The organism is Flagellimonas sp. ABD4_174 (assembly GCF_056160185.1).
In genome coordinates this window covers 2,879,568-3,110,253 of the sequence record NZ_JBSWWP010000001.1, presented here as the reverse complement: position 1 = coordinate 3,110,253, position 230,686 = coordinate 2,879,568, and the positions used below count along the sequence as shown (strand labels likewise).

Annotated in this window: 218 protein-coding genes, 1 tRNA gene and 2 riboswitches (2 of these 221 only partly in view); of the genes, 123 read left to right on the top strand and 96 right to left on the bottom strand. The window is 41.4% G+C overall.

Annotation, left to right across the window (positions count from 1 at the left end; all coding sequences use genetic code 11):
- Together ACXAFK_RS13925 and ACXAFK_RS13920 are read left to right on the top strand one after the other, a co-directional pair.
- Positions 1-996, top strand: the 3' portion of a protein-coding gene (locus ACXAFK_RS13925) for a GH3 auxin-responsive promoter family protein (protein ID WP_474958130.1). Its footprint begins 519 nt before the window's first position; 996 of the gene's 1,515 nt are visible here — the last part of the coding sequence; the start codon falls outside the window, past its left edge; the stop codon is at positions 994-996.
- Between the two features lie 172 nt (positions 997-1,168).
- Positions 1,169-1,708 (top strand): hypothetical protein, encoded by a 540-nt coding sequence (locus ACXAFK_RS13920; protein WP_224835400.1) that lies wholly within the window; start codon positions 1,169-1,171, stop codon positions 1,706-1,708.
- On the opposite strand, the gene clpX is transcribed toward ACXAFK_RS13920, so the two are convergent.
- The 7 genes from clpX to ACXAFK_RS13885 all read right to left on the bottom strand — a co-directional run bounded on the left by clpX (position 1,705) and on the right by ACXAFK_RS13885 (position 8,758).
- Positions 1,705-2,940, bottom strand: a complete 1,236-nt coding sequence (gene clpX, locus ACXAFK_RS13915) for an ATP-dependent Clp protease ATP-binding subunit ClpX (protein ID WP_252079028.1) — start codon at positions 2,938-2,940, stop codon at positions 1,705-1,707. The genes ACXAFK_RS13920 and clpX overlap by 4 nt on opposite strands.
- An 86-nt stretch (positions 2,941-3,026) precedes the next feature.
- The gene (gene clpP / locus ACXAFK_RS13910) at positions 3,027-3,704 is read right to left on the bottom strand and encodes an ATP-dependent Clp endopeptidase proteolytic subunit ClpP (RefSeq protein ID WP_224835398.1); all 678 of its coding nucleotides are present in this window, start codon (positions 3,702-3,704) and stop codon (positions 3,027-3,029) included.
- Between the two features lie 90 nt (positions 3,705-3,794).
- Complete coding sequence (gene tig / locus ACXAFK_RS13905) at positions 3,795-5,117, bottom strand: trigger factor (protein ID WP_338193299.1); 1,323 nt, start codon at positions 5,115-5,117, stop codon at positions 3,795-3,797.
- 99 nt (positions 5,118-5,216) lie between these two features.
- Complete coding sequence (locus tag ACXAFK_RS13900) at positions 5,217-5,561, bottom strand: phage holin family protein (protein WP_293296576.1); 345 nt, start codon at positions 5,559-5,561, stop codon at positions 5,217-5,219.
- A 73-nt stretch (positions 5,562-5,634) separates the two neighbouring features.
- Entirely contained in the window at positions 5,635-7,134 is a 1,500-nt protein-coding gene (locus ACXAFK_RS13895) for a G-D-S-L family lipolytic protein (RefSeq protein ID WP_474958129.1), read from the bottom strand.
- 137 nt (positions 7,135-7,271) lie between these two features.
- On the bottom strand, positions 7,272-8,042 hold the full coding sequence (locus ACXAFK_RS13890) for an alpha/beta fold hydrolase (RefSeq protein WP_474958128.1): 771 nt from the start codon (positions 8,040-8,042) through the stop codon (positions 7,272-7,274).
- Positions 8,042-8,758 (bottom strand): pyridoxine 5'-phosphate synthase, encoded by a 717-nt coding sequence (locus ACXAFK_RS13885; protein WP_252079032.1) that lies wholly within the window; start codon positions 8,756-8,758, stop codon positions 8,042-8,044. Before ACXAFK_RS13885 ends, ACXAFK_RS13890 begins: the two co-directional genes overlap by 1 nt.
- 86 nt (positions 8,759-8,844) lie before the next feature.
- Here ACXAFK_RS13885 and ACXAFK_RS13880 point away from each other — a divergent pair, with 86 nt between their 5' ends.
- From ACXAFK_RS13880 to murI, 8 genes are all read left to right on the top strand, one after another.
- Complete coding sequence (locus tag ACXAFK_RS13880; protein ID WP_474958127.1) at positions 8,845-9,501, top strand: CBS domain-containing protein; 657 nt, start codon at positions 8,845-8,847, stop codon at positions 9,499-9,501.
- Position 9,502: 1 nt separating this feature from the next.
- Positions 9,503-10,384 (top strand): NAD kinase, encoded by an 882-nt coding sequence (locus ACXAFK_RS13875; RefSeq protein ID WP_293296570.1) that lies wholly within the window; start codon positions 9,503-9,505, stop codon positions 10,382-10,384.
- A gap of 112 nt (positions 10,385-10,496) precedes the next feature.
- Positions 10,497-11,180 (top strand): type IX secretion system protein PorG, encoded by a 684-nt coding sequence (porG, locus tag ACXAFK_RS13870; protein WP_224835390.1) that lies wholly within the window; start codon positions 10,497-10,499, stop codon positions 11,178-11,180.
- A 1-nt stretch (position 11,181) separates the two neighbouring features.
- The gene (locus ACXAFK_RS13865; RefSeq protein ID WP_224835389.1) at positions 11,182-11,922 is read left to right on the top strand and encodes an isoprenyl transferase; all 741 of its coding nucleotides are present in this window, start codon (positions 11,182-11,184) and stop codon (positions 11,920-11,922) included.
- Positions 11,894-14,557, top strand: a complete 2,664-nt coding sequence (locus ACXAFK_RS13860) for a BamA/OMP85 family outer membrane protein (protein ID WP_474958126.1) — start codon at positions 11,894-11,896, stop codon at positions 14,555-14,557. The genes ACXAFK_RS13865 and ACXAFK_RS13860 overlap by 29 nt, the downstream gene beginning before the upstream one ends.
- Before the next feature lie 98 nt (positions 14,558-14,655).
- A complete protein-coding gene (locus tag ACXAFK_RS13855) occupies positions 14,656-15,477 on the top strand; it encodes an OmpH/Skp family outer membrane protein (protein WP_474958125.1) in 822 nt (273 codons plus the stop codon).
- A gap of 50 nt (positions 15,478-15,527) precedes the next feature.
- The gene (locus ACXAFK_RS13850) at positions 15,528-16,037 is read left to right on the top strand and encodes an OmpH/Skp family outer membrane protein (protein ID WP_224835386.1); all 510 of its coding nucleotides are present in this window, start codon (positions 15,528-15,530) and stop codon (positions 16,035-16,037) included.
- Between the two features lie 84 nt (positions 16,038-16,121).
- A complete protein-coding gene (gene murI / locus ACXAFK_RS13845; protein ID WP_474958124.1) occupies positions 16,122-16,901 on the top strand; it encodes a glutamate racemase in 780 nt (259 codons plus the stop codon).
- Positions 16,902-16,904: 3 nt separating this feature from the next.
- On the opposite strand, the gene ACXAFK_RS13840 is transcribed toward murI, so the two are convergent.
- Positions 16,905-17,396 (bottom strand): dihydrofolate reductase, encoded by a 492-nt coding sequence (locus tag ACXAFK_RS13840; RefSeq protein WP_474958123.1) that lies wholly within the window; start codon positions 17,394-17,396, stop codon positions 16,905-16,907.
- A complete protein-coding gene (locus ACXAFK_RS13835; RefSeq protein ID WP_224835383.1) occupies positions 17,393-17,785 on the bottom strand; it encodes a 2TM domain-containing protein in 393 nt (130 codons plus the stop codon). Before ACXAFK_RS13835 ends, ACXAFK_RS13840 begins: the two co-directional genes overlap by 4 nt.
- 54 nt (positions 17,786-17,839) lie before the next feature.
- Here ACXAFK_RS13835 and ACXAFK_RS13830 point away from each other — a divergent pair, with 54 nt between their 5' ends.
- Together ACXAFK_RS13830 and ACXAFK_RS13825 are read left to right on the top strand one after the other, a co-directional pair.
- Positions 17,840-18,925 carry an aminotransferase class V-fold PLP-dependent enzyme gene (locus ACXAFK_RS13830; protein WP_474958122.1) on the top strand — a complete coding sequence of 362 codons (1,086 nt, stop codon included), beginning with the start codon at positions 17,840-17,842 and terminating at the stop codon, positions 18,923-18,925.
- A gap of 149 nt (positions 18,926-19,074) precedes the next feature.
- Positions 19,075-19,371: an isoamylase early set domain-containing protein gene (locus tag ACXAFK_RS13825; RefSeq protein WP_224835381.1), complete on the top strand. Its 297-nt coding sequence runs from the start codon at positions 19,075-19,077 to the stop codon at positions 19,369-19,371.
- Positions 19,372-19,526: 155 nt separating this feature from the next.
- Here ACXAFK_RS13825 and ACXAFK_RS13820 read toward each other — a convergent pair whose 3' ends face one another.
- The 8 genes from ACXAFK_RS13820 to ACXAFK_RS13785 form a co-directional block, all read right to left on the bottom strand.
- The gene (locus ACXAFK_RS13820) at positions 19,527-19,949 is read right to left on the bottom strand and encodes a Dabb family protein (protein WP_474958121.1); all 423 of its coding nucleotides are present in this window, start codon (positions 19,947-19,949) and stop codon (positions 19,527-19,529) included.
- A 265-nt stretch (positions 19,950-20,214) separates the two neighbouring features.
- Complete coding sequence (locus tag ACXAFK_RS13815) at positions 20,215-20,850, bottom strand: CatA-like O-acetyltransferase (protein WP_474958120.1); 636 nt, start codon at positions 20,848-20,850, stop codon at positions 20,215-20,217.
- Between the two features lie 11 nt (positions 20,851-20,861).
- Positions 20,862-21,686, bottom strand: coding sequence for a thymidylate synthase (locus ACXAFK_RS13810; protein ID WP_474958119.1), 825 nt, complete (start codon positions 21,684-21,686; stop codon positions 20,862-20,864).
- Positions 21,687-21,887: 201 nt separating this feature from the next.
- Positions 21,888-22,247 carry a four helix bundle protein gene (locus tag ACXAFK_RS13805; RefSeq protein WP_474958118.1) on the bottom strand — a complete coding sequence of 120 codons (360 nt, stop codon included), beginning with the start codon at positions 22,245-22,247 and terminating at the stop codon, positions 21,888-21,890.
- 124 nt (positions 22,248-22,371) lie between these two features.
- Positions 22,372-23,832, bottom strand: coding sequence for a NupC/NupG family nucleoside CNT transporter (locus ACXAFK_RS13800; protein WP_474958117.1), 1,461 nt, complete (start codon positions 23,830-23,832; stop codon positions 22,372-22,374).
- Positions 23,833-23,839: 7 nt separating this feature from the next.
- Positions 23,840-24,469: a bifunctional nuclease family protein gene (locus ACXAFK_RS13795; RefSeq protein ID WP_224835376.1), complete on the bottom strand. Its 630-nt coding sequence runs from the start codon at positions 24,467-24,469 to the stop codon at positions 23,840-23,842.
- Between the two features lie 89 nt (positions 24,470-24,558).
- Positions 24,559-25,527, bottom strand: a complete 969-nt coding sequence (locus tag ACXAFK_RS13790; RefSeq protein WP_474958116.1) for an electron transfer flavoprotein subunit alpha/FixB family protein — start codon at positions 25,525-25,527, stop codon at positions 24,559-24,561.
- 13 nt (positions 25,528-25,540) lie between these two features.
- Positions 25,541-26,287 (bottom strand): electron transfer flavoprotein subunit beta/FixA family protein, encoded by a 747-nt coding sequence (locus ACXAFK_RS13785; RefSeq protein WP_293296548.1) that lies wholly within the window; start codon positions 26,285-26,287, stop codon positions 25,541-25,543.
- 167 nt (positions 26,288-26,454) lie between these two features.
- On the opposite strand from ACXAFK_RS13785, the gene ACXAFK_RS13780 reads away from it, so the two are divergent.
- The 4 genes from ACXAFK_RS13780 to ACXAFK_RS13765 all read left to right on the top strand — a co-directional run bounded on the left by ACXAFK_RS13780 (position 26,455) and on the right by ACXAFK_RS13765 (position 33,211).
- A complete protein-coding gene (locus tag ACXAFK_RS13780; protein ID WP_224835373.1) occupies positions 26,455-27,435 on the top strand; it encodes a pyruvate dehydrogenase complex E1 component subunit beta in 981 nt (326 codons plus the stop codon).
- Between the two features lie 157 nt (positions 27,436-27,592).
- A complete protein-coding gene (locus ACXAFK_RS13775; protein WP_474958115.1) occupies positions 27,593-30,088 on the top strand; it encodes a DUF5686 family protein in 2,496 nt (831 codons plus the stop codon).
- Between the two features lie 76 nt (positions 30,089-30,164).
- On the top strand, positions 30,165-30,692 hold the full coding sequence (locus tag ACXAFK_RS13770) for an inorganic diphosphatase (RefSeq protein WP_224835371.1): 528 nt from the start codon (positions 30,165-30,167) through the stop codon (positions 30,690-30,692).
- 116 nt (positions 30,693-30,808) lie between these two features.
- Positions 30,809-33,211: a sodium-translocating pyrophosphatase gene (locus ACXAFK_RS13765; protein WP_293296544.1), complete on the top strand. Its 2,403-nt coding sequence runs from the start codon at positions 30,809-30,811 to the stop codon at positions 33,209-33,211.
- Positions 33,212-33,393: 182 nt separating this feature from the next.
- Here ACXAFK_RS13765 and ACXAFK_RS13760 read toward each other — a convergent pair whose 3' ends face one another.
- Positions 33,394-34,113, bottom strand: a complete 720-nt coding sequence (locus ACXAFK_RS13760) for an energy transducer TonB (protein ID WP_474958114.1) — start codon at positions 34,111-34,113, stop codon at positions 33,394-33,396.
- A 232-nt stretch (positions 34,114-34,345) separates the two neighbouring features.
- Positions 34,346-34,963, bottom strand: a complete 618-nt coding sequence (locus ACXAFK_RS13755) for a deoxynucleoside kinase (RefSeq protein ID WP_224835368.1) — start codon at positions 34,961-34,963, stop codon at positions 34,346-34,348.
- Positions 34,964-35,152: 189 nt separating this feature from the next.
- Here ACXAFK_RS13755 and ACXAFK_RS13750 point away from each other — a divergent pair, with 189 nt between their 5' ends.
- From ACXAFK_RS13750 to ACXAFK_RS13645, 22 genes are all read left to right on the top strand, one after another.
- Complete coding sequence (locus ACXAFK_RS13750; protein WP_474958113.1) at positions 35,153-36,055, top strand: GLPGLI family protein; 903 nt, start codon at positions 35,153-35,155, stop codon at positions 36,053-36,055.
- Positions 36,056-36,071: 16 nt separating this feature from the next.
- Positions 36,072-38,750, top strand: a complete 2,679-nt coding sequence (locus ACXAFK_RS13745) for a carboxypeptidase-like regulatory domain-containing protein (protein WP_474958112.1) — start codon at positions 36,072-36,074, stop codon at positions 38,748-38,750.
- A 211-nt stretch (positions 38,751-38,961) separates the two neighbouring features.
- Positions 38,962-40,215 carry a methionine adenosyltransferase gene (gene metK / locus ACXAFK_RS13740; RefSeq protein WP_252079047.1) on the top strand — a complete coding sequence of 418 codons (1,254 nt, stop codon included), beginning with the start codon at positions 38,962-38,964 and terminating at the stop codon, positions 40,213-40,215.
- A gap of 216 nt (positions 40,216-40,431) precedes the next feature.
- Positions 40,432-42,366, top strand: a complete 1,935-nt coding sequence (locus tag ACXAFK_RS13735) for a CocE/NonD family hydrolase (RefSeq protein WP_474958111.1) — start codon at positions 40,432-40,434, stop codon at positions 42,364-42,366.
- A gap of 113 nt (positions 42,367-42,479) precedes the next feature.
- Positions 42,480-42,587: riboswitch (SAM riboswitch) on the top strand.
- Between the two features lie 114 nt (positions 42,588-42,701).
- Positions 42,702-43,979, top strand: coding sequence for an O-acetylhomoserine aminocarboxypropyltransferase/cysteine synthase family protein (locus ACXAFK_RS13730; RefSeq protein ID WP_474958110.1), 1,278 nt, complete (start codon positions 42,702-42,704; stop codon positions 43,977-43,979).
- Between the two features lie 24 nt (positions 43,980-44,003).
- Complete coding sequence (gene thrA / locus ACXAFK_RS13725) at positions 44,004-47,384, top strand: bifunctional aspartate kinase/homoserine dehydrogenase I (protein WP_474958109.1); 3,381 nt, start codon at positions 44,004-44,006, stop codon at positions 47,382-47,384.
- A 74-nt stretch (positions 47,385-47,458) separates the two neighbouring features.
- Positions 47,459-47,773: a GIY-YIG nuclease family protein gene (locus ACXAFK_RS13720; RefSeq protein ID WP_224835361.1), complete on the top strand. Its 315-nt coding sequence runs from the start codon at positions 47,459-47,461 to the stop codon at positions 47,771-47,773.
- 131 nt (positions 47,774-47,904) lie between these two features.
- The gene (locus tag ACXAFK_RS13715) at positions 47,905-49,065 is read left to right on the top strand and encodes a trans-sulfuration enzyme family protein (protein ID WP_474958108.1); all 1,161 of its coding nucleotides are present in this window, start codon (positions 47,905-47,907) and stop codon (positions 49,063-49,065) included.
- A gap of 59 nt (positions 49,066-49,124) precedes the next feature.
- On the top strand, positions 49,125-49,532 hold the full coding sequence (locus tag ACXAFK_RS13710) for an RrF2 family transcriptional regulator (RefSeq protein WP_474958107.1): 408 nt from the start codon (positions 49,125-49,127) through the stop codon (positions 49,530-49,532).
- A 407-nt stretch (positions 49,533-49,939) separates the two neighbouring features.
- The gene (locus tag ACXAFK_RS13705; RefSeq protein WP_293296525.1) at positions 49,940-50,563 is read left to right on the top strand and encodes a phosphoadenosine phosphosulfate reductase domain-containing protein; all 624 of its coding nucleotides are present in this window, start codon (positions 49,940-49,942) and stop codon (positions 50,561-50,563) included.
- 65 nt (positions 50,564-50,628) lie between these two features.
- Positions 50,629-52,719, top strand: coding sequence for a HEPN domain-containing protein (locus tag ACXAFK_RS13700; RefSeq protein ID WP_474958106.1), 2,091 nt, complete (start codon positions 50,629-50,631; stop codon positions 52,717-52,719).
- A complete protein-coding gene (gene cobA, locus ACXAFK_RS13695) occupies positions 52,712-53,488 on the top strand; it encodes a uroporphyrinogen-III C-methyltransferase (RefSeq protein ID WP_338193344.1) in 777 nt (258 codons plus the stop codon). Before ACXAFK_RS13700 ends, cobA begins: the two co-directional genes overlap by 8 nt.
- A gap of 71 nt (positions 53,489-53,559) precedes the next feature.
- A complete protein-coding gene (locus tag ACXAFK_RS13690; RefSeq protein WP_474958172.1) occupies positions 53,560-54,621 on the top strand; it encodes an NAD(P)/FAD-dependent oxidoreductase in 1,062 nt (353 codons plus the stop codon).
- Positions 54,622-54,721: 100 nt separating this feature from the next.
- On the top strand, positions 54,722-55,630 hold the full coding sequence (locus tag ACXAFK_RS13685) for a helix-turn-helix domain-containing protein (protein ID WP_474958105.1): 909 nt from the start codon (positions 54,722-54,724) through the stop codon (positions 55,628-55,630).
- An 82-nt stretch (positions 55,631-55,712) separates the two neighbouring features.
- Positions 55,713-56,474, top strand: a complete 762-nt coding sequence (locus tag ACXAFK_RS13680) for an SDR family NAD(P)-dependent oxidoreductase (RefSeq protein ID WP_474958104.1) — start codon at positions 55,713-55,715, stop codon at positions 56,472-56,474.
- Positions 56,475-56,620: 146 nt separating this feature from the next.
- A riboswitch (SAM riboswitch) is annotated at positions 56,621-56,728 on the top strand.
- 102 nt (positions 56,729-56,830) lie between these two features.
- Positions 56,831-57,838: a homocysteine S-methyltransferase family protein gene (locus tag ACXAFK_RS13675; protein ID WP_474958103.1), complete on the top strand. Its 1,008-nt coding sequence runs from the start codon at positions 56,831-56,833 to the stop codon at positions 57,836-57,838.
- Between the two features lie 19 nt (positions 57,839-57,857).
- The gene (metH, locus tag ACXAFK_RS13670) at positions 57,858-60,554 is read left to right on the top strand and encodes a methionine synthase (RefSeq protein ID WP_474958102.1); all 2,697 of its coding nucleotides are present in this window, start codon (positions 57,858-57,860) and stop codon (positions 60,552-60,554) included.
- Positions 60,555-60,567: 13 nt separating this feature from the next.
- Positions 60,568-60,921, top strand: a complete 354-nt coding sequence (locus ACXAFK_RS13665; RefSeq protein ID WP_224835348.1) for a four helix bundle protein — start codon at positions 60,568-60,570, stop codon at positions 60,919-60,921.
- Positions 60,922-61,004: 83 nt separating this feature from the next.
- The gene (metF, locus tag ACXAFK_RS13660) at positions 61,005-61,958 is read left to right on the top strand and encodes a methylenetetrahydrofolate reductase [NAD(P)H] (protein WP_293296507.1); all 954 of its coding nucleotides are present in this window, start codon (positions 61,005-61,007) and stop codon (positions 61,956-61,958) included.
- 20 nt (positions 61,959-61,978) lie between these two features.
- On the top strand, positions 61,979-63,079 hold the full coding sequence (locus tag ACXAFK_RS13655) for an acyloxyacyl hydrolase (RefSeq protein WP_474958101.1): 1,101 nt from the start codon (positions 61,979-61,981) through the stop codon (positions 63,077-63,079).
- 158 nt (positions 63,080-63,237) lie between these two features.
- Positions 63,238-63,897 (top strand): head GIN domain-containing protein, encoded by a 660-nt coding sequence (locus ACXAFK_RS13650; protein ID WP_474958100.1) that lies wholly within the window; start codon positions 63,238-63,240, stop codon positions 63,895-63,897.
- 61 nt (positions 63,898-63,958) lie between these two features.
- Positions 63,959-65,041 (top strand): serine hydrolase domain-containing protein, encoded by a 1,083-nt coding sequence (locus ACXAFK_RS13645; protein WP_474958099.1) that lies wholly within the window; start codon positions 63,959-63,961, stop codon positions 65,039-65,041.
- On the opposite strand, the gene ACXAFK_RS13640 is transcribed toward ACXAFK_RS13645, so the two are convergent.
- On the bottom strand, positions 65,038-66,489 hold the full coding sequence (locus tag ACXAFK_RS13640) for a pyridoxal phosphate-dependent decarboxylase family protein (RefSeq protein WP_293296502.1): 1,452 nt from the start codon (positions 66,487-66,489) through the stop codon (positions 65,038-65,040). The two genes, ACXAFK_RS13645 and ACXAFK_RS13640, sit on opposite strands and share 4 nt — an antisense overlap.
- Before the next feature lie 96 nt (positions 66,490-66,585).
- The gene (gldA, locus tag ACXAFK_RS13635; RefSeq protein WP_474958098.1) at positions 66,586-67,479 is read right to left on the bottom strand and encodes a gliding motility-associated ABC transporter ATP-binding subunit GldA; all 894 of its coding nucleotides are present in this window, start codon (positions 67,477-67,479) and stop codon (positions 66,586-66,588) included.
- Between the two features lie 379 nt (positions 67,480-67,858).
- Here gldA and ACXAFK_RS13630 point away from each other — a divergent pair, with 379 nt between their 5' ends.
- The 5 genes from ACXAFK_RS13630 to ACXAFK_RS13610 all read left to right on the top strand — a co-directional run bounded on the left by ACXAFK_RS13630 (position 67,859) and on the right by ACXAFK_RS13610 (position 72,595).
- Positions 67,859-68,689, top strand: coding sequence for a prephenate dehydratase (locus ACXAFK_RS13630; RefSeq protein WP_293296499.1), 831 nt, complete (start codon positions 67,859-67,861; stop codon positions 68,687-68,689).
- Positions 68,686-69,828, top strand: a complete 1,143-nt coding sequence (locus ACXAFK_RS13625) for a pyridoxal phosphate-dependent aminotransferase (protein WP_224835341.1) — start codon at positions 68,686-68,688, stop codon at positions 69,826-69,828. The genes ACXAFK_RS13630 and ACXAFK_RS13625 overlap by 4 nt, the downstream gene beginning before the upstream one ends.
- Positions 69,829-69,831: 3 nt before the next feature.
- On the top strand, positions 69,832-70,692 hold the full coding sequence (locus ACXAFK_RS13620; protein ID WP_474958097.1) for a prephenate dehydrogenase: 861 nt from the start codon (positions 69,832-69,834) through the stop codon (positions 70,690-70,692).
- Between the two features lie 8 nt (positions 70,693-70,700).
- Positions 70,701-71,783 (top strand): bifunctional 3-deoxy-7-phosphoheptulonate synthase/chorismate mutase type II, encoded by a 1,083-nt coding sequence (locus ACXAFK_RS13615; protein ID WP_224835339.1) that lies wholly within the window; start codon positions 70,701-70,703, stop codon positions 71,781-71,783.
- Positions 71,784-71,920: 137 nt separating this feature from the next.
- Entirely contained in the window at positions 71,921-72,595 is a 675-nt protein-coding gene (locus ACXAFK_RS13610) for a head GIN domain-containing protein (protein WP_474958096.1), read from the top strand.
- 129 nt (positions 72,596-72,724) lie between these two features.
- Here ACXAFK_RS13610 and ACXAFK_RS13605 read toward each other — a convergent pair whose 3' ends face one another.
- Positions 72,725-73,165 (bottom strand): hypothetical protein, encoded by a 441-nt coding sequence (locus ACXAFK_RS13605; RefSeq protein WP_224837525.1) that lies wholly within the window; start codon positions 73,163-73,165, stop codon positions 72,725-72,727.
- A gap of 93 nt (positions 73,166-73,258) precedes the next feature.
- Here ACXAFK_RS13605 and rsgA point away from each other — a divergent pair, with 93 nt between their 5' ends.
- The 14 genes from rsgA (at position 73,259) to ACXAFK_RS13535 (ending at position 90,397) form a co-directional block, all read left to right on the top strand.
- A complete protein-coding gene (gene rsgA / locus ACXAFK_RS13600; protein ID WP_474958095.1) occupies positions 73,259-74,197 on the top strand; it encodes a ribosome small subunit-dependent GTPase A in 939 nt (312 codons plus the stop codon).
- Entirely contained in the window at positions 74,198-74,650 is a 453-nt protein-coding gene (gene dtd / locus ACXAFK_RS13595; RefSeq protein WP_224837527.1) for a D-aminoacyl-tRNA deacylase, read from the top strand.
- Positions 74,651-74,821: 171 nt separating this feature from the next.
- Positions 74,822-76,636 (top strand): DUF3857 domain-containing protein, encoded by a 1,815-nt coding sequence (locus tag ACXAFK_RS13590; RefSeq protein WP_474958094.1) that lies wholly within the window; start codon positions 74,822-74,824, stop codon positions 76,634-76,636.
- The gene (locus ACXAFK_RS13585; RefSeq protein WP_474958093.1) at positions 76,633-78,642 is read left to right on the top strand and encodes a transglutaminase family protein; all 2,010 of its coding nucleotides are present in this window, start codon (positions 76,633-76,635) and stop codon (positions 78,640-78,642) included. The genes ACXAFK_RS13590 and ACXAFK_RS13585 overlap by 4 nt, the downstream gene beginning before the upstream one ends.
- Before the next feature lie 164 nt (positions 78,643-78,806).
- Positions 78,807-80,816: a transglutaminase-like domain-containing protein gene (locus ACXAFK_RS13580; protein WP_474958092.1), complete on the top strand. Its 2,010-nt coding sequence runs from the start codon at positions 78,807-78,809 to the stop codon at positions 80,814-80,816.
- An 8-nt stretch (positions 80,817-80,824) separates the two neighbouring features.
- Positions 80,825-82,786, top strand: coding sequence for a DUF3857 domain-containing protein (locus ACXAFK_RS13575; RefSeq protein WP_474958091.1), 1,962 nt, complete (start codon positions 80,825-80,827; stop codon positions 82,784-82,786).
- Between the two features lie 43 nt (positions 82,787-82,829).
- Positions 82,830-83,156: a nucleotide pyrophosphohydrolase gene (locus ACXAFK_RS13570; RefSeq protein ID WP_474958090.1), complete on the top strand. Its 327-nt coding sequence runs from the start codon at positions 82,830-82,832 to the stop codon at positions 83,154-83,156.
- 69 nt (positions 83,157-83,225) lie between these two features.
- Positions 83,226-84,455, top strand: a complete 1,230-nt coding sequence (locus ACXAFK_RS13565) for a 3-phosphoshikimate 1-carboxyvinyltransferase (RefSeq protein WP_474958089.1) — start codon at positions 83,226-83,228, stop codon at positions 84,453-84,455.
- Between the two features lie 87 nt (positions 84,456-84,542).
- Complete coding sequence (queA, locus tag ACXAFK_RS13560; RefSeq protein WP_224837529.1) at positions 84,543-85,592, top strand: tRNA preQ1(34) S-adenosylmethionine ribosyltransferase-isomerase QueA; 1,050 nt, start codon at positions 84,543-84,545, stop codon at positions 85,590-85,592.
- A gap of 75 nt (positions 85,593-85,667) precedes the next feature.
- Positions 85,668-86,708, top strand: a complete 1,041-nt coding sequence (gene rlmN, locus ACXAFK_RS13555) for a dual-specificity RNA methyltransferase RlmN (protein ID WP_224837530.1) — start codon at positions 85,668-85,670, stop codon at positions 86,706-86,708.
- Positions 86,709-86,850: 142 nt separating this feature from the next.
- A complete protein-coding gene (locus ACXAFK_RS13550) occupies positions 86,851-87,825 on the top strand; it encodes a polyprenyl synthetase family protein (protein ID WP_224837531.1) in 975 nt (324 codons plus the stop codon).
- A gap of 112 nt (positions 87,826-87,937) precedes the next feature.
- Positions 87,938-88,516 (top strand): RNA polymerase sigma factor, encoded by a 579-nt coding sequence (locus ACXAFK_RS13545; protein ID WP_224837532.1) that lies wholly within the window; start codon positions 87,938-87,940, stop codon positions 88,514-88,516.
- Positions 88,517-88,521: 5 nt separating this feature from the next.
- Positions 88,522-89,238, top strand: a complete 717-nt coding sequence (locus tag ACXAFK_RS13540) for a hypothetical protein (protein ID WP_474958088.1) — start codon at positions 88,522-88,524, stop codon at positions 89,236-89,238.
- A gap of 88 nt (positions 89,239-89,326) precedes the next feature.
- Positions 89,327-90,397 carry a coiled-coil domain-containing protein gene (locus ACXAFK_RS13535; RefSeq protein ID WP_474958087.1) on the top strand — a complete coding sequence of 357 codons (1,071 nt, stop codon included), beginning with the start codon at positions 89,327-89,329 and terminating at the stop codon, positions 90,395-90,397.
- Positions 90,398-90,441: 44 nt separating this feature from the next.
- On the opposite strand, the gene ACXAFK_RS13530 is transcribed toward ACXAFK_RS13535, so the two are convergent.
- Positions 90,442-90,684, bottom strand: coding sequence for a zinc-ribbon domain-containing protein (locus ACXAFK_RS13530; protein ID WP_224837535.1), 243 nt, complete (start codon positions 90,682-90,684; stop codon positions 90,442-90,444).
- Between the two features lie 107 nt (positions 90,685-90,791).
- Here ACXAFK_RS13530 and ACXAFK_RS13525 point away from each other — a divergent pair, with 107 nt between their 5' ends.
- Positions 90,792-91,421, top strand: coding sequence for a 2OG-Fe(II) oxygenase (locus ACXAFK_RS13525; protein WP_293296474.1), 630 nt, complete (start codon positions 90,792-90,794; stop codon positions 91,419-91,421).
- On the opposite strand, the gene ACXAFK_RS13520 is transcribed toward ACXAFK_RS13525, so the two are convergent.
- From ACXAFK_RS13520 to ACXAFK_RS13510, 3 genes are all read right to left on the bottom strand, one after another.
- Positions 91,422-91,730, bottom strand: coding sequence for a phosphoribosylpyrophosphate synthetase (locus ACXAFK_RS13520; RefSeq protein ID WP_252080387.1), 309 nt, complete (start codon positions 91,728-91,730; stop codon positions 91,422-91,424). It abuts the gene before it with no gap.
- 8 nt (positions 91,731-91,738) lie between these two features.
- Entirely contained in the window at positions 91,739-92,269 is a 531-nt protein-coding gene (locus ACXAFK_RS13515; RefSeq protein ID WP_474958086.1) for a flavodoxin domain-containing protein, read from the bottom strand.
- A gap of 88 nt (positions 92,270-92,357) precedes the next feature.
- Entirely contained in the window at positions 92,358-94,181 is a 1,824-nt protein-coding gene (locus ACXAFK_RS13510) for a Xaa-Pro dipeptidyl-peptidase (protein WP_474958085.1), read from the bottom strand.
- A gap of 158 nt (positions 94,182-94,339) precedes the next feature.
- On the opposite strand from ACXAFK_RS13510, the gene dnaG reads away from it, so the two are divergent.
- Positions 94,340-96,313, top strand: coding sequence for a DNA primase (dnaG, locus tag ACXAFK_RS13505; protein WP_474958084.1), 1,974 nt, complete (start codon positions 94,340-94,342; stop codon positions 96,311-96,313).
- 68 nt (positions 96,314-96,381) lie between these two features.
- Here the strand turns inward: dnaG and ACXAFK_RS13500 are convergent, their stop codons facing one another.
- Complete coding sequence (locus ACXAFK_RS13500) at positions 96,382-97,011, bottom strand: response regulator (protein WP_224837541.1); 630 nt, start codon at positions 97,009-97,011, stop codon at positions 96,382-96,384.
- Positions 97,012-97,170: 159 nt separating this feature from the next.
- A complete protein-coding gene (gene nadE, locus ACXAFK_RS13495) occupies positions 97,171-97,959 on the bottom strand; it encodes an NAD(+) synthase (RefSeq protein WP_474958083.1) in 789 nt (262 codons plus the stop codon).
- A 66-nt stretch (positions 97,960-98,025) separates the two neighbouring features.
- Here nadE and gldB point away from each other — a divergent pair, with 66 nt between their 5' ends.
- Entirely contained in the window at positions 98,026-99,015 is a 990-nt protein-coding gene (gene gldB / locus ACXAFK_RS13490; protein ID WP_474958082.1) for a gliding motility lipoprotein GldB, read from the top strand.
- The gene (gene gldC, locus ACXAFK_RS13485) at positions 99,016-99,357 is read left to right on the top strand and encodes a gliding motility protein GldC (protein ID WP_224837544.1); all 342 of its coding nucleotides are present in this window, start codon (positions 99,016-99,018) and stop codon (positions 99,355-99,357) included.
- Here gldC and ACXAFK_RS13480 read toward each other — a convergent pair.
- From ACXAFK_RS13480 to ACXAFK_RS13470, 3 genes are all read right to left on the bottom strand, one after another.
- Entirely contained in the window at positions 99,354-99,851 is a 498-nt protein-coding gene (locus ACXAFK_RS13480; protein ID WP_474958081.1) for a hypothetical protein, read from the bottom strand. The two genes, gldC and ACXAFK_RS13480, sit on opposite strands and share 4 nt — an antisense overlap.
- A gap of 187 nt (positions 99,852-100,038) precedes the next feature.
- A complete protein-coding gene (gene yihA, locus ACXAFK_RS13475) occupies positions 100,039-100,653 on the bottom strand; it encodes a ribosome biogenesis GTP-binding protein YihA/YsxC (RefSeq protein WP_224837546.1) in 615 nt (204 codons plus the stop codon).
- Between the two features lie 2 nt (positions 100,654-100,655).
- Positions 100,656-101,420, bottom strand: a complete 765-nt coding sequence (locus ACXAFK_RS13470; protein ID WP_224837547.1) for an alpha/beta fold hydrolase — start codon at positions 101,418-101,420, stop codon at positions 100,656-100,658.
- Positions 101,421-101,686: 266 nt separating this feature from the next.
- Between ACXAFK_RS13470 and ACXAFK_RS13465 the strand changes: the two genes are divergently transcribed.
- The 15 genes from ACXAFK_RS13465 to ACXAFK_RS13395 all read left to right on the top strand — a co-directional run bounded on the left by ACXAFK_RS13465 (position 101,687) and on the right by ACXAFK_RS13395 (position 117,758).
- Entirely contained in the window at positions 101,687-102,142 is a 456-nt protein-coding gene (locus ACXAFK_RS13465; protein WP_224837548.1) for a division/cell wall cluster transcriptional repressor MraZ, read from the top strand.
- A complete protein-coding gene (gene rsmH / locus ACXAFK_RS13460; RefSeq protein WP_474958171.1) occupies positions 102,135-103,037 on the top strand; it encodes a 16S rRNA (cytosine(1402)-N(4))-methyltransferase RsmH in 903 nt (300 codons plus the stop codon). The genes ACXAFK_RS13465 and rsmH overlap by 8 nt, the downstream gene beginning before the upstream one ends.
- 40 nt (positions 103,038-103,077) lie before the next feature.
- Entirely contained in the window at positions 103,078-103,395 is a 318-nt protein-coding gene (locus ACXAFK_RS13455; protein WP_224837550.1) for an FtsL-like putative cell division protein, read from the top strand.
- Positions 103,395-105,404 carry a penicillin-binding protein gene (locus tag ACXAFK_RS13450; RefSeq protein WP_474958080.1) on the top strand — a complete coding sequence of 670 codons (2,010 nt, stop codon included), beginning with the start codon at positions 103,395-103,397 and terminating at the stop codon, positions 105,402-105,404. The genes ACXAFK_RS13455 and ACXAFK_RS13450 overlap by 1 nt, the downstream gene beginning before the upstream one ends.
- Positions 105,401-106,864, top strand: coding sequence for a UDP-N-acetylmuramoyl-L-alanyl-D-glutamate--2,6-diaminopimelate ligase (locus ACXAFK_RS13445; protein ID WP_474958079.1), 1,464 nt, complete (start codon positions 105,401-105,403; stop codon positions 106,862-106,864). The genes ACXAFK_RS13450 and ACXAFK_RS13445 overlap by 4 nt, the downstream gene beginning before the upstream one ends.
- Before the next feature lie 8 nt (positions 106,865-106,872).
- The gene (mraY, locus tag ACXAFK_RS13440; protein ID WP_474958078.1) at positions 106,873-108,093 is read left to right on the top strand and encodes a phospho-N-acetylmuramoyl-pentapeptide-transferase; all 1,221 of its coding nucleotides are present in this window, start codon (positions 106,873-106,875) and stop codon (positions 108,091-108,093) included.
- The gene (murD, locus tag ACXAFK_RS13435; RefSeq protein WP_474958077.1) at positions 108,093-109,427 is read left to right on the top strand and encodes a UDP-N-acetylmuramoyl-L-alanine--D-glutamate ligase; all 1,335 of its coding nucleotides are present in this window, start codon (positions 108,093-108,095) and stop codon (positions 109,425-109,427) included. Before mraY ends, murD begins: the two co-directional genes overlap by 1 nt.
- A gap of 3 nt (positions 109,428-109,430) precedes the next feature.
- A complete protein-coding gene (locus tag ACXAFK_RS13430; protein WP_293296445.1) occupies positions 109,431-110,636 on the top strand; it encodes an FtsW/RodA/SpoVE family cell cycle protein in 1,206 nt (401 codons plus the stop codon).
- Entirely contained in the window at positions 110,623-111,711 is a 1,089-nt protein-coding gene (gene murG, locus ACXAFK_RS13425) for an undecaprenyldiphospho-muramoylpentapeptide beta-N-acetylglucosaminyltransferase (RefSeq protein ID WP_224837556.1), read from the top strand. Before ACXAFK_RS13430 ends, murG begins: the two co-directional genes overlap by 14 nt.
- Positions 111,708-113,057: a UDP-N-acetylmuramate--L-alanine ligase gene (gene murC / locus ACXAFK_RS13420; protein ID WP_474958076.1), complete on the top strand. Its 1,350-nt coding sequence runs from the start codon at positions 111,708-111,710 to the stop codon at positions 113,055-113,057. Before murG ends, murC begins: the two co-directional genes overlap by 4 nt.
- Entirely contained in the window at positions 113,047-113,766 is a 720-nt protein-coding gene (locus ACXAFK_RS13415; protein ID WP_293296441.1) for a cell division protein FtsQ/DivIB, read from the top strand. Before murC ends, ACXAFK_RS13415 begins: the two co-directional genes overlap by 11 nt.
- A gap of 3 nt (positions 113,767-113,769) precedes the next feature.
- Positions 113,770-115,104, top strand: coding sequence for a cell division protein FtsA (ftsA, locus tag ACXAFK_RS13410; protein ID WP_474958075.1), 1,335 nt, complete (start codon positions 113,770-113,772; stop codon positions 115,102-115,104).
- 27 nt (positions 115,105-115,131) lie between these two features.
- Complete coding sequence (gene ftsZ / locus ACXAFK_RS13405; RefSeq protein ID WP_474958074.1) at positions 115,132-117,123, top strand: cell division protein FtsZ; 1,992 nt, start codon at positions 115,132-115,134, stop codon at positions 117,121-117,123.
- A gap of 99 nt (positions 117,124-117,222) precedes the next feature.
- Entirely contained in the window at positions 117,223-117,678 is a 456-nt protein-coding gene (locus ACXAFK_RS13400; protein WP_474958073.1) for a GatB/YqeY domain-containing protein, read from the top strand.
- Between the two features lie 6 nt (positions 117,679-117,684).
- Positions 117,685-117,758 (top strand) — tRNA-Arg (locus ACXAFK_RS13395).
- A 116-nt stretch (positions 117,759-117,874) separates the two neighbouring features.
- On the opposite strand, the gene ACXAFK_RS13390 is transcribed toward ACXAFK_RS13395, so the two are convergent.
- Positions 117,875-118,462 (bottom strand): hypothetical protein, encoded by a 588-nt coding sequence (locus ACXAFK_RS13390; RefSeq protein ID WP_474958072.1) that lies wholly within the window; start codon positions 118,460-118,462, stop codon positions 117,875-117,877.
- A 597-nt stretch (positions 118,463-119,059) separates the two neighbouring features.
- On the opposite strand from ACXAFK_RS13390, the gene ACXAFK_RS13385 reads away from it, so the two are divergent.
- The 4 genes from ACXAFK_RS13385 (at position 119,060) to ACXAFK_RS13370 (ending at position 121,853) form a co-directional block, all read left to right on the top strand.
- Positions 119,060-119,503 carry a YHS domain-containing (seleno)protein gene (locus ACXAFK_RS13385; RefSeq protein WP_474958071.1) on the top strand — a complete coding sequence of 148 codons (444 nt, stop codon included), beginning with the start codon at positions 119,060-119,062 and terminating at the stop codon, positions 119,501-119,503.
- A 107-nt stretch (positions 119,504-119,610) separates the two neighbouring features.
- A complete protein-coding gene (locus tag ACXAFK_RS13380) occupies positions 119,611-120,096 on the top strand; it encodes a DinB family protein (protein WP_474958070.1) in 486 nt (161 codons plus the stop codon).
- The gene (locus tag ACXAFK_RS13375; protein WP_474958069.1) at positions 120,084-120,803 is read left to right on the top strand and encodes an NRDE family protein; all 720 of its coding nucleotides are present in this window, start codon (positions 120,084-120,086) and stop codon (positions 120,801-120,803) included. The genes ACXAFK_RS13380 and ACXAFK_RS13375 overlap by 13 nt, the downstream gene beginning before the upstream one ends.
- Positions 120,804-120,809: 6 nt before the next feature.
- Positions 120,810-121,853, top strand: coding sequence for a D-alanine--D-alanine ligase (locus tag ACXAFK_RS13370; RefSeq protein WP_474958068.1), 1,044 nt, complete (start codon positions 120,810-120,812; stop codon positions 121,851-121,853).
- 6 nt (positions 121,854-121,859) lie between these two features.
- Here ACXAFK_RS13370 and ACXAFK_RS13365 read toward each other — a convergent pair whose 3' ends face one another.
- From ACXAFK_RS13365 to rpsO, 7 genes are all read right to left on the bottom strand, one after another.
- Positions 121,860-122,333, bottom strand: a complete 474-nt coding sequence (locus ACXAFK_RS13365) for a glutathione peroxidase (protein WP_474958067.1) — start codon at positions 122,331-122,333, stop codon at positions 121,860-121,862.
- A 2-nt stretch (positions 122,334-122,335) separates the two neighbouring features.
- Positions 122,336-122,755: a DoxX family protein gene (locus ACXAFK_RS13360; RefSeq protein WP_338196302.1), complete on the bottom strand. Its 420-nt coding sequence runs from the start codon at positions 122,753-122,755 to the stop codon at positions 122,336-122,338.
- A gap of 92 nt (positions 122,756-122,847) precedes the next feature.
- Positions 122,848-123,828, bottom strand: a complete 981-nt coding sequence (locus ACXAFK_RS13355) for a YpdA family putative bacillithiol disulfide reductase (RefSeq protein WP_474958066.1) — start codon at positions 123,826-123,828, stop codon at positions 122,848-122,850.
- Entirely contained in the window at positions 123,828-124,487 is a 660-nt protein-coding gene (gene rpe / locus ACXAFK_RS13350) for a ribulose-phosphate 3-epimerase (protein WP_474958065.1), read from the bottom strand. The genes ACXAFK_RS13355 and rpe overlap by 1 nt, the downstream gene beginning before the upstream one ends.
- Before the next feature lie 188 nt (positions 124,488-124,675).
- Positions 124,676-125,539, bottom strand: coding sequence for a sigma-70 family RNA polymerase sigma factor (locus ACXAFK_RS13345; RefSeq protein ID WP_100817395.1), 864 nt, complete (start codon positions 125,537-125,539; stop codon positions 124,676-124,678).
- A 237-nt stretch (positions 125,540-125,776) separates the two neighbouring features.
- Positions 125,777-128,008: a polyribonucleotide nucleotidyltransferase gene (locus ACXAFK_RS13340; RefSeq protein ID WP_474958064.1), complete on the bottom strand. Its 2,232-nt coding sequence runs from the start codon at positions 128,006-128,008 to the stop codon at positions 125,777-125,779.
- A gap of 220 nt (positions 128,009-128,228) precedes the next feature.
- Positions 128,229-128,498, bottom strand: a complete 270-nt coding sequence (gene rpsO, locus ACXAFK_RS13335; protein WP_224837571.1) for a 30S ribosomal protein S15 — start codon at positions 128,496-128,498, stop codon at positions 128,229-128,231.
- 152 nt (positions 128,499-128,650) lie between these two features.
- Here rpsO and ACXAFK_RS13330 point away from each other — a divergent pair, with 152 nt between their 5' ends.
- A complete protein-coding gene (locus tag ACXAFK_RS13330) occupies positions 128,651-129,526 on the top strand; it encodes a hypothetical protein (protein WP_474958063.1) in 876 nt (291 codons plus the stop codon).
- Positions 129,527-129,573: 47 nt separating this feature from the next.
- Here the strand turns inward: ACXAFK_RS13330 and accD are convergent, their stop codons facing one another.
- From accD to tamL, 3 genes are read right to left on the bottom strand one after another with little or no spacing between them, the layout of a single operon-like run.
- Positions 129,574-130,434, bottom strand: coding sequence for an acetyl-CoA carboxylase, carboxyltransferase subunit beta (gene accD, locus ACXAFK_RS13325; RefSeq protein ID WP_224837573.1), 861 nt, complete (start codon positions 130,432-130,434; stop codon positions 129,574-129,576).
- A 27-nt stretch (positions 130,435-130,461) separates the two neighbouring features.
- A complete protein-coding gene (gene fbaA, locus ACXAFK_RS13320) occupies positions 130,462-131,529 on the bottom strand; it encodes a class II fructose-bisphosphate aldolase (protein WP_293296417.1) in 1,068 nt (355 codons plus the stop codon).
- Between the two features lie 52 nt (positions 131,530-131,581).
- Complete coding sequence (gene tamL, locus ACXAFK_RS13315; protein WP_474958062.1) at positions 131,582-134,167, bottom strand: translocation and assembly module lipoprotein TamL; 2,586 nt, start codon at positions 134,165-134,167, stop codon at positions 131,582-131,584.
- Between the two features lie 24 nt (positions 134,168-134,191).
- Between tamL and ACXAFK_RS13310 the strand changes: the two genes are divergently transcribed.
- On the top strand, positions 134,192-134,911 hold the full coding sequence (locus ACXAFK_RS13310; protein ID WP_474958061.1) for a TrmH family RNA methyltransferase: 720 nt from the start codon (positions 134,192-134,194) through the stop codon (positions 134,909-134,911).
- 5 nt (positions 134,912-134,916) lie between these two features.
- Here the strand turns inward: ACXAFK_RS13310 and porT are convergent, their stop codons facing one another.
- Both porT and ubiE read right to left on the bottom strand, forming a co-directional pair.
- Positions 134,917-135,615, bottom strand: coding sequence for a type IX secretion/gliding motility protein PorT/SprT (gene porT / locus ACXAFK_RS13305; RefSeq protein WP_224837576.1), 699 nt, complete (start codon positions 135,613-135,615; stop codon positions 134,917-134,919).
- A 4-nt stretch (positions 135,616-135,619) separates the two neighbouring features.
- Positions 135,620-136,348: a bifunctional demethylmenaquinone methyltransferase/2-methoxy-6-polyprenyl-1,4-benzoquinol methylase UbiE gene (gene ubiE / locus ACXAFK_RS13300; protein WP_474958060.1), complete on the bottom strand. Its 729-nt coding sequence runs from the start codon at positions 136,346-136,348 to the stop codon at positions 135,620-135,622.
- Positions 136,349-136,542: 194 nt separating this feature from the next.
- Between ubiE and trkA the strand changes: the two genes are divergently transcribed.
- Together trkA and ACXAFK_RS13290 are read left to right on the top strand one after the other, a co-directional pair.
- Positions 136,543-137,892 carry a Trk system potassium transporter TrkA gene (gene trkA, locus ACXAFK_RS13295; protein ID WP_293296413.1) on the top strand — a complete coding sequence of 450 codons (1,350 nt, stop codon included), beginning with the start codon at positions 136,543-136,545 and terminating at the stop codon, positions 137,890-137,892.
- Positions 137,892-139,382 carry a TrkH family potassium uptake protein gene (locus tag ACXAFK_RS13290; RefSeq protein ID WP_293296411.1) on the top strand — a complete coding sequence of 497 codons (1,491 nt, stop codon included), beginning with the start codon at positions 137,892-137,894 and terminating at the stop codon, positions 139,380-139,382. Before trkA ends, ACXAFK_RS13290 begins: the two co-directional genes overlap by 1 nt.
- 90 nt (positions 139,383-139,472) lie before the next feature.
- On the opposite strand, the gene ACXAFK_RS13285 is transcribed toward ACXAFK_RS13290, so the two are convergent.
- Entirely contained in the window at positions 139,473-140,657 is a 1,185-nt protein-coding gene (locus ACXAFK_RS13285) for a pyridoxal phosphate-dependent aminotransferase (protein WP_474958059.1), read from the bottom strand.
- Positions 140,658-140,670: 13 nt separating this feature from the next.
- Positions 140,671-141,774 carry a fatty acid desaturase family protein gene (locus ACXAFK_RS13280; RefSeq protein WP_224837581.1) on the bottom strand — a complete coding sequence of 368 codons (1,104 nt, stop codon included), beginning with the start codon at positions 141,772-141,774 and terminating at the stop codon, positions 140,671-140,673.
- Positions 141,775-141,888: 114 nt separating this feature from the next.
- Between ACXAFK_RS13280 and rsmG the strand changes: the two genes are divergently transcribed.
- Positions 141,889-142,524, top strand: coding sequence for a 16S rRNA (guanine(527)-N(7))-methyltransferase RsmG (rsmG, locus tag ACXAFK_RS13275; protein ID WP_252080344.1), 636 nt, complete (start codon positions 141,889-141,891; stop codon positions 142,522-142,524).
- A gap of 1 nt (position 142,525) precedes the next feature.
- On the opposite strand, the gene ACXAFK_RS13270 is transcribed toward rsmG, so the two are convergent.
- From ACXAFK_RS13270 to ACXAFK_RS13250, 5 genes are all read right to left on the bottom strand, one after another.
- Positions 142,526-142,648, bottom strand: a complete 123-nt coding sequence (locus ACXAFK_RS13270; protein ID WP_262902867.1) for a hypothetical protein — start codon at positions 142,646-142,648, stop codon at positions 142,526-142,528.
- A gap of 297 nt (positions 142,649-142,945) precedes the next feature.
- Positions 142,946-144,574, bottom strand: coding sequence for an L-glutamate gamma-semialdehyde dehydrogenase (gene pruA / locus ACXAFK_RS13265; RefSeq protein ID WP_474958058.1), 1,629 nt, complete (start codon positions 144,572-144,574; stop codon positions 142,946-142,948).
- Positions 144,575-144,644: 70 nt separating this feature from the next.
- Complete coding sequence (gene apaG, locus ACXAFK_RS13260; RefSeq protein WP_252080342.1) at positions 144,645-145,031, bottom strand: Co2+/Mg2+ efflux protein ApaG; 387 nt, start codon at positions 145,029-145,031, stop codon at positions 144,645-144,647.
- Position 145,032: 1 nt separating this feature from the next.
- Positions 145,033-146,286, bottom strand: coding sequence for a DUF3667 domain-containing protein (locus tag ACXAFK_RS13255; RefSeq protein ID WP_474958057.1), 1,254 nt, complete (start codon positions 146,284-146,286; stop codon positions 145,033-145,035).
- A 29-nt stretch (positions 146,287-146,315) separates the two neighbouring features.
- The gene (locus ACXAFK_RS13250) at positions 146,316-147,560 is read right to left on the bottom strand and encodes a type IX secretion system plug protein (RefSeq protein WP_474958056.1); all 1,245 of its coding nucleotides are present in this window, start codon (positions 147,558-147,560) and stop codon (positions 146,316-146,318) included.
- A gap of 151 nt (positions 147,561-147,711) precedes the next feature.
- On the opposite strand from ACXAFK_RS13250, the gene ACXAFK_RS13245 reads away from it, so the two are divergent.
- From ACXAFK_RS13245 to ACXAFK_RS13210, 8 genes are all read left to right on the top strand, one after another.
- Positions 147,712-149,064, top strand: coding sequence for a Na(+)-translocating NADH-quinone reductase subunit A (locus ACXAFK_RS13245; RefSeq protein ID WP_293296396.1), 1,353 nt, complete (start codon positions 147,712-147,714; stop codon positions 149,062-149,064).
- Position 149,065: 1 nt separating this feature from the next.
- The gene (locus tag ACXAFK_RS13240; protein ID WP_293296394.1) at positions 149,066-150,316 is read left to right on the top strand and encodes an NADH:ubiquinone reductase (Na(+)-transporting) subunit B; all 1,251 of its coding nucleotides are present in this window, start codon (positions 149,066-149,068) and stop codon (positions 150,314-150,316) included.
- A 5-nt stretch (positions 150,317-150,321) separates the two neighbouring features.
- Positions 150,322-151,071 carry a Na(+)-translocating NADH-quinone reductase subunit C gene (locus tag ACXAFK_RS13235; protein ID WP_375334517.1) on the top strand — a complete coding sequence of 250 codons (750 nt, stop codon included), beginning with the start codon at positions 150,322-150,324 and terminating at the stop codon, positions 151,069-151,071.
- A gap of 1 nt (position 151,072) precedes the next feature.
- The gene (locus ACXAFK_RS13230) at positions 151,073-151,720 is read left to right on the top strand and encodes an NADH:ubiquinone reductase (Na(+)-transporting) subunit D (RefSeq protein WP_224837593.1); all 648 of its coding nucleotides are present in this window, start codon (positions 151,073-151,075) and stop codon (positions 151,718-151,720) included.
- Between the two features lie 11 nt (positions 151,721-151,731).
- Positions 151,732-152,475: an NADH:ubiquinone reductase (Na(+)-transporting) subunit E gene (gene nqrE, locus ACXAFK_RS13225; RefSeq protein WP_224837594.1), complete on the top strand. Its 744-nt coding sequence runs from the start codon at positions 151,732-151,734 to the stop codon at positions 152,473-152,475.
- Positions 152,476-152,477: 2 nt separating this feature from the next.
- Entirely contained in the window at positions 152,478-153,788 is a 1,311-nt protein-coding gene (gene nqrF, locus ACXAFK_RS13220; protein ID WP_293296391.1) for an NADH:ubiquinone reductase (Na(+)-transporting) subunit F, read from the top strand.
- An 84-nt stretch (positions 153,789-153,872) separates the two neighbouring features.
- On the top strand, positions 153,873-154,232 hold the full coding sequence (locus tag ACXAFK_RS13215; RefSeq protein WP_474958055.1) for a Na(+)-translocating NADH-quinone reductase subunit F: 360 nt from the start codon (positions 153,873-153,875) through the stop codon (positions 154,230-154,232).
- A gap of 1 nt (position 154,233) precedes the next feature.
- Positions 154,234-155,238 (top strand): FAD:protein FMN transferase, encoded by a 1,005-nt coding sequence (locus ACXAFK_RS13210; protein ID WP_474958054.1) that lies wholly within the window; start codon positions 154,234-154,236, stop codon positions 155,236-155,238.
- Here ACXAFK_RS13210 and ACXAFK_RS13205 read toward each other — a convergent pair whose 3' ends face one another.
- From ACXAFK_RS13205 to gpmI, 3 genes are all read right to left on the bottom strand, one after another.
- Positions 155,239-156,003 carry a class I SAM-dependent methyltransferase gene (locus ACXAFK_RS13205; RefSeq protein ID WP_293296386.1) on the bottom strand — a complete coding sequence of 255 codons (765 nt, stop codon included), beginning with the start codon at positions 156,001-156,003 and terminating at the stop codon, positions 155,239-155,241. It lies immediately after the preceding gene.
- 180 nt (positions 156,004-156,183) lie between these two features.
- On the bottom strand, positions 156,184-157,002 hold the full coding sequence (gene map, locus ACXAFK_RS13200; protein ID WP_474958053.1) for a type I methionyl aminopeptidase: 819 nt from the start codon (positions 157,000-157,002) through the stop codon (positions 156,184-156,186).
- A gap of 44 nt (positions 157,003-157,046) precedes the next feature.
- Positions 157,047-158,564, bottom strand: coding sequence for a 2,3-bisphosphoglycerate-independent phosphoglycerate mutase (gpmI, locus tag ACXAFK_RS13195; RefSeq protein ID WP_474958052.1), 1,518 nt, complete (start codon positions 158,562-158,564; stop codon positions 157,047-157,049).
- Positions 158,565-158,772: 208 nt separating this feature from the next.
- Between gpmI and ACXAFK_RS13190 the strand changes: the two genes are divergently transcribed.
- Positions 158,773-159,168, top strand: coding sequence for an ankyrin repeat domain-containing protein (locus tag ACXAFK_RS13190; protein ID WP_224837601.1), 396 nt, complete (start codon positions 158,773-158,775; stop codon positions 159,166-159,168).
- Positions 159,169-159,270: 102 nt separating this feature from the next.
- Here the strand turns inward: ACXAFK_RS13190 and ACXAFK_RS13185 are convergent, their stop codons facing one another.
- The 5 genes from ACXAFK_RS13185 to ACXAFK_RS13165 form a co-directional block, all read right to left on the bottom strand.
- On the bottom strand, positions 159,271-159,438 hold the full coding sequence (locus ACXAFK_RS13185) for a DUF6747 family protein (protein WP_224837602.1): 168 nt from the start codon (positions 159,436-159,438) through the stop codon (positions 159,271-159,273).
- Between the two features lie 116 nt (positions 159,439-159,554).
- Positions 159,555-160,319, bottom strand: coding sequence for a M48 family metalloprotease (locus tag ACXAFK_RS13180; protein WP_252080331.1), 765 nt, complete (start codon positions 160,317-160,319; stop codon positions 159,555-159,557).
- A 39-nt stretch (positions 160,320-160,358) separates the two neighbouring features.
- Positions 160,359-161,093, bottom strand: coding sequence for a M15 family metallopeptidase (locus ACXAFK_RS13175; protein ID WP_474958051.1), 735 nt, complete (start codon positions 161,091-161,093; stop codon positions 160,359-160,361).
- Positions 161,094-161,170: 77 nt separating this feature from the next.
- Positions 161,171-162,331: a gliding motility-associated C-terminal domain-containing protein gene (locus tag ACXAFK_RS13170; RefSeq protein WP_474958050.1), complete on the bottom strand. Its 1,161-nt coding sequence runs from the start codon at positions 162,329-162,331 to the stop codon at positions 161,171-161,173.
- Positions 162,331-164,598: a beta strand repeat-containing protein gene (locus ACXAFK_RS13165; RefSeq protein WP_474958049.1), complete on the bottom strand. Its 2,268-nt coding sequence runs from the start codon at positions 164,596-164,598 to the stop codon at positions 162,331-162,333. The genes ACXAFK_RS13170 and ACXAFK_RS13165 overlap by 1 nt, the downstream gene beginning before the upstream one ends.
- A 211-nt stretch (positions 164,599-164,809) precedes the next feature.
- Between ACXAFK_RS13165 and ACXAFK_RS13160 the strand changes: the two genes are divergently transcribed.
- From ACXAFK_RS13160 to ACXAFK_RS13135, 6 genes are all read left to right on the top strand, one after another.
- Positions 164,810-165,550, top strand: coding sequence for a carboxypeptidase-like regulatory domain-containing protein (locus tag ACXAFK_RS13160; protein ID WP_338196246.1), 741 nt, complete (start codon positions 164,810-164,812; stop codon positions 165,548-165,550).
- Positions 165,547-166,359, top strand: a complete 813-nt coding sequence (locus tag ACXAFK_RS13155) for a peptidase associated/transthyretin-like domain-containing protein (protein ID WP_474958048.1) — start codon at positions 165,547-165,549, stop codon at positions 166,357-166,359. Before ACXAFK_RS13160 ends, ACXAFK_RS13155 begins: the two co-directional genes overlap by 4 nt.
- A gap of 131 nt (positions 166,360-166,490) precedes the next feature.
- Positions 166,491-167,009 (top strand): DUF6702 family protein, encoded by a 519-nt coding sequence (locus ACXAFK_RS13150; RefSeq protein WP_474958047.1) that lies wholly within the window; start codon positions 166,491-166,493, stop codon positions 167,007-167,009.
- A 61-nt stretch (positions 167,010-167,070) separates the two neighbouring features.
- The gene (locus ACXAFK_RS13145) at positions 167,071-169,389 is read left to right on the top strand and encodes a M1 family metallopeptidase (protein WP_474958046.1); all 2,319 of its coding nucleotides are present in this window, start codon (positions 167,071-167,073) and stop codon (positions 169,387-169,389) included.
- An 80-nt stretch (positions 169,390-169,469) separates the two neighbouring features.
- On the top strand, positions 169,470-169,742 hold the full coding sequence (locus tag ACXAFK_RS13140) for a Sec-independent protein translocase subunit TatA/TatB (protein WP_224837610.1): 273 nt from the start codon (positions 169,470-169,472) through the stop codon (positions 169,740-169,742).
- A 5-nt stretch (positions 169,743-169,747) separates the two neighbouring features.
- Positions 169,748-170,320, top strand: a complete 573-nt coding sequence (locus ACXAFK_RS13135) for a phosphatase PAP2 family protein (RefSeq protein WP_474958045.1) — start codon at positions 169,748-169,750, stop codon at positions 170,318-170,320.
- On the opposite strand, the gene ACXAFK_RS13130 is transcribed toward ACXAFK_RS13135, so the two are convergent.
- Positions 170,286-170,927 (bottom strand): O-methyltransferase, encoded by a 642-nt coding sequence (locus tag ACXAFK_RS13130; protein ID WP_224837612.1) that lies wholly within the window; start codon positions 170,925-170,927, stop codon positions 170,286-170,288. The genes ACXAFK_RS13135 and ACXAFK_RS13130 overlap by 35 nt on opposite strands.
- A gap of 65 nt (positions 170,928-170,992) precedes the next feature.
- Here ACXAFK_RS13130 and ACXAFK_RS13125 point away from each other — a divergent pair, with 65 nt between their 5' ends.
- The 3 genes from ACXAFK_RS13125 to ACXAFK_RS13115 are packed head-to-tail and all read left to right on the top strand — an operon-like array spanning position 170,993 to position 173,969.
- Positions 170,993-171,457, top strand: a complete 465-nt coding sequence (locus ACXAFK_RS13125) for an N-acetyltransferase family protein (RefSeq protein WP_474958044.1) — start codon at positions 170,993-170,995, stop codon at positions 171,455-171,457.
- A 57-nt stretch (positions 171,458-171,514) separates the two neighbouring features.
- Entirely contained in the window at positions 171,515-172,783 is a 1,269-nt protein-coding gene (gene kynU / locus ACXAFK_RS13120) for a kynureninase (protein WP_474958043.1), read from the top strand.
- Positions 172,784-172,817: 34 nt separating this feature from the next.
- Complete coding sequence (locus ACXAFK_RS13115) at positions 172,818-173,969, top strand: MFS transporter (protein WP_474958042.1); 1,152 nt, start codon at positions 172,818-172,820, stop codon at positions 173,967-173,969.
- Positions 173,970-174,005: 36 nt separating this feature from the next.
- On the opposite strand, the gene ACXAFK_RS13110 is transcribed toward ACXAFK_RS13115, so the two are convergent.
- The 3 genes from ACXAFK_RS13110 to ACXAFK_RS13100 all read right to left on the bottom strand — a co-directional run bounded on the left by ACXAFK_RS13110 (position 174,006) and on the right by ACXAFK_RS13100 (position 177,238).
- The gene (locus ACXAFK_RS13110; RefSeq protein ID WP_252080319.1) at positions 174,006-174,422 is read right to left on the bottom strand and encodes a response regulator; all 417 of its coding nucleotides are present in this window, start codon (positions 174,420-174,422) and stop codon (positions 174,006-174,008) included.
- A gap of 2 nt (positions 174,423-174,424) precedes the next feature.
- Positions 174,425-176,236, bottom strand: coding sequence for a sensor histidine kinase (locus ACXAFK_RS13105; protein WP_474958041.1), 1,812 nt, complete (start codon positions 176,234-176,236; stop codon positions 174,425-174,427).
- Positions 176,237-176,548: 312 nt separating this feature from the next.
- Positions 176,549-177,238: a hypothetical protein gene (locus tag ACXAFK_RS13100; protein ID WP_474958040.1), complete on the bottom strand. Its 690-nt coding sequence runs from the start codon at positions 177,236-177,238 to the stop codon at positions 176,549-176,551.
- Between the two features lie 139 nt (positions 177,239-177,377).
- Between ACXAFK_RS13100 and ACXAFK_RS13095 the strand changes: the two genes are divergently transcribed.
- The 4 genes from ACXAFK_RS13095 (at position 177,378) to ACXAFK_RS13080 (ending at position 179,624) form a co-directional block, all read left to right on the top strand.
- Positions 177,378-177,950 carry an RNA polymerase sigma factor gene (locus ACXAFK_RS13095; RefSeq protein WP_474958039.1) on the top strand — a complete coding sequence of 191 codons (573 nt, stop codon included), beginning with the start codon at positions 177,378-177,380 and terminating at the stop codon, positions 177,948-177,950.
- Positions 177,951-178,142: a hypothetical protein gene (locus ACXAFK_RS13090; protein ID WP_293296352.1), complete on the top strand. Its 192-nt coding sequence runs from the start codon at positions 177,951-177,953 to the stop codon at positions 178,140-178,142.
- A 28-nt stretch (positions 178,143-178,170) separates the two neighbouring features.
- Positions 178,171-178,998 (top strand): mechanosensitive ion channel family protein, encoded by an 828-nt coding sequence (locus ACXAFK_RS13085; protein ID WP_293296350.1) that lies wholly within the window; start codon positions 178,171-178,173, stop codon positions 178,996-178,998.
- 77 nt (positions 178,999-179,075) lie between these two features.
- Positions 179,076-179,624, top strand: coding sequence for a ClpP family protease (locus ACXAFK_RS13080; RefSeq protein WP_224837622.1), 549 nt, complete (start codon positions 179,076-179,078; stop codon positions 179,622-179,624).
- 134 nt (positions 179,625-179,758) lie between these two features.
- On the opposite strand, the gene ACXAFK_RS13075 is transcribed toward ACXAFK_RS13080, so the two are convergent.
- Genes ACXAFK_RS13075 through ACXAFK_RS13065 form a run of 3 tightly spaced genes read right to left on the bottom strand, consistent with a single transcriptional unit; the run spans position 179,759 to position 182,732 of the window.
- Positions 179,759-181,291, bottom strand: a complete 1,533-nt coding sequence (locus ACXAFK_RS13075) for a cryptochrome/photolyase family protein (RefSeq protein WP_474958038.1) — start codon at positions 181,289-181,291, stop codon at positions 179,759-179,761.
- A 3-nt stretch (positions 181,292-181,294) separates the two neighbouring features.
- A complete protein-coding gene (locus tag ACXAFK_RS13070; RefSeq protein ID WP_474958037.1) occupies positions 181,295-182,593 on the bottom strand; it encodes a DASH family cryptochrome in 1,299 nt (432 codons plus the stop codon).
- On the bottom strand, positions 182,583-182,732 hold the full coding sequence (locus tag ACXAFK_RS13065; protein ID WP_474958036.1) for a DUF2256 domain-containing protein: 150 nt from the start codon (positions 182,730-182,732) through the stop codon (positions 182,583-182,585). The genes ACXAFK_RS13070 and ACXAFK_RS13065 overlap by 11 nt, the downstream gene beginning before the upstream one ends.
- A 141-nt stretch (positions 182,733-182,873) precedes the next feature.
- Here ACXAFK_RS13065 and ACXAFK_RS13060 point away from each other — a divergent pair, with 141 nt between their 5' ends.
- A complete protein-coding gene (locus tag ACXAFK_RS13060) occupies positions 182,874-184,214 on the top strand; it encodes an FAD-dependent oxidoreductase (protein WP_474958170.1) in 1,341 nt (446 codons plus the stop codon).
- Positions 184,215-184,452: 238 nt separating this feature from the next.
- On the opposite strand, the gene ACXAFK_RS13055 is transcribed toward ACXAFK_RS13060, so the two are convergent.
- Positions 184,453-185,232, bottom strand: a complete 780-nt coding sequence (locus tag ACXAFK_RS13055) for a zinc ribbon domain-containing protein (RefSeq protein ID WP_224837627.1) — start codon at positions 185,230-185,232, stop codon at positions 184,453-184,455.
- 5 nt (positions 185,233-185,237) lie between these two features.
- Complete coding sequence (locus ACXAFK_RS13050) at positions 185,238-186,332, bottom strand: Nif3-like dinuclear metal center hexameric protein (RefSeq protein ID WP_474958035.1); 1,095 nt, start codon at positions 186,330-186,332, stop codon at positions 185,238-185,240.
- 48 nt (positions 186,333-186,380) lie between these two features.
- Here ACXAFK_RS13050 and lpxK point away from each other — a divergent pair, with 48 nt between their 5' ends.
- On the top strand, positions 186,381-187,379 hold the full coding sequence (gene lpxK, locus ACXAFK_RS13045) for a tetraacyldisaccharide 4'-kinase (RefSeq protein WP_474958034.1): 999 nt from the start codon (positions 186,381-186,383) through the stop codon (positions 187,377-187,379).
- On the opposite strand, the gene ACXAFK_RS13040 is transcribed toward lpxK, so the two are convergent.
- From ACXAFK_RS13040 to ACXAFK_RS13000, 9 genes are all read right to left on the bottom strand, one after another.
- Positions 187,376-189,601, bottom strand: coding sequence for a tetratricopeptide repeat-containing hybrid sensor histidine kinase/response regulator (locus ACXAFK_RS13040; RefSeq protein WP_224837630.1), 2,226 nt, complete (start codon positions 189,599-189,601; stop codon positions 187,376-187,378). The genes lpxK and ACXAFK_RS13040 overlap by 4 nt on opposite strands.
- The gene (gene gap, locus ACXAFK_RS13035) at positions 189,598-190,608 is read right to left on the bottom strand and encodes a type I glyceraldehyde-3-phosphate dehydrogenase (RefSeq protein WP_474958033.1); all 1,011 of its coding nucleotides are present in this window, start codon (positions 190,606-190,608) and stop codon (positions 189,598-189,600) included. Before gap ends, ACXAFK_RS13040 begins: the two co-directional genes overlap by 4 nt.
- Positions 190,609-190,626: 18 nt before the next feature.
- The gene (gene lipA / locus ACXAFK_RS13030) at positions 190,627-191,502 is read right to left on the bottom strand and encodes a lipoyl synthase (protein WP_293296334.1); all 876 of its coding nucleotides are present in this window, start codon (positions 191,500-191,502) and stop codon (positions 190,627-190,629) included.
- Between the two features lie 62 nt (positions 191,503-191,564).
- Positions 191,565-192,125 carry an RNA polymerase sigma factor gene (locus ACXAFK_RS13025; protein ID WP_224837633.1) on the bottom strand — a complete coding sequence of 187 codons (561 nt, stop codon included), beginning with the start codon at positions 192,123-192,125 and terminating at the stop codon, positions 191,565-191,567.
- A 34-nt stretch (positions 192,126-192,159) separates the two neighbouring features.
- Positions 192,160-192,369, bottom strand: coding sequence for a membrane or secreted protein (locus ACXAFK_RS13020; protein ID WP_224837634.1), 210 nt, complete (start codon positions 192,367-192,369; stop codon positions 192,160-192,162).
- 72 nt (positions 192,370-192,441) lie between these two features.
- The gene (locus ACXAFK_RS13015; RefSeq protein WP_474958032.1) at positions 192,442-193,200 is read right to left on the bottom strand and encodes an anti-sigma factor domain-containing protein; all 759 of its coding nucleotides are present in this window, start codon (positions 193,198-193,200) and stop codon (positions 192,442-192,444) included.
- Entirely contained in the window at positions 193,197-193,763 is a 567-nt protein-coding gene (locus tag ACXAFK_RS13010) for an RNA polymerase sigma factor (RefSeq protein ID WP_224837636.1), read from the bottom strand. The genes ACXAFK_RS13015 and ACXAFK_RS13010 overlap by 4 nt, the downstream gene beginning before the upstream one ends.
- A gap of 199 nt (positions 193,764-193,962) precedes the next feature.
- A complete protein-coding gene (gene murB / locus ACXAFK_RS13005; protein ID WP_474958031.1) occupies positions 193,963-194,979 on the bottom strand; it encodes a UDP-N-acetylmuramate dehydrogenase in 1,017 nt (338 codons plus the stop codon).
- Complete coding sequence (locus ACXAFK_RS13000; RefSeq protein WP_474958030.1) at positions 194,979-196,169, bottom strand: pyridoxal phosphate-dependent aminotransferase; 1,191 nt, start codon at positions 196,167-196,169, stop codon at positions 194,979-194,981. The genes murB and ACXAFK_RS13000 overlap by 1 nt, the downstream gene beginning before the upstream one ends.
- Positions 196,170-196,370: 201 nt before the next feature.
- On the opposite strand from ACXAFK_RS13000, the gene ACXAFK_RS12995 reads away from it, so the two are divergent.
- Complete coding sequence (locus ACXAFK_RS12995) at positions 196,371-197,660, top strand: aspartyl protease family protein (protein ID WP_474958029.1); 1,290 nt, start codon at positions 196,371-196,373, stop codon at positions 197,658-197,660.
- Positions 197,661-197,717: 57 nt separating this feature from the next.
- Here ACXAFK_RS12995 and ACXAFK_RS12990 read toward each other — a convergent pair whose 3' ends face one another.
- Positions 197,718-198,104: a DUF1573 domain-containing protein gene (locus tag ACXAFK_RS12990; RefSeq protein ID WP_293296327.1), complete on the bottom strand. Its 387-nt coding sequence runs from the start codon at positions 198,102-198,104 to the stop codon at positions 197,718-197,720.
- 198 nt (positions 198,105-198,302) lie between these two features.
- Here ACXAFK_RS12990 and ACXAFK_RS12985 point away from each other — a divergent pair, with 198 nt between their 5' ends.
- The 5 genes from ACXAFK_RS12985 (at position 198,303) to ACXAFK_RS12965 (ending at position 205,641) form a co-directional block, all read left to right on the top strand.
- Positions 198,303-200,927: a valine--tRNA ligase gene (locus ACXAFK_RS12985; RefSeq protein WP_474958028.1), complete on the top strand. Its 2,625-nt coding sequence runs from the start codon at positions 198,303-198,305 to the stop codon at positions 200,925-200,927.
- A 98-nt stretch (positions 200,928-201,025) separates the two neighbouring features.
- A complete protein-coding gene (locus ACXAFK_RS12980) occupies positions 201,026-202,414 on the top strand; it encodes a Gfo/Idh/MocA family protein (RefSeq protein ID WP_474958027.1) in 1,389 nt (462 codons plus the stop codon).
- A gap of 11 nt (positions 202,415-202,425) precedes the next feature.
- Positions 202,426-203,484, top strand: coding sequence for a GHMP family kinase ATP-binding protein (locus tag ACXAFK_RS12975; protein WP_474958026.1), 1,059 nt, complete (start codon positions 202,426-202,428; stop codon positions 203,482-203,484).
- A gap of 5 nt (positions 203,485-203,489) precedes the next feature.
- Positions 203,490-204,320 carry a sugar phosphate nucleotidyltransferase gene (locus ACXAFK_RS12970; protein WP_474958025.1) on the top strand — a complete coding sequence of 277 codons (831 nt, stop codon included), beginning with the start codon at positions 203,490-203,492 and terminating at the stop codon, positions 204,318-204,320.
- A 52-nt stretch (positions 204,321-204,372) separates the two neighbouring features.
- Positions 204,373-205,641 carry a sterol desaturase family protein gene (locus tag ACXAFK_RS12965; protein ID WP_474958024.1) on the top strand — a complete coding sequence of 423 codons (1,269 nt, stop codon included), beginning with the start codon at positions 204,373-204,375 and terminating at the stop codon, positions 205,639-205,641.
- On the opposite strand, the gene ACXAFK_RS12960 is transcribed toward ACXAFK_RS12965, so the two are convergent.
- The 6 genes from ACXAFK_RS12960 to rsfS all read right to left on the bottom strand — a co-directional run bounded on the left by ACXAFK_RS12960 (position 205,638) and on the right by rsfS (position 210,368).
- Positions 205,638-205,901 (bottom strand): acyl-CoA-binding protein, encoded by a 264-nt coding sequence (locus ACXAFK_RS12960; protein ID WP_224837646.1) that lies wholly within the window; start codon positions 205,899-205,901, stop codon positions 205,638-205,640. The genes ACXAFK_RS12965 and ACXAFK_RS12960 overlap by 4 nt on opposite strands.
- Entirely contained in the window at positions 205,894-206,559 is a 666-nt protein-coding gene (locus ACXAFK_RS12955) for a phosphatidylserine decarboxylase family protein (RefSeq protein WP_474958023.1), read from the bottom strand. The genes ACXAFK_RS12960 and ACXAFK_RS12955 overlap by 8 nt, the downstream gene beginning before the upstream one ends.
- Entirely contained in the window at positions 206,549-207,352 is an 804-nt protein-coding gene (locus ACXAFK_RS12950) for a phosphatidate cytidylyltransferase (RefSeq protein WP_474958022.1), read from the bottom strand. The genes ACXAFK_RS12955 and ACXAFK_RS12950 overlap by 11 nt, the downstream gene beginning before the upstream one ends.
- 4 nt (positions 207,353-207,356) lie before the next feature.
- Entirely contained in the window at positions 207,357-207,965 is a 609-nt protein-coding gene (locus tag ACXAFK_RS12945; protein WP_252080297.1) for an LUD domain-containing protein, read from the bottom strand.
- Positions 207,966-208,033: 68 nt separating this feature from the next.
- Complete coding sequence (gene ftsH, locus ACXAFK_RS12940; RefSeq protein ID WP_224837650.1) at positions 208,034-209,983, bottom strand: ATP-dependent zinc metalloprotease FtsH; 1,950 nt, start codon at positions 209,981-209,983, stop codon at positions 208,034-208,036.
- A 7-nt stretch (positions 209,984-209,990) separates the two neighbouring features.
- Entirely contained in the window at positions 209,991-210,368 is a 378-nt protein-coding gene (gene rsfS / locus ACXAFK_RS12935; protein WP_224837651.1) for a ribosome silencing factor, read from the bottom strand.
- A gap of 82 nt (positions 210,369-210,450) precedes the next feature.
- On the opposite strand from rsfS, the gene ACXAFK_RS12930 reads away from it, so the two are divergent.
- Positions 210,451-211,194: a biotin--[acetyl-CoA-carboxylase] ligase gene (locus ACXAFK_RS12930; protein ID WP_474958021.1), complete on the top strand. Its 744-nt coding sequence runs from the start codon at positions 210,451-210,453 to the stop codon at positions 211,192-211,194.
- Here the strand turns inward: ACXAFK_RS12930 and ACXAFK_RS12925 are convergent.
- Together ACXAFK_RS12925 and pyrE are read right to left on the bottom strand one after the other, a co-directional pair.
- Entirely contained in the window at positions 211,188-211,586 is a 399-nt protein-coding gene (locus tag ACXAFK_RS12925) for an SRPBCC family protein (protein ID WP_224837653.1), read from the bottom strand. The genes ACXAFK_RS12930 and ACXAFK_RS12925 overlap by 7 nt on opposite strands.
- A gap of 9 nt (positions 211,587-211,595) precedes the next feature.
- A complete protein-coding gene (gene pyrE, locus ACXAFK_RS12920; RefSeq protein ID WP_224837654.1) occupies positions 211,596-212,234 on the bottom strand; it encodes an orotate phosphoribosyltransferase in 639 nt (212 codons plus the stop codon).
- Positions 212,235-212,241: 7 nt separating this feature from the next.
- Between pyrE and ACXAFK_RS12915 the strand changes: the two genes are divergently transcribed.
- Positions 212,242-212,841, top strand: coding sequence for an NUDIX hydrolase (locus tag ACXAFK_RS12915; RefSeq protein ID WP_224837655.1), 600 nt, complete (start codon positions 212,242-212,244; stop codon positions 212,839-212,841).
- On the opposite strand, the gene ACXAFK_RS12910 is transcribed toward ACXAFK_RS12915, so the two are convergent.
- The 5 genes from ACXAFK_RS12910 to ACXAFK_RS12890 all read right to left on the bottom strand — a co-directional run bounded on the left by ACXAFK_RS12910 (position 212,834) and on the right by ACXAFK_RS12890 (position 218,557).
- Positions 212,834-214,606 (bottom strand): M14 family metallopeptidase, encoded by a 1,773-nt coding sequence (locus ACXAFK_RS12910; RefSeq protein ID WP_474958020.1) that lies wholly within the window; start codon positions 214,604-214,606, stop codon positions 212,834-212,836. The genes ACXAFK_RS12915 and ACXAFK_RS12910 overlap by 8 nt on opposite strands.
- A 66-nt stretch (positions 214,607-214,672) precedes the next feature.
- Positions 214,673-215,086: a response regulator transcription factor gene (locus ACXAFK_RS12905; RefSeq protein WP_474958019.1), complete on the bottom strand. Its 414-nt coding sequence runs from the start codon at positions 215,084-215,086 to the stop codon at positions 214,673-214,675.
- Positions 215,073-216,899, bottom strand: a complete 1,827-nt coding sequence (locus ACXAFK_RS12900; RefSeq protein WP_474958018.1) for a PAS domain-containing protein — start codon at positions 216,897-216,899, stop codon at positions 215,073-215,075. The genes ACXAFK_RS12905 and ACXAFK_RS12900 overlap by 14 nt, the downstream gene beginning before the upstream one ends.
- A 192-nt stretch (positions 216,900-217,091) precedes the next feature.
- Positions 217,092-217,550 (bottom strand): pantetheine-phosphate adenylyltransferase, encoded by a 459-nt coding sequence (gene coaD / locus ACXAFK_RS12895; RefSeq protein ID WP_474958017.1) that lies wholly within the window; start codon positions 217,548-217,550, stop codon positions 217,092-217,094.
- A 32-nt stretch (positions 217,551-217,582) separates the two neighbouring features.
- The gene (locus ACXAFK_RS12890; protein ID WP_474958016.1) at positions 217,583-218,557 is read right to left on the bottom strand and encodes a D-alanine--D-alanine ligase; all 975 of its coding nucleotides are present in this window, start codon (positions 218,555-218,557) and stop codon (positions 217,583-217,585) included.
- Positions 218,558-218,636: 79 nt separating this feature from the next.
- On the opposite strand from ACXAFK_RS12890, the gene ACXAFK_RS12885 reads away from it, so the two are divergent.
- The 6 genes from ACXAFK_RS12885 (at position 218,637) to ACXAFK_RS12860 (ending at position 226,350) form a co-directional block, all read left to right on the top strand.
- A complete protein-coding gene (locus ACXAFK_RS12885) occupies positions 218,637-219,224 on the top strand; it encodes a PASTA domain-containing protein (protein ID WP_224837661.1) in 588 nt (195 codons plus the stop codon).
- 2 nt (positions 219,225-219,226) lie between these two features.
- On the top strand, positions 219,227-220,258 hold the full coding sequence (locus tag ACXAFK_RS12880) for an RluA family pseudouridine synthase (protein WP_474958015.1): 1,032 nt from the start codon (positions 219,227-219,229) through the stop codon (positions 220,256-220,258).
- A gap of 88 nt (positions 220,259-220,346) precedes the next feature.
- Positions 220,347-221,108: a peroxide stress protein YaaA gene (yaaA, locus tag ACXAFK_RS12875; RefSeq protein WP_474958014.1), complete on the top strand. Its 762-nt coding sequence runs from the start codon at positions 220,347-220,349 to the stop codon at positions 221,106-221,108.
- A 168-nt stretch (positions 221,109-221,276) separates the two neighbouring features.
- Positions 221,277-223,823 carry a phosphoenolpyruvate carboxylase gene (locus ACXAFK_RS12870; RefSeq protein WP_224837664.1) on the top strand — a complete coding sequence of 849 codons (2,547 nt, stop codon included), beginning with the start codon at positions 221,277-221,279 and terminating at the stop codon, positions 223,821-223,823.
- Between the two features lie 157 nt (positions 223,824-223,980).
- Positions 223,981-225,642, top strand: a complete 1,662-nt coding sequence (locus ACXAFK_RS12865; RefSeq protein ID WP_474958013.1) for a RagB/SusD family nutrient uptake outer membrane protein — start codon at positions 223,981-223,983, stop codon at positions 225,640-225,642.
- Positions 225,643-225,651: 9 nt separating this feature from the next.
- Positions 225,652-226,350: a uracil-DNA glycosylase family protein gene (locus ACXAFK_RS12860; RefSeq protein ID WP_474958012.1), complete on the top strand. Its 699-nt coding sequence runs from the start codon at positions 225,652-225,654 to the stop codon at positions 226,348-226,350.
- On the opposite strand, the gene ACXAFK_RS12855 is transcribed toward ACXAFK_RS12860, so the two are convergent.
- The 5 genes in view from ACXAFK_RS12855 to trpC are tightly spaced (at most 59 nt apart) and all read right to left on the bottom strand, a layout consistent with a single transcriptional unit that may run on beyond the window.
- Positions 226,347-227,843, bottom strand: coding sequence for a M20/M25/M40 family metallo-hydrolase (locus ACXAFK_RS12855; protein WP_474958011.1), 1,497 nt, complete (start codon positions 227,841-227,843; stop codon positions 226,347-226,349). The genes ACXAFK_RS12860 and ACXAFK_RS12855 overlap by 4 nt on opposite strands.
- A 32-nt stretch (positions 227,844-227,875) precedes the next feature.
- Positions 227,876-228,637: a tryptophan synthase subunit alpha gene (gene trpA, locus ACXAFK_RS12850; protein ID WP_474958010.1), complete on the bottom strand. Its 762-nt coding sequence runs from the start codon at positions 228,635-228,637 to the stop codon at positions 227,876-227,878.
- A 59-nt stretch (positions 228,638-228,696) separates the two neighbouring features.
- A complete protein-coding gene (gene trpB, locus ACXAFK_RS12845; RefSeq protein WP_369884084.1) occupies positions 228,697-229,881 on the bottom strand; it encodes a tryptophan synthase subunit beta in 1,185 nt (394 codons plus the stop codon).
- A gap of 11 nt (positions 229,882-229,892) precedes the next feature.
- Complete coding sequence (locus ACXAFK_RS12840; protein ID WP_474958009.1) at positions 229,893-230,543, bottom strand: phosphoribosylanthranilate isomerase; 651 nt, start codon at positions 230,541-230,543, stop codon at positions 229,893-229,895.
- On the bottom strand, positions 230,540-230,686 hold the 3' portion of the coding sequence (gene trpC, locus ACXAFK_RS12835; protein WP_474958008.1) for an indole-3-glycerol phosphate synthase TrpC. The gene runs 639 nt beyond the window's last position; 147 of the gene's 786 nt are visible here — the last part of the coding sequence; its start codon lies off the right edge, out of view; its stop codon occupies positions 230,540-230,542. Before trpC ends, ACXAFK_RS12840 begins: the two co-directional genes overlap by 4 nt.

The following is a 230,686-nucleotide window of genomic DNA, read 5'->3' as shown; positions in this document are numbered from 1 at the left end:
GATAATATGCCTCTTTGGGCAGAATATAGCAGTACGCCCAGTAACAAAGTCTCCCTAATGACCGAATGGGAATCCAAGCTGGAGGCCATTATCGAAGAAAGTATTAGGGAAAATGTGACCAGTTTGGCAGGCGTACCCTCTTGGATGTTGGTATTGCTCAACCAAGTTTTGGAAAAAACGGGAAAGAACCACTTGTTCGAACTTTGGGAGAATTTAGAGGTGTACTTTCATGGAGGTGTGAGTTTTACCCCATATAAGAATCAATATAAAAAATTGTTGCCCCGCAAAAAGTTCAACTACTATGAAACTTATAATGCATCGGAAGGCTTTTTTGGGATTCAAGATCAAAACAGTTCCGACGAATTGCTGTTGATGTTGGACTATGGAATATTTTATGAATTTATTCCTATGCACGCTTATGGAGAAGGGGATAAGGCCATTCCGCTTTGGGAAGTGGAAACCGGAGTGAACTATGCTATGGTCATCACCACCAATGCCGGCCTATGGCGATATAAAATTGGGGATACGGTGAGGTTTACGAGCAAAAATCCCTATCGGATAAAGATTACTGGGAGAACTAAACACCATATTAATGTGTTTGGTGAAGAATTGATCATTGAAAATGCCGAGGAAGCCTTAAAGCAAGTCTGTTTAAAAACCGAGGCTGAAATTATGGATTATACCGCAGCTCCCATTTTTATGGCAGGAAAGGAAAAAGGGGCGCACGAATGGATGATCGAGTTTAGAAAACCACCGAAAGATGTCGGCTATTTCACTGAAATGTTGGACAATGCATTAAAATCACTCAACTCTGACTACGAGGCCAAAAGGTACAACAACATAACCTTGAACATGCCAAAGGTGCATTTGGCCAAAGAGAATTTGTTTCATCAATGGCTGAAATCCAAGAATAAATTGGGTGGTCAACATAAAATTCCAAGATTGTCAAATGATCGCGATTGCCTCGAGGAACTTCTTCAAATGAACAAGGGGTAAGCCAGATTTACGGTATCATCAGGAACCAGTACAGAAGTAACGAAAACGTTTTCGTAAAATAATCCCTTTCGTCGTAAAAACTTTTCTCTTGAACAAATAAAAGTGGATTTGGGCCGTTTATTAAAGAACTTTCCCCTATCAATACTTTAAAAACACTAAACCATTAAAAGTCATGTCGGAAAAGCTTGTTGTTATCTCGGATAAATGGGGAGCCAAAAAAGGTCTTTGGATCGCCTCTTACTTTGGCTACTTGCAGCAGTATTATGATATTGAATTTCACGATTGCCAGCAATTGGGAAATGTGGAGGTTTCCATCTATTCGGAGGAGAATATAGATAAGGCCTTTAAAGAAGAAGGTCTGGAGAGAGCGGTAGCCAACTTATTGAGAAAAGAATCGGAGAAGGCCCATTATTTAGCCTTCGGCACTGGTGCCGCCGTTGTTTACAAAGCTGCTCTACAAGGTTTGCCCACCAAGACGATAACCGCTATTTCGGCCACTGGAATAGAGGGGGAAAACCAAATAGCTCCACCCGGTGTGCAACTGATCTACGGGGAATGTGATCAATTAAAACCAGGAATGAAATGGGCCAAAAGTGTTGGGGCCAATCTAAAGATTGTGCCAAATTTTGGGCACACCCTTTACTCGGATGAAAAGATTATCTCTGATGTAAGTTTGTTGTTATTGGAAAATATTACAAAAAAAGCGGTCTAGGAGACCGCTTTTAGTTTTTTAACTGTTTCGTAGGACAGTTTTTTCTCTGCATATCCTTTCGTAACCTTGAATTCTGTTTCATCGCTGCTTGGTAGGGTAAACATGGCGTCTGTAAAAATGGCTTCGCACAAAGAGCGCAATCCACGTGCACCAAGTTTATATTCCACAGCTTTTTCTACAATGTAATCCAATGCCTGATCGGTAATGGAGAATTTAATATCGTCCATGGCGAACAGTTTTTCGTACTGTTTTATGATGGCATTTTTAGGCTCCGTTAAAATGGCGCGCAAGGTTTTTGCATCCAAAGGATTCATGTGTGTCAGTACAGGAAGTCTTCCTATAATCTCTGGAATAAGTCCGAATTCCTTTAAATCTTTTGGTATAATATATTGCAGTATGTTTTCTTGATCCAGATTTTCTTCGGCCTTGGAAGCACTGTACCCAACTGCCTGCATGTTCAATCGTTTGGTGATGATACGTTCGATACCATCAAAAGCACCACCGGCAACAAATAGGATATTCTCGGTATTTACCTCGATAAATTTTTGGTCCGGATGTTTGCGTCCACCTTTGGGCGGCACGTTGACCGTTGTGCCTTCCAATAGTTTTAGGAGCCCCTGTTGTACTCCTTCGCCCGATACATCTCGGGTAATCGATGGATTATCGCTTTTACGGGCAATTTTGTCTATTTCGTCAATAAACACAATACCGCGCTCTGCTTTTTCCAAGTTATAATCGGCAGCCTGCAGCAAACGGGTCAAAATGCTTTCAACGTCCTCTCCTACATAACCGGCTTCCGTTAAAACTGTAGCATCTACAATGGCAAGGGGTACGTTGAGCATTTTGGCAATGGTCTTGGCGATAAGGGTCTTGCCCGTACCTGTTTGCCCTACCATTATAATGTTGCTCTTTTGGATTTCGATATCCTCGTCCTTGCCTTTGGGCTGCAATAATCTTTTATAGTGGTTGTAGACGGCTACGGACATAACCTTTTTGGTGCGTTCCTGTCCGATTACAAAAGTGTCCAAGAAATCGTGGATCTCCATTGGTTTTTTTAATACCAACTCGGATGATAGATCTTGATTTTTAGTTTGTTTGGACTCTTCGGCCACAATACTGTGGGCTTGTTCTATACATCTATCGCAAATATGCGCATCCAGACCGGCGATCAACAAATTGGTTTCCGGTTTTTTTCTTCCACAAAAAGAACATTCCAAATTTTCCTTTGCCATAAAATTTTATTCTTCAACCATCAATAACGCAAAAATAATGGATTTGTTCTGTGTTAACTGGTTGTTTTGTAATCTATTGAGAAGTTTTACTTTTCCCTTACTAATATTTCGTCGATCATTCCGTACGCTTTGGCTTCTGGGGCCTTCATCCAGAAATCACGATCACTGTCTTCATAAACTTTGTCGAAACTCTGACCTGAGTGCTTGGAAATGATTTCATATAACTCGTCCTTGATCTTTAAGACTTCTTGGGCTGCAATTTCAATATCGCTTGCTTGTCCTTGTGCTCCGGACAGTGGCTGATGGATCATTACCCTTGAGTGGGGCAATCCGCTCCGCTTGCCCTCTTGTCCGGCACATAGCAAAACGGCTGCCATAGATGCGGCGATACCCGTGCAAATGGTAGCAACATCGGGTTTAATAAACTGCATGGTGTCGTAAATGCCTAGACCGGCATATACGCTTCCTCCCGGAGAGTTGATATAGATTTGGATGTCCTTGGAAGCATCTGCACTTTCCAAGAACAGTAGTTGTGCTTGTATAATATTGGCCACCTGATCATTGATCCCGGTTCCCATAAAAATAATCCTATCCATCATCAATCTGGAGAAAACGTCCATGGCAACCGCGTTCAATTGCCTTTCTTCAATAATGTTCGGGGTCATGTTCATGGGATACATTGTACTCATGATCTGGTCATAGTACATGCTGTTTATACCATGGTGCTTGGTAGCGTAGTTTTTGAATTCTTTTCCGTAATCCATAGGATATGACTCGATTTATCTTAAAAAAAAGGTGCCGAAAAATTGGCTTTTCGGCACCGTAAAGATACTTAATTTTCTTTTAGTGGAATCTTAGCTGTACGCTTCCTTGATGAAATCTTCATAGGACACCTCCTTGATCTTAAGGTTGGCTTTTTCCTTATAAAGGTCCAAAAGTTTTTGGCTCATCAATTGTTCGGACAATCTTTTTACTTCCTCCTGGTTGCTCATTACCCTTGCGGCAACACTTTCCAGTTCTTCTTCTTTTGGGTCCATATGGCCATATTGAGCCATTTGTGACTTAATGAAGCCTTTGGCGAACTCCTTAAGTTCATCGAACTGAACCTGAAGATCGTTCTCTTGAATGATTTTCCCTTCGATCAATTGGTAACGAAGTCCTTTTTCTGATTTTTCGAACTCTTCTTTGGCTTCATCCTCGGTCAAGGGGTTTTCTCCACTGATCTGAATCCACTTTTTAAGGAACTCGGACGGAAGCTCGAATTTGGTTTCGTCAATTAATTTTTCGGTGATATCGTTCAAGAGCTTCTGATCGGCTTGTTGTTCAAACTGCTTTTCAGAGTCTTCTTTGATCTTGTCCTTCAGTTCTTTTTCGGAACTTACTTTTCCTTCGCCAAACAATTTGTCGAAAAGTTCTTGGTCCAGGGCAGCTGGTTCTCTTTCGTTGATCTCTTCTATTGTGAAGGTAACATCGATCTTAAGGCCATCGGCTTTGTCTGCGGAAATTCCCAACGCACTGGACAATAAATAGTCTTCTTTAAAAAGACCTTTGCTTGCTAGGGTCACAGTGTCGCCCACTTTTTTACCTACCAGGGCATCAATGGCTTTTTTGCCTTTGATCTTGTCCATTTCGATAGTGGTCTTGTTCTCTATTTCCTCTTCTTGATTGGTGAACGTACCGGTAATTTCGTCCTTTTTGCCAACTTCGGACTTGGAGATCAGTTTTCCGTATTGCTTTTGGATACGTTCTACTTGTTCCTCGACCATTTTTTTATCGGCAACAATTTTATATTGGGTCACTGCTTTTTTTGTCTTCAAGTTTACGTCGAAGCTCGGTGCCAATCCCAGTTCAAATTCAAAATCGAGATTGTCTTTGTCCCAATCAAAATCGTCCTGTTGTTTTGGAAGCGGATTTCCAAGAACATCCAACTTTTCTTCGGTAAGATATTTGTTCAGATTGTCTTGGAGCAGTTTGTTCACTTCGTCCACCAAAACAGCTTTGCCGTACTGCTTTTTGATAAGCCCCATAGGAACTTGACCTTTTCTAAAACCAGGAATGTTTGCCTGTTTTCTGTAATCCTTAAGGATTTTCTCTACTTTGTCTTGATAGTCTTCTTTGCTTATGGCAACCTTTACTACTGCATTAAGATCGTCAATCTGCTCTTTGGTTATATTCATTTCCTACCTAATTTGCTTTCTAAAAATGGGATGCAAAAGTAAGTCTTTTTTGAATTGTCGGCAAGTTTTTAAACCGTTGGTTTTCAAACAAAATGAATTCTATTGATCTTCTTTTAAAATGGAGTGTAAAATGGCCTGTAAAATTGCTAGCAACAAACTGAAGATTACCGCCCACCAAAAGCCACTTACATAAAATCCATCGATGAGTTTTGCGGCCAATAGAATAATTATGGCATTGATGACCAATAGAAAAAGCCCTAGAGTAAGAATGGTAATGGGCAAGGTGAAAATTACCAATATGGGTTTTACCAAGAAGTTGAGGATGCTCAGTACAACAGCCACCAGAATGGCGGTCATCATGGAGTCGACCCCGACCCCGGGGAGTACATAGCTCAGAATTACTACGGCTATTGCATTTAAAAGAAGTCTCAGTATAAGTTTCATAGTATTTAGTTTTGTCAGTAATAAAAAAAGGCACCGAAATTCGGTGCCCTTAAGATAAGAAAATAATGTTTGTTTAGTCAATATATAACCCGGTGTAATCCAATGGGTTTACGTTGGGTAAATTTGATCCGTATTTTGAATTTATTGCCGCTATAAAAGCGTTGGCAACAATGGCGTAGCCTCTTGGCGACGGGTGAACCCCATCTAAAGAGAATCCTCCGCCTGTGGCGAAAGTTGCGTCAACATTGCTACCATCTGCTTGCTGAAAACCATTGGTGTTCAGTTCGTTCAGCAAGGCGTTGGCATCTACAAAAGCTAGGTCGTAGGCTGTGGCCAAACCTGAAATGGTCTGGTTGTATGCTGTTAATGCGGTTTCCACGGTGGCCTGTTCTTCTGGAGTCAAAACCCATTCGTCTCCAAGGGGAACGGCAACTCCATTAATGGATGTTGGGTTGTTCGGGTCGGCAAGAGTGCCGATGAATGTTCTGGAGGTAAGCACCATTAAATCGTCTTCGGTGGCTTGCCTCATATTGATCAAAGCTGGGTTGTAGCCTGTTAAATCGGTCAAATCTTCATCGATAATTACAACAGCGTTACCTTCACCTGCCGAGAAAGATATGGTTCGCTTTGCCAGTTCGTCCTCTGTGATTATACCCAATCCTTGTAATTGTGCAAGTCCTGCATTATAGGCTCCGTAGCCTTCGGCGCTGTTCAAAAAAGCAGCAGTCGAAGCATCCAAAGGCACTGGATTGTGCGGCACGGTGGTAAAATAAGGAATATCTGTAACGTTGGGTAGGTTGGCAATAACGCCACCTGCACCGTTGGCTGTCATGGTTTGAATAATACCATCCAAGGTGGCTGCGAAAACGTTGGGGTCGGTGATGTCGCTTCTGGAATAGGTACTAGGGTCCAAGTTGCCTGTTTGGTCAACTCCTGTTCCACCGCCCGTTGCGTAAATTAAAATATCGTTCGCTCCGGCCCATAAGGTGAAAAATGTAGCGCCTTGTGCTGCTGCATCACCTAATACGGTGGCGGTATCGGACGATGAAAATCGTGCGAAGTAAGGATTGGCTGTGCCCATGGCAACCCCTGCGACGCTTCCGTAACCCGGTGCCAATAATTCGTAGCTCTTTGCGCCAGGAACTCCCATATTATTGAAAGGTCCTGATAGTTTTTGTGAAATTTCGGTGGAACCAATCCCTTCTTTTTCAACTGGACTTGGGCTTTCCCCTAAAAAAGACAATATCAGTCGATTTCCAGAAATTTCGTTTCCGCCCAGTGTCATGCCGCCTAAATTATCGGCCATAAACGGTATCTCAAAACTTCCGCCTCCTGCAAGGGCGAAATTAGTGGCGAGCATATTGGGGAAAGATGCTGTTTGTCCATCAATAAATAGGGCATTGTCGGAGAAACCGGCAGTTAAAGAGTTTCCTATGGCAACATAATTGGAGAAATCTGCTGTTCCTGAAGTATATTCTACTGGAGTCGGGTCTGGTGTGTCGATCGGGGTGTCATCTTCACATGCAATCAAGAATAAGCCTAAGAATGGGAGTAAGGCATACAACTTTTTCATATCAAAAAATCTGTTTCAGTTAGTTTATGTTAATTGTTATGGTAACAACCAGAACTAACCAAATCTATATCAAATTTGTCATACAGACAATAAATTGAGCAAAAAAATTATGCATGCATAATAAATATAGGTCAATTTTATGAATTTAAAAACGTATCGCTTTTTTCGAAAAACTGTTTGGGGTTTTCTGCATGGAGCCAGTGTCCAGCTTTATCTATAGTTTCGATTTTGGCCATGGGGAAGTGCCTTTTAATCTCGTCGTAGTCGTTAGGTTGGATGTATTCTGAGCGGTCGCCTCTTAAAAATAACGTTGGGCCATTATAAATTGCGGAAGGAAATATATTTTCCCCAATTTCTTCCATGCGGTTTTTGAGCACATCAAAGTTAAAACGGAACCCTAGCCTTTCTTTTTCCACCCAATAGAGGTTTTTGAGCAGAAACTGTCTAATTCCCCTATCTTTTATGTGTTTGGCCAGTTCGTCATCGGCTTCGCGTCGATCTGAAATGGTGTTGAAGTCCAAATGTGAAAGCCCGTTAAAAATAAAGTCGTGATGCGGGGGGTAGTATTTTGGGGCAATGTCGGCCACTATTAATTTGGTCACTTTTTTGGGGTGGGATGTTGCCATTTGCATGGCTGTTTTGCCGCCCATGGAGTGTCCCATAACCAAGGCCGATTCCACATTGTGGTGCTCCATGTATGTAATCACATCATTGCTCAATACATCATAATTGAACTCTTCGGAGTGGAAACTTTTGCCGTGGTTCCGTTGATCTATCAAATGTACTTCGAATCCATTTTCGGCATATTTGGAGCCCAGGGTTTTCCAGTTGTCGGACATTCCCAGAAATCCATGAAGAATAACAAGTGGCTGGCCTTTGCCCAATATTTTTGAATGTAATATTTGCATTATTTCAATCTATCTAAATACATGTTCACAACATTTTCGAGGCCTAAATAAATGGACTCACATATTAATGCGTGACCGATGGATACCTCTAAAAGGTTAGGAATATGTTCCTTAAAAAACTTGATGTTGTCCAAGCTAAGGTCGTGACCTGCATTTAGGCCAAGGCCAACTTCCTGTGCCATTTTGGCCGCTGCAACAAATGGAGCAATGCTACCTTTCTTGTTGCCTTTGGCAAAAGTTTCGGCAAAGCTTTCCGTATAGAGTTCAATGCGGTCGGTGCCGGTTTCTGCCGCTGCTTTTACCATTTCTACGTCGGGATCCACAAAAATAGAAGTGCGGATACCACTTTCTTTAAAGGTTTTGATTACATCCACTAAAAAATCTTTGTGTTTTATAGTATCCCAACCGGCATTGGAGGTTATGGCATCCTCAGCATCGGGCACCAAGGTGACCTGCGTGGGTTTTGTTTCAAGTACCAAATCAATGAATTTTGGAATGGGGTTGCCCTCAATGTTGTATTCCGTGGAGACCACTTTTTTTAGGTCCCTGGCATCTTGGTAACGGATGTGGCGTTCGTCCGGACGCGGATGTATGGTGATGCCCTGTGCGCCAAAAGATTCGATATCCTTGGTGGAAGTTATCAAGTTGGGTACGTTGCCGCCTCTCGAATTTCTTAAAGTTGCCAGTTTATTTATGTTGACACTTAACTTTGTCATGGAGTTCATTTTTAGAATGTCAAAAATAAGAATTCGGCATGCCTTTTGCCATTTTAAATTAGTATTTTGCACTTAATAGTAGAGATATGCAGATTCAAGATAAAATAATCAATACGGTTCCTGTTTTCAATGTGTCGGAAACTTTAAAAGATGTTATTGCGTTTTTTGAAGAAACCACATTTTCCCATGTTGGAATTACCGAGAACGGAACGTATTTGGGGCTACTGTCAGAAAACGATCTGCCCTGTTTTGAAGCGGAACGGAAAATAGAGGATTTTAGGTTTGAAATGGAGGATTTCTTTGTGACAAAGGAAACTGCTTGGCTGGATGTTTTGGAAATGTTCTCCCGTAACGAGGCCAATGTGCTGCCTGTATTGGACGCAGACCGTTTGATTATCGGGTATTACGACCTGGAGGATATAGTGGATGTATTTATCGATACGCCTTTTTTTAAGGAGCCTGGAGCTATATTGGTGGTTTCCATCGGGATAAAAGATTATTCTTTTAGTGAGATAGCCCAAATCGTAGAAGGCAATAATGCCCGTTTGTTGGGAGCCTTTATTACCGATTCGCACAATGATATTGTGGAAATAACCCTTAAGGTAGGTACGCAAAGCCTAAACGAGGTCGCCCAGACCTTTAGGCGGTACAACTATACTATTGTGTTCGGAAACAGCGATGATCAGTTCTTGGAAGATTTGAAGCAGCGTTCCGACTATCTGGAAAAATATCTTAACGTTTAGTATGAAGGTAGCCATATACGGTCAATCTTTTCAAAAGGAAGATCAACTTTGTGTAGAGGAGCTAATGGACGAGTTGAAAAAACTGAATGCTTCCATATATGTAGAGGAATCTTTTTATGCGCTTGTAGCAACGATCACCAAGGAACAAATAAAAGGTACGTTTACCCAATCCAAAGGATTAGATCCATCTTTTGATATGTTCGTGAGTTTTGGTGGTGATGGAACAATGTTGCGGGCCGTTACCTATATTAAGGACTATGGGATTCCTATTGTAGGTGTAAATACCGGGAGACTGGGATTTTTGTCCACGTTTAAAAAAGAAAATGTCCGAAAACTTGTAACCGAGTTTCAAGCGGGGCATTTTACTATAGAGGAGCGTTCTTTGGTGGAACTGGAACTCGATTCGGAGCTGGACGAATTCAACGGACTCAATTTTGCCTTGAACGAGATTACGGTGAGCAGAAAAGATACCACTTCTATGATCACTGTGGAAACATGGTTGGACGATGAATATTTGACCTCGTATTGGTCCGATGGCCTGATTGTTTCCACACCAACAGGATCAACAGGTTACTCTTTGAGTTGTGGCGGACCGGTAATGGTGCCCTCTGCAAAATCGTTGGTGCTAACACCGATTGCGCCGCACAACCTCAATGCGAGGCCATTGGTAATTTCGGACAATACACAAATCAGGTTAAAAGTTTCCGGTAGGGAGCACACGCACTTGGTATCGTTGGATTCGCGAATTGCAGATATTCCGAACGGAAAGGAAATTCGAATCAAAAAAGCGGATTTTACCATTAAAATGATCGAGTACAAATCGGAGAGTTTCCTAAAAACTTTGAGGAATAAATTACTTTGGGGGGAAGATAAACGCAATTGATACGGATAAAAACAATAAATAGAACGAAAAACTGTTTAACAAGGGAGAACAATTTTAAACGTACAACTATAGACCTTCCTTTACTCTTAATACTTGAAACTTTTTGGATCGTATGCGAATAGTTTTGGCAGTTTTTCTGTGCTGTGTGATCAAAGTGAGCGCGCAAACCTACGAGATAGGGGTGTTTGCCGGCGGGGCCAATATGATAGGGGATGTGGGAAGGACCAATTATATCTTACCATCGGGACCTGCATTTGGCGGAATATTTAAATGGAACAAGGGCAAGCGCTATGCATGGCGTGGCAGTATACTTTATGGTAGTGTTACGGCTGATGACACTAAATCCAGTATGGAATCCAGACAACAAAGAGGGTATAAAGTGGATAATTCCATTTTGGAGTTCTCTGCCGGACTGGAAATAAACTTTGTGGAATACAACCTGCACAAGCTCGGACCGGCCTTTACACCATACCTTTACACAGGTTTTACTTACTTCAGATACGATTTTAATTATATTGATGCCCTTCAAATGCAGGATATTAACCAAAAAGACGGTAGTTTTGCAATTCCAATGACGGTTGGGGCCAAGTATCGTTTAAATCAGTTTTTGATTCTTGGAGCCGAAATCGGGGCCAGATACACCTTTACGGATAATTTGGACGCAAGTAACCCGGAGGGCTCCAATTTTGAACAGTTCCGTTTTGGGAATATATTGAGCGATGACTGGTACGTTTTTACAGGTATAACCTTAACGTATACCTTTGGGCGTAAACCTTGCCAGGATTGTTTTCAATAAAATGTACACATTAGAAGAAGTAGACAAAGATAAACTGCCGCAACATGTTGCCATTATAATGGATGGTAACGGCAGATGGGCAAAACAACGGGGAAAGCTCCGTATGTTCGGGCACGAGAATGGTGTTGACGCTGTAAACCAAGCCGTTGAGAATTGTGCCAAACTCAAGATACCTTACCTTACCCTATATGCTTTTTCCACCGAAAATTGGAACCGCCCTAAAACAGAGGTCGATACCTTAATGCGACTTTTGGTCAATGCCCTTAAAAAAGAACTAAAGACCTTGACCAAGCACAATATAAGGTTAAAGGCCATAGGTAAGATCGACACACTGCCCAAAAAAGTCTATAAAGAACTTACGGAGGTAATGTCCAAAACTGAAAACAATACGGGGATGACCCTTACGTTGGCATTGAGCTATGGCTCTAGGGAAGAGATAAAAACAGCTGTGCAAGAAATAGCGGTCAAAGTTAAAAATAACATAATTTCCCCCGAAAATATTGATGAAACAGTTATAAATACACATCTTTACACGCACTTTTTGCCTGATGTAGACCTACTTATACGCACAAGCGGCGAATGTAGGATAAGTAATTTTTTACTTTGGCAAATAGCATACGCCGAATTATATTTTATTGATGTATTTTGGCCCGACTTTAGAGAAAGTCATTTGGTAGAGGCCATAATAAGTTATCAAAATAGAGAACGACGATTTGGAAAAACGAGCGAACAACTTAACTAAGGGTATCACAAACGCTATACTTTCTACCCTTTTTATCCCCTTATTACTACTATCCACCCAGGCATTTGCCCAAGAAACCACTTTCGAGGAAGGCAAGCAATATATTTTGGGCGGACTATCTGTAACTGGATTGCAGAGTTACAACGAGCAAACCGTTAAAAGTTACACAGGGTTACGGGTAGGTCAACCCATCAAAGTTCCTGGTGACGAAATCAGTGCAGTGATCAAAAAGTTGTGGAACTTGGATTTGTTCAGCAATGTGGAAATGTTCTACACCAAAGTAGAGGACGACAAAATATTTCTGGAACTCAATATTATGGAGCGTCCAACATTGAACAATGTCACCGTATATGGTGTCAAAAAAAGGAAGGTGGACGATATCATTGACGACACCGACCTTAAAAAAGGTAAAAAAATTACCGAGAGCTTGATCGCAAACACAAAGAACTACCTTCAGAACAAGTACAAAAAACAAGGTTTCCTCAATGCAAAGGTAAGTATTGCCACCGCTACGGATACTACCGGGGCCAATACGCAGAACATGGTCATCAATGTAAACAAAGGCGATAAGGTTAAAATTCGCAAGATCACTTTCGATGGCAATGAGAAACTTTCCAACAAGCGACTCAAAAAATCTTTAAAAAACACTAAAAAGAAAAAGTTTTACCGTTTCTGGAAAAAGTCCAAATATATCGAAGCCGACTTTGAAGAAGACCTGTCCAATTTGGTCGACACCTATGCGGAAAGAGGGTATAGGGATGCCAGGGTGCTGTCCGACAGCTTTGTAAAGGTCGACGAAAAGAATATAGACCTTGTGATTTCTGTCGAAGAAGGGGACAAGTATTATTTTGGGGATATCAACTTTGTGGGCAACACAGTTTATACCGATAGAATGCTGACCCAATATTTAGGTATCAAAAAAGGTGATACATACAATGGGGTTCTGTTAAAGGAACGTATCGCAGACGATACAAAGCCAGATGCAGAGGACTTGACCAATCTGTACCAGAACAACGGTTACCTGTTTTCGAGTATTAACCCTGTTGAAGTTTCTGCAGTAAACGATACCATCGATTTTGAGATTCGAATAATAGAAGGAAAGGAAACATTTTTGGACCACGTTACGGTTTCTGGAAACGACAAGACCAATGACCACGTTATTTTTAGGGAAATCCGAACCAGGCCTGGTCAAAAATACAGCAAGGCCAATATTGTTAGAACCATTCGCGAATTGGGCCAACTCGGATTTTTCGATGCAGAGCAGATCGTGCCGGACATTATCAATCCCAACCCTAACGAAGGAACTGTGGATGTAAACTATAGCTTGGTAGAATCCGGATCCAGCCAAATTGAACTCCAAGGTGGTTTTGGGGGTGGAGGTTTTATAGGAACCCTTGGGCTTTCCTTCAGTAATTTTTCCTTAAAGAATATTTTTAACAAAGAGGCCTATCAGCCAGTTCCCATGGGAGATGGTCAAACATTTGCTCTGCGTTTACAGGCGAGTAGAACTTTCCGTGTATATAGTTTAAACTTCTCGGAGCCATGGTTGGGGGGCAAAAAACCGGTCCGATTTAATTTATCGCTATCCAGGACCCAACAATTTGCGACCGGGTTCGATCAAAATGGAAGATTGGATGTGGATAAATCCCGTGGATTTGCCATTACAGGGGTATCTGCTGGTTTGGCAAAAAGAGTGCAATGGCCAGATGACTTTTTTACTATTTCACATTCCTTGAGTTATCAGTTGTACGACTTTAACGATTATAATAGTGGACTGTTCAATTTTGGTAATGGTAACTCCAATTCGCTGAGTTATACCTTTGGTATTTCAAGAAGTTCCCAGGGGCCAAGTAGAATTTTCCCGATGACAGGTTCAAACTTCGAACTAACGGCCAAGTTTACTCCGCCATACTCTTTGTTCAGTAATAAGGACTACGGTCAATTAAAAAATGATATCGACAATACCCTTGAGCGGTTGGATGAATTACAAAATTCCACAGATGCGGAAGAAATATTGGAGCGTGAGCAATTGGCAGAGGATTTGGAACGATTTGAAGAAGAGCGCTTTAAATTGTTGGAGTATTACAAAATCAAGTTCAAAGGCGATTGGTACACCACCCTTGTAGATAAATTGGTGCTGCGCACAAACGCCGAGTTTGGCTTTTTGGGAGCATACAACCACGATATAGGAGATGTGCCGTTCGAGCGTTTCTATGTCGGTGGGGACGGACTAGGGAACTTTACTTTGGACGGTAGGGATGTAGTTCAATTGCGAGGGTATGAAAACCAGTCGCTTACACCATATATTCCAAATGCCATAACCGGAAATCTTGAGCAGGACGGGGGTACCATTTATAATAAATTCTCCCTGGAGATGAGATATCCGCTAACTTTAAAGCCTTCTGCATCCATTTATGCACTATCATTTTTAGAAGCTGGTAACGCTTTCAACAATTTTAATGACTATAATCCGTTTGAGTTAAAAAGATCTGCCGGAGTGGGGCTACGTATTTTTATGCCGGCATTCGGTCTCTTGGGAATAGATTTTGGTTACGGTTTCGATAGCGATGCTCGTCCAGGATCTGTAGGGCCAAGTGGCTGGCAAACGCACTTCATCATCGGGCAGCAGTTTTAATCAGTGGAAAATTGTGTGTTACTAATTTGTAAATAACTCATATTTAATTAATTAGTAATTTTGGCACGATATTTTCTATGTAAAATGCGGAATCAAAGATGAATATCAAAGTTCTTTTATCACTAGTTGTTTTAATGTCCTCCTTGTATGGATTTTCCCAAAGGGGTGTTCGCATTGGGTATGTGGATATGGAGTATATCCTAGAAAATGTGGAAGAGTATAGGGACGCAACACAACAATTAAATGCCAAAGCTCAAAAGTGGAAGCAAGAAATTGAACTGAAGCAAAGTGTTGTCGACCAAATGAAGAAAGATCTGATGGCGGAAAAAGTGCTTCTTACCGATGAATTGGTCCTTGAGCGTGAAGAAGAAATCCAAATTTTGGAAAAAGAAATGTTGGATTACCAACAAGACCGATTTGGGCCACAAGGAGATTTGGTGTTGCAAAAACAATTGCTGATCCAACCTATACAAGACCAAGTTTTTAATGAAGTACAAAAAATAGGTGCTAATAAAAGATACGATTTTATTTTTGATAAATCAGCAGATGTTGTAATGTTGTATTCCGAAAAACGGCACGATATCAGTGATTTGGTTTTAAGGGAAATAGGGCGCACAAGAAAAATAAGCGCTTCCAATAAAAAACAACAAGAACAAAGCCGTTTGGAGCAGTTCAAGGAAGAAGAGGACAAGATCAGCGATGCCCTAAAAGAAAGACAGGAAAATGCTGCGCAAGCTTTGGAAGAAAAAGAAAAGGCAGCGGAAGAACGAAGAGAGGAAAAGCTAAAGGAACGCGAAGAGCGCAAAAAGGCATACGAAGAACGAAGAAAAAAATTATTGGAAGAGCGCGAGGCCAAACGCAAAGCTAAATTGGAAGAGCGAAAAAAAGCGCAAGAACAACAAAAGGATTCAATAGGATAGTTTTATATTGAAACACTAAATTTTAAGTCAAAATAGTAACGTAGAGAATCATGAAAAATGTAAAAAGAATCGCTGTGGCCCTAGTATTGTTTGTTGCGGCTACGGGTTTTGTAAACGCACAGAGCAAAGTTGCACATATCAATGTTCAGCAACTATTGTCTGACATGCCAGAGATGAAAGCTGCACAAGCTGAGTTGAAGAAATTACAGGAAACCTATAGAGCGGATATCCAAAGCTCAATGACCGAGCTTCAAAACAAGTATACCCAGTACCAAAACGAAGCAACGTCCAAAACAAGAGAAGAAAACGAGCAAAGAGCAGTAGAGCTTCAAGGTTTTGAAAAAAATATCCAGGAAGCGGAACAAGCAGCTATGCAAGAAATGCAAAAAAAGCAACAAGAGTTGTTCTCACCAATCTCCGAAAAGGCAAAAGCAGCTATCGAAAAAGTGGCAGCAGCACAAGGTTACGACTATGTAATCGATGCAAGCCCAGGATTGAGCCTTATCGTGGCCAAAGGAAAAGACCTGTTGCCAGAAGTTAAGAAAGAACTTGGTTTCTAAACCATATCTAAGATTACGTAAAAAAACCGCTTTTATAAAAGCGGTTTTTTTATGCCATAAAATTTTTAGATACTATTTTTAATCATGCCAAAACCAATAGGAATATTCGATTCGGGAGTAGGGGGCACCTCCATTTGGAAGGAAGTTGCAAAAATGTTGCCGCACGAGCATACCATCTATCTGGCCGACAGCGCCAATGCCCCGTATGGAGAAAAGTCAAAAGAAGAGATTTTACGGCTCAGTATTAAAAATACCGAATATTTGGTCCAGCGTGGTTGTAAAATCATCATAGTAGCCTGTAATACTGCTACAACGAACGCAATTGATCATCTACGTTCCCATTACTCAGTACCTTTTATAGGCATAGAACCGGCAATCAAACCTGCGGCACTACAGACGAAAACAAAAAAAGTGGGTGTATTGGCCACTAAAGGAACGCTCTCCAGTAGCTTGTTCCACAATACTTCCAAACTTTTCGCCGAGGGCATAACCGTTTTCGAGCAAGAGGGAAAAGGATTGGTAGAGCTAATAGAGGCCGGTAAAATTGATACAGAAGAGATGAGGAACCTCTTGTCAATGCTTCTTGAACCTATGCTAGAGGAGAATATGGATTGTTTGGTGCTAGGGTGTACACACTATCCTTATCTTGTTCCTGTTTTAAAGGAAATATTGCCAAACAATGTAAATATCATAGATTCAGGCGAAGCCGTGGCTCGTCAAACCAAAACAATCTTGGAGCAGAAAAACTTGCAGACCAAGGTAAATGGTAATCCTGAACATATTTTTTATACCAATGGCGATGTAACGGTTTTAAAAGAGCTAATAGATAGCCCCAACGCTAAAGTCTCCTATCTTGATTTTTAATCCCTATTTTCTACGGTAGGTCAAATAAGTGAAATCATATTTGTGCCTGTCGTCCTTTGGGTGGTATTCTTCCTTTACGAGCTCCCATTGGTCCTCATTTATTTCAGGAAAAAAAGCATCCGCTTCAAACTTGCCGTGCACCCGTGTCAATTCAATATCCGTGGCAATGGTCATGCACTGCTTGTAAATTTTTCCACCACCAATTATAAAAGCGGTCTCGTTATCCTCTACTAAATCGATCGCATCGCTAATGGAATGTACCACGGTACATGGGAATTTTGGCACGTAGTCCTCGTCCCGGGTAATGGCAATGTGCGTTCGGTTGGGCAAAGGCTTGGGGAAGCTCTCCAAGGTTTTTCGCCCCATAATGATCTTGTGTCCGGAAGTCAAGGCTTTAAATCGCTTAAAATCATCGGGCAAATGCCAAACTAGATCTTTGTCCTTGCCCAAAGCATTGTTTTCTGCGGCCGCAGCAATGATGATCAATTTTTTCACTGATCTTTTTTTTTATTGATTTTGGAAAGGGGAAAATCGGTTTCTATTTCCTTTTGAAGTTCGCTTATTCGTTTTTTCTGAAGCTCCACCAGCCGTTCACGTTGGGATCGCTCCCAATCCTGCCCCATAAATTTATGTGTTACAAACACCTTAAAAGTGTGCATGGCGACCAAAAAGGTCCATATACAAATCAGCCAAATGGACCAATCGTAGGCAACACCATATTTTAAAACTTTGTTGGCAATGATCAAGAAAATACTGCCGATCAGAAATATGACCACATGGGAGTACAACCTCTTCTTCTGTTTTATACGTTTTTGGGCATTTTCCAGAAGTTGGTGCTGTTCCAAATCTATTTCAGGCTTTTTCTTTTTACCAAATGACAACATGGAATGGCTATCTTTATGGACAAAGATAATTGAATTGTTTCCAAAAATCCCGACATGCAAAAGCTAAGAAAAAAATTTCCAGTACTCAACCAGTGCATATATGCAAATACCGCAGCGACCGGTTTATTGAATGAGGATTTAATGGAGTGGCGACAAGGGCACGACCTTGATTACTTGATCGGGGGCAGTGAGATGAAAATGAACGGGTTTCTGCATATGCCGGAAATAAAGAGAACTGTGGGCAAATTTTTTAGTTGCCGGCCAGAAAACGTGGCCTTGGTACCCAATTTTAGTTTAGGGATCAATCTTTTGTTGGAAGGGCTTCCCAAGAACAAAAACATATTGCTTGTTAACAATGATTACCCTAGTCTTAATTGGCCTTTCGAGACACGAAATTTTAAGAGAACGTATGTGGATGCCGATGAAAATTTGGAAGAAAATATCCGTGGGCAGCTTAGAAAAGGGGGATTTGATGTATTGGCATTGAGTTTGGTGCAATGGCTCAATGGACTCCAAATAAATATGGAATTTTTAAAAGACCTAAAAAAAGAGTTCCCCGACCTTGTTATTATTGCAGATGGTACGCAGTACTGTGGAACACAATCCTTCGATTTTGAAGCTTCGGGTATCGATATTTTGGGGGCAAGCGCTTACAAATGGCTTTTGGCCGGGTATGGCAATGGCTTCTTTTTGGTCAAGGATGCGGTAAAAGATCATTTCGAACTAAACGGTATCGGAAACGGGTCGGTGGATAACGATGCATCCAAACGAAATAATATCGGGTTTTGTAAGCATTTGGAACCGGGTCATCTGGATTCCCTCAACTTTGGAAGCTTGGAATTTGCGATCAAGTTTCTGGATGAAATAGGTCTGGACAATATTCAATCTCAGGTAAAAAAGTTGTCCCACCGGGCCCTTACAGTTTTTAACGAATTGAATTTGTTGGAAGATAAGATTGTAAATCGGGAGCAACACAGTGCCATTTTCAATATTAGGGGTGGAGACGAACTTTTCAATATGCTTACCAAGGAAAATATTGTGGCATCGCCCAGGGGAGGTGGTATTCGACTGAGCTTCCATTTTTACAATACCGTGGAAGAGGTGGATAAGATTGCCGCACTATTAAAACAATGGACGTAAAAATGTTTAATGATAAAAATCTACAGACATATTTATCAAAAGTAATCCTATTGTTAGGTAGATTTTATCAATTTGATAAATCGGTTCTAACTTATTGTAAATAAGCAGTTTTATGTATTGTTTTGTGCTTTAAATTAAACAACATTACCATGGCAATTAAAAAACAATACCTTAAGAGCAAGCCAGTTTGCAAAGTTACTTTTACAGTTCCTGCGGACGAGGCAAAAACAGTTGCTGTAGTTGGGGACTTTAACAAATGGAACCCTAAAAAAAGTACTTTAAAAAAATTGAAGAACGGCACTTTTAAAGGAACGTTCGATCTACCTGTCGAAAACAGCTACGAGTTTAGATATTTAATAGACGGAAATTACACCAACGATGCCGAAGCTGATCGTTTTCAATGGAACGATTATGCAGGTGCCGAGAATGCGGTATTGGAGATTTAATCAAAAAACTGTTTGCCATCAGTAGTGTTGAAATTACTGATGGCGATTTTCTAAATTGCTACCTATCTTTTCCATAAACCTGCAATAAGGCTCCGTAAACTTTTGGTATAATTTGATGGGGTGCGGAAACGGGTTCAGCCGAACGAGCCCAAAAATTACTTGGCCCAATAGTCCACTACCAAAACATCTGCAATATGCGGGCCGGCAATGTCTCCAAACGCCACGTGGTCGGGGTGGGTAAGGTAAGTGTCACGATCGTCTTCGTTGTCAAATGTCAGTAAAAAACAGTGGGTTAGGTCTTTGTTCAAGCTCTCCGGGCTGTTGTTCATTCCCCATTCATAACCTTTTATTACATCTATTTTGGATGGCAGGGCATTAAAGGCCTCCTCCACTAGGTTGATGTCCTCTGCGCTCGAAGACTCCTTAAATTTGAACAAAACTACATGGCGTAACTTAGGAGCTTCGGTCTCGGTATTTTCTTCCACGGTCTTGTTCTGCATTTCCGTTTCTTCCTTTCTAGGTTCTTCACCGCAGCTGGCAAATAGCAGTGCGGTAAAAAGAGTGATGATGGGTTTCATGAAATATCGTTTTTTTGATGAATTGACTCAAATGTACGATTTTACAAAGATTAATATTGTTTCTGCTTCCACTACATTTTTTTGTCATCCCTAAACTCGATACATGTACTCATGAGTTCAATTGCCCATTTTGATGGGAGTGGGGCAGGTTAGCAAAAACCTGGATGGATTTAAGTCTTGGGAATACTTTGTGGATTAACCGAACCATATTTTGGCATTGGCCATTGTGTTGTGATACAGAAATATTTGGAAAAACAGATCTTGATTACTCGTTCAAAAGCTCTTGGAATTTTTCTAGGAATTGGCCAATATGGTAGCCGTCCACCAAAGCATGGTGCACATGAATGGAAACAGGCATAGTTTTAACGTCATTTACCTCTGTTACCTTTCCAAATGATATTTTGGGGCAACTATCCGGGTGGGAATAACTCCGAGCGTGGGATAGGCTGGTAAAATCTACCCATGGAATAGCTGAAAAGTGGATAACGTTCTCATGTAGGGCGGGTATTAGAGTGGTGGAATTCTTTACTTTTTCTATTACCGCCAAAGCCTCTTTTTGGAACATATGTTCATCTTCAAAATACTCCATATAGGAGAATCCAAAAGTGCCATTGGGGCGGTTAATGGTGGGGGAGGCAAATATCTTTTCGTACAAATAGACATTATGGTCTATGATCCTGTACCGCAAGTTTTCTATCTGGTTTGCTGCTTTTAGCGCACGATACAGATAGTAAAGAAAAAAAGAGGAATTTTTTGATTTGGCAGTTTTGTACGCATGGGTGCAATCTACTTTGGCCGTTATACCGTAAAAGGGCTCCTCAAATTTTGAAAAAAACCGAAAATGTTCCCTTCTGTCCCAATTTTCAATATCAACCTGTATTTTGTCCTCATTTTGCCGCATTGCAACCTATTTTATACCGCGACCACTCCCTTAATATGTGGGTGTGGATCGTAATTGGATAACTCAAAATCCTCGAAACTAAAAGAGAAAATATCTTTTACTTCAGGGTTTAGCTTCATGGTCGGCAAGGGGCGTGGATCTCGTGTCAATTGCAATTCCACTTGCTCCAAGTGGTTGTTATAAATATGGGCATCGCCAAAAGTGTGGATAAATTCACCCGGTTGGTAGCCACAAACTTGTGCCATCATTAAAGTGAAAAGGGCATAGGAAGCGATATTGAACGGTACTCCCAAAAATATATCCGCGCTTCTTTGGTACAATTGGCAAGATAGTTTGCCATCTGCCACATAAAATTGGAAGAAGGCATGGCAGGGTGGAAGAGCTGCCTTTCCGTTGGCTACATTTTCCGAAAAAGAGACCGATGTGTCTGGTAAAACGCTGGGATTCCATGCGGAAACCAACATTCTACGGCTGTTGGGGTTATTTTTTAAGGATTCCACTACTTCTTTGATCTGATCGATTTCCTCGTTGTTCCAATTGCGCCATTGGTGTCCATAAACAGGGCCCAGATCTCCATTTTCGTCAGCCCACTCGTTCCATATACGCACACCGTTGTCTTGCAGATATTGGATATTGGTGTCGCCGTTTAAAAACCACAGTAATTCGTGGATTATGGATTTTAAGTGTAACTTTTTGGTCGTTACCATAGGGAATCCTTCAGCGAGGTCAAATCGCATTTGATATCCAAAAACGCTCAAGGTACCTGTTCCTGTCCGGTCGCCTTTTTGGTTTCCGTTTTCCAATACATGTTTAAGAAGGTCGTGGTATTGTTTCATGCTGTTGTTTCGTTAACAAATATCGCTTCGAGCAGGGGGAATGAGGGTAAATCCAAAACATTTCGACTACGCTCGATACGACAAAAAATCAGTCTATCGAAATTAATTCAATAAGTGTGTTTTGGGAACTAAAATTAGCAAGACTTATGAAAACTTTATTAACTATAAGGGGTGTAAGATAAAGGATGTTTGGTTGAAGGGTTAATGGTTTGCCCGGTTGTATTTTATCAAGGATGCAATTCCCTGTTGTAGTTTTTGAATGTTTTTAATGATGAGCTTTACTGAATTTGAAGAAATAAAATTTAAATCTTCGCATAGAATAATATGTGATTCCAGTTCGTATACAGAGCCTAAACTGAATTGTAGAAAGCGAACAAAATCTTTCTGTGAATATTTTGCACATCCTTCAGCGATATTGGCGGGTATGGAAATAGCACTTCTTTGAATTTGGGGAATAAGGCCAAATTTTTCCGAATCTGGTAAAAGTTTTGTTAGTGTGTAAGTGTCTTTTACCAAGACTCGTCCATCTTTCCAAACGTTCAACTCTCGAAAATTTCTCATAACAATGTATATTTATAAACTTTGAGATTGAATTCTATATTATATTCTTCAGACTGCTAAAAAAACCTTTCACCCTTTACCCAAAACCTTTTACTTTTTTACCATTAGCCTTTCACCTGCCTGACTATCCTAAAATCATCCCAGCAATGGTGGCAGATAACAAGGAAGCTAGTGAACCTCCCAGAACAGCCTTCATGCCAAATGAGGAGAGTACCTTGCGTTGGCCCGGTGCCAAAGACCCGATACCTCCAATTTGAATACCGATGGAGGCAAAATTGGCGAAACCACAGAGCATGTAGGTAGCCATGATCACCGATTTATTATAGGTAAAATGAACCCCGCTGGCTACATTTTTAAGGTCTGCCAATTGAATATAGCCGACAAACTCGCTTGCGGCCAATTTTATCCCTAGCAATTGTCCCATGAGCATTATGTCCTCATTGGCGACACCAATTAACCACATGAGCGGGGCAAAAATGGTTCCGAGGATAGCTTCGAGGGAGAAATTTTCGTAGGGAGAGTTCGTAGATATCCAATGGTTCAGGGTGGTCAAGTCACCGATCCATCCCAAAATACCATTGATCATGGCAATAAAGGCAACAAAAACCAATAACATGGCACCAACGTTCAAGGCCAATTTTAATCCTTCTGTGGTTCCGTTGGCAATGGCATCCAAAAAATTGGCCCCTATTTTTTTTGCCGATACCTTAACATCGGTGTTGACTTCCTCTGTTTGTGGGTACAATATTTTTGAAATAACAATTGCTCCCGGGGCGGCCATTACCGATGCCGCCAATAGGTGTTTTGCAAAAACCAAACGGAGTTCGGGATCATCGCCTCCCAAAAAGCCGATGTATGCTGCCAATACAGCACCAGCTACCGTCGCCATACCACCGATCATAACCAACAGGATTTCGGACTTGTTCATTTTTTCCAAATAGGCCTTGATCAACAAAGGAGCTTCTGTTTGGCCCAAAAAAATGTTGCCGGCCACAGAAAGGCTCTCCGCTCCTGAGATGCCAAGAGATTTGGAAAGCAACCATGCCATCCACTTAACAACAACCTGGATAACCCCTAAATAGTATAGCACCGAGGTGAGTGCCGAAAAGAAAATAATGGTCGGCAATACTTGGAATGCAAAGATGTACCCGAAAGTATCCATATCCACAACAAGACCTTCAAATAAAAATTGGCTACCTGCCCTTGTAAAATCTAAAATGCTCACAAAAACACCGCCCACTTTTTCAAAAATATATTGTACAAATGGTACTTTAAGCACACCGATGGCGATCAGTACTTGTAGTGAAAGTCCAATGCCCACGGTTTTCCAATTGATAGCTTTTCTGTTCGAACTGAACAAAAAAGATATTAAGATCAGTACTGCCATGCCCAAGGCTCCACGCAGTAGGGTGGAAATTGAAAAACCCTGATTAGGGATTATATCAGAAGCTTGTTCTTGAGCGATATTTTCCGTAATGGTTGATCCAATCGCAATATTTAGTGAATCTGCGGGGATGGAACTTTGGCCGAAAGCGACCGAACAAACGAGTAAAAGTATGAGTAAACTTTGGGTCCTTTTCGCCATGTAAGTTTTATTTGCGCTTGGAAATTTCATCCCTTAATTTGGCCGCTTTCTCGTAGTCTTCACTGGCCACTGCTTTTTCCAATTCTTGATGAAGTTCCTGGAGGGACATCTCCCGGTATCCGTGGGTGTCGGAGCCCGATTCTATTTCGACAGCTTCACCTTCTTGGAGTATTTCATCTACCATAATACTGTCATTCTCATCTTCGTCCTTTTCCTTGGATGAAAATTTTAGGAAAATGCCTGCCTTGTCCAATATGGTTTTGTAGGTAAATATCGGAGCATTGAACCTAAGTGCCAATGCAATGGCATCACTGGTTCGAGCATCTATAATTTCCTCTTCTTCATCCCTTTCGCAAATTAGGCTGGAATAAAAAACACCATCTACCAATTTATGTATGATCACTTGTTTTACCACGATCTTAAATCTGTCGGCAAAATTCTTGAACAGATCGTGTGTCAAGGGGCGCGGCGGTTTTATTTCTTTTTCCAATGCAATGGCAATGGACTGCGCTTCAAAAGCACCTATAACGATGGGAAGTTTTCTGTCTCCATCCTCTTCATTCAAAATAAGGGCGTATGCGCCATTTTGTGTTTGGCTATAGGAAATCCCCTTTATTTTTAATCGTACTAAACTCATATATCTCCTCCTAAAGCAAAAGGGCCGTTCAAATAAGTGGCAATGCCAGTTATCTGAACAGCCCCTTGCAATGGGCAAATTAACAAAATTTAAGCGTTTTGGGCTTTAAATTCTTTTAATTTTTCTATCAGCTGGGGCACTACCTCGAAGGCATCGCCCACGACTCCGTAATCCGCAGCCTTAAAGAATGGTGCTTCAGGGTCGTTATTGATTACCACTTTTACTTTGGAAGCGTTGATTCCTGCCAAATGTTGTATGGCCCCGGAAATACCGATCGCGATGTAGAGATTGCTTGCAACTGGCTTTCCTGTTTGGCCTACGTGCTCGCTGTGCGGGCGCCATCCCATATCCGAAACCGGCTTGGAGCATGCTGTTGCCGCGCCCAAAACATCCGCTAGTTCTTCTACCATGCCCCAGTTTTCTGGTCCTTTTAGGCCACGTCCACCGGAAACTACGATATCGGCATCGGCAATTGTTGCTTTGCCGACCACTCTGTCCACTTCCACAGATTTTACTTTAAAGCTCCCATCTCCCAAATTGGCGGAGAATTCTTCCACCGAGGCCGGAACGTTGTTTTCCACAATTCCGAAGGCATTGCTGGATACGCCAATAATCTTGGTTTCTGCCGAAATCTCGGTCATGGCAAATCCTTTATTACTGAATGCCGTTCGTTTTACTACAAAAGGTGATGTGCTCTCGGGAGCGGCTACGACATTGGGAACGTACCCTGCACTAAGTTTAGCGGTAAGGATCGGTGCTAAAAATTTAGTATCTGCACTGGAGCTCAATATAATTACCTTGGCATCTTCTGCTTTGGCCGCTTGTGCCAAAACTTCTGCGTAGGCCTTGGCATTAAATGTGGACAGGCTTTCATCGGAAATTTTTAAAACTTTGGAAACTCCATAATTGCCCAAAGATGCATCTTCTTCGGCATTAAAGGATACAGCAGTAACTGTTGTGCCTAGATCTTGGGCCACTTTATGTGCGTAAGAGGCCACTTCAAAGGCATTTTTTTTGAATTTTCCCTTTAGGGATTCTGTATATACTAGTACTGACATAATTTTTTCTTGTTTAGATAACTTTTGCTTCGTTGTGCAGTAGCTCGACCAATTCGCCGATATTTTCGGCATCTACCAATTTTACAGGTCCCTTGGCTGCTGGTTTTTCAAACTTTTGATCTTGTGTGTGCTGTGCGGCATCAATAGGTTCTACTACGTTCAAAGTTTTTTTACGGGCCATCATAATACCTCTCATATTGGGAATGCGAAGGTCACTTTCCTCTACCAAACCTTTTTGTCCTGCGATGACCAACGGAAGACTGGTGCTTATTTTTTCTTTACCACCATCGATTTCGCGAACTGCTGTGGCATTGTTTCCGTCAATTTCTAGGCCTATACACGTGTTAACGAAGTTCATGTCCAATAGTGTGGCGAGGATACCAGGTACCATACCACCGTTGTAGTCGATAGATTCTCTACCGGCAATAACAAGGTCGTACGAACCATTTTTAACCACTTCGGCCAACTGTTGGGCCACAAAAAAGCCGTCTGTTGGTTCTGCATTTATTCTAATGGCCTCATCGGCGCCAATGGCCAAGGCCTTACGAATGGTAGGCTCGGTTTGGGCTCCGCCTACATTCACCACATGTACGGTGGCACCTTGTTTTTCCTTGAACCACATGGCTCGGGTCAATCCAAACTCATCATTGGGATTAATAACAAATTGAACCCCGTTTGTGTCAAACTTGGTATCGCCTTCCGTAAAATTGATTTTGGAAGTGGTATCCGGCACGTTGCTTATGCAAACTAAAATCTTCATATGTACTTTAGGTTTATGTGTTCAAATATAATTATAAAATCGGAAATTTATTATGCATGCATAATAAATTTTGTTCTTTTTTTGGATTTTGGTCAAGCAAATTTCGGGTAGTTTTTCCTATTTTTGCTTGCGTTTTTAAGCAGACTATAAATATTTAGTACGATTTAATGAAAACATTACAGTTTAGGGAGGCAGTAGCCGAGGCTATGTCCGAAGAAATGCGAAGAGATGATACCATTTACCTAATGGGCGAGGAGGTAGCCGAATATAATGGGGCTTACAAGGCTTCCAAGGGCATGTTGGACGAGTTTGGGCCGGAGCGTGTAATCGATACACCGATTTCCGAGTTGGGATTTGCCGGTATCGGCGTGGGTTCCGCTATGAACGGAAACAGACCTATCATTGAATTTATGACGTTCAATTTCTCATTGGTGGGAATTGATCAAATTATAAACAACGCTGCCAAGATTCGTCAGATGTCAGGTGGTCAGTTTAATTGTCCTATCGTATTTAGAGGGCCTACAGCCTCTGCAGGACAGTTGGCCGCGACACACTCCCAGGCTTTCGAAAGCTGGTACGCCAACACTCCTGGGCTAAAAGTTGTTGTTCCTTCGAATCCGGCGGATGCCAAGGGACTGTTGAAATCTGCCATTCGAGATGACGATCCTGTGATTTTTATGGAATCGGAACAAATGTATGGGGATAAAGGCGAAGTCCCAGAAGGTGAGTATACCATTCCTTTGGGGGTTGCCGACATTAAAAGAGAAGGTACCGATGTAACCATTGTTTCCTTTGGAAAAATTATAAAAGAAGCCTACAAAGCCGCCGATGAATTGGAAAAAGAAGGTATTTCTTGTGAGATAATCGATTTGAGAACCGTGCGTCCCATGGACCACGAGACCATCTTGACCTCTGTTAAGAAAACCAATAGAATGGTAATTTTGGAAGAGGCATGGCCATTCGGGAACGTAGCAACCGAGATTATCTATCACGTTCAGGACAAGGCATTCGATTATTTGGATGCCCCGATCGTAAAATTGAACACAGCTGACACCCCTGCGCCATACTCACCAGTGCTTTTGGCAGAATGGTTGCCAAATCACGAAGATGTGATAAAGGCTGTTAAGAAAGTGTTATACAAGCTTTAGAGTTAAAATTGTAAAGTATATTAGCCCCGTCAACATTGTTGATGGGGTTATTTTTTAGGGAACATTTTTTGATTAGAAATTACTTTAAACCAAATTTGACCTTATTAATTATGGGAATCGCTCGTAATTGGTTTCCATATGGCCCTTATATCTACCTATGAAAAGATACTTTTCCTATTTTTTACTTCTTTTTTGTTTTGGTGCATCCGCACAGTCCAAAATTGAAGGTGTGGTAACCGATGAAGAAGGGATGCCCATTGCCTTTGCAAACATAATTTTTGTGGATTCATCAGAAGGAACCATTACTAACGATAATGGTCGTTTTTATTTGGAATCCGATGAAACGCACGAGGCTATAAAAGTATCGTTTATCGGTTACGAGACCGTTGAGATTCCCTTGGGGCAAAAGGTGAGTTATGGTATGGAAATCGTTTTAATGGAATCGGCGGAGCAACTTCAGGAAGTGGTTATCTATACAGGGAAGCAATCCAAAAAAAATAATCCTGCCATCGATATTTTGCGAAAAATTTGGTCCAAAAAGCGCGAAAATGGCGTCCGTAAATTTGAACAATATCAATACGATAAATACGAAAAAATCGAGTTTGATCTTAATACCATCGATAGTGCTTTGATCAAAAGCAAACTTTTTAAAGGATTGGAATTTATGTTCGAGGATTTGGATACTTCTCGAATTACGGGCAAAACCTATTTGCCCATGTTCCTGAACGAAAGTTTTTCCAAGGTTTATGGCGATAATACGATGGAAAGGGAAAAGGAAGATGTACTTGGAAACAAAAATTCAGGATTTAGTGGGAACCAGGCTATTACAGCATTTGTGGAAGATCTTTATTCCGACTACGACATCTACGATAATTACCTTAAATTTTTCGATAAAAGCTTTACAAGTCCTTTATCCAAAACTGGGATAGATGTGTATAATTACGTGCTTTCGGACAGTACCTATATCGACAACAAATGGTGCTACAACATAATTTATTATCCAAGAAGAAAGAACGAGCTTACATTTAAAGGGGACTTTTGGGTAAACGACACCACCTTCGCCATAAAAAAGATTAATATGCAGGTCACCAAGAGTGCCAATATTAATTGGGTGAAGGAAATTTATATAGAGCAGGAGTTCGATGTGGTCAATGATTCTGTCTTTTTGTTGAAGCGTGACTATATGCTAAGTGATTTTAGTTTCTCCAAAAAAGAGGAATCCAGAGGTGTGTACGGAAAGCGTACCACCGTTTTTGATAATTACACGTTTAATAATCCTAGACCTGAGGAATTTTACAAAGCAGTTGCCGACCCTTACGATCCAAGGGTTTTCTCTCAGGACAGTATCTTTTGGAAAAACGCCCGTTTGGAAAGTTTGAACGAGGATGAATCGGGCATTTTTAAGTTGCTGGATACTTTAAAGACCGTTCCAAAGTTCCGTACCTATTACGACATTGTAAGTATTTTAGGTTCTGGATATGTCGAAATAGATAAGTGGAACCTCGACATCGGAGATATATATTCCACATTTGGTTATAACGATGCGGAAGGAATCCGTTTGCGCGCAGGAGCCAGGACATATTTTGGTCAGAACGATCTATGGCGATTGGAGGGCTATATGGCCTATGGTTTTAATGATAAAAAGGTAAAACATGGATTCTCGGGTAAATTTTTGCTCGATCGTAAAAATAGATTGATCATATCGGGAGGAAATCGACGCGATATAGAACAACTGGGATTGAGCCTTACCAGTACCAACGATGTGATGGGAAGGAGCATTGCATCTTCTTCTTTGGTGACTGTTGGCTCCAACGATCGTTTGACCAATATTAACCTTTCAACGCTGAACGTGGAAATGGAACCGGTCAAAAATTTTAGGATAAATGTGGGAGGGTCGTTCCGTACCTTAAGCTCCGCATTGCCCGATGCCTTTAGTTTGGACTACGTGGATGCAGGTTCCCCTTCAGGTATTGCGTCGGAAATAAAACAGTTCGATCTAAACACCACACTGATCTATACTCCGGGCAAGCGCACCATTGGTTACGGCGTTGAACGCTCCAATATTAATGATGACTACAGCACATTTATATTGCAGTACACCAAAGGTGTGGATGGCTTTTTGGAAAGTGATTTTGATTATGAGAAAATTCAATTCTCCTATAGACAACCATGGCAATTGGGAGGATTTGGTAGGTTGACGAGTAGTGTGGAACTTGGAAAAACATTTGGAACGGTGCCATTAGGTTTGCTGAGTGTGGTTCCGGGCAACCAAACATTGTTTTCTTTATACAATGTTTTTCCCAATCTGGATTTTTATGAGTTTGTTACGGATACCTATGCCACCGTACATTTGGAACATAATTTTAATGGTCGGATTTTTTCGCGGATTCCGTTGTTGCGAAAACTGAATCTAAGGGAAATTATTGGTGTTCGAGGAGCGTGGGGTCAGTTGTCCGAAGAAAATATAGCTCTGAGCGCCCCTACAAATATTCCGCTTATGGCCCCCGAAGATCAAATCTATTGGGAATACTCACTCGGTGTGGGCAACATTTTCAAAATATTGCGGATCGACTTTAATTTTCGTGGAAACTATCTCGAAAATCCAGATGCCAGGGCGTTTGGGATAACAGGAACCTTCGGATTTAATTTTTAATTAATACGAAACCGCCAATTTATGCCCACTATTCCAGTTATACTGGTTATTTTTGCACAATAAATTTATTGCTGACATGTCTAAAAAACCACGTATTACCTTTGATGTACTGGTAGAAATTCCCAAAGGTAGCAGAAACAAGTACGAATACGACTTTACCTTGAACAAGATTCGGTTTGACCGAACCTTATTTTCTTCGATGATGTATCCCGGTGATTACGGATTTATTCCCGAAACCTTGGCCCTGGATGGAGACCCTTTGGATGTATTGGTACTTTGTACCGAACCCACCTACCCCATGGTAGTGGTAGAAGTTAAGCCGGTAGGTGTGTTCCACATGACCGATGAAAAAGGTCCCGATGAAAAAATAATATGTGTTCCAGTATCCGACCCTATTTGGAGCAAAAGAGATGATATCAGTGAATTAAACCCTCACAGATTAAAAGAAATCGAGCACTTTTTCCAGGTATATAAAGATTTGGAAGAGAAAAAAGTAGATACCGGGGGTTGGGGAGATGTCAACGAAGCGGTCAAAATCTATCATGAGTGCGTGCAGCGCTATGAAGAAAGTGATCATAAAAAGAGACGGGCCTATACTATATAGAATATATAACAAAAACTTTTAAAAAATGCGCTTTTAATAATTAAAGGCGCATTTTTTTTATTACTTCGTATTTCATTACATTAGCTTCCATTAAAAATCACTAAATAACTCAATCTATGGATTTAATCGTGAAATTTTTGCCCGTATTCGGTATTCTGGGCCTTTTGTACGTCTTTATTAAAAACGTATGGATCTCCAAACAAGAGGTGGGGGATGCCAAAATGGCAAGAATAGCCAAAAATATTGCCGATGGAGCAATGTCCTTCTTAAAAGCGGAATATAAAATATTGAGCATCTTCGTTATTGCAGTAGCTGTTTTGCTGTTCTTTAAAGGAAGTAATGAGACAGGCTCAAATGGAATGGTCGCAGTATCCTTTATAGTAGGGGCCATTTGTTCCGCCCTTGCTGGTTTTATCGGTATGAAGGTGGCTACAAAGGCAAATGTTAGAACTACCAATGCGGCAAGAACCTCGTTGGGCAAGGCCCTGGAAGTGGCATTTGCAGGAGGGGCCGTAATGGGGTTGGGTGTTGTAGGCCTCGGTGTTCTCGGTTTAAGTGGATTATTTATGATATACAGCGGTCAAGGCTGGGAAATAGGAGAAGTGCTCAATGTACTTTCCGGTTTCTCCTTGGGAGCATCTTCCATTGCACTTTTTGCCCGTGTTGGTGGAGGTATTTACACAAAAGCTGCCGACGTAGGAGCTGATTTGGTAGGTAAAGTAGAAGCGGGTATTCCCGAGGACCACCCATTGAACCCTGCCACCATTGCAGATAATGTAGGTGATAATGTAGGCGATGTTGCCGGTATGGGAGCCGATTTGTTTGAATCTTATGTGGGTTCCATAATAGGTACAATGGTATTAGGTGCGGTTTTTGCCGGTATCCCTGAGTTTCAAAATGCTTTTGATGGACTTGGAGCAGTGTATTTACCATTGGCTTTAGCAGCCGTGGGTATTATTATGTCTATAATCGGAACCTTTTTTGTAAGGGTCAAAGATGGTGGAAACCCACAAACAGCATTAAACGTTGGCGAGTTTGGTTCAGCAGGTTTGATGCTGATAGCGTCCTATTTCATTATTAATGCCATGCTGCCGGAATCTTGGGTAGAAGGAGGAAAAGAATACTCGGCCATGGGTGTTTTCTGGGCCACAATTGCTGGACTTGTAGCGGGATTGTTGGTTGGAAAAGTAACCGAATATTACACAGGAACGGGCACAAAGCCTGTAAACTCTATCGTGCGTCAGTCCGATACAGGTTCGGCCACAAATATTATAGCTGGGCTTGGAGTGGGAATGATGTCCACCGCAATACCGATTATCTTAATCGCGGCAGCTATTTTGGTTTCCCATTATTTTGCAGGACTGTACGGAATTGCCATTGCAGCGGTCGGTATGTTGGCCAATACGGGTATTCAACTAGCTGTAGATGCTTATGGACCAATCTCCGATAATGCCGGGGGTATTGCGGAAATGGCAGAACTGCCGAGCGAGGTGCGAGAAAGAACAGATAAATTGGATGCTGTTGGGAACACTACGGCTGCCATTGGTAAAGGTTTTGCCATTGCCTCTGCGGCTTTGACCGCCTTGGCACTTTTTGCCGCCTTTATGAAAACTGCGGGAGTAGAATCAATAGACGTTTCTCAACCCGATATTATGGCAGGTTTGTTGATCGGAGGCATGCTTCCGTTTGTATTCTCCGCACTCTCCATGAATGCCGTAGGTAGAGCGGCAATGTCCATGATAGAAGAAGTGCGCCGACAGTTTAAGGATATTCCGGAATTGAAAGCAGCATTGGAGATTATGCGCAAGCACGATGCGGATTTATCAAAAGCAAGCAAGGAAGATATGGAAATTTTTGAAGCAGCGGACGGGAAAGCCGAATATGAAAAATGTGTGGCCATATCCACACAAGCTTCCATTAAAGAAATGGTGTTCCCAGGATTGTTGGCGATAGCCGTACCCGTTGCCATCGGATTTATTGGTGGCGCGGAAATGTTGGGAGGTTTATTGGCCGGTGTAACCACGGCCGGTGTACTTATGGCAATTTTCCAATCCAATGCCGGAGGTGCATGGGACAACGCCAAGAAGACCATCGAGAGCGAAGGTCGTAAAGGTAGTGATGCCCATAAGGCAGCGGTGGTCGGAGATACGGTAGGGGACCCGTTCAAGGATACCTCTGGACCGTCATTGAACATTTTGTTAAAGTTAATGTCGGTAGTGGCATTGGTAATTGCGCCAAGTCTGGTAAGTCTTGCCCCTGCAGATGAGGTGAGTATGTTGAAAGAAGATGGCACAACAATTACCATTACCGAAGAGGGAATGAAAGAAACCAAAGAGGTGGAAAAACAAATTCGTATAGAGGTGAGCAACACAGAAGACGGTACTTTTAAGGCCGTTGTCACCTCCACATCTTCTGTAAATGGAGAAGAATCTGTAGAAACCAAAGAATTTATGGCAGAGACCAAAGAAGAATTGGAAAAAAAGATACAAGCCTATAAGAGTGCCGAGGCAAAGGATTAGCTCTTGCTTTAAGTAAAGCTGAAAAACCACGCCCCATGGCGTGGTTTTTTATTTTTTATGGGATAAGGAAATCTCGATCAGTTTTTTCAGTATTCATTTTAAAAATGATACTTCTAACCATTTGTCATTTTAGAACCGTTGATCGGGCGCCTTGGAGATCTCATGGATATAAATAAATGTTTCTATTTGTTCAACTTAAAGGTAATCGGAATGGAATAAGGAACTTTTACCGGTGTCCCTCTTTGTTTTCCAGGTGTCAAGGCGGGTAATTTAGAAATAATTCTGGCAGCCTCTTTCTCCAAACTTTCATGTGGCCCCCTGAGCCTAATGTCTCCTATGCTTCCATCCTTTTGAACGGTGAATACAACGCTAACCCGACCTTCGAGACCTAATTCTTGTGCAATTTCAGGGTACCGGAAGTTTTTTCGGATATGCTTTAACATCTGTTCTTGAAAGCATAGCCTTTTTTCCGCTTCATCCTTTTCGTTTTCACAACCGGGGAAAATCGGGGCATTCTCAATAAGGATAAAAGGAATTTCGTCCGGGATGTCGTCTTCGGCAACTTCAATGCTTTCAACTTCTGCTATTTTGGTATCTTGGTCTATATCGTTCGATTCTATAAAGGTTTCCTCTACCTTATCATCATCCTCGGCAACCACAATTTTTGGAGGAGTCTGTATTTTTGGTTGAGGTGGGTCCGGTAGTTTTATTTTAAGGATGGTCGCATCCTCGTCCAGACTTTCCTGAACTGTGAGTTGACCAATTTCCCAAGCATTGTTTTTGTGGTACGTTTTCCATTCCAAGGCCAAATAGGTCATAAAGAGTATCAAGGTCATTCCTACAAAAAAGTAGAGCATGCTGTTTCGCTTTACCTCCATTTGAGGGTTCTTTTTCGGTTCCATAATTTTCAAGTTTTAAACCTTTTAAAAAGGTGTAGTTAATAGCTATGGGACAATCCCGAGCTTAAACTACTTTAAACTTGGGTCGATATAAACCAACAATGAGCAAGAAGGGCATTTGGTTGAGGGAAATGACCTTATAAGGTGAGAATAAATTAATTGAATATGTGGCATGGGGGAAACTTAGCTAAATGCTAGGTCGTTAAGAATCCCCAAAAACCAAATAAAATGAATGCTACTCGAACAACCCGTGGATTTCGCCATCTATACGATTGATAACTTCGCCCAAGTCTTCGGGATTGTCCACAAAATCCAAATGGTCCACATCAAAAATGAGCAATTTGCCCTTTTTGTAAGTGTTCACCCAGGCCTCATAGCGCTCATTCAATCGACTTAGGTAATCAATCGAAATTGAGTTTTCGTAATCGCGCCCACGTTTATGGATTTGGTTCACCAAATTGGGGATGGAGCTTCGCAAATAGATCATAAGGTCCGGTGGCTGTACCAATGTTTCCATGAGTTCGAATAAACCTTTATAGTTTTCAAAATCACGATTGGTCATAAGGCCCATGGCGTGCAAGTTAGGGGCAAAAATATGGGCATCTTCATAAATGGTCCTATCCTGTATTACATTTTTGCCGCTCTCCCTAATTTTAAGGATTTGGCGATATCGACTGTTAAGGAAATATATCTGCAAATTAAAGCTCCAACGCTCCATCTGATTGTAAAAATCATCGAGGTAGGGATTGTCCACCACATCTTCAAAATGAGCTTCCCATTTATAATGTTTGGATAAAAGATTGGTCAGGGTGGTTTTCCCTGCGCCTATATTCCCAGCTACAGCAATATGCATATGTCAGTGTTTATTGATGATGTACTTTGTGCCACTTGGAGCGCAATATACAAAGTTAATAGGCGTCTTTGAAAATTTTTGGATGTACGCACTTTTTCTTAAATAAATACTAAACTATGGTTTTTGGTTAGCGATGGTTAAACCTTTCTTCGAAATTGGAGTCAAATTCACAATTTTGAACCTAATCGCATGAAAAAATCGTTGTTATTTTCTTTTATTCTGACCCTGGCCATATATCATGGACATTCCCAGAATTTTATCGGCACAGCAATTTATCAAAGTAAAACCTCCATTCAAGGTGATTTTGGTCCACCGGATATGCCAGAGGCCCGTAAGCAAGAAATTTTGGAACGGATGAAGAAAGCCATGGAGAAATCTTACGAGTTGACTTTTGATCGTTCTACCTCCATTTATATAGAAGAAGAAAAACTGGAAACCCCATCCGTTGATCAAGGTAGAGGTGGCCCGCGATTTGGTATGTTCTCGACGACCGGCGGCACATACTATAAGAATATTCAAGGGCAGGTCTATACTAACTCGGTAGAGACATTTGGTAAAAAGTTTTTGATAAAGGACAGTTTGCCTCAACTAAATTGGCAGCTCACTTCGGAAACCAAAAAAATAGGCAATTATACATGTTACAAAGCCACAGCGGTAAAAACGATAGATACAACATCCATGGAAAATCTTAGGAACATGATGCGGCCGCCACGAAGGGATAATGGGGATAAAGCAGGAGAACAAGAGCAAAAGGATTCGGTTCAAGGGAATTCATTGTTGGCCCGTATTGAATCTCCCAAGGAACAAATTATTACCGCATGGTTTACACCGGATATACCCGTGGGCCAAGGCCCAGGCCCCTACTGGGGGCTACCGGGATTGATCTTGGAGGTGAATGATGGACGTACGGCCATACTGTGTTCCAAGATAGTGCTCAGCCCCGACAAGGAAATTGAAATAGTCCAACCTAAAAGGGGCAAAGAGGTGACCCAGGCCGAATACAACAAAATTTTGGTAGAGAAGATGAAGGAAATGTCGGAGAGGTTTCGGAATAACGGACGAAGGGGCGGAGGTCCCGGAGGCAGACCATAATTTTATTGGATAGTCGATGAATAAAATTTTTAAGGCTCTTGTGTTACTTTTTGTAACATCTGCCATGGCGCAAAAGGTAACGGTAACGGGAATCGTGTCAGATTCTCTTAAAAATCCTTTGGATGTTGCAAATGTAGTTGCGGTAAATCAAGAAAACCAGGCATTGGATGCTTTTGGCATAACCAATGATAAAGGGGAGTACAAACTAAACCTAAAAACAAATGCCAGCTATATTTTAAAAGTAAGCTACCTTGGTTTTAAACCTGCCGAAATTCCATTGCAAACAAAGGAATCGGATATGGTCTTGGATGTGGTGTTGTACGAACAGGCGGAAAGTTTGGATGAGGTGGAGGTTGTTTATGAGATCCCTATCTCCATCCAGGGCGATACCATTGTCTATAATACGGATTCCTTTGTATCCGGAACGGAACGAAAACTGGCCGATGTACTGGAAAAGTTACCTGGGATAGAGGTCAGTGACGAGGGAGAGATACAGGTAGAGGGCAAAACCGTGACCAAAGTTATGGTCGAAGGCGAAGAATTTTTCGATGGAGACTCTAAATTGGCATCGAAGAATATTCCTGCCAATGCACTCAGCAAAATTGAAGTGTTGCGCAATTATTCAGAAGTTTCCCAACTAGGTGGAGTTACCAATAATCAAGATAACGTTGCACTTAATATAAAATTAAAGGAAGGCAAAAAGAAATTTTGGTTTGGTGAAGTTACGGGAGGTTTTGGCTTGGACGAAAGATATATTGCCCATCCAAAGCTATTTTATTATTCACCGGACTTTAGTGTCAATATCCTTACCGACCTTAATAATATTGGCGAAGTGGCCTTCTCTTCTCGCGATTATTGGAATTTTACGGGAGGGTTTCGCAGTGCCACCCGAGGAACCGTAGGTACATCATTTAGTACAAGTTCCAGTAGCCAAGGAATCAGTACGGCCCAGAACAATAGGGCAAAATCGTTAGAAACCAAGTTCGGAGCTATAAATTTTAGCTATAAACCATCCGAATCATGGAGGTTGAGCGGTTATGGAATATATTCCTACAACAACACCCTGATGCAGACCACCGCGACCAATACGTACATCTCCAGTGGCGAAACGGAGCTTACGGATACCAATACCGATCAAGCATCAAAATTGGGACTCCTGCAATTTAAATCGTCTTACAGTCCGAACGAAAGGCTGCAATGGGACTACCAGATCCAAACAAGGTTATCGGAAGAGGAACAATACACCAATACCTTGTCCGTTTCCGATGTAACGGACGAAATTGGGCAGAACAATGCACAAAAACCGACCACGGTTACACAGAATACCAATCTATATTACACCTTAAACCCAGAACATATATTCGCTTTTGAAGGGCAATATGAGTATTCCGATGAAGACCCGTTTTATAACGCTATACGATCAGAACAGCCTTTTGGAGGATTGATTCCCTTGGATTCCGATCAATCCAATTATAACATTAACCAAAAACAGTATACCCAAACCAATAGGTTGGATGCAAAACTCGATTATTTTTGGGTAACAGGAGCAAAGAGCAACATCAATTTAACCTTGGGGACCACACAATCCAGTCAGAGGTTCAACTCTTCTATTTTTCAGGTGTTGGATGAAGGCAGTGAGATTACTTTTAATGATGATGAACTCAATAACAATGTGCAATTCAACTTTTCCGATATGTATCTAGGGTTTCATTATAAATGGATCATGGGCAAGTTTACGTTCAATCCAGGTTTCCATGTACACAACTATGTGGCGGCCAATACCCAGTTGGGTTCAAAAGTGAAGAACGAACTTACCAATATAGTGCCCGACCTGTTCATTAATTTTCAGATTAAACAATCCGAGAGCATTAGGTTCAACTACAATATTACCCGGAATTTTACGGATATCAACAATTTGGCCGCTGGCTACATATTTAATAATTACAACTCGGTGTATCAAGGTAACCGTGATCTGGAAAGTGCGCTGTACCATAATCTATCGCTCAATTTTTTCAGTTTTAGTATGTTCAACCTTCAAAATATATTTGCCAGGTTCAACTATAGTAAGCGTATCGATGCCTTTAAGGTCAATACAAGTATCGAGGGGATCAATCAGGTGCGTACCACCATCAATTCCAATTTAGACGATGAAACCTTCAGTGGTTCAGGAAGTTTTCAGAGGACATTTGGCCGAATTAAGGTAAAGACCAACGCTTCCCTTTCACTTTCAAATACATTCAATATAGTGAATAATGCCCCTCAAAATTCAAAATCCCTAACTCAGAGCTATTCAGCCTCTGTTGGTAGCAGCTTTACCAATGCACCCAATTTAGAGCTTGGTATCGGATATACCATAAACGATTACGATAACGGAAATACGAGTACTACCTATTATACCAACAGACCGTTTGTTAAGTTCGATGCGACCTTCTTAAAGAACTTTCTCTTTTTGGTGGATTACGACCATTACATATATACGGACAAAGAAGGTACCATAGACAATAGATATGGCTTTCTCGATGCAAGTCTATCCTATCAAAAATCCGATAGTAAATGGGAATATAGTATTGAGGCCACCAATCTTACCAACAATGCTTCTTTGGACCAAAACTCCTATGATGACCTGTATTTTAGAACATCAAACTATATGGTCCAGCCACGTTATGTTGTTCTAAAGGTGAAGTATGAATTATGATTTGTTTTTGTGTTCAAAATTTTGATGGTTTTGGGTTTCACCGTACTTTTGCCCTTCAAAACGAGGAAAGATTTGACTGATTGCAACCTCTTGTCCCAAACTATCAGGGATGAAAAATGCTAAAGCAGTTTACTGGACGTGTGTTCAGTGGTCTCTACCGAGAAAAAACTCCTTTGGTTATTCAATTGAATCTTTCCGTTAAAGGAAAACAATGTCATATTTATTTACGTCCGAATCGGTAAGCGAAGGACACCCGGATAAGATAGCCGATCAAATAAGTGATGCCCTATTGGATAATTTTCTTGCCTTTGATCCCGAGAGCAAAGTGGCTTGCGAAACTATGGTCACTACAGGTCAAGTGGTTTTGGCCGGCGAGGTAAAAAGCCATACTTATGTGGATCTGCAAAGTATAGCCAGGGAGGTTATCAATAACATTGGTTATACGAAAGGCGAGTACAAGTTCAGTGGGGATTCCTGTGGGGTAATCTCATTGATCCACGAACAATCCCAAGATATAAACCAAGGAGTGGACCGGGGTACTAAAGAAGAACAAGGCGCCGGTGATCAAGGAATGATGTTTGGGTACGCCACGACCGAGACCGACAATTATATGCCATTGGCTTTGGATATATCCCATAAGATTTTGGAAGTGTTGGCCGATTTAAGAAGGGAGGGAACACAGATCTCTTACCTAAGGCCCGATGCCAAGGCCCAGGTGACCATTGAATATTCTGATGATAATGTGCCCCAGCGTATAGATACTATTGTGGTTTCCACCCAACATGATGAGTTTGACACGGACGAAGCCATGTTGGCCAAAATCAAAGAAGATGTAATCAAAATATTGATTCCCGCAGTTAAAAAACTGTTGCCGGAAAACATACAAAAACTTTTTACGGACAGTATCAAATACCATATAAATCCGACCGGAAAATTCGTGATCGGTGGTCCTCACGGGGATGCAGGGCTAACTGGAAGGAAAATTATTGTGGATACTTATGGCGGAAAAGGTGCCCACGGAGGAGGTGCCTTTAGTGGAAAAGACCCTAGCAAGGTGGATCGCAGTGCAGCCTATGCTGCACGGCACATGGCGAAAAACCTTGTTGCCGCTGGGGTGGCGAACGAAATTTTGGTACAAGTAAGTTATGCCATAGGAGTAGTGGAACCAACGTCTATTTTTGTGGAAACCTACGGAACATCGAACGTTGCTTTAAATGATGGTGAGATTGCCCAAAAAGCATCCCAACTTTTCGATATGCGCCCCTTTGCCATAGAAGAACGTCTAAAACTCCGTAATCCAATTTATTTGGAAACAGCGGCCTACGGTCACATGGGTAAAGAGCCCACGACCATGACCAAGGTTTTTGAGTCTCCATATAATGGAAGAATAGAAAAAGAGGTAGAACTCTTTACTTGGGAAAAATTGGATATGGTGGACAAGGTGAAAAAAACCTTTGGTTTATAAGCCAAACCACTGTATAAAATTAAGGACGGAGACTATCCAAGAAGTATTTAAACGCGTCATTCTGAATTCATTTCAGAATCTCACTATAATCCTAAATGAATTGTAGTGAGAACCTGAATCAAGTTCAGGTTGACGATAATCTACTTCTTAGATAGTCTTTTTTATTGGCATACTCTTGCGAACTTTAGTAGATTTAGCATATCAAAATTAGAATGTATGAGAAGTTCGTTTAGAATTGTGTTCCTAAGTGTTTTTGTCCTATTGTCTGCTGTTGGTTGCAAAAAAACCACTAAAACGGAGGTCAAGACAGTAGATACCTACGTCGCCGATAACTACACCAAAAAAGAGGTAGATATAGAAATGCGGGATGGGGTAAAACTGCATACTACCATATATGCTCCCAAGGATACCTCCAAGGAGTACCCGATTATTATGCAACGGACTCCTTACAGCTCAAGACCTTATGGAGAAGGTAATTTTAAGACCAAAATCGGTCCTAACGAACATTTAATGCGTGAAGGAAACATCATTGTTTATCAAGATGTGCGCGGAAGATGGCTCAGTGAAGGCCATTACGAAAATATGAGGGCCTACATTCCCAACAAAACATCCAACGATCAAGTGGACGAAAGTTCCGACACCTACGATACCATTGAGTGGTTGGTTAACAATGTGGAAAATAACAATGGCAACGTGGGAATTTGGGGTATATCTTATCCTGGGTATTATGCTACATATGCAACTGTGGATGCCCATCCAGCCCTAAAAGCAGCTTCTCCACAAGCCTGTATCGGGGATTTCTTTTTCGATGATTTCCACCACAACGGAGCGTATTTGTTGAGCTATTTTAGGGCGACCTCTTTGTTTGGAACGCCAAGGCCCAATGGTGACGCACCAATCGACACAGCTTGGTACACACTTCCCAAATTGCCGACAGAAGACCAGTACCAATTCTTTTTGGATGCAGGGCCACTTAAAAACTTGGATTACTTTTTTGAATACGAGACTGCAGATACCCCGACCATGCGTCCCGAAGGTGTTACCGATGATTTCTTTTGGAACGAGTTAAAGGAACACCCCAATTATGATGAAATGTGGCAGAGCAAAGGGCTCATCCAACATTTGAAAAATGTTAAGAGCAGTGTGGCCACGATGATCGTTGGTGGTTGGTTTGATGCGGAAGACCTCTACGGACCATTGGAAACGTATAAGAACATAGAAAAATACAATACGGACAATTACAATACTATGGTGTTCGGACCATGGGACCACGGTGCTTGGGCAAGAACAAAAGAGCGGAATACCGTGGGCAATTACTACTTTGGTGATTCCATATCCTTGTTCTTCCAAAAAAACATCGAAACAAAATTCTTTAATCATTTTCTAAAAGGTGAAGGAGATAAAAATTCTGGTCTGCCAGAAGCTTATGTGTTCGATACCGGAAGAAAAGAATGGAAAACGTACGATACTTGGCCACCACAAAATGTGGAAAAACAGACCATGTACCTATCCGAAGACCAAGAGCTTACATCCGAAGCTAAAAATGTAACCGGCATAGACTTCGTGAGCAATGTAAAGAAACCCGTGCCTTATTCCGAGGACGTAAAAACAGTGTTCACACCAAGAAAATACATGACCGATGACCAACGTTTTGCTGCCCGTCGTTCCGATGTTCTGGTGTTCGAGACCGAAGTGATGGAAGAAGACCTTACCTTGGCCGGGGATATTTTGGCAAAATTAAAGGTGGCCACCACCGGTACAGCAGCAGATTGGATCGTAAAGGTTATCGATGTACACCCAGCGGATACCGAGACAAATGAAGAAATGCAAGACCATCTTAAAATGAGCAATTACCATTTAATGGTAAGGAGCGAGGTGCTTCGTGGTCGATTTAGAAATAGCTTTTCAGACCCTGAACCATTTACCCCAAATCAAAAAACAGATGTGGATATCAAGCTTCAAGATGTGTTCCACACGATTAAAAAAGGGCACAAATTGCAAATTCAGGTACAGAGCACGTGGTTCCCGCTTATCGATTTGAACCCGCAGACCTATGTGGACAATATTTTTAAGGCAGACGAATCCGATTTTAAAACGCAGACCCATACTGTATTTACCGACTCCAATATTGAGTTTACGGTATTGAAGTAAAATGACTTGGAGCTTCGGACAACAAATGTGAAGGATTAATTTTTTCCAAAAGATTAGGAAAATCAAATTTTCCATGAGTATATTTGTCGTTCGAAGTTCAAACAAGTATTGATTAGTTATCAAGAAAGGTGGAGGGAATAGACCCTTTGAAGCCTTAGCAACCCTTGACCCCCAGTGTCGAGAAGGTGCTACATTCTATCCCGATTGGGTATAGATAACGACAATCGACCATTTTCGATTTCATTTTCTTATAACTTTTTGATTTTCTTACGCCCAAGGGCTAAGCGTTTGACTTTTTAATTTTTCGTTTAAAAAATTTAAAAAAAACAAAAGTCATGAGCGATCAAAAATTTGCAACAAACGTATTACACGCAGGTCACGATACCACACAGACCGCAGGAACAAGGGCAGTGCCTATTTATCAGTCAACATCCTATGTCTTTAACGACACGGACCATGCCGCGAATCTATTTTCATTGTCAGAATTGGGTTTTATTTATACAAGACTGAATAATCCAACCAACCAGGTACTGCAAGATAGATTGGCCGCTGCAGAGGGAGGGGTAGGTGCCGTTGTATTTGCATCTGGTACTGCTGCAATTTCTACAGGACTGTTGACCCTGCTAAAAGCGGGCGACCATATTGTGGCATCCAGCAGTTTGTACGGGGGCACCTATAATTTATTGAATGTTACCCTGCCAAGATTGGGTATCACTACCACTTTTGTAGATGCTTCGGACCCTTCAAATTTTGCGGATGCGGTTCAAGAGAATACACGGGCAATCTTTGTGGAATCTTTGGGCAATCCTAAAATGGATGTGTTGGATTTAAAAGGAATTTCTAAGGAGGCCAAAGCGGCAGGAGTACCATTTATTGTGGATAACACGGTAGCTACGCCCGGACTTTTAAATCCTATTGAGCACGGCGCCAATTTGGTGATACATTCCTTGACCAAATATATTGGAGGCCAGGGAACATCGCTTGGAGGAGCTATAATTGATGCCGGCACTTTTGATTGGAGCAATGGTAAATTTCCGGAATTTACAGAGCCATCTGCAGGGTATCACGGCTTGGTGTATCACGAAACTTTGGGCGCGGCGGCTTTCACTTTTAAGTTAATTTTAGAAGGGTTACGAGATTTTGGTGGAGCTTTGAGCCCTTTCAATGCTTTTCAAATTTTACAAGGATTGGAAACTTTGCCGGTTCGTATTAAGCAACACAGTGCAAATGCACTGGAGTTGGCGGAGTGGCTACAAAGCAGGGAAGAAGTAGCATGGGTAAACTATCCAGGACTTAAGGGAAACAAGTATTACGATTTGGCACAGGAATATTTGCCAAAAGGACAAAGCGGAATTGTAACATTTGGAGTACAAGGAGGGTTCGAAGCGGCAAAAAAACTAACCGATGCGACCAAAGTATTCTCCTTGCTTGCTAATATTGGTGATACAAAGTCGCTTATAATTCACCCGGCAAGTACAACGCACCAACAATTGGATGAGGAGCAACAGGCAAGCGCGGGCGTTACTCAAGATTTGATCAGGCTTTCTGTAGGTCTGGAAGACATTGAAGATTTAAAAAACGATTTGGAAGCTGGTTTTGCAGCTATTGGTTAAACATTTTGAAATTGGTAAGCACGCATGTTGCATAAAATAGAGATAAAGGAATACACGACCTTATCCGGTCATACACAAGAAATTGAACTGTCGTATCAGTTGTTCGGAAAGCCATTGCATTCGGCACCGATCATTCTTGTGAACCATGCCTTGACAGGTAATTCGAACGTTGCCGGAGAAGATGGCTGGTGGTCCGATTTGATCGGGGATGGAAAATGTATCGATACAAAAAAGTACACCATTCTGTCATTTAACATACCGGGAAATGGTTTTGATGGTTTTATTATTGAAAACTATAAGGACTTTGTTGCCGGGGATATTGCTAGAATATTTTTATGGGGACTTCGGGCCTTGGAAATCGAAAAATTGTTTGCCATAATCGGAGGCTCGTTGGGAGGAGGAATTGCATGGGAAATGACTGCTATTGACCCAAAGATAACCGAGCATTTGATCCCTGTGGCCTCCGATTGGAAATCCACGGATTGGTTGATTGCCAATTGTCAGATTCAGGAGCAATTTTTGGTCAACTCCAAACAACCGGTGCACGATGCACGTATGCATGCGATGTTGTGCTACCGTACCCCGGAATCATTTAAAGAAAGGTTTAAAAGAAGTACCAACGAAGAGCTTCAAATATTTAATGTAGAATCTTGGTTGATGCATCACGGCAAAAAGTTACAAGAGCGTTTTCAACTTTCTGCCTATAAATTAATGAACCAATTGCTCAAATCCATCGATATAACCAGAGATGGAGAGGAAGCATTTAACGCCTTGCAGGAAAGCGATACCAAGATTCATATAATCGGGGTAAACTCCGATTTGTTCTTTACTGCCGAAGAAAATAAGGAAACATTTAAGCGATTGGCACAGGCCAATACCAATGTTACTTATGGCGAAGTACAATCCGTACATGGGCACGATGCCTTTTTGATGGAGTTTGAACAATTGGAGAAATTGTTGTCCACCGTATTTCAGAAGAGTACAGAACGCATCAAAATTTTAAAATTTGGTGGAAAATCTTTGGCAAACGGCGAAGGAATTGAACGTGTTTTGAATATTATCGGTAAAAGATATGATGAGCAAGAACATTTTGCAGTAGTAGTTTCTGCGCGCGGTAAGGCAACGGACCAATTGGAGAACCTATTGGAAAAAGCGGTCAATGGGGAAGACTTCCAAAAAGATTTGAAGAAGTTTGCCGAATACCAAAAAAATAATTTTGATGGTGTGGACATAACCGAAGAACTGTCCGCAATCGAAAAAATATTGAGCGGGGTGTCATTAACAGGTGATTACAGTCTAAAAACCAAGGATGAAATACTGTCCTTCGGTGAATTGATATCTGGAAAATATGTTACTGCTGCCTTGCAGGCAAACGGGGTAAAGGCTACATTGCTCGACTCCAGACAACTCATAAAAACCGACGATAGTTTTAGCAATGCCGAGGTAGATGAAGGGCTGTCCAAAGAAAATGTGCTACGATACTTCCATGAGCTGGATTCGGGCACCGTACCCGTGGTAACCGGGTTTATAGCTTCCAATAAGAATGGTGCAACCACTACTTTGGGAAGAAATGGAACAAATTATTCCGCAGCTCTGTTGGCCAATTTTTTGGATGCAAGCGAGTTGATCAATTATACCCATGTTGATGGTATTTTTACCGCCAATCCCGATTTGGTGAAAGATGCCAGATTGATCGATATGATTTCTTACAGTGAGGCCAATGAACTCGCCAATTTTGGTGCCACCATTTTGCATGCAAAGACGATTATCCCCTTGATCGAAAAAAACATCCCATTACGTATCTGCAATACTTTCAATGATGATAACGAGGGCACCTTGATCGGTCCAAAAACTGGTCGTGGTGGCATAAAGTCCCTTTCCGTGTTGGATAATATGGCCCTTATCAATCTTGAGGGTAGGGGGTTGCTCGGAAAAGTTGGTGTGGATATGCGTATTTTCAGGGCCCTTGGCCAAAACGATATCTCCGTTGGAATTGTTTCCCAAGGATCATCGGAAAGAGGTATTGGTTTGGTAGTGGATGTCTCCAAGGCGGATAAGGCAAAAAAAGTACTCGATCAGGAATTTGAGACGGACTATTCATCGCAGGATATCAATAAAATATCCGTGGTGAAGGATGTTTCCGTTATTTCTATTGTGGGTATGGACTTGAGCAGTTTTCATAAACCCTTCAATGCCTTGGTCAAAAACCAAATCACACCCTTACTCTTCAACAACACGGTGACAGGAAAAAATGTGAGCATGGTAATGAAGAAAACCGATCTGCACAAAGCCATAAACGTGATCCATGGGCAAATTTTCGGTATTGCGAAGAAAATCAATTTGGCCTTGTTCGGTCATGGCAATGTGGGGGGGACATTGATCCATCAGATTCTGGATTCAAAAAACACGATCGAGGACAGAAAAAGTATCGACTTAAAAATATTTGCAGTGTCCAATTCAACAAAAGTACTATTGGATGCTTCGGGTATTGGTGCCGATTGGAAAGAGCGTTTGGAAACAGAGGGACAGCCTTATTCTGCTGAAGATATAATCACTTTTGCCAAAAAACATCATTTAGAGAATTTGATTGCAGTGGATAATACCGCAAGCAAAACATTTGTGGAAAAATATGAAACCTTGATCGAGCATGGTTTTGATCTGGTGTCATCCAACAAGATTGCAAATACCTTGAGCTTTGATCAATATAAATCCATACGAAAGTGTTTAGATCAAAATCAAAAACAATACCTGTACGAAACCAATGTGGGTGCAGGGCTTCCACTTATCGATACAATTAAACTACTGCATCTTTCCGGTGAGAATATTACTCGGATTAAGGGGGTGTTTTCAGGGTCGTTGAGTTATATTTTTAATACTTTTTCCGAGAAAGATGTCACTTTTTCCGAAATTGTAAAGGAAGCTATGGAAAATGGGTTTACAGAACCTGATCCTAGGGAAGACCTGTCCGGGAACGATGTAGGAAGAAAACTTTTGATTTTGGCCAGAGAGTTGGACCTTCAGAACGAGTTCGCGGATATTGAAGTGCAAAATTTAATTCCAGAAGAGCTTGAAGTCTTGGATTTTAAGAATTTTATGGAACAAATTGAAAAGATGGACACTGTTTTTGAAAAGATAAAGAAGGACCAGAAACAAGGCCATGTATTGCGATATGTTGGGGATTTGCATGGAGATTTACAACAGGACAAAGGAGTCCTGGATGTAAAACTCGTCTCTGTGCCCAAAGAGAGTGCATTGGGCCAGGTAAAGGGCTCCGATTCGATCATTGAAATTTATACGGAGTCTTACGGAGAGCACCCACTTGTGATTCAAGGTGCGGGAGCAGGAGCTGCTGTTACGGCAAGAGGTGTATTTGGCGATATTTTAAGAATAGCGGAAAAGATATAACTTCGAATACGCTCAACTACTGTACTTTAAAATCTCTGTTGGCTGAGCGTAGTCGAAGTCACAATAGTTTGCTCGTGAAAGGTTACGTATATATATTACAATGTTCGGATGGTAGCTATTACACCGGAAGCACTGTTGATTTGGACAAGCGTTTGCGAGAGCATCAAGATGGAAAAGGAGCCAATCACACCAAGAAAAGATTGCCTGTTAAATTATTGTATGCTGAAGAGTATTTGAGTATTGCAATGGCTTTTGAACGTGAGAAGCAAATTCAAGGGTGGTCACGACCAAAGAAAGAAGCTCTTATCAATGGCGAGTTTGAGGTTTTGCCTTATTTATCTGAATGTAAAAACGAAACGAACTTTAAATATTATAAAGAAGAAAAATGAAGTAGCTTCGACTCCGCTCAGCTACCCAAGTTAGAATGTTTTTGGTGACTGAGCGTAGTCGAAGTCACATTTGATTGTCATGGAAGGGTTTGAACAAAGTAGTCGAAGCCACAAAATAAAAAGGGATAAAGATGAAAAAATTCGAGACACAAGCAATACGAACGCAAATAGAGCGTAGTCAAAATTTGGAGCATTCCAGTCCCATTTATATGACCTCCAGCTTTGTTTTTGAAGATGCAGAGGATATGCGGGCCTCTTTTGCCGAAGAAAAGGAACGGAATATTTACTCCAGATATTCCAATCCCAATTCATCGGAATTGATTGAAAAAGTTTGCCAAATGGAGGGGGCGGAAAGCGGCTTCGCCTATGCTTCGGGTATGTCGGCCGTTTTTTCCACCTTGGCAGCCTTGTTAAATGCCGGTGATCATATTATATCTTCCAAGAGTATTTTTGGATCTACGCATAGTTTGTTTACCCAATTTTTCCCAAAATGGAATATCGAAACCAGTTATTTTGATGCCAACGATGTATCTCAAATCGAAGGGTTGATCAAACCTAATACAAAAATCCTATATGCGGAAACCCCGACCAATCCTGGGGTGGATGTTTTAGATCTGGCCGTTTTGGGAAAGATCGCCAAAGCACGTGGACTTATATTTATTGTGGACAATTGTTTTGCGACCCCATATTTACAGCAACCCATAAAGTTCGGGGCCGACTTGGTCATCCACTCCGGGACCAAGTTAATGGACGGGCAGGGCAGGGTACTGGCCGGAATCACCGTTGGCAATGGTGATTTAATGGACAAAGTATATCGGTTTTCAAGGATCACAGGGCCTGCATTGTCTCCCTTTAATGCTTGGGTATTGTCGCGAAGTTTGGAAACCTTGGCTGTTCGGGTTGATCGACATTGTGAAAATGCTCTGAAATTGGCCACCTATCTCGAAGGTCATAAAAAAATTGAATGGGTCAAATACCCTTTTTTAAAATCACACCCAAATCACGAAATTGCCAAAAAACAGATGAAAGCAGGCGGATGTGTTGTTGCTTTCGGGGTCAAGGGCGGTCTGGAAGCAGGCAGGGAATTCTTTAATGGAATTCGATTGTTGTCCCTTTCGGCCAACTTGGGCGATTCGCGAAGTATAGTAACCCACCCTGCTTCAACAACACACAGCAAGCTTACCACCGAAGAACGCAATGCCGTTGGTATATCGGATGGCATGGTGCGGGTATCCGTAGGCCTTGAACATATTGATGATATTATTTCGGATATTGAACAGGCCTTGGGGTAAGGTTTTTTTGATAGTATTCTTCTAGGGAACGGATTGTTTAATTTCGTTATATTCGTACGATGCTCTCCAAGAAGACAAAATACGGACTAAAGGCACTCACCTATCTTGCAAAGGTAGATGATAGACAGCCGGTACAGATTGCTGAAATTGCCAAGCATGAAAATATTTCCCAAAAATTTCTGGAAAGTATTTTGTTGACCCTTCGAAGGAACGGATTTTTAGGTTCCAAAAAAGGAAAGGGAGGAGGGTACTACCTTATTAAAGAACCCAAGGATATTCCAATGACCACTGTAATGAGGGTGCTGGAAGGTCCTATAGCCATGGTTCCATGCGTTAGCCTCAATTTCTACGAAAAATGTGACGACTGTCCTAATGAAGACGAATGTTCCGTGCACAAGTTAATGCTTCAGGTAAGGGATAGTGCTTTGGACGTTTACCGAAACAACACCTTGGCAGATTTGTTATAGCTAACTTTTAATTCAACAAGAATATAAGATGTTGAATGCATTATTAGAACTTTTTGGCGCATTTATCCGTTATTTTTTATTCAATTTTTTTAGTCTACTGAATGGAAAGGAAAAAAGAAATTTTGATTCCTTTTTAAAGGTAAAATCTTCGGATACTTCTGGCAACGTCAGTACTGATCATTGGAATGGCATTATTGGTCTTATCTCCTTTGTTTTAATGCTTTTTCTTCTCTATTTAATTATTGGACAGTCCATTTTTTATTGAGAATATGGTAAAAATAATTTCAATATTTAATTAATCTACTAAAACTATAGGGTAAATAAATAATTATGAAGGTTTTTACATGCTGTTCTAAAAATTAATTTTACGTTTGTATAACCTATTAAAACGATAGACATTATATATTATGGCTCTTGATATAGATTTGGAATATTACAACAAACAATTTAGAGGAATACCGCCTGAGGAAATCATTAGTTGGGCTTTACAGTTGTCGGAAAGAAGAATAGTTACCACCAGCTTTGGTAAATACTCAGCGGTGCTTTTGAATACATTTAGTATGGAAGATCCCAATATCGATGTGGTTTGGTGTGATACGGGATACAATTTACCGGAAACCTATGAACATGCTTCGTATTTGACCAAGTTGCTCAATCTCAACCTAAGCACCTATGTGCCGCGAGAAACAAAGGCATTCACCGAACATAGGCTCGGTTTTCCTTCGGTGGACCAGCCAGAACATGCCGAATTTTCCGAGATTGTCAAACTTGAGCCTTTCCGAAGGGCTTTGGCAGATTTTAAACCGGACATCTGGTTTTCCAATATAAGAATACGCCAGACAGAACTTAGAAGTTCTAAGGATATATTAAGTTACAGCAAAGATGGTATCCTTAAAATAAGTCCGTTTTATTATTGGACGGATGACGAGTTGGATGGCTACTTAGAGCAGCATAACTTACCAAAAAACAGCACCTATTTTGATCCGGTAAAAGCATTGGAAAGTAGGGAGTGTGGTATTCATTTGCAATAAACAAATGAATATCAAATAAGAATACTTATCAATATAATCTATAAAAAAGATAGGTTAAATAGGAAATGCAAAGCTTTAGAACAGAAATAGAAAACCCGGTAGTGGAAAAGGACATCATTGATCTGGAAAAAAAAATCAACCAGTTCAATGGAGGCAATATTGACGAGGAAAAATTTCGGAGCCTTCGGTTGGCTCGAGGCATATATGGGCAGCGCCAGCCTGGGGTACAAATGATTCGGATTAAGTTGCCTTATGGAAAGGTGACCTCAAATCAGTTGCTTCGGATTGCAGATGTTTCCGATGAGTACTCTAGAGGACGATTGCATATCACTACTCGTCAAGATATCCAGATTCATTATGTGGACTTGGAACGCACTCCAGAGCTTTGGGCGCAACTGGAGAAGGATGAAGTAACCATTCGGGAAGCTTGTGGAAATACCGTTCGCAACGTAACCGCTAGTGAAACTGCAGGAATCGATGTAGATGAACCTTTTGATGTTTCTCCCTATGCCCAAGCAGTATTCGAATATTTCTTAAGAAATCCTATTGGGCAGGAAATGGGAAGAAAATTCAAAGTTTCTTTCTCTGCCAGTGATGCCGACACCGGACTTTCCTATATGCACGACCTTGGTTTTATCGCCAAAGAAAAAGATGGTGAAAGAGGGTTCAAAGTAATGTTGGCAGGCGGATTGGGTTCTCAACCACGCCATGCCGATGAACTCTACAGCTTTTTGCCTACGGATAAAATTATTCCGTTGATGGAAGGTGTAATCCGTGTGTTCGATAGATACGGAGAGCGAAAAAGTAGAGCAAAAGCCCGGATGAAATTTTTGCTGAAGGATATCGGTCTGGATGGTTTTAAACAATTGCTGGAAGAAGAACAAACCGCAGTTCCACACCAAACCTATGCCATCAACTTTGAGGATTATCCAAAAGTAAAAATTACTGAAGTTGATACTCCAGAAGTTATAATTGAAAACCAAAATGCGTTTGAAGAGTGGAAATCAACCAACTTGGTGCCTCAAAAACAAGAAGGTTATGTGGCTATCGGGATTAAAGTGCTATTGGGAGATTTCTATACGGACAAGGCGCGTAAACTGGCCAGATTGGTGCAGAATTATGCAGCAGGGGAGATTCGTTTGTCCCTAAGACAAAACATATTGGTTCCATATGTAAAAGAGGAATTGGTGCCATTCTTTTACCAAGAATTGAATAAACTCGGCTTTGCCGAAGCTGGCTATAACAAAGCACTGGATATCACGGCATGTCCGGGAACCGATACCTGTAATTTGGGTATTGCCAGCAGTACAGGAATTGCCGATGAGTTGGAAAGAGTAATCAAAGCTGAATATCCTCAATACATCAAAAATCCAGATGTGGTTATCAAGATCAGTGGATGTATGAACGCTTGTGGTCAGCATAACATGGCACATATTGGGTTCCAAGGAATGTCCGTTAGAACCAAGGATAAATTGGTAGCACCCGCACTTCAAGTTTTATTGGGCGGAGGAAATTATGGTGATGGAAAAGCAAGATTTGCCGACAAAGTCGCTAAGATTCCAAGTAAAAGAGGGCCGCAGGCTTTGCGTCTTATTTTGGATGACTTCGAAGCCAACGGAAATGGAACTTCTTTTACCGATTATTATGAAGATAAAGGACAACATTATTTCTATGATTTCCTTAAACCGTTGACGGATGTGGATAATTTGACCCAAGATGATTTTATCGATTGGGGCAACGAGGAAAAATATAAAAAGGAGATTGGAATCGGGGAATGTGCGGGAGTCATTGTTGACCTTGTGGCCACATTGTTCTTTGAAAGCCAAGAGAAGATTGAAAATGCCGAAGAGGCCATCAAAGAAAGAAAATGGGCGGCAAGTATTTATTATTCCTACCAATCCATTGTGAATTCTGCGAAGGCATTGTTGACGGCCGAAAAAGTAAAGACCAATACCCATGCGAGCATCATCAAGGATTTTGATAGGCTGTATGTGGAAACAGGAAAAATAGCCTTTGAGGGAGGTTTTGATAAAGTGGCCCTTCAATTGAACAAGAACGAACCATCCGAAGCATTTGCAAAAAGCTATCTGGAAGATGCCAAAACAGTGCTGCAACGTTTGGAAACGTTCAGAAAATTGGAATTGGAACATGCGTAAAGGAAAGTTGACCGTAGTTGGCGCAGGCCCGGGAGATGTGGAGTTGATTACCCTAAAAGGCATCAAGGCTTTACAAAGTGCAGACGTTGTGTTGTATGATGCATTGGTGTCGACGGAGTTATTGGAGTATACCGATCAGGCCGAGCAAATATTTGTGGGAAAGCGCAAAGGATGTTATGCTTATCAACAAGAGCAAATCAATGATTTGATCGTGCAACGAGCAAGCCTAGGGCTGCATGTAGTGCGGTTAAAAGGAGGGGACCCATTTGTTTTTGGCCGTGGGGCAGAAGAAATGGAACATGCCGCTCAGTATGGAATCGAGGTTGCAGTTGTGCCGGGAATATCATCTTCGGTATCCGTACCGGCATCACAACATATTCCTGTGACCAAGAGAGGCGCCGCCGAAAGCTTTTGGGTGATTACGGGAACAACCAAGGAGCACAAATTATCAAACGATGTGGCTTTGGCCGCAAAATCCAACGCCACGGTCATCATACTTATGGGGATGTCCAAACTGGGGGAGATTATGGAACTCTTCAAAAAAGAAGGAAAAGAAAATACACCAGTGGCCATTATCCAAAATGGCACAACAAATCACGAAAGGGTTGGAATAGCAACTGTTGCCTCTATTGAGAACAAGGCAAGGGGGCAGCAGTTATCCAATCCAGCGATCATTGTTATCGGAGAAGTGGTGAATCACCGTCAAAAAATATTGGATATTCAAGAAGAGTATCAAATTAAGGGAGAAAAATTGCTAGAGAAAAATTAAATCAAATGTCAGCACTTTATGACCCAGAGCGGAGTCGAAGGGGCTTTAAGGACGAATTAAAAAGTAGTAGTATGATCAAAACAGATATCATTATAATCGGGGCGGGACCAACGGGTTTGTTCACTGTTTTTGAAGCAGGATTGTTAAAGCTAAAATGTCATTTAATTGATGCATTGGCACAACCGGGAGGCCAATGTTCCGAGATCTATCCTAAAAAACCGATTTACGATATTCCAGCCTATCCAGAAATTTTGGCGGGTACCTTGGTGGATAATCTTATGGAGCAAATAAAGCCGTTCGAGCCTGGTTTTACGTTGGGTGAGCGAGCTGAAACTTTGGAGAAGCAAGAGGATGGTTCTTTTATCGTAACTACAAGCAAAGGTACCCAACACCACGCTCCAGTGGTGGTGATTGCAGGAGGGCTAGGTTCTTTTGAACCGAGAAAACCTTTGATTGCCAATATCGGATTGTTCGAAAGTAAGGGTGTGGAGTACATGATTAAGGACCCAGAGCAATTCCGTGATAAAAAAGTAGTGATTTCTGGTGGTGGTGATTCAGCTTTGGACTGGGCCATATTTTTGGCCGATGTAGCCTCCGAGGTATCTTTGGTACACCGGAGAAACGAATTCCGTGGGGCTCTGGATTCGGTGGAAAAAGCGCGGGAGTTGGCCAAATTGGGCAAGATTCGACTATATACCGAAGCTGAGGTAAAAGAAATTCATGGGAAGGACGAATTGCATGCCGTCGTAATAAAATATAATGATCAAGCAAAGGAAGATGCTTACGTAGAAACCGATTATTTTATCCCGCTTTTTGGATTGTCGCCAAAACTGGGGCCTATCGGTAACTGGGGATTGGAAATCGAAAAGAATGCCATCAAAGTAAACAATGCAAAAGATTACCAGACCAATATTCCCGGCGTATTTGCCATTGGCGATGTAAATACCTATCCTGGGAAACTTAAATTGATTTTGTCGGGCTTCCACGAAGCTGCCGTGATGTGCCAATTTGCCTATCAAATCATTAATCCAGATAAGCGATTTGTAATGAAGTATACCACGGTGGGTGGTGTTCAAGGATTTGATGGTACCAAAAAAGAAGCCAAAAAAGAAGTGGTACAGAGTATCAACTAGATAATTTAGTTTTTAGAAGCAGGGGCACCCTTTCAGAAGCAATTTTGGAGGGTGTTTTTGTTTTTAGGTTATATTTGAATTTTACAAAAAAAAGGCCGAAATGTTCACGCTTGAGGACTTTTATGGAAAACTCCAATTGCCCATTCCCGAGGGTATCGGCAAGGATATTGGACATTTTAATGTGTTCAATATTACCGAGTACCGCACAAAGTTGAACAAGGGGGAAATGCGATATGATCGCCGTTCTTATTTTAAAATAAGCTTGATCAGTGGTAAGAACACGGCGGAATATGCCGATAAGGTGATTCAAATAAATGATAAGGCGCTGTTGTTCGCATCGCCCAAAATCCCATATCACTATCTGCCAAAGGAAGGGGAACAGGCGGGGTATTTTTGTGTCTTCACCGAAAATTTTTTATCTAAAGATAAGATTGGGGTTATTTTAGAAAAGTTCCCGTTATTTCAACCGGGAAGTTATCCTATCCTAACAATTTCCAATCAAGAATACGCCGACTTGGAACTGCTTTTTCAAAAAATGGATAGCGAATTGTCTTCCGATTATCCCTTTAAATTCGATTTGATTCGTGCCTATATTATTGAATTGCTGCACATAGGGCAAAAACTCCAACCAAAACTCCCAACAGAAAACAGTCATAATGCCTCTACCCGCATTACGGATATGTTTGTTGAATTGCTCGAGCGACAGTTTCCTATAAATTCGAGGGTTCAACGATTGATGCTCAAAACGGCCAACGATTATGCCGCACAATTGGCCGTGCACGCCAATCATTTAAACAAGGTTTTAAAGGAGACCACAGGCCTCACCACTACCACTATTATTCATTCCAGAATTTTTGAGGAAGCCAAGATCTTGCTCAATAACACCGATTGGACCATTTCTGAAATCGCATTTAGTCTTGGGTTTGAAGAAGTAGCACATTTTTCCAATTTTTTTAAAAAACACGCACAACTTTCCCCTTTAAAATTTAGGTCGGCCATTAAAGTTTGATTTTTACAAATAACAGTTTGATACTCGCAAGCAAACTTCGGCTGTTGGGGTTACTTTTGTTCATAATCAAAAATCAAGTAAAATGAACAAAGCAAAAATAGCATTGGTAACAGGAGGAAGCCGCGGACTTGGCGAGGATATGGCCATCAAATTGTCCAAAAAAGGATTCCATGTTCTGTTGACATACCATAGCAATAAAAAAGAAGCTGATAAAACGGTAAACCAAATTGAAAAAAATGGTCAAAAAGCATATGCACTCCAGCTGGATGTGGCGGACAATCAAAGTTTTGATGCCTTTGTAGGTGAAGCAAAAAAAGTGTTGAACAGCTATTTTAAAGCATCAACGATTAATTTTTTAATAAATAATGCAGGAATAGGAATCAATACTCCTATACTCGAGACTACCGAAGATCAGTTCGATGTTTTGGTGAATGTCCACTTTAAAGGAGTCTTTTTTCTAACCCAAAAATTGTTGCCCATACTATCAGATGGAGGTGCTATTGTGAACATTTCGAGTGGATTGACCCGTTTTTCATTTCCCGGATTTTCGGTGTACGGTTCCTTGAAAGCAGCAGTTGAGACCTTGACAAGATACCAGGCGAAAGAATTGGCAGGCCGAAGAATAAGGGCAAATGTGGTAGCACCTGGGGCCATTGAGACCGATTTTGGTGGTGGATCCAATAAAAATGATGAAGGAAAAAGAACGGCCATAACCAATATTACGGCATTGGGTCGAGTAGGAGTCCCGGACGATGTTGGAGGCGTGGTTGCATTTTTATGCACCGAAGAAGCCAAATGGATCAATGGGCAGCGTATCGAAGTATCCGGGGGAATGCTGCTGTAAATTAACATTACAGCATTAAAACAGGGAACGGGTTGTTCGATCAACCCGTTTTTTTAATGGTATGTTTTCTAAATATTCAGGGGCTTTTTTTGCTTTTCAATGAGGAGAGCCGTTTCTTTGTAGTTCAGTTCATTTATAAATTGAAAGTGTTATCAAGAAAGGTGGAGGGATTGGACCCTGTGAAGCCTTAGCAACCCTCGACCTCGAGAAGGTGCTACATTCTACCCTCATCTTGAAAAAAATCAAGATATTTTAGGAAATCTAAACGGTAAGGGGAAGGATAACGGACAAATACAACATCGGTTCCACACACTTCTCTTGATCTCACTATATCCTTTTTAAAAGGAAATTGTATTATGGAAAAAATTAAAGATATATTGAAGAAACGGATTTTAGTGTTGGATGGAGCCATGGGTACCATGCTACAACGCTATAAATTCAAGGAGGAGGATTTTAGGGGCGAACGTTTCAAAGATTGGCCAAGTGACCTACAAGGCAACAATGATCTACTATCTCTAACCCAACCTGAAGCGGTAAAAGAAGTACATCGCAGCTTTTTACAAGCTGGCGCTGATATTTTGGAAACCAATACTTTCTCGGGAACAACCATAGCCATGGCAGATTATGGTATGGAAGAATTGGTATACGAACTCAATTATGAATCGGCCAAGCTTGCAAAGGAAGTGGCCGATGAATTCACTGATAAAAACCCAAACAAACCAAGGTTTGTTGCGGGAAGTATTGGCCCGACCAATAAGACAGCCAGTATGTCGCCCGATGTAAACGACCCAGGATTTCGTGCCATATCCTTTGATGAACTTCGAATTGCATACAAACAACAAGTTGAGGCGCTGCTCGATGGCGGTGTGGATATTTTACTGGTGGAAACCATTTTTGATACACTGAATGCCAAGGCAGCTCTTTTTGCCATTGAGGAAGTAAAAGATGAGCGGAATATAGAAGTTCCCGTGATGGTCAGCGGTACCATTACCGATGCTTCGGGCAGAACATTGTCCGGTCAGACTGCAGAGGCATTTTTGATTTCCATTTCACATATCCCGATTTTATCCGTAGGATTCAATTGTGCCTTGGGAGCCAAACAATTGGTGCCCCACTTGGAAGTGGTTTCCGCCAAATCAGAATTTGCAGTATCTGCCCATCCCAATGCAGGATTGCCGAATGCTTTTGGCGAATACGATGAAACGCCAGAACAAATGGCCGCACAAATCAAGGAATATGTAGAAAAAGGATTGGTAAACATTGTTGGTGGATGTTGTGGTACCACTCCCGAACATATCAAGGCCATTGCCGCTGTAGTAAAGGATTATGAGCCAAGGTCGCTATCGTTATCCGTAATTTGTTAATGTTGTTGGAAATATAGCGATGGAAATAAACGAACAACGAACAACGAAAAACGAACAACGCTTTTTACGCCTGAGTGGCCTTGAACCATTGGTGGTAACCCCCGACAGTAATTTTATCAATGTGGGGGAGCGTACCAATGTGGCAGGTTCCAAGCGTTTTTTACGGTTGATAAAGGAAGAAAAGTACGACGAAGCCTTAGATGTTGCGCGTGATCAAGTGGAAGGTGGTGCCCAGATTATAGACATTAACATGGATGATGGTCTGATCGATGGAAAGGAAGCCATGGTCAGATTCCTGAATTTGATAGTTTCCGAACCGGATATTGCCCGCGTTCCCATTATGATCGATAGTTCCAAATGGGAAATCATCGAAGCGGGTCTGCAAGTGGTACAAGGAAAATGTGTAGTAAACTCCATTAGTCTAAAAGAAGGAGAAGAAGAATTTATCCGCCACGCCAAGTTGATAAAACGTTATGGAGCAGCTGTAATCGTGATGGCTTTTGACGAAGTTGGACAGGCAGATAATTTTGAACGACGAATTGAAATAGCCAAACGATCCTATGATGTGTTGGTCAACAAGGTCAATTTCCCACCGGAAGACATCATTTTCGATTTGAACATCTTTCCAGTAGCTACGGGAATGGAAGAGCATAGGAAAAATGCCGTAGACTTTATTGAGGCCACTCGTTGGGTTAGGGAAAACTTGCCCTATTGCAGTGTTAGTGGAGGGGTGAGCAATGTATCGTTTTCTTTTCGAGGTAACAACCCTGTTCGCGAGGCGATTAATTCTGCCTTTTTGTTCCATGCCATAAAAGCCGGAATGAACATGGGAATCGTAAACCCGACCATGTTGGAGGTTTACGATGATATTCCCAAAGATCTTTTGGAATATGTGGAGGATGTGCTTTTGGATAGGCGTGATGATGCTACCGAAAGACTCTTGGAGTTTGCCGAAACCGTTGTAGGTAAAGCCAAAGAGAGTAAGGTGGATCTGTCTTGGCGGGAGGAACCGCTGCAAGATAGGATTACCCGTGCCTTGGTCAAGGGAATAGATCAATATATAGTTGAAGATGTAGAAGAAGCTCGTCAGCAAGCAACCAAACCTTTGGAAGTCATCGAGGGCAACTTGATGACAGGTATGAATGTGGTTGGTGATTTGTTCGGTAGCGGAAAAATGTTCTTGCCCCAAGTGGTAAAGTCTGCTAGGGTAATGAAAAAGGCTGTGGCCTATCTAACCCCTTACATTGAAGCTTCAAAAGATAAAGATGCCAAAGCAGCAGGTAAAATTTTGATGGCTACGGTTAAAGGCGATGTGCACGATATTGGAAAGAATATTGTGAGTGTAGTGCTGGCCTGTAATAATTACGAGATTGTAGATATGGGGGTGATGGTACCTCCAGAAAAAATCATCAATAAGGCCAAGGAAGAGCAAGTGGATATTATTGGGTTGAGTGGCTTGATCACCCCATCTTTGGACGAAATGGTGTTCTTGGCCAAGGAAATGGAACGCCAAAACTTTGAAGTGCCCCTTTTGATTGGTGGCGCAACAACCAGTAAAGCTCACACGGCTGTAAAAATCGACCCGCAATACAGTCATTCTGTGGTGCATGTGAACGATGCTTCCAGAGCCGTAACCGTGGTGGGTGATTTGCTTCAGGAGGAGACTTCGGTGAAGTATAAAAAATCCATCAAACTGGATTACGAGAGTTTTCGCGATAAGTTTTTGAATCGTTCCAAACACAAGGAATATTTGACGTTGGAAGATGCTCGAAAAAATAAATTGCAAATCGAATGGAATCCATCAGATATTAAAAAACCGAACCAATTGGGTGTTCAAGTGTTGGAAGATTTCGATTTGACTAAATTGGAGGAATTCATCGATTGGTCTCCATTCTTCCGAAGTTGGGATCTCCATGGAAAATATCCTGATATTTTGAACGATGAGGTGGTAGGGGAACAGGCCAAGGAGCTTTTTAAGGATGCCAAAGAACTTTTAAAACAAGTTTTGGACGAGAAACTGTTGAAAGGCAAAGCTATCTTTGGGTTATTTCCAGCCAATCAAATTGATGAAGATGATATTGAAGTAGACAAGGATGGTGAAATCTTTATCTTCAGAACGCTACGTCAACAATTAAAAAAGCGGGAAGGGGTTCCCAATATCGCGTTGGCAGATTTTATTGCTCCAAAAGATTCGGGAATTCAGGATTATATAGGTTGTTTTTGTGTGAGCACAGGATTTGGAACCCAAGAATTGGCTACTGAGTTTGAAAAGAATCACGATGATTACAATTCCATTATGATCAAAGCGCTGGCAGATAGGTTGGCTGAAGCTTTTGCTGAATATTTGCACAAGGAGGTACGAACCAAACATTGGGGCTATGCCGTGGATGAGAATCTGGATAACGACGCTCTGATTAAAGAAAAATACCGAGGTATTCGACCTGCACCGGGCTATCCAGCCTGTCCCGACCATTTGGAAAAACTGACAATTTGGGATATGATGAAGGTGGAAAAGAAAATAGGCGTGAAATTGACCGATAGTTTGGCCATGTGGCCGGCTGCTAGTGTAAGTGGCTACTATTTTGGACATCCCGAAGCCAAATATTTTGGATTGGGAAAAATTAAACAAGATCAGGTTCAGGATTTTGCTGAACGAAAAAATATAAAACTGGAAGAGGCCCAAAAGTGGCTGGCACCTAATATTGTTGATAGTTAACAGTTTTTGGTTAATGGAATATATCGAATTGGATGTTTGGAAAGAATCGCGTGAATTGGTTAAGTTGGTTTATGACTTGACCAAAGTATTTCCAAAGGAAGAAATATATGGCCTGACCAATCAAATAAGAAGATGTAGTTGTTCGATACCTTCAAATATTGCAGAAGGATGTGGTAGAAAAACTCCAAATGATACCATTCGATTTTTACATATTGCAAGAGGTTCATTATATGAGTTGGAGACACAATTGTTTTTGTCATTTGATCAAGAATATTTAAGTCAAAAGGAATTGGATTTAATTTTGAGTCAAATAGTACTTTGCAAAAAGTTGTTAAATGGTTTTATAAATTATTATGGATCTCTCTAATTTTTACCATCAACCATCAACCATCAACCATCAACCATCAACCATCAACCATCAACTAATAACGATTAACGGATAACCGTAAAATGAAAATTACCGACCACATAAATAAAGCAAACGGAGAAACACTTTTCAGTTTTGAAATCGTTCCACCCGTAAAAGGGAAGAGTATTCAAGAACTCTATAAAAATATTGACCCTTTAATGGAGTTCAAGCCACCCTTTATAGATGTGACCACCTCTAGAGAAGAGTATGTGTACAAAGAGAAAAATGGCTTGCTGGACAAAAAGTTGACACGAACGCGTCCCGGTACCTTAGGTATATGTGCTTCATTAAAACATAAATACGATGTGGATACGGTCCCACATGTGCTGTGTGGTGGGTTTACCAAGGAGGAAACCGAATATTTGTTGGTGGACTGTCAATATTTAGAGATAGAAAACGTGATGGCGCTTCGTGGTGATGCCCGTAAAGAGGAAAAATATTTTATGCCTACCAAGGGCGGGCACCAATATGCTTCCGAATTGGTAAAACAGATTTATGATGTGAACCAAGGAAACTATTTGCACGATTCCATTGAATCCAATGATTGTGGAGACTTCTGCATAGGTGTGGCAGGTTACCCCGAAAAGCATATGGAGGCACCCTCTTTGCAATCCGATTTAAAACGTTTGAAGGAAAAAGTGGATTTGGGAGCGGATTATGTGGTGACCCAGATGTTTTTTGACAATCAAAAATTCTTTGCCTTTGTTAAGGCTGCCCGCGAAATGGGTATAGAAGTGCCGATTATTCCCGGAATCAAACCCATAGCGGTTAAAAGGCATTTACAATTGTTGCCCCAAGTTTTTAGAGTGGACATACCACAAGATCTTATAGATGCCGTAGAGGCCTGTAAAACCAACCAAGAAGTACGACAAGTTGGTGTGGAGTGGGCCATTCAGCAATCAAAAGAATTAAAGGAGTCCGGAGTCCCCGTGTTACACTACTATTCCATGGGAAAATCAGATAATATAAAGGCAATTGCCAAGGAACTTTTTTAATTTTCCTACTTTAGCTATCCATGAGGTACCTACTTGGCCTAATTTTATTGTTGACTTCATTTTTAGGGATTTCCCAATCGGATGAAGACCCAAAAAAATTCGTGTTGGATGCGAATCAGTTTTACGGCTCCATATTGCTCCATAACCCGGATATTTCGCACTTGATTACCAATCATCCGGCAGGTGTAATTCTTGGAATAAGTAGAAAAACCTACGGACAAAAAGAATGGGAAGCGGATTTTGGTTATCCAGATACAGGCTACACCTTTGTCTATCAAAATACCAACAACCCAACCCTTGGTGATCATTTTGGACTTTACGGTCATTACAATTTTTACTTTCTGAAAAGAAATGTTCAATTGAGAGTTGCTCAGGGATTGGCTTACAATACCAACCCGTACGATAAAGATGAAAATTTCAGGAACAATGCCTACGGAAGCCATATTTTGAGCAGTACCTTGTTGATGCTCAACTATCATAAAGAAAACCTCTTCGCCGGTTTGGGAGTGAATGCTGGGTTGTCTTTTATCCATTATTCCAATGCCAATTTTAAGGCGCCCAATACTTCTACAAATACCTTTGCCTTTAATATTGGCTTGACGTATAATTTAGATCATGAAACTACTTATAAGTATCTAAAACCAGAATCAACTGGGGAAATATCGGAGCCTGTTCGATATAACTTAGTGTTTCGGGCTGGAGCTAATGAAAGTGACGTAATCAACATGGGAAGGTATGGTTTTGCTACCATTTCTGCCTATGCCGATAAACGTTTGGGAAAACGAAGCGCTATACAACTGGGAACCGATGTTTTCTTTTCCAATTTTTTAAAGGAGTTGATTCGTTATCAATCCATATCGTTCCCAGAATTGGATGTTGACCCTGATGCCGATTATAAGCGGGTAGGGGTATTTATAGGTCATGAACTTTTTGTGAATAAGATGAGTGTTGTTGCCCAATTGGGATATTACGTATACTACCCGTTCGATTTTGAGGGGAAAATCTACAATAGAATTGGTATGAAACGCTATTTTGGGGAGAAGATTTTTGGAGCGGTTACCCTAAAATCGCATGGGGCAAAAGCGGAAGCCGTAGAATTTGGAATAGGAATTAGACTATAGTATTGAGATTAGAGATGTTAGAATTTAGAAGATGTGAAAGAATAATTAATGTCACCTCGAGAGCAATCGAGAGGCGTTTTTATTTGGTATTTTTTCTAATTCTGATTTCTTGCAATGGCGAAAATGTTCCCGATTGTTTTCAAAATGCTGGTGACCTGGTGCGTGAACAGATCGATCTTCCCGAATTTGCCAAGATCACTGTTTTTGAAAACCTTAATGTGGTGCTAAAACAAGGCAATGAACAATCGGTGGAAATAGAAACTGGGGAATATTTGCGAAATGAAGTTACTGCCATTGTGGAAGAGGACCGTTTAGTTCTTAGAAATGAAAATAGCTGTAACTATGTCCGCGATTATGGTTTGACAACCGTGTACATTACTTCTCCGAATTTGACCGAAATAAGGAGTAGCACAGGGCTGTTGATTTCGAGTGATGGGGTTTTGGAATATCCTAGTATAAGTTTAATTGCCGAAAGTTTTAATAACCCGGAAACCGAGACTACAGATGGTTCTTTTGATATGGAATTAAAGTCATCTACGGTTAGAATTACAGTAAACGGCATTGCTTATTTTAAGCTTCGTGGCGAAACTGAAAACTTTAATGTAAATATCGCAGCAGGGGATTCAAGGATAGAGGCCCAACTACTGGTGTCCGAAAATGTTAACTTAAACCATAGGGGTTCCAACGATGTTTTTGTGAATCCGCAGCAAAGTATAAGCGGAGTAATTAGTGGAACAGGGGATGTAATCAGTGTGAACACTCCGCCTGAGGTTGACGTAGAGGAAATCTTCAATGGTAGATTGATTTTCCAAGATTAAGAATCAATAATCTCCATTAACTTTAATATTTCTGGTTAATTTCGGGACTCAAACCGAATTCTTGGGGAATCTGTTCGCACATATTAAAAGTTATTTCTCACCATTTCCAAAGGTTAAATCTTTAGATGGGTTGCAAGGACTGGAAAAGGTCGATGCGCTTTTTCATAATCTGGTCGCAGAGAAAAAAGTTCCGGGATTGGCCGTGACTTTTTTGGATAAAGGTGAAACTGTGCTTCAAAAAGGGTATGGATTTTCTAATCTTGACAAGAAAATCTTTGTCGACCCAAAGCAAACAGTTTTTCGTATTGCAAGTATTTCCAAATGCATTACGGGTTTGGCCTTAGGAAAAATGGTAGAAGATAGGATAATCAATTTGGATGAATCCATTTATACCTACGTGCCATATTACCCCAAAAAACGTTTTGGTTTTACACTAAGGCAATTGGCTTCGCACACCGCCGGAATACGCGGTTATCGCGGTAAAGAATATGCATTAAACCAAGATTTTTCCATTAAAGACGGGATCAACATGTTCAAAAACGATCCGTTGGTGTTTAAACCTGGAACTGGCTATTTATATAATAGTTTTGATTTTGTTCTTCTCTCCCTTGCCATGCAAGAGGCAAGTGGAGTCCCGTTTGAAAGATATGTTGAGGATCATATTTTGAAGCCTTTGGGATTGCATGGCACATTTTCCCCGAATTATGGTGCCGGCTTTAAAAAAATGGAAAACCATGCGCATTTCTATACAAAACGATCTATGTGTTTTAAACAATCTGTTGAGGTAAACAATCAATATAAATTGGCAGGAGGTGGATATTTGTCGACCTCTAAAGATGTGGCACGATTAGGTAGAGCCATTTTAAAACGCGAATTACTGAGTGATGCAACGTACGACCAATTGTTGACTTCAGAATTGATCAATGGCAAACCTACTTACTACGGTCTGGGATTTCAGGTAAGTCAAGATGCAAAGGATAGGTCTTTTGTGGGACATATAGGCAGTAGTGTTGGAGCTTATACCAACCTTTTCATCTATCCAGAGCAGGAAAAAGTAATCTCCATCCTCATCAATTGTACAGACCCAAAGGTGCAGCCTGTATTGGATGAGGCAATTGATTGTTTTTTAAAAGATAACGTTTAGATTTTGCTTTCCAGTTCCTCTTCAATTTCCAAGGCGTATTTTTTACAAAGATCAAAAGTTTCCGTTACATCTTCCATAGAAGTTCTTGGGTTGATCAAGCACATACGGAGCACAATTTGACCGTTTAAAATAGTGGTGACCAAAAGCGCCTTTCTAGATCCAACCACTTTTTCGGAAATGTATTGGTTGATTTTGTCCAATTCTTTCTCCGAATATTTTTTATTGATGGGGTTGTACCTAAAATTGATGACCGCTAAGGTTGCCGGGAAAACCACTTCCCAACTTTTGCTGCCCCTGAGCATGGTCTCCACTTCTTCTGCCAAATCAATATTATAGGAAATAGCATCCCGGAACTCTTTTAAACCAAAGGTTTTTAACGACATGTAGAACTTTAGGGCACGGAACCTTCGGGTCAGTTGAATACCATGGTCATAAAAATTGATTTCGGAGGTATTCCCCTCGATATCCCTTAAATATTCTGGTTTTTCCGTAAAGGTGTTGCTTAGGTTTTTGTGGTTTCGTACCAAAAGACATCCCATTTCATAAGGTTGAAAAAACCATTTGTGGGGGTCCACGGTCAAAGAATCCGCTTTTTCAATGCCTTTCATGGCCAATTTACCTTTTTTGGATAGAATAGCAGCTCCTCCATAGGCCCCATCAATGTGGTACCAAATGTTTTCTTTTTTGCAGATTTTGCCCAGCTCTACCAAAGGATCTACCGTACCTGTGTTTGTAGTTCCTGCAGTTGCTATTAAACAAAATGGATGCAATCCCTCCAATCTATCCTTTGCAATACAATTTTTGAGTTTGTTTACCGAGAATTTTAGTTCACTATCTGTAGGGATAATTCGGATCTGTTCCTTTTTAAAACCTAATACCCGAATGGCCTTAATGTTGGAAGAATGGGCCTGATCCGATAGATAGATAACAGCCTTTGAAAAATCATCGCCACATTTAATGCGACGGGCAGTAACCACCGCAGTCAAGTTGGCCATAGAGCCACCACTGGTAAAAATACCGCCCCCTTTTTTCTTGGGGAAACCAAAAATCTTCAACAACCATTGAATGGTAACTATTTCCAATTCCGCAGCAGCTGGGCTAGCGGCCCACCCGCCAGAAAAAATATTATAGCCCGTTGCTAGGGCATCTGCCATTACACTAATATAGTTACTTGGTCCTGGAACAAAAGAAAAGGATTTGGGGTGCGCCATATTCGCACTATTGGTCATAACCTTTTCCAGAACAAAGTCCAACACTTGGGTCGGTTCCGAACCTTGTTCGGGAGCTTCCTCCAAAAACAAAGAATCCATTTCTTTCCTTGAACCAAGTGCGACCGGTAGCTTCTGGTGTTGTGTGGAATGATGTTCAACAATGGCGTCAACAATTTGATAGCCATAGCTTTTCATCTCTTCTTTGGATAGTTCCAATTTGGCAGTATTCTTTTTCATTGGGCTCTATTTCTTCTGAACTGCAAAAGTACCATATTTGGAACGGTTTTCAGCTTCCTTTCAGAAGAGAGTCAACACGAATCAGGGCAAAAGGAATTAAGAGGTAAGTTCTGTAAAGAGACTTTCCAAGTTTTTGTTTTTTCTGCTAAGTTGTAACGTTTTTAGTGAATTGTCGTGTGCAAAATCGAAAACAGCGGGCCGCATATCCTTAGATGTTGTAAAAGTGATTTCGTAGACAAAGCCACCGGTGTTTTTTATGTTGGACACGTTGGGCATTTGTTGTAACAACTGCTCTTCTACCCGGTAGTCAAATTCAACTTCGATAATTTGCTCCTCGGCTTCGCGAAGTTCCTCCAATTTTTTATCGGCCACCAATTCTCCTTTGTTGATGATGATCACACGATCACATACGGCTTCCACTTCTTTCATAATATGTGTGGAAAGTAAAATGGTCTTTTCTTTACTGATTTCACGTATCAATTTTCGGATTTCGATCAATTGATTTGGATCAAGGCCGGTCGTGGGTTCATCTAGTATCAAAACTTCTGGGTCGTGCAACAAGGCGGCTGCAAGTCCTACACGTTGACGGTATCCTTTGGATAACTGTCCAATTTTTTTGTGGGCCTCGGGGGTCAAACCCGTTTGCTCGATTACCTTGTTTATTTTGGACCTGTCCACTTTGTACACATCGGCATTGAACGATAAATATTCTCTTACGTACATCTCCAGATATAAGGGATTGTGTTCTGGTAGGTAGCCTATACTTTTTTGAACTTTTTTTTCTGCGGCGAGTACATCAAAACCGTTTACCGATGCTTCTCCATTGTCCGCTTTGTAATATGTAGTCAAGATCCTCATCATGGTGGACTTGCCGGCACCATTTGGGCCTAAAAACCCAACAACTTCACCCTTGTTGATGGTGAACGAAACATTGTTCAATGCTTTTTGGGTTCCAAAGGTTTTGGTGATGTTCTTAACGGTAATGGACATTTGTACTAGTTTAATTGCTTTCAAAAATACACTTTTATAGGTTTTGTTCACTACAAGTAAGGGCAAGGATAATTGGCCTGTTACGATCCTTTAAAAAACTATCAAAATGTGAATTTGAAAAAAAAATCGATTTTCTGTAAGATAATGTTCAGTGAAAATCAACTTTTTAAAAAATATCAAAAAAAATATGGGATTGGAGTAGTGTTTAGGATTGAATACCTAAATTAGCCGACAATTAACAAAGAGATGACAAACACGTATTTCTGGAACCGTTTTTATTTTTACTTCTTTTTTCAAAGAGGAACGGGACTATTGTAGATACGTTTAAAGTATAACTAATTTATAAAGTCCCGATAGCATCGGGGCTTTTTTTTTTGCCATGGGTTTAAAAATAGCCATACAGGGAATAAAGGGGTCCAACCACCATCAAGTAGCCAAAGATTTTTTTGGAAGTAATATTGAGTTATTGGAATGCAATTCCTTTGATGCCGTAGTGGATAGTTTATTGTTGGGCATTGCGGACAAAGGTATTATGGCGATAGAAAATTCTATTGCAGGATCTATAATCCCCAACTATAATCTGGTGTACCACAATAACATCCATATTATTGGAGAGCATTACCTTAACATTCATCATAACCTAATGGTTTTAAAAGGAAAAACATTTGATGATATCCGCGAGGTGCATTCGCATCCAATGGCATTATTGCAGTGCAAAGAGTTTTTTAAGGCCCATCCGCAGATAAAACTTGTTGAAAGTGTGGATACTGCGGAAACCGCAAAAAGAATAAAAGAAGGTAAGTTGGCTAATATAGCTGCAATTGCTCCCAAAATGGCGGCAGAATTGTACGGATTGGATATTATTGCTGATAACATCCAAACTATTGTAAATAACTCAACACGTTTTATAATCCTTAAAAAGCAGAACAAGGTGTTGCCAGAGGAAGAAATAAACAAGGCTTCTTTAAGATTCATTACCGATCATAAACGGGGGAGTTTGGCCACTGTTTTGAACGTGATGAGCGATTGTAACATGAACCTTACCAAAATTCAATCCTTGCCGGTAATAAAGACCCCTTGGAAGTATGCCTTCTTTGTTGATGTCACTTTTGAGAATTATGAACAATTTTCCAAAACTAAATCTTTGCTGGAGATTATGGCAGAGGATTTTCGGGTTTTGGGCGAATACAAAAATGCATTGATCCTATGATAACTGCAGATAGGTTAAATAGCGTAAAGGAATACTATTTCTCTACAAAATTAAGAGAAGTCCGTGGGCTAATCGCACAAGGAAGACCCATTATAAATATGGGGATCGGCAGCCCCGATTTGGCACCCTCGCCACAAGTGTTGGAAACACTAAGGGATTCCATAATAGAAGCAGGGGCACACCAGTACCAGAGCTATCAGGGACTGCCAAAACTAAGGGAAGCGATTGCAGACTTCTACCATCAAAAATTCGATGTAAACGTAGATCCGAACACGGATATTTTACCATTGATGGGTTCCAAGGAAGGCATTATGCACATTAGCATGGCTTTTTTAAACAATGGCGACGAGGCTTTGATCCCCAATCCGGGATACCCGACATATGCCGCTGTGACCAGTTTAGTGGGCGCTGTTCCTATACAGTACAATTTATCCGAAAAAAACGGTTGGTTTCCGGATTTGGACGAGCTAGCTACAAAAGACCTGTCCAAGGTAAAGTTAATGTGGGTAAGCTATCCTCATATGCCAACAGGTGCAACGGCCACCGTAGAACAGCTTAAAATGTTAGTGGATTTTGCGAAAAAGAACCAAATTCTATTGGTGAACGATAACCCGTACAGTTTTGTGCTTTCCAGTAACCCGACCAGTATTTTGTCCATTGATGGGGCAAAAGAATGCACTTTGGAACTGAACAGTCTCAGCAAGACCTTTAATATGGCAGGATGGCGAGTGGGCATGGTATTGGGGAATGCGGAGCACATAAATGCAGTGCTAAAGGTAAAGAGCAATATGGATTCCGGGATGTTCTATGGCATTCAAAAAGGAGCCATCGCAGCCTTGCAAAGCGGGCCGGAGTGGTTCGAGGCTTTGGACACAGTCTATACCAAAAGGCGGGAGCTTATGTTTAGATTGGTGGACAAATTAGGATGCTCCTACGACGAGAACGCGGTCGGTATGTTTGTGTGGAGCAAGCTTCCAGCTGGGTCACCCCCATCAGAACAATTTATAGATGAAATATTGTACAGCAGAGATATTTTTATAGCCCCGGGAACCATTTTTGGAAGTAATGGCGAGGGCTATATTCGTTTTTCACTTTGTGTAAAAGAAGAAAAGATCAAAGAAGCGATCCAAAGATTTTAGATTATGAAAATAGTCATTATAGGTGTTGGTTTAATAGGGGGGTCCTTTGCGAAGGATGTAAAAAGGCTGCACCCGGAAGCCGAAATAATCGGAGTGGATAAAAGCGAGTCCCATTTAGATGAGGCCCTGCAACTGCGTATTATCGACAAAAAAGGAGGGTACACGGACCTACAGACCGCCGATATGGTATTCGTGGGCATTCCTGTCGATGTTTTAATGGCCGAGCTTCCAAAAATTTTGGATGCCTCGGGAGAAGAAACCGTGGTAATGGACGCAGGTTCCACCAAACAATCGATTTGCGAACAGGTTGCCGATCACCCCAAAAGAAGAAATTTTATGGCCTGTCACCCCATTGCGGGAACGGAGTTCTCCGGTCCGACTGCTGCATTCGAAGGTCTGTATACCGGCAAAACAATGATCATATGTGAAGTAGAAAAAACAGCGTTTAAACTTCAGGAAAGGGCTTTGGCCATTTTTCAGGAAATAGGCATGCGCATTCGGTACATGAATCCCAGAGCGCACGACAAACATATCGCCTATGTATCCCATTTATCACACATTAGTTCTTTTATGTTAGGGAAAACGGTTATCGATAAAGAAAGGAACGAACGCGATATTTTTGACATGGCAGGCAGTGGTTTTGAAAGCACGGTCCGATTGGCAAAAAGTTCCCCGGATATGTGGACGCCTATTTTTGAACAGAACAAAGATAATGTGGTCGAAACCCTTGAAGAGTATATTCAAAACCTGATCACCTTTAAGCAATTGATATTGGACAACGATTTTAAGAAGGTCCACCAAGAAATGAGTAATACCAATAAAATAAAACAAATACTAAAAGGAATACCACTTACAAAAAAATAGAACGTATTATGGAAAACAAAAAGGAAATGAGAAAATGGTTGGATGATATGAATTTAGGTCATCCATTGGTAGTTGCAGGTCCCTGCAGTGCCGAAACCGAAGAACAGGTGCTAAAAATTGCCCATGATCTAAAAGATACCGATGTGAGCTATTACCGTGCCGGAATCTGGAAACCACGAACTCGTCCTGGTAATTTTGAAGGAGTAGGGGCCATAGGACTAAAATGGTTGCAAAAGGTAAAAGAAGAGACCGGACTTAAAACCGCCACCGAAGTTGCCAACAGAGCACATGTTGATCTAGCCTTGGAGCACGATATCGATATGTTGTGGATAGGGGCACGTTCTACCGTAAGTCCGTTTATTGTCCAAGAGATTGCAGATGCGCTCGAAGGTACCGATAAAGTTGTGTTGGTAAAAAACCCAGTAAATCCAGATCTTTCACTTTGGTTAGGTGCCGTGGAGCGTTTATATTCTGCCAACATTAAAAAATTAGGTGTGATCCATAGAGGTTTTTCCACTTACGAAAAAACCAAATACCGTAACATACCGGAGTGGCAGTTGGCCATTGAACTACAAACAAGGTTCCCGGATTTACCCATCGTAAACGACCCAAGCCACATTACAGGAAAAAGGGATATGGTTTTTGATGTGTCGCAGACTGCATTGGATTTGAATTTTGATGGGTTGATGATAGAAACACATTATGACCCGGACAACGCATGGAGTGATGCCGCACAACAGGTAACCCCAAAAACCTTGGTCCAGATCATGAAGGATCTGCGAATTAGAAAAGAAACCGATGAAGAAGCAGAGTACATGAGCAATTTGACCAACCTAAGAGCGCAGATAGATGTCCTGGACAATCAGTTGATCGATCTTTTGGGCAAAAGGATGAAAGTGTCGGACGGAATCGGTGAGCTCAAAAAGCAGAAGAACGTTGCCGTACTCCAAAGCAATCGTTGGAACGCTATCCTGGGCAATATGATCTTGGAGGGCGAACAAAGGGGATTGAGCGAGGAATTCGTATTAAGAATGTTCAAGGCAATCCACCAAGAATCCATTAACCACCAAGAAAAAATAATCAAGTCATAAGCTGATTTTTTAACAGTCAGATTCATTTAAGAACTATTTACGGCCATAATATCCAGTGCCGTAAATAGTTTTTTTTTTGTTTCAAACTGTAACAAACCTCCTAAGTGATCATCTTTCCAAAGTAAAAACACTCTATCATGAAAAAAATATACACATTAGGATTTTTATTGCTTCCATTGATCATGTTATCGCAAAGAATTATAGACACGGAGGTTGGGGAATTCAACAAAATCAAAGTTTTTGATTTGATCGAGGTCAATTTGATCCAATCCGACGAGAACAAAATTATGATCAAAGGCTGGAACGTGGACGATATTAAATGGACCAACAAAAATGGGGTTCTTAAACTGCGTATGCAATTGGATAAAAAATTCCAGGGAGAAGATACCATGATCGAAGTCTACTACACCAACTTGGATGTTATAGATGGGAACGAGGGTGCCAGAATTACCTGTAACGAGTTGGTGAACAAAAGTAAAATAGAGCTAAGGGCCCAGGAAGGCGCCATGATCCATATTGGGATGGATGTAGATTATGCAGAGATCCGAGCGGTGACAGGCGGTATTATTAAAGCCTCTGGACTTGCCAAAAACCAAACCGTTGTGCTCAATACCGGAGGTATTTTTGAAGGTAGGGAACTGCGCACCGCAACAACGGATGTAAAAATTTCAGCTGGTGGCGAAGCCGATGTTTTTGCTTCGGAATTGGTGGAAATCAATGTAAAGGCCGGAGGAGATGTCTACGTGCATGGAAATCCGACAACGGTGAATAAGAGAACATTTGTAGGGGGCAGGGTCTACATTAAAGATTAATGAAACTTGTTGGCTTAACTAAAAGAGGCTGTTTAAAAAGTCGAACTTTGTCAACCTGAAACAAGTTCAGACTGATGTATTTCACTACTTTTTAAACAGCCTCTTTTAGTTTTATATCGATCGGAAAGGTTATTTTTTAAAGATATATCGGGTAATAAAAATACCTTGTCCATCACCTTTTCCTCCTTCACTTTCAACACCGCTAACAACAAAGGCCAATTCCCATCCGTTGGCGATCATATCGTTGATCATGGAAGTGATCATAGCGTCGTTGGCCGCAATATTCTGAAAACGGATACCGCCAACATTGTAAAAGTTCAACAATTTGGTCTCTTCGAAATTTTTAACACGGATTTCGTTTCTTTTGGACTTGTTTCTCGTGTTATCGTCCTCTGTTTGTACACTGGTAAATTCTTTATAATCCTTGTCCTCCAGAGCGTTGATTATTCTTGATCTACCAAGCCCGTTGGGCACTATGGATTCAACGCTGGTAATTACTTTGTACTGTTGTGCGTTTACACTAAATGCAGTGGTCAAAGCGATTACTGCGGCAAATAAGATTTTTTTCATGTTTAAATTTTGATGATTAATATGTTATAAATAAAGATATACGACGAAACGAAAGGAATATTGTTTCTTTGTATTTAAAAAAACTAACAAATTTTGAACGGAACAGTTTATAAATCGACCGGAAGTTGGTACACCGTAAAGTCCAATGAAGGCAACTTTTACGAATGCCGTATAAAGGGCAAGTTCCGTACACAAGGGATTAAGAGCACTAATCCAGTTGCCGTTGGCGACCATGTCAGTTTTGAACTGGAAACTATTGGTGACGAGACGATCGGTATAATTTCCAAAATTGGCGATCGTAAAAACTACATAGTCCGCAAGTCCGTTAAGCTTTCCAAACAAACACATATTATTGCATCCAATTTGGACCAGGTATTCCTATTGGTCACTTTGAACAACCCTCCCACCTTTACCAGTTTTATAGATCGATTTTTGGTGACTGCAGAAGCTTATGAAATTCCGGTAGTGCTACTTTTTAATAAAATGGATGTTTACCAAGAAGAAGAAAGGTTTGAGGTGGATTATTTAATGGATCTATATACGAAAATTGGGTATAAGTGTATTAAAATTGAAGCAAAACAAGGTAAGAACGTTGATTTGGTAAAAGAAATAATGAGAGGGAAAACCAGTATGTTCGCCGGTCATTCCGGGGTAGGAAAGTCTACATTGGTAAATGCCTTGGAACCTGGAATGCAACTAAAAACTGCCGAAATTTCTGAGCAGCACATGCAAGGCCAACATACTACCACTTTTGCCGAAATGTACGACCTGTCTTTCGATGCACGGATAATCGACACCCCCGGGATTAAAGGTTTTGGTATCGTGGATATGAACAAGCACGAGATCGGAGACTATTTTCCCGAGTTTTTTGCGTTAAAATCGGAGTGTAAATTTAATAACTGTTTACATTTGGACGAACCCAAATGTGCCGTAAAAAAAGCTCTGGAGAACAATGAAATTGCAGCAAGTCGCTATCGGAGCTACGTGCAAATGCTCACTGGGGAAGAAGATAACCCATACAGGGAAAGATAAATGAGAACAGTACTGCAGAGAGTATCAAAGGCAAGTGTTGCCGTCGATGGCAAAATGATATCATCCATCGGAAACGGGCTTTTGATCTTACTGGGCATCGAGGATGCCGATACAAAAGAAGATATAGACTGGTTGACCAATAAAGTTTTAAACCTTCGCATTTTTAACGACGAGAACGGGGTGATGAACCGCTCCGTATTGGATACTGATGGCGATATTATAGTAGTTAGTCAGTTTACATTGCATGCGTCTACCAAAAAAGGAAATCGACCATCGTATATAAAAGCCGCAAAACCCGATGTTGCCATTCCTGTGTACGAGAGTTTTGTTCAGGTATTGGAGCAAAAATTCGGAAAGAAGGTTGGAACCGGAATTTTTGGCGCCGATATGAAAGTGGAGTTGCTCAATGATGGTCCGGTTACCATTATTGTGGACACAAAAAATAGAGAATAATTTTTTTATGTTGAAAAAAATCTCTTTTTTGTAAGAAATTATTCACCACCATCTTTAAACAAACCAACCTCTCCTAACCAACCAATGCACTTTTACTTATTTATCCTATTTGCCTTATTCTTTGATAGTTCATATTCACAGGATTATCGAGTAAGTTCGATTTCCAAAACAATGCAACAAAACGCAGATGCCGTAGTTCGTTTGGATAAAATGGATGTGATTGTTGAGGCAAAGGACCGAATGATCGTGAACCAGAAGAGAGTGGTTACTGTACTTAACAAAGAAGGCAATAAACATGTTAACGCCTATGCCTTTTACGAAAAAAAGGATAAGGTATCACATTTAGAAGCAGTAATTTATAATGCACAAGGCGAAGAGGTAAAGAAAATAAAGAAAAGAGATTTTTTAGATCAAAGTGCAATTGGGGGCGGCACATTGTATGCCGATTCGCGTGTGTTGGTTTTGCAATATACGCCAACCCAATATCCTTATACAGTGGAGTTCTCCAAAGAATATTCTACCCCAAATACTGCCTTTGTACCAAAATGGCCCTTTTTGGAAGATTACCGGTTGAGTACAGAAAGCAGTCAGTTTTCTTTTCGTGTTGAATGTGGTATACCTTTTAGGACCAAAGAAGACAATTTAGACGAATATCAAATCAAAAAATCGAAGACAACGAACGGTGTTGTGTATATAGCCAATAATTTGAATGCTATGGTGGAAGAGCCTCTTTCGCCTAGCTTTCAGGATTTTGCCCCACATGTTAAGATAGCACTGAACGAGTTTCATTTAGAGGGGGTCGATGGAAGGGGAGCTACTTGGCAAGAACTGGGAAAATGGATGTCAGATGAGCTTTTAGTAGGAAAAGACGATTTGGATGAAGGTACTGTACAATATGTGCAAAACTTGGTAAGAGGGGTCAACGATCCTTTGGAAAAAATAAAAATAGTTTATCACTATGTACAAGAAAATACAAGGTACATAAGTGTGCAGCTGGGGATTGGAGGATGGATGCCTATAAATGCATCCACAGTGAATCGAGTAAAATATGGAGATTGCAAAGGACTTGTCAATTATACCATGGCCTTGCTGAGGGCAGCTGGAGTGGAATCTTATTATACAGTGGTACATGCCGGTAATAAGATTAGGGATATGGATAGAGATTTTCCATCCATGCAGGGCAATCACGTTATATTGAATGTACCGTTGGAAAATAATGAAGTATGGTTGGAATGCACAAGTCAGATTGCACCCGTTAACCATTTGGGCACTTTTACGGATAATAGGAATGTATTAAAAATTAAACCCGAAGGAGGCGAATTGGTCCGTACCCATGTAAACCCAGATGAGGATAATTATCAACTTACCAAAGCCTATTTTGAGATTGCCGACGAAACAAACATAATAGGAAAGGTAAAGATTGTTTCAAGAGGTACACAATACGATCAAAAGTATTGGATAACCAAAAACACCAGGTCGAAAGAAGAAGAATTTTATAAAACGTACTGGAACTACGTGCAAAATTTAAATTTGGGCACCGTTACCTATGGTAACGATATTGATAATATCGAATTTTCAGAAGATATTGAATTCTCAGCCAATAATTACTTGTCTTCAGCAGGGGATAAATTATTGTTGATTCCCAATGTTTCCAACAGAAATTTAAATGTACCGGTCAGGGTTCGAAATAGAAAAAGAGCATTGGTCGTAAAAAGAGGGTTTTTGGATGAGGATGAGTTTACTATCCGTTTGCCCAAGGGGTATATGCTGGAAACTGGCATTCTGCCTATAAAGGTAGAATCAAAGTACGGGTCGTACTCAGTTTTTATAGAAACGCTCGAACCAGGGACCATACGTTACAAAAGGCGACTTTTGGTGAAGTCCGGTAAATACCCGAAAGAAGAATATAGTCAGTACCGCGATTTTAGGAAAAAAGTCGCGAGATATGACAATATGAAAGTTGTTTTAATCAAAAAAGAGTTATGAGGATAACACTATTGCTCTCATTATTGTTGGTACACTTATCAGTAAGCGCTAAAGATGTAAAATTTGGAAAAGTATCCAAAGAGGATGTGTCGGCTACCCGACATATCGATTACCCGGAGGCAAATGCGGCAATTCTGCACAAAAGCGAATGGATATGGTACGATTATCAATATGACATCGGATGGACAGTTACCAGAGAAGTTCATTTTCGAATAAAAATTTACAAAAAGGATGGTTTTGATTGGGCTACTTTACAAATACCCCTTTACGCTGGAAGAGGAGGTGAAGAGACCATTTCGGGCATCAAAGGGTTTACTTTTAATATTGAAGGCGGGAAACTCGTTAGTAAAAAGCTCAAGAACGATGGGGTCTTTGAAGAAAAAGTCAATAAATACAGAAACAAAACTTCCATTACCATGCCAGAGGTAAAGGAAGGAAGTGTTTTGGATATTGAATATAAAATAAAGTCGCCGATGTTCTGGAATATAGATGAATTCAAATTTCAGTATGATATTCCTTTGGACCATGCAGAAGTTCGTTTGGATGTACCGGAATATTTTATTTTCAAAAAACACAGCAAAGGTTTTCAGACCATTCAATTTGCCGAATCCAAAAAGAATAGATCCATGAACATTGCATACCGAAGTTCCGATAATATGGGTTTGGTGGGCAGGTCGACCCACAATAATGGCACTTTGAGCTTTATGGAGAACATTTATACAATGGAGGTGTCGAATATACCGGCCATGTTGGAAGAAAAGTATACCAATAACATCGATAACTATAAGACTTCTGTAAAGTTCGAATTGGCATCTACCCATTTCCCCAATCAACCTTATGAAAATTATAGCTTAACATGGGAGGGGGTGGCCAAATCCATTTATTCTTATGACGATTTTGGGGTAGAGTTGAACAAGAAGGGATATTTTAAAGAAGATTTAGATCCATTGCTCAATGGCCTATCCTCCAATATCGAAAAGGCGATGACCATTTTTCAGTTTGTAAAAACAAAAATGAACTGGGATAATTACTACGGAGTAACTTGTAGTGATCAGGGTATTCGCAAAGCCTACAAAGAAGGGAAGGGTAACGTTGCCGAGATAAATCTTATGTTAACGGCAATGTTCAGATACGCAGGATTGGATGCCCATCCCGTGTTGGTGAGTACAAGATCGCATGGAATACCGCTCTTCCCGACCAGTGATGGATTCAATTACGTAATTACCGGTCTTCAACTAGAAAATGGTTTAGTCCTTTTTGATGCTACAGAAAAGAATACTGTACCCAACATACTGCCCATGAGGGCCTTGAATTGGTTTGGTAGGCTTATCCGAGAAGATGGAAGTTCAAAACAAGTGGATTTAATGCCCAAAACAAAATCCGTGGATGCCATAATGATGAGTGTTGTGCTTAATGATGATGGCTCCATTGAAGGAGAATACCAGGAACAATATTCTGCAAACAGTGCATTGTTGTTCAGGAACAATTTCGTTGCTGGCACGGAAGAAAAATATTTGGATGATTTGGAAAAAAAATATGGAGATATCGAAATCTCGAATTTTAATTTGCAAAACCAAGGTAACCTCTCCAAGCCCGTAGTACAAGCGTTCAATTTTGTTAAAGAAGATGCTTTCGATGAAATTTCCGGGAAACTGTACATATCACCTTTATTTTACCTAACAACTACGGTCAATCCTTTTAAAACCGAAAAAAGAGAGTTTCCCGTAGACTTTGGTTACCCATGGAAAGATCAATATATGATCAATATTGCGATTCCGGATGGATATGCTGTAGAATCGGTTCCAGAGTCCATTGCAGTTGGCTTACCAGATAATTTAGGTCGGTTCAAATACTTTGTGTCTGCGGCGAATAACAAAATCAATGTAAGGGTGGATATTGAGCTCAATACTTCGCTGATCTCTTCCAATTATTATGCTCAGTTAAAGGAGTTTTATAATCAGATAATTAAGAAAGAATTGGAAAAGGTGGTTCTTGTAAAAACATAAGATAATGGTATGTAAAAAGTATACTGTATAATCCTAAGCAAATTTTTGGGAGATCTTGGTGAATACTTGGACCCATGTACCGGAGAACAGATTGTTTTTGGACAACAAAGTGCAGAGGCAAGAGTAAATAATGGTAGGGCATTAAAAAAAAGTTGCATCGAACAATGAAATTTAAAATTTATATTCTGTTTTTACTATCTCTACAAGTGGTAACCGCCAAAGAGATAACATTTGGTAAAGTATCCAAGGAGGAAGTGTTGGCCACTCAGCATAAACGCTATCCAGATGCTAATGCCGCTATACTGTATAAAAGTGAGTTGGTACACTTTGATTTTCATGCTGAAACCGGTTGGCAGCTTATAACAGAAGTTCAATATAGGATTAAGATTTATAGGAAAGCAGGGTTGAGTTGGGCTACCCTGCACAAGTCTTTTTTAACAAATAGCGAGCATAGACAGGATATCTATCAGATCAAAGGATTCACGTTTAATATCGTGGACGGTAATGTGGTTAGGACCAAATTGGAAAATAAGGGTGTTTTCATCGAAAGAGTGAATGATGATCAAAGTAAGTTGGCCATTTCAATGCCCAATGTAAAAGAAGGCAGTGTTGTAGACGTCGCATTTAAAATAAAATCACACGCATATTGGAATATCGATGAGTTTTGGTTGCAATTTGATATTCCAGTGGATTTTGCATTGGTACAATTAAAAATCCCAGAGTACTTCGTTTATAAACAATACAATAGAGGTTTTTATCCAGTTGAAATGGAACAATCACAGCGGAATAAGTCGCTAGAGGTAGTTCAACAGGCGGATTACAGTTTCAAAACCCCGACGAATGTTGCTTTGGGAAAGGAAACCATAAATTATATCGAGAACATTTTTACGTTCACATTATCAAATCTTCCCGGATTGGTCGCGGAGTCAGAGGTAGTTAACATAAATGATTATAGAGCAGCCATTAAGTTTGAATTGGGGTCCACTAGGTTTCCAAATGAAACATATAAAAACTATAGTTTAACCTGGGGAGATGTTGCTAAAACCATTTATGATAACGATAGATTTGGTAAGGAATTAAATCGTCACGACTATTTTAAAGGAGATTTAAAAAAACTACTCCGAGATGCATCCTCGGAAATGGAAAGGGCCATGGTTATATATGACTTTGTAAAGTCACAAATGAATTGGAACTACGGGTTTGGTATATTGTGCAACAGTAAGGGGATTGCAGAAGCGTACAACGAAAAGAAAGGAAATGTCGCCGATATAAACCTTATGCTTACCTCGATGTTCAGGTATGCAGGTCTCAAAGCAGACCCTGTTTTGATTAGTTCCAAAACAAACGGAATCCCTTTTTTTCCTACGGTTGGCACTTTTAATTATGTGGTTGTAGGGCTTCAAATGGGGGCGGATTTAATGTTGTTCGATGCAACAGAGAAATATGGCTATCCAGATTTCATTCCATTGCGCGCAGTAAATTGGGTCGGAAGACTTATTCGTGAGGACGGTACAACTGCTCAAATAGATTTAAAACCAAAGTTTAGGTCCCTCAATGCTGAATTAATTACCGTATCCTTTAATAAGGATGGCTCAATCACGGGCAAATACCGGTATCATAGCACGGGATACTTCGCCTTCTATTTAAGAAAGGGTAATAGTGGGAACCCAAGCGACTCCTATCGGGTCAATATGGAAAAAAAATTCTCTGATATGGAAATCACAAACTTTCAGGTCTTAAACCACAACAACCCATCCCAACCATTGGAGCAAACCTATGGGTATACCAAAAAATCTGCATTTGAAACAATTGGCCGCAAGATTGTTTTTACTCCATTTTTCAATTCAGGGTTAAATTATAATCCATATAAGGCAGAGGAAAGAAATTTGCCCATAGAGAAAGTTTTTACGCAATCCTTTAAAAAAATGGCAACCATAAAAGTACCCGATGGCTATGCGGTTGAATCGTTTCCGGAGCCTGTATCCATAGTATTGCCCAAAAATATGGGAAGCTATAAATATGAGGTCTGGATAGAGGAGGATATAATAAAAATCAATTCCGAAATTAATTGGAATACAACGGTCATACCTCCAGAATTCTATTCGGACGTAAAAGGCTTTTATGATCAAATAGGTAAATGGAATTCCGGTAAATTAATTTTCACTAAACAATAAACTTATATATGAGAAAAATAATTTTGATTCTCTTAATGTTGAGCTGTTTGCCGGTTATTGGTCAAGGTCAGGAATTTGGGGAGCTTTCAGGTTTTGAGTCTAATTTCAGAACCTATTATAAAGATAGCACCGCACATGCCGTATACCTCTACGAAAAAGGTAGGAACTATTTTCAGGTAAGAAGAAACTATGTTTGGTTGATAACGGAATACCATGCAAAAATAAAGATATTGGACGAAGAAGGGTTTTCGGAGGCCGACATATCCATACCTTATTATCATTCAGAGAAAAAGACCGAAACAGTAAGTAAGGTCAAGGCCATAAACCATGTTAAGGGTACAAAACATAACGTTATGCCCAGTACTATTTTTGATGTTCAAGTGAGTGAACATTGGTCAGAGAAACGATTTACATTTTCCAATGTCCAAGAAGGATCGGTACTCGAATACTCTTACGAACTGGAATCCCCATTTTTATACAACATGAAAGGTTGGGAATTCCAGGGGCATATTCCCAAAATATATTCCGAGTACAATGCGAAAATACCGGGCAACTATAAATATAACAGGTCGCTATTGGGTAAATTGGAGCTAGATGTTAACGACGCTACTATTCAGTCAAATTGTTTTAGTGTTCCCGGAATGTCGGTACAGGCCGATTGTGAAGTGTTAAAATATGTAATGAAGGATGTGCCTGCATTCAAGGAAGATGAAGAATACATGTTGGCTCCGTCAAATTACAGATCTAGATTGGAATTTGAGCTTGCAGAATATGAAAGTTTCCAAGGTAGGGTAGAAAGGTTTACCAAATCATGGAAAGATGTAGATCGAGAGTTTAGAACAGACCGCGACATCGGAGGGCAGCTCCGCAAAAAAAATTATTTTGAAAGAAATCTACCTTTGGAGATAATTACGGGAAAAGAAAGTGATTTAACAAGAGCGATAAAATTGTACAGATTTGTAAAAGCCCACTATAACTGGAACGGAAAATTTGGCATTTTTAGGAATAACAATGTAAAAAAGGCATTCGAAGAAGGTGTAGGAAACGTGGCTGAAATAAACATTACCTTGATCAATTTACTGAACGCATCGGGGATAGATACAGATCTTGCTCTCATATCGACCAGAATGCATGGGTTGCCCAAAAAATCACATCCAGTCATGTCTGATTTTAATTATGTAGTTGCCAAAACTGAAATTGATGGAGAAACATACTTGCTGGATGCTACAGAAAAGGAAATGCCATTTGGAATGCTGCCTTATCGTTGTCTAAACTACTATGGCCGAGTTATGGATTTAGATGGTGATAGTTACTGGATGGATATTGAACCAGAAAAATTGAACGGTAGAACGGTTAGGGTAAATCTCGAATTGGATCTGATGAATAGCTCAGTGAAAGGTAAGTTCGATGAGATCTCTAAAGGATATGATGCCTACTTGAAACGCAAAAAGATTGCGGAATTATCGCAAGAAGATTATCTGGCAGCAATTGAAAACGAGTACATAGACGGATTTTTTATTAATCAATATAAAGTTGATGAAGAACAATCGGATGAGAAGAATTGGGTGGAACATTTTACTTTTCAATTGGAGGATTTGGAATTTTCCAAAACAATATATTTCAACCCATTTATAATTCGTTTTTTTAAAGACAATCCTTTTAGAGCGGAAACCCGAAGCTATCCGGTAGATTTCGGTTATCAAAGAAAATTCAATTATATGGCCAATATCGAGGTTCCGGTTGGGTATACAATTAAAGAGTTGCCCAAACCGGTAAACTTGGCCTTGCCAGATGGTAGTGGTGTCCTGCAATATAATACTACCGAGTTGAACGGAAAGATCATGGTGGTATTTTCTTTGCAATTGAGATCTACACAATATTCCAATGTGGGCTACGACTATTTAAAAAAACTTTTTAGTAGTGCAGTGGCTAACCAAAATCAAAGTTATATAGTTTTAGAAAAGGTATAAACAGTAGTGATTACCTTTGCTTTTAAACTTAAAATTTTTGAAGGTGAACATAGAAAACGCACAAAAGGCCGTTGATGAGTGGATTAACAATCACGGGGTCCGTTACTTTAACGAACTGACCAACATGGCCCAGCTTACCGAAGAGGTTGGCGAAGTGGCCCGTATTATTGCCAGAAGATATGGTGAACAGAGCGAAAAAGAATCCGATAAAGCAAAAGATCTGGGCGAAGAACTTGCCGATGTTGTTTTTGTGGTACTCTGCTTGGCCAACCAAACCGGAATCGATTTACAAGAGGCATTCGATAAAAAATTGGATTTAAAGACCAAACGGGATCACGACCGTCATCAAAATAACAAAAAGCTTAAATAAAGTTCCGGTTATAAAGGGACTTTAGGGCTGTTTTTTCTAGTTTTGACAATTCATACAAACCCTAACGAATTGAAACTCCAACTTTCTTCTCCCAACAATACAAAAATTGAAAAAGACATAGCAATCACTGGTTCTAAGAGTGAAACAAACCGTTCGTTATTGTTGCAGGCGCTTTTTCCGAATATTAAAATAGCCAATCTTTCCAACTCGGACGATGGGGAAGTTATGCAAAAGGGTTTGGCCAAGTCCAATGGAGTGGTGGATATTCACCATGCAGGTACCGCTATGCGTTTTTTAACCGCCTATTTTGCATCGCAACAAGGCAAACAAGTGGTGCTCACGGGTTCGCATCGAATGCAAGAACGACCTATAAAAGTGTTGGTGGAAGCATTGCAAGCACTTGGGGCGGATATTCAATACGAAAAGGAAACGGGTTATCCCCCGCTGAAGATTTCTGGTAAAAAGCTCGAAAAAAACCGTGTATCCCTGCCTGCAAATATTAGCAGCCAATATATTTCCGCATTACTTTTAATTGCACCTAGCTTGGAGAAGGGTTTGGAATTGGAACTGATCGGCAAGATTACATCTGTTCCTTATATAAAAATGACATTGGCCCTGTTGGAACAGATAGGCGTCCAAACTTCCTTTGTGGGGAACACCATAAAAGTCGCCCCAAAAACAGCGGTGGCGGATACTACTTTGGTGGTAGAATCCGATTGGAGTTCGGCCAGCTATTTTTACAGTATTGTGGCCATGTGCGATGTAGGTTCGGCAATAACACTATCGTCGTACAAACAAAACTCTTTACAGGGTGATAGCGTTTTGGTAAAAATCTATAAGGATTTTGGTGTGGAGACCATATTTAAGGACAATACCATTGTACTCAAGAAAACATCAAAAGATATTGCCGACCATTTAACCTACGATCTTTCCAACGCCCCGGATATTGCTCAGACGATTGCCGTTAGCTGTTTGGGATTGGGTATTGGTTGTCATTTAACGGGATTACATACCTTGCCTATTAAGGAAACCGACCGGTTGGCTGCTCTGCAAAAAGAGTTAGGGAAGTTTGGTGCCAAGGTGGATATCGATTCCGAAAGCCTGACCTTACAAGCACAAAATCAGCTTGCAGAAGGAGTTTGTGTGGATACCTACAACGATCATCGAATGGCGATGGCCTTTGGCCCACTAGCACTGAAAGCCGACTTTGTGGTCAACGATGCCGAAGTGGTTTCCAAATCCTATCCCGATTTTTGGAACGATCTAAGAACCCTTGGGTTCGCTGTACAAGAATTGTAAATCACATTTAATCATCAAATTACTTGACATCCCCTATCACGAGGTTGTATATTTGCACTTCTTAAAAAAAATCGAAAAAAAGTCCACATGAAATTATCGAACTTCAATTTTGAATTGCCAAAAGAATTGTTGGCAGAATATCCCGCGGAACATCGTGACGAATCCAAACTAATGGTAGTTCATAGGGATACAGGAAAAATTGAGCATAAAATGTTCAAAGACATCGTAGATTATTTTGATGAAGACGATGTAATGGTCTTGAACAATACCAAGGTGTTTCCTGCGAGACTTTTTGGAAACAAGGAAAAAACCGGTGCTAGGATAGAAGTGTTCTTGCTTAGGGAACTTAACCAAGAGCAACGACTTTGGGATGTTTTGGTAGATCCGGCAAGAAAGATTAGGATCGGTAACAAGCTTTATTTTGGCGATGATGAAAGTTTGGTGGCAGAAGTGATCGATAATACAACATCGAGAGGAAGAACATTGCGTTTTCTTTACGATGGTTCTTATACCGATTTTAGAAGAAAGCTTAGGGAACTTGGAGAAACTCCGTTGCCCAAATACATTAAAAGAGAGGTTACACCAGAAGACGAGGAACGTTACCAGACCATTTACGCCAAGCACGAGGGAGCTGTAGCAGCACCGACCGCAGGGCTTCACTTTTCCAAACACTTATTAAAGCGTTTGGAGATCAAAGGCATTCAGTTTGCAGAGGTCACTTTGCACGTAGGACTGGGAACATTTAACCCAGTAGAGGTAGAAGACTTGTCCAAACACAAAATGGACAGCGAAGAATTGGTGATCGATGAAAAAGCAACAGAAGTAGTAAATAACGCAAAAGCCAACAAGCGAAGAGTATGTGCCGTAGGTACAACCGTTATGCGCGGCTTGGAAAGTGCTGTTTCTTCAGAGCATACATTGAATACGTTTGAAGGATGGACCAATAAGTTCATATTTCCTCCGTACGATTTTAGCATAGCCAATTGTATGATCACCAATTTCCACTTGCCAAAATCCACTTTAATGATGATGGTTTCCGCATTTGCCGGTCATGATCTTATCAAGAAAGCGTACAAGCAGGCAATTTTGGAAGGATATCGTTTCTACTCCTATGGAGATGCCATGTTGATTCTATAAAAACGGAAAATCATAGAAGAAAAATCCCGTTGACCTTAAAGTGAACGGGATTTTTTTCTTCCTTATCTTTAGATAGTGGAAAACAAAAAGAAGGATATACGCGCATTGACCAAAGAGCAGCTCCGAAACTTTTTTGTGGAGCAGGGAGACAAGGCATTTCGTGGAAACCAAGTGTACGAATGGTTGTGGCAAAAGTCGGCCCACGATTTTGATGCCATGACCAATATTTCCAAGGAAACCCGACAAATGCTGGAAGATAACTTTGTTATCAATCATATTCGGGTAGATCAAATGCAGCGAAGTTCCGACGGAACCATTAAAAATGCCGTTCGTTTGCATGATGGCTTAATAGTGGAATCCGTTTTGATTCCCACGGAAACCCGGACCACAGCCTGTGTGTCCAGTCAGGTTGGATGTAGTTTGGATTGTAAATTCTGTGCAACGGCCCGTCTAAAACGAATGAGGAATTTAAATCCGGATGAGATATATGATCAGGTTGTGGCCATAGACAACGAGAGCAGATTGTATTTTGATCGTCCGTTGAGCAATATAGTTTTTATGGGTATGGGAGAGCCGTTGATGAACTATAACAATGTGCTCAAGGCCATAGAAAAAATTACTTCCCCGGAAGGATTGGGCATGTCCCCCAAACGTATTGTGGTCTCTACCTCCGGAGTGCCTAAGATGATCAGGAAAATGGCCGACGAAGAAGTCAAATTTGGTCTGGCAGTTTCATTGCACTCCGCTATCGACGAGGTCCGAACTTCCATTATGCCCTTTAATGCCACATTTCCACTTAAAGAACTCAGGGAGGCGTTGGAGTATTGGTACAGCAAGACCAAGAATAGAATTACCTACGAATATGTGGTCTGGAAAGGAATCAACGATACCCAGAAGGCAGCAGATGCACTGGTCAAGTTTTGCAAGTTTGCACCATCCAAGGTCAACATAATCGAGTACAACCCCATTGATGATGGTGACTTTCAACAAGCACCCAATAGTGCCATTGATATGTACAAGAATACCTTGGAGCAAAACGGCATTACGGTTACCATACGTAGGTCGCGAGGCAAGGATATCGATGCCGCTTGCGGGCAATTGGCCAACAAAAGCTAGAATTATTTTTGATTGGCCATCCACATTGGTAGGTAAAACAACGATACTTTTAGAACTCTTTCTTAAAACTTCGATTTAGTTCTAACAACTCTCGCATTTTCCCTACTTTTAGGGTTTTAAAACCAAACACCACACCGCTACGTTGAAAATCGTTTCGCAGATACGGGAACCCATAGAAAATGAGATGCAGCTTTTTGAGGAAAAGTTCCTCAAATCCATGTCTTCCAAGGTTGCATTGTTTAATAGGATTACCTATTATATTGTTAACCGCAAGGGCAAACAAATGCGCCCAATGTTCGTGTTCCTTACCGCCAAATTATTGAACGGGGAAGTCAACGAACGCACATACACAGGAGCTTCCATAATTGAGTTGATACATACTGCAAGCCTGGTCCACGACGATGTGGTGGACGACAGTAACAAACGACGGGGCTTTTTTTCCATCAATGCCCTGTGGAAAAACAAGATTGCCGTTCTGGTCGGGGATTTTCTTTTCTCTAAGGGTTTGTTGGTATCTCTGGAAAACAAGGATTACGATTTACTACACATTATTTCCAATGCCGTTCGCGATATGAGCGAAGGGGAACTGCTCCAGATAGAAAAAGCGAGACTTTTGGATATTACCGAAGAGGTTTACTACGATATTATCCGCCAAAAAACAGCCACTCTTATTGCCGCTTGTTGCAGTATGGGGGCATGTTCGGTGAGACCGGATTCGGATGAGGTGGAAGCCTTCCGGAAGTTTGGGGAGCTTTGTGGAATGGCCTTCCAAATTAAGGACGACCTTTTTGACTACGGTGCCGAGAAAATTGGAAAGCCTACTGGTATCGATATAAAGGAACAAAAAATGACATTGCCATTGATCTATGCATTGAACCATAGTGATAAGGAAAGTAAAAAATGGTTGATCAATTCCATCAAAAAACATAACAAGAACAAAAAACGTGTAAAAGAGGTTATAGAGTACGTTAAGGAAAAAGGCGGCCTCGAATATGCAGTTACCAAAATGTTGGAGTTTAAGGATGAAGCGTTGGCCATTTTGGACAATTACCCCGATTCCGAATACAAAAGTGCCCTCACCCTAATGGTAAATTACGTGGTAGACCGTAAAAAATAGGTATTTATAAGGTTGGTTATCAATTAAATGTCGAAAATTTTTATTTTTCGGGCAACCATTTACGTTTATATCCCGTCTATTTAAATAGAAGCACTTTTGTAAACCATTTTTTTTGAAAATCATCTCGCTACATAACAACGAAAAGCAACTGATTAAAAAATCGATCAAGGGAGATCAGCAGGCTCAAAAATTGTTGTACGAGAAGTTCTCGCCCAAAATGCTCGGGGTATGCAGACAATATATCAAGGACCTTCATTTTGCGGAAGATGTTATGGTAAATGGTTTTGTCAAGATGTTCAACCATCTCGGCTCTTACCAATATAAAGGTAGTTTTGAAGGCTGGGTCAGGAGCATTATGGTAAGGGAAAGTATTTCCTTTCTACGTAAAAAACAGTTTGTTGTTTACGATGATGATGCGGTCGAAGTGAGGGAAGAGGTGTTAGGACCCATATCCGATGGACTGTTGGATATGGAGTATGTGCAACACTTGATAGATGGTCTTCCAGAAGGATACAAAGCCGTTTTCCTGCTGTATGCCATTGAAGGATACGGACATAAGGAAATAGCGGAGATGTTGGCAATTAGCGAAGGAACTTCAAAATCGCAACTTTTCAAGGCCAGAAAAATGCTTCAAGAAAATTTAAGTCTAAAAGGAATGTCGCCCAATTCAAAAACGGCGAACAAAAAATAAGGGATATGGCTAAACTTGAAAAACATATCAAACAAAAGCTCGAGGAGCGAACCATTGTCCCATCGGATGGGGCTTGGAACAAGATTGCATCGCAATTGGAACAACCCGTGCCAAAGAAAAGGAATACATGGTTTATGTACGCGGTGGCCGCCAGTGTTGTAGGGGTCGTTTTGGTGTCTGCGTTCTTTTTTACCAAGGACAATGGCCCAACAGAGCAAATGAAAATGGTAGGAAACGAAATCAAAAATGAGAAGGTCATTGAGGCGGAAGAAATAAAGGCAAAAGAAAATAACAAAATAGACGTTGCGGAGACTAAGTCGGAAGTAACTAAAATGCAAAAACTGGTAGAAACACCATTGCCCAATGTAAATCCAAATACTGCAATCGCCACAAAGGACAATAGACAACCTTTAAAGGACGACATGATCCTAAACCCAGATAAGTTGATCGCACAAAAAGTGGAAGAAGTAGTGGCACAAGTAGAGCTAATGGAAAGTGTTAGGCAAGATGTTTCCGATGCCGAAGTCGATTCCTTGCTGCGTGCCGCACAGCGACAGATTTTAACCGACAAACTATTTTCAGAGAGCGGGACTGTGGATGCCATGTCCTTGTTGGCCGAAGTGGAGGATGAGTTGGACGAATCTTTCCGTGACCAGATCTTTGATGCCCTAAAATCCGGTTACCTAAAATTGCGTACTGCCGTGGCGGACCGAAACCAATAAAGTTATTCATCAATCAAAATAAACCTTTCAATACTTCCTGTCCTTAACAATGGACAGGAGGGAAGGAGGGTTGCAAATCAAAACAATCATGAAAACAATTACATTTTATTCAGCAATCTTGCTCCTGTTCCTAGTTTCTCAATCTCTTTTTGCACAAGAAGATTATCAAAAGAAAATCGAAACGCTCAAGCTGGAAAAACAACGCATAATCGATCAGGAAAAAGAAGCCCTAAAGATTGAGGTACGGGACATAAACCAACGATTGGAAGATGGTGATATTACCGAAAATGAAGCCAAAATACTTAAGGAGGAAGTGGCAAAGCAAAGAGCTCTGAACATTGAGAACCGGGTCGCGATTATAGAGAATAAGATCGCTTTGCTGGAGCGCAACAAAGGAGATGTACTTACCTTGTCCGAATCCGATATCATTTATGGTGATAGAATGCGCATTGGATTGCTCATTGATGGAAAACCGGCGGTAACTTTTAATTCCCGACAAAGACAAAGAGACTTAAAATACGATAGGCGAACCTACTCGGATTTTGTTATGGCCATCGGTTTTAACAATGCTTTGATAGAGGGGCAATCCCTGTCCGATTCTCCTTATAAAATTGGTGGAAGCCGTTTTTTTGAGATGGGCTGGCAATGGCGGACACGTGTGTTCCGGAATACCAACTGGCTACGTGTTAACTACGGTTTTTCGTTTCAGTTCAATGGTTTAAAGCCGGACGACAATCAGGTTTTTGTGCAAGACGGAGATCAGACCGTATTGCAAGAGTTCGAGTATGATCTGGATAAATCCAAGTTAAGAATGGACAACCTTGTTTTTCCTGTTCATTTTGAGGTGGGCCCCTCTCGATTGCATAAAAAAGAACGTACCATACGATATTCCATTCGCGATCAATTTAGAGTGGGATTCGGTGGCTATGGTGGATTTAATCTGGGAACACGCCAAAAATTAAAATACAATAGGGACGGGGAAAACGTAAAGGATAAACTAAAAAGAGACTACAACACAAGCGACCTTATTTATGGTGTGAGCGGATATTTGGGCGTAGACGGTGTACTGCTTTATATAAAATACGACCTAAATCCCATTTTTAAGGATGCAGAAATAAAACAGAACAATATCTCACTGGGCCTTCGGTTCGATATCTAATCGTTTTGGTTTTACACAACGGTCGGGTTTCCCCGGCCGTTTTTTTATAAGGACAACGCTTGTTCCATCTCTGGGGTAAACTCCTCCTTGTAATATACTTTTTTACAGTGCGAACACTCTGCGAACCTAATTGTATTAAGGGTAAAAAGTGGAATCCAGAACAAATGGGCATAGTTCGGTTGGGCAACAGCGGTCAATGTCCCGGTTTGATGGCAATAGGGACACGTAACATTTCTAAGGACTTTAGTTGCTTTTTTACCAGTTCTAGTACCAAAAAAAAGGATCATTAATTTCTAATGTTACAGTTGTTCAAAGGTAGAGTTTTCCTATTTGAATAAAGAAAAATCATTTTCGTTTTTAAATATGAATTACCTTCGCCCACATTTTTAAAGCATTGAGCACTTACCACAGTTTGGATGATTGGTTGTCCTGGATGGACAACATCTCCAGTAAGGATTATGTGATAATCGATAATTTTTTTCGGGAGGAACTCTATTCCGGGATAAAATCTTTTTTTCTGGGAAAGCTCCCCAATTTTAAGGAAGCTGGAATAGGTGCCCATTCCGATTTTCAGGTAGATACCAAGGTACGAGGTGACTTTACCTACTGGCTGGATAGAAAACGTGATGTCCAATTGCAGAACTATTGGGATGTCCTGGATGAAACCATTTTAATATTTAACCGCTATTGCTACCTGAGTTTATCAGGGTACGAGTTTCATTTGGCACATTACCCATCGGGAGGGCATTACGATAAGCATTTAGATCAGTTCGAAAACCGGAACAACCGCATGATCTCTATGATTGTTTATTTAAATGATGATTGGAAAGATGGTGATGGCGGTGAATTGGAAATTTTTGAAAAGAACGGTACTAGTTTTCTGGTACAGCCAATTGGCGCACGTTGCGTAATGTTTAAAAGCGCTGTGGTGCCCCACGCTGTGTTAAAAGCCCACAAAAGTAGGTTCAGTTTAACGGGTTGGCTATTGTACCAACCTTCTTCAGTGGGAACATTGTTCGTTTGATCAGTTCTTCACACATGGAATCTGCTGAATGAGTTCCTCGTTTTGCGCTGTAGAAGCACCGTAGGACATAACCATGGTGCCTTTGGTGCCATCGTTGGCCTCAATCGTAAAAACTACGGATTCATCGCTAGGATTCGTCATACCTTCAAATCGGTAAGAATCAATGATCTTTAGCTCGTTGGGCTGATATTCTTTTTTGGAATATAATGCTTTAATGCACGATTCATCTGCTTCAAAATCCTCTTTGAAACCTTCCTCCGTTAATGTGTTCACGGCTTGTGAAAGGGTGTCGAAACTGTGTTTGTTCATTTGGGTTGTTATTTTAAACGGTTTATAAAATTCAATGTCATTTCTTTTACCTGGTTCCAATCAGTGTACTCATGATCTTTTGTGGTGTCCACGGAGCCGCCCTCTTTTTTTGCAATGGAGCGCATGATCAATTTTTTAAAATAATTGTACTGGGTATATCTCAACGCTCCTGCAATATGCCATATGGTTTTTGTGTTCCAGTGGGTCTCATCCAAGAAATCATGCGCCACCTTTGCAACTTCTTCATGCTCCTCTTTAATGTTGGAGGCGATGGCCATCGAAACGGAGAAAAACACTGAAGGTTTTTTGTTCAAGATGTCAATATGTTGTTCCACATAATTTTTGATGAGCGTATTATAATTATTGATATGGATGGAACTTCCGATCAATACCACATCAAAACTATCGGGAGATGGAGGCTCTTCCACTGCATTGGCAATGGTTACCTGCATACCGTTCTCCTGAAGGACCTCCTCCATAAAACGGGCTATTTTCCGAGTTTGGCCTTCTACAGTGCCATAGATAATTAAAACTTTCATGTAAAATAAGGTGCTGGTTAAACAACCTTAAATACAAAGAATAATTTCAATATTTCCAATGATCTTAGTCAGTTTACCCTATCGACGATCATAGATTTCCACCTACTACCGGAAGCGTTAGCTCTGTGCCGTCCAGATCTATGGTCAATTTGGTTCCGGGCTCCGGCCATAGGGTGAACTCCTTGTCACTTGAGAAAATCATCAGGCCGATCTGTCGTCCTTTTGGAATTATTTGGTCGTCCGGCATCAAATCAAATTCCACTTCATAAAATTTGTTGGGGACCAAAGGTTCACTTTTCGTCAACGAGCTATGGTTTTGTGGGTCTGCCCATCCTCTTGTAATTATATTGTCCGTTATTTTGGTGTTCAAAGCATCGGTCCAAGGTAGAGCAACCAACCAAACGGATAAATTGGCAGCAGGCTTACTGCTGGCCATTTTAATCTTGACTTTGGGGACACCGGAAATATGGGTGTCCTCTGATAAAGGTGGGGTAATATAGATCAACCGGTGTTCTGTGGTCTCAGCTTTGGCCAAACTGGAACCTGAAAAAGAATAATTGTCCACCAAGGTTTCCGTTCCTTGTTTTTTGGGTTTGGTGGTGGTCAATTTACCTTTTGCCGGAGCTCCTGCTGTCAAATAAAATTTGATGTTTTCGGCCTTGGGATTGGGATAGTCCTCATAAGGTGTAGGGTTATCTTTTTTATCGTTTTCTCGAACGATCCATGCTTTAGGATCGTTTTCCACCCCATTTTCCACCCCATAAAGATATCTAGTAAACCAGCGGTTCATCATGGAGATAGGTGGTGGTCCACCGTGTCCGTTCTGATGATAATAAATTTGGACGGGAAGTCCCATTTCTTTGGCTTTTTTGTAAATGCGATAACTGTGTTCGGGCATTACGTTCCAATCGTTGAAACCGTGGGACATTAGTAGGGCTGCTTTCATGGAACCCATTTGGTTTAAATAATCCCTTCCTGCCCAAAAATCGTTGTAATCTCCGGTAATTCGGTCAAATCCATTCTTCATTTCGGTATCCCGAACCACTCTGTTGTTCCGCTCCCTTTTTGATTCGTCACCGCTATGTATAAAATCATAAAGGACATCAATATCTTCACCCAAATACCCTCCCGGCGATCGGACCAGGCCATTGGATCGGTAATAATGGTAGTACGAAGTGTTGGGCGCTATGGGAATTATGGCTTCCAACCCATCAACCCCCGTTGTCGCAGCAGCTAGAGGAATGGTTCCGTTGTACGAGGTGCCCGTCATACCTACTTTTCCAGTGGACCAATAGGCTTTAACCTCTTGGTTGCCCTCGCGCTCGGTATAGCCTTTGGCCTTGCCGCACAACCATTCGATAACCGCTTTTGGAGCCAAGGATTCGTTTTGGCCACCAACGGTTGGTGCACCATCGGAAAGACCTGTTCCTGGAGAGGATGAGTGTACCACGATGAAACCTCTGGGTACCCATGTTTGGATTTGTGAGTTGGAGATGATTGGACGTTCGCCCAAACGTGTAACATTGGGATGTTTTCTTGGTTTACCAGGTTTGCCCAGCTCGTGTTTTACGTCCCAAAAAATACCTTTGTCCAGTCCTGCTGTTCCAGCGTAATACGGGCTCGATTCGTAGATTACGGGCAGTTGTAGACCTTCTGTCTCGGTCTGTTCGGGCCGTGTAACACCCACATGCATGCGGTCTAATTTACCATCTCCGTCCGAATCAAAGTTGGTTTCGACCCAAAGATCATGACGGATCCATTTACTAGGGTCCGAAAAAGCTTGGACTACCTGTGCTTCACCATTTTCGATGATAGGTCTGGCTTTTTCTTCCATTTGTCCTGTTGCAAATTGGATGGAGAGAAATAGCAAGGCGGTGAGTATCCAAAAGTTTTGTGTTTTGTTCAGCATCATAATCCTCTATAATTTTATTTCCGTACTATCGTGTACCGATAATATCAGTATTGTAAGAATTTGCTTCTAATATACTAAATCTTACATAGGCAGTCGAATTTCGAAATATGGAAAATATTGTTTTTATTACCTTTAACAGCTATTTTTAAGAGAATACCTTGATTTCAAAAACTACTATAGACCAAGTATATGAAACCGCCCGATTGGAGGAGGTAATCGGTGATTTTGTGCAATTGAAAAAATCCGGTTCCAATTTTAAGGGATTGAGCCCTTTTACGGATGAACGCACTCCAAGTTTTATGGTTTCCCCGGTTAAGCAGATATGGAAGGATTTTAGTAGTGGAAAAGGGGGGAATGTGGTGGCCTTTTTAATGGAGCATGAGCATTTTACCTACCCCGAAGCCATAAAATATTTGGCAAAAAAGTACAATATTGAAGTAGAGGAAACTGAACAGACCGATGAGCAGAAAGAGCAGGCCAATGAACGCGAGAGTATGTACTTGGTCTCCGAGTATGCCCAGAAGTATTTTACAAGGACCCTATGGGATTCCGAGCCTGGAAAGGCGATTGGCCTAACCTATTTCAAAGAACGGGGGTTTACCGATGATATTATTAAAAAGTTTGGTCTTGGTTATAGTTTGGACGAATGGGAGGCTTTTACCAGAACAGCATTGGGGAAGGGGTACAAGTTGGAATTTCTGGAGAAGACAGGCCTTACCATTGTAAAGGAACAGGCTGGAGGCGAGAATAAAACATTCGATAGGTTCAAGGGCAGGGTAATGTTTCCTATCCATTCTATGAGTGGTCGGGTTTTGGGCTTTGGTGGGAGGATACTTTCCAACGATAAAAAAGCCGCCAAATACCTGAATTCCCCTGAAAGCGAAATCTACCACAAGAGCAAGGTGCTTTATGGGATTTATTATGCCAAACAGGCCATTGCAAAAGAGGACAACTGTTTTTTGGTGGAAGGGTACACGGATGTCATCCAGATGTATCAAAGTGGTGTGGAGAATGTAGTCTCCTCTAGTGGAACTGCGCTTACTCCCGAGCAGATTCGTCTTATAAACCGGTTGACCAAGAATATCACTGTACTGTTTGACGGTGATGCCGCGGGTCTACGTGCATCGCTGCGTGGAATCGACCTGATTCTGGAACAGGGAATGAACGTGAAAATCTGTACGTTTCCGGAAGGCGAAGATCCCGATAGCTTTGCCAAGAACAATACTTACGAGGATTTAGTACAATACTTGAGTGAGAATGCCAAGGATTTTATACAGTTCAAAACTTCATTGCTCGCAGAAGAAGCCGCAAGCGACCCTATAAAACGTGCAGATACGGTTAGGGATATTGTTAATAGTATTAGTAAAATCCCGGACCGAATTCGGCAAGAAATTTATGTGCAAGAATGCGCAAAAATTATGCAGGTTTCGGAAGATGTGCTTTATAATACTTTGGCCCAGATCGATAAAAAACTGCAAACCGATACAGCCAAAAAAGTAAAGCAGGAACAAAAGGCCTTTGAAGTTGTGAAGACTGATCGGGTGGTGGAAAAGGTGGATGTGCAGTACGAACTGGAGCGAAAAATAATTGAAGTACTGCTGTTATATGGAAATCAAAAACAAGAATTTGAGGATTTAGTACTCAAGGAGAACGAAGAAGGTGAACTGGTGCTCGAACCTGAGGTCATACAGGCGAAAGTATATGAAAAAGTATTTTTAGATCTTCAGGATGATGAAATTGAGCTTTCCAACGAACAGTTCAAGACCATTTATTATAAATTGATTGAAAAATTGAACGAGGATACCGACTTTTCGATAAGTACATTTTTGTCCGAACTAGATCAAGAAACAGTATCGCAAGTGTCTTCCATTTTAATGGAAGAAGAGCAATATGTACTTCACGACTGGGAGCGAAGGGATATTTATCCGAAAGGGAAAAATATTGGGGTGGCCCAGTTGGTTGGAGAAACTATTTTGACCTTACGTTGTAATTTGATCAAAAATCGAATACAAAAGCTACAGGAAAAGACCCAGGACCAGCAAGGGGACAATACCGAGGTTTTGGAAGAAATAGTAAACTATCTCCAACTAAATAAGTTGTTGAACGCTAAGTTGAACCGAGTTCTTTCGTAAAATATTAAATCCCTTCCAATACAAGATTGAAAGGGATTTACCACAATAGTTGGTTTGGTTGGGTATTCCTAATATAATTCCAGTGCCTTTGCCTGTTGCAGTAAGTCCACCAAATTGTCCACATTCAGTTTTTTCATCAGCCTTGCCTTGTAGGTGCTTACTGTTTTTTCGTTTAGATTGAGGCCTTCGGCCACTTCCTTGTTTCTTTTTCCGCTGGCCAGTAGTTTTAGAACTTCTACTTCTCTGGACGATAGTTTTCTGAAGAACCTACGCGGTTTTTGGGTACTTTCGTCAAAAGCAAGACGTTGTGCCAGTTCATTTGTGATGAACATGTTCCCCTCGCTCACTTTTTTTACTGCAGATACAATGTAATCCAAGTCGGCAGTTTTGGAAAGGTAACCAAAAGCACCTGCCCTGATCGTGCTCAGAGCGTAAACATCTTCGGATTGCCCGCTGTACATCAAAGTTTTAATGTCCGGGAACTCCATTTTCATTTTTCTAAGGGTAGCAATTCCATTGATTTCGGGAATGTCCATTTCCAAAATCACTACATCGGGGGTTAAGTTTTTCAATGTATTAAAAAGCTCCTCGGTAGTTGAAACATCAGCAATAATCTCAATGTCTGTGCTGGATTCAAGTACCTTTTTGATACCAAGCCTTACAACAGGATGGTTATCAGCTATCAATACTTTTATCATTTTGTTAGGTTTAATTTAATGAATGGTTAGTGGCTAAATACCTACAATAACTAGCAGGCAAGATAACAATTAATTCATGTAAAACTGTAATTTTTTTCTTAAAACCATAGAAAAACTATGGTTTTTTTCGTCTTAAACTGGGGTTTTTGGGTTAAAGTGTTATTTTAAGTCAGTTGGAATATCGCAGATGGGAATGGGAATCATCTTGTGTTTGTTGGCGGTATTGAATTTTTTATAGATTAGAAAAACTTCTTTTTTCCTGCCAGAAAAATCATCGGCTTTTTTTCCTTTATCATCCATTTCCATGGCCCATTCCAGTTCGGGGTAAGATGCTCCGATCTGATCCTCATCTGTTCTGCTGTCGCCCCAGAGCCCGTCAGTTGGCGCTGCTTCCATAATATCTTGGTTTACCCCAAGAATCCTTCCTATTTCATAAACCTCTGTTTTTAAAAGATCGGCAATTGGGCTTAGGTCCACACCTCCATCACCATATTTTGTGTAAAACCCTATACCAAAGTCTTCGACCTTGTTTCCGGTACCAGCAACCAGATAGCCCTCAAGAGCTGCAAAATAGTAAAGGGAGGTCATCCGCAGGCGTGCGCGCGTGTTGGCTAGCGACATAAATCGCTCTTCTTCGTTTTCCACTTTTGGAAAGGAATCCACGAGGCTATCGAACACGGGGGTAAGGTCGACCGCTTGACGGGAAACATTGGAAAAATTTTCCATCAGCCAATCTATATGCCTGTCTGCACGGGTCACTTGGTTTTTGCCTTGGTGAATGGGCATTTCCAAACACAAAAGGTCGAGACCTGTTTTTGCGCAAAGGGTCGAAGTTACAGCGGAGTCTATTCCTCCGGAAACACCGATTACAAAACCTTTGCATTTTGCATTTAAAGCATACTCTTTTAGCCACTTGACTATATGGTCGATTACCTTTTCTGTTTGCATGTTCTACTATTTAGATTCAATAAATTACCTTTGTGCCCTGTAAATTTAAACCCTGTGCCCTTAAAAATGAAGTGCTTGTTGAAATACTTTGGAAATACCTTTTATAAAAGCTTTTCTGTATTTGTGGTTTTTCTGTTTGCAGCATGTGCCGAAACGGATAAAACCGAAGAGGAAATCGAGAAAATTACGATAGATTTAAAGGTTTCCAGGTTTGACCAAGAATTTGCAAGGGCGTCCGAGACCGATATCCCTAAATTAAAAACAAAGTATCCATATTTGTTCCCCGAACAATTTACGGACAGTGTTTGGGTAGCCAAACTAACGGATACCCTTCAGGTGGAATTATCGAACGAAGTTGAAAAGGCATTTCCCGATTTCGATAAGGAATCGGAAGAACTTGAATCCCTTTTTAAACATATAAAATATTATTTTCCGGGAATTCGAGTGCCCCACGTGGTAACCTTAACTTCGGATGTGAGATATGAAAATAGGATCATCTTAACAGATTCCCTGTTGTTGATAGGACTGGACAATTATCTCGGGGCGGACCATCATTTTTATGAAGGGATACAGCGGTATATTGCATCAAATCTGGATAAAAAGTATTTAGTGTCGGATGTATCCAGCGCATTTTCCAAAAAAGTACTTACGTATCCACGTAACAGAACATTACTTTCCCGAATGGTATACTACGGTAAAGAACTATACTTAAAGGATAAACTGATCCCGTTTGCAACTGACGCCCAAAAGATTGGATATTCCGATGAGGAAATGGAGTGGGCCGGCGCAAACGAAGAGCAAATGTGGAAATATTTTGTTGAGCGAGAATTATTGTACAGTACAGATACAGGTCTGGATAGAAAGTTTTTAGATCCCGCTCCATTTTCCAAATTTGGATTGGAACTGGACAATGAGTCGCCACCAAGATTGGGGCGATATATGGGCTGGCAGATCGTTAGGGCATATATGGAAAAAACCGGTGAAGGTCTAAAACAGTTATTGGATACGCCGGCAGATGAAATTTTAAAACAATCAAATTACAAACCAAAAAGATAAATGGCAGTAAAACATACTTCGGAGATTACATTGAAGGTTGGGCTGGACGAGAACAGAGTGCCCGAGGAGTTAAAATGGTCGGCACAAGATGGTGGAATTAACGAGGAAGAGGCCAAAGCCATGTTATTGTCCGTTTGGGACAGTAAAAATCAAGAATCCCTAAAAATCGACCTGTGGACCAAGGATATGCCCGTAGATGAGATGAAGGTATTTTTTCATCAAACTTTGGAAACAATGGCCGATACTTTTTATAAGGCTACCCAAGATGAAAAAATGACGGCCACCATGAAGGATTTCTGCGACTATTTTGCGGAAAAATTGGAATTGAAAAAGGACCGTTAGTCCAAGGGAGCGTTTACACGGTCAAATTTTGCTTTGTCCTCGCCGGTTAGGGAAAGTGAATTTTCAATTTTTTGCTTGGAAGGATGGAGCAATGCTAGGTAAAAAACCACCAGGGCCCCAATGATCAAATAGATCAGGTTTTGTGTGTGGATAAAGACTACAATTCCGAGGATAGCAGCCCCTTCCAATAAGGCATATTTTATGATCGAGGCGGTTTGGAACCTTGCCAGCTTGGTGCGTAGATCTATGCTGTCCGGTAAATTGCGTGTCATTTTCTTGAAAACCAAGTCGCCAAAAAAGATACTGCCAATAGCGCCCAAGGGTACTAGCGCCAAAAAAAAGTCATCTGTACTGGAAATATCGAATATCGCATTCTCAGTGTTAAAGTAAAAAAGTGTTCCTATAACAATGGGCGTTGCTGAAATGCCCATGTGCAATAATGACATTATCTTAATAAATCCTGCTGGGGAGAATCGTGTATCGTTGGATAGCATTTTTGTGGTTTAGGTGGTCTAAAGTACGGAATTGTGTGTTTGCTTTGCTAACTATTTTTATTAATCCAGTGCTTTGTAAAACATATTTGCACTGAGATATATCAAGATAGAGACGTTCAGATTAACAAGTTGTGTATTGGGGATATAGAATAGGTGTTGTGTAATGGCCGAGTTGGTGCAGAAGAAGTCAGCTCTTGTTTTGAAAAAAATCTTGATTGATCCCGTCAATAAAATTCAAAAGCTCTTCTCGTCCCATTCGGTTGGAGGATGAAGTGGTAAAATGTGGGGGTGCTTCTTCCCATACGCCATCCAATAACTTTTGAAGATAGGCTGCGGTCTGTTTTTTTATTGCATTGGGCTTAAGTTTGTCCGCTTTGGTAAAAATTATGGCGAATGGAATCTGATTAATGCCGAGCCACTCCATAAACTCCAAATCCACCGGTTGTGGATCATGGCGAACATCTACTAAAACAAAGGCACAAACCAACTGCTTTCTTTTTTGAAAATACTCGGTAATGTATTTCTGAAAGGTTTTTTTGTCTTTTTTCGAGACTCTTGCATATCCATAACCCGGCAAATCTACAAGAAACCAATTGTTGTTGATCTTAAAATGATTGATGAGTTGGGTTTTTCCAGGCCTTCCGGATGTTTTTGCCAAAGCCTTCCGCTCTACCAACATATTGATCAGCGATGATTTGCCAACATTGGACCGTCCTATGAACGCATATTCTGGTATGGGTTCATTGGGGCATTTGGCAACATTGGAGTTGCTCATTACAAATTCTGCCGATGTAATTTTCATGTTTAGAAGTTACGCTTTTTGAGCCAAGCCTCAAGAATACGGTTAAACTCATTGGGGTGCTCCATCATGGGGGCATGGCCACACTTTTCTATCCAATATAGGTCCGAGTCTGGCAACAATTCGTGGAACTCTGTGGCTACGTTGGGAGGAGTTACGGTATCGTTTTCTCCCCAAATAATACAGGTTGGGGTGTTCATGTGCGGTAAATCTTTCGACATATTGTGTCGAATGGCACTTTTGGCAATGGCCAATGTTTTTACCAGTTTCATTCTATCGTTTACCGTGGCAAAAACCTCGTCCACGATTTCTTTGGTGGCTACTTTTGGGTCATAGAAAACATCTTCTGCCTTCTTTTTTATGAATTCGTAGTCGCCACGCTTTGGGTATCCGTCCCCCATGGCACTTTCGTAAAGTCCCGAACTACCTGTAATTACAAGTGCCTTTACCATTTCGGGGTACATTTTGGTGTGTAGGAGTCCAATATGTCCGCCCAAGGAATTCCCAAGTAATATTACATCCTTTAAGCCTTTGTGTTCAATAAAGCCTTCTAAAAAGGTAGCAAAGTTCTTTACCGTAGTCTTTAATAGGGGCATATCGTAAATGGGCAGTTCCGGGATAAGGACCTTGTATCCCATGGAGGGGAAATATTCGGAAACCCCTTGGAAATTGCTCAGGCCTCCCATTAAACCATGTAATATAATCATAGGAGTACCTTCTCCTTTTTCTATATACCGGTATTTGCCATCATCGATTAAATGCTCCTCCATCAATAGTTAGTTGGTAGTAAGAGCGGCAAATATAGGAATTTCATATCACAAAGATTTTAGGATTTTGTCATATCTAAAATAACTTTTCTTAATCCAGTGGTTCTTCTTCTAAAAAGAGGACCATGTTGCTCTTCTGATTTTTTCTCCTAGTTTTGCTGCTTTTTTCTTAAAAGTGGAGAATTTATTAACAAAAGTGGTGTTAAGTGGAGAAATGTGGAAATAAAATCTATATATTTGAGTTGTATTAACTAACCAATTGATTTCTAGTGACCCATATCATAGGACAACATGATTGCAAAGCAGACTCCAAGGGAAGGGTTTTATTGCCCATTTCTTTGAAGAATCAGCTTTTGCCTGTTCTAAAAGATGGGTTTGTGATAAAAAGATCGGTTTTTCAGCAATGTCTGGAATTGTATCCCAAAGCGGAGTTTGATGTTTTGATGCAAAAAGTGATGAAGAAAAGCAAGATCAATCGCAAATACGATGCGTTTGTCCGAAATTTTGTTGCCGGAATGAAAGAGGTGAGCATAGATGGTGATTCGGGAAGGCTGCAAATCCCAAAAAATTTGGTGGAGTTTGCTGCAATCGAAAAAGAAGTGGTTCTAAATGCGGTTTTTGATAAAATCGAGATCTGGAACAAGGATATGTACGAAAAAGTCTTGGCAGAAGGGGAGAAGGATTATGCCGATCTGGCCGAGGAGATTTTTGATGATGATGAGTAGTGCATATCACAATCCGGTTTTGTTAAAGGAATCGGTGGACGGATTGAATATTAAAGAAGATGGAGTGTATGTGGATGTTACCTTCGGGGGCGGCGGACACTCCAAAGAAATTTTGAAAAGATTGGGGGAAAGTGGAAAGTTGTTCGCTTTTGATCAAGATGAAGATGCGCTCCAAAATGCGCTGGAAGATGGTAGGTTCCAGTTGATCAATCAAAACTTTCGCTATCTCAAACAATTTTTAAAGTTCTATGGCATTCGGAAAGTTGATGGAATCTTGGCGGATTTTGGGGTTTCCTCCCATCAGTTCGATGAGGCCGAACGTGGTTTTTCCATTCGGTTCAACGCAGATTTGGATATGCGAATGGACAAGAGCAACCAATTATCGGCCTATCAGGTGGTCAATGCCTATTCCCAAGAAGATTTAGCATCGGTTCTTTTTCAGTATGGTGAATTGCGAAATGCAAATGCCATGGCCAAAACTATTGTTGCGGCCCGGTCGGAAGAGCCTATCAAAACAACGGATGACCTTAAAAGGGTGCTCAAACGATTTTTGCCCAAGATGAAAGAGAACAAGATTTTGGCACAGATCTATCAAGCTATCAGGATAGAGGTGAACCAAGAAATTGAGGTGCTCAAGGAATTTTTGGAGCAAGTTCCCGAAGTGCTTGTCCAGGGTGGTCGGTTGAGCTTGATCAGTTATCACTCTTTGGAAGACCGGTTGGCGAAGCGCTTTATCCGGGCAGGCAAATTCGATGGAGAGCCGGAGAAGGATTTTTACGGGAACATCAATGTCCCGTTAAAAAAAGTAGGGGGATTGATAACGCCATCAGCAGAAGAAGTAAAGGTCAATAATAGGGCAAGAAGTGCAAAACTCCGCATTGCGGAACGCATATAGTAGATTCCCGCGAAGATGGGAATAACAAAACGAACACAAAATGAGAAAAGGATTGCTGGACATATTAAAAGGAAAATTTTTGGTGAGCGGAGATGCTCCCAAGAATTGGATGTTCCTGTTGTTTGCCTCGTTTTTGGCAGCAATGATGATTTCCAGTAGTCATAATGCCGATAAAAAAGTATTGGAGATCGCTCAATTGAACGAGGAGGTCCGTAAACTTAAAAGTGAGTTTTTTGAAGCTCGTTCCAGTGTGCAACAGTTAAAATTGGAATCAACGTTGCGCGAGGTTGTAGCGGAAAAAGGTTTGGTGCCTTCTAAAAATCCACCAAAAAAAATTAAAGTTAAATCATCGGAATAGTGGCCATCACCGAAAAAAATATAATGAACAGATTGTACCTCGTAGCAACGGGGCTTGTTGTTTTGGCCATAGCAGTGGTGGTGAAATTGGTGGATATCCAAATGGTGCAGGGCGAAAAATACAAGGAATTGGCGCTCAGCAAAACCGAGAAGATGTTCACTATTGAACCAAATCGGGGCAATCTTTATTCAGAAGATGGTAGTCTGTTGGCGGCATCGGTTCCAAAATATGAAATCAGGTTCGATGCCAAGACCGTATCACAAGAAAATTTTGAGAACCACGTAGGTGCCTTGTCCGATTCTTTGGGCAAATTGTTTGATCGTCCATCTTCGTATTACAGACAATTGTTCCGTAAGGCCAGGGCCAATGGCAATAGGTATAAACTGGTAGCTCGTAATGTGGGTTATTTGGATTATGTTAGGATCAAACAATTCCCGCTCTTTAACCTGGGGCCCTATAAAGGAGGTTTTGTGGAAACGCATCGTGTTGTGCGCGAATATCCTTTGGGTAAAATGGCCGCCCGTAGCATTGGTTACGAACGTGTTGACGAAAACGGTTACTATACCCGCGTAGGCCTCGATGGGGCATTTGGCGAAACCTATTTAAGAGGTAAAGAAGGCAAGCGCTTAAAACAGAAAATAGCCAAAGGGCAGTGGAAACCCGTTGGTTTGGATAATATTGTGGAGCCACAAGATGGATTGGATGTGGTGTCCACAATCGATGTCAATATTCAAGATATAGCGCATCACGAACTATTAAAGCAACTGGAAAAATACAAGGCCGATCATGGCTGCGTAGTGGTGATGGAGACCCAAACAGGGGAAATCAAGGCTATTTCCAACTTGGGTAGAACTTCTGAAGGAAAATATTACGAGAAATTGAATTATGCCGTTGGCGAGTCACATGAACCAGGCTCTACATTCAAATTGATGTCCCTTGTCGCTGCTATGGAAGATAAGGTGGTGGATACCAGTTCTGTCATCGATACGGAAAAAGGAAGGTATCGAATTTATGATGGTGTGGTGAAAGATTCCAGATGGGGCGGGTATGGAAAAATTACCGTATCCAGAGCATTCGCCGTATCCTCCAACACGGCATTCGCAAAAATCATTAATGAAAATTATAAAGAAGAGCCCGAAAAGTTTGTAAACCGCCTAATGAACATGGGGCTTCACAAAAAGTTGGATCTGCCCATTATAGGGGAGGGCGACCCGGTTATCCGTTATCCCGGTGACAAAGGATGGTCGGGGATATCTTTGGGATGGATGTCCCATGGTTACGAAGTATCGTTGACACCCATTCAAACATTGGCTTTTTACAATGCCATTGCCAATGATGGAGAATATGTGAAACCTCGTTTGATCCAAGAAGTAAGGGACGGCAACAAAGTGGTTAAGCGTTTTGATAAACAAGTGCTCAACTCCTCCATCTGTTCCAAAGAAACCGTGAAAAAAGCGCAACAATTATTAAAGGATGTGGTGGAGAAAGATTACGGGACAGGCCATAAATTATACTCCAAGAATTTTTCCATGGCCGGTAAAACAGGTACCACGCAGAAAAATTACGTAGCTAAAAACCCGGACAAGTTGGCTTATATCTCATCGTTTGCGGGTTATTTTCCGGCAGACAACCCCAAATATTCCTGCATTGTCGTGATTCACGAACCAGATAAGGAAGAAGGGTATTATGGAGCCGATGTATCCGGTCCGGTATTTAAGTCCATGGCCCAGAAGATCCATGCTATTTCACCCATGGTAGACGAAGTGGACGGTGGGAGTTTTAAAGATTCCGATTTGGACAAGGACTACCAACAATATTTTGCACAAGTACAAAAAAAACACAGCACCTTGCCCAATGTAAGGGGTATGAGTGGAATGGATGCCGTTTCCCTTTTGGAGAACCTTGGTATTCAGGTTGAGGTGCATGGAAATGGAAAGGTGAAGAAACAATCTGTTGATCAAGGCACCCGTCTTGATCAAGTAAAGAAAATAATATTGGAGCTTTCATGAAGTTATTGAAGGACATATTATATGGGGTAAGTCTTTCCGCAGTGAGCGGGGATACCAGTGTCATGGTGAACCAAATCCACTTTGATTCCAGAAAAGTGGAAATGGACGATGTGTTCGTGGCCATTCGAGGTACGGTGACAGATGGGCATGAATACATCCAAAAGGCTATAGATTTAGGTGCTAGGGCCATTGTCTGTGAAGAACTGCCGGAACTTGTTGTGAACGGTGTCACTTATCTTCAGGTGAACGATTGCAATAGTGCATTGGCGGTAATAGCATCCAATTTTTACGAAAACCCCTCCAAAAACCTAAAACTTATTGGGGTAACCGGCACCAACGGAAAAACAACGGTAACGACCCTGCTGTACAATCTGTTTAAAAAAGCAGGATTCAAGGTCGGGCTTATTTCCACGATTAAAGTGCTGGTGGATGATATCGAGCATAAGGCTACGCATACCACTCCCGATGTAATAACGATCAACGATTATTTGTCCAAAATGAACGATGTTGGTGTGGAGTATTGTTTTATGGAGGTGAGTTCTCACGGTATTCATCAAAAAAGGGCAGAGGGACTTTATTTTGAAGGTGCCATCTTTACCAACCTTTCCCATGATCATCTGGATTACCATAAAACATTTGCCGAATATCGGGATACCAAGAAAAAATTGTTCGATGGGTTGCCAAAAACGGCCTTCGCGCTGGTAAATATCGACGATAAAAACGGGCCTGTTATGTTGCAGAACACCAAGGCAAAAAAATACACCTACGCATTAAAATCCTTCGCCGATTACAGGGCACAAATTTTGGAGAAACAGTTCAATGGTCAATTGTTGAAAGTTGATGAGAACGAACTATGGTCCAAACTTATTGGAGATTTTAACGCATACAATCTGTTGGCCATCTATGCCACCGCGGATATACTAGGTCTAGAAAAAATGGAGACCCTTAGGTTGATGAGCGAGCTGGAAAATGTGGATGGAAGGTTTCAATATTATATATCAAAAGAGCGAATAACGGCAATAGTTGATTATGCCCATACGCCGGATGCACTCAAAAATGTGTTGGTTACTATCAACGCCTTGAGGACTGGAAATGAAAACGTCATCACCGTAGTGGGGTGTGGTGGTGACCGTGATAAGTCAAAGCGTCCGGTTATGGGTCATATCGCTTCAGAAATGAGCGATCAAGCCATATTTACCTCCGATAATCCACGAACGGAATCCCCTAAAACCATTATAGAAGAAATGGAAACGGGTGTGGAACCTCAAAATACCAGAAAGGTGTTGTCCATTGAAAACAGGAGGCAGGCCATAAATACAGCTTGTAAATTGGCAATGGCCAACGATATAATCCTTGTGGCCGGAAAAGGCCACGAGACCTATCAGGAAACCAATGGTGTCCGGGTAGATTTTGATGATTTTAAAGAAGTGAAAGAAGCTCTTAAGAGCCTAAAAAAATAATGTAGTCCATGTTATACTACTTGTTCGAATTTTTAGAGAAACAATACCAACTGCCGGGAGCAGGACTTTTTCAGTTCCTCACCTTTAGGGCTGCGATGTCCGTATTGTTATCGCTATTGATCGCCATGGTCTACGGAAAGCGGATCATCCTTTTGCTTCAAAAAAAACAGATAGGGGAAAGCATTCGGGATTTGGGTCTGGAAGGACAAAAACAGAAAGCTGGAACACCCACAATGGGAGGGTTGATCATTATTATGTCCACCTTGTTGCCGGTAATTCTTTTTGCCGATATCAAGAATATTTATGTGATTCTACTGATTGTGACCACCATATGGATGGGGATAATCGGTTTTATAGATGACTATATAAAAACCTTTAAAAAGGACAAACAGGGATTAAAGGGGCGCTTTAAAGTAATGGGGCAAGTTGTTTTAGGGTTGATTGTTGGCTTGACACTGTATTTCCATCCCGAGGTTACCATTAAGGAGAAAGATACCACAACCATAACCGAGAATTTTCGGGTAGAAAGTGTTTTTGGTGAAGAGACCAAGTCTGTACGGACCAATGTGCCCTTTTTTAAGAACAACGAGTTGGATTACGCAGACTTTATTTCTTGGATGGGAGAGGGGGCGGAAGATTATGCCTGGCTCATATTTATCCCGGTAGTGATCTTGATCGTAACAGCCGTGTCCAACGGGGCCAATCTAACCGATGGGATTGATGGTCTGGCCGCTGGTTCGTCCGCTATTATTGTGTTGACCCTGGGAATTTTTGCTTGGGTATCGGGGAACATTGAATTTTCCGATTATCTAGACATCTTTTACTTGCCCAGAGTGGGGGAATTGGTAGTTTTTATCGCGGCTTTTGTTGGCGCCTTGGTAGGTTTTCTATGGTACAATGCTTATCCGGCCCAGGTTTTTATGGGGGATACAGGGAGTTTAACCATAGGAGGAGTCATTGCAGTAATCGCCATTATAGTAAGAAAGGAATTATTGATACCGATTTTGTGCGGAATCTTCTTCGCGGAATCACTGTCGGTAATGTTACAGGTTGGGTACTTTAAGCATACCAAGAAAAAGTATGGCGAAGGTAGGCGAATATTCTTAATGGCGCCATTGCACCATCATTATCAGAAAAAATCCTACCACGAGAGTAAAATAGTGACCCGTTTTTGGATTGTTGGGATTTTGTTGGCCATAATTACCATAGTTACGCTAAAAATCAGATAATGGGTCGTTTGGTGATACTCGGTGGAGGAGAAAGTGGCGTAGGTACGGCCATATTGGGAAAAAAAGAAGGATTTGAGGTCTTTGTATCCGACAAAGGCGAAATAAAGGATAAGTACAAAAAAGTTCTTGAACATTTTGAGATTGAATGGGAATCGGGAAAGCATACCGAATCCAAAATATTGAATGCCGATGTAGTGATGAAAAGCCCGGGGATACCGGACAAGGTGCCGTTGGTTACAACATTGCTGGAAAAAAGGATTCCTGTGATTTCGGAAATAGAATTTGCATCAAAATACACCAAGGCAAGTTTGATCGGCATCACAGGTAGTAACGGTAAAACCACCACCACGATGTTAACCTATCATTTATTGAAAAATGAAGGTTTGCATGTAGGTATGGCTGGAAATATTGGAGATAGTTATGCTAAAATGGTGTCCGAAGAGGACTATGATCATTATGTATTGGAGATAAGCAGCTTCCAGTTGGATGGTATTGTGGATTTTAAGCCCCATATAGCCATGATCACCAATATAACACCCGATCATTTGGATCGATATGAGTATAAATTCGAAAACTATATCGCTTCCAAGTTCAGAATAGCCATGAATCAAGATGAAAATGATTACCTGATCTACGATGCCGATGATGAAGTAATCCTTGATTGGTTAAAAAAACACCCAGTTAGATCCAAATTGTTGCCCTTTTCTGTAAAAAGAAAACTGGACGAGGGAGCTTGGTTAGAAAACAAAAAGATAAAAATGAAATTAGAACATAAAACCTTGGAGATGAACGAAGATATTTTGGCCTTGGAAGGTCAGCACAACGTAAAAAATACCATGGCGGCCAGTATGGCGGCTATGTTGGTAAAAGTTAGAAAAGAAACTATTCGCCAAAGTATCCAGTCGTTTCAGGGAGTGCCCCACAGATTGGAGAAGGTGCTTAAGATAAACCATGTGGAATACATTAACGATTCCAAAGCGACCAATGTAAATGCTACATTTTACGCTTTGGACGGTATAAAACGACCTATTGTTTGGATTGCAGGCGGTGTGGACAAAGGCAATGACTATTCCGAGCTTATGCCATTGGTGAGGGAAAAAGTAAAGGCCGTTGTTTGTTTGGGAGTGGACAACTCCAAGTTAAAAGATGCTTTTGGGAATGTAATCGATTTGGTGGTCGAGACCTTTTCCATGGAAGAAGCCGTAAAAGTGGCCTATAAGATTGCAGAACGTGGAGATGCCGTTTTGTTGTCCCCAGCTTGCGCAAGTTTTGACCTGTTTTCCAATTATGAGGATAGGGGAGATCAATTTAAAAACGCAGTAAAAAAGTTGTAAAAAGTGTTGAGAGTATTCAAAAATCTGAAAGGTGATAAAGCCATTTGGGGTGTTGTGGCCCTATTGGCGCTTTTCTCATTTTTGCCAGTGTACAGCGCCAGTACCAATTTGGTTTATGTTAATGGAGACGGAACAACCTTGGGTCACCTGGTAAAGCATGCTGTATTACTGTTTTTGGGTTTTGGGATAATTTATGCCGTACACAGAATTCCTACCCATTACTTTAAAGGGCTGTCCATAATAGCTATGCCTATTGTTATTCTGCTTCTGATCTATACTTTGACCGTGGAAACCCGCATAGGTGGGGTAACGGCCAATCGTTGGATAAAAATTCCGTTGGTAGGTGTTAATTTCCAAACATCCACCTTAGCGGCAGTAGTCTTAATGATTTGGATTGCCAGATACCTGACCAAGATCAAAGACGTAAAGATAACTTTTAAGGAAAGTATTCTGCCACTCTGGTTACCGGTAGCTTTGGTAGTGCTATTGATTTTGCCAGAAAATTTCTCAACCGCAGCCATTATAAGTTTTATGGCTCTGGTTCTGTGCTTTTTGGGCGGATATCCCCTAAAGTATTTGTTTGCCATGGTAGCCACAGGGATTGTATTTGCAGGAATGTTCCTGTTCGTACTGTTCAAGGCGCCCGAAGTATTGCCGCAACGTGCCGGAACCTGGAAATCGAGGATAGAGACCTTTATCCATCCGGAACAAGCGGACAAGGACGATCTGCACCAGTTGACATTGGCTCAGATTGCCGTGGCGGAAGGGGGCATTGTAGGAAAGGGAGCGGGCAAGAGTGTGATGAAAAACTTATTGTCGCAGAGTACTTCCGATTTCATTTTTGCCATTATTATCGAAGAATATGGTTTGCTCGGCGGCGGAGCGTTGCTGTTTTTTTATCTACTGCTGCTTTTTCGTATTCTGGTAGTCGCACATTCGTCCAAAACAGTTTTTTCGAAATTACTGGTGATTGGGGTGGGTCTGCCTATTGTGTTCCAGGCATTCATCAATATGGCGGTGGTGGTCCAGTTGTTCCCTGTTACCGGTCAGCCGTTACCGTTGATCAGTATGGGAGGAACATCTATTTGGATGACTTGTATGGCGATAGGAATAGTTTTGAGCGCAAGCAATAAAAAGGAAAATTTGGAGGAGCAATCCCAAGGCATAGAAGATACAAACCCTTTAGAAGTATTAAGTGGGCAATTATAGATTTATACTATCTGGAGGAGGAACAGGGGGACATATATATCCCGCAGTGGCCATTGCCAACGAGCTAAAGAGGAGGTACCCGGATGCCAAGTTTTTGTTCGTGGGGGCAAAGGATAAAATGGAAATGGAAAAAGTGCCACAGGCCGGATATGAAATAAAAGGATTGTGGATTAGTGGAATACAACGGAAACTGACATTTAAAAATCTCATGTTTCCATTTAAACTGATGAGTAGTTTGTTAGGAGCGCGCAAAATAATAAAAGAGTTCAAGCCTCATGTTGCTATAGGAACAGGTGGGTTTGCTAGCGGCCCTTTGTTGCGAATGGCCGAAAGTTCTGGCGTTCCATGTGTGTTGCAGGAACAGAATTCTTTTGCAGGTATCACTAACAAACTATTGGCGGGCAAAGCGGAGAAAATTTGTGTAGCCTATGATGGGATGGAACGTTTTTTTCCGAAAGAGAAAATAGTGAAGACCGGAAACCCCATCAGAACAGATTTGATAGAACTGAAGGAAAATAAACAAGAAGCAGCTAATTTTTTTGGATTAGATGACAATAGAAAAACTGTTCTGGTTTTGGGTGGTAGCCTAGGGGCAAGAAGAATTAACCAGTTGATCGAAAAAGAGTTGGGATTTTTTCAAAAAAACCAGTTACAGGTACTTTGGCAATGTGGAAAACTGTATTTCGATGATTACAAAAAACATAACTCCGAAGCCGTCAAAGTATCGGCTTTTGTCAACCGGATGGATTTAGCCTATTCAATAGCCGATGTAATTATATCTAGGGCAGGAGCTAGCTCTGTGTCAGAGCTTTGTCTGGTAGGTAAACCGGTGATATTTATACCGTCTCCAAATGTGGCAGAGGACCATCAGACCCAGAATGCCAAAGCACTGGTCGCAAAGGAAGCTGCCATTTTGATCAAGGAAAATCAGTTGGATGCTGTATTTGAAGACAAGTTTTCCGAATTGCTGAAGTCCGAAAGCATACAAGAACGGTTGGGGACAAACATTAAAAAAATGGCAATGCCAAAGGCTACGGAACATATTGTGGACGAAATTGAAAAGTTGTTGAAGTGAATTTGAAGGATATACATAGCGTTTATTTTATCGGTATCGGTGGAATCGGAATGTCCGCTCTTGCCCGTTATTTCAATTTTATAGGGAAAGAAGTGGCCGGCTATGATAAAACCCCAACCCCAATAACTGAAGGTTTGGAATCCTTAGGTATCTCGGTTCATTTTGAGGACAATGTGGATTTGATTGCGGATACGTTCAAGCACCCACAAACTTTGGTGGTGTATACTCCCGCAGTTCCAACTTCACATTCTGAATATCAGTTTTATAAAAACAACGGCTTTGATATAAAAAAACGTTCTGAAGTGCTTGGGATTATAACCAAGGACTCATTCTGTTTAGCAGTGGCCGGGACACATGGTAAAACAACCACGACTTGTATTTTGGCGCATTTGCTCAAGGAGTGTAACTTGCCGATGACTGCATTTTTAGGGGGGATTTCGGAAGACTTCAATAGCAATTTTGTGCTGGATGGCACTGAATACTCTGTTGTTGAAGCCGATGAGTTTGATCGTTCATTTTTACGTTTGACACCGACGGTCGCATGCATCACATCTATGGATGCTGACCATTTGGATATTTATGGTAGCAAAGAGGAGTTGGAACGATCGTTTCATGAGTTCATTGGAAAAATCAAACCAGAAGGAAAGTTATTTGTGAGAAAGGGGTTGCCTTTGGTGGGAACCACTTTTGGGATAGAAGATGGAGCCGATTATTGCATTAAAAATATCGAAATTGAACAAGGAGCCTACATATTTGACATTGTGACGCCCTCGGAAGTAATCAAGAGAGTAACGTTCAACAAGCCGGGAAGACATAATCTGCTCAATGGATTGGCCGCTTTTGCAATGGCGGAACAAACCGGTTGCTCCTCGCATGCCCTTGCAAAGGCTTTAGGAACATTTAAAGGGGTTCAGCGTAGATTCTCGTATCAGATAAATACCAAGGATTTTGTTTTTATAGATGATTATGCACATCACCCGACCGAAATCAATGCAGTGCATCAAGCCGTCCGAGAAATGCATGCAGGAGAACAGGTCACTGTAATTTTCCAACCGCATTTATTTTCAAGAACACAGGATTTTGCCGATGATTTCGCAGATAGTCTTTCAGATTTTGACCATGTCATTTTACTGGACATCTATCCGGCCAGGGAAGAACCCATTGAGGGAGTAACATCGGAATGGCTGTTGGAAAAAATAAAGAACCCCAATAAAAAGCTGATTTCCAAATCGGAATTGGTAGGGGAGGCAAGTAACTGCAAATCAGGAGTACTCGTAACTCTTGGAGCAGGGGATATTGGACTTGAGGTTCCAAAAATTAAAAAAGCATTGGGCTATGCGCATTAATTGGGATTACATAAAACTTACATTTTTGTCCGTGGCCGTAGTTGCACTCTATGGCTTTGCCGGACACAGAAATCAACAGAAAAAAGTCGAAAATGTGACCGTGAAATTTGTTGGTGAAAGCAATTTGTATTTAACTGAGGATGCGGTTAATAAATTGTTAATACAAAATTACGGACCACTAAAAAATACGCCCAAAGAACAGTTAGTTTTGAATACCATAGAGGAGATTCTTTTATCCAACGATATGGTCAAAAATGCCCAGGTGTATCTTACTGTAAATGGGGAGCTTGTATCCAAGATTGTTCAGCGTAAGCCAATTGGTAGAATAGAGGGTGTCTCCAAGTTTTATTTGGATGATCAGGGCAAACGCATGCCGCTGTCAAAGTATCATTCGGCCAGGGTACCAATAATTACAGGAAAAATTACAGGAAAAACCCTCGAGGATGCCTACGTGATATTGGATTATATCAATCAAGATGATTTTCTGAGAAAGAACGTCATCGGGATACATATTGAGGAAGAAGGAAATTATCAGCTCAGATTTCGCATGGAAAATTTTGTTGTGAATTTGGGAGGAGTGGACAATTTGAACAAGAAGTTCAAAAATTTTATGGCCTTTTATGCAAAGGCGGCCAAGGACAATTCCTTGGAGGATTATGCAACAGTTAGTTTGGAATTCAACAATCAAGTGGTTTGCACCAAAATTTAAATTATGGAACAGGGTAATTATTCAGTTGGGTTGGATATTGGAACTACCAAGATCGTAGCGATCATTGGTAGGGAAAATGAGTATGGAAAGATTGAAATATTGGGTATAGGGCGCTCCAAAAGTTTGGGCGTTCACCGCGGTGTGGTCAATAATATAACACAGACCATATCGTCTATTCAGCAAGCTGTTGAACAAGCGGAGCTCAATTCCGGTTTAAAGATCGGTTCCGTTGTGGTTGGTATTGCAGGTCAACATATCCGGAGTTTGCACCACAGCGATTATATCACAAGACCAAATTCTGAAGAAGTTATAGATCACGTGGATTTGGATAAACTGTGCAACCAAGTGTATAAGTTGGTCATGCTGCCGGGCGAGGAAATCATTCACGTGTTGCCACAAGAATATAAAGTGGATGGCCAATCCGAAATCAAAGAGCCTGTGGGAATGTACGGTGGGCGCTTGGAAGCTAATTTTCATGTAGTGGTGGGTCAAGTATCATCCATTAAAAACATTGGGCGGTGCATTAAAAGTGCAGGTTTGGACCTAGGTAACATCACTTTGGAGCCTTTGGCATCTGCAGATGCCGTTCTTAGTCAAGAAGAAAAAGAAGCCGGTGTTGCTTTGATCGACATAGGAGGCGGAACAACCGACCTTGCCATTTTTAAGGATGGCATTATCCGTCATACCTCTGTTATCCCATTTGGGGGGAACGTAATTACGGATGACATTAAAGAAGGTTGCTCGATTATCGAAAAGCAGGCCGAACTATTGAAGATAAAATTCGGTTCCGCATGGCCTGGCGAGAACAAGGATAACGAAATAGTTTCCATTCCAGGGTTAAGAGGTCGGGAACCCAAGGAAATTACTTTAAAGAATCTTTCCAAGATTATTCATGCCCGCGTGGTGGAAATCGTGGAACAGGTGTATGTGGAGATCAAAAACTATGGCCACGAAGAACAAAAGAAAAAATTGATAGCAGGTATTGTTTTGACCGGTGGAGGCAGCCAATTAAAGCACCTTAAGCAATTGGTCGAATACATTACCGGAATGGATACCAGAATAGGATACCCCAATGAGCACCTTGCAGGGGACTCGGACGAAGAAGTAGCCAGTCCATTGTATGCCACGGCGGTAGGATTACTGATGAATTCTTTGGAAGCAAAAAAGAAGAATCAGGAGGTGCACCAAGAGGAAGTACACCAAGAAGAAATTTTGGTAGGCCAAGAAAACGAATTGGGAGCACAGGCGAACAAAGCTACGGTGACCCAAACGGAGAGAAAATCCATTTTTGACAAATGGTCTGAAAAGTTGAAGGACTTTTTGGATAATGCAGAATAATAACCCCAGTAGAGAAACACGACTGTCATGAGTAAGAACACTGAGTTTGACAACATCGCTTTTGATTTGCCCAAGAACAAAAGCAACGTAATTAAAGTTATTGGCGTGGGCGGTGGCGGAAGCAATGCCATCAACCACATGTTCCAGGCCGGAATCAACGGTGTGGACTTCGTAATCTGTAACACCGATGCACAAGCATTGCAAAACAGTTCCGTACCCAACAAAATCCAGTTAGGGGTATCCCTTACGGAAGGGCTGGGAGCTGGTGCCAATCCAGAAATAGGCGAGCAAGCCGCATTGGAAAGTATGGAGGACCTTAAGGCCATGTTGGACAATAACACAAAAATGGCCTTTATCACAGCAGGAATGGGTGGAGGTACAGGTACCGGAGCTGCTCCTGTTATTGCCAAGTTGGCCAAAGAAATGGATGTTCTTACGGTAGGTATAGTTACCATGCCGTTCCAGTTCGAAGGGGCCATGCGTAATAAGCAAGCGCAAATGGGGATAGAGAAATTGCGCGCAAATGTAGATTCTTTAATAGTCATCAATAACAATAAGCTAAGAGAAGTATACGGAAATCTTGGGTTTAAGGCCGGTTTCTCTAAAGCAGACGAAGTTTTGGCCACGGCAGCAAGGGGTATCGCAGAGGTAATTACGCACCACTATACACAAAACATCGACCTTAGGGATGCCAAGACCGTACTTTCCAACAGTGGTACGGCGATAATGGGGTCGGCTGCAGCCTCTGGTTCTGCAAGGGCTACCGAAGCCATTATGAAAGCTTTGGATTCGCCATTGCTGAACGATAACAAAATCAATGGTGCAAAAAATGTACTGCTGTTAATAGTTTCCGGCACGCAGGAAATTACAATAGACGAAATCGGGGAAATCAATGACCACATCCAGATTGAAGCCGGACATGGAGCCAACATAATTATGGGGGTAGGAGAAGATGAGAACTTGGGAGAAGCAATTGCTGTTACCGTGATCGCTACAGGCTTTAATGTAGATCAACAAGATAATATTGTTAACACCGAGTCCAAAAAAGTATTCTATACCTTGGAGGATGAGCAAACCGCAGAACAGGATTTAACTCCCGAATCCACTTCGGTGCACGAAGTGAATGTGGAGAATACGGTAACTCCAGAACCAACTCCCGAACCAGGGCCAAAAGTGGTGAAGCATACATTGGAAATGGAAGAGGAGCCCAAAATAGTCCCTCAAAAAATACAATTAAGAGATCCGGACTTGATACCGACCACTAGCTATATCAGAAACTTTAATGTTTTTTACGAAGAAGTGGTCGCAGAGAATGTGGAGGACGACTTTGTAATTATCGAGGCCAAAAATGTAATCAACAATATAAACGTTGTTGATGCGGAAGAGGTGTCCACAAAAAGCAATGAAGACCAATTTACCTTGAGTTTTGATATGCCATTGAACAATGAGGTAGAAGAAGAAGAAAAAGAGCATACCATAACGTTTAACCTAGATGATGATGGCTTAGGTGATGTGGAAGTAAACGATTACGTAGAAGTTAAGCCCGTTTTGGAATACAAGAAAGAAGGGGAGACACGTTACGACTTGCAAGAGTATATGGAGTTGGAGGAAAAACTGACCGGAGCCAAGTCAAAAGCAGAGACCCACGAACCAAAAATGGTCGAAAACGAAATTGTATTCGAGAAAAAGACCGTTAGGGTAGAAGAAAAAGATCAAGGAGCCGGTAAAAACGAGGAAACTACAGCCAATTTAGATCCGATGAACAGTTCCATCAGCGATATCCTAAAAGATAGGGCAGATGAGCGTAGGCGAAAGTTGAAAAACTTTAATTACAAGTTTCAAAACAATAGGAATAGCATAGACGATATTGAAAAGGAGCCCGCTTATAAGCGCCAGGGTGTCGATTTGAACGATGTTCCCAGAGAACAGAAAGTATCAAGGACTACCTTGGGGGAAGATAGCAACGATGATCTACAGTTGCGTTCCAATAATTCTTTTTTGCACGATAATGTTGATTAGTAGTGTTTAAATTAACTTCCATTTTTGTGGAAGGCATAAACCCGAAAGTAGACGTACTTTCGGGTTTATTTTTTATCTTCGCGATCTAAATCGGAATAGATGGGTTTGCAAGAAAAGGTAATGACAGAAATGAAAGCCGCAATGAAGGCCAAGGACACCGTTGCCCTAGAATCTTTGCGTGCTGTTAAATCGGCAATCTTGTTGGCCAAGACCGATAAAGGTGCGGGAGCAGAGTTATCGGAAGAGGACGAAATCAAATTGGTTCAAAAGTTGGTTAAGCAACGTAAGGATAGTGCGGCCATTTACAAGGAACAGGGCCGCGATGATTTAGCAGAGCCCGAATTGGCGCAAGTGGCCGTAATTGAAAAGTTTTTGCCCGAGCAGCTTACAGAAGAAGAAATTGAAAAAGTAGTGGTGCAAACCATCGATGCCGTTGGAGCTTCCGGTATGCAAGATATGGGAAAAGTAATGGGAATTGTTTCCAAAGAATTGGCCGGACAGGCGGATGGCAAAACTATATCATCGATTGTAAAAACAAAATTGAGTTCACTATAATAAACTGGCCCAGTAGTTCAACTGGATAGAATATCAGATTTCGGCTCTGAGGGTTGGGGGTTCGAATCCTCCCTGGGTCACAAAGACAGTAGAAAGCAAAAAGTCTGGAAATACATCCAGACTTTTTTTGTGCTATATTCAATGTCTTTCAACCAACTGCATAAAATCAACGAATTGGTTTTTGGGTATCAGACCATTAATCCAAGCCAAAAAGGGTTTTAGCATCCTCAAAGGTTGGTGGTATGTTTGAGGCCAATCCAGTTTGGTCGGCCACATTCGCAGGCACCAAGACATAGCGAATTGTAAAGGCTGGGTTATTCAAGATTTCTAAATAAAGACCACTAGTATCGGGGTCAGTCAATAATACGAGAATACCATTAAATCCTTCAGAGACATTTAGAACTCCATATTCAAACTTCGCATTGTATAATTCAAAAGGTAGCAAATAGGTTGTGGTATATTCATCATTTATTATTTTTAAATACACGAGTACTACACCTCCACTGGCAGTAAACTCTTCTATATCTAGTTCTGGAACTTCAATTTGCATTGAGCTTATAGCGGGCTCTGATTCGGTCCAGTTGATGTTAAACCAATCAGAGGCAATTACATTGGCATTGCCATCTTCACCTGCGGGTCCTTGGGGACCTTGTTCACCGTTTATGCCGTCCATCCCATCAAGGCCATCTTCCCCATCTTTACCAGAGCAAGATGTTAGGGTAATACTTAGGCCTATGAATAGATAAAAGGCCATTTTCCATAAATTTAAACGTGTTGTTTTCATAATTAAATGTTTCAAGATTAATAAAGGATTTTACTTCGGAAGGATCAAACGAAATTGTTGGGAAGGAATATTAAATCTTTTGACAAAGGTCTTTTGATTGCCAATTTCAGCTATCGCAACATTCATTATTGCTTCCAAGTATGGGTATGTTTATAGTTAATAATAGGTCAAAATTAAGATGGGATACATGTATGATTTTGGTTCAATTGACAAATGCCCCTTTTGAATTGACGAATAATACAGTTGGAAAAGCCTGAACATAATTTTGAAGTAAAATACCTACAACAATTATTTGGTTGTGCTTTGATTTCTTGTTTCCTGAATCTTAAAAATTACTATTACTGGATGGCTCTTTTTGTCAATTAGTCCAATTACTATGAAAACACTGATTTTTGACTTTAAGCAGCATAACCAGCTTTTAAACCATGACCTGCCTGAATTCATTTCTTCGAAACCAGATGCATAATAGTTTGTCAATAATCGGTTTAGGGTTTCATTCTAACTAATCCTGGTGTTTTAAAAAAAAATGAAAGGAACACCTTTATTTTTAGACAAAATCTTCAATACCAACAAGCAACCATAAAAATTCCAGAATTTATGAAGTATCGAATAATGGTTTTTCTGTTTTTAACAGGTGTTTTAGTTCAAGGGCAATCCATAGATTATAATACCAAAAAAGGGTATGCAGCTCATGGATATGATGTGGTCGCCTATTTTGATGGTATCGCGACCATGGGCAAAGACCAATTTACCGCCATGTTTGATGGAGTAAATTATAAGTTTGTGAGCAAGGCAAATCTGGAAAAGTTTGTTGTACAACCCAATAGTTATGTACCACAGTATGGGGGTTATTGTGCCTATGCTGTCGCAGTAAATTCAAAAAAGGTTAATGTAGATCCCGAAACTTTTGAGATAAGAGGTGGAAAACTTTATCTATTCTACAACAAAGGAAAGAACAATACCCTCCAATTTTGGTTGAACCAATCACCGAATTCCCTTATATCGAAAGCGGATATAAACTGGGAGAATATCAAGAATTGAATATCTTTAAGGGCATGAGATTTCTGAGAGTGGACAACCTTTTGTATCCTATCGCTGGATGAGTTGCTTTGTTCGCATATAAATACGTAAATAATTAAACAATAACTATGTTCAAATCAACCTTGGATACATTGGAACAGTTTAAACAGGTTCTTTTGGAACTGCCTAAAGATTGTTACTCCCAATCATGTAATATATTGTCCAATGCCAGTATAGGTCAGCATACAAGACATGTGATCGAGCTTTACCTTTGTTTGATCAAGGGGTATGATCAAGCAGATGTGTCCTACGATAGAAGAAAAAGAGACCGTAAAATTGAAAAAGACCTATCGTTTGCCATTGAGAAATTGGCTTTTATACAAATGCATTTAAAAAAGCCCAACAAGGCCATTCAGATCAGTTATGAACTTAATGGTGAAATACTTACATTGGATACCAATTACCACCGGGAAGTTATGTACAACTTGGAACACACCATTCATCATCATGCGTTGATCAAAATTGGGATATGTCATTTTTCGGACCAGAAAGTGCCCGAAACTTTTGGAGTTGCTCCTTCCACCTTACAATTTAGAAAAGAATGTGCACAGTAAGTTTTATATCGTCCGGTGGACAACGTTTTATTACATCGAACAGGGACGAGCATATTGATCGTCCTATGGCATTGCGGCCACAAGAAGAAACCATAGGTTCGGTGAAGGTACTTTTTCCAAAAGATCCCAAGGCGGGGGGTACCTGGTTCGCCATAAATGAAAACGGTTCGGTAGCTGTGCTGCTGAACGGTGGTTTTGTGGGTCACCCGCCCAATGGAAAATATGAAAGGAGCAGGGGACTGGTGCTTTTGGATATTGTTGTTTCTGACAATCCCTTAGCTTTGTTGCAAGAAATTGACCTATTGAGAATAGAACCCTTTACATTGGTGTTGTACACAGCCGAATTGCTGGAGTTTCGCTGGGACGGCCATCAAAAATACTTTAGGCCGTTGAACAAGGATAAAAATTACATATGGTCATCATCAACACTTTACCAAGATAAGGTGATCGAACACAGGCAAACGTTGTTTAAAAAGTTTGTGAAAGGCAACTCCTTCATAACTTCTCAAGATGTGGTCGATTTTCACTCGAACAATCATGACGATTTTGAGAACGGATTTATAATCAATAGGGCATCGGGCTTAAAAACCTTTAGTGTAACACAGGCCATATTGAACAAAGAGAGCGATGTTGTAATGCGTCATTTCGACCTGCTCAACAAAGTTGATTATGAAGTGCCCTTTTCCACCGGTCAGCTGATCAATTAAAACTATATGGGTCCATTAAAGCTCGCTTGGCATAAAATCACACATTGGGAATATTGGCCTTTCTGGTTGATTTATTATCCGATGTTTCCAGTTTGGCTTTATTATTCGATAAGAGCACGTTCTTTGTTCTTTTTTAATGCCGCCAATCCAGGCATGAAGAATGGGGGAATGGCCATGATATCCAAAATGGATATTTACAATATGATTCCTGCCCAATACATACCAAGAACAATATTTGTAAAAAAGGACGAGACGGCCGACCAGGCATTGGAACGGGTTTTAAATTCCGGGATCGCATTTCCCTTTATAGTCAAGCCCGATATTGGAATGAAGGCGTTTGGCGTGGAAAAAATCCATAATAAGGATGAATTTCAAAAATATGTAAAATGGAGTCCCTCCCATTTTTTGGTTCAGGAATTTGTTCCGTTCCAGAAGGAAGTTGGTGTTTTTTATGTTCGAAAACCGGGAGAGGCCAAAGGCAAGATTACTGGGGTCGTGTCCAAAGAATTTTTGTCGGTTACGGGTGATGGTAAAAGTACCTTATTGCAGTTGATCAAGAGTAATCCGAGGAGTCATTTTCAATTAAAGGTGCTAAAACAAAAGTTTGGTGATCAGTTAAACAATGTCCTCCCCTTGGGAAAAGAATTTGTTCTGGTGCCCTATGGTAGTCACACCCGAGGAGCCAAATTTGTGGACATCTGTCATTTGATCAATGCGGATTTGAACAATACCATAAATGAGGTATGCACACAAATGAGCGGCTTTTATTATGGTCGACTGGATGTTCTTTGCAATACCTTTGAGGAATTTTGTATAGGAGAAAAATTTAGTATTATCGAAATAAATGGGGCAGGCGGGGAGGCGACCCATATTTACGACCCCAAACATTCGCTGTTCTGGGCTTGGCGCGAAGTGGCTCGCCATTGGAACCAATTATGCGAAATAAGCATACTAAATTATAAGCAAGGTCATTCATATCTGAGCTTCAGGGATGGCAGAACCATGCTCAAAGAGTCCGGAGCTCTTCAATCTCGGTTAAAAGTAGTTTAGCAGGGGTTATAAAATGCCACTGATAAAACTTTCCATGGCCTTTGGTTTTGATATGGGCGCGAATCGTTTTATAGGTTTTCCGTTTTTGTCTATTACAAACTTGGTAAAGTTCCATTTGATCTTACCTCCCAACAATCCTCTTAATTCTGATTTTAAATATTTAAAGATCGGGTGTGTGTCGTTACCGTTCACATCGATTTTGGCAAACATTGGAAAACTGACCCCGTAGTTTATTTGGCAAAACTCCTTGATGTCATTGGCGTCTCCCGGTTCTTGGTTTCCAAACTGATTGCATGGAAACCCCAAAACCACCAATCCTTGGTCCTTATATTTTGTATAGAGGTCTTCCAGGCCCTCGTATTGCGGAGTCAATCCACATTTACTTGCAGTATTCACCACAATAATGGTTTTGCCTTTATAGTTTTTCATGGATTCTGTAGTACCGTCCAATCGTTCTGCTTCAAAATTGTAAAACTCCATGGTTATTTGTTTTTGTCTTTAAGGTGTTCAAATGCTCTCGTGGACCAAAGGGCCCATAGAATTAAAACGGGCTGAAAAAACAACCGAACAAATCTCTTGAGATCGGTGTCCAGTCCAAATGCGTCAATGGCATTCGTGTATTGAGAAATGTTTCCTGGAAAAATCAAAACATAGAAAATGGCAAGCGCAATGCCCACTTTTGCTTTGTATTTGGTCAATAAAACCATGGATAACCCCAATAAAATTTCTATCACACCAGAAGCTACCACTATAAAATCCATAAAAGCTTCGCTTGTGGGCAACCATCGGGGCACTTGGGCCTGAAACTCTTCCCTTTGAAAAGTGAGGTGTGCTATTCCGGCCATCATCATTAAAAGGCCAAGGATGACCCTAAATACATTTTGCATCGTACTTAAATTCATTTAAAAACTTTTTATGGGTTGGTTTAAAGATACTTATGTTAGGGTGAAAGCACTTTTGCAAAAGCTTTAAATGTTGACGCAAATCAACTTCTTTATGGTGTTGTGGACTTTAATTTTTGTCCAATACTTTTCATGATAATGGGCGCATGGATCCTAGAGTTTTCTATAAACCATTTATGGGTTTCCATTCCTCCGCAGATCACACCCGCTAAAAAAAGACCTTCAACATTGGTTTCCATCGTTTCAGGATCGTAGGTCGGCAATCGTTTGGGGTCACTGGAGAGTGTAATGCCAAGTTTCTCCAAAAAGGCGAAGTTGGGCATGTATCCGGTTAACGCGAGAACAAAATCATTTTCCAAAGTTAAATCGCCTTCTGGGGTATTTAGTACAATTTCCGTTGGTTTTATCTCTTTGACCGTGGAGTTGTAATATGCTTTTATGCTGCCTTCTTCGATTCGGTTGATAATATCCGGACGTACCCAATATTTAACTCTTGAACCTACTTCTGGGCCACGGATAATCAAGGATACATCGGCGCCTTTTCGCCAACATTCCAATGCGGCATCTATTGCGGAGTTACTTGCGCCTACCACCGCCAGTTTTTGACTGGCATAATAATGGGGGTCGTTGTAATAATGTGAGACTTTGGATAAATCTTCTCCAGGAACATTCATTTTGTTGGGTAAGTCGTAAAATCCGGTCGCTACGACCACATTTTTTGCCCGATAGTCATTTTTGTCGGTTTTCACCACAAAAAAATCACCTTGCTTTATGGTATCCGTTACTTTTTCAAATAGATGGATGTCGAGTTGGTTGGAGGTCACAATTCTTCGATAGTACTCCAATGCTTCGTTGCGTTTGGGTTTGGCCTCTTTGCTGATAAAGGGAATGTCGTCTATTTCCAATTTTTCCGAAGAAGAAAAAAACTGCATGTTCACCGGATAATTGAAAAGTGAGTTTACAATAGTCCCTTTTTCTATTATGATATAGGATAAACCCTGTTTTTTGGCCTCGAGGCCGCATGCAATTCCAATAGGGCCACCTCCGATGATGATGACATCAAATTCCTGCATTACGCTGTTTCTGCTTTTAGTTTTTTAATGGTTTCGGTAGGGTTATCGCTTTTAAATACAAAACTTCCGGCAACCAACACATCGGCACCGGCATCTACCAGTTTTTTGACATTGTTGGCATTGACACCGCCGTCGATTTCAATTAAAGTGGCGGCATTTTTCTTAAGGATCAATTCCTTTAGGTCCGCTACTTTCTGATAGGTGTTTTCTATAAAGGATTGGCCTCCAAAACCGGGATTGACACTCATTACAATGACCAAATCAATATCCTGAATGGTATCTTCCAATAATTTTACGGAAGTATGTGGGTTAATCGCCACACCGGCTTTCATACCTTCCGCTTTTATGGCTTGCAGTGTTCTGTGCAGATGGGGACAGGCCTCGTAGTGGACGGATAAATTATGAACCCCAAGATCCGCAAAAGTCTTGATATATCTGTCTGGATCTACAATCATTAAATGTGTGTCCAACGGCTTTTTTGCATATTTGGCAATGGCTTGTACCACTGGCATACCAAAGGAGATGTTGGGCACAAAAACACCGTCCATAACGTCCAAATGGAACCAGTCGGCTTCGCTTTGGTTGACCATTTCGATTTCTTGCTGAAGATTGGCAAAGTCGGATGCTAATAACGAGGGGGCGATCATTGATTTGTTCATGTTACAAAGTTAGCCAATTACGGCCATCCATAAACGAAAAAAACTCCGGTAATCAGCCGGAGTTTATTCATCAATCAAAAAACGAACAGTCATGATAAACTGTTATATCTTACTAAAATACAACTTTCCTGCCAAAAATCAAATTTAAGGATAGTTTAACTGTACTTTAGTTGGTGATTTTGGGTGTTTTACCCCAAATATGTCTTTAAAATCTTACTTCTTGACGTGTGCTTCAACCTTCTAATCGCCTTTTCTTTAATTTGACGAACTCGCTCACGGGTCAAATCAAAAGTTTCTCCGATTTCTTCCAACGTCATGGAATGTTGGCCGGCCAATCCAAAGTAAAGTCTTATTACATCAGCTTCTCGAGGAGTAAGGGTTTCCAGGGCACGTTCAATTTCGGTACGTAACGAATCGTGCAAAAGTTCCTTATCAGGGTTTGGAGATTCGCCACTACGCAACACATCGTAAAGGTTGGAATCCTCGCCGTCGATCAAAGGCGCATCCATTGATACGTGACGGCCTGAGTTCTTTAAGGATTGTTTCACATCTTCCACGGTCATGTCCAATTCTTTGGCAATTTCCTCAGCAGATGGTGGGCGCTCGTGCGCTTGCTCCAAGAAAGCAAAAGTTTTATTTATCTTATTGATGGAGCCGATCTTGTTCAATGGCAAACGAACAATACGTGATTGTTCAGCCAAAGCTTGTAAAATGGATTGGCGGATCCACCAAACAGCGTATGAAATAAATTTAAATCCACGGGTTTCATCAAAACGTTGCGCTGCTTTGATAAGTCCCAAATTGCCTTCATTGATCAAATCGGGCAGTGTTAACCCTTGGTTTTGGTATTGCTTTGCAACCGATACCACGAACCTTAGGTTGGCTTTAGTTAATTTTTCCAAGGCTACCTGGTCGCCAGCTTTAATGCGTTGTGCCAACTCTACTTCTTCATCGGCGGTAATCAAATCAACCTTACCGATTTCTTGTAGATACTTGTCCAACGATGCGGTTTCCCTATTGGTAACCTGTTTTGTAATCTTTAACTGTCTCATCTAAAATTTCCCTTCATATTAAGTTTGTGAGCCGGAGCTCATTAGGTTATACGTTCAAAAAGTAAAAAAGTTACATTTTGGCAGCACTTTTTTAAAAAAACCTCATTTTTACGTATTGGGACCGCAAGTTTTCCACTGCGCTCGAAGGGACATTGTTGGACGCTGACAATTCCTCAAAAAACAAAACCCCAAGGCGAGTGCCTTAGGGTTGGTTTATCGGATAAAGAAAGGATTTACCTAATCTCTTCTTGGCTTTCTATCTCTGTTGCCGCCTCTACGATCACCGCCTCTACGATCACCACCCTTGCGGTCGCCGTCGGTTCTTGGTGGACGCTCTTTGTAACCTTCCGGTTTTGGCAACAAGGCCTTTCTTGATACTTTTTCCTTCTTGGTCCTTGGATCTAGACCGAAGTATTTTACATCAAAAACATCGCCCATGTTCACTACATCGGATACGTTTTCAGTGCGTTCCCATGCCAATTCGGATACGTGAAGCAGTACTTCGTTGCCCGGTGCTTCTGTATATTCCACCACTGCTCCGAAGTCAAGCATTTTTATCACTTTAACCTCATAAACACTTCCTACTTCAGGTTTGAACATCAAGGCATCGATTTTTGCCAATACGGCATCGATACCATTTTGATCGGTTCCCAAGATTTCCACAATACCTTCTTCGGTATCGGGGTCTTCGTTGATAACAATTGTAGTGTTGGTTGTTTTCTGAAGCTCTTGGATAACTTCTCCACCTTTGCCGATCAATGCTCCAATATATTCTCCAGGAATAATTCTGGTAACAATTTTTGGAGCGTAGGATTTAACTTCGGGTCTTGGCTCGGCAATTGTTTCGGTTAGTTTGCCCAAGATATGCATTCTTCCGTCTTTGGCCTGCATCAAAGCTTTTACCAAGATTTCGTAAGAAAGTCCTTTTACTTTAATATCCATTTGGCAAGCAGTGATACCATCCGCAGTACCTGTAACTTTAAAGTCCATGTCTCCCAAGTGGTCTTCATCGCCCAAGATATCGGATAGTACGGCATATTTACCGGTTTCTGTATCGGTGATCAATCCCATGGCGATACCGGAAACAGGTTTTTTCAACTGAACACCGGCGTCCATCAACGCCATGGTACCCGAACATACGGTTGCCATTGAGGATGAACCATTGGATTCCAATACTTCGGAAACAACACGAACGGTATATGGGCAGTCCTCTGGAATCATTCCTTTAAGTGCACGTTGTGCCAAGTTACCGTGTCCGACCTCTCTACGGGAAGTACCACGGATTGGTCGTGCTTCGCCAGTTGAGAAAGGAGGGAAGTTGTAGTGCAAATAGAATGTTTCTTCACCTTCGTAAGATGGCATATCTATTTGGTTCGCCTCTCTGGATGTGCCTAAGGTAACCGTTGCCAATGCCTGTGTTTCTCCTCGTGTAAAGATGGCTGAACCATGTACGGATGGCAGATAGTCTGTTTCGCACCAGATCGGTCTAACATCTGTTGTTTTACGTCCGTCCAATCGAAGACCTTCGTTCAAAGTAAGGTTTCTAACGGCTTCTTTTTCGGTTTTATGGTAGTATTTGGAAACCAAGTCGCCAATTTCTTCCAACTCTTCTTCGGAGAAAGATGCTTTTATTTCTTCTTTAATGGCGGCAAAGGCTTCACCACGCTCATGCTTGGAAGAACCTGCTTTGGCCACTTCATACACCTTATCGTAGGCCATGTCGTGGATTTTCTTCTGAAGCACTTCGTCCTCGGCTTCTGGCTCGTACTCGCGAACTTCTTTTTTGCCGAAAGCTTCGGCCAATTTTTCCTGAGCTGCACATTGTACTTTAATGGCTTCGTGTGCAAATTTGATGGCCTCTACCATTTCCTCTTCGGAAATCTCGTCCATTTCACCTTCTACCATCATAACAGAATCTGCAGAAGCACCGATCATCATATCAATGTCGGATTCTTTCAATTGCTCCCTTGTTGGGTTGATGATGAACTCACCGTTTACCCTACCTACTCGAACCTCCGAAATAGCACATTCGAATGGGAAATCCGAAAGTTGAATGGCGGCTGATGCTGCCAAACCGGCCATTGCATCGGGCATAACGTCTTCGTCGTGAGACATCAATTGGATCATTACCTGTGTTTCGGAATGGTAGTCTTTTGGGAACAATGGTCTCAATACCCTGTCCACCAAGCGCATCGTCAATACCTCTCCGTCACTTGGTCTTGCTTCTCTTTTAAAGAAACCGCCAGGGTAGCGCCCTGCGGCAGCAAATTTTTCGCGGTAATCCACGGTTAGGGGCAAAAAGTCGACATCTGCGGCTTTATAGTTGGAAACAACTGTACACAATAGCATACATTTGCCGGATTGTACAACTACAGAACCGTGGGCCTGTTTTGCCAATTTTCCGGTTTCGATAGAAATCTCTCTACCGTCACCAAGGTCTATGACCTCTTTGAATGTTTTTGGAATCATAAAATTAATCTTACCCGAATAACTATTTCCGGGTCGTTAAACATTTGGTCTACCGCCTTCCGGGCGGTCGGGTTGTGTTGTTGTTGTGTGTGCCTTTGGCACTTGACCAATGAAAAACTATTTGTAGCTTTTTGTGTTTGCCCGATTTCCCGGGACTTTTTGGTTGTTGAAAATCGATTCAACAAAAACAAAGGGGAAGCCAATGCCTCCCCTTGTATTTTTATTTTCTAATACCTAGTTCCTTGATCAAGGTACGGTATTTTGCAATATCTTTTTTCTTTAGGTAATCCAAAAGACTACGTCTTTTACCTACCAATGCCACCAACGAACGTTCGGTGTTGAAATCCTTATGGTTCCTTTTAAGGTGACCTGTCAAATGGTTGATTCGGTGCGTGAACAATGCAATTTGTCCTTCCGTTGAACCTGTGTTGCTCTCTGAGCCGCCGTATTTTTTAAAAATCTCGGCTTTAACTTCTTTCGTTAAATACATTCCAATATTATTTAAATGATTTTTATGTATTGATTGACCTTCAATCAGCGTGCAAAGATAGGCTCTTTTTTTTAATCTACGAATTTTAACATAAAATTAAACCTTTTGCTGTCATTCAAGTCAAAGAGGCAAACCTATTAAATTCAAGTATTATGAGAAAGGAACTAAAAATGAAGTTTAAAGGAATTGCCCCCATCCTTCTGGGAAGTTTAATGTTGACCTATGTTTCGTGCAGTACAGAATCCTCGGTTGAAGAAGATCTAACCAGTACGGAAGTAATTTCCTCGACAGAGCTAAATTACAGTGATGAAACTGAAATGGTTTCAGAGGAACTTATGGCCATTGCCGAAGATGTCTATACTGCAGATGAAATCGGAAGTAGGTCAAAAATGGATTATGCTTCTGGTTATATGCCAGATTGTGTTGTAGTATCCGTAATTCTAACGCAGAATACAAAAGAAGTCGTCCTGGATTTTGGCGAAGGTTGCGAACTATCTACTGGAAATACTGTTAGTGGAACGGTTAATTTAAGTTACTCTTTGGACTTGGAGGCCGCGTCCAATACCATTGAGATGACTTTGGACGGTTTCACTTTCAATGAAGTGGCAATCGATGGAGAGGCGCAAATTCTTAGGGTAAGAAGTAATGAAAATGGAAATCCACAAGGCACCTCGAACGGATCTTTTGAAGCAACTTGGCCTAGCGGGGAAACAGCTTCGTTTACCGGGACCAGAACTCGGGAGTGGATAGAGGGGTATGGCTCCGGTTTTTGGGGTGACAATGTTTTTTTGATTACTGGAAAGCGAACTTATATCGGTAGAGCAGGAAACGAGTTTGTGAAGGAAGTTACCACGCCATTGAGAAGAGAGTTATCGTGTCGATTTATTGTGAGCGGAGTATTGGAAATATCCCGACTTGGCAATTCGGTAAGTTTGGATTTTGGGGATGGCAGTTGTGATGCCAAGGGAACTCTAACATATTCTGATGGTGCGGAAGAGGAAGTGGTCTTGCGCCGATTTAGAAATTGATGGAGTGATATATTATAAAGAAAAAGCCCCGATAATCGGGGCTTTTTTTAATTTCTTATGGGTTGATTGGTGATCAAATCAATGTATAAGTTGATTTTTTTCTTTAAATCCCTTCGATGGGTAATGAAATCCAAGAAACCATGTTCTTTCAGGAATTCGGAGGTTTGGAACCCTTCGGGAAGGTCTTTCCCCGTAGTATCCTTCACCACTCGAGGTCCTGCAAACCCGATCAGTGCTCCTGGCTCTGCAATATTTATATCGCCCAACATGGCATAGGAAGCTGTTGTACCACCCGTTGTAGGGTCTGTACATAACGATATGTATGGTATTTTAGCTTCGGCCAATTGGGCCAATTTTGCCGATGTCTTTGCTAACTGCATCAAGGATAGGGCTGCTTCCATCATACGTGCCCCTCCAGATTTGGAAATCATCACAAATGGGATTTTTTTCCTTTTGGCGACATCGATGGCACGCGATATTTTTTCACCAACAACACTGCCCATGGAGCCTCCAATAAAACTAAAATCCATACAGGCCACAACGATGTCCTTTCCTTGCGATTTTCCAACCGCAGTTCTAACGGCATCTTTTAAGCCTGTTTTGCTTTGGGCTGCTTTAAGCCTGTCGGAGTATTTTTTGGTATCCACAAACTTTAAGGGGTCTTTGGAGGTCATTTTTGTGTCGAGCTCACTGAACTTGTTGTCATCAAAAAGTATTTCAAAATACTCCTTGCTACCTATCCTCACGTGATAGTCATCTTCCGGACTTACGTAAAAGTTTTTGGCAAGATCTTCTGCTTCTACGATCTTTCCGGTAGGGGATTTGTACCAAAGCCCTTTGGGAGTGTCTTTTTTCTCCTCGGTGGCTGTTTGTATTCCTTTTTCCTTTCTTTTAAACCAAGACGACATGGAATCAATATTTAGTTAAACTAAGGTTTATAAGGTGTTTATGTTGTTTAGGTCTTCGAAGGCCTTTTTTAAGCGTTCGCTAAAGGTTTTTTCTCCTTCTCTGAGCCAAACTCGAGGGTCGTAGTACTTTTTGTTGGGTTGGTCGTCACCGTCTGGATTTCCGATCTGGGCCTGAAGGTATGCCGATTTACCTTGGATGTAATCCCTAACGCCTTCCAAGAAAGCATATTGTAAATCGGTGTCGATGTTCATTTTAATAACACCGTAACCAATAGCTTCCCTGATTTCTTCAACTGTTGAACCGGAACCTCCGTGGAATACAAAATCGATATGGTTGTGCTCTACGCCATATTTTTCTGTGATGAATTCTTGGGAGTTCTTAAGGATTTTAGGTGTCAATTTTACGTTTCCGGGCTTGTATACACCGTGTACGTTCCCAAAAGCAGCTGCAATGGTAAATCTTGGGCTTACTTTGGAAAGTTCTTCATAGGCATAGGCTACTTCCTCTGGCTGTGTGTACAATTTAGAGTCGTCCACATCGGTATTGTCAACACCATCTTCTTCACCCCCGGTAATGCCCAATTCTATCTCCAAGGTCATGTCCATTTTGCTCATTCGCTCCAAATATCCTTTACAGATTTCGATGTTTTCCTCGATGGGTTCTTCGGAAAGGTCGATCATGTGCGAACTGAACAAAGATTTTCCTGTTTCTTTATAATGTGCTTCGCTGGCATCCAAAAGGCCATCTATCCAAGGCAACAATTTTTTGGCACAGTGGTCTGTATGCAGAATCACGGTTGCACCGTAGGCCTCTGCCAATTGATGAACGTGTTTTGCTCCGGCCACTGCTCCAAGAATGGCTGCTTTTTGACCTTCGTTGGAAAGTCCTTTGCCTGCGTTGAACTGGGCGCCTCCGTTTGAGAATTGAATGATTACGGGTGAGTTCAACGCTGCTGCAGTTTCCATTACGGCATTGATGCTATCCGATCCGATTACATTGACCGCTGGTAGGGCATATCCATTTTCTTTGGCGTGATCGAATATTGCTTGAACTTCGTCACCGGTAGCAACACCGGGCTTAATATTGTGGGACATATTATTAGTGGTTTCGAGTTAAATAGGAAACAAAAGTAATAAATTATTTGCTCTAGAAAGGATAATTGATTCCGATGTTGAAGACGGCTCTTTTAAAGTTATAACCATCGAACCAGCGATCGGATCCAACTTTGGCGGGATTGTAGGTCTTAAAACCTACATCCAGCCTAAATACGAAGTAGGTGAAATCGTAACGAAGCCCGAGACCAGTTCCCAGGGCCAAGTCGCCCAATGATGAAAAACCATTGAATGTGGCATCGGGGTTGGTTTCGTTATCGAAAACATTCCATATGTTCCCTGCATCTGCAAAAAGAGCGCCTTTTACATCGCCGGCGATCGGGAATCTATATTCCAGGTTAAATGCCAGCTTGAGATTGGCCTCGTTGAAGTCGTTGATATTGTCGGTTTTTCCCGGGCCCAGTTCGTAAGCGTTCCAAGCCCTATTGTCGTTGGAACCTCCTGCAAAATAACTGCGAACAAAGGGCACGTTGTCCGAATTGCCGTAGGGAATGGCCAGTCCTGTAAAACTTCTGAACGCGATTACCTGGGATTCTCCAATTTTCCAGTGTCGTATATAATCGAACTCGGTTTTGGCATATTGTGAAAAGGGTACCCCGAAAACTAGGTTCTGGCCCTCTTCGTTTTTATTAAAAGGGATTACGTTGGTGAGCATGGACAGCATACCACCGGCACTCTCCAATTTGATTCGGTATTGATAAAAGTCAAGGTCGTTTATTCCGGATTTACTGTTTTTGGTATGTGTAAAATTGGAAGCAAAAATGAGGTTGTTCTCTGTTAATCTCCTTCTTCTTTCCTCTATACTGTTTACGGTTTGAAAATCATCTTCGGTTACGGTAAGTGTCCCATTCAATACATCTTGGGCAAAATTATTGGCACCCGTGGGGATATCAAGTCGTGGTTCATCTCCTTCATTTTCCACCGCACTAAAATATTCGGCATATTGGGGGTCGTCCTGAAAATCATCCGCAATATCGTCCAAATTGGAAAAAGTGTTTTGGTACACATTATAGAAGTTGTCTGTGTTTACGTTGCGTACAAATTCGACATTCAGCAGTTCGATGTTGTTTTTAAGGCGATCGGACGGGGACCAATTATAGGATAAAATGGAATTTAGGGATTGTTTGTCCAGGCCAATGTTCCGCTGGAAGTTGGTACCTACCGATAAACGACTTTGCGGCAGCATATAATAGGGTATGATTTTTTCGGTGTTCAACGGGAACCAAATACGGGGAAATGTTATGTTGATGTCCCCGCCAAGTTCAGATGTAAAGGTTTCGTTGGATAGGGAGGCATCACTTAGTAGGCCTATGGACCCTCTTGCAGAAACGTTCAATGTTTCGGCACCTCCAAAAACATTTCGGGTAATTACCGAAGCACTAAAAGCGGTTCCTACTTGTTGGATGTTGGAGTGGGTTACATCAAAATTTAGGTTGAGCGAATATTTTGGTTTGGCAGCGAGGTATATGTTGGATTCCAGTTGTGTTTGAGTGGAATCTGGTATAAACTCAATATTGGGATATTTAAAGGTATTGAGGTTGGTGATCTGGCGATAGGTCCTTATCCTGTCGAGATCACGATACACACTGTCTTTTTTAAAGAATATGGCATCGGTAAGCGCTTTTGGCTTGTACCTGAGCTTTCCGCTATAGTAAATATTATAGTTTTCGTAGGCCAGGCTTTTAAGGGTGTCGGTGGTGCCGTTTATGTCATAGTCTGCATAAATATTGATTTTTTTATGTCGCGCTACTTTGTAGGGAGTGCCCGCATCAGTGCTGTCCGAGGAGCTTCTAAATTTATTGATGTTGAGCAGCACGTCCATTAGTTGGTCATCTGCAGTAACAGTGGTATCCCTTAAAACATCGTAGTTGATGGAACTTTCCTGAAAATTATATACCCCCGAATTACGAAAAAGAGTGGTAAGCCGTTCCCGTTCCAATGTAAATTTGTCCAGATCAAATTGTTCTCCTGGTTTGATCAAACTTTTGTTGGCGGTCTTTAGGTAGATGGAATCCAGTTCCGGTGAAGTAATATTTTTTTGAACGGTATCTACGATGTAGGGTTTGTTCAATGTTATGTGGTACGATATCGAAGCTTTCTTGTTTTTTACATCGACTATTTCGTAATTCCCCTCGTTGTTAAAATACCCTTTACTGTTGTAAAATGCTTTAAGTCTCCTAATGGACTTGTTGGTTTCCGCTGTATCGATAATTACCGGAGGTTCGCCAATTCTTTTTAGGAATTCACTGGCTCCAGAGACCATAAAAGATTCGCGTAATCGATTTACCTGTTTCTCGGAAAGTAGTTTGTTTAGGCGTTTCTCCCTTTTTTCTTTTCGGTTAAGCCAATCCTGGAAAGAAGAGTCTGGATTTTCCTTTGCCAGATTATAGAGATTCAATTTTAAAGGGTAGCCCAGTACGCTGCTGTTGGGTTTCTGGGAAATTAGGCCCTTTATTTCACTGTTGTTTACTTTTTCATCATCAACAAAAATGGAGTTTTTGGTGAGCAATAATTCATCCTCCCCAACCTTTTTTAAGGTATTGCAACCCGAAATGCATAGCAAAAGAAACAATAATCCTATTTTTGCCCAGTTGCAGATTAGACCTAATGAACCCCTCATAGACGCCAAAAATACACGATTTAGATGGTTACAAAAAACCAAATTAAACTAGTTGTTAGCTTAAAGCAAAAAAAGTACCGATCTCAACATGGACTCTTTGTTGTTGAAGGGGAGAAAGTTGTAAATGAGTTGCTGGAAGCGGGAATACGGCCGTTCAAAATTTTTGTGGACAAAGCCGATCAGATCCAAAAATTCGGGGATGCGGAATTGGTATCCAAAAGGGATTTAAAGCAAATGAGCAGTTTGGTACATCCCAATGGTGTACTCGGTGTTTTTTATATGATTGAATTTGGGACTGATGACCTGCAAGATTGGGTAGTGGTTTTGGATGCTGTTCGTGACCCGGGCAATTTGGGTACCATTATCCGGTTGTGCGATTGGTTTGGAATACAACAATTGGTTTGTTCCAAGGATACGGTGGATTGCTATAATCCCAAGGTTTTGCAAGCGACTATGGGATCGGTTGCCAGGGTAAATATTGTCTACACAGATTTGATCGGTTATTTTAAAAATACATCACTCCCTGTTTATGGGGCTTTTATGGACGGCGCCTCTGTTTATGGGCTTGATCTTCCACAAAAAGGAATATTGGTAATGGGTAACGAAGCCAATGGCATTTCCGATGAAGTGGATGAGTATATTACTTCTAAAATAGCCATTCCTCAATTTGGAGCTGCCAGTACCGAAAGCTTAAATGTTGCCACGGCAACAGGGATCTTGCTAAACGAAATTAGAAGGCGGTAAATGGTTTACTCGAAAGTAAAATTGATGAAAATCCCTCGGGTGCGCATGGCATTTATATTTCCTGTCCATGGGCTGTTCGGGTCATTGTCCGGTACCAATTCGTCGGTCAGGGCAAAAACTCCTCTGATGGATGGAGTGAACTTAAAATATTCTGTATAAAAATCGATACCGAAGCCAACTTCGTACCCATAAACATTTTGTTTCATCCGAAACTGACCGGTGCTGTTGTCGTCCAAACTATCTTCGTTGCTCCCCAGGTTGATGGATGTGTACACGCCACCAACAATAAAAGGCCTCCAATTGCCAATTCTACGTGTGCTGGCTTTTAACAGAAAGGGAAAGCGAATATAGGTCGAGCGCACTTCGCGAATTGCTTCTGCTTGCGTGGAAAATCCGGGAAATCCTAGTGTTCTTGAAGTGTAGAGCAAACCTGGCTCAAAACGTGCATCAAGAAACTCGTTTATTCTCAGCTCGCCGATCAAACCTACATTAAACCCTAAAGTTTTATCCACCAATATGTCCCGGCCAACATCCTCTTTGTACTCAAATTGAAAATCGTACTGATTAAAACCAAGGTAGTAGCCCCAGTTCAAAAATTTCTTATCCTCGTTCTGAAGGTTCAAGATAGGGTCGCCACCAAATTGGGCAACAACATTGGTACCGGATAAAACTATCAGTCCAAAAAGGATAAGGAGATTTTTCATTAATCTATTTTGATGCGACATAAATGGATGCTACACCCATGGTCTGTGGTTTGTTCTCTACTCCTATAAACCCGATTTTTCTCAAAATATTGTTGAAAGCCTCGCCATGTGGAAAAACTGATGCCGATTCACTCAAATATTTATAGGCGGACCTGTCTTTGGAGAACAGTTTTCCTATGGTGGGCAATATGTATTTTGTATACACCCTGTATCCCTGTTTGAAAGGGGTTTTGGTGGGTACGGAGGTCTCCAGGACCAAAAAATGTCCTTGTGGTTTCAGTACGCGATAAATTTCTTGTAGACCCTTCTCCAGATTTTCAAAATTCCGAACCCCGAATGCAACCGTGATGGCATCAAAGGAGTTATCCTCAAAAGGAAGGTTCTCGCTGTCGCCCACCACCATTTCAATGGTGGATTGTAGATTTTTGTTGACCACTTTATGCTTTCCTACTTCCAACATGCCCGGAGAAAGATCAAGTCCCACGATTTTTTCCGCTCCGGTTTGCGTCATGGCAATGGCGAGATCGCCTGTTCCCGTAGCAATGTCCAGAATGGAATTTGGGGATTTGTCTTTAAGGTAGGCTACGATTCGTTTCCGCCACTTTATGTCCGTTCCAAAAGAAATTACTCGGTTAAGGCCGTCGTAATTTTTGGAAATGGTATCGAACATTTGCTTTACCTGTTCTTTTTTTCCAAGTTCGGATTCTTTGTATGGGGTAACCTTTTTAGACATTGCGTTAATTTGCTCGCAAATATACAACTTAGCATAAGGGATGCGGACAAAAATATTTGTGTAATTTTGCCCACAAAAAGGAATCATATACCGTATTTGGTTGTAAATATGTAATTTACGTATCGCATGCCATTCCTTGTGTTGTTTGTTACGGTCAAATAGAGTTTATTTAAGAACACATCCTATTTTAATTAATGAGAATCATTATTGCAGGTGCTGGTGAAGTGGGGTTTCATTTGGCAAAATTACTGTCCTATGAAGCGCAGGAGATTACCTTGATCGATACCGATAAAGAAAGATTGTCCTATGCAGATAATCATTTGGACATTAGAGTGCTCAGAGGAGATGCAACCTCCATCCAAGTGTTACAAGATGCACAAGTGGATGGGTCGGATCTGGTGATCGGGGTAACAGCTTCCGAAACTACCAATTTAACCCTCTGTGTTTTGGCAAAACAGTTGGGGTGCAAACGCACCATTGCGAGAATTTCGAATACGGAATTTATGGATAATCGCGAGCTGGTCAAGTTTGAGGAGTTGGGTATCGATGAATTGATCTCTCCGGAACGCTTGGCGGCTACGGAAATACAGTTAATGTTAAATCAATCCGCATTCAACGATACGTATCAATTTGAAGAAGGCCTATTGACCATGTTCGGCGTTATTTTGCCCAAGAACGCACCATTTGTGGGTAAAATGGTCAAAGAAGCGGCGCGAATCTTTCCCGAACTCAACTTTATGCCCATAGCTTTACAGCGTACGGGAACTCAATTTACTTTGATTCCCAGAGGGGATACGGTTTTTAAAGAAGGCGATCAGGTATATTTTATTACCTCGGACAAAGGGGTGGAGGAGTTGTACAAGTTGTCCGGAATGCAAAAGCAGGATATTAAGAACGTAATGATACTCGGCGGGAGCAAGGTAGGATACAAAACAGCAAGGGACCTTTGTTCAAATAAGTTCAACGTAAAACTCATAGAAAAGAACAAGGAAAAAGCCTTCGATATTGCGGATGATCTGCCCCACGCACTTGTAATAAATGGAGATGGTAGAAATGTAGAGCTGTTGGAAGAAGAGAATTTGGAATCCATGGATGCCTTTATAGCCGTAACCGGTAATTCCGAAACCAATATAATGTCCTGTTTAGTGGCGAAGAATAAAAAAATAAAGAAGACCATCGCACTAGTGGAAAACATGGATTATTTCCAATTGTCCCAATCCATTGGAGTGGATACGCTCATTAATAAAAAACTGTTGGCCGCCAATAGCATTTTTAGGTACGTCCGTAAGGGAGAGGTGTTGGCCTTGACCCGATTGAACAACTTGAACGCAGAAATTTTGGAATTCGAAGTAAAGGCCACTTCCCTGGTAAACGGAGAAATAATACGGGAACTTAATTTTCCGAGGGAAGCAAGTATTGGTGGTGTGATCCGTAACGGGGAAGGGATTATTGCTCTTGGTGATTTTAGGATAGCCGAAGGTGATAAGGTAGTGGTGTGCTGTTTGCCCAAGGCCATACCGCGCATAGAAAAGTTGTTTCTATAATGAAGCTCAATACAAGAATCATAATCCATATAATGGGGCTATTGTTGCTGTGCAATGGCTCTTTTATGCTTTTGGCCGCTTTGGCCAGTGGCATTTATAAAGATGGTGTGACCATGGATATTATGCTGGCCGCAATTGTGACCATGCTTTTTGGAATGATGGCCATGTTCTACACCCGGGGACATAAAAAGGAAGTGAAACGCAAAGAAGGCTACATCGTAGTAACTTTTGGATGGGTCGTAATGTCCCTATCGGGCATGTTGCCCTATCTTTTTTCCGGCTCCATACCATCCATAACCGATGCATTTTTCGAAACCATGTCCGGTTATACGACTACCGGTGCTTCAATTTTGGACGATATCGAGGCGCTTCCCGAAGGAATTCTCCTTTGGAGAAGCCTTACCCATTGGATAGGGGGAATGGGAATTATTGTATTGGCCATAGCCATATTGCCGCTGTTGGGAATTGGGGGCATGCAGTTGTTTGCGGCAGAGGCACCGGGACCGGGAGGGGATAAACTTCACCCAAGGATTACGGATACCGCTAAGAGGTTATGGTTGATCTATGTAGGGTACACTGTACTGGAAACATTCTTGCTGAAATTTGCGGGCATGTCATTTTTCGATGCCATAAACCACTCATTGGCCACTATGTCCACAGGTGGGTTCTCCACCAAAAATGCCAGCGTTGCCTTTTGGAACGATCAACCACTCATTCAATACATTATCGCATTGTTCATGTTTTTGGCAGGTAGTAATTTTGTACTCAGTTACTTTGCCTTGACCGGTAAGGTGCAACGTATCCTCAAGGACGAAGAGTTTAAATATTATCTCGGATTCATTGTTGTGTTCACCATAATTGCCGCATTGGGCGTGTATTTTAGGGCGGATGTTCCTATTTCCGATTTTCATCCCATGGTTTTGGGCAAGGTGGAAAGTACCGTTCGCCACACCTTATTTCAAGTAATCGCGGTGATTACCACAACAGGGTTTGTTACGGCGGATTTTACATCATGGACTCCATTTTTAACTGTTTTCTTTTTTGGATTGATGTTTCTTGGAGGCTCCGCAGGTTCCACTGCTGGTGGAATCAAGGTAATGCGTCACCTTTTGATTATAAAAAACGGTATTCTGGAATTTAAGCGAACCTTGCATCCCAACGCGTTGATACCGGTACGATACAACCAGAAGACCGTAACAGAACACATTGTCTATAATGTAATCGCCTTTTTTGTGCTGTACATGCTCCTATTCATAATTGGTTCTTTAGTGCTGGGTTTCTTGGGGTTGGATTTTATTTCTGCAGTTGGCGGTTCAGCCTCCTCTTTGGGAAATGTAGGCCCAGCTTTGGGCAGTTTAAACCCCGTGAGCAATTATAATGGCCTTCCTGCAGCAGGAAAATGGTGGTGCGCTTTTTTGATGCTTTTGGGACGATTGGAACTGTTTACCGTACTCATTGTACTTACCCCATATTTTTGGAGAAAGACTTAATTAAAAAACCTCCCGGAGTTTATTTTCGGGAGGTTTTTTTAAATGGACGGCGAAATGCGGAATTAAAGTTCAGCAAAGCTACCCCATATTTTACAGCACAGCCTTTATACGGGCAATCGCTTCTTTTAGTTCTTTTTCCGATGCCGCGTAAGAAATTCGGATACAATTCGGGTTTCCGAAAGCCTCACCTGTTACCGTGGCGACATTGGCATGCTCCAATAAATACAAGGAGAAATCGGAAGCATTGTTAATGGCAACACCGTTCAAGGCTTTGCCAAAGAAAGCGGATATGTCCGGAAACACATAAAATGCGCCTTCGGGCACGTTGAGGTTAAAACCTTCTATTTCCCCTAATAATTCTAAAACAAGATCCCTTCTTTCGTGGAACTTGTCGATCATATATTGGATTTTGCTCACTGGAGCTTCCAATGCGGTGATCACAGCTCGTTGAGCAATGGCGTTGGCACCACTTGTCACTTGCCCTTGTAATTTGGTACATCCTTTGGCAATCCATTCCGGTGCGCCGATGTAACCAATTCGCCAGCCTGTCATGGCAAACGCCTTGGATACCCCGTTCACGGTAATGGTTCTGTCGTACATTCCATCGATACTGGCAATGCTCACATGGCCACCCGCAAAATTGATATGTTCGTAAATTTCATCCGATACAACATAAATATCTGGGTGTTTTTTCAGCACTTCCGCCAGGCCTTCCAATTCGCTTTTACTGTATACCGAACCACTTGGGTTGCAGGGTGAACTAAACCAGATCATTTTGGTTTTAGGTGTAATTGCAGCTTCCAATTGAGCGGGGGTCATCTTAAAATCGGTATCGATTTGTGTGAGAACTTCCACAGGTACTCCTTCGGCCAACTTTACAATATCACTGTAGCTTACCCAGTATGGAGCGGGCAGGATTACTTCGTCACCCGGATTTAAAACCACCATCGCAACATTGAACAAGGATTGTTTTGCGCCTGTGGAGACCACAATTTGATTCAATCCATAGTCAAGGTCATTATCTCTTTTAAATTTGTTGGAGATAGCGGTCTTTAGTTCGGCGTATCCATCAACAGGGGTGTAACTGCTATAGTTTTCGTCGATGGCGTTTTTTGCGGCATCTTTTATAAAATCAGGAATATTAAAGTCCGGCTCGCCCAAACTCAATCCGATAATATCCTTTCCTTCACTTCTTAATTCTCTGGCTTTGGCTGCCATGGCCAATGTTGCTGACGTGGACATATTCTTGATCCTGTCAGATAGATGGTTGCTCATTTGTACTTCTTTTTTACTGATATTGAAGGGTAGGTTTTTTGCCTAGCTCCTTAAGGTGTTTGAAGTGTGAAATTATAGCTTTTCTGGTAGTTTTGTACTCGTGATACGGTAAATTGAACTCCTGAGCCGTCTGTTTCACAATTTTGGAAATATTTGTGTAATGTATATGGCTGATGTTTGGAAAGATGTGGTGTTCCACTTGGTGGTTCAATCCTCCTGTAAACCAGTTGACTATTCTATTTTTGGTGCCGAAGTTCACGGTTGTGAACAATTGATGGATGGCCCAGGTGTTTTTCATGTTTCCTTCATTGTCCGGTAACGGTGTATCGGCATGGTCCACAATATGGGCCAATTGGAATACCACGCTAAGTATTACTCCAGCTACGTAGTGCATAATAAAAAAGCCTAGCAATACCTGCCACCAAGCAATATCAACAAAAATCAATGGAAGTATGATCCAGATGGTCAAGTAGATTATTTTGGTGATCACCAAAGTGCTCCAATTGATTACCGGATTGGGTAATTTACCATAGCTCAATTTTCTCTTCATGTAACGGTACATTTGTTGAAAATCCGTGGTTATTGCCCAATTGAATGTCAATAATCCGTAAAGGAAAATAGAGTAATAGTGTTGGAATTTGTGGTGTTTCCTCCACTCTGCATGCTTGGAGAACCTTAAGATCCTGCCTGCTTCCATATCTTCGTCGTGCTCATGGATGTTGGTGTATGTGTGGTGCAGAACATTGTGTTGTACTTGCCAGTTGTACACATTTCCGGCCAAAATGTAAATGCTGCTTCCCATGAGTTTGTTTACCCATTTTTTATTGGAATAGGCACCGTGGTTTCCATCGTGCATCACATTCATCCCAACGCCGGCCATCCCAACTCCCATGGTTATGGAGAGCAATAGGTAGCCCCAAAAAGGCAGGTCCAGGGTCAACATTAAAAAATAAGGGGTCAAAAAGATGGCGAACATCACAATGGTTTTCAAGTGAAGTTTCCAGTTCCCGGTTTTCTTGAGGTTGTTTTCTTTAAAGTATTCGTTCACTCTCTTGTTCAGTGTCCTGAAAAATTGTGCGGAATCCTTTCGTGAAAACCGGATGGTATTCTTATCCATAAAAAAAGTTTTTTACAAATGTAATTAAAATGCTTCTTTCGAGCTTACACTGTTGTGTTAGAACGGTGTTAAGCACGCTAAAAATATTAAATTTGTAAAATTAACGTTTGGAGAATGAATTCGGGACTTATATTCAAATATTTTACGACGCTCAACGATGAGCAAAAAGAGCAATTTGCCAAGTTGGAAGAGCTCTACCATGATTGGAACCAAAAAATAAATGTGGTTTCCAGAAAGGATATCGATGAGCTGTACCTGAGGCATGTGCTTCATTCTCTTGGAATCGCAAAGATCCAGGTATTTAATGAGGGGTCCAGTGTTTTGGATGTAGGTACAGGCGGTGGATTTCCGGGAATTCCTTTGGCGATATTATTTCCGAACGTGAAATTTACCCTTGTTGATGCCATTGGCAAAAAAATAAAAGTGGTAAACGAGGTGGTGGAAGGACTCGGGCTTCAGAATGTACAAACGCACCATTCCCGTGTGGAGGATATCCCTGGGCAGTTCGATTTTATTGTGAGTCGTGCAGTGGCCGCAATGCCCACCTTTGTTCATTGGACCAAAGGGAAAATCAAAAAAGATTCCGCCCATCAACGTAAAAATGGTATTCTTTACCTTAAGGGCGGAGATCTCTCTGATGAACTGAAAGGTTATGAGACCGTTCAGGTCTTTGATTTAAACGAGTATTTTGAAGAGCAGTTTTTTGAGACCAAAAAGGTAGTGTACCTGCCTCAGAAATTTAAAGGCTAGTTTAGATACTGTACATTCTCTTATATACCAATCTGCATTTTCTGGCGTAATTCTTGGCGTAGAGCCACAATTGCTGATATTTTCTTGCCATCAATCTCGTCCATGCATTAATTCTATCTATCATAACTAATTGATTTATGTCATACAAATATAGTTGTATTACGTTTAATTTACAATTAGTTAACGTTAAATTTACATTGAAATTGTGTTTTGATGCTTTATGATATTTTGTTTATGTGTGTAAATCACATTAAATGAATGTGTTGAGGTGTTGAAAATGTCTTTGTGATTACTGTTTGGATTTGTTAATAGAGGTCAACGGCATTTCGGTTAACAATCAATGGAATGGTAATTTCAGTGCATAAAAAAGGCCGTCATTTTTTTAGAGTGACGGCCTTTGTGCAGTTTTTTCGTCTGTTGCTTAACCCAGGAAAGGATATCGATAATCCTCCGGGGTAACAAAAGTTTCCTTGATCAACCTTGGCGATACCCATCGCAAGAGGTTTTGCATGGATCCGGCCTTATCGTTGGTCCCTGAGGCCCTTGCGCCGCCGAAAGGCTGTTGTCCCACAACGGCACCGGTTGGCTTGTCGTTGATGTAAAAGTTGCCCGCGCAGTTCTGTAAGGCCTTGGTGGCCTCATCTATGGCATAGCGGTCCGCGGAAAGCACGGCGCCGGTAAGTCCATATTCGGAAGTTCCGTCCACCAGTTTTAGGGTCTCGCTCCAATCCTTGTCCTCGTAGACATAAACGGTAACAATGGGCCCGAACAGTTCGGTGTACATGGTCTCGTACTGCGGGTCGGTGGTCAAGATCACGGTGGGTTCTATAAAGTAGCCCACGGATTTATCGTAATTTCCCCCTGCGATTACCTCTGCATCCTTGTCGGCCTTGGCCTTGTCTATATAGCTGGCCAATTTGTCAAATGCACCTTCGTGTATCACAGCGGTGATAAAGTTGCCCATATCTTCCGGTGAGCCAGGTTTGTTGAAGGAGGCTATATCAGCTTTCACCAATTCCAAAATTTCATTGGCCGTGGATTTGGGAAGATATACCCTGGATGCCGCACTACATTTTTGTCCTTGGAACTCGAAGGCCCCACGGGTAATGGCGGTGGCCACTTGCTTGGGTTTTGCCGTCGGGTGTGCAATAATGAAATCCTTGCCCCCGGTCTCCCCAACGATCCTAGGGTAGGTCTTGTACCTGTGTATGTTGTTCCCGATCTGTTTCCAAAGGGATTTGAACACATCCGTGGAGCCGGTAAAGTGGATTCCGGAGAAGTCTGGGCTTGACAATACGGTATCGGAAACCATTACCGGGTCACCGTAGACCACATTGATCACGCCATCGGGCAATCCTGCCTCTTTGAACACATCGACGATTACCTTGGCGGAGAATATCTGGCTGTCGCTCGGCTTCCATACCACTACGTTTCCCATCATGGCGGCGCTGGCGGGCAGGTTGCCTGCAATGGCGGTAAAGTTGAACGGGGTTATGGCGTACACAAAGCCCTCAAGGGGGCGGTATTCCACACGGTTCCAGATTCCCTCGGAGGATTCCGGTTGCTCGCTGTATATCTGTGACATGTACTCCACGTTGAAACGCAGAAAGTCGACAATTTCGCAGGCAGAATCTATCTCGGCCTGATAAATGTTCTTGGATTGCGCGATCATTGTGGCGGCGTTCATTTTGGCGCGGTAGGGCCCTGCGATCAGTTCTGCGGCCTTTAAGAAAATGGCGGCACGCTGTTCCCAGGTCAGGTCGGCCCAGGCCTTTCTGGATTCAAGGCAATTGGCGATGGCCTTTTCCACATGTGCTTTTTCCGCCAAATGGTAGTGTCCCACAATGTGCCTGTGGTCGTGCGGCGGGGACATGGGTCTTGTGTTGCCTGTTTTTATCTCTTCGTTCCCAATGTAAAGTGGTACTTCCACCTTGCCATTGTAGTACGCCTTATATTGTTCGAGTACTTCTTCTCGTTCTGGAGAACCTGGAGCATAGCTTAATACCGGCTCGTTGACAGCGGTCGGAACTTGAAAAAATCCTTTTCCCATAGTTATATTTTTATGTTTTACAATGCGACCAAAGGTAATGAAACCTGTTGCGATTATAAAATGATGTGGATTAGTTTATAGCGAAGGGAGCTGCAAACTTAAAAGTGGGGATTTCTACCTCAAATTCTTCGGCGGTAGAAAAGTTTACCATGTGGTAGTGTCCGCGCATGGCGCCCACAGGCGAGGCCAAGAGGCACCCTGAACTATAGGTGTGGGATTTTCCGGGTTTTATAACCGGCTTTCTTCCTATAACACCTTCACCATCGACGGTTTCCATTTCTTTGAGAGCATCGAATACATCCCAATGTCTGGCGGTAAGCTGAACGGTGTCCTTGCCAAGATTTTCAATGGTTACGGTGTAGCCAAATGCATAGTGTACTTTGTAGTTTTTAAAGAAAGTGCCTTCAAAAGTAGTGCTGACCGAGACTTTAATTCCTTTGGTAACTTGTGTGAACATATCAGTTATAGGTAAAAACACTTCCTGTAAACGTAACTATGATGGTCAGAAAGGCCAAAATCATAAATATAGTGTTCAGAAAGATGTACTTAATAATAGTTTTAAATCGGCCTTGGTCATAAAAATTTCGCATTGCCTTATATAGGTAGATACCGAATATGATCAAGAAGATCCCTGCACTGTCTATATTGAAAATTGAATCCAATATAAGACTAAGGATGAGCAAGATAAACAAGAGTGATTGATTGTGAAAGCTAAATATGAGATGATCGGTGTACGTATATTTATTTCTGATGTAAACCAAAGATATAAAGAGGGTGAACACGGGCATAAAGAAAAATATAACAAATGGGAGCTTGGAAATGGTGTCGTTTATCCAGGTTCCGGGTCTGCTCATTACCTTCCATATGCTGTTGGAAAAATTAAAGGCCATTTTATTGGTGGTGCTCTCCTTAATATTATACCGCGTTTGGGCCTGTTCAAAGTTATAGAGGGTGTCTTTTTTAATGTACAATCCAAAAAACTCTGCTTTTTTCGAGAAAGCCTCTATTCCCGACTTTTCTTCGAGTGTGTTAAAATAGGCTTTTGGATTGGCATGCATAAAAGAATCCTTTCGTTTTTTTATCTGGTTCATGGTGTTCACAAATGTGCCCAAAGTGTCCATGAATTGTTGCTGTTCGGCCGGGTTTTGTCCATGTATTTGTGAGGAGTCCAATATTGAGAGTCCAGAAAGGAATTCGGGGTTTGCTTTTTGTATGGAGTCCAATCGTGTTATGGCTTGATCGGACTGTTTTTTGAATGCCACACTATCAATTTTTAAATCTCCTGAGTTTAGGTCAACGCCAAAAGCCCCATTATATATAGTCCCATCAAAATCTTTTGCGGCTTCATCCAAATTGGCGAACTGGTTGTTGTAGGTCACCATCAAAAAGTAAACAAAGGCCACACTCAATAAAAAACGGAATGGATTGGTATAGGTGACTCGTTTGCCATTTACATAATCCCTGGTCATTCGGCCTGGCTTTAGTAACAGTGCCGATAATGTTTTGAATAATCTTGAGTCGTAATTGATGAGGTTGGAAAAAAACTCGTCAAAAAAATCTTTGAGCGTGAGTTTTTTGGTGCTATTGGCCTGTGAGCAGTTGGGGCAATATCTATCGCTTACATCCAGGGGGTGTCCACAATTAAGGCATTCTACACCTCTAAACTGAAGCTCGTATCGACCTTTTGTGATCAAACCGCCTTTTTTGCCCATATTGCCCTATAATTTGATCTTAAATATAGTTAATTGCTAATATTTCTGGAGTTTACAGAGCCAATTCCGATGATGCTATCGTACATTTCGCCAAAATCGCGGTAATACACTAGAATTAAGTAGTTGTTCTCGGTAAAATGGAAATTGCCGCTTACCAAATGGGGGTCCAGGGAGCCGTCTTCACGTTGAACGACATACTTATAATTGTAAAAGCCCTGTTTGATCATTAAAGAAGTCTCAAATTTTCCAGTAGCCTCGTTAAAGGTCATTTTGTTCTCCTCTTCCAAGGCGTAATTATTGAATTTTCCGATTACAAACACTTGATCCAGTCCAATCTTATCCGAGTAAGGTAGGCTAAAATGAACTTTTGAATATTCTGCCTCCCTTGAAACGTCGTCACCTTGGAGCGTGCGAACGGCAAAGTCACCGTTAATGTCGGGAAAGTAAGTGTATTCGCGATCATATCGATATTGATTGGTAAATAAATAATGGTGGTATACCTCCCTCATTTCAATTTTGGAGATAGCGAAAGTAGGGGAGCGAAGGTCTTTGGTGTCAAAATTCAAAAATTCATTGCCGCCGAAAAAACTGGTTTCTTGATCGTATTTGTACACTAATTCGCTACCAATGGTGAATTGGGGTGCAATATGGTACAATGCAGTGGGCCAATGATGGTTTTGTAAAATTGCAACCTTTACTTCTTTTTTGGGGTTCACTACCCGAAAGCCGGCAGTATTAATGTTGAATTGCACTACCTGCTTCGTGTTGATGTAATTGAAATCTCTAGATCTTTTTACTGTGCCGGCAACAGTGACCGCATCCCGAAAGACCACGAATCTTCTAGAAAATTGAAGTTCCCCGTAACTGTTGTAGATTTCCAATAAATAATTTCCAGAAACCCGGAGATTTACATTCTCGTTCGGTATTGTGAGCCTATAATTGGAATAAGGCTGCAGAGTGGTATAGCTGTTTTCGTAATCTATAATGCGTTGGTTGTCCGCTCCGGAAAGATATTGCGATTTTAAAAGTTGCGAAGGGGTCCAGTCGTAATCGCAATAGATTATCTTATAATAGTAGTCCTGTTCGTTGGCCAATAGATCATCAAATTCCAAAGTAATGGGCTCCCCTAGTTTCACCACCGGGAATTGATCGTCCGTAGGTCCTTTAAATACAATGGTTTTTATGTTTTCAGGAGGGTTGACTTCCTTCATTACTTGGGCAAAAGCATAGTGGCCCATCCATATAAACAACAACACAAAGTAGGTAAAACGCATCAAACGTAACAATTTTTGGTAAAGTTAAACAAAAAGTATGCCCAGCGAACTAAGCTCGGTATAATCCCAATTTTATAGTTAATAATTATGAAAACAATCCTTTTAGTACTATTTTTGCGTCCGATTTTGATAACAAAAGGTCTACAACAATATGTCTAAAGACATCCGGATTAGAAAGGGGTTGAATATCAACCTCGTTGGGGCAGCAGAGCAGACTATTTCCAAAGCCGTTACTAGTAACGTTTATGCCCTGAACCTAGATGATTTCCATGGTATCACTCCAAAAATGTTGATAAAACAAGGGGAGGATATAAAGGCGGGGGAGCCCCTCTTTTATAACAAGAACAACGAAGAAATGCACTTTGTTTCCCCAGTGAGCGGTGAACTTGTGGAAATTGTCAGGGGAGCAAGGAGAAGAATCTTAACCTTAAAGATCCTTGCCGACAAAGAACAGGATTATGTAATAAACAAGGTGCCGGATTTGGACACTGCAAATGGGGAGACGATCAAGTCTTATCTATTGCAATGTGGTGGTTGGCCTTTTATAAAGCAAAGGCCCTACGATGTGATCGCCGACCCGAGCGTTACCCCGAAGGCTATTTTTATTTCGGCTTACGGTACAGCGCCATTGGCGGCCAATCCAGACTTTATCCTCAAGGATAAGGAGCAAGAAATTCAGGCGGCTATTTTGGGGCTTGGCAAACTTACTCCCGGAAAAATCCATGTAACCGTTGGGAAATCCAACAGATCACCATTTAATGATATCGAAGGGGTTGAGCTTCATAAGATTTCCGGGCCACATCCTGCCGGATTGGTTGGAACGCAGATCAACAAAATAGATCCGATCAATAAAGGTGAGACCGTTTGGACCATTTCTCCGCAAGATTTGGTAATGTTGGGCGAGTTGTTGTTAACGGGCAAGTTCAATGCGGAAAGAATTGTAGCGCTGGCCGGCTCTGTGATCAAAGAGCCTAAGTACTACAAAACCAAGATCGGTGCGGAAATATCTACCTTTTTGTATGCCAGTGGTGTAAAACAGGATAGATTTCGATTGATCAACGGGGATGTGCTTACAGGTACAAAAACCAGTACGGAAGGTTATCTTGGATTTTATAATAATACCGTAACGGCAATTCCAGAAGGGGACGATTATGAGTTCTTTGGATGGAACAAGCCTATTTTTAATAAAATATCGTCTACTAGGGCTTTGACTTTTTCTTGGTTGCAGCCCAAAAAGAAATACGATTTGGATACCAATACCAACGGGGAGCACAGAGCTTTTGTTGTAACAGGAAAATATGAAGAGGTCTTTCCATTGGATATTTACCCTCTTCAACTCTTAAAGGCCTGTATGATTAAAGATTTGGACGAGATGGAGCAGTTGGGTCTATACGAAGTCGCTCCAGAGGATTTTTCTTTGACAGAATTCATATGCATATCAAAACAACCGCACCAGCAAATAATCAGGGAAGGATTGGATTTATTGCAAAAAGAACTTGGATAATATGGGAATGAAAGAAAAACTACATCAGTTAAAACTTAAGTACCAGGGCAAAAAAATGGCTCCTGCCTTTAATGCTCTGCATACATTTCTTTATATGCCGAACGAAACTACCCATTCGGGAGGGCACGTTCGAGCTGCGGACGATCTAAAGCGTACCATGAACACGGTAATTTTATCGTTGGTGCCATGCTTGCTATTTGGTATGTTCAATGCAGGATATCAGCACTATTCAGCGATCAATGGATTTCCGGAAAGTTTCTCCCTTATGGAACATTTCTTGACCTGGGACAACTTTTTGGTCGGAATCACCACCGTATTGCCGTTGGTGATCGTATCCTACGGTGTGGGTCTGGCCATCGAATTTTTGTTCGCTGTAATAAAAGGACACGAAGTAGAGGAAGGTTATTTGGTAACCGGTATGCTTGTACCGTTGATCATTCCTGTGGATACCCCACTTTGGATGCTTACGATTGCAGTTGCCTTTGGGGTTGTGATCGGTAAGGAAGTGTTCGGAGGCACCGGGATGAACATCCTTAACCCGGCATTAACGATTCGTGCATTTCTGTTCTTCGCCTATCCAACATGGATGAGTGGGGATAAGGTATGGGTGCACGAGGCAGTTGAAAGAGCCGGAACTGCAGATGCCATTTCTGGAGAAACCGTTCTTGGTTCATTGGCACAAGGTGCCGATTACAGTTACTCGTTGTCCGATATGTTCTACGGCTTTATTCCTGGTTCGGTTGGTGAAACGTCCACCTTGTTGATTTTGTTGGGAGGTCTCTTTTTGATATTCACCAAGATCGCCTCTTGGAGAATTATGGTGAGTGCCGTTATCGGTTCATTGGCAATGGGCTTGATTTTCAATGGAGTTGTTGATGCTGGTTGGCTTCCGGAATACAGTAAGTTCTATACGTTGATGAGTTTCCCATACTGGCAGCACTTATTGGTGGGTGGATTGGCTTTCGGTATCGTATTTATGGCTACCGATCCGGTAACAGGTTCCCAGACCAACAAGGGCAAATGGTATTATGGCTTCTTTATAGGATTCCTGTCGGTAATGATAAGGGTTTTCAATCCTGGCTACCCAGAGGGCGTATTCTTGGCCATCCTACTGATGAACGTATTTGCTCCGACCATTGACCATTATGTGGTTAAGGGCAATGTTAAAAAGAGATTAAAGCGATTGAAGTCGGCTACCATATACCCTAAAGCTTCGGATGAGGTAGATTCATTAAAAACGGAAACAGCTTAAGTGAAATGGCAATGAATACGGAAAAGAATAGCTATACAGTAATTTTTGCAGCGATCATGGTGGTTGTTGTAGGTTCTATACTAGCCTTTTTGGCAACCGGCCTCAAGCCTAGGATTGATGAGAACGAGCGCTTTGAAAAGCAACAGAATATCCTTTATGCCATGGGTGTCAATCAAAATGAAGGCGATGGCGATGTTGCCTTTGTTCCCACGACCGATGTGGAGGGAGCATTTTCAAAGTACATCACCCAGCAATTGGTTTGGGATGGCACAGAGGCGGTTCAAAAAGAAAATGCATATCTGATCGATGTTCAAAAGGCATTGGCGGACGCCAAATCCGGTAAAGATGCGGAACTTCCTTTGTTGATCGGTGAGAAAGACGGAGAGAAATACTATATCATACCCATGTACGGTAAAGGACTTTGGGATGCAATATGGGGATACATTTCTTTGGATGAAAATATGGAAGTTAAAGGTGTCTTTTTTGATCACAAAGGAGAAACACCAGGTCTTGGATCCAACATTAACCAGCGCTTTTTTATGGATGATTTTAAAGGAGAATCTGTCCTGAACGACGGAGCTTACGAAGGTATTGCCGTGGCAAAAGGAAACAATGATCCATTGAACAACGATAAAGAAGACAATGCCGTGGATGCCTTGGCAGGAGCTACCATTACCGGTAATGGCATAGCGGCAATGATAAAAGAAAGCCTTAAGCTTTACAAACCTTATTTAGAAACCATAAGAACCAATTAATATGGCGCTATTATCAAAAAAAGATGCAAATCTTATAAAAGATCCGTTAACGGATAACAATCCTATTACCATTCAGGTTTTGGGTATTTGTTCTGCGTTGGCGATTACGGCAGAACTTAAAGCTTCCGTTGTAATGGCCATATCCGTATTGTTTGTAATGGGAGTGGGTAATGTGGTCATTTCGTTGATACGAAATATTATTCCTTCGAAAATTAGGATCATTGTGCAATTGGTGGTCGTTGCGACCTTGGTAATTGTGGTGGATCAGGTGTTGAAAGCTTTCGCTTACGATTTGAGCAAAACCCTATCGGTATTTATTGGACTTATTATTACCAACTGTATCATTATGGGACGTTTTGAGGCATTTGCTCTTGGAAACGGCCCTCGTAGAGCTTTCCTTGATGGTATAGGAAACGCGTTGGGGTACGGTGTAATTTTGGTAATCGTAGGGTTTTTTAGGGAGCTTTTGGGTTCTGGGACACTTTTTGGAATCAAGGTACTTGGAGATCCCATTGCGAAAACTGGACTGTACGCCATCGGTTACGAGAACAATGGATTTATGATCATTCCACCGGCAGCACTGATTGTTGTGGGAATTATAATATGGGTGCAACGTTCTAGAAACAGGGCATTAATTGAAGAAGCATAAACTTAGGGAGCATGTTAGAGCATTTAGAACTATTTTTTAAGTCGATTTTTATAGACAACATGGTGTTTGCGGTCTTTTTGGGAATGTGTTCCTATTTGGCCGTATCCAAAAAAGTTTCTACTGCGGTAGGATTGGGAGCTGCTGTAATATTCGTATTGGGTGTTACGGTACCCTTGAACTGGTTGTTGGATAAATACCTGCTTCAAGACGGGGCTTTGGTATGGTTGGGACCAGAGTATGCAGATTATGACCTTAGTTTCCTATCATTTATTCTATTTATTGCCACCATTGCAACAATGGTACAGTTGGTAGAGATCGTGGTGGAAAAATTTTCTCCCTCTTTATACAACTCACTAGGTATTTTCTTGCCGTTGATCGCAGTGAACTGTGCTATATTGGGTGGATCACTTTTTATGCAGACAAGAGATATTCCAAATATAGGATTGGCTCTTAATTACGGAATCAGTTCTGGTATAGGGTGGTTTTTGGCTATTTTGGCCATTGCCGCCATTAGGGAAAAAATCCGATATTCCAATGTGCCGGCACCATTGCGTGGTTTGGGAATCACATTCATCATAACAGGATTAATGGGGATAGGGTTCCAGAGTTTTGGAGGAATGCTTACCGGTGACAATGAGCCGCCAGAGGAAACCCAGAGCACAACCGTGGAAACCACCAAGGAGGAAAAAGAAATTAAAGAAGAGATTGAGGATAACGAAAAAGCAATCTCATATAACGAAGCCATAAACAAATAAAGATGATATTAGCCGCCAGTACCGGAGGTACAATACTTATTACCGTAGTAGCATTTCTTGTTTTGTTGTTATTGTTAGTGGCACTTTTGTTGTTCACTAAGGAAAAACTGTCACCATCAGGGCCAGTTACCATTAAGATCAATGGTGAAAAGGAACTGGAAGTAGGGTCTGGAGGATCTTTGCTGACTACCTTGGGTAACCAAAAAATATTCTTGCCATCAGCTTGTGGTGGTGGTGGAACTTGTATCCAATGCGAATGCCATGTGCTTTCGGGTGGAGGCGAGGCATTGCCAACAGAAACCCCCCACTTTTCCAAAAAGGAGTTACAGGAAGGTGCGCGTTTGGCCTGTCAGGTCAAGGTGAAGCAGGACATGGAAATCACCATTCCAGAAGAAGTATTCGGTATCAAAAAATGGGATGCCAAAGTGGTTCGTAATTATAACGTGGCCTCATTTATCAAGGAATTTGTGGTGGAGATTCCAGAAGAAATGAACTATAAGGCAGGTGGATATATCCAAATTGAAATACCGCCTTGCGAAGTGAAATATTCAGATATTGATATTACTGCCCACCCAGAAGAGCATGAAACTCCGGATAAGTTCCAAGCTGAGTGGGATAAGTTCAACCTATGGCCGTTGGTCATGAAGAACCCAGAAACGGTGGAAAGGGCCTACTCGATGGCTTCCTACCCGGCCGAAGGAAGGGAAATTATGTTAAATGTTCGTATTGCTACTCCGCCATGGGATCGTGGGAAAAATGGATGGATGGATGTAAACCCCGGTATTGCCTCTTCTTATATTTTTAGTTTGAAAGAGGGAGACCCAGTTACCATTTCCGGGCCATTCGGTGAATTCTTCATCAACGAATCCGATGCTGAAATGCTATATGTAGGTGGTGGTGCCGGTATGGCACCGATGCGTTCTCACTTGTACCACTTGTTCAAAACCTTAAAAACGAACAGAAAAGTGACCTATTGGTATGGAGGACGTTCCAAGAGAGAGCTATTCTATATCGACCATTTTAAACAATTGGAAAAGGAGTTCCCTAATTTCAAGTTTTATATGGCACTTTCCGAACCTTTGGAAGAAGATAACTGGAAAGTAAAAAAAGATATTAATGATGAAGAGGGAGATGGTTTTGTAGGTTTCATTCACAACTGTGTAATCGATAACTATTTAAACCATCACGAAACTCCCGAAGATATTGAACTGTATTTCTGTGGGCCTCCTTTAATGAACAAGGCCGTTCAAAAAATGGGAGAAGATTTTGGTATCCCAGATGAGAATATCAGATTTGATGACTTTGGAGGATAGTACCAATGTTTATTAATCACCTCGAGCATTGTCGAGAGGTATAAATAAAACCAAACCGATGCTCCAAGCATCGGTTTTTTTGTTATGGGAAGAGAATTAACGGAACAGGAGTTGCATAATCTGGCCATGAATATAGTGGGTCGGGAGTTGGAAGCAGATGGTTTTGAATTTATGGCCATTAATAGCAAGCTTAAAAAGAATCCACAGTATGTGTGCCTAAAGGAAAAGGTTTTGCATTTTATTGTGGTAAGAAATGTGGAGTTTCCCTTAAATCCACGAGAATATGACCCCGAGGTGATGCAAACTGTAAAAGATCATGCCGAAAAATTTGAGGCCAAGACCTATTTTGCCGGTGTTGGGCTATGGAATGCATCGGACAGGACAGAGCCACTTTATTTGGATCAAGAATACGTAGTGGATTACCAAGGATTAATTGAAATATAGCATGAAGAATACAGTCTATCTTTTTGGGTTAATGGTCTTCCTTTTTAGTTGTAGGACCAACGAAACCGTAAAAAACCAAACACGGGGCAACGCACTGGGAACAACCTACTCCATAATTTTTATTGCGGATAAAGAGTTGGATTATCAACAAGAAATCGATTCTGTGTTCCGGGTTTTGAACCAATCCATGTCCACATATATTCCTGATTCTGATATTTCAAAGATCAACCAAGGGGATTCCACTATACAGGTGGATAAAATGTTTAAAGAAGTATTCGAGGTATCCAGTAAGGTTCACAATGCTTCAAACGGTTATTTTGATCCTACTGTAGGTGTTTTGGCCAATGCATGGGGTTTTGGTCCAGGAGACCAATTGGAACTCGATAGTTTGCGCGTGGATAGTTTATTGGGTTATGTTGGATGGGGCAAGGTGCAGTTGAACGGGGATAATACCATAACCAAATCACACCCATCCATTCGGTTCGATTTTAATGCAGTGGCGAAAGGATACGCCATAGATCGGCTGGGAGCTATGCTCGATGAAAAAGGTATCAAAAATTATTTGGTCGAAGTAGGAGGGGAAGTCCTTGCCAGAGGAAAAAATCTTGACTCGGGGAAGCAATGGTCGGTTGGCATCGATGATCCCCAAGTGGAAAATGGCCGTCAGTTAAAACAAATAGTTGCTTTAAAAGACGTTGCGATGGCATCTTCGGGGAATTATAGAAAGTTTAGGGTGGATCCCGAAACAGGTGAGAAATATGTGCATACCATAAACCCGAAAACAGGTTATACCAAAAACTCGAATGTTTTGGCCACAAGTGTCGTGGCAAAGACCTGTGCGGTTGCCGACGCTTTTGCCACATCTTTTATGGCAATGGATTTGGAGGATTCCAAGGCTGTACTTGAGAATCATGATGAACTTGAGGCCTATATCATCTATTTGGATAGTAATGGTGAGACCCAAGAGTTTTTTACACCAGGTTTTGAAGCTTTGGTCAAGAAATGATCACTTTTTTACGAGCGGGATGATTTCCCCATTGGCCAAACGATATTTTTTTACATCTTCCTTTGGAAGTGTGTTGGTGTAATCCACTTCTTCAACCCTGAAGCCCACACTGCGAAGCTTGTCAAAGTAGTCCCTTCCGTAAATGCGGACATGATCGTATTGGCCAAAAACGCGGGCGCGTTCTTTTTTGTCGGTAATGGTATCGTCCTCAAATGTTTTTGCGCGATTTATATCTTGTGGAATCTGGAATATGCCCCATCCGCCAGGTTTCATTACCCTAAATAGTTCTTGCATGGCTTTAGTGTCGTTGGGTATGTGTTCCAGGACATGGTTGCAAAGGATTACATCAAAAGTGTCATCTTTAAAAGGGAGGTCGCATATATCCGCTTTCACATCTGCTAAAGGGGAATTAAGGTCAGTGGTCGTGTATTCCAAATTTTCCAACTTTTTAAAGCGCTTGTAAAAGGCCTGTTCCGGTGCAAAATGCAAGAGTTTTAACGGTTGGTTGAAGAATTTGGTCTCGTTTTTTAAATATAGCCACAACAAACGGTGCCGTTCCAGGGAGAGGGTGGAGGGGGAAAGTACATTTTCGCGAGGATTCTCGTATCCGTAAGGCAAAAACTTCCTGAAACTTTTTCCATCGATAGGGTCGGTATATGTTTTTCCCTTTAGGGAAAACGCGATCAACGGTCGCACCCAATAGCTCAATCGGATGAGTAAAGGACGAGGAATTAGATTAAGGAAATATTTAAATATGCTTGACACTGATTAAATGATTATTACCGATGGTAAAGTTTGAATGTAAAATGTCAGTTCGAGTTTTTCAGCTCAGGAAAAAGTATCGAGAACTGGAGTTTTGTTCTTATACTTTAATTCTCGATACAATTTTTCTCCGTTACACTCCCAAAAATCACTCGAATGGACAAATTATTATCAGAAACTCACTTAAAGCACCAGCTTCTTGCTACGGAATTCATCCTCTTCATCGCTGGTAATTCCTAGAGCCTCGTAAATATATTGGTAAGTGGACAATAGTTCCGGTTTGCCGTCAACTAATGCCACATCGTGTTCAAAGTGTGCGCTCGGTTTGCCATCGGCGGTCAATATGGTCCAGCCATCCTTGAGTTGTTTTATGCGTTTGGTACCCATATTGATCATGGGCTCAATGGCAACCACCATTCCATTTACAAACTTTTTGCCACGACCTCTTTTGCCATAATTTGGCATTTGGGGATCTTCATGTAGTTCCCTTCCCAAACCATGGCCGACCAATTCGCGCACTACGCCATAGCCGTGGTCCTCGGTATATTTTTGAATGGCATATCCTACATCCCCCACTCGGTTGCCTAACTTAAATTCGCGAATTCCAATGTAAAGTGATTCCTTGGTCACCTTGAGCAACTTTTTGGTTTCTTCGGCCACTTCACCTACTTCAAAAGTATAGGCATGATCTCCATAAAAGCCATTTTTTACAGCGCCGCAATCTACAGAGATAATATCCCCGTCCTTTAACGGTTCGTTGTTGGGAATACCGTGGACTACTTGTGCATTGGGGCTCCAATTAAGGGTGTTCGGGAAGTCGTACATTCCTAAAAATCCCGGAATCGCACCTTGTTCACGAATATACTCCTCGGCCATTTTATCCAGTTTTAATGGATTGGCCCCGGGTTTAATTTCTTTGGCCAACATGCCCAATGTTCTGGAAACCACTAAAGCACTTTCGCGCATTAATTCAATTTCCTCCGCTGTCTTTACTTTGATCATAGCTGCAAAGATAAATTGATTCTATGGATTTAAAGCCATTTGTATTAAACCAAAGGTTTTTGGGTCATGAGCTCGGGTTGTGGTACCTCCAACATTTTTAGAATCGTTGGAGCTATATCACCCAGAACACCACTTTTAACCACTTTTATCTCGTTGTCCACAAGAATAAGGGGCACCGGGTTTGTTGTGTGTGCCGTGTTTGGGCTCCCATCCGGGTTTACCATAGTGTCGCAGTTTCCGTGGTCTGCTATCACAATTGTGGAGTAACCGTTTTCCAAACCTGCATTGATAACGTCTTTTGCACATTCGTCCACAGTTTCGCAGGCTTTAATGGCAGCTTCCATTACACCAGTATGACCAACCATATCGGGATTTGCAAAATTGAGGCAAACAAAATCGGCTTCGCCTTTTTGTAGTTCCGGAACAATAGCGTCCCGAATTTCGTATGCACTCATTTCTGGCTGGAGGTCGTAGGTGGCAACTTTGGGCGATGGACAAAGAATGCGCTTTTCTCCATCAAAAGGTTCCTCGCGTCCACCATTAAAGAAAAAAGTAACGTGGGGATATTTTTCGGTCTCAGCTATCCGAATTTGTTTTTTACCATTTTTGGCCAAGGTTTCACCAAGGGTGTCCTTTATGTTTTCCTTGTTGAAAATAATCTTGATTCCTTTAAAGGATTCATCATAATTTGTCATGGTCACATAGTACAAGTCCAGCTTATGCATGTTTTGCTCGTGGAAATCTTGCTGGCTAAGGACTTGGGTCAACTCACGACCGCGGTCCGTCCTAAAATTGAAGAAAATGATCACGTCACCATCTTTGATTTTTGCAATGGGCTCATTGTTGGAATCGGTAAGGACCAAGGGCTTTATAAATTCGTCCGTAATACCATTTTCATAACTTTTTTGCATGGCCTCGCCAATATCCTGAACTTTTTCCCCATTGGCATTTACAACAACATCATAAGCTTGTTTTACCCGTTCCCAACGCTTATCGCGGTCCATGGCATAATAACGACCGATAACGGTGGCCAATCGGGTATTTTTGTCCGAGCAATATTGGTTAAGGTCGACCAAAAATCCTTTTCCGCTTTTAGGGTCCACATCCCTGCCATCTGTAAAGGCATGTACAAACGATTGCTTTACGCCGTTTTCGTCCGCGGCCTTAATCAATGCTTTTACATGGTCGATGTGGCTGTGTACGCCACCATCGCTGACCAATCCTAAAAAATGGACAGGTTTATGGTTTGCTTTTGCATATTCAAATGCTTCTTTGAGCACTTTCTCGTTTTTTAAGGTATCTTCTTTTACGGCCTTATTGATCTTGGCCAGATCTTGATACACAATCCTGCCCGCGCCAAGATTCATATGTCCTACCTCGCTGTTTCCCATTTGCCCTTCGGGAAGTCCTACGTTCATTCCATCGGTGTGGAGGTCGGCATTGGGATATTTGGTGTACAGAGAATCTATAAATGGTGTATTGGCCTTTGCAATGGCCGAAACTTCTGGATTCGGGGATTTTCCCCATCCATCCAAAATCATAAGAATTACCTTTTTGCTCATAATTAAAAATTATTCTGCAAAAATAAAATGATCTGCTTGGACCCCCTAGCTTTTCGTTAAATTTCTGATTGCTAATTTGTTAATAGTTTTATGATTTTTTTGAGGCATTGTTAAAGTTTAGTTATATAACTGTTAATCCTGTAACATCTTGCCTTTAAGGCAGTCTACTTTTATAACTAGTAAATTCATTAATCAAAAACAATTCATCATGAAAAAAACAATCTTTACAGTGGCTGCATTTTGCATGTTGGCCCTAAGCGGTATTTCTGCCAACGAGCTGAAAACCATCAAAACAGATGTGGAAATCGAAATGGAATCGCCGGATGATCTTAGTGCTTTTTGCAAAGCGGTTATGCAAGGCGATGTGGAAACTGTAAAAAAGTTTATTGAACTTGGAGAGGATGTCAACCAAAAATCATTGGGCAAGGCACCTATCCATTATGCCGCACGCTACAATAAGGCCGATGTACTGCAAGTTCTTATTGATAACGGTGCGGATGTTAAAAAACGCTGCGACGGGGGAATGACAGCAATCAAATATGCCAAACTATCCAATGCTACAGAAGCCCAAGCCGTACTGGAAGCTGCTATGAAGAAAAAATAGAATGGAGTTTATTCGTCTAACGAAAAAAGCCCGTCCAATTTGGATGGGCTTTTTTGCTCATTTACATATTTAGTGTCCTTGCAAAAGAGTGTTTCTCGCGGCTTAGAATTCAAAGCCAGTAAAAGCTCTGTACAAAAATGCATATACGGCCAATACGAACATGGCTGCGCAAAATATAGAATATCCTTTTAAAAAGAATACCACAAAGCTTGGTCTGCAATCGTCGAATGCCTCTAAATAGAGATCTTTAAAATGTAATAGTGTTCCCATGTGTTCTCTCTTTTTACAGCATGGTAGATCAAGAGAACATTATAGTAGGATTCGGGGTTCGTTCAAAGGTACAGAATTATTGTCAACCGCCTTGTTTTATCGATAAAACGCCAATTCTATCGACCTGAATATTTTTGGATGGCCTCTTGTATTTTTTCTATTCTGTTTTCGGGGTCCGGATGGGTGCTTTGGAATTCTGGGACCCTATTGGGCCCCGCCGCCGCTTTTAGGATTTTCATTACTTCGATCATTTGATAGGGGTCGTACCCAGCTTCGATCATGAACAACACGCCAAGTTCATCGCTTTCCAATTCATCGTTCCTTCCATTGGTTAGCAGGGTGTTTTGCCCGATACCGGCAACCAGATTGCCCATATCGCCACCGACCGATGCTCCCGTGGCCAAGGTTTGCCAAAATGTGCTTTCGGCAATGCGCTCTGCGGAATGCCGTCCGAGTACATGTCCAATTTCGTGACCTAGTACACCGGCCAATTGCGCTTCGTTAAGTTGTGAAAAGAGAGCATAGGTAATAAATATTTGTCCGCCAGGAAGGGCAAAGGCGTTTACGGTGCGATCATCTGCCAATAAATGAAAATCGTACTCATAAGGGGTTTGGTTGGCAATACTGCTCTTGACCAACTTTTGTCCCACGGCATCTACCAGATTCTGCAGACGTTCGTCGGGATACAGGCCTCCGTGCTGTTGTGCCATTTCTGGTGCACTTTGCAGGCCAATGGCAATTTCTTGCTCCGCCGTCATGTCTATGTTCTGGGTTCTACCGGTGTATGGGTTTTCCTCTTGGTTGCTGCACCTCCGTACAAAGGCAAAGGCAACAATGGCCAGACCAATTAGGATGCGAATGCGCCAACTTCCTCTTCTCATGGGTTAGTGTTCTTAATGTTTCAAGATACGAAAAAAGCGTTATAGGAGTACAGGGTTGATGTCCAATATATTATCCTGGACGTAGGTTTTTATAAAGCCCGTGGTAAAATGTTCGCTACCAATAAACTCTTCCTTTTGCAAAAGTTTTAAAATGTTCAGTTTTCTATAAGCCGTGAGCATGGAAATCGATATCGGGGCGTAGCTATAATGCCATGGCTCGTACTTAAAGCCACGCCTGCGCGGATTGTTGGTGTAGGTTAGGTAAAAACCATATTTTTCCGAGTGTTCGTCCATCCATAATTTTAGGCCTTCATATGGGCCGTCCGCTCCAAACTTTTCGGGGACCAAGACATCTCCGTTGACTTTGGGATAACCATCAATAATATCGATATCGGTGCCCCAATGGTGTCTGCTGGTTCCGGGAATGGTGGAATATTCTATGATCTTGTCAATGGCATCCAATGGAGCCATGCCCTGCTCTTCGGTAAATCGAAGATATTTACGTTCCCAGATACTGCGCTGTCGGTAATAGTCCCTGTAGCTGGAAACAATTTTAATGTCGAAGCCGTCCGAATAGGCTGCTTTTTTCATTTCCAAAAAAGACTCGTACGCCTCTTCGCGCAAGTTGATGTCCTCTCCAAAAAGCTCAATATTCGCCTTGCCCATAAGTTCTTCGGTGGAATAATCCAAGTGGTTAAAAGTTGGGAAAATGGGAGGAATGGCACAGGCCAAGCCCGATGCTGAAGCGGTTTTAATAAAAGTCCTTCTTTTCATGAAATGAATTTTGCCCCCAAGTTAAGAAGTATTTTTAATTCCTTATTTTGAAAATTGAGCAAAAGCCAGCTAGGTTCTTAACGGTCCAAAAAAAGGAAACCTGTGTATTCCAGCTCTACATCTTCCAGGGTTACCAAATAAAAATATACCCCTTCCGGCAATCCTATTCCTTGGTTGGAAATCATGGTGCCGGTATTGGCAATGCCATGGAACTCGTTGGTATAGTTGATTTGTTCGAATACTTTTTGTCCGTAGCGGTTAAAGATGCGAACGCTGTTGTTGGGAGATTCTTCCAGATTATCGATAATCCAGGAATCATTGATGCCATCGCCATTGGGGCTTAAAAAATAATTGCCCAAAGTGGGATTGTTCACGGCAAAGGTATCGGTGGGCAAGGGTATGGTGCCAAAAGTGATGGCGGCATACTCGCTGGGAACAAAGGTTTCCGATGTAATAAACCCTCGATTAATGTCGCCACTTGTGGCGGAATTCCCGATAATGACCCATTTTTGTTCAGCTTTGCTCCAACCTACAATAATTATGGACTCAACGGTGGCGTTGGGTATGGTGATCAAAGAACTCCTAACATTCCATGCGATCGAAACCTGCGCGGGAACATCGCTTTGAACAATCCAAAATTCACGGTCGCTTACTTTGCCGATTTCTTGTACTTTTTCGTCTGTATCAAAAGTTTCCACAATTGATGTGGGAGCAGAAGGGTCTTCGAAAAAATAGGCGCAAATGGCCAAAGGGGTCGTGGTTTCGGAGAGCAAGGTCAATGGGCGGAGTTGTTCTTGGTCCCCCACTGGAAAAGAAAATGCTTCTCTGTTGTTTACCGCAGCAAAGCCGGTAACTTTCGAAGTGTCGAAAGCATCGTTATAAAAACCTTGCTCCATAAAATTGAGATAGACCAATTGATTGCTCACGGGCGTGAGGAAATTACCATCTATAAAATTGACATTGTTTTTAACATGTACCGAGTTGTACATAAACAGATCGCTGGTCACCATAATTTCGGTATCCCATAAAATGGGTTCTACATCACCGCTTATTTGGATCACACTGTTCCCATAAAAACCAACCAGGCCCCTGTCTTGGTCAAAATCGGCATCGTTGATAAAATTGGTGTGTATGCCCAAATTCCCAAAAACCTTAATATTACCGTCATTATAGAACCCGCTCTGAGCCACAACAGAACAGACCGATAACAAAAATGCTATGTGGAGGAGGGTTTTCATTAGTTGATTTGATACCAGTTACTACCATCTGTTTGCACCCATAGTGCTTCACCGTCATTTAATATATTAAATGGGGGTAATGAAGTCGGTTCCACCCACACGTCTACTGAGCCTCCACTATTATTTCGTATTACAAATATTTTACCGGTTGTAACATCTGTTGGTGCTGGTATTGAAAACCCTGATGATAAATTACCTGAATTATCTAAAATGATTGTATAGTGTGCATCTGTTAAGGTTATATTATCACCAATAACGGTGATTGGTTTTACAGTTGCATTCAAGTAAGCACCTCCGTCTGAACCAGTTGTGATTGAGTTTGGAGCGTCCGAGCTTACTATCGTAATCGCTGCGATATCGGTAGCGTTCTGTGCGATATTGGTTTGATTGGTCGTGATGTTGTTTGTGTTATTGGTCACGGATGTCTGCAATGCGGTATCGTCGTAAATGGCACCTCCGTCTGAACCAGTTGTGATTGAGTTTGGAGCGTCCGAGCTTACTATTGTAATCGCTGCGATATCGGTAGCGTTCTGTGCGATATTGGTTTGATTGGTCGTGATGTTGTTTGTGTTATTGGTCACGGATGTCTGCAATGCGGTATCGTCGTAAATGGCACCTCCGTCTGAACCAGTTGTGATTGAGTTTGGAGCGTCCGAGCTTACTATCGTAATCGCTGCGATATCGGTAGCGTTCTGTGCGATATTGGTTTGATTGGTCGTGATGTTGTTTGTGTTATTGGTCACGGATGTCTGCAATGCGGTATCGTCGTAAATGGCACCTCCGTCTGAACCAGTTGTGATTGAGTTTGGAGCGTCCGAGCTTATTATTGTAATCGCTGCGATATCGGTAGCGTTCTGTGCGATATTGGTTTGATTGGTCGTGATGTTGTTTGTGTTATTGGTCACGGATGTCTGCAATGCGGTATCGTCGTAAATGGCACCTCCGTCTGAACCAGTTGTGATTGAGTTTGGAGCGTCCGAGCTTACTATTGTAATCGCTGCGATATCGATAGCGTTCTGTGCGATATTGGTTTGATTGGTCGTGATGTTGTTTGTGTTATTGGTCACGGATGTCTGTAATGCGGTATCGTCGTAAATGGCACCTCCGTCTAAACCAGTTGTGATTGAGTTTGGAGCGTCTGAGCTTACTATTGTAATCGCTGCGATATCGGTAGCGTTCTGTGCGATATTGGTTTGATTGGTTGTGATGTTGTTTGTGTTATTGGTCACGGATGTCTGCAATGCGGTATCGTCGTAAATGGCACCTCCGTCTGAACCAGTTGTGATTGAGTTTGGAGTGTCCGTGCTAACTATAGTCTGGTTAGAAGCCAAAATAGCGGCATTCAACGTTTGTAAGTTTACGGCATCCAATGGATTTGTAGGGTCTCCTAAATTGAATATAATTTGGTTGCCCAAGTCTATAGCTGCTCCCGCAGCTCCAAACCCACTAAGTGGAATATTTGTTTTGTCGAGTTTGGCATCGGTAACATTTCCATCGGCTATTTTAGTGGTCGTCACCGCAGCATCCGCCAATTCAGCAGTGTCTATGCCCAATGGGGCAACATCTAGAGTTAGTGGATCGGCCTGACTTCCAGCACCACTTAATAGAAGGGTAGCATCGGTTGGTCCTACCACTTCATTCCCTACAATACTATCTTTTTCGGTAATCCCCAATGCAGATTCGTTTATTAAGGTCCAGTTGATGCCGTTCCACTGAAACAAATCTCCGGGTTGGCCTGTTGTGGCATCTGCCAATTTTTCGAGGGTTACCGAACCGTCTGCCAATTTAGCACTGGTCACGGAATCGTCCTGCAATTTGGAAGCTCCATTTATGGAGGTGTTCACAATATTGGCCCCGGTAATCTGTGCCACTTCAAAATTGTAGTTAACGCTGTCGTCCGGATTTACCGTTGTTGTAATGATCACCGTACTGTCCCTTGCCTGCGGATTTAATTGGCTCAAATAGTCTGCACGTGTACTCACTGTAAAGGAATTGTCCAACTCCTCGCAAATATTGACCCATTGTGTACCATCGTAATAATGCAGGCAATCCTGGTCTGTATTGTACGCCAACGCCCCCGGTAATGGGTTGATCACGCTCATTTGCGCATCGGTTACACGGGTAATCACCAAAACCCTGGTGTTGCTCTCCAGTTCCAAAACAGAAGCGGGATCTAAACTTTCCGGGTTATTGCCGATTTTTACCTGACCACTTAGGGTGTTAATCATTAGTAGGGCTATGATCGTGTAGACAATTGAAGTTTTCACAGTGTTTGTTATTTGAGGATTTTCCAAACGTAAAAAACAAAGCTAACTTTATGTGGCAATTATTTTAATAATTACCGTCGAAACACGTAATTCGGGGGTGAATGGAATTCCCTTTGGTATATTTGTAGGAATAGAATTAACAAAAGTTTAGAACCGCTTAATTTTTTATATCCTTGTCAAGGGTTTTCTTTAACACATTAAACGCCCAGAAATGAAAAATACATTCTTGATTTTGTTCGCTTTGCTCGTGAGTGGCTGGTCCTTTGCGCAGGATTCCCGTCAAATGTTAAGAGGCAAGGTCTTGTACCGAAGTTCCAATGTTCCCAACGAGAACGTGATCAATTCAACCAGCGGCCAGGCAACCATAACCGATGAGAACGGGGAGTTTGTTATTGCAGTAAAAGATGGGGATCAGTTGGTGTTTACCGCGGTGAACTACCAGTTGGAGGTGATAACCGTTACCCCGGAGATATTGCAGAACAATCGTTTGGTCGTAGAGGTTACCGAAAAAGTGCGGGAGTTGGACGAGGTGGTGGTTACGCCAGATCAGCAAGAACGTTTTCTGCAGGTAAAAAATGAAGATTTTAAGCAATTCGATTATGAGATAGATCGGGGTACCGAGGTCGAAAATATCGCCAATTCGAGAACCACACGCGGGATGAAGGACGGAATCAATTTTGTGAACATCTTCAAGGCCCTTTTTAAATCCCAAGAAGTAAACGGACAACAACGAGCACCTTTAAAGGTAAGCGAGGTGCTGCGCCATGTTTATGATGATGAGTTCTTTGTTGTGGATCTAAGGTTGCCCCAAGATAAAATAGATGCCTTTTTGTTGTACTGTGACGATAGGATTCCTTCGCAGACCCTGCTCAGAAAAGAAAATGAGTTTCAATTGATCGATTTTCTGGTTACACAGAGCAAAGAATACTTGGCAACCTTGAACGAGGAATGAAAAAATGCCTTCTCGCATTACTGTTTTTTTTGATTGCTCTAACAGGTTTCTCCCAAGAGCAGGATAGCAAATTACTGCAAGGAAAGGTGACCAGTACGGATAAGGATGTCGTAGGTGTGGTTGTACAGAACATCACCACTAAAGATGCCGTAATTACCGACTTGGAAGGTAGGTTTGCCATAATGGTCCATGAGAAGGATACCTTGGTGTTCTCCGCTGTACATTTTCTAAGAAAAACCTTGCCGATTACCCCAGATTTGTTTCGGTCCAACTTTATCGAAGTACCGTTACAAGAGTTTGTGAACCAATTAAAGGAAGTGGTGGTTAGCCCTTACGATCTAACGGGTGATTTGAGCCGCGATGTAGACCGGGTTGTTTTGGAAAAAGATGTAACTGCTGAAGCATTGCAATTGCCCAATGCGCACAGGTCCATACCCACACAAAGTGAAAGAAGGCTCCAAGAGGCTTCCGCAATGCGGGTAATGGGCGGCGGCGGGTTCGGAGGAGCAGGAGGGGCAGTGAGCCTAAACCCGATCATAAATGCCATTACGGGCAGAACAAAAATGCTCAAGAACAGGGTAAAGCTGGAAAAAAACTACGCCCAGACCCAAGAAGTTCAAGGATTTTATGCGGATTCACTTTTTGTGGCCACCTTAAAAATCCCAATGGAAAAAATTGATGATTTTATGTACTTCTGCGAAGTGGACGAGAATTTTCAAGAAGCGGTAAAATCTCAGGATAAATTAAGGATTTGGGATGTGATCATGAACAAGAGCAGGGCCTATCGTAAGAACAATGATTTGGATTGATTTTTTGGATTTGTTGTTTGAACTTGTCACTTTGGGAACGCTAGGGTTGTTTTTGGATAAGTTTGGCAGGTAAATTGCAGATAGTCGTTTAAAACAGTAACATTGTTGTACCATATAAAGTCTAGCACTACATGAAACATTTGAAAAACACAAAAATCCTGATATTGCCCTTCGCCATACTGTTGTTTTTGTCTTTCTCTACCGCACATAAATTTTACGTTAGCGTTACCAATATCGAATATTCGGAAGAAGATAAGGCCTTTCAGATTACCAGCCGTATTTTTATCGATGACATGGATAAGCTTCTTTCCGAGCGCTACGGTATCCAAGCCAAATTGGCAACCCCTAATGAATCCAACTTGGCCGATGGGTATATTGAGAAATACTTTAGGTCTAAATTCGTGGTAACCCTCGATGGGAAACCGGTAAAATATACCTTTTTGGGTAAAAGATACGATACCGATGTGGCCATCTGTTATTTGGAGATTCCTAATGTAAATTTAACAGAAGTCAAGACCATGTCCATCCAAAACGAAGTCCTCACCGATTTGTTCGAAGAGCAGAAAAACGTGGTGCACATTAAGTGGAACGGGAAAAAGAAAAGTTTTGTATTGATCAAAGAGTACAATAAAGGAATGTTAAACTTATGACATATTCTTAACGTTCGGTTAAAATATGTTATTTTTCGCTGTTATAAAATCAAATTAGAAGATGAACAAAATTAAGTATTGCTTTGCTTCCGTATTGTTCCTGTTCGGGGCCGTGGTCATGGCCCAGGAAGAAGGGAACGTTAAAGAAGAAAGGGAACCAGGTCACTACAACCAAAGTAGGTTTAAACAATTGTACGAGGAGTTTTCCTCTCCGAACACGTACCGCTCGGCTTCAGGTGCCCCGGGTCCCGATTATTACCAACAACAGGCAGATTATGTAATGGATATCTACCTGGACGATAAAAACGCCAAGATCAATGGCGAGGAAACCATCACGTACCACAACAACTCACCAGATGATTTGGAGTTTCTTTGGGTACAGTTAGATCAAAACGTACGTGCCAAGGATTCCAAGTCGCCCTTGCGCAATGGAAATGGTGTAAACATTGCCTATACAGCAGGTAATTTTGCCCAAACATACATAAGTGAGCCTTTTGACGGTGGTTTTAACATTGAATCGGTAAACGATGCCAATGGCAAGCCATTGTCCTATACCATTAACCAAACCATGATGCGCATTAACATTCCGCAAGCGCTGAAGAGTGGTGAAAAGATTTCGTTCTCCATCAAATGGTGGTACAACATTCCCGATCATACCGTAAATAGGGCACGTTCAGGTTATGAATATTTTGAGAAAGATGGAAACCGTGCCTACGTGATCGCACAGTTCTTTCCTCGTATGGCTGTGTACAGCGATGTGGAAGGCTGGCAAAACCATCAGTTCTGGGGCAGCGGAGAGTTTGCTCTGCCATTCGGAAACTATGATGTAAGTATTACTGTTCCCGCAGACCATATTCTGGATGCGACAGGTGAGCTTCAAAACCGCGAAGAGGTTTTCTCCAAAGAAATGATGAAGCGTTACAAGCAGGCCAAAAAATCTTACGATAAGCCTGTAATCATTGTAACCCAAGAAGAAGCTGAAGCTGCAGAAAAAGGCTTTTCCAACGATACCAAGACTTGGAAGTTCAAGGCGACCAACGTTAGGGATTACGGTTTTGCAACTTCCAGAAAGTTTATTTGGGACATGCAAGCCGTAAAAATCGGGAACAAAGATGTAATGGCAGTATCACTTTACCCAAAAGAAGGAAATCCACTTTGGGAAGAATACTCCACAAAAGCAGTGGTTCAAACCCTGCAGACCTATTCCAAGCACACTTTTGATTACCCGTACCACAAGGCTATTTCCGTACACGCGAAAAACCAAGGTATGGAGTACCCCATGATCTGCTGGAACTATGGTCGTCCTAACGAAGATGGAACCTATTCCGATAGAACCAAATACGGAATGATCAGTGTGATCATCCATGAGGTGGGCCACAACTTCTTCCCAATGATCGTTAATTCCGATGAGCGTCAGTGGGGATGGATGGACGAAGGTTTGGATACCTTTATGCAATACTTGGCAGAACAGGAATTTGGACAAACTTTCCCAGAAGCCATTGCCCCCAACGAAAAATATCCATCAAGAAGAGGAGAGGCGGCCAAAATAGTGCCTTATATGGCCGGCGATCAAAGTTTTATATCGCCGATCATGTCCAATCCAGAGAATGTATATCAGCTTGGCCCTAACGCTTATGCAAAGCCAGCTACTGCACTTAATATTTTAAGGGAAACCGTAATGGGCAAGGAATTGTTCGATCACGCCTTTAAAACCTACGCACAGCGTTGGATGTTCAAGCACCCGACCCCAGAGGATTTCTTCCGTACCATGGAAGATGCTTCCGCTGTGGATTTGGATTGGTTCTGGAGATCTTGGTTCTACACTACCGATTATGTGGATATAGGGGTAAAAGGAGTAAAAAAATACTACGTTACCAACAAACCGACCAAAGAAATGGAAAAGTATATGGCGGACAGAAACCTTACCGAAGCCGATCTTCCTCCATTGGTCTATTTGGCAGAAGAGGATAGCGAGGACTTTGCACCAGAACTTAAAGGAAAATCACCAACAGAGACTTCTCAGAACCTAAAGGAGTTTATGATGGATAACATGACGGCAGCCGAAAGAGCTCAGGTAAAAGAACCTAAGTTCTTCTACGAAATCACTTTTGATAAACCAGGGGGAATCCCTATGCCGTTGATCGTTGAGTACACGTACGCCGACGGCACCACTGAAAGCGTTACTTATCCTCCTGAAATTTGGAGAAAGAACGACGCAGAGGTGAAAAGAGTAATGGCAACAGAAAAGGAATTGGTAGGAATCGTAGTAGATCCAAAATTGGAGACTGCAGATATCGATACCACAAACAACTCTTGGCCCAAGAAAGATGAAAAGTCCGATTTTGATAAATTCAAGGAAAATATCAAAGGAGACAAATAAGATTTAAGCCATACCAAAAAGCCCTGTGATTTCACAGGGCTTTTTTTATTTTGAAATGAAGTTCTGATTATATTTGTGCCATGCAATTTCTATTCATTAGTGGAGCCGAGATATTTTTCATCCTATTTATAGTGGTGATGGTGTTTGGTGCGGATAAAATACCTGGAATAGCCAGGGGGCTCGGCAAAGGAATGCGCCAACTTAAGGATGCCACGGATGATATTAAACGTGAAATCCAAAAAAGTGCCGATGTGGATACAGACTTTACCAAGAATATCCGAAAGGAGATCGATGATGTAAAGAAAAATGTGGAGGAAGTTTCCGGTTCTATTAAACGCGACATAAATAAGTAAATCCCATGCTGGAAAAACTGCTCAAATGGGATAGGGACACTTTTGTTTATCTCAATGGTCTGGGCATAGAAAAGTACGACTTGTTTTGGTCCACGGCTACCCAATTTACCACCTGGATACCTCTATTTATACTATTTGTGATATTGTTTTACCTCAATTTTTCAAAAAAAGAGGCACTACATAAATTTTTGACCGTGTTAGGATTGGCACTGTTTATTGCCCTTGTTACACATTTTACCAAAATATCTGTAGCGAGATTAAGGCCGAACAATACAGAAGAAATCAATTCCCTGATCCGAATATTAAAAACACCGACAGATTTTAGCTTCTTTTCGGGCCATGCATCCAGCTCGTTCGCGATAACGACCTTGGTATTTTTGTTCTTGAGAAAAAAAATGAAATGGGCGATGTTCTTTTTTGTTTGGCCCCTACTTTTTACGATGAGCCGTATTTATGTTGGGGTGCACTATCCTTTTGATATTTTGGTGGGTACCATAGTAGGCGTGTTGAGCGGAACACTCTTCTTTTGGATTTATCAACGATTTATCGCACCCGGCTCAAAGTCAGTCCATCCCTGATCGGCAATAAAACAGTTTCTACCCTTGGGTCTTCCTTGAGTTTTTGGTTGTATTGTAAAAGAGCCGCAGTGGCCTTGTCCGATTTTTCTAAGGGTTCTACCACTTTGCCCGACCATAGAACATTGTCTGATAGGATAATACTGCCCGGCTTTGTTTTCGGGAGTACAGCTTCAAAATAGCTATCGTAGTTCACCTTTTGGGCATCAATAAAAACTAAATCAAAAGTTTGTTCCAAGTTGGGAACAATATCCAGGGCATCTCCCGTATGCTGCTTTATTTGGGGGCCATATCCACTTTTATCAAAGTACTTGCTCTGCATGCGGTGGAGTTCCTCGTTTACCTCAATGGTATGCAGTTCTCCTTCTCTTTGAAGCCCTTCGGCCAAACACAATGCGGAATATCCGGTATATGTGCCTATCTCAAGAATGTATTTTGGATTGATGATTTTAGAAAGCATGCTCAACACTCTGCCTTGAAAATGTCCAGTGATCATTCTGGGCTGTATCACCTTTAGGTGTGTTTCGCGGGTAAGTTCTTGCAACAGGATAGGTTCGTCTTCGGTATTGTTGGCAATATAATTCTCCAAGACCGGTGATAGGAAATGCATGATAAATTTTTCGCAAAAATATGGAAAAGAACTACATTGGAACAGCTCTTTAAATAAAACAGACTATGCCGTTACATAAGGTAAATATTAGACCGGCTACAATACACGACCTCCCGTTGTTGCTAAAATTTGAACAAGAAATAATCAATGCGGAACGCCCTTTTGATGTTACCATAAAGAAAGGTGCGGTAAGTTACTACGATATCGAGGCGATGATCCAAGATCCGCAAGCATGCATTGTGGTGGCCGAAATAGAGAAGAAGGTGGTGGCATCGGGGTATGCCATTCCAAAAAAGGCGAGGCACTATCTGGACCACGAATATTATGCCTACCTCGGTTTTATGTACACGGATCAACAGTATCGAGGTAAGGGGATCAATGCAATGATCGTGGACGAACTTAAAAAATGGTCGGAGAGTGCAGGTTTTAAGGAAATCAGGTTAACAGTATACAACGACAACCTTTCGGCCATAAAAGCGTACGAAAAAGTGGGTTTTAAAAAGCACATTATAGAAATGCGCTTGGCGTAAATTCCATTAGTGTACATTACCTCCACAAATCGTATTTTTGATGCAAACCATTACAGCATGACGTTCCAAAACACGCTCGAATTTGCCAAACAGCTTGATGCTTCCGATACATTGGCCCACTACAGAAATGAATTCCACTATCCCCAGGTAAACGGAAAGGATGTAATCTATTTTACAGGGAATTCCCTTGGGTTGCAACCCAAACGCACCCAAACGTTTGTGGACGAGGTAATGAAAGACTGGAAAGAGTTGGCCGTAGAAGGACATTTTTATGCCGATAAACCTTGGTGGGATTACCATGAACGGCTGGCCAATGGCCTGGGCAACGTTGTGGGAGCAAGGCCCCAAGAGGTTTCTGTAATGAATACGTTGACGGTAAACCTTCATTTGTTGATGGTATCCTTTTATCGACCTACCACATCACGCTTTAAGATCATTTGCGAGGAAAAGGCTTTTCCATCCGATCAATATATGCTGCAAAGTCAAGTACGTTTTCATGGTTTGGACCCAAAAGAGGCCATTGTAGAGGTAAAAAAACGGGAAGGCGAACATGCTTGGCGTACCGAGGATATAATCCAAAAGATCAACGAGGTAGGGGATGGGTTGGCCTTGGTACTAATGGGAGGAGTAAATTATTACAATGGCCAAGTCTTGGATATGGAGGCCATTACCAAGGCGGGTAAGGATGTTGGTGCCTTTGTTGGATGGGATTTGGCACATGCCGTGGGCAATATTAAATTGAACCTACATGATTGGGAAGCCGATTTCGCGGCATGGTGCAGCTATAAATACATGAACAGTGGACCGGGCAACGCATCTGGAATTTTTGTACATGAAAAACACTTGGGCAAAAAGGATATTCCTCGTTTTGAAGGGTGGTGGGGAACCAAAAAAGAGACACGCTTTTTAATGCAGCCCGAATTCGACCCCATTCAGAGTGCCGACGCCTGGCAATTGAGCAACCCGCCCATACTTTCGATGGCACCATATTTGGCCTCGTTGGAGATGTTTGAGGAAGTGGGTATGGATGCCCTAATAGAAAAACAGCGCACCATAGTGGCCTTTCTGGAGTTTGTGTTGCACGAAATAGATAAGGAAGTGGACAGCACATTCGAAATTATAACCCCAAAGGACAGAGGATGCCAACTTTCTGTTTTTTTACATGGAGAGGGTAGGGCCATTTTTGATTATTTGATGAAGAACGGTGTAATAACCGATTGGAGGGAACCAAACGTGATTCGTTTGGCTCCTGCACCTTTATATTGCTCGTTCGAAGATATGTACCGATTTGGACAGATCTTAAAAAAAGGCATACAGGACAAATAAACATCCTTGATAACTTTTTCAACTTGACCCCTATATGAAATCCCTATGGCTCATTCTTACAAACTCCAGGTACTTTGGAGCTGCATGGGTATTCACCAGTTTAAATGTCTGGTTTGGTACCTGGGCCATATATATTCCGACCGTAAAAGAAAAATTGGATATAAATAAGGCGGACCTTGGGATTGCCCTATTCTGTTTGTCCCTCGGGGTATTTACCATTTTTCCAATGGCCTCCAAAATAATTAATAAGCTAGGTGTTGGCAAAGCTACTTGGTATGGGGTCATATTTGTTTCCATAATGGCCATGTTGCCCCTTATGGCACCCAATTATTATTTGTTGATGGCAGCCTTGTACTTATTTGGGGCCAGTAATGGGTTTATCGATATTGCCGTGAACACCTTGGTGACCGAGATTGAAAAGGAGGATAAACAAAATATAATGTCGGCAGCCCACGGATTTTTTAGTTTGGGAGGTATTCTAGTGGGTCTGGGCAGTTTTTTGATCCCAGTGATCGGAAGCCCAGTTTGGCACATGGCCATTACCGTAGCGTTGGTGCTTATGGTTAATCTAGTGTTTAGAAAACACTATATTAAAATCGTAGCTGCCCCGGTGGAAAAAGAGCCTTTTAGCTTTACACTTTTTAAGCCCTTGTTGCTTCTGGGAATAATTGGTTTTGTGTGTTTTGGGGCTGAAGGTGCCATTGTGGATTGGAGCGCACTATATCTCAAGGAAATGACCATGGCACCGGAAGTATTGTTTGGGGCCGGTTTTTTGGCATTTTCCACCACGATGACCCTTGGTCGATTTTTGGGAGATGGGATCAGTGAGAGAATAGGTCCCATAAAAATTGTTGGCCTAGGCGCCATGATTGCGGCCATAGGTTTTGTTCTGGTTTTAACACAGCACACAACGTGGTCCATTATCGGCTTTGCCTTAAACGGACTTGGGTTTTCGGTTATTGTGCCGGAACTGTTCCGAATCGGGGGGAATGTAAAAGGTGTAGATTCCTCTCAAGGAGTGGCTTTTATTGCAGGGGCAGGCTACATGGGGTTTTTGTTGGGTCCCGTAGTTCTTGGGTTTATTGCAGAAAGTGCATCGTTGAACTATAGTTTTTTATTGCTGCTCTGTCTCGCTTTATTGGTGTTGGTAATCACATTCTTTCTTCATCGAAGGCGAAAACAATAAATATCGGAATTGGCAAATAGAGTCTGTTGGAATTTTTTACACTTTGTCGATCAAACCCAAATCATCGAGAACATTGGTCAATTGATCTTTATTGATGGGTTTAACGATATAATTGCTCACCACAGCATATTTCTTTGCTTTTTCTTGGTCGGATGGGTTAATGGAAGAACTCACCACATAGATCACTATTTTTTCTCTGTTTTGATGAGGGATTTCAACAAAATCATCTAAAAACCCCCAACCGTCTTTTATAGGCATGTTGAGGTCCAAAAAAATAATGGAGGGTAATTTTAAGCCCTTTTCCATTCGTTGTGTTAAAGCATCTATGGCCTCCTGCCCATTTTGGTAGATAAGTACTTCATTGGAAAATTTAATTCTCTGCAATAACACCTTCATTCCAAATTGGTGAATAGGGTCATCATCGACAATAAATGCTACGTCCAATAAATTCATGCTCATTGTTTTAAAAAGGTAACTTTAAAGATGGTTCCTATGGTCGGTTGGCTTTCCACCACAATTTTACCGCCCATGGATTCTATTTGATTTTTTGTTATAAACAGACCGATTCCCCTTGCATCTTCGTTGCCATGGAATGTTTTGTACATGCCAAAGAGTTTTTCCCCGTATTTGTCCAGATCTATTCCTAGGCCATTGTCCTCTATTTGTAGAACCGCCGTTTCGTTGTTATCTGTTGCCGTAATGGCCACTTTGGTGATGTTTTTGCTTTGGTCTTTGTATTTAATGGCATTGGTGACCAAGTTCAGAACAATACTCTCCATGTAGGCTAAAACACCTTTAACTTGTATGCTGTCGGGAATATCGATGAATATATCCGCATTGTTTTCATCTATTACCGCTCGAATATCGTTCAATACTTTTTCAACTAGAGGTTTGAGGGGTATGGATTTTAATTTTTTATCAGTTTCCAGTTTTACCTGAACCACTTCATTTAGGTGGGAAATGGTCTCATTCAACCCTTGAGATGCTTGGGTCAATAGTTTTAAACTGTCTTTGCGAATATCATCGGCCAAGGATTCATCGGTGACAAAATCACTTATCATCGTTAGGTTTGCCGCATGCGACCTTAGGTTGTGGGAAACAATATGGGCAAAGTTCATAAGGCTGTTGTTCTGGTTCGTGGTCAGTTCAAGTAGCCCCTTCAATTTTTTTTCTGCCTTTATTCTGGTGGAGATATCAACGATTTGAGAAATAAAATGAGAGATTTCACCATCGATATTACGTTCTGCGGTAACTGTGAGAATTACATAGACCAGCTGTCTATTGTTATTAAAATATCTTTTCTCGATTTGGTACGAATTCCTTTTGCCCTTTACAAGTTCGTTGAGCAATTTAAGATCTATTTCTAGATCGTCGGGATGTGTTATATCTTGAAAATTGAGGTTTAGCAGGTTTTCCTTTGTATACCCAAGGCTCTCGCACAAACTGGAGTTGACGTCTATAAATTTGCCATTTTTGGCCACCAGAGCCATTCCAATGGACGAATTATCGAAAGTACCTTTTAAAGATGCCCGGCTGTTTTCCAATAGGAGTTGAGCCCTTTTTCTTCCGTCTATATCCTGAAAAGTACCAACAATGCGCACACATTTATCGTTGAGCATTTCCGGTTCGCCAATGGCACGTACCCACACAACATTTCCTTTGGAGGTGACAATCTGTAGTTCAACATCCCATTTTTTGCCTTGCTCTATTCCCTCCTTTACCAATTTGGATATGGTATCCCTGCTGTACCCCTCTTTGTAAAAGGAGATTCCTTTGGCCAAATCTGGAAGATAATCTTCGGGTACCTCATGGATTTCTTTGGTAATTTTGGACCAATACAAGGTGTTTTTTACCAGATCAACCTCCCAACCTCCAATCCTTGCCACTTGTTGCGACTTGATCAAAAGCTCCTCTTCAAGCCTTCTGTGTGTTATGTTTTCTAGGATAACCAAGATTTTTGGTCCATCGTTTCCATCCTGATCGCTCAGCAAGCTAACTTTCCAATCGTACCAAATGGAGTCCCCGTTTTTTTGTACGATCCTTTTGGAATCGGAACGGGTTTTAATGCCTTCCAAACAATAGTTGATATCGATCTTTAGTTCTTCGGGCAATTGGGGCATGGCTTCGAAAAAATTCTTGCCCATGATGTCCGAATCCAAATTGAACGAGTTTAACCACTGTGTGGAATAATCTATAATGGACTGTTCTTGGTTTATTATGGTAAAGGGAATTGAAGCGTCCTGAAATACGGATTCAACGGGGGTCATTGTAGTGTTTTAGCACTTAAATTTATCAAAATAAGCTTAATACTACAATGAATCACGTGAATTCACACACTTAAACTTGATTAAATGTGTGTAACATTCTTAATCTAAGGTGGTTATTTTGAACAAATATTTTATTGAAACGTCAAGTTAGCTGAGAAAAATTCACGTGCTGACCCGTTCTGCTCCTAGGCTGAAATTTGGGGCTCGAGTAATTTTACCAATAAAAACTTTAAAAGAATAGGCAACAGTTATATGGTGAACAGTTACCATCTAAATAATTCGAGTTGCTGCCATGTGTTTATGAACTAAGCATTAGTCTTTTTTAACAGAAATGCCGGTAAAATATAAACTTGTGCCACCTTCTGGACGATTGTGCTGTTTGGCCAATCTAAGCCCCTCCATCTCCACATAATCCTCCCAGGTGGAAACTAAGTTAGGTTCTTCCTGGTTGGATTTTCGATAGGCCCATTCACGTAAAATGTAATCGTCCTTAAAGTAAAAATCATATGCATCACCAGGGGTGTAACCACCTTCGTTCGCGTATACAATGGTAAGTTTTTGCATGGGCTCTTCGCTAATGGGAGCAACAGCATCTGTGGTGTGCTCGTAGGTGTAATTATTGGAATCCCACATTAAATTAAAAGGGGCCAACAACCAGTACCGATCGTTAATAAAACCACTATTGGTTTTTATGGCGATACTATCCATGGCATTACGGTTGTAGGTAAGCGTGTCCGGTCCAGAAATGGCGGATACCACATTGCTCTTGGGTTTCCATTCCCAACTGCGCTCAAAATGCATGGAATCCCTATCAACATTAAAGGTAAAAGTGATGCCTTTTACCATGTCCCATTGTTCAAAACCATGGGCCTCTGCAATGCGTTCGGGCACGGTTTTTTCAACTTCCGCCTCTTTTTCGGCAGCCTCGGTCTTTTTTGGTTCGGTTTTGCAGGCAGCGAACATTAAAAAGGCAAATAGAGCTAAGAGGGAATTGGTCTTCATATCTGGTTTTTAGCCAAATATACTAGGAAAATCTCTTATTTTTGACCATTGTCCGAACATCAACCAAAAAACTGTTTCCAGAGTGACTTTTTTAAAAAAGCTGTTTCTAATTCTTATAAATAACCACGATAAAGCTTTTTTGGATTCAAAAGACCCTTATTCTCGTTATTCCGATGAGAAATTAGTGAAACAGATCGTAGCGGACAACGATACCATGCTTTTTGGTAAGTTGTACGACCGCTATGCGCAAATGGTGTACAATAAATGTTACGGTTTTGCAAAATCTGAGGACGAGGCGGAGGATTTAACGCAAGATGTGTTCCTCCAGCTTTTTATCAAACTTCGAACGTTTAAAGGAAAATCGAAGTTTTCTACTTGGCTCTATTCCTTTACCTATAACTTTTGTGTGAACTATGTTAACCGTAATAAGCAACGAAAAATACAGGATAATTCCGTACAGGTCGAAAACTCCGAATATAAATTGACCCAAGAAGTTTCCGATGAGAGTTTGTTCGAAATGAAAACGGACAAGCTCAAGAAAGCCATGGAACTCATTGCAGCGGAAGATAAGTCCATTTTGCTGCTGAAATACCAGGACGGGGCGAGTATAAAAGAACTTGTAGATTTAATGGAAATTGGGGAAAGCGCAATAAAAATGCGGTTAAAACGGGCAAAGGAAAGATTGTTGGAAATATATAAAACTTTGGAATAGATGGCAAAGCACCATAAAAATCCATTCAAAGAACTGGAGGCATCTTTAAAGGAGACCCCTCCGGAAATGAAGAAAAAAGTAATGAACGATATTGCTGCGGCAAAATTGATCATGGACTTGGCTTCACTATTTTCAATAAACTTGGGAAATGCTTTGCGCAAACTATTTAGAACCTTGGGAGATAATCGATAAATAAACAGACACAATAAAAATTATAAATATGGAAACAATAAACAATTGGAAGGCAATAGCATCGGAGTCTCTTTCCACGATAGGAAGAGAAATAGCGACTGCTTTTCCCAAAATATTTGGGGCGATCATAATTTTGATTATTGGATGGTTGACTATTAAAATTGTGACATTTCTATTAAAAAAGGTACTCAAGATTACCAAAATAGATGCACTCAACGAGAAAATAAACGACATGGAGATAACTGGTAAGAGCGATTTTAAGATTGATCTTTCCAAAATTGTACTGGGCTTTGCCAAATGGTTTCTGATCTTGGTCTTCCTAATATTGACCGCCGATATTTTAAATTTTCAGATCATATCCCAGGAAATCGGCAACCTCCTCAATTATCTGCCCAGGTTTTTTAGTGCATTGGTCCTTTTAATGGTAGGGTTCTATATAGGCAGTTTGGTGAAAAAAACGGTAAAAAAACTATTCGAATCCTTTGAGTTGGGAGGTTCCAACTTGGTAAGTAACCTGCTGTTTTACATTATCGTCATTTTTATGTCCATCACGGCGTTGAACCAAGCAGGGGTCGATACCACCATCATAACCAATAATATAACCATGATATTGGGGGCGTTTCTGTTGGCATTTGCATTGGGCGTAGGTTTGGGAACACGAGAAATTATTGCAGATATCATGAGGTCCTTCTATACAAGAAAGACCTATGCCGTTGGAGACAGAATTGTGATCGGGGACGACGAAGGAACCATCAAGGCCATCGAAAACAATAGCCTTATTTTAGAGACCCGAGCCGGAGAATTTGTGATTCCCATCAAAGATGTGGTATCACAAAAAGTACAGATAAAATCTTAATCTGTCCATTGTGTAAAACAAGTGCGGTAACTTCCTTGGAATTTGATTATTTTTGAAGTCTTACAACACGTAAAAAAATGAGTTCAAAAAAAGGAAAAGTTCAGGAATTGATCCAAGAAAAGTTATTAGATGACCGCAAAGTGTTTTTGTGGGGACAAGTAGATGATGATTCTGCCAAGCATGTAATCGATAGGCTACTGTATTTGGATATGTTGAACAATGATGAGATTCAATTGATTATCAATAGCCCCGGAGGCTACGTAACTTCCGGGTTTGCCATTTACGATACCATTAAACAGATCAAAAGCCCTGTATCTACCGTTTGTTCCGGATTGGCGGCCTCTATGGGCTCCATTCTATTATCCGTAGGCGAAAAGGGCAGAAGATTTATTCAGCCCCATGCCCGCGTAATGATCCATCAGCCTAGCGGTGGTGCAAGAGGGCAGGCATCGAATATCGAGATTCAGGCCAGAGAGATTATAAAGACCAAGGAGTTGGGTGCCAAAATATTGGCGGAAAACTGTGGGCAGTCTTTTGACAAGGTAATGAAGGATTTTGATCGTGATTATTGGATGGGCGCAGAAGAATCTGTGGCGTATGGCATCGTAGATGATATATTGAAATAAACCCAAGATTTCTATAAAGTGAAAAGTCCTTCGCAACGTATTGTGAAGGACTTTTTATATATAGGCGCCGAAGCGGAATATTTTAAATATATACGGCAACAAGAATGCCAATGTATCATAAAGACTTGTTAAAATCAGAATAGCTCCGGATTTGCAATAATTTTCCTGGCCCTATCCTGCAAATCCTTGAGTTCTTCCTTATTCTTCTTTTTCAATAAGCTCAACATCATGTTCATACGTTGATTGTCCTTAAAAAACGCTTTTTTATCTTGTAAAAAATTCCAGTAAAGCGAATTGAAGGGACAGGATTTTTCTCCCGACTTTTTAGTATGGCTATAACTACATTCCTTACAATAGTTGCCCATTTTATTAATATAATTGGCACTGCTTACATAAGGCTTGGTCGCCACAATGCCACCATCGGCATATTGGCTCATGCCCCGGGTATTGGTAATTTCCACCCACTCGATCGCATCTATATATACGCCAAGGTACCAAGCATCCACTTTATCGGGGTCAATTTGAGTGAGAAGGGCGTAGTTTCCAATGATCATGAGCCGTTGAATATGATGGGCATACGCATCGTCTAAACTTTGGGTAATGGCCTTGTGCAAACAGTTCATTTTGGTTTTGCCCGTCCAAAAGAAATCCGGGAGCGGGTTGCGGTTCTCCAATTTGTTCACTTTGGCATATCCCGGCATTTCCTTCCAATATACCCCCCGCATGTATTCCCGCCAACCTAATATCTGACGGATAAAACCCTCCACTTGCGAGATATGGATGTCATCTTTATGCGCATGGTAATGGTCCAATACGGTATGGATTACTTCTTGGGGTGACAGCATTTTGCTGTTCATGCCAAAGGAAAGGCGCGAATGGAACAGGTATTTTTCCTGAGTATGCAATGCATCTTGATAATCACCAAAATATTTCAACAGATTGGAACAGAAAAACGTCAATAACTTTTTACATTCCTCGTGCGATGTTGGCCAGGGAAAATTATTGGCGTCAATGTTACCGAAGGTTTTTATATCCGCTTTTTTAATTTCTTCCAACAGTTCGGTAACGTCGGTATCAAAAGATAGTTCCTTGGGAATTTTTGGCGATCCGTCCCATTTTTTGCGGTTACTTTGGTCAAAGTTCCATTTACCGCCTTCGGGCTGATCATTGATCATCAAAATGTTATGTTTCCTTCGCATCATGCGGTAGAAACTCTCCATCAACAATTGTTTTTTTCCTTTAAAGTGATTTTCCAGATCATTTCTTTTGGTGTAAAAATGTTCGGTGTCAAAAACCTCGGAACTAATGGTAATGGATTTTACGATTTCCTTGAGCTGCTGGTCCAATCGGTATTCATCGGGCAATTGGTATTCGAACTTTTCAATTTGGTGTTCCGAAATGGCTTTTTTGATGAGCTCGGGCAGGTTTTGAGGATTTTTCTCATCACCTATCCTATAATAGATGACATGGTGCCCCTCCTCTTTTAAAGTATTTGCAAAATTCCTCATGGAACGAAAAAAGCCGACTACTTTTTGAATATGGTGCTTTACATAATCGGTTTCTTGGCGCATTTCGGCCATTAGGTATGTGTGGTCGTCGGTCACTTTATCGAACCAGCTGTGTGATAGGTTCAATTGGTCACCAAGGATTAGTCGAAGTGTTTTCATCGGTTAAAAAAGAGTGGGTTGTAGCCAAAGCGATCGGAATTTTTTATTGGGATCGTACATATCCGCCTGCCGTTTTGTGTTAAAAGTTCTGTTTCGCGGGTCGTTGCCCACACCGCTGTTGTACATCCAGTTGCCCCAATTGCTGTGTACGTCGTAGTCTATGAGCATCGATTCAAAATAGGCGGCCCCTATTCGCCAATCTTGTTGTAGGTGTTTGGACCAAAAACTGGCCACGTTCTGTCTGCCACGGTTGCTCATCCATCCGGTTTGTTTTAGTTCGATCATATTGGCGTTTACAAAATCATCATTGGTTTCCCCGTTGATCCATGCCATTTTGACATCTTGTATTGTGTGCCAGTCATATTTTTTGTGAAGAATGCCTTCCAATTTAAAAATATCATTTCCGTGTTTTAACGAAATGTATTTGAAGTAATCACGCCAAATCAGCTCAAAAACCAACCAATACGTATCCTGATTCTTTTTAATTTCCTTTTCAAATCGTTTTATTTCCCAATAGATGGTTCGAGCGGAAATACTTCCGTTGGCCAACCAGGGTGAGAGTTTGGAGCTGTAATCGGTGCCGGTAAGTCCGTTTCTCGTTTTTTTATAGTAGGCCAGTTTTTTGGTGTCCCAAAAGTAATGTTGTATGCGCATTCGGGCATTTTCCTCGCCACCTTTGTACGGAAAGGCGGACCTGTGATCTGTTTTAAAATCTAAGAACCCAAGACTTTCCAATGTTGGGACTTTAGTGTTGGGGTCTACTTGATTTTCCATGGGAAATGCTTTGGGCAAAGTAAAACATTGTCTGACCGAGGAATATTTTTCGCATTTTTTTCGAAAAAGTGTGAATATTGAAGGGATTTGTGCAGGGGAGGCAAAAGGAATATCATCGGGATGAAATAGGAATTGGTCGAAGATCTTGTGCAGAACAGTTCCTTTGGGTAATAGATTTTGAACATTTTGTACGGTTTGTTTCTCTTCAGAGGTCCATTCGTTCTGTACAAAAACGGCATCTATATTAAATTGCCTCACCAAATCAGGTATAACATCCTCTGGCTTTTCTTGGTAAACATAAAGAGTGATATTGAGTGCTTTTAGATTTTCATGAAGCTGTTGAACCGTTTCCAAAAGAAATTTTGCCCTGAAGCGTTCCGTTTTCTTGAATCCAAATTTATCAGTTTCGAATTGCCTAGGGTCAAAACAATACAGGGCTATTAATCTATTGGCCTTGGCGGCCAGATGCAAAGCTTCGTTGTCGTGTACCCGTAAATTATTTCCAAACCAAATTAGGCTAGTTGTCATGTTTGTTCTTGTTTTTTCTACAGTGTGCGCTGCAATAAATTACGTTATCCCAATCTTTCGCCCATTTTTTTCGCCAAGCAAAAGGTCTTTGGCAAACCGGGCAATGTTTTATAGGTAAATATGTTTTAAGATGTGCCAACCCAATCAACAATGTTTAATAAAATTACAAAATTATTAAACAAAAATAATTGAAAATGGAAGGGAAACCATTATTTGGAACTGTTCAAGGCCAAAATGCTTATTTTTACTTTTTAATTAGAATTTGGCCCAGTGGGCATTTATGGTACAGACTTCAAAAAATATAGCCATCATCGGTTCCGGATTGGTGGGCTCTTTGTTAGCGATTTATCTCCGAAAAATTGGACACAAGGTCACAGTTTTTGATAGAAGGCCGGATATTAGGACAATCAAGTTTTCTGGCAGGTCCATTAATTTGGCCATGAGCAATAGGGGTTGGCGCTCCCTTAATGCAGTAGGTATTGGTGAAAAGATCAAGGATATAGCCATTCCGTTGGATAAGAGGGCCATGCACGTTAACGATAAGCCCGTATATTTTCAAAAATATGGGAAGGAAGGGGAGGCCATCTGGTCCATTTCTCGCGGTATTTTGAACAAACGGATGATCGATTTGGCCGAAGAAGCAGGAACGGTGTTCAGGTTCGACGAAAAAGTTTGGGACGTTAACCTGCCCGAAGCTAAAATTTATACGGGGGAAACCGAAAAAGGAGAGTGGACGGAATATCAGTTCGATATCATTTTTGGTTGCGATGGTGCGTTTTCCAGAGTGCGCCACAAAATGCAACGTAGAAGTAGGTTTGATTATTCACAAGATTTTATCGATGTAGGGTATAAGGAACTTACCATACCAGCCAACGGGGATGGAACCCATAAGCTGGATAAAAACTCTTTTCATATATGGCCGCGAGGTGAGTTTATGCTCATTGCCATGCCCAATATTGATGGTAGTTTTACCTGTACCCTGTTTTTGCCGTTTGAAGGGAAGGTGTCTTTTGAAAGTTTGACCACTGTGGATGCTGCGAAGGCATTTTTTAAGGAGTATTTCCCAAACGTGCGCAAGGAAATCGAGAATTTGACCAAAGATTTTTTTCAAAACCCAACCAGCGCCATGGTGACCATGAAATGTTATCCTTGGACCTATTGGAACAAAGTTGCTCTGGTCGGTGATTCGGCACACGCCATTGTGCCTTTTTATGGTCAGGGCATGAATGCCGGTTTTGAGGATATATTTATCCTTAACAAACTCATGGAGAAATATGGGGACGATTGGGACGCTATTTTTTCCGAGTACCAAAAGGAACGTAAGCCCAATGCAGATGCCATTGCCGAGTTGAGTTATCGAAATTTTGTGGAGATGAGCCGTAAAACGGCAGACCCTAAGTTTTTGCTACAGAAAAAAATTGAAAAGCATTTTGCGGCCCTACATCCGGAGAAATGGATTCCTGTTTACAGTCGGGTCACATTTTCGGACAGGCCCTACGCCGAAGCTCTTGCTATTGGGGATATGCAGGAAGCCATTATGAAACAAGTGATGCAAATACCGAATATTGAAGAAAAGTGGGATTCCAAGGAAGTTGAAGAAATGATTCTGGAGTTGTTGTAGGCAAGTCAGGTCAATGGTCTTTTCCCCCGAAATCAAGAAGCCTATTATTTAGTCGGATATTAATTTCGCGAATAACTTGAACTCTTCCGGAAAACCAATTTGGTTTCTGAAAAGGGTAAAAGCAATACTCAACTATCTACTGGGTCGGGATTTGCTCATCGCTTTTTTATTTTGATTAACTACATAAAAAAAGCCACCTTTTAAGGTGGCTTCTATATTTTTAGTTCAAGTTTTAGGATTAAAGCTTTGCGAAAAGCTTTTCCATTCTTTCTTGTTCTTCTTCGGCCAGTAGCGGATCTACCAAAATCCTACCACTGTGCTCGTCTGTAATAATTTTTTTGCGCGAAGCTATCTCTACCTGAACCTGTGGAGGAATCGTGAAAAAGGAACCACCTGAAGCACCTCGCTCTACAGGAACCACGGCCAAACCGTTTTTTACATTGTGACGGATTCTTTTGTAGGCCTTCACCAAACGCTCTTCAATCTGCTCTTCGTACTCTTCAGATTTTTTCAAAAGCGCTTTTTCCTCTTTTTCGGTTTCTGCAAGAATAGCATCCAATTCGCCTTTTTTGTGTTTTAAATGGCTTTCGCGCTCGGACAATTTTTCTTTGGTCTGGGAAATTACTTCCTTTTTCTGTTCAATTTGCGCTTTGAACTCCTTAATGTTCTTTTCGGCCAATTGAATCTCCAATTCTTGGAACTCCACTTCCTTGCTCAGGGAATTAAATTCACGGCTGTTCCTCACGTTTTTTTGTTGCTCGCTATATTTTTTGATCAGCGACTTGGACTCTTCAATAAGATTCTTTTTGGCAGTAATCTCAAAGTTGATGGTCTCAACATCCGTTTTTAATTTGTCCATTCTGGTTTTAAGACCAAGAACTTCGTCTTCCAAGTCTTGTACTTCCAAAGGCAATTCGCCTCTAACGTTGCGGATTTCATCCACTCTGGAATCAATAAGCTGTAGATCGTATAGTGCTCTCAACTTTTCCTCCACAGTGTTTTCTTTCTTGTTCGCCATATATTTTATAAATACTTGATGGGATTCGTTATACTCTCCGATAAAGAGACTGCAAAATTAGGAATTTTTTTCGTAAGATAATCAACCAATAAATCTTTTGTAAACTGCTCAGTTTCAAAGTGCCCAATATCGGCGACCACCATTTGGTTTTCTGCACGGTAAAAATCGTGGTATTTTAGATCGGCAGTTACATAGATATCTGCACCGGATTTACTGGCAGCTTCTATGGCAAATGCACCACTACCGCCCAAAACAGCGACTTTGTTTACCTTTTTGCCCAAGAGTTCGGAATGGCGGACGACCGATGCGTTCATCCGCTCCTTGACCATTAGCAGAAACGCTTTTTCCGTTAGTTCTGTCTCCAATGTGCCGATCATGCCCATTCCAAGATTTTGATTGGTGTTTTCGAGGGTGATAATCTCATAGGCCACTTCCTCGTATGGATGGGATGAAAAGAGCGCTTTTAAAATAGCACTTTCTTTTTCAAAGGAATAGATAACATTGATTTGCGTCTCTTTTTCAAAATGGACTTCCCCAACTTTTCCTACAGATGGGTTGGCCCCGCTCTCTGCTTTAAAACTCCCGATACCTTCCAGGCTATAACTGCAATTGCTGTATTTGCCTATTTCGCCGGCACCTGCCTCAAAAAGGGATGTTTTTATTTTGTCAGCGTCTGCCAAGGGAGCGTATGTGGTCAGTTTTTTAATACTCTTGGCTTTTGGAATCAGGATTTTTGGATTTTTAATGCCTAGGACCTCACAGATTTTGGCATTGACCCCCATTTTGTTATTGTCCAGTGCCGTATGCATGCTGTAAATGGCAATGTTGTTGGCAATGGCCTTGAGCACCACTCGTTCAACATAATTGCTTCCGGTAAGTTTTTTTAAACCTTTAAATATAATGGGATGAAAGCTTACGATCAAATTGCAATTTTTGGCAATGGCTTCGTCCACCACATTTTCCAAAGTGTCCAAGGTGACCAAAATACCCTTGACCTTCATTTTGGGGTTGCCCACCAGTAAACCTACATTGTCAAAATCCTCTGCATGGGCCAAAGGGGCCAACTCCTCTAGCGTTTTTGCTATTTCGTTAACGGTCATTTTAAAATTGTTAAGTGTGCTAAAGATAAAATATTATATTTTCGTTCAATGCTTAAAGTACTCCGCATTTTAGCGTTTCCGGTTTCCTTGGTCTACGGTCTGGTGGTTTGTGTTCGAAACCTCTTGTTCGATATGGGCATTTTTTCTTCAAAATCCTATTCTACTCCGACTATTTGTGTTGGAAACTTAAGCGTTGGCGGCACGGGCAAAACTCCGATGACAGAATATTTGCTGCGTTTGTTGCAGGGGCGGAAAGCTGCCGTTTTAAGTCGTGGTTATAAGCGTAAGTCCGAGGGGTTTTATATGGCCGGTACAGGGGCAACGGTTTTGGAATTGGGTGACGAACCGTATCAAATACATCAAAAATTTCCTGAAGTTGACGTTGCGGTAGATACTGATAGGCGCAATGGTATTGAGCAGTTGGAAAGCTCGGTAAAGCCAGAAATCATTGTACTGGACGATGCCTTCCAGCACCGAAAGGTAAAGCCGACATTTTCTATTTTGCTCACTACTTATCAAAACTTATATGTGAACGATTGGTATTTGCCCACGGGCAGGCTTCGGGATAGCAAAAAAGAAGCAAAACGTGCGGATTTGATAATTGTAACCAAGTGCCCCGAGTTGCTAAAGGAGCATAAAAGAAAGATTATTACGGCCAAGTTGCGACCCATGGAACATCAAAAAGTGCTGTTTGCATCACTAAAATACCAAGATTTTGTAACCGATGGCGGTGAAAACAAGCTTCCGCTAGCTAAATTGGGTGAAAAGAATATTGCTTTGGTAACGGGTATCGCATCACCAAGGCCGCTAGAAAAATACCTAGAGTCCCAAGGCGTTGGTTTCAAGCATTTTGAGTTTGGGGACCATCATCATTTTTCGGACAACGACATTGATCAATTTAAAGATTTTGAACTGATCTTGACCACGGAAAAGGATTTTGTTCGATTAGAGGGTAGGGTAGAGCACCTTTATTATTTGGAAGTTGCCCATAGCTTTTTTGCTGGTGATGATGAGGTTTTAAAGAAATCAATCGAAGGATTGCTTTAAACGGAACCTTCTTCCATCTTTCTTCTAAAGATATTTTCCCCGATTTTTTGGTAAAACACTTCAGGTTTAAACGGTTTTGTGACCACATCGTTACAGCCTGCTTCGTAAAAACTGTCAAGGCTGTCGTCCAAAGATATTGCCGTTAGTGCGATTATGGGGATGCGTTGGTCGAACTTGCGTATTTGTCGTGTTGCTTCCTCGCCGCTAATCCCCGGCATGTGAATATCCATCAAAATAGCGTCGTAGGTGTTGTTTTTGGCCAAATCTATAGCCTCGTTTCCATTGTTGGCAATATCGCAGGTAATCTCTTTTTTGGTAAGCATTTTTTTGGTGATTACCTGGTTGATCTTATTGTCCTCGACCACCAATACGTGTAAACCTTTGAACTGAAATTCCTCTGGGTTGAGCTCAAACGCGACCTCTTCGCCGACCTTGCTCTCGAAATCCACATCCATTTCAAAAAAGAAAGAACTTCCTTGGCCCAGTTCACTTTCCAACTGTATGGTACTGCCAAAAAGGCCCAATAAGCTTTTAACAATGGTTAGTCCGAGACCGGTTCCCCCGTATTCCCTGTTAATTTGGATAGATCCTTGCTCGAAACTATCAAAAATATTCTGTTGTTGGTCTTCCGAAATGCCGATTCCATTGTCCCTCACCTCAAAATAGAGCTTTGCTTGGTCTTCTTCCTTTTTAAGGAGTTTGGCAATTACTTCTACTTTGCCATTTTTGGTGAATTTGAGGGCGTTGCCCACAAGGTTCATAAAAATTTGGGAAAGTTTTATGGGGTCGCCCAATAGTTTTTTGGGAATGGTCGGGTCATAATCCAAAACAAGCTCGGTACGCTGTTCATGGGCATTTTGTTGGAGCGATTCCATAACGTCGCTCAGTACTTTGTCGAGTTTAAACTCTATGCTCAGCGGCTCAAGTTTGTCTGCGTCAATTTTATTGATCTGAAGTATATCGTTAATAAAATTGAGCAAGTATTCCCCAGAAAATTTTAAGGATTTTAAATGTTCTTTTTGATGTTCCGAAGGATTTTCTTCAAGTAAAAGATGGGTGAGCCCGGTTACCGCATATAAAGGGGTTCTTAGCTCATGGGTCACCGTGGACAAAAAGTTGGTTTTTGCTTCCATGGCCGAGACCGCTGCGTCCCTGGCCAGCTCCAATTCTTTGTTTTTGGTGTAAAGAAGGTCGTTGGTTTTTAATTTGATCTGATTGTTCCGGAAAAGCGAAACTGCCAAAAGCGAGATGATGGTTAAAAATGCGGAGGTTAAAATTGCCGTGATTTCGGAACGGTTTTTTGATTCGCTCAACTCTTCGTTCTTGGCCTGCAGCTTATTGAGTTCGTTCATTTGATGATCGAAACGGATTTTGTCCGCAGTGGAAGCATCCAATTTTGCTTTTTCCATATTAAATATGGAGTCCTTTATTTGGGCCAGACCTTTGGCATACATCAACGACTCGTTATAGTTTCCGTTGGATTCGTAGATAAGGGACAATTGCTCGTATGCATTTTTTATTTCTTGTGCGTAACCATGTTTTTCGGCCAATTCCAGTGCTGCTTTTGCATGGATTGTAGCTTCTTCCAGGTCGTTGAGGATAACACTTATTTTGGCCAGTTCCAGATTTGCTTTTGTTGCCAAGAACGTTCTTTCCTTATCATCGGAATTAACAATAAGTGCGTGTAGGTTGGTTATGGCATCGTCAAACTTTTCTATGTTGGAATAGATATAGGCCTCGAGCAATAGAATGTTGTTGGTAAGGTTTCTGTTGTTGCTCAGTTTCCTGGATTCTTCCAATTGTTTTAGCGCCTGGAAGTTGTTGCCCTCATCAAATCTAAGTGCACCATCCAAGAATAGATGGAAGGCTTGACCGTAGGAATAGGAGGTGTCCTTTAAAAAATCCCCTGCTCTTTCCAGATAGAATATAGCAGTGTCCACATCTCCTTGTTCTAAGAATAAACGGGCATATTGGTGGTAGGTGTCCACTAAAAGCTTTGTGTCCTCGTTACTTTCTGCAATATTCGCGGCTTGGTCCAATGTTTCCAGCGCCTTGTCTATTTTATTCTGGTGACGATAGGTCATGAATGTATCAAAAATAGACTTTACGTCGGATGTGGAATTACTTTCGTTTTGACCAAAAAAGAGTTGTGTGCATAATAAAATGCACAAGAGCAATAGCGGTTGTTTGGCTACTTTAATGTTACCTAGGTCAATATTCAAACGTAGTTTTTCTTAATGAGCAAAGCTATTAAATCGATAATTCTGGAGCAATACCCAGTTTCGTTATCGTACCATCCAATGATTTTTACCATTTTACCGATCACGGAGGTCATCAAAGAATCAAACGTACAAGAATAACAACTATTGTTTATATCGATAGAAACGATAGGGTCTTCGGTATAATTGAGGATGCCCTTAAGATCGGTTTCGGCCTTTTCCTTAAAGGTAGTGTTTATTTTTTCAATGCTGGTTTCGTTTTTAACATTGAAAGTGATGTCGGTCAAAGAACCATTGGGTACCGGAACCCGAATTCCACATCCTCCAATAACATTGGACAATTCCGGAAAAATACTTGTTAAGGCTTTGGCGGCCCCTGTGGTTGTTGGGATTATGGACTGGCCTGCGGCACGGGACCTTCTTAGGTCTCGATGTGGGCTATCGTGTAAACTTTGATCGGAGGTATAGGAGTGTACCGTTGTTATGTAGGCTTGTTCAATTCCGCACAATTCGTTGATTACCTTGATCATTGGAGCAGCATTGTTGGTTGTGCAAGAGGCATTGGAGATAATGGTGTCATCCGCTTGGATGATTTCCTCGTTTACCCCCAAAACCACCATTTTAATGGTTTCATCTACGGGCGGGACCGATAGTATTACTTTTTTAGCTCCATTTTTTACATGGAACTCTAGATCTTCACGTTCTTTGAACTTACCCGTGGATTCGACAACAACGTCGACCCCATAGGATTTCCAATCGATTTCCTTGGGGTGTTTGTGGTTTAGCACCGGTATTTTCCTTTCGTTCACCACAATATGATTTCCCTCTTGGCCTACGTTGGCGTTTATTGGGCCATGGATACTGTCGTACTTGAGCAAATGGGCGAGGGTTTTGGTATTGGCCAAATCGTTGATCGCCACTACTTGGATGTTCGGATGTTTTAGCAAGAGTCTGAACAGTGTTCTGCCGATACGGCCAAAACCATTGATGCCAACCGTTATATTTTTCATGATTTAGAGTGCGCGATGCTATTGAATGTGTTTATGGGCTTTGTAGGATGACCGGACCAATGCTCCGCTCTCTACATGTCTAAAGCCCATTTTTAACCCTATTTCCTCATATTTTTTGAACTGTTCCGGTAAGATAAACTGCTTTACGGGAAGGTGTTTTTTGGAAGGTTGTAGATATTGGCCAATAGTAACTACGTCCACATCGGCTTTTCTTAGGTCTTCCATGGTTGTGATGACTTCGTGTTCCTCTTCACCAAGACCTAACATTATTCCTGATTTGGTTCGGTTGGCCCCGTTCTTTTTTAAGTAATCAAGTACTTCGAGGCTACGTTCGTATTTGGCCTGTATTCTAACTTCGCGGGTTAATCGCTTTACGGTTTCCATGTTGTGCGATATTACTTCTGGGGCAACATCAAGGATTCTGTCCAAATGAGTGGCAATACCTTGAAAATCAGGAATTAAAGTTTCCATGGTTGTTTCTGGGTTCATTCGTCTAACGGCTTTTACCGTTTCTGCCCAGATTATGGAGCCCATATCCTTAAGGTCGTCCCTATCTACCGATGTTAGGACCGCATGTTTGATATTCATTATTTTAATGGAGCGTGCGACTTTTTCCGGCTCTGCCCAGTCCACGGATTCCGGTCTTCCGGTTTTAACGCCGCAAAAACCACAGGAGCGCGTGCAAATATTTCCTAGAATCATAAAAGTGGCAGTGCCCTCTCCCCAGCATTCTCCCATGTTCGGGCAGCTACCAGAGGTACAGATGGTGTGGAGGTCGTATTTGTCCACCAAGCCTCTGAGCTGGGTGTATTTTTTTCCAGTAGGGAGTTTAACTCTTAGCCATTTTGGCTTTCCCTTGGGCGGATGAACGTTTTCTGCAACACTAGTGCTCATACAACAATTTTAGATTTACAAAGATACGAAACTGGCAAGTAAACTTTAGTCCTTGATTGGGGTCACTTTTTTTTGATGATTTCCGCCAAAAGTTTTTTTGCCCGGAGCAACTTTACCTTCACATTGTTTACCGGTTCGTCCAATTCTTTGGCAATATCGGCATAGCTCAACTCCTGAAAGTACCTCAAGTTGATTACTTTTTGGTAATGGGGCTTAAGTTTTTTGATATGCTGAAGAAGGTGGGCCAGGTTTTGTTCTGTGATCAGTCGGTCTTCGGCGGTAGGGGTTTCGTCCAACACTTTTTTAACTTCGTCTCCCCGTGATTCCATTTCGTTCATTAGACTTCTTTTTCGTTTACGCAGAAGATCTACATGAAGATTTTTGGAAATGGTAATGAGCCAAGTTTTAAACTCATAGGACTCGTCGTAAGTGTCGATTCTGTCAAAAGCCCGCGAAAATGTTCGTATGGTAATGTCCTCCGCATCGTTCTCATTTTTGGTGCGGAGCATCTGAAAACCATAAACATCGTTCCAAAAAGTATCCAAAAGGGTACTAAAGGCAATTTGGTTGCCTTGTTTTGCCTTTTGTATGATTTCCTTGATGGATTCGTCGGGTTTTTCCAAAAAAAATGAATTGCCTTATTGTTGGTGCGAGGCGTTAAGGGGTATCGGTGACCGTGTCTTTTTTACAATCTTGTTCTTCAGGAAGTTTTCCGCAAAACCCGCAGGCCTGTCCGTCTTTGTTCAAAAAAGGGTTCTGACTTGCGCAAGTACCGGCAAATTCACCGTTCTTTTTTGCCCAAATCTTGATCGCGATTCCTGCAAATCCTATGGCTAACAATCCAATGGTAACTAATGCTAACTTCATGTTCCAACTTTTTACAAAGGTACAAAATACCTTTTATAGGTCGGTAAGTTTAAGGTTTCTTTAAACCGGGGCCTAATATTTAATGTTTGCCACAATGTTGTCCACGGATGGGGCGCTATTGCCCCCTTTTGGCTCTATGGTGATATAACCTACGGCATTATCGGCATAGGGTAGGGCAAGGAGTTTGTCTTTTTCATCAAAATTTTTGATGACCCCCAGGTTTACGAGCTCACCATTCACCTCCGCCCACATTTGGAAACATTTGTCCTCGGGAAGTTCAGGAACATTGCTCACATTGATGTATGACAGCTTTTTTACCGGATTTATATAGGCAATGGCCTTAAGCTCTTTGCCTTCTTTTTGTCCTTTGACCTGATATTTTTTGGTCGCCGGATTGTTCAAGACAATAAATTGGTTTCGCATGTCCGCCAATTGGTCTTTCATGTTGTTTTCCAAATACTTGATCTGGTTGGTCACCATGGTATTTTCTTCTTGAAGGGTTTTGTTCTGGTTCCAGAAGAAAATGGATGACCCGGCAAAAATCATGATGGCAACACTCGCAGCAATAGCGTATCGGAAGAATCTTTTGCTTACCATGGATTCTTTCTTGGCGCTGGCAATTATAATTTCCTTAAGGCATTCTGGGGTCTTTTTAGCATATAAATTAGCGAAGGTTTCCAAGTTCTTTTGCAACTCATCGTAGGTTTCCCTTACTTCGGGGTACATGGCAATATACCTTTCCGCCTTTTGGGTCTCATCCTTGGTGGTGTCGCCCAATAGGTATTTTTCTAAAATGTCGGATTCTAAAAATAGTTTTACTTTTTCCTTCATGACAATAGGTTTAGAATAAGGAGCAAGGACATAGTGGTTCCGTAAATTTTTCCAAGTTCGCGAAGTCCTATTTTTAATCTGGATTTAATCGTACCCAATGGAATGTCCAGTTCTTCACTTGCCTCCTGCTGCGTCATTCCTTCAAAAAATAGAGCTTCTAGAACAATTCTGTATTTGTCTTCAATTTTATCCAAGTTTTCTTGGATGTCGAGATGTTCGGGATTTATTCCTTTGACTCCTACATTATATACGTCGGAAACATCTATTTGGATTTCCTTATCGGATTTATTTGCAACGCTGCGAAGCTTGTCTATGGCCGTATTGCGCACTATGCGGAACAACCATGTGAACAATTTGGCTTTTGAGGCGTCGTAGGTATCTGCTTTTTTCCAGATTTTGATAAAACTTTCTTGCAGCACATCTTGTGCAAGTTCTTCATCTTTTACCACTTTATATGCCACACCAAAGAGCGTATCGCCGTAGTTTTCATACAATAGGGAAATGGCCTTGTCGTCTTTTTCCGCTAACAATGAAACAATATGTCTCTCTATCAGTGTGCTCATTTAAGATGTTTTGGTAATTTTTTCAAGGGGCAAAAGTCTAAAATAGGATTTATCTCGTATATAAAACAAAGCTAAAGTAGAAAATGCTTTTCGACTTTGGTGTATTACAATGAATTTATGGGCGCTATGCCCTTACAACATAGATAAATTTGGTTAGTTTGGTTTGGTATAACCCTCGTTATTGTTAGCAATGCGAGGGTTATTTTATGATGTTTACTTCTGGTTGTAACTTAATTTTATAGGTGTTTTTTACTTTCTCCTGAATTTTTTTTGATAGATCTAGAATTTCTTGCCCGGTGGCATTGCCATAATTTACCAGGACAAGGGCTTGTTTTTCGTGCACCCCGGCATCGCCGAAACGTTTTCCCTTAAATCCACATTGTTCGACCAGCCAGCCAGCAGGAATTTTATATTTATTCTCCTCCAGCTCATAATAAGGGGCATTGGGGTGGAGTTTTAAAAACTTGTCAAATGCTTTTTTCGATATCACCGGGTTCTTAAAAAAACTCCCACTATTTCCAATTTTCTTTGGGTCGGGCAACTTACTTTCCCTGATGGCAATAACGGCGTCCGATACATCTTTAACGGTAGGATGCACAATTTCCCTATTTTTTAGCTCGTTTTCTATGGAGCCGTACCCCGTATGTAGGGCATGATTTTTTTTAGTGAGCCTTAGAGTCACGGAAGTAATAATATATTTATCCTTGGCGTGGTTCTTAAAAATAGAGTCCCTATAACCAAATTCGCAGGCCTCATTGTTGAACCCTTCAAGCTCGCCGGTTTCTATATTCATGGCGGCACAGGAAACAAACACATCTTTTAGTTCAACACCATATGCACCTATATTCTGTATGGGCGCCGTGCCTACATTGCCTGGTATTAAGGATAGGTTTTCCAGACCGCCATAACCCTGTTCCAAGCTCCACATTACAAGGCTATGCCAGTTTTCGCCGGCCATAACTTTTACCTCTACACTGTTTTCGTCTTCCTCAACAACGGTTATGCCCTTGAGTTTAATGTGGATTACCAGACAATCGATATCCTTGGTGAGCAGCATATTGCTCCCACCGCTTATAATAAACTTTTTAGGGTATGCCTTTAACTCAAGTACCTTTTGTAATTGAACCAGTCCGGTAATCTCAACAAAAAATCTAGCGTTAACATCTATACCAAAGGTGTTATAGTTTTTTAAGGATATGTTTTCTTGGATTTCCACTAATCTTTATACTTCTTTAGGGCGCTTCGCAAGATTTGGACTGCTTTTACAAGTTGCTCTTTTTCTAGCACATAGGCAATTCTGATCTGATTTTTTCCCAATCCGGGCGAAGCATAAAATCCTGCTGCTGGGGCCACCATAACCGTATTCCCGTCGAGTTCATAATTTTCCAGGAGCCATTGAGCAAAATCATCGGCATCTGCTATGGGCAATTCTACCACGCAATAAAAAGCGCCTTGGGGGACAGCTACTTTTACACCGTCTATTTTTTTTAGTTCTGAAATAAGGGTATCCCTTCTGGCAACATACTCGGTGATAACATTATCAAAATATTCCTGTGGTGTTTCCAGAGCCGCCTCGCTGGCAATTTGAGCAAAGGTAGGAGGGGATAAACGGGCCTGTGCAAACTTCATAGCTGTTTGTATAACCTCCGTGTTTTTGGAAATCAGACAGCCGATTCGTGCGCCGCACATACTGTAACGTTTGGATACCGAGTCCACGACAATGGCGTTTTCTTCCAAGCCTTCCAGCTGTAAAATGGAATAATGTTCACGGCCATCATAAGCAAATTCCCTGTAAACTTCATCGGCGATCAAAAACAGATTGTGCTTTTTTACCAATTCTGCCAATTGCTCAATCTCTGCTTTGCTATATAGGTAGCCTGTTGGATTGCCCGGATTGCAAATAAGGATTGCTTTTGTTCTTGGCGTGATGAGCTCTTCAAACTTAGAGATGGGAGGAAGTGCAAAGTTATCATCGATAGAAGATACAATAGGTTTTACCTTTACCCCCGCGGCAGTTGCAAAACCGTTGTAATTGGCATAGAACGGCTCTGGAATAATAATTTCGTCATCGTTGTCCATTATGGTCCCCATGGCAAAAGAGAGTGCTTCCGAGCCTCCTGTCGTCACAATAATTTCGTCGGCACTTATCCTAATATCCTGTTTGGCATAATAATCGGCAATCTTTTTTCGATAGGCTTCGGAACCTTGTGTCATGCTGTACTCCAAAACCTCAATGTTGTGGTTTCTTACCGCGTCCAGCGCAACTTTTGGAGTTTTTATGTCGGGTTGACCAATATTCAGGTGGATAACATGTACACCTCTTTTTTTTGCTGCTTCCGCAAAGGGAACCAATTTTCGAATTGGTGACGCAGGCATTTGTCTTCCTTTATTGGAGATACTTGGCATGGGTTAAATTTTTGACAAAAATGAGAAAACCTGTTATTGCAAACAACAACTTTTACATTTAATTCCTTGATTATCGAAATGTTAAAATCCGTAATACTTTACCCTCTTATTTGTATATTTAATAGATATGGTAAGTTGATTGTAAGTATGTTGAGGAAAAAATCTATATTTTTTACACTTTTACTATTTGTGCCCCTATGGATGGTTGCACAAGGATTTAGATTGCCCAAAGGTGAAAGATTTGAAAAAATCAGATTTGAGCTTATCAATAATTTGATCATAGTTCCGGTCGAGATTAATGGAACGGAACTTACATTTATTCTGGATTCCGGGGTAAGTAAGCCAATACTCTTTAACCTTTCCGAATCGGATTCCGTATCGATCAACAATGTTTCCGAAGTTACCATAAGGGGACTGGGCGATGGGGAGCCCATGAAAGCATTGAGCTCCAAAGGCAATATTTTCAAGTTCGGTAAAGCAAATAACTTTTCGCAAGACCTGTATGTGGTCATGGATAGAAATATCAATTTTTCCACATCCCTTGGAATTCCCGTACATGGAATTATGGGTTACGACCTATTCCGCGATTTTATCGTTGAGGTAAATTACGGAGCAAACAGATTAAAATTGCATAATCCCGAAACGTACACGTATAGAGACAGCAAAAGGGCACAGACCATTCCTTTAGTGGTGGACAAACGAAAAGCCTATATTGAGGGTATGGTCCTTATGAAGGATACAGCCAATATTCCGGTAAAACTATTGGTCGATACTGGAAGTAGTGATGCACTTTGGTTGTTCCCTGAACCGGAAAAAGGACTGGAAATCCCCGAAAAAAGCTATGATGACCATTTAGGGCGAGGGTTAAGTGGTGATATTTTTGGCAAAAGAAGTAAAATCAATGGGGTTCGTATAGGGGATTTTGAACTAGAAGAAGCAAAAGTGGCATTCCCGGACAGGGAATCTTTTCAAGGTTTGGATACTTTGGGCAACCGAAACGGAAGCCTGGGGGGAGAGGTTCTTAAGCGTTTTAATATGATTTTTGATTATGGCCGTGGATTGGTAACCCTCAAAAAGAACGGAAACTTCAAGGAGCCGTTTCAATATAACTTGGCAGGTATAGACCTTAAGCATAATGGTCTGCGCTACATTGCGGAAAGTATTGCCGGGGTAAACGGGGTGGTCAAGAACGAGAATGGCAGTACTTTTGGAAATGTGCAAATTTTGCTGGAAAACAAAACAAGACTGAGTTTGGTACCGGAAATAGTGGTATCCGGTATTCGGGCCGGTAGTCCTGCGGCTGAGGCTGGTTTAAGGGAAGGTGATGTTATTTTGGCGGTGAATGGCAGAAATGTACATAAATATAAGCTTCAGGAAATTCTTAAAATGATAAACGACAAGGAGGGCAAACGTATTAAACTGTTGATAGAAAGATACAATCAAGATCTATTGTTCTCCTTTGTCCTCAAAAAAGTATTTGACGAACAGTAAAAACAAAACCCCAAAAACCATAGGTCTTTGGGGTTTATTTATTGTTCTTTTCTTTATCTATTTGGCTCCAGGGGTTTTTACCGTCCCTTTTATTTTTAGAACCTTTGTAGGTGTGTCCGCATTCGATGTAACCGTTATGGCCTTTCTGATCGGACCAACCCTGTTGGTGTCATATTTCACCTCAATTTTGCCCGTTTTTCCTGGCATAATAGGCTCTTCCGGTTTTTTTGGAATTGTACAGCCACAGCTAGATCTAACATTGCTGATCACCAAAGGAACATTTCCAGTGTTGGTAAACTCAAATACACGGATACCATCACTGCCTCTTTCAATTTCCCCGTAATCAATAGTCTCGCTCTTAAATTCGATTTTAGCGGTTTCTTGAGCGTAAATCCCTAAGGATAAAAGCCCTACAAACAGCATGAGTACAGTTTTTTTCATCATTTTTGGTTTTTGGGTGAACTTCAAATGTAGATGTTTTGATACCTGCATCCAAAATTCTTTTGTTATAGAATAACGTTACTTATTTTTGTTTCGTATTTCTGGATTGGCTCTCATCCGAAGAATAGCGTAAAATTAACATTTGGCTTCCTCTTCAAAAAACCCAATCACAGTCCAATTAAACAAAAACTGTACCGAAAAATGGAGATTCCATCAAAATATGACCCAAAACGGGTCGAAGAACACTGGTATGCCTACTGGTCCGAGCACGATTATTTTAGTTCAAAACCGGACGAAAGGGAGCCTTACACCATAGTAATTCCTCCGCCGAACGTAACCGGAATCCTTCACATGGGCCATATGCTCAATAATACCATACAGGATGTATTGATCCGACGAGCAAGACTTTTGGGTAAAAATGCCTGTTGGGTGCCCGGTATGGACCATGCATCCATTGCCACCGAAGCCAAGGTGGTTGCCAAATTAAAGGCAGAAGGTATCGATAAATCCAAATTATCACGAGAGGAATTTCTAAAACATGCTTGGGATTGGACGAACGAGTATGGTGGTGTAATTCTTCAACAGTTAAAAAAACTGGGTTGCTCCTGCGATTGGGATCGAACAAAATTTACCATGGATGACGATATGTCAGCCTCGGTAATCAAGGTTTTTGTTGATTTGTACAATAAGGGTTTGATTTACAGAGGGTACAGAATGGTAAATTGGGATCCTGAGGCCAAGACCACGCTCTCCGATGAAGAGGTGATATATGAGGAAAGACAAGGAAACCTATACTATTTGTCCTATGCCATAGAAGGTTCCGACGAGAAAGTGACCATTGCCACAACGCGTCCGGAGACCATATTGGGAGATACCGCAATCTGTATTAATCCCAACGATGAAAGATACCGTCATCTAAAAGGGAAAAAGGCGATTGTGCCAATCTGCGATCGGGTAATTCCCATTATTGAAGACGAATATGTAGATTTAGAGTTTGGTACCGGGTGCCTAAAAGTTACCCCTGCTCACGACGAGAACGATAAAAACCTTGGAGATAAGCACGATCTAGAGGTAATCGATATTTTTAATGAGGATGCTACCCTTAATTCCTTTGGACTGCACTACGAAGGCAAGGACAGGTTTGTGGTTCGAAAAGAAATCTCAAAAGAGCTAGAAGCCAAAGGTTATTTGGTAAAAACAGAGCAGCACATCAATAAAGTAGGCACGTCGGAAAGGACCAAGGCCGTAATTGAGCCTAGGCTGTCCGACCAATGGTTCCTTAAAATGGAAAACCTGGCCAAACCCGCTATAGAGGGCGTTTTGCAGACTAAAGATGTAAAATTGTACCCATCCAAGTTCGATAACACCTATCGCCATTGGATGGAGAATATCCGTGATTGGAACATATCGCGTCAATTATGGTGGGGACAACAAATCCCGGCCTATTATTATGGTGACGGAAAAGATGATTTTGTGGTGGCCGAATCCCCAGAAGAAGCATTGGAACTGGCAAAGGCCAAAAAGCCGGGAATCCAGCAATCCGATTTGCACCAAGATGCCGATGTGTTGGATACGTGGTTCTCATCTTGGTTGTGGCCCATTAGTGTTTTTGGGGGTATATTGGAACCCGACAATGAAGAGGTGAATTATTACTACCCCACCAGCGATTTGGTGACCGGTCCCGATATTTTATTCTTTTGGGTCGCTAGAATGATCATGGCTGGTTACGAATACAGAGGAAAACGACCGTTTGAAAATGTATACCTTACTGGATTGGTTCGGGACAAACAGCGACGAAAAATGTCCAAATCACTTGGAAATTCGCCCGACGCCCTAAAATTGATCGAGAATTTTGGTGCCGATGGAGTCCGTGTTGGACTTTTGTTGAGTTCTGCGGCCGGTAACGATTTGCTGTTCGATGAGGCACTTTGCCAACAAGGAGCAAACTTTGCCAATAAAATTTGGAACGCATTCCGATTGGTAAAAGGATGGGAAGTAGCGGATATTCCACAGCCCGAAGCAGCGCAAAAAGGAATTCAATGGTACAAGGCCAAGTTTAATCAAACATTGGTCGAGATAGAGGACCATTTCTCCAAATATCGTATTTCCGATGCCTTGATGGCCATCTACAAATTGGTTTGGGACGATTTCTGCTCGTGGTTATTGGAAATTGTAAAACCGGAATATCAAAAACCCATCGATCAAAAAACGTATGACGAGGTATTAAGTCTTTTCGAGGAAAACTTGAAATTACTTCATCCATTCATGCCATTTTTGACGGAGGAAGTATGGCAACACATTGCAGAGCGTTCGCCGGAAGAAGCTTTGATCGTGGCAAAATGGCCAGAGGCCAAACAAGTGGATGCTGTGTTGATAGCCGAGTTTGAATTTGCTTCCGAAGTAATATCAGGTGTCAGGACCATCAGAAAAGAAAAAAACATTCCCCAAAAGGATGCATTGGAGCTATTTATGATAAATGCCGAAGGAATAGGAGGGGGAATGGATGCCATAGTTCTGAAACTTGGAAACCTTACCAAAATGGAGTCGGTGGATGCCAGTTTGGACGGTGCCTTGACGTTTAGGGTAAAAAGCAACGAATATTTTATTCCGATCAGCGGTGCCATAGATGTTGAGGCGGAGATTGCAAAGATTACCGAAGAGCTCAATTATACCAAAGGATTTTTAAAATCCGTAGAAAAAAAATTGGGCAACGAACGTTTTGTGAACAATGCACCGGAGCAAGTCGTTGCCATGGAGCGAAAAAAAGCCGCAGATGCCGAAGCTAAAATAGAGACCTTGGAAAAAAGTTTGGCCAGTTTGCAATAGTTTTGGACAAACATCAAACAGATTAATAAAAGGGAAGCTTGCTTCCCTTTTCTTTTTTTTTATACTTTGGAGCTCCCTAACCAACTCCGAAAATGAATATGAAAAACCTCAATAGAAGAAGTTTTATCCAAAAAACTTCGTTGACTGCGGCCGCTGTGTCCTTGGCACCGGGATATCTAAGGGCAAATTACGAGCGACCGTTGTCATCAACCTACATGGGTGGGTTTTCGGCACCTAAATTAGAAACCGTACGAGCTGCATTTATTGGAGTCGGAGCCAGGGGAGGAACCCACGCTAAATTTTTTGCTGCTTTGGCAGGGACGGAAGTTGTTGCCATTTGTGATTTGTACGAAGATCTGGTAAATGAAAAAACCCGTTGGGTAAAAGAAGCGGCCGGTGCAAATAGGCACAAGAATATAGCTCAATATTGGGGAAGTGAGGATGAGTGGCGAACTATGCTCAAGGAAGTAAAACCGGATGTTGTATTCATCGCGACCAACTGGGCAAACCATGCTCCTATGGCAATTGGTGCAATGGAGAATGGTGCTCATGCCTTTGTAGAAGTGCCCATGGCAACCACAATCCAAGATATGTGGGATATTGTGGATGCCAGTGAGCGGACCCAAAAGCATTGTATGATGTTGGAGAACGTTAATTATAGCCGCGACGAGCTTATGTTCCTTAATATGTGCCGAAAAGGCTTGATCGGAGAAATATTACATGGCGAGGCTGCCTATATTCACGAACTGAGATGGCAAATGGAAGAACAGGAGCGAGGTACGGGATCTTGGAGAACCCATCACTATGCCAACCGAAATGGAAACCTGTACCCCACCCATGGGTTAGGACCTGTGGCCCAATATATGAACTTGGCCAGACAAGATGATACCTTTGGAAGTCTTGTCTCCTTCTCGACACCATCAAGAGGAAGGGAACTCTATGCGGAAAGGAACTACCCCGCCGACCATAAATGGAACCAGCTTGACTTTAAAGGAGGTGATTTAAATACTTCCATAATTAAAACGACCCTTGGGAAAACTATTCTGGTCCAGTGGGACGAAACCAGCCCAAGGCCATATTCCCGATTGAACCTGGTGCAAGGCACCAAAGGTGCATTGGCAGGATTCCCTACCCGTGTAGCTTTGGAAGGTGGTGTGGACGGAATTACAAAAGATCATCATTCATGGGTGCAGGGTGAACAGCTCGAAAAATTGTATGAAAAATATGATCACCCAATATACAAAAGATTGAACGTGGCGGCCAAAGGAAGCGGGCACGGGGGAATGGACGGTATTATGGTGTACCGGATTGTGGAATGTCTGCAAAAAGGATTGCCCTTGGACCAAAACGTTTACGAAGGATGTTTGTGGAGTGCCGTTTCGCCATTGAGCGAGCGCTCTGTGGCCAGTGGTGGAGCACCGCAGCCATTCCCGGATTTTACAAGAGGTAATTGGAAGGATACCGCACCATTGGAAATTATAAGCTGAGCACTATTTCAATGATTGAATTAAAAGTACCTGCCCGAATCTGTTTTTATGGGGATCATCAAGATTATTTGGGGCTTCCCGTTATTGCCGGATCAATAGATCGATATATCAATGTTAAAGCTGTTGCAAACCAGGATAAAAAGTATCGGTTAAAATTATTGGACCTGAACGAAGAGGTTATTATTTCGGTTGATGATGACCTGAAAGATATTCAACCTGGTGATTACTATCGGTCCGTGATGTCCATTTTAAAAAATCAAGGATTTTCCTTTGAACAAGGATACGATATCGAAATATCGGGGAACATTCCCGTAAATGCCGGATTGTCCAGTTCCTCGGCCATAGTGGTGGCCTGGGTTCGATTTTTGGTGGCAACACAAGGTAAATCCGGGGAAATCAGTGATTATCAAATCGGAAGGTGGGCCTACGAAGCAGAAGTGCTGTTTTTTGATCAACCCGGTGGTTTGATGGATCAATACACCATTGCGCAAAAAGGGCTCATTTATATCGATACAAAAAGTGGGGAAAGCACACGTTTAAATGCCAATTTGGGCAAACTGTTGGTGGCCGAGTCTGGAGTGCCCAAAAAAACCTTGGAAGTTTTGAAAAACGCTCAAGTTTACGCGGATAAGGCTGTTCAAGCGGTTCAAAAGGAATATCCTGAATTTGAGGTGGAAACATCGACCTTGGACGACTACGAAAAATATAAGGCGTTGGTTCCTGTTGAGCTTCAAGATTATTGGTATTCCACTTTGTACAACTATCACATCACTATACAGGCAAAAAGAGAACTATCAAATCCAAATCCAAATCCAAATATTCAGGTTTTAGGAGATTTAATGAATCAACACCAAGCAATTCTTCAGGACCAGATAAAGAACACGCCGAAGAAAATGGTGGAAATGATGGATGCCGCCCGAAGGGCAGGTGCCGTGGGAACAAAAATTATAGGTTCCGGTGGAGGAGGATGTATGGTGGCCATGGTTACAGAAGATGTTGAGGGTAAGGTGAAACAGGCATTTTTAGAGCATGGTGCCAAAGATGTTTATGTCGTAGAATTAACTAGTTGATAGGAATGGAGAACACGAGTTTGGTTATAATGGTGGGTGGTGCATCCTCCCGAATGAAAAGAAGTTTGCAGACAAAAGAAGGGGAGGGAATCATGACGAATATTCCCCATAAGAGTTTAATTCCTGTCGGACAAAAAGGTAGGCCATTTTTGTATTATTTGGTTAAAAATGCCATTAATGCAGGATACCGGAAATTGTATTTGATTACAAGCAGTGATAACAAAGCTTTTCAGGAATTTAAAGATTTTGGAGACCTTCCCAAAAATCTGGAAGTATTTTTGGCGGTACAATCGGTTCCCGAAGGTAGGGAAAAGCCCTTGGGAACGGCCGATGCCCTTCAGCAATGTATGGATCAGTACCCAGAATTGAAACAGACCGCCTTTACGGTTTGTAATGGGGATAATCTCTATTCGGTGGAAGCCCTAAAAGATTTAAGGAAAGATAGAAAGGCTCCCCATGCCTTGATCAGTTATGCAAGCTCTGGATTTGATTATACCGAAGAACGCATTGCCAAGTTTGCCGTAATGGATATTTCCTCCGATGGGTTTCTTCGGCGAATTGTTGAAAAGCCAAAAGTAGAAGATGTTCCCAAATATCGAGACACTTCCGGTGAGTTAAGGGTGAGCATGAACATTTTTAGTTTTTCCGGGGAAGAAATATATCCGTTCGTAAAAAATTGTCCCATTGATCCTGTACGTAACGAAAAAGAATTGCCAAGGGCTGTGGCCATATTGGTCAGTGAGCAAACACAAAGTGTCCTTTGTATTCCACGTTCCGAACATATTCCAGATCTTACCGATGCCAATGATATTCAATTATTTAAAAATTTAGATTAACTTAAGGGCAGTTAATCCCATTCTTGCATCGAGCAAAATTTAAATTTTTGAAATGGAATCGTATGCGACTGCCTTGTTATATGCAACACCCTTTTTTATAGGCCTTGTTCTTATCGAAATACTTTATGGCCGTTATGTAAAGGATCAGAAGCACAATCTCATGGATACCGTGAGCAGTTTGAGTTCCGGTCTTACCAATGTGGTAAAGGATTCACTTGGACTTGTGGTTATCCTTGTCAGTTATCCATTTTTATTGGATCATTTGGCCTTGATAGAGATCAAGGCAACATGGTTGGTTTGGGTCGTGGCTTTTATTGCCTTGGATTTTGCAGGGTACTGGAATCACCGATTAAGCCATAGGATAAATTTTTTTTGGAACCAGCATGTAATCCATCACAGTAGTGAAGAGTTTAATCTGGCATGTGCCCTTCGCCAACCTATATCGAACCTTTTGGGGTATTATGCACTTTTATTGATTCCAGCTGCACTTTTGGGTGTGCCCAACACCGTAATTGCCATATTGGCGCCCATTCACTTGTTTGCTCAATTTTGGTATCATACACAACATATTGGCAAAATGGGTATTTTGGAATACGTGATCGTTACGCCTTCCCAGCACCGGGTGCACCATGCCATAAATCCAGAATACATCGATAAAAACCTCGGACAGATATTTTGTATTTGGGATAGAATGTTCGGAACTTTTCAAGAGGAGTTGGATGAAGTTCCTCCGCAATATGGGGTGTTAAAACCTGCTAACACATGGAATCCTATTATTATAAATTTTCAACATTTATGGCGATTGATGCAGGATGCATGGCGCACCAAAAGTTATTGGGATAAAATTCGGATTTGGTTTATGCCAACGGGGTGGCGCCCAGAGGACGTAAAGGAAAAGTACCCCATTTCCATAATCCAAAATGTGTACAACTTTAGTAAATATCAACCAGAGGTAACATCAACTTTAAAAACATACGCCTTGTTTCAACTGATCGTGACCACCTTTTTAATGCTGTTCATGTTTTACAGTTATTCCGAAATTGGTTTTGATGGATTATTGCTGTTCGGTGCCTTTATTTTTGTTGGGATTTATGGATATACAACCTTAATGGACCGAAAAAAATATGCGATTTGGATTGAAGTAGTTCGTGGACTTGGAGGATTGGTCTTTATTTATATTACCAATGATTGGTTTGGGGTGAATAGTTACTTTTCAATCGGGAGTTATCTAATTGCACTCTATTTTTTGATAACTATTTTTGGGGCTGTCTATTTTACTTATTTTGAAAAATCGTTGGTGCGCCCAGATTTGGCGGCCTAGAGCGATTTTAACTCTTTTTCGACCAGTTCCACATATTTTTCCATGGCCTCCTTAACACTTATTCGCTTGGCTTGGAACAGTGCATTGGCTTTAAACGCGTTTATTAGTGGCGTTCTGCTACCGGGGTTTTCGAAATTCTTGTTGGCAATTTTAAAGTACGCATAGAGCTTCAACAAAAGATCCGCTGGTAAAGGATCAGTGTAGTCGTTTACAAAGTCAACAGCATCGTTGAATCTCTTTTGTAGCTCTTCATCAATCATTTTTTGGTCTTAAGGATGCAATACATGTACGTGCGCCAACCACTTTTTGGTTCAATTTAACGGTAATATCACAATCTAGAGGCAACAATAGGTCTACTCTAGAGCCAAATTTTATAAAACCAGCATCTTCGCCCTGTGTAACTTGTTCGCCTTCCTCGGCATAATTCACTATTCTTCTGGCCAATGCTCCTGCAATTTGCCTGTATCCTATTTCCCCAAACTTTGGTGTGTGGAGCACAATGGTGGTGCGTTCGTTCTCGGTACTGGATTTGGGATGCCATGCCACCAAATATTTTCCGGGATGGTACTTGGAATAGGTAACGGTACCACTTGCGGGATATCTTGTGACGTGCACATTAACCGGCGACATAAAAATGGAAACCTGCTTTCTTTTTCCTTTAAAATATTCCGGTTCCTCAACTTCTTCGATTACCACTACCTTACCGTCCACAGGCGCCAATATTTCATCAAAAGTAGGGGTCACCAATCTTTTTGGGTTTCTAAAGAACTGTAAGATGGCGATCAATATGATCAGTGCGACAATCTGAACGGCATATCTGATCCATTCAATATCGATAAAATATTGTGCGGCCAAAACGCCGGCTACCACTAGAAAAAAAGTGGTGATAATAATTTTTTGCCCCTCTTTATGAAACATAGGTGAATATATTTAAGATCAAATACGCAAAAGGTGCAGCAAAGACCAAGCTGTCCAATCGGTCCCAAATTCCGCCATGTCCTGGTAAAATAGCTCCGCTATCCTTAACTCCGGCCATGCGTTTAAATTTAGATTCCAACAAATCCCCTAGACTTCCTGCTACCACAATTAAACATGCCATTGCCATCCATTCGATTAACGAAAGCCGTGTTTCGTACCACGATAAAAAATAGGCCGCGGCCAGTGCAAAAATAAGACCTCCTACAGAACCTTCAATGGTTTTTTTTGGTGAAACGGCAGGAAAAAGTTTAGTTTTTCCCACAGTTCTTCCTACCAGGTAGGCAAAAGTATCGTTTACCCATATCAAAATAAAGATGCCCATGATCAAGAATTGAGCAAATTCATCAATTTTATAGGGTATCATGGTCAAAAAAATACAACCTCCACCAATGTAAAGCAGACCGATCAAGAATTTCTGAACAGGAGTAAAGTTTCTGGGAGCTTTGGTAAAGAGAAATACCAATAGGGCCAGATCCACTGTTATGGTAAAAAACATGAGCAGGTTGATCGCTGCACTGTTCTGGGTCAGATAAATAAAAACCCACCAGAGTGCCAAATAAGCCACGAATACATAATAACCTTTAAGGCGTACGATCCGCTTGTATTCGTACAGGCACCCCAAACCAAAGGTCATAAACAAAAAATCGAATGCGTCCGAACTTAAAAAAACCGCGCTCAGTAGGAGTACAACATAAATTACCCCTGTAATGGAGCGTCTTAATACCTCTCTCATGTATTTAAAAATCTTCTAGGAGTAAAAGATATACATTTTTTGAGGCACTTCCGTAGGAAAGGAAATCGTCTTTGTTTTCCGCTGTAGGCTGAAAGTGCTTTAAAGTGGTGATGTTGTTCGGGATATTTTTTTGATAGCGTTCCTTGATAATTTTTAAGGCTTCGCTTATGGAATCCACTAGTTGGCTGGTAGTGGCAAATACCACTAAATTGGATGGAAGTTCATCCAATTTCTTTTCTTTTATCTGGTTGGAACATACCAAAATTGAGCCATTGTGAGCCACTAGATGTTCGCAAGTGGTAAAGAAAATCTCGCTTTCGTTTCGATTGTGGGTAAAGTCTATTTTTTCCGTGGCAAAACGAGTTTCCAATCTTGGGTCCATAGTAAAAAACAGATGGTCTTGCCAATCGTTCTCGGAAACAATGTTCTCCAAGGCTTCCGATACCTCTGCAAAATCTTCGCAATAGATAAATTTACCACCGTTCTTTTTAAAATAGATGGTAAATTTTTCATCAACGGGAATTTTTAAATCCGGCATATGGTCACCACGGGTTTCCGTAGTCTCCTTGGAAACCTTTTTTCCTCCTCCGAATAGTTTTTTAAAAACTCCCATTTATGGCACTTGTGCTTGTCTATCTAATCAATAATTGTGTTTTGATTGGATGATTCCTGATATATTTTTTATTTAGCTGGCTCTAGTTCTTCTTCTTGCTTTTCGAATGGACGTTGGCCAAATATTTTTTCCAGATCATCCTTAAAAATAACTTCTTTGTCCAAAAGTCTTTCGGCCAATTCGGTCAACTTGTCCTTATTGTCCTCGAGCAATTTTATGGCACGTTGATATTGCTTTTCGATGATCTTGGAAATCTCCTGATCGATTTTTTGTGCTGTTTCCTCGCTATAAGGTTTGGTGAAGCCATATTCGTTCTGACCGGATGAATCGTAATAGGTGATGTTCCCCAATTCATCGTTTAATCCATATATGGTAACCATGGCCCTGGCCTGTTTGGTCACTTTTTCCAAATCGCTTAAAGCTCCGGTGGAAATCTTATTGAACATTACCTTTTCAGCGGCTCTACCTCCCATGGTGGCACACATTTCGTCCAACATTTGTTCTGGACGCACAATTAAACGTTCTTCCGGAAGGTACCAAGCGGCCCCCAACGATTGTCCTCGGGGTACTATGGTTACTTTAACCAAGGGCGCAGCGTGTTCCAACATCCAGCTTACGGTTGCGTGACCAGCTTCGTGGAACGCGATGGTTTTCTTTTCCTCTGGGGTAATGATTTTGTTTTTCTTCTCAAGACCGCCTACAATTCTATCCACTGCATCCAAGAAGTCTTGCTTGGTTACCGCCTTTTTCTCTTTACGGGCCGCAATAAGGGCAGCTTCGTTACAAACATTTGCAATGTCCGCTCCTGAGAAACCTGGTGTTTGTTTGGCCAAAAAGTCCAAATCCAAGGTTTCTGCCGTTTTAATGGGTCTAAGGTGAACTTCAAAGATTTCTTTTCGTTCGTTAAGATCTGGCAGGTCTACGTAAATCTGACGATCAAATCGTCCTGCACGCATCAATGCTTTGTCCAGTACATCGGCACGGTTGGTCGCGGCAAGTACAATTACGTTGGTATTGGTGCCAAAACCATCCATTTCGGTCAACAACTGGTTCAAGGTGTTCTCGCGTTCATCGTTGGAACCTGTAAAATTGTTTTTGCCCCTTGCGCGTCCTATGGCATCGATTTCATCAATGAATATGATGGCAGGTGACTTATCCTTGGCCTGTTTAAAGAGGTCACGGACTCTGGATGCACCCACGCCTACGAACATCTCCACAAAATCGGAACCGGATAAAGAGAAGAAGGGGACCTTGGCTTCACCAGCAACGGCTTTTGCCAATAAGGTTTTACCTGTTCCGGGAGGTCCTACCAATAGTGCGCCTTTAGGTATTTTACCTCCCAAGGAGGTATATTTGTCAGGGTTTTTTAGGAATTCCACAATTTCCTGAACTTCCTCTTTGGCTCCTTCGAGACCAGCTACATCTTTAAAAGATGTGCGTGTATCCGTTTTTTCGTCGAATAATTTGGCCTTTGATTTTCCAATATTGAAAATTTGACCGCCCGCGCCACCGCCTGCACCACCGGACATTCTACGCATTAGGTAAATCCAGATGCCGATGATCAGTGCGAAAGGAAGCAATGTCAGGAATATTTCTCCAATAACATTGGATTCTGTATCGAACTCGACGATGGTATCGAGGTTGTTTTCTTTTTTTATCTCCGTTATTTCGTTTTGGAAAATCTGCAGATCGCCATAATCCAAAACATATTGGGGAACCAATCCGGCAGATGGTAAAAGTGGTTTTTCTGCCACTCCCTTGTGCACATCTTTGTTCAAAGCTTCCTCTGTAAGAAAAACTTTGGCTTGACGGGTGTTGGTGATGATGACTATTTTTGAAATGTCACCGTTCCGTAAAAATTCCTGTAATTCGGAGGTTGTGGTCTTTTCCGTGCTCGAAAAACTGTTGCCTCCAAAAAATTGGAAACCAATGATCAATGCGATGACCACACCATATATCCACCACGAACTAAAACGTGGTTTTTTTGGAGCATTATTTGGGTTGTTTTCTTTTGCCATTTTTTTCTTAAGAATTGTAACTGCTTTCTACCATTGTGACTTTGGCGTCTCCCCAGAGTCCTTCAATATCATAGAATTCTCTAATATGTTTTTGGAATACATGCACAACAACATTTACATAGTCCATTAGCACCCATTCGGCGTTTTCGGACCCTTCAATGTGCCATGGTTTATCATGTAAAGTCTTGCTGACCTTTTTCTGTATGGATGAGACAATCGCATTTACATGCGTGTTGGAAGTACCGTTACAGATTATGAAATAGTCGCAGACCGTGTTTTCGATTTCCCTTAGGTCCAGTAGATTTATATCAACTCCTTTAACATCTTCTATTCCCTCCAGAATCAAGGCAATCAACTCATCTGCGCTAGCTTTCGTTTTCTGCATTCAAAAAATTTAGATTTTACAAAGTTATGTTTTTTTTGTTTTCTTAGCCTTAGTTTTTAACAAATCATAAAGGCTTGCCATATTGGGAAAACAATTTCAAATACTCAAACTTGATGCCACGGACTCCACAAATTTGTTTTTACGGAATTTGCTGCGTTCGGAAGATCCGCCGGATTACACCGTAGTAGTGGTCGATAAACAATTGAAAGGCAGGGGGCAAATGGGGACTGTTTGGATGTCCGAAGGGGGAAAAAACCTTACTTTCAGCGTGTTGCGAAGGTTTGACGCCTTTGGTGTAGAGCATCAATTTGTGTTGAATATAGCAATTTGCATGGCCGTGAGCGATGTGCTAAAAGCTTTGGGAGTGCCCAATGTGAAGGTAAAATGGCCGAACGACATTATGTCAGGTTCTGTAAAAATTTGTGGAATTTTAATTGAAAATGTACTCAAAGGTTCCATTATTGCCCAATCCATTATTGGTATTGGGTTAAATGTTAACCAAACTATTTTTGAAGGTCTGGAAAAGGCTTCTTCCCTAAAAGTGATCACGGGTAAAGATTATGATCTGGATGAGTTACTCCAAAAAATATTGGAGCGGATACAATATCACCTTAATGGGATCGAGGCAAAGACTGTGGGCCAATTGTTACCTGCATACGAAGAAGTCCTTTTTAGAAAGGATAAACCATCCACTTTTATCTCCCCAATTGGGGATATGTTCGTTGGGTACGTGCGAGGGGTGTCACCATCGGGAAAGTTGGTGCTCGAACTTGAAGATGAAATTTTTAAGGAATTCGACCTAAAGGAAGTAACGCTGCTTTACTGACCTATTTTATCCATATTATTGGATAAAGTGCCAATAAAATTGGTTATGGGTGCTTTGATCATCATGGCCATCATGGCATTGAACTCTCCTTCAAAACTAAGTCCCACTTCGCTTTCGTTTTCTTCCAATGCGGTAATATCTGCGGTAAGGGTAAAGGGAAGTTTATCGCTTGCCGCTCCCAGAACAACTTTGTCGTGCGGGTTTTGTTCCTTTAACCGGAGTACAATCTCGGGCATACCTTTTAGGGCAAATTTAAAAGTGTTTTCGTCCAATACTTCAAACTTGTCAATATTGTCCGGCATTAAAGTTTCAAAGTTTTTGATGTCGGTCAAAAATTCGAATACTTCTTTGTTGCTTTTGGCTACTTTCTTTTTTGGTGATTCAATGTGCATGGTAAAAAATTATTTCCATTCTTGTGGGTTGGACTTCCACTCCAATAAGGTTTGTAACTGGGTTTCTTTGATATAGTTGGTTTCTGATGCTTGCTCTACCAGGTTTTCGTAGTCCGATAGCGTATGCAGTTCCACGTTTTCTTTTTTAAAGTTCTCGGCGGACACGGGAAAGCCGTAGGTAAAGATGGCGATCATGCCCTTAATGTCTGCATTTTGCTCTTTTAAGGCCTTGACCGCATTGAGGCTGCTATTGCCAGTACTGATCAGGTCTTCTATCACCACAACGCTCTGTCCTGGCTCAAAGTGTCCTTCGATCTGGTTTTGTCTACCATGTTCCTTTGGTTTTGGCCTAACATATACAAACGGGAGTCCGAGGGCTTCGGCAACAAGAATGCCAATGCCAATGGCCCCAGTGGCAACTCCGGCGATTACGTCCGGTTTTCCGTAGAGCTTTTCTACCTGTTTTGCCATTTCTTCCCGAACAAAGTTTCTGATCATAGGGTAGGACAACATAATTCTATTGTCACAATAAATGGGAGACTTCCAGCCCGAAGCCCAAGTGAATGGATTTTCAGGTTCCAACTTAATTGCATTAATTTGCAGCAACAGCTCAGCTGTTTTTTTTGCGATTTGCTTATCTAAAACCATTGCGCAAATGTATGAAGTTTTTGTTAATGAGGCTCCACTGATTTTAACAAACGAGCGCCCCGAGGATTCCAATGGTAATTTGTTTTCTTTGGATGGTGATTCGATCGTTGAGGCCATCAGACTTTTGTCCAAAAAGAAGATAAGGAAGGCCTATCTGTACCATCCGGATGAAACGGAGATCCTAAAGCTTTTTATGCATAAAATCCCTGTAGTGGTCGCTGGTGGTGGTTTTGTGATCAATAAGAAAGGTAAGGTCCTATTTATTTTTAGAAACGGAAAGTGGGATTTGCCCAAAGGAAAAGTGGATAAAGGAGAGTCCATAGAAAATGCCGCAATACGTGAAGTAGAGGAAGAGACCGGCGTGCAAAATCTAAAGATTGAACGGTTTTTACGTACAACTTTTCATGTTTTTAAAAGAAACGGAGAGTATCGTTTAAAGCAGACGCACTGGTTTATTATGTCCACCGATTATGCCGGCAAATTAGTGGCGGAAAAGTCCGAAGGAATCAAAAAAGTGAAATGGAAGGGCCCCCGAAAGACCAAAAAGGCTTTAAAAAATTCTTACCATAACATTAAGATTCTGTTTGAGGATTGGCCGTTTATTTAGGAAGCAATCTTGACGCATCGCTATTTTTTTCTATACGATAAATGGGATAGGCAAGGTAGGCTTCTTCAAAATGTTCCGAACGTTCAAAAATCCAATTAAGTTGCGCATACCAGTTATTGGCAAAATTGAGGTCTCCTCCTTTTTTGGTCTCAAACTCCTGTAATAGAATAGAATCTTTTTGGAGCATTTCCAAGGCAACGTCTTCAAAAACATAAGGGGAAAACCCTTCTTTGCGTTGAAGAACCGTATCAAAAAAGTTCCAATTAAAAAAAGAATCCGCACCTTGTGGTTCCAAAGTTTCCAGCAAATAACGAATGCCCGGCTGTTGGGTTGGGACCAATATGTCTCCTTCCCTGAAATGAACTTGCTTTGTCTTGGCCTCTACTGTGGTGTTGGAGTGGAGGTAGTGCCCTTCGTATGGTGCTCTACGGGTATCGTAACCAGTGATTTTATAGGCTTCAACGGACAATGTGGTGTCCTTTTTTAATGGTGTGTATTGTATTTTATTGGCATCCAATCGTTCTATTACCTTTTTCCAACTTTTCTTTACAATGTATGCGGCAGGAACGATAACGGTATCCAAGGGATAATAGTGATCCATGTATACGGTCTCTTTGGTAAAGGGTTTTTCCCGATTGTATTTTAATCTTGGTAGGCCGGTGACTTCGCTAACAAGGGTTTCCGCCTCGTATCCCTTAAAATTTAGAATAGAGGTCTGGGTCGTATCCACTGCCCAATTAAAGTAATATTCGGAGAGTTCCAGATTGTTCTCCAAAGTTTCTTTGCGAACTGTTCTTATGTTCTCGTGCTCTGCCTCCACGATTTCTATAAGGCTGTGCATTAGATCATAGGTGCCTTCTACACGTTGTTTGTATGGTTTTAGCATATGGGTTTCTACCATGAGCCCCAATGTGCTCCAAAGTGTGGTGTAGCCGGTGGAATACCGTGGGTGGTCCATAAATTGACTGAACCCCATCTCTGGCGGTGTGTTAAAAACGTTCACGTAAGGGGTTATGTCCCATTCTTTATCCGATAACGAATCTTCTAGGTTTGGCATTAAGGTTTTGTGCAGGTACTGGCCCATTTTTCCACCAAGCTTGTTGTGCTGGGTAAAAAGGTGCGTTAGGGTATATTGGTAATCTGCACCGTTACTTACATGGTTGTCTATAAAAACGTCGGGTTTTACCATGTGGAAAATTTGCGCGAACGTTTTAGCGTTCTGAGTATCCATTTTTACAAAGTCTCTATTAAGATCGTAGTTCTGTGCATTACCTCGAAAGCCGTATTCTTCAGGTCCGTTTTGGTTGGCCCTTGTGGTTGAATTTCTATTGAGTGAGCCACCGATATTGTATATGGGAATGGTTACCAAGACCGTTTTTTTGGGCAGGTTTAATTCTCCGGTGGCAAAATCTCTGTAAAGCATCATGGTGGCATCGATTCCATCGCTCTCTCCGGGATGGATTCCATTATTTATAAGTATGATGGTTTTTTCCTTCCGAATATTCTCGTAATTAAAATCTCCATCAGGATTATAGGTGACCATGTGCAAAGGGTAACCACTGTCCGTTGTGCCTATGGTGTGCAAGTTGATTTCGGGAAATTCCTTCGCGAGTCGAATGTAATAATCGATAGTTTGTTGATAGGTTGCCGTTTCCTTCCCGTCCGACAGTTCAAAGTGGGTAGGGTAAGAAGATTTTTCGTCCTGTGTTTCCGATTCGCAGGAGATAAAAAGAACTAGGGCCAAAAAGAGTACTAAGTGCTTCAAAATATTTCGGGAACGTTAAGGCACCATTAAGTGCTGGTTTGTACCAAAAATACAGAATATTATAGTTTATGAGGCTATCTCAATAAAGCCAAGTTCGTTGCTTTCAATTTTAAAGATCGGTTTGTTCTTAAAATTGAGGTTGAACGGGCACCTGTTTTTAAAGCCGCTCCATTTTTTATAGTCCAAGGGGTCTATGGAAGAAGTGATCATATTTACTGTAATATGTTCTTTTGGATCGGCATTTATCAAAGCTTCAAGGAACTCCCATCCATCCATTATGGGCATGTTGATATCCAAAAAGATTACATTGGGCGCGGCCAATCCTTTTTCCATCCGTTCTTTGTAAGCTTCTTGGGCCTCCAATCCATTTTGGAAAATCTGGATATCGTTACATTCCACCGCGGATTTCAACATTCTTTTTATGCCAAATACGGTAATTGGATCGTCGTCCACTATAAAAATACAACTAACTTTCTTCATTAAAATACACATTAAATGTAGTGCCTTTATCTACCTCACTTTGCACTGTTATACTTCCGCCCATGGCTTCTATTTGATTTTTTACAAGGTATAGCCCAAAACCTTTGGCATCTTTTCTATTGTGAAAGGTTTTGTACATGCCGAAAACTTTGTCCCCGTATTTTTCCAGATTTATCCCGATCCCGTTATCCGATATGCTCAACAGCACGCTCTCTTTGGACTGGACCGCGTCTATAGTGATCAGGGATTCCCTGTTCTCACTTTTGTATTTGACGGCATTGGAAACAAGATTTAAAATAATGCTGTCCAGATAGGCCGGAACACAATTTACTTGAATGTTCTCCGCGACATTATTGATTACATGGGAGCCGTTCTTTTGCAGTAAGGCGGATAGGTTTTGTAAAACATTGATGATATTACGCCTTAGGTTCAATGGTTTTTTGGTCTCAGAGGTTTTTGTGTTAATGTCCACGACCTCGTTTAGGTTGCCCAAAGTTTCCAATAAATTGTCCGAGGCCTGCGATAACATTTTTATAATGCCTTGCCGTTCCTCTGGATCGTTCTCAGCGTTTAAAAACTCCAAGAGCATGGAAAAATTAGCGGAGTGGGACCTTAAATTATGGGAAACAATATGTGCAAAACTGATAAGTTTCTGGTTTTGCAGGGAAGTAACCTTGATCAAATCCCGCAATTGCTCCTCCTTTCTTTTCATGGGGGTAATGTCCAAACTGACCCCTATAAGTCCACAGACCTTGCCTTCTAGGTCAAAATAAGGGATTTTTGAGGTTAGGTAATTGGTGGTTTTACCATGTAATATGCTTACTGTTTCTTTTCCGATGATAGGGGTGAGGTTCTTCATAACATTAAGATCCTCTTCCCTCGAAATTTTGGCAGTTTCCTCATCGTATTGTTCAAAATCGGTGGTTCCGATAATTTCCTCTGCTGTTTTGCCCAGATAGTTACATTCGCTTTTGTTGACCAATATTTTTCTGGTGTTCAAGTCTTTCACATAAACGTTCAGCGGAAGACTGTCCACCAAGGTAGTTAAAAGTTGTTGGTGCTCCTGGACCTTTGTTTCGGCCAACACTTTTTCGTGAATATCTTTAAGGGTTCCATATATCTTAATGGCTTCTCCATTCTTAAGAACCGGTTTGCCGGTCACCCGAACCCATCTTTCTTCGCCTTCAAAAGTTATCAATACTACTTTGGCATCAAATGGTTGATGGTTGACTATGGAATTATGGAAAAGCATAGAAATCTTGTTCTGGCTGTATCCTGTTTTGTAAAAATCGATGGCTTCTATCGTGGTGGGCTGAAAACAGTCGGGAACTTGGTGAATACGCTTGGTCTCTTTGCACCAAGTAAGTTCTTCCTTTATCACATCAAACTCCCACCAACCAGTGTGCGATACTTCCATTTTGGTGTCCAAAATGGTGTTCAGCCATTTGATTTCCTCTTCTTTTTTTACTTCTGATGTAATATCGTCGGTCTGGATGATGGCACCGATCACATTCTCCTTATCATCGAACCAGGGGGCAAAACTACTTTTTAGGTACCGGATGCCCGCTGGGTTTTCCAATTGGTGTTCTAATGTGAACGATTTTTGTTCTGCCAGTCGCAGCTCTAGATCCAGAATCTCTTTGTAGAGGGAAAAAACATTGGTATTGGAGGTGTTGTCCTGTGGTGGCAATCCAAAAATATCGAGCCAAGCACTGGATGCATCCAGCAAAATGCCTTTTTGATCAAGAAGCGCGGTTGCCGTGGGCAATTGCTTCAATAAGTAAAACTGGTCGATTCTTTTAACTGTTTTCAAACTCGGGGGAAGGTTTAAAACGTTATGCTATTTATTAATTGATGCCAATGTAAAATTATTGGCTTATCTAATTGATTTATTGTTGTGAAACTGTCCCAAAGTGTTGTATTATCCTGAATGGACAATGTTTCATCTAAAAATAAATTGTAAGAAAAGACTTAAATAAGTTTGTTCCCCCTGAAATCGTGAAATTTATGGTTTTACCACGACCGTTTCGGGTACCAATCCTGAGTAATCCCCACCATTCCTGATAACATCCCGCACAATGGAAGAGCTTATAAAGGACTTTCCGGAGGAGGTCAATAGAAAAACAGTTTCTATTTCCGATAACTTACGGTTGGTATGTGCAATGGCCTTTTCAAACTCAAAATCCGCCGGGTTCCGCAATCCCCGCAATATAAATGTGGCATCTATTTTCTTGCAAAAGTCGACCGTCATCCCTTGGTAGGTGGTCACTTTAATTTTTGGTTCATCCTTGAACGCTTCCTCGATAAACCGAACTCGTTCCTCCAAGGAGAACATATATTTTTTGTCGGCATTTATACCTATGGCAATTACCAATTCGTCAAAAAGGGTGACTCCTCTTTTTATAATATCATAATGGCCTAATGTGAGTGGGTCAAAAGACCCAGGGAACAATGCGCGTTTCATGGTGTGGTATAAGGTTTTTAAAAATACGGTTTCTATCGCAAAGCTTCAACAATGGCGCTATCAAAAAGCGATTCAAGGGAGATGCCTGCAGTTTTCGCCTGTTGCGGCAATAAACTTTCCTCCGTTAGTCCGGGGGTTGTGTTTATCTCCAATAAATGGGGTACATCACCGATAAAGATAAATTCACTTCGGGTATACCCTTTTAGTCCCAAGGTCGTATAAATAAATTCGGCCAACTGTCTAACGTTCTTCTCTTGTTTTTCGGAAATACGGGCTGGAGTTATTTCTTGTGATTTGCCCATATATTTAGCTTCGAAATCGAAGAAATCGTTTTCAGAAATAATTTCTGTGGCCGGCAATACGGTAACCTTTTTATTATAGGTGATTACCCCGACGGAAACTTCTGTGCCATCCAAAAAGGATTCTATAATAATCTGGTGATCTTCCTTGAAGGCATTGGCAATGGCTTGGTTTAGATCCTCTTTTTTGTGGACCTTGGATACGCCATAGCTGCTACCGGCCCTATTGGCTTTTACAAAACAGGGTAGCCCAACTTTTTCTACAATGGCATTTTCGTCGATGGTCTGGCCTTTGTTCACAAAAAAGGAAGTGGCACTAGGGATTCCATAGGGTTTCAAAGCGCTCAAAAGATCTCGTTTGTTAAAGGTGAGTGCAGCCTCATAATGGTTGCAGGATGTCTGCGGAATGCCCACAAGTTCAAAATAGGCCTGCATTAGTCCATCTTCGCCAGGAGTGCCGTGTATTGCGTTGAAAACACAATCAAAAAAAATTTTTTTGCCATCAATGGTTATACTGAAATCGGATTTATCCAATGTATGCCTTTCATCGGTGTTGTCCAGATAATACCAGTTTTCTTTGGTGATTATAATTCTGTAGGCATTGTATTTATTTGTATCCAGATATTTGTGGACCACGTTTCCGCTCTTTATGGAAATATGGTGTTCGCTGGAATAGCCGCCCATTATAATGGCAATGTTTTTTTTCATTTATCGGTAAATTATCACAAAGCCAAAATAAAGAAAAAAGGGTGGGCTTTCCTATCTTTGTTCCGTTAAGGTGAAATACATGAAGAATTTTTTCAACTTTTTAAAGAGCAAGACTTTTTTTATCCAACTTGGATTGGCGGCAATAGCTATAGTTGTTTTGGTGTTCGTTGCATTGCAATGGCTCAAGGGCACTACCAATCACGGGGAATTTGTGGAGGTACCGGATTTCTCCAAAATGTCGGTTATGGAAATGCGAAAAGCAGTGGAGGAAGCTGGTCTCAGATATCAGGTTTTGGATTCATCCAACTACAATCCCGAGTATCCAAGATTTTCAATTTTGGAACAAAACCCTCCTGCTGGCAACAAGGTAAAGGCCAACCGTAAAATTTATTTTACGGTAAATCCATCAGGATATAAAAAGGTAAGTGTACCGGATATCATTCAGGTTACCCAACGTAATGCTGCATCTATGCTAAAGGCCGTAGGGCTGGATGTGGAGCGTGTTACCTATATTGATGAGTTGGGCAAGGACATGGTGTACAACATGAAGTTTAAGGGGAAGTATATAAAGCCGGGCGACAGATTGCCCAAAACCTCCAAGGTGGAATTAATTTGTGGAAACGGGACCATTCCCGGCAGTGCAAGGGTAAAGGCAGACTCCAACTAACTATGGATATTTCGGAAAACCAGGACGAACTTTCTCAGGATGATCTTTATGAGCATTATGCCTTTGTGGCATCTAAGGGCCAAGACCCTTTGCGAGTGGATAAATTTTTGATGAATTTTATTGAGAACGCCACTCGTAACAAGATTCAACAAGCGGCCAAAAAAGGCCATATTTGGGTAAACGACTCCATTGTAAAACAAAATTACAAGGTAAAAGCAGGGGATGAGGTGAAGGTTATGTTCGAGCACCCGCCCTATGAGTTTTTGTTGACCCCGGAAGATATACCATTGGACATTGTTTACGAGGACGACATACTTTTGGTGGTGAACAAACCGGCAGGCATGGTGGTGCACCCGGGGCATGGAAATTACTCGGGTACCTTGATCAATGCCTTGGTGTACCATTTTGAAAACTTGCCCAATAATAGTTCGGATAGACCTGGTCTGGTCCACCGGATCGATAAAGATACCTCCGGATTATTGGTAATTGCCAAAACGGAAGCAGCAATGACCCACTTGGCGCAACAATTTTTCGAAAAAAGTAGTGAACGGGAATATGTGGCCTTGGTCTGGGGCAATGTAACCGAAGACGAAGGTACCATTGAAGGGCATATTGCACGAAACCCCAAAAACCGCCTACAGATGATGGTTTTTCCGGAGGGAGATGAAGGAAAGGAAGCTGTGACACATTACAAGGTATTGGAGCGCTTTGGATACGTTACACTGGTGTCCTGCAGGCTGGAAACCGGTAGAACCCACCAAATTCGGGTCCACATGAAATATATAGGCCATATCTTGTTCAATGATGAGCGCTATGGAGGCGACAGAATTTTAAAAGGGACCACCTTTACCAAATACAAGCAATTTGTGGAGAATGCTTTTAAGGTATTGCCAAGGCAAGCTTTGCATGCCAAAACATTGGGCTTTGAGCATCCGGTAACAGGCAAGTTTATGCGTTTTGATTCCGATCTGCCCGAAGATATGGTCCAGTGTATCGAAAAATGGCGCGGTTATGCCAAGCATCACGAATCATAGGTTTCTTCGATCCTAAGATTGAAAACACCATTGGCCCATCTGTCCAAATAAGTAAAATCCTCGTTATTTTTACAAAAAATGGAACCATATGAAAATTGTGATATCACCGGCAAAGTCACTTGATTACGAAACCACTTTGCCCACATCAAAATATAGTCAGCCCCAATTTTTGGAACAAGCCGAAAAGCTAAATGCGGTATTAAAGAAAAAGAAGCCCAAAGCCCTATCGGAACTTATGTCCATTTCCGATAAACTTGCGGATTTGAACTGGGAGCGCAATCAAAATTTTGAATTGCCCTTTACCGTTGACAATGCAAGGCCGGCAGTGTATGCTTTTAACGGAGATGTGTACCAAGGTCTGGATGCCTATACCATTCCCGAAGATAAATTGGACCGTTTGCAAAGTACGCTGCGGATATTATCCGGCCTGTACGGTGTTTTAAAACCTTTGGACCTAATGCAGCCATACCGATTGGAAATGGGGACGCAGTTAAAGGTAGGCCGTAAAAAAAATCTGTACGAGTTTTGGAAAGATCAAATTACCAATGCCTTGAACAACGAACTTGAGGAAGATGAACTATTTGTAAACCTTGCAAGCAACGAATACTTTAGTGCAGTAGATGCCAAAAAACTTAAAGTGCCGGTAATAGCACCGGTTTTTAAGGATTGGAAGAACGACAAACTCAAAATCATCAGTTTCTTTGCCAAAAAAGCACGTGGATCTATGGTACGGTACATTATTGATTCCGGTGCCCAAACATTGGATGACATCAAGAATTTTGATTATGATGGCTATTTGTACAGCGAGGAACACACCGTAAAGAAAGACCAGCCAGTTTTTATTCGATAAAACTTTGGTAAGATCAAAGTAATTTTTAAGTTGTCACAACCAATCACGTTGTTACAATAAGGTACGACGTGCTTCAAATTGTGATACGTTTAAATTTAACCCAAAGGTTACGTATAATTCGCGAACTTTGGGTGTTCGTCCATGATAACATCAACTTAAAATAAATACATGCAGCAGACTAAACGGTTAGAGGAATTTAAAAAAACGGTAACCAATAAGTTCAACATTTACAACAGTCTTTTTTTGAGCTTGCCCTATAACAATATAGAAAATGTAGGGGTTCTTATCCCATTATTGCTAGATCAGTGCGAGAAAGGCTTAAAAGAAGGTAAAGATCCCCAAGAGATTTTAGAGGTGTTTTTTACCAATTTTGTGGATATCAAAGACGAACGGGAGCGGTTGGACTTTATGTTCAAGATCGTGCAGTATGTGGAACGCCAAGTGGTACTTTACGATAGTGTGGAGGATTCGGCCTTCTCCAAACTTCAAAAATACAGTAGCTCTTTGACCATTAAGGATTATTTTGAATTGGTGAACCGCACCAAAAACTGGGACAAGGTCTCCAAAAAACTCTCCACCTTTAGTGCGCGAATTGTTCTGACCGCGCATCCAACGCAGTTCTATACCCCCGCCATATTGGATATTATTGCAGAATTGCGCACTTTGATCGATGAGGACAGGATTCATGATATTGACGTAACCTTGCAGCAATTGGGGCTTACCTCACTGATCAATGCAAAAAAACCAACGCCTTTGGACGAGGCAAAAAACATTATCTACATACTTCGTAATACGTATTATGATGCCGTTGGCGAATTGTACCAATATGTAAAAAGTAATATTCGGGACGATAAGTTTAATAATTACAATCTGATGAAACTCGGATTTTGGCCTGGTGGCGATCGTGATGGGAACCCCTACGTAACGGCCGATATCACCAAACAGGTGGCGGATGAATTAAGGCTTACTTTAATGAAATGCTATTATAACGAATTGAAGGGCCTTCGCAAAAAACTTACATTCAAGGATATGCAGGTAGACATCAATGCGTTGAGCGATAAGCTGTACAAAGCCATGTTCAACCCAGATGTGCTTGTTTCTTACGAGGAAATCATCGCCTGTTTAAATGGTGTCCGCGAAAAACTGATTGCCAATTATCACGAATTGTATTTGGACGAGTTGGATCAGTTTATGGATAAGGTACATATTTTTAAGACACATTTTGCCACCTTGGATATCCGTCAAGATCACAGTAAGCATTTGTTGGCCGTGGAAACTGTGCTAAAAAAGCATGGAGTTATCAAGGAAAACGTACACGAGTTGAGTGAAGGGGAACTGGTAAGGCTCTTGCTCAAAGAAAATTTTAATCTCGACCCAAAGGACTTTGAAGATGAGATTGTAAAGGACACCATTACGAATATCCAAAACCTAAAAGCGATACAAGAAAAAAACGGTGAAGAAGGCTGCAACCGATACATCATCAGTAATTCGGAAGATATTTTTTCGGTCTTGTTCGTGTTCGGTTTGTTTAGGTGGAGTGGATGGGACGAGAAAAAGATCACATTTGACATTGTTCCACTGTTCGAGACCATGAAAGGTATGGACGCTTCAGAAAAAGTGATGCAAACCTTGTTCGATATTCCACAATATAGGCAACATCTGGAAAGAAGAAGGGACGTACACACCATAATGCTCGGATTTTCCGATGGTACCAAAGATGGGGGGTACCTAAAAGCCAACTGGTCTATTTTAAAGACCAAGGAAACCTTGAGCAAAGTCTGTAAAAAGAACGGTATCGCCGCTATTTTCTTTGATGGTAGGGGAGGACCGCCAGCACGTGGTGGTGGTAAAACACACAGATTCTACGCCGCACAGACCAAGGATGTGGCCAATCATGAGATTCAGCTTACCATTCAAGGGCAGACCATTACCAGTACCTATGGGACCAAAGAGCAGTTTATCCATAACTCCGAGCAGTTGCTCACCGCTGGATTGAGCAATAACTTATTTGGCAAGGAACTCACTATCTCCGCGGCACAACGTAAATTGATAGAGGAACTCTCGGAACTCAGTTTCGACAAATACGATGCTTTAAAACAGCACGAGAAATTTATGCCCTATCTGGAGCACAGAAGTACATTAAAATATTATACCAAGGCCAATATTGGCAGTAGGCCAGGAAAGCGCGGAAACAAAAAACAGCTAACACTTTCGGATTTACGCGCCATATCTTTTGTGGGGTCGTGGAGCCAATTAAAACAAAATGTTCCCGGTTATTTTGGATTGGGTACGGCCATTAACAAGTTAAAAGAAGAAGGGCGACTGAACGAAGTAAAAAAGTTGTACAAAGATGTCCCATTTTTTAGAGCTTTGATGCACAACAGTATGATGTCCTTGGCCAAGTCCAATTTTAACCTGACCAGTTACATGAAGGAAGATCCAGAGTTCGGAGCTTTCTGGAACATTTTGAACGACGAGTTCCAGTTGTCCAAAAAAATGCTGTTGCAGATTTCGGGAGATAAGATTTTGATGGAGGATGAAGCCGTATCGCGGGAATCCGTTAAAATAAGGGAGCAAATTGTATTGCCCTTGTTGGTGATACAGCAAAATGCCCTGTACCATATCACACAAAATTCTGAATACAAAGAATTGTACGAGAAAATCGTTACTCGTTCCTTATATGGAAATATCAATGCCAGCAGAAATTCGGCTTAGGGGAATTTTTTTTGTGTATTTTTATGAATAAACAATATAATCCTAGCTTCAAGTTTATCAAATGACAAAACTACCTCATTTGAGAAGATTATTTCATAATCTGTCAATTGTATTTACAATGTTTTTATTTTCCTGTTCCAATGACCAGGATAAAGGAATGGAATTAGAACAATTGGGCACTTTGGAAGTAATGGCGGTTTACGAAAGCGGAACCGCTATGCCAGATGTTACTGTTACCACTGTACCTAGAACTAAAGAGAAAATAACCGATGTAATGGGAAAGGTTGTATACAACAATATACCCATTGGAAAATATGAGGTTATTCTCACCCCTTCGTTTTCTGATGTCAGCGTCTCAGTTGATGTAAATGTGCAAGAAAATCAAGTAGTGGTCATCGAAGCTGTTATGGCGCCTGACCCTATTTCAGAAATTCCAATTGACTTTGATGTTTTTTTGAAGAATATATATGACCAGTTGAAAACAGAATTTTTGTTCGATGCCAATGGTTATTCCCATTATTGGGGTGATATTGGAACAGGTGTGACCAGGATAAACCCTAATTCGATGGGTAGATTTGGCGATTTGGATAATTACTATTTTCAGTCGAGTAACTATGTAATCAACGAAGTATGGTCAGAGCATTATAGAGTTATTAATCTTACGAATATAGGTTTGGAAGAGCTAACGGACTTAGATTCAGCATTGAATGGGGAAGTGAATACAGTTCACTTAGAATCCGAGTTTCGTTTCCTGCGAGCACTATTGTACTTCAATTTGGTTAAACTTTACGGAAATCCTGTTTTGGTCACTACAGCAGGTGTAGACCCTGATAATCCGCCAACATTTGAACAAGGTAGGGAAGTTGTATTTGAACAAATTGTAGAGGATTTAACATTTGCGCAGCAGAATTTGTCCTCTGGATTGGGCAAAGAAAAAGCATCAAAGGAAGCTGCCACTGCTCTACTTGGAAAAGTTTACCTTACGATGGCAGGTTTTCCTATGAATCAAACTGATAAATATAGTCTTGCGTTATTGGAATTGGAGAAAGTTGTAGGGAGTTATACTTTGGAAGAAAACTATTCGGATGTTTTTTCAATCCAAAATGAAAGTTCGAATACAGAGGTTATTTTCGGTATTGGTTTTGATAACTCGGGCAATTATAGTGTCTCTTGGGGGCCTATGGGTATTTCATTAAGCGATCGTTTATTGTTGGTTCCTAATTTTATAAATTCCTATTTTGAGAAAGAAATGGAACCCTCCGAACCGGTTAGTTTTCCGATTGAAAATAGCGATTCGAGATTTCATCAAAATATAGCCACTTTTTCGTTTGATGATGGGAATTTAATAGATGAAACTTTAATGGAAAATTGGCGACCATATAAATTTATAAAGGAAGTCGAGGAAATCAGTGTATTGAATTCAGAGTCATTTGATTACCCCTATTTAAGAGCAGCTGACGTGTATCTAATGATAGCAGAGGCCGAAAATAAGCTGAATGGTCCTACAGCTAAAGCATATAATGCTTTGAATTTGGTGAGAAGAAGAGCTTTTGGCGATTTGGAGCATGATGCTCAAAGTGGGTTGACTCAAGAAGAGTTTTCTAGCCTAATTTTAAAGGAAAGACGTTTGGAGTTTTGTTTGGAAGGACAATTTAAGGATGACCTTATTCGAATGAATGCTCTTGAGTCCGAGATATTGGAATACAATCAAAATTACCCAGAGTTGGCAAGGGACTTTCAAAATCACGAATACATCTGGCCCATACCTCAGGGAGAAATGAGCCTGAACCCGGATGTGGTTCAAAATGAAGGTTATTAAAATTGGATTTTGACTACACTACCTTTTAAACATACACATCCTTATAAACCGTTTTTGTTATCGCAGGCCACTAAATTGATCGTAGGTACCCTGCCTCCCCCACGGTTTACCACAGGTGACCTAAAACCACAAGATGTGGATTTTTGCTATGGCAGTTGTAACGGACAGTTATGGCCCATTTTGGATAGAATATTCCAACTGGGATTAACTTATGAAACTACAGATGAGGCGGTACAACAGCGAAAACAGTTCTTGGTCAAGAACAAAATAGGGGTTTGTGATATTGTGGAAAGTGCCGATAGGGAAAAAATAGATGCATCCGACATCGGAATGCAAAATGTTGTGCTACGTGATTTAGTCGGATATTTACAAAAGTACCCGAATATCGATACCCTTTTGTTTACAGGCGGGAATAGTAAAAATGGTCCCGAATATTTCTTTCGCAGGCAACTAAAGGAGTATAACTTAAAACTCGATGTGGTCTCCGACGACGTGCCCCGAATTCATCATTTGGAGTTGCCGATCACTCCGAGTACAACGTCAGTGCGAGGGCAGTCGAGAACCATTAAAACCGTTTCGCTGACTGCACCTTCGGGAGCTGCCAACCGAGCTATGGGAAGTTTACAGGCCTACAAGCAAATGAAACAAAAAAATCCAGCATTCAATACACTGGATTTTAGGGTACTACAATATCGCGAGTTCTTTTAATCGATTTTACTGGAGAGAATACTATAAAATGTCTTTATTCCATAAGCCAACTGGCCAATCTTTATATTTTCGTTGGGACTATGTTGGTTGTTGTCGGGGTTTACCACGGGAACAATAAAGGCAGGAATCTTTAATTCGTTCACAAAGGGGGATATGGGGACCGTACCGCCCATGGTGCGTATTTGAATGACTTCCTTGTCAAAACTGTTGTTTAAGGTATTTACTATAAAATTACCATATGGGTCATTTAGATCCGTACGGAACGCATCCGTAACACCCCTCTCTTTTACGGTAACAATTTTATCGAATTGCAAACGCTCTTCTTTGGAAGGCTCGTGATCTAAAACTTTATAGCCTTGCTGGGCTATATGATCTTTCACCAATTGTTTTAGCCGATTTCCATCGCTTTCTACCACCAATCTTAAATCCAGTTCCGCAGTTGCACTTTCGGGAACAATGGTGCGCGCTTTTTCTCCAACCCATCCAGAACTTAATCCGCGAATGTTCAAAGAGGGATATTGCAGGGCTTCTTGGTAAAAACTTCCTACTTTTTCCGAAGTTTTAAATTGGAGGTTTTCGGCAATGGCCGCATCGTTATCGGGTACACTTTTTAATATGGAATCGGTGGTTTTGTCAATAGTTATACCGTCATAATAGCCGGAGATCGTTACCCTTCCTTCGGCATCTTTCATGGTTGCCAATAATTGTGCTAACTGAAAACCTGGGTTTGGAGCATAGTTGCCATAATGTCCGCTATGTTGCGGTTTAATGGGGCCGTATGTGGTTAGGGTCAAAGTGGTGATACCACGGCAACCATAAACTACAGTAGGGTTTTCGGACGCGTGTACAGGTCCATCCACGATCATTAAAAAATCCGACTCCAAGAGTTCACGGTATTGTTTCACAGCTGCCGGCAAAGGTTTACTGCCTTTTTCTTCTTCACTGTCCAAAATCACCTTTATATTAAAAGGTATGTCCTTACCATCCTTTTTAAGTAGGTCCATGGCGTTCAAAAGCATCACGATCGGCGATTTATCATCCGAAGTAGATCTTCCGAACAAACGCCAATCATAATTGATGTCGTCTCCAAGTTCGTCAAAAGACATGGTTTCAAAACCATCATCCTTCGGGGCCTTTAATACCACATTGTACGGGTTGGGTTGGTTCCATTTGGACGGGTCCACGGATTGACCATCAAAATGCATATAAATAAGAACCGTTGGCTTGTCCCCGCTCATGGGCGTGGCGGCAAAAAACAAAGGAAGACCATCGGTTTCCAATACTGCCGAGTTAAACCCTCTATCGCCAAACTTGCGCTTTAACCACATTATGTTACGATCTATGTCGGCTGCGTCCAGAGCATCGTTGGGGATAGCTATAAATTCCCGTATTTCGTTAATGGCATCGGCGACCTGGGATTTAATGGCCACTTCATCTTGGGCAAAAACAGAAAAAGTAAGGCATAAGGTTACTATGGGCAGTATTTTTTTCATGACAAATCAATGTTGATCTTTAAAGTGGAAAATTAACGAATTTGCTTTACAAAGTCATCAATCTTGTCCACTCCATTTTTTGTAAGGTGTTTTATAAAGGCCGAACCAATGATCGCACCTTTTGCGTGTTGGGTAGCTTGCCCAAATGTCTCGGCATTGCTGATACCAAAGCCAACAATCTGCGGATTTTTAAGGTCCATTTGTGCTATGCGATTAAAATAGTTGGTCTGATCGGGACCAAAACCTTGCTTTGTTCCTGTGGTACTTGCCGAGCTCACCATATAAATAAAACCTTCGGATGCATCGTCGATCGCTTTTATGCGCTCGTTGCTGGTTTGTGGTGTAATAAGAAAAACGTTGATCAATCCATGTTTCTTAAAGATGGTTTCATATTCTTCTTTGTATACATCCAACGGTAGATCCGGAAGAATAAGCCCATCGACCCCAATTTTCTCACATTTTGCACAAAATGCTTCCACTCCATATTGAAGGACTGGATTAAAATATCCCATTAAAATCAACGGTATGGACACCGATTTGCGGATGTCTTTCAATTGCTCAAAAAGCAGCGAGGTGTTCATTCCATTTTTTAGGGCAGCTGTGGAACTTTCTTGTATGGTAGGTCCATCGGCCAAAGGGTCGCTGAAGGGAAGCCCGATTTCAATGAGGTCGACACCGTTCTTTTCCAAATCTTGGATAATCTTTACGGTATCGTTCAAATTGGGGTAACCAGCTGAAAAATATATGGAAAGGATTTTTTTGTCCTCCTGTAGTTTTTGTTTGATTCTGTTCATAGTATTTAGGTGTTAGATGTCAGTCATAAGATGCACGAAATATTTCTACTTTCTTATTTCTAGAGTCTGAAATAATCAATATAATTCTGTAAATCCTTATCTCCTCGCCCGGATAGGTTGACCACCACCACGTCATCTGGATTGAATTTCCTTTCTTCGAAAATGGCCAAGGCATGTGAAGTTTCTATGGCTGGGATAATACCTTCCAGTTTACAAAGTTCCAATCCGGCCTTCATGGCATCATCATCGGTAATGGAAATGAACTCTCCACGACCCGATGCGTACAAATGGGCGTGCATAGGGCCTACACCAGGGTAATCCAATCCTGCGGAAATGGAGTAGGGTTCGGTAATCTGTCCATCTTGCGTTTGCATCAATAAGGTTTTACTACCGTGTATAATGCCCACTTTTCCCAAAGCGGAAGTAGCGGCACTCTCACCGGAATCAATTCCCTTACCAGCGGCCTCAACTGCAATAATGCCCACCTCTGGGGTGTCCAAGTAATGATAAAAAGCACCGGCTGCATTACTTCCCCCGCCGACACAGGCCACAACGTAGTCAGGATTTTCCCGACTTTCTTTTTCTTGTAGCTGTTTTTTAATCTCTTCCGAAATTACCGATTGGAAACGCGCCACCATGTCGGGGTAGGGATGGGGACCTACGACCGATCCAATAATGTAATGGGTGTCCACGGGGTTGTTTATCCAATCGCGAATGGCTTCGTTGGTGGCGTCCTTTAATGTTTTACTGCCCGATGTGGCAGGTCTTACCTCGGCTCCCAACATTTTCATTCTAGCTACATTGGGTGCTTGGCGGGCAATATCGATTTCCCCCATATACACCACACATTTGATCCCCATTAATGCACAGACCGTAGCTGTGGCCACTCCATGTTGACCCGCACCTGTTTCTGCAATGATCCGGTTTTTGCCCAATTTTTTTGCCATTAATATCTGGCCAATGGTATTGTTTACCTTATGGGCACCGGTATGGCAAAGGTCTTCGCGTTTTAGATAGATTTTGGTATTGTATTTTTGGGATAGACGTTTGGCAAAATACAGTGGTGTGGGCCGACCCACATAATCCCGTAACAATTGTTGGAACTCTTCTTTAAAAGAAGGCTCCTCCATTATGCGGAGGTAGTTTTGCCGAAGTTCCTCACAGTTGGGGTATAGCATTTCGGGAATAAATGCTCCCCCAAACTCACCGTAGTATCCCTTTTCATCTGCATGATAACTTTTCATAGACATTTTTTTTAGTTCATATCACTTTCCAGTGATACTCTGAAAGTTTTTAGTTCTTCAATATTTTTTTGTCCCGGGGCTAACTCAAATTTACTGTTCACATCGATGGCATAACACATGGTAGATGCAGGACTTTTTAAAAATCCTTTTAATTTATCTAAAGAATCCAGACCTATGCCACCGCTTAAAAAATAAGGTTTTTGAGATGGATATTTTTCCAAGACCGACCAATCGAAGGTGTAACCGTTGCCCCCGGGCAATTTTCCTTTAGTGTCAAAAAGGAAATAGTCACAGACGTCTTCGTAATCTTTAAGGATGCCAAAATCAAAATCATCTTTAATGGAAAATACTTTGATGACTTCTAAATTTCTCGACTGCGCTCGAATTGACAGAATTCTTTCTTTTAGTTCCTGGCAGTAATCTGGGGCTTCCTTTCCGTGCAGTTGTACAGCATCCAATTGATATTGTTCTACTTTTTCCAGAATTTCCTCCAATGGCGCATCAACAAATACCCCTGTTCTTTTGATGGAATGTGGCAAGTCTGGCATTTCTCCCGAAAAATAACGGGAGGAGGGTTTCCAGAAAATAAATCCCAGATAGTCGGGTTGCAAAGTCGCTACCGCTTCGGGATTATGGTTCATGCCGCAGACCTTTAGTTTCACGCTTCTAATTTTTTAATGAATCCGGAAGCACTTACTCCCGGATTGTCCGTTTTCATAAAATTTTCGCCGATCAAAAAGCCTTGAAAATCAAATTCTTTTAATTCTCTGATGGCCTCCACGGAACTGATTCCACTTTCCGATAC

Coding starts and splice junctions, on each gene's coding strand:
- ACXAFK_RS13800 (WP_474958117.1), bottom strand. CDS start 23,832: ATGGCGAAAAGGACCCAAAGTTTACTCATACTTTTACTCGTTTGTTCG.
- ACXAFK_RS13900 (WP_293296576.1), bottom strand. CDS start 5,561: ATGAAACTTATACTGAGACTTCTTTTAAATGCAATAGCCGTAGTAATT.
- ACXAFK_RS13355 (WP_474958066.1), bottom strand. CDS start 123,828: ATGCAGGAATTTGATGTCATCATCATCGGAGGTGGCCCTATTGGAATT.
- clpP (WP_224835398.1), bottom strand. CDS start 3,704: ATGGATTACGGAAAAGAATTCAAAAACTACGCTACCAAGCACCATGGT.
- ACXAFK_RS13730 (WP_474958110.1), top strand. CDS start 42,702: ATGAGCGATCAAAAATTTGCAACAAACGTATTACACGCAGGTCACGAT.
- ACXAFK_RS13115 (WP_474958042.1), top strand. CDS start 172,818: ATGAAATCCCTATGGCTCATTCTTACAAACTCCAGGTACTTTGGAGCT.
- ftsA (WP_474958075.1), top strand. CDS start 113,770: ATGGAACAGGGTAATTATTCAGTTGGGTTGGATATTGGAACTACCAAG.
- ACXAFK_RS13750 (WP_474958113.1), top strand. CDS start 35,153: ATGAAAAAATCGTTGTTATTTTCTTTTATTCTGACCCTGGCCATATAT.
- ACXAFK_RS13160 (WP_338196246.1), top strand. CDS start 164,810: ATGAAAAATACATTCTTGATTTTGTTCGCTTTGCTCGTGAGTGGCTGG.
- ACXAFK_RS13585 (WP_474958093.1), top strand. CDS start 76,633: ATGAGGATAACACTATTGCTCTCATTATTGTTGGTACACTTATCAGTA.
- ACXAFK_RS13070 (WP_474958037.1), bottom strand. CDS start 182,593: ATGACAACTAGCCTAATTTGGTTTGGAAATAATTTACGGGTACACGAC.
- ACXAFK_RS13180 (WP_252080331.1), bottom strand. CDS start 160,319: ATGAGAAGAGGAAGTTGGCGCATTCGCATCCTAATTGGTCTGGCCATT.
- ACXAFK_RS12960 (WP_224837646.1), bottom strand. CDS start 205,901: ATGATTGATGAAGAGCTACAAAAGAGATTCAACGATGCTGTTGACTTT.
- rpe (WP_474958065.1), bottom strand. CDS start 124,487: ATGAACAAATCAATGATCGCCCCCTCGTTATTAGCATCCGACTTTGCC.
- ACXAFK_RS13105 (WP_474958041.1), bottom strand. CDS start 176,236: ATGACCCCCGTTGAATCCGTATTTCAGGACGCTTCAATTCCCTTTACC.
- ftsH (WP_224837650.1), bottom strand. CDS start 209,983: ATGGCAAAAGAAAACAACCCAAATAATGCTCCAAAAAAACCACGTTTT.
- ACXAFK_RS13290 (WP_293296411.1), top strand. CDS start 137,892: ATGAAGCTCAATACAAGAATCATAATCCATATAATGGGGCTATTGTTG.
- ACXAFK_RS13880 (WP_474958127.1), top strand. CDS start 8,845: ATGCAGATTCAAGATAAAATAATCAATACGGTTCCTGTTTTCAATGTG.
- dtd (WP_224837527.1), top strand. CDS start 74,198: ATGAGAACAGTACTGCAGAGAGTATCAAAGGCAAGTGTTGCCGTCGAT.
- ACXAFK_RS13715 (WP_474958108.1), top strand. CDS start 47,905: ATGAAAAAATTCGAGACACAAGCAATACGAACGCAAATAGAGCGTAGT.
- fbaA (WP_293296417.1), bottom strand. CDS start 131,529: ATGTCCCACAATATTAAGCCCGGTGTTGCTACCGGTGACGAAGTTCAA.
- ACXAFK_RS13360 (WP_338196302.1), bottom strand. CDS start 122,755: ATGAATTTAAGTACGATGCAAAATGTATTTAGGGTCATCCTTGGCCTT.
- ACXAFK_RS13850 (WP_224835386.1), top strand. CDS start 15,528: ATGAAAAATGTAAAAAGAATCGCTGTGGCCCTAGTATTGTTTGTTGCG.
- ACXAFK_RS13785 (WP_293296548.1), bottom strand. CDS start 26,287: ATGAAGATTTTAGTTTGCATAAGCAACGTGCCGGATACCACTTCCAAA.
- ACXAFK_RS12950 (WP_474958022.1), bottom strand. CDS start 207,352: ATGAGAGAGGTATTAAGACGCTCCATTACAGGGGTAATTTATGTTGTA.
- ACXAFK_RS13215 (WP_474958055.1), top strand. CDS start 153,873: ATGGGAAGAGAATTAACGGAACAGGAGTTGCATAATCTGGCCATGAAT.
- ACXAFK_RS13255 (WP_474958057.1), bottom strand. CDS start 146,286: ATGGGCAAAAAAGGCGGTTTGATCACAAAAGGTCGATACGAGCTTCAG.
- ACXAFK_RS13590 (WP_474958094.1), top strand. CDS start 74,822: ATGCAACAAAACGCAGATGCCGTAGTTCGTTTGGATAAAATGGATGTG.
- apaG (WP_252080342.1), bottom strand. CDS start 145,031: ATGTTCACACAAGTTACCAAAGGAATTAAAGTCTCGGTCAGCACTACT.
- tig (WP_338193299.1), bottom strand. CDS start 5,117: ATGAATATAACCAAAGAGCAGATTGACGATCTTAATGCAGTAGTAAAG.
- ACXAFK_RS13530 (WP_224837535.1), bottom strand. CDS start 90,684: ATGATCCTTTTTTTTGGTACTAGAACTGGTAAAAAAGCAACTAAAGTC.
- ACXAFK_RS13145 (WP_474958046.1), top strand. CDS start 167,071: ATGAACAAAATTAAGTATTGCTTTGCTTCCGTATTGTTCCTGTTCGGG.
- ACXAFK_RS13185 (WP_224837602.1), bottom strand. CDS start 159,438: ATGGGAACACTATTACATTTTAAAGATCTCTATTTAGAGGCATTCGAC.
- ACXAFK_RS12990 (WP_293296327.1), bottom strand. CDS start 198,104: ATGATGAAAAAAACTGTACTCATGCTGTTTGTAGGGCTTTTATCCTTA.
- ACXAFK_RS13385 (WP_474958071.1), top strand. CDS start 119,060: ATGAAGTATCGAATAATGGTTTTTCTGTTTTTAACAGGTGTTTTAGTT.
- porG (WP_224835390.1), top strand. CDS start 10,497: ATGCGAATAGTTTTGGCAGTTTTTCTGTGCTGTGTGATCAAAGTGAGC.
- ACXAFK_RS13000 (WP_474958030.1), bottom strand. CDS start 196,169: ATGCCAAGTATCTCCAATAAAGGAAGACAAATGCCTGCGTCACCAATT.
- yihA (WP_224837546.1), bottom strand. CDS start 100,653: ATGAAAATTACATCGGCAGAATTTGTAATGAGCAACTCCAATGTTGCC.
- ACXAFK_RS13675 (WP_474958103.1), top strand. CDS start 56,831: ATGGAAAAAATTAAAGATATATTGAAGAAACGGATTTTAGTGTTGGAT.
- ACXAFK_RS13380 (WP_474958070.1), top strand. CDS start 119,611: ATGTTCAAATCAACCTTGGATACATTGGAACAGTTTAAACAGGTTCTT.
- ACXAFK_RS13680 (WP_474958104.1), top strand. CDS start 55,713: ATGAACAAAGCAAAAATAGCATTGGTAACAGGAGGAAGCCGCGGACTT.
- ACXAFK_RS13090 (WP_293296352.1), top strand. CDS start 177,951: ATGGCAAAGCACCATAAAAATCCATTCAAAGAACTGGAGGCATCTTTA.
- ACXAFK_RS13735 (WP_474958111.1), top strand. CDS start 40,432: ATGAGAAGTTCGTTTAGAATTGTGTTCCTAAGTGTTTTTGTCCTATTG.
- lipA (WP_293296334.1), bottom strand. CDS start 191,502: ATGAGCACTAGTGTTGCAGAAAACGTTCATCCGCCCAAGGGAAAGCCA.
- ACXAFK_RS13400 (WP_474958073.1), top strand. CDS start 117,223: ATGGGTTTGCAAGAAAAGGTAATGACAGAAATGAAAGCCGCAATGAAG.
- ACXAFK_RS13865 (WP_224835389.1), top strand. CDS start 11,182: ATGTACACATTAGAAGAAGTAGACAAAGATAAACTGCCGCAACATGTT.
- ACXAFK_RS13875 (WP_293296570.1), top strand. CDS start 9,503: ATGAAGGTAGCCATATACGGTCAATCTTTTCAAAAGGAAGATCAACTT.
- ACXAFK_RS13130 (WP_224837612.1), bottom strand. CDS start 170,927: ATGCATTTCCTATCACCGGTCTTGGAGAATTATATTGCCAACAATACC.
- ACXAFK_RS13150 (WP_474958047.1), top strand. CDS start 166,491: ATGAAACATTTGAAAAACACAAAAATCCTGATATTGCCCTTCGCCATA.
- metH (WP_474958102.1), top strand. CDS start 57,858: ATGGAAATAAACGAACAACGAACAACGAAAAACGAACAACGCTTTTTA.
- trpA (WP_474958010.1), bottom strand. CDS start 228,637: ATGAACAGAATCAAACAAAAACTACAGGAGGACAAAAAAATCCTTTCC.
- ACXAFK_RS13710 (WP_474958107.1), top strand. CDS start 49,125: ATGCTCTCCAAGAAGACAAAATACGGACTAAAGGCACTCACCTATCTT.
- ACXAFK_RS13705 (WP_293296525.1), top strand. CDS start 49,940: ATGGCTCTTGATATAGATTTGGAATATTACAACAAACAATTTAGAGGA.
- ACXAFK_RS13365 (WP_474958067.1), bottom strand. CDS start 122,333: ATGGAGTTTTACAATTTTGAAGCAGAACGATTGGACGGTACTACAGAA.
- pruA (WP_474958058.1), bottom strand. CDS start 144,574: ATGGGAAAAGGATTTTTTCAAGTTCCGACCGCTGTCAACGAGCCGGTA.
- ACXAFK_RS13615 (WP_224835339.1), top strand. CDS start 70,701: ATGGAAAACAAAAAGGAAATGAGAAAATGGTTGGATGATATGAATTTA.
- coaD (WP_474958017.1), bottom strand. CDS start 217,550: ATGAAACGCGCATTGTTCCCTGGGTCTTTTGACCCACTCACATTAGGC.
- ACXAFK_RS12980 (WP_474958027.1), top strand. CDS start 201,026: ATGAAAAACCTCAATAGAAGAAGTTTTATCCAAAAAACTTCGTTGACT.
- ACXAFK_RS13780 (WP_224835373.1), top strand. CDS start 26,455: ATGAAAACATTACAGTTTAGGGAGGCAGTAGCCGAGGCTATGTCCGAA.
- ACXAFK_RS13140 (WP_224837610.1), top strand. CDS start 169,470: ATGCAATTTCTATTCATTAGTGGAGCCGAGATATTTTTCATCCTATTT.
- ACXAFK_RS13075 (WP_474958038.1), bottom strand. CDS start 181,291: ATGAAAACACTTCGACTAATCCTTGGTGACCAATTGAACCTATCACAC.
- ACXAFK_RS13240 (WP_293296394.1), top strand. CDS start 149,066: ATGGGAATGAAAGAAAAACTACATCAGTTAAAACTTAAGTACCAGGGC.
- ACXAFK_RS13825 (WP_224835381.1), top strand. CDS start 19,075: ATGGCAATTAAAAAACAATACCTTAAGAGCAAGCCAGTTTGCAAAGTT.
- ACXAFK_RS13020 (WP_224837634.1), bottom strand. CDS start 192,369: ATGAAGTTAGCATTAGTTACCATTGGATTGTTAGCCATAGGATTTGCA.
- ACXAFK_RS13835 (WP_224835383.1), bottom strand. CDS start 17,785: ATGTTGTCATTTGGTAAAAAGAAAAAGCCTGAAATAGATTTGGAACAG.
- ACXAFK_RS13055 (WP_224837627.1), bottom strand. CDS start 185,232: ATGGCGAACAAGAAAGAAAACACTGTGGAGGAAAAGTTGAGAGCACTA.
- ACXAFK_RS13890 (WP_474958128.1), bottom strand. CDS start 8,042: ATGCAAATATTACATTCAAAAATATTGGGCAAAGGCCAGCCACTTGTT.
- rsmG (WP_252080344.1), top strand. CDS start 141,889: ATGAATTCGGGACTTATATTCAAATATTTTACGACGCTCAACGATGAG.
- ACXAFK_RS13820 (WP_474958121.1), bottom strand. CDS start 19,949: ATGAAACCCATCATCACTCTTTTTACCGCACTGCTATTTGCCAGCTGC.
- ACXAFK_RS13345 (WP_100817395.1), bottom strand. CDS start 125,539: ATGAGACAGTTAAAGATTACAAAACAGGTTACCAATAGGGAAACCGCA.
- ACXAFK_RS13895 (WP_474958129.1), bottom strand. CDS start 7,134: ATGAAAAAGTTGTATGCCTTACTCCCATTCTTAGGCTTATTCTTGATT.
- ACXAFK_RS13170 (WP_474958050.1), bottom strand. CDS start 162,331: ATGAAAACCCTCCTCCACATAGCATTTTTGTTATCGGTCTGTTCTGTT.
- gap (WP_474958033.1), bottom strand. CDS start 190,608: ATGAAAAATATAACGGTTGGCATCAATGGTTTTGGCCGTATCGGCAGA.
- ACXAFK_RS12995 (WP_474958029.1), top strand. CDS start 196,371: ATGGTTGCACAAGGATTTAGATTGCCCAAAGGTGAAAGATTTGAAAAA.
- ACXAFK_RS13535 (WP_474958087.1), top strand. CDS start 89,327: ATGAAAACAATTACATTTTATTCAGCAATCTTGCTCCTGTTCCTAGTT.
- ACXAFK_RS13510 (WP_474958085.1), bottom strand. CDS start 94,181: ATGATGCTGAACAAAACACAAAACTTTTGGATACTCACCGCCTTGCTA.
- ACXAFK_RS13815 (WP_474958120.1), bottom strand. CDS start 20,850: ATGCGGCAAAATGAGGACAAAATACAGGTTGATATTGAAAATTGGGAC.
- lpxK (WP_474958034.1), top strand. CDS start 186,381: ATGCTTAAAGTACTCCGCATTTTAGCGTTTCCGGTTTCCTTGGTCTAC.
- queA (WP_224837529.1), top strand. CDS start 84,543: ATGAAATTATCGAACTTCAATTTTGAATTGCCAAAAGAATTGTTGGCA.
- ACXAFK_RS13700 (WP_474958106.1), top strand. CDS start 50,629: ATGCAAAGCTTTAGAACAGAAATAGAAAACCCGGTAGTGGAAAAGGAC.
- trpB (WP_369884084.1), bottom strand. CDS start 229,881: ATGAAAAGTTATCATGCAGATGAAAAGGGATACTACGGTGAGTTTGGG.
- ACXAFK_RS13375 (WP_474958069.1), top strand. CDS start 120,084: ATGTGCACAGTAAGTTTTATATCGTCCGGTGGACAACGTTTTATTACA.
- ACXAFK_RS13580 (WP_474958092.1), top strand. CDS start 78,807: ATGAAATTTAAAATTTATATTCTGTTTTTACTATCTCTACAAGTGGTA.
- ACXAFK_RS13370 (WP_474958068.1), top strand. CDS start 120,810: ATGGGTCCATTAAAGCTCGCTTGGCATAAAATCACACATTGGGAATAT.
- ACXAFK_RS13085 (WP_293296350.1), top strand. CDS start 178,171: ATGGAAACAATAAACAATTGGAAGGCAATAGCATCGGAGTCTCTTTCC.
- map (WP_474958053.1), bottom strand. CDS start 157,002: ATGATCAAAGTAAAGACAGCGGAGGAAATTGAATTAATGCGCGAAAGT.
- ACXAFK_RS13175 (WP_474958051.1), bottom strand. CDS start 161,093: ATGAAAAGAAGGACTTTTATTAAAACCGCTTCAGCATCGGGCTTGGCC.
- ACXAFK_RS13445 (WP_474958079.1), top strand. CDS start 105,401: ATGAAGTTATTGAAGGACATATTATATGGGGTAAGTCTTTCCGCAGTG.
- ftsZ (WP_474958074.1), top strand. CDS start 115,132: ATGAGTAAGAACACTGAGTTTGACAACATCGCTTTTGATTTGCCCAAG.
- ACXAFK_RS13920 (WP_224835400.1), top strand. CDS start 1,169: ATGTCGGAAAAGCTTGTTGTTATCTCGGATAAATGGGGAGCCAAAAAA.
- ubiE (WP_474958060.1), bottom strand. CDS start 136,348: ATGTCTAAAAAGGTTACCCCATACAAAGAATCCGAACTTGGAAAAAAA.
- ACXAFK_RS13810 (WP_474958119.1), bottom strand. CDS start 21,686: ATGAAACAATACCACGACCTTCTTAAACATGTATTGGAAAACGGAAAC.
- accD (WP_224837573.1), bottom strand. CDS start 130,434: ATGTCGTCTTGGTTTAAAAGAAAGGAAAAAGGAATACAAACAGCCACC.
- ACXAFK_RS13640 (WP_293296502.1), bottom strand. CDS start 66,489: ATGAAAAAGAATACTGCCAAATTGGAACTATCCAAAGAAGAGATGAAA.
- ACXAFK_RS13805 (WP_474958118.1), bottom strand. CDS start 22,247: ATGAGAAATTTTCGAGAGTTGAACGTTTGGAAAGATGGACGAGTCTTG.
- gpmI (WP_474958052.1), bottom strand. CDS start 158,564: ATGAGCAAAAAGGTAATTCTTATGATTTTGGATGGATGGGGAAAATCC.
- kynU (WP_474958043.1), top strand. CDS start 171,515: ATGACGTTCCAAAACACGCTCGAATTTGCCAAACAGCTTGATGCTTCC.
- ACXAFK_RS13270 (WP_262902867.1), bottom strand. CDS start 142,648: ATGATAGATAGAATTAATGCATGGACGAGATTGATGGCAAGAAAATAT.
- metK (WP_252079047.1), top strand. CDS start 38,962: ATGTCATATTTATTTACGTCCGAATCGGTAAGCGAAGGACACCCGGAT.
- ACXAFK_RS13480 (WP_474958081.1), bottom strand. CDS start 99,851: ATGCTATCCAACGATACACGATTCTCCCCAGCAGGATTTATTAAGATA.
- ACXAFK_RS13015 (WP_474958032.1), bottom strand. CDS start 193,200: ATGAAGGAAAAAGTAAAACTATTTTTAGAATCCGACATTTTAGAAAAA.
- ACXAFK_RS13770 (WP_224835371.1), top strand. CDS start 30,165: ATGTCTAAAAAACCACGTATTACCTTTGATGTACTGGTAGAAATTCCC.
- ACXAFK_RS13250 (WP_474958056.1), bottom strand. CDS start 147,560: ATGCGTTTTACCTACTTTGTGTTGTTGTTTATATGGATGGGCCACTAT.
- nqrF (WP_293296391.1), top strand. CDS start 152,478: ATGATATTAGCCGCCAGTACCGGAGGTACAATACTTATTACCGTAGTA.
- ACXAFK_RS13340 (WP_474958064.1), bottom strand. CDS start 128,008: ATGATTCCAAAAACATTCAAAGAGGTCATAGACCTTGGTGACGGTAGA.
- ACXAFK_RS13755 (WP_224835368.1), bottom strand. CDS start 34,963: ATGCATATTGCTGTAGCTGGGAATATAGGCGCAGGGAAAACCACCCTG.
- rpsO (WP_224837571.1), bottom strand. CDS start 128,498: ATGTATTTAACGAAAGAAGTTAAAGCCGAGATTTTTAAAAAATACGGC.
- ACXAFK_RS13520 (WP_252080387.1), bottom strand. CDS start 91,730: ATGAACAAACACAGTTTCGACACCCTTTCACAAGCCGTGAACACATTA.
- ACXAFK_RS13285 (WP_474958059.1), bottom strand. CDS start 140,657: ATGAGCAACCATCTATCTGACAGGATCAAGAATATGTCCACGTCAGCA.
- ACXAFK_RS13080 (WP_224837622.1), top strand. CDS start 179,076: ATGAGTTCAAAAAAAGGAAAAGTTCAGGAATTGATCCAAGAAAAGTTA.
- ACXAFK_RS12870 (WP_224837664.1), top strand. CDS start 221,277: ATGCAGCAGACTAAACGGTTAGAGGAATTTAAAAAAACGGTAACCAAT.
- ACXAFK_RS13190 (WP_224837601.1), top strand. CDS start 158,773: ATGAAAAAAACAATCTTTACAGTGGCTGCATTTTGCATGTTGGCCCTA.
- porT (WP_224837576.1), bottom strand. CDS start 135,615: ATGAAAAATCTCCTTATCCTTTTTGGACTGATAGTTTTATCCGGTACC.
- pyrE (WP_224837654.1), bottom strand. CDS start 212,234: ATGGTTTTAGATAAGCAAATCGCAAAAAAAACAGCTGAGCTGTTGCTG.
- ACXAFK_RS12955 (WP_474958023.1), bottom strand. CDS start 206,559: ATGTTTCATAAAGAGGGGCAAAAAATTATTATCACCACTTTTTTTCTA.
- ACXAFK_RS13795 (WP_224835376.1), bottom strand. CDS start 24,469: ATGAGTTTAGTACGATTAAAAATAAAGGGGATTTCCTATAGCCAAACA.
- ACXAFK_RS13500 (WP_224837541.1), bottom strand. CDS start 97,011: ATGATAAAAGTATTGATAGCTGATAACCATCCTGTTGTAAGGCTTGGT.
- ACXAFK_RS12965 (WP_474958024.1), top strand. CDS start 204,373: ATGGAATCGTATGCGACTGCCTTGTTATATGCAACACCCTTTTTTATA.
- ACXAFK_RS12885 (WP_224837661.1), top strand. CDS start 218,637: ATGAAGAATTTTTTCAACTTTTTAAAGAGCAAGACTTTTTTTATCCAA.
- ACXAFK_RS13765 (WP_293296544.1), top strand. CDS start 30,809: ATGGATTTAATCGTGAAATTTTTGCCCGTATTCGGTATTCTGGGCCTT.
- ACXAFK_RS12890 (WP_474958016.1), bottom strand. CDS start 218,557: ATGAAAAAAAACATTGCCATTATAATGGGCGGCTATTCCAGCGAACAC.
- ACXAFK_RS13665 (WP_224835348.1), top strand. CDS start 60,568: ATGGAATATATCGAATTGGATGTTTGGAAAGAATCGCGTGAATTGGTT.
- ACXAFK_RS13455 (WP_224837550.1), top strand. CDS start 103,078: ATGAGAAAAGGATTGCTGGACATATTAAAAGGAAAATTTTTGGTGAGC.
- ACXAFK_RS13630 (WP_293296499.1), top strand. CDS start 67,859: ATGGGTTTAAAAATAGCCATACAGGGAATAAAGGGGTCCAACCACCAT.
- ACXAFK_RS12865 (WP_474958013.1), top strand. CDS start 223,981: ATGGAATTAGAACAATTGGGCACTTTGGAAGTAATGGCGGTTTACGAA.
- mraY (WP_474958078.1), top strand. CDS start 106,873: ATGTTATACTACTTGTTCGAATTTTTAGAGAAACAATACCAACTGCCG.
- ACXAFK_RS13605 (WP_224837525.1), bottom strand. CDS start 73,165: ATGAAAAAAATCTTATTTGCCGCAGTAATCGCTTTGACCACTGCATTT.
- ACXAFK_RS12880 (WP_474958015.1), top strand. CDS start 219,227: ATGGATATTTCGGAAAACCAGGACGAACTTTCTCAGGATGATCTTTAT.
- ACXAFK_RS13625 (WP_224835341.1), top strand. CDS start 68,686: ATGATAACTGCAGATAGGTTAAATAGCGTAAAGGAATACTATTTCTCT.
- ACXAFK_RS12905 (WP_474958019.1), bottom strand. CDS start 215,086: ATGAAGAAAGTTAGTTGTATTTTTATAGTGGACGACGATCCAATTACC.
- murI (WP_474958124.1), top strand. CDS start 16,122: ATGCCAAAACCAATAGGAATATTCGATTCGGGAGTAGGGGGCACCTCC.
- ACXAFK_RS12985 (WP_474958028.1), top strand. CDS start 198,303: ATGGAGATTCCATCAAAATATGACCCAAAACGGGTCGAAGAACACTGG.
- ACXAFK_RS13760 (WP_474958114.1), bottom strand. CDS start 34,113: ATGGAACCGAAAAAGAACCCTCAAATGGAGGTAAAGCGAAACAGCATG.
- cobA (WP_338193344.1), top strand. CDS start 52,712: ATGCGTAAAGGAAAGTTGACCGTAGTTGGCGCAGGCCCGGGAGATGTG.
- ACXAFK_RS13620 (WP_474958097.1), top strand. CDS start 69,832: ATGAAAATAGTCATTATAGGTGTTGGTTTAATAGGGGGGTCCTTTGCG.
- tamL (WP_474958062.1), bottom strand. CDS start 134,167: ATGAGGGGTTCATTAGGTCTAATCTGCAACTGGGCAAAAATAGGATTA.
- ACXAFK_RS13245 (WP_293296396.1), top strand. CDS start 147,712: ATGTCTAAAGACATCCGGATTAGAAAGGGGTTGAATATCAACCTCGTT.
- ACXAFK_RS13575 (WP_474958091.1), top strand. CDS start 80,825: ATGAGAAAAATAATTTTGATTCTCTTAATGTTGAGCTGTTTGCCGGTT.
- ACXAFK_RS13685 (WP_474958105.1), top strand. CDS start 54,722: ATGTTCACGCTTGAGGACTTTTATGGAAAACTCCAATTGCCCATTCCC.
- ACXAFK_RS12855 (WP_474958011.1), bottom strand. CDS start 227,843: ATGAAAAAAATACTGCCCATAGTAACCTTATGCCTTACTTTTTCTGTT.
- ACXAFK_RS13790 (WP_474958116.1), bottom strand. CDS start 25,527: ATGTCAGTACTAGTATATACAGAATCCCTAAAGGGAAAATTCAAAAAA.
- ACXAFK_RS13515 (WP_474958086.1), bottom strand. CDS start 92,269: ATGAAAGTTTTAATTATCTATGGCACTGTAGAAGGCCAAACTCGGAAA.
- clpX (WP_252079028.1), bottom strand. CDS start 2,940: ATGGCAAAGGAAAATTTGGAATGTTCTTTTTGTGGAAGAAAAAAACCG.
- ACXAFK_RS13330 (WP_474958063.1), top strand. CDS start 128,651: ATGAGAAAGGAACTAAAAATGAAGTTTAAAGGAATTGCCCCCATCCTT.
- ACXAFK_RS13415 (WP_293296441.1), top strand. CDS start 113,047: ATGCGCATTAATTGGGATTACATAAAACTTACATTTTTGTCCGTGGCC.
- ACXAFK_RS12975 (WP_474958026.1), top strand. CDS start 202,426: ATGATTGAATTAAAAGTACCTGCCCGAATCTGTTTTTATGGGGATCAT.
- thrA (WP_474958109.1), top strand. CDS start 44,004: ATGTTGCATAAAATAGAGATAAAGGAATACACGACCTTATCCGGTCAT.
- ACXAFK_RS13830 (WP_474958122.1), top strand. CDS start 17,840: ATGCAAAAGCTAAGAAAAAAATTTCCAGTACTCAACCAGTGCATATAT.
- ACXAFK_RS13745 (WP_474958112.1), top strand. CDS start 36,072: ATGAATAAAATTTTTAAGGCTCTTGTGTTACTTTTTGTAACATCTGCC.
- trkA (WP_293296413.1), top strand. CDS start 136,543: ATGAGAATCATTATTGCAGGTGCTGGTGAAGTGGGGTTTCATTTGGCA.
- ACXAFK_RS12915 (WP_224837655.1), top strand. CDS start 212,242: ATGTATGAAGTTTTTGTTAATGAGGCTCCACTGATTTTAACAAACGAG.
- ACXAFK_RS13280 (WP_224837581.1), bottom strand. CDS start 141,774: ATGGATAAGAATACCATCCGGTTTTCACGAAAGGATTCCGCACAATTT.
- ACXAFK_RS12970 (WP_474958025.1), top strand. CDS start 203,490: ATGGAGAACACGAGTTTGGTTATAATGGTGGGTGGTGCATCCTCCCGA.
- ACXAFK_RS13540 (WP_474958088.1), top strand. CDS start 88,522: ATGGCTAAACTTGAAAAACATATCAAACAAAAGCTCGAGGAGCGAACC.
- ACXAFK_RS13010 (WP_224837636.1), bottom strand. CDS start 193,763: ATGAGCACACTGATAGAGAGACATATTGTTTCATTGTTAGCGGAAAAA.
- ACXAFK_RS13230 (WP_224837593.1), top strand. CDS start 151,073: ATGGCGCTATTATCAAAAAAAGATGCAAATCTTATAAAAGATCCGTTA.
- ACXAFK_RS13885 (WP_252079032.1), bottom strand. CDS start 8,758: ATGACAAAGTTAAGTGTCAACATAAATAAACTGGCAACTTTAAGAAAT.
- ACXAFK_RS13310 (WP_474958061.1), top strand. CDS start 134,192: ATGGTTACAAAAAACCAAATTAAACTAGTTGTTAGCTTAAAGCAAAAA.
- nadE (WP_474958083.1), bottom strand. CDS start 97,959: ATGCAAACAGAAAAGGTAATCGACCATATAGTCAAGTGGCTAAAAGAG.
- ACXAFK_RS13775 (WP_474958115.1), top strand. CDS start 27,593: ATGAAAAGATACTTTTCCTATTTTTTACTTCTTTTTTGTTTTGGTGCA.
- ACXAFK_RS13100 (WP_474958040.1), bottom strand. CDS start 177,238: ATGAAGACCAATTCCCTCTTAGCTCTATTTGCCTTTTTAATGTTCGCT.
- ACXAFK_RS13690 (WP_474958172.1), top strand. CDS start 53,560: ATGATCAAAACAGATATCATTATAATCGGGGCGGGACCAACGGGTTTG.
- gldA (WP_474958098.1), bottom strand. CDS start 67,479: ATGTCCATTACCGTTAAGAACATCACCAAAACCTTTGGAACCCAAAAA.
- nqrE (WP_224837594.1), top strand. CDS start 151,732: ATGTTAGAGCATTTAGAACTATTTTTTAAGTCGATTTTTATAGACAAC.
- ACXAFK_RS13210 (WP_474958054.1), top strand. CDS start 154,234: ATGAAGAATACAGTCTATCTTTTTGGGTTAATGGTCTTCCTTTTTAGT.
- ACXAFK_RS13110 (WP_252080319.1), bottom strand. CDS start 174,422: ATGAATTTATTGGACGTAGCATTTATTGTCGATGATGACCCTATTCAC.
- ACXAFK_RS13655 (WP_474958101.1), top strand. CDS start 61,979: ATGAGGTACCTACTTGGCCTAATTTTATTGTTGACTTCATTTTTAGGG.
- metF (WP_293296507.1), top strand. CDS start 61,005: ATGAAAATTACCGACCACATAAATAAAGCAAACGGAGAAACACTTTTC.
- ACXAFK_RS13060 (WP_474958170.1), top strand. CDS start 182,874: ATGGTACAGACTTCAAAAAATATAGCCATCATCGGTTCCGGATTGGTG.
- gldC (WP_224837544.1), top strand. CDS start 99,016: ATGGCAGTAAAACATACTTCGGAGATTACATTGAAGGTTGGGCTGGAC.
- ACXAFK_RS13050 (WP_474958035.1), bottom strand. CDS start 186,332: ATGACCGTTAACGAAATAGCAAAAACGCTAGAGGAGTTGGCCCCTTTG.
- ACXAFK_RS13855 (WP_474958125.1), top strand. CDS start 14,656: ATGAATATCAAAGTTCTTTTATCACTAGTTGTTTTAATGTCCTCCTTG.
- ACXAFK_RS13155 (WP_474958048.1), top strand. CDS start 165,547: ATGAAAAAATGCCTTCTCGCATTACTGTTTTTTTTGATTGCTCTAACA.
- gldB (WP_474958082.1), top strand. CDS start 98,026: ATGAAGTGCTTGTTGAAATACTTTGGAAATACCTTTTATAAAAGCTTT.
- rsfS (WP_224837651.1), bottom strand. CDS start 210,368: ATGCAGAAAACGAAAGCTAGCGCAGATGAGTTGATTGCCTTGATTCTG.
- ACXAFK_RS13235 (WP_375334517.1), top strand. CDS start 150,322: ATGGCAATGAATACGGAAAAGAATAGCTATACAGTAATTTTTGCAGCG.
- yaaA (WP_474958014.1), top strand. CDS start 220,347: ATGAAAATTGTGATATCACCGGCAAAGTCACTTGATTACGAAACCACT.
- ACXAFK_RS13135 (WP_474958045.1), top strand. CDS start 169,748: ATGCTGGAAAAACTGCTCAAATGGGATAGGGACACTTTTGTTTATCTC.
- ACXAFK_RS12925 (WP_224837653.1), bottom strand. CDS start 211,586: ATGCACATTGAATCACCAAAAAAGAAAGTAGCCAAAAGCAACAAAGAA.
- ACXAFK_RS13390 (WP_474958072.1), bottom strand. CDS start 118,462: ATGAAAACAACACGTTTAAATTTATGGAAAATGGCCTTTTATCTATTC.
- rsmH (WP_474958171.1), top strand. CDS start 102,135: ATGAGTAGTGCATATCACAATCCGGTTTTGTTAAAGGAATCGGTGGAC.
- murD (WP_474958077.1), top strand. CDS start 108,093: ATGGGTCGTTTGGTGATACTCGGTGGAGGAGAAAGTGGCGTAGGTACG.
- ACXAFK_RS13610 (WP_474958096.1), top strand. CDS start 71,921: ATGAAAAAAATATACACATTAGGATTTTTATTGCTTCCATTGATCATG.
- ACXAFK_RS12945 (WP_252080297.1), bottom strand. CDS start 207,965: ATGGGAGTTTTTAAAAAACTATTCGGAGGAGGAAAAAAGGTTTCCAAG.
- ACXAFK_RS13125 (WP_474958044.1), top strand. CDS start 170,993: ATGCCGTTACATAAGGTAAATATTAGACCGGCTACAATACACGACCTC.
- ACXAFK_RS13470 (WP_224837547.1), bottom strand. CDS start 101,420: ATGGAGGAGCATTTAATCGATGATGGCAAATACCGGTATATAGAAAAA.